The sequence below is a fragment of the Marinomonas profundi genome (assembly GCF_020694005.1).
Lineage (GTDB): Bacteria > Pseudomonadota > Gammaproteobacteria > Pseudomonadales > Marinomonadaceae > Marinomonas > Marinomonas profundi.
On sequence record NZ_CP073013.1, the window covers coordinates 230,687 to 461,372 of the forward strand.

At 46.0% G+C, this 230,686-nt stretch carries 204 protein-coding genes, 2 tRNA genes and 3 rRNA genes (2 of these 209 cut by a window edge); 64 read left to right on the forward strand and 145 right to left on the reverse strand.

Annotated features, from left to right (window positions below; translation table 11 throughout):
- The 5 genes from J8N69_RS01035 to J8N69_RS01055 all read right to left on the reverse strand — a co-directional run.
- Nucleotides 1-7,138: the 5' portion of a DUF4347 domain-containing protein gene (locus J8N69_RS01035; RefSeq protein WP_168825214.1), read on the reverse strand. 6,086 nt of this gene lie to the left of the window's left edge; only the first 7,138 of its 13,224 coding nucleotides appear in the window; it begins with the start codon at nucleotides 7,136-7,138; the stop codon falls past the left edge of the window.
- A 165-nt stretch (nucleotides 7,139-7,303) separates the two neighbouring features.
- Nucleotides 7,304-8,068 (reverse strand): phage tail protein, encoded by a 765-nt coding sequence (locus J8N69_RS01040; RefSeq protein WP_168825212.1) that lies wholly within the window; start codon nucleotides 8,066-8,068, stop codon nucleotides 7,304-7,306.
- A gap of 37 nt (nucleotides 8,069-8,105) precedes the next feature.
- Entirely contained in the window at nucleotides 8,106-8,819 is a 714-nt protein-coding gene (locus J8N69_RS01045; RefSeq protein WP_168825210.1) for an efflux RND transporter periplasmic adaptor subunit, read from the reverse strand.
- A 3-nt stretch (nucleotides 8,820-8,822) separates the two neighbouring features.
- Nucleotides 8,823-10,394, reverse strand: a complete 1,572-nt coding sequence (locus J8N69_RS01050) for a TolC family protein (RefSeq protein ID WP_168825208.1) — start codon at nucleotides 10,392-10,394, stop codon at nucleotides 8,823-8,825.
- Between the two features lie 26 nt (nucleotides 10,395-10,420).
- Entirely contained in the window at nucleotides 10,421-11,029 is a 609-nt protein-coding gene (locus tag J8N69_RS01055; protein WP_168825206.1) for an OmpA family protein, read from the reverse strand.
- 432 nt (nucleotides 11,030-11,461) lie between these two features.
- On the opposite strand from J8N69_RS01055, the gene J8N69_RS01060 reads away from it, so the two are divergent.
- A complete protein-coding gene (locus J8N69_RS01060) occupies nucleotides 11,462-12,706 on the forward strand; it encodes a multidrug effflux MFS transporter (RefSeq protein WP_168825204.1) in 1,245 nt (414 codons plus the stop codon).
- 160 nt (nucleotides 12,707-12,866) lie between these two features.
- Here the strand turns inward: J8N69_RS01060 and J8N69_RS01065 are convergent, their stop codons facing one another.
- The 4 genes from J8N69_RS01065 to J8N69_RS01080 all read right to left on the reverse strand — a co-directional run bounded on the left by J8N69_RS01065 (nucleotide 12,867) and on the right by J8N69_RS01080 (nucleotide 16,289).
- Nucleotides 12,867-13,040: a type II toxin-antitoxin system PrlF family antitoxin gene (locus tag J8N69_RS01065; protein ID WP_211085012.1), complete on the reverse strand. Its 174-nt coding sequence runs from the start codon at nucleotides 13,038-13,040 to the stop codon at nucleotides 12,867-12,869.
- 145 nt (nucleotides 13,041-13,185) lie between these two features.
- Nucleotides 13,186-13,764 carry a TetR/AcrR family transcriptional regulator gene (locus J8N69_RS01070; protein WP_168825200.1) on the reverse strand — a complete coding sequence of 193 codons (579 nt, stop codon included), beginning with the start codon at nucleotides 13,762-13,764 and terminating at the stop codon, nucleotides 13,186-13,188.
- A 56-nt stretch (nucleotides 13,765-13,820) separates the two neighbouring features.
- Entirely contained in the window at nucleotides 13,821-14,627 is an 807-nt protein-coding gene (locus J8N69_RS01075) for an ATP-binding protein (RefSeq protein WP_168825198.1), read from the reverse strand.
- A gap of 150 nt (nucleotides 14,628-14,777) precedes the next feature.
- Nucleotides 14,778-16,289, reverse strand: coding sequence for a Fic family protein (locus tag J8N69_RS01080; RefSeq protein ID WP_168825196.1), 1,512 nt, complete (start codon nucleotides 16,287-16,289; stop codon nucleotides 14,778-14,780).
- Between the two features lie 311 nt (nucleotides 16,290-16,600).
- Here J8N69_RS01080 and trpB point away from each other — a divergent pair, with 311 nt between their 5' ends.
- Together trpB and trpA are read left to right on the forward strand one after the other, a co-directional pair.
- On the forward strand, nucleotides 16,601-17,860 hold the full coding sequence (gene trpB, locus J8N69_RS01085; RefSeq protein WP_168825194.1) for a tryptophan synthase subunit beta: 1,260 nt from the start codon (nucleotides 16,601-16,603) through the stop codon (nucleotides 17,858-17,860).
- Nucleotides 17,857-18,645: a tryptophan synthase subunit alpha gene (trpA, locus tag J8N69_RS01090; RefSeq protein WP_168825193.1), complete on the forward strand. Its 789-nt coding sequence runs from the start codon at nucleotides 17,857-17,859 to the stop codon at nucleotides 18,643-18,645. The genes trpB and trpA overlap by 4 nt, the downstream gene beginning before the upstream one ends.
- A gap of 564 nt (nucleotides 18,646-19,209) precedes the next feature.
- On the opposite strand, the gene J8N69_RS01095 is transcribed toward trpA, so the two are convergent.
- The 6 genes from J8N69_RS01095 to nagB form a co-directional block, all read right to left on the reverse strand.
- Nucleotides 19,210-19,782 carry a fasciclin domain-containing protein gene (locus J8N69_RS01095; RefSeq protein WP_168825191.1) on the reverse strand — a complete coding sequence of 191 codons (573 nt, stop codon included), beginning with the start codon at nucleotides 19,780-19,782 and terminating at the stop codon, nucleotides 19,210-19,212.
- A gap of 109 nt (nucleotides 19,783-19,891) precedes the next feature.
- Nucleotides 19,892-20,386: a peptide-methionine (R)-S-oxide reductase MsrB gene (gene msrB, locus J8N69_RS01100; protein ID WP_168825189.1), complete on the reverse strand. Its 495-nt coding sequence runs from the start codon at nucleotides 20,384-20,386 to the stop codon at nucleotides 19,892-19,894.
- A 201-nt stretch (nucleotides 20,387-20,587) separates the two neighbouring features.
- Nucleotides 20,588-20,797, reverse strand: a complete 210-nt coding sequence (locus J8N69_RS01105; protein WP_012069364.1) for a cold-shock protein — start codon at nucleotides 20,795-20,797, stop codon at nucleotides 20,588-20,590.
- Nucleotides 20,798-21,018: 221 nt separating this feature from the next.
- Entirely contained in the window at nucleotides 21,019-22,167 is a 1,149-nt protein-coding gene (gene nagA / locus J8N69_RS01110) for an N-acetylglucosamine-6-phosphate deacetylase (protein WP_168825187.1), read from the reverse strand.
- Nucleotides 22,164-23,045, reverse strand: a complete 882-nt coding sequence (locus J8N69_RS01115; RefSeq protein WP_168825183.1) for a BadF/BadG/BcrA/BcrD ATPase family protein — start codon at nucleotides 23,043-23,045, stop codon at nucleotides 22,164-22,166. The genes nagA and J8N69_RS01115 overlap by 4 nt, the downstream gene beginning before the upstream one ends.
- A complete protein-coding gene (gene nagB, locus J8N69_RS01120) occupies nucleotides 23,042-23,842 on the reverse strand; it encodes a glucosamine-6-phosphate deaminase (protein ID WP_168825181.1) in 801 nt (266 codons plus the stop codon). The genes J8N69_RS01115 and nagB overlap by 4 nt, the downstream gene beginning before the upstream one ends.
- Nucleotides 23,843-24,107: 265 nt before the next feature.
- Between nagB and J8N69_RS01125 the strand changes: the two genes are divergently transcribed.
- From J8N69_RS01125 to J8N69_RS01165, 9 genes are all read left to right on the forward strand, one after another.
- Nucleotides 24,108-25,427 (forward strand): ABC transporter substrate-binding protein, encoded by a 1,320-nt coding sequence (locus tag J8N69_RS01125; RefSeq protein ID WP_211085009.1) that lies wholly within the window; start codon nucleotides 24,108-24,110, stop codon nucleotides 25,425-25,427.
- A gap of 125 nt (nucleotides 25,428-25,552) precedes the next feature.
- Nucleotides 25,553-26,488, forward strand: coding sequence for a carbohydrate ABC transporter permease (locus J8N69_RS01130; protein WP_168825179.1), 936 nt, complete (start codon nucleotides 25,553-25,555; stop codon nucleotides 26,486-26,488).
- A gap of 10 nt (nucleotides 26,489-26,498) precedes the next feature.
- Nucleotides 26,499-27,362, forward strand: coding sequence for a carbohydrate ABC transporter permease (locus tag J8N69_RS01135; RefSeq protein ID WP_168825177.1), 864 nt, complete (start codon nucleotides 26,499-26,501; stop codon nucleotides 27,360-27,362).
- 34 nt (nucleotides 27,363-27,396) lie between these two features.
- On the forward strand, nucleotides 27,397-28,551 hold the full coding sequence (locus J8N69_RS01140) for an ABC transporter ATP-binding protein (RefSeq protein WP_168825175.1): 1,155 nt from the start codon (nucleotides 27,397-27,399) through the stop codon (nucleotides 28,549-28,551).
- Nucleotides 28,532-29,287 (forward strand): GntR family transcriptional regulator, encoded by a 756-nt coding sequence (locus J8N69_RS01145; RefSeq protein WP_211085007.1) that lies wholly within the window; start codon nucleotides 28,532-28,534, stop codon nucleotides 29,285-29,287. The genes J8N69_RS01140 and J8N69_RS01145 overlap by 20 nt, the downstream gene beginning before the upstream one ends.
- A gap of 262 nt (nucleotides 29,288-29,549) precedes the next feature.
- A complete protein-coding gene (locus J8N69_RS01150) occupies nucleotides 29,550-30,098 on the forward strand; it encodes a hypothetical protein (protein ID WP_168825173.1) in 549 nt (182 codons plus the stop codon).
- 310 nt (nucleotides 30,099-30,408) lie between these two features.
- A complete protein-coding gene (locus J8N69_RS01155; protein ID WP_168825171.1) occupies nucleotides 30,409-31,461 on the forward strand; it encodes a FecCD family ABC transporter permease in 1,053 nt (350 codons plus the stop codon).
- A 3-nt stretch (nucleotides 31,462-31,464) separates the two neighbouring features.
- Nucleotides 31,465-32,301: an ABC transporter ATP-binding protein gene (locus J8N69_RS01160; protein ID WP_168825169.1), complete on the forward strand. Its 837-nt coding sequence runs from the start codon at nucleotides 31,465-31,467 to the stop codon at nucleotides 32,299-32,301.
- A gap of 137 nt (nucleotides 32,302-32,438) precedes the next feature.
- Nucleotides 32,439-33,677, forward strand: coding sequence for an MDR family MFS transporter (locus J8N69_RS01165; protein WP_168825167.1), 1,239 nt, complete (start codon nucleotides 32,439-32,441; stop codon nucleotides 33,675-33,677).
- Between the two features lie 40 nt (nucleotides 33,678-33,717).
- Here the strand turns inward: J8N69_RS01165 and rnk are convergent, their stop codons facing one another.
- From rnk to J8N69_RS01195, 6 genes are all read right to left on the reverse strand, one after another.
- Nucleotides 33,718-34,128: a nucleoside diphosphate kinase regulator gene (rnk, locus tag J8N69_RS01170; protein ID WP_168825165.1), complete on the reverse strand. Its 411-nt coding sequence runs from the start codon at nucleotides 34,126-34,128 to the stop codon at nucleotides 33,718-33,720.
- Nucleotides 34,129-34,410: 282 nt separating this feature from the next.
- Nucleotides 34,411-35,715, reverse strand: a complete 1,305-nt coding sequence (fucP, locus tag J8N69_RS01175) for an L-fucose:H+ symporter permease (RefSeq protein ID WP_168825163.1) — start codon at nucleotides 35,713-35,715, stop codon at nucleotides 34,411-34,413.
- Between the two features lie 242 nt (nucleotides 35,716-35,957).
- Complete coding sequence (locus tag J8N69_RS01180) at nucleotides 35,958-38,087, reverse strand: zinc/cadmium/mercury/lead-transporting ATPase (protein ID WP_211085005.1); 2,130 nt, start codon at nucleotides 38,085-38,087, stop codon at nucleotides 35,958-35,960.
- 106 nt (nucleotides 38,088-38,193) lie between these two features.
- A complete protein-coding gene (locus J8N69_RS01185; protein ID WP_168825161.1) occupies nucleotides 38,194-38,478 on the reverse strand; it encodes a hypothetical protein in 285 nt (94 codons plus the stop codon).
- A 377-nt stretch (nucleotides 38,479-38,855) separates the two neighbouring features.
- A complete protein-coding gene (locus tag J8N69_RS01190) occupies nucleotides 38,856-39,395 on the reverse strand; it encodes a hydrolase (protein WP_168825159.1) in 540 nt (179 codons plus the stop codon).
- Nucleotides 39,396-39,420: 25 nt separating this feature from the next.
- Nucleotides 39,421-40,035, reverse strand: coding sequence for a pentapeptide repeat-containing protein (locus J8N69_RS01195; RefSeq protein ID WP_168825158.1), 615 nt, complete (start codon nucleotides 40,033-40,035; stop codon nucleotides 39,421-39,423).
- Nucleotides 40,036-40,277: 242 nt separating this feature from the next.
- Here J8N69_RS01195 and J8N69_RS01200 point away from each other — a divergent pair, with 242 nt between their 5' ends.
- Nucleotides 40,278-40,691: an acyl-CoA thioesterase gene (locus J8N69_RS01200; protein ID WP_168825156.1), complete on the forward strand. Its 414-nt coding sequence runs from the start codon at nucleotides 40,278-40,280 to the stop codon at nucleotides 40,689-40,691.
- 83 nt (nucleotides 40,692-40,774) lie between these two features.
- Here the strand turns inward: J8N69_RS01200 and J8N69_RS01205 are convergent, their stop codons facing one another.
- Together J8N69_RS01205 and katG are read right to left on the reverse strand one after the other, a co-directional pair.
- The gene (locus J8N69_RS01205; protein WP_168825154.1) at nucleotides 40,775-42,658 is read right to left on the reverse strand and encodes a methyl-accepting chemotaxis protein; all 1,884 of its coding nucleotides are present in this window, start codon (nucleotides 42,656-42,658) and stop codon (nucleotides 40,775-40,777) included.
- A gap of 270 nt (nucleotides 42,659-42,928) precedes the next feature.
- Complete coding sequence (katG, locus tag J8N69_RS01210; protein ID WP_168825152.1) at nucleotides 42,929-45,154, reverse strand: catalase/peroxidase HPI; 2,226 nt, start codon at nucleotides 45,152-45,154, stop codon at nucleotides 42,929-42,931.
- A 284-nt stretch (nucleotides 45,155-45,438) separates the two neighbouring features.
- Here katG and codA point away from each other — a divergent pair, with 284 nt between their 5' ends.
- A complete protein-coding gene (codA, locus tag J8N69_RS01215) occupies nucleotides 45,439-46,695 on the forward strand; it encodes a cytosine deaminase (RefSeq protein WP_168825150.1) in 1,257 nt (418 codons plus the stop codon).
- Here the strand turns inward: codA and J8N69_RS01220 are convergent.
- The 13 genes from J8N69_RS01220 to J8N69_RS01280 all read right to left on the reverse strand — a co-directional run bounded on the left by J8N69_RS01220 (nucleotide 46,688) and on the right by J8N69_RS01280 (nucleotide 61,505).
- Nucleotides 46,688-47,653: a D-2-hydroxyacid dehydrogenase family protein gene (locus J8N69_RS01220; protein ID WP_168825147.1), complete on the reverse strand. Its 966-nt coding sequence runs from the start codon at nucleotides 47,651-47,653 to the stop codon at nucleotides 46,688-46,690. The two genes, codA and J8N69_RS01220, sit on opposite strands and share 8 nt — an antisense overlap.
- 192 nt (nucleotides 47,654-47,845) lie before the next feature.
- The gene (fadA, locus tag J8N69_RS01225; protein WP_168825145.1) at nucleotides 47,846-49,021 is read right to left on the reverse strand and encodes an acetyl-CoA C-acyltransferase FadA; all 1,176 of its coding nucleotides are present in this window, start codon (nucleotides 49,019-49,021) and stop codon (nucleotides 47,846-47,848) included.
- 27 nt (nucleotides 49,022-49,048) lie between these two features.
- Nucleotides 49,049-51,199, reverse strand: coding sequence for a fatty acid oxidation complex subunit alpha FadB (gene fadB, locus J8N69_RS01230; protein ID WP_168825143.1), 2,151 nt, complete (start codon nucleotides 51,197-51,199; stop codon nucleotides 49,049-49,051).
- A gap of 118 nt (nucleotides 51,200-51,317) precedes the next feature.
- Nucleotides 51,318-52,247: an electron transfer flavoprotein subunit alpha/FixB family protein gene (locus J8N69_RS01235; RefSeq protein WP_168825141.1), complete on the reverse strand. Its 930-nt coding sequence runs from the start codon at nucleotides 52,245-52,247 to the stop codon at nucleotides 51,318-51,320.
- Nucleotides 52,244-53,014: an electron transfer flavoprotein subunit beta/FixA family protein gene (locus J8N69_RS01240; RefSeq protein ID WP_168825139.1), complete on the reverse strand. Its 771-nt coding sequence runs from the start codon at nucleotides 53,012-53,014 to the stop codon at nucleotides 52,244-52,246. The genes J8N69_RS01235 and J8N69_RS01240 overlap by 4 nt, the downstream gene beginning before the upstream one ends.
- A gap of 331 nt (nucleotides 53,015-53,345) precedes the next feature.
- A complete protein-coding gene (locus J8N69_RS01245) occupies nucleotides 53,346-54,098 on the reverse strand; it encodes an enoyl-CoA hydratase-related protein (RefSeq protein ID WP_168825137.1) in 753 nt (250 codons plus the stop codon).
- Entirely contained in the window at nucleotides 54,091-54,657 is a 567-nt protein-coding gene (locus J8N69_RS01250) for a DUF2889 domain-containing protein (RefSeq protein ID WP_168825135.1), read from the reverse strand. The genes J8N69_RS01245 and J8N69_RS01250 overlap by 8 nt, the downstream gene beginning before the upstream one ends.
- Before the next feature lie 32 nt (nucleotides 54,658-54,689).
- A complete protein-coding gene (locus J8N69_RS01255) occupies nucleotides 54,690-56,381 on the reverse strand; it encodes an AMP-binding protein (RefSeq protein WP_168825133.1) in 1,692 nt (563 codons plus the stop codon).
- 104 nt (nucleotides 56,382-56,485) lie between these two features.
- Entirely contained in the window at nucleotides 56,486-56,800 is a 315-nt protein-coding gene (locus tag J8N69_RS01260; protein ID WP_168825131.1) for an SCP2 sterol-binding domain-containing protein, read from the reverse strand.
- A gap of 139 nt (nucleotides 56,801-56,939) precedes the next feature.
- Nucleotides 56,940-58,745, reverse strand: coding sequence for an acyl-CoA dehydrogenase C-terminal domain-containing protein (locus tag J8N69_RS01265; RefSeq protein ID WP_168825129.1), 1,806 nt, complete (start codon nucleotides 58,743-58,745; stop codon nucleotides 56,940-56,942).
- Between the two features lie 210 nt (nucleotides 58,746-58,955).
- The gene (locus J8N69_RS01270) at nucleotides 58,956-59,996 is read right to left on the reverse strand and encodes a CobW family GTP-binding protein (protein WP_168825127.1); all 1,041 of its coding nucleotides are present in this window, start codon (nucleotides 59,994-59,996) and stop codon (nucleotides 58,956-58,958) included.
- A 12-nt stretch (nucleotides 59,997-60,008) separates the two neighbouring features.
- Nucleotides 60,009-60,821 carry a DUF481 domain-containing protein gene (locus J8N69_RS01275; protein WP_168825125.1) on the reverse strand — a complete coding sequence of 271 codons (813 nt, stop codon included), beginning with the start codon at nucleotides 60,819-60,821 and terminating at the stop codon, nucleotides 60,009-60,011.
- Between the two features lie 156 nt (nucleotides 60,822-60,977).
- Nucleotides 60,978-61,505, reverse strand: a complete 528-nt coding sequence (locus tag J8N69_RS01280; protein WP_168825123.1) for an RNA methyltransferase — start codon at nucleotides 61,503-61,505, stop codon at nucleotides 60,978-60,980.
- A 307-nt stretch (nucleotides 61,506-61,812) separates the two neighbouring features.
- On the opposite strand from J8N69_RS01280, the gene J8N69_RS01285 reads away from it, so the two are divergent.
- The 3 genes from J8N69_RS01285 (at nucleotide 61,813) to J8N69_RS01295 (ending at nucleotide 65,178) form a co-directional block, all read left to right on the forward strand.
- On the forward strand, nucleotides 61,813-62,673 hold the full coding sequence (locus tag J8N69_RS01285; protein WP_168825122.1) for a TraB/GumN family protein: 861 nt from the start codon (nucleotides 61,813-61,815) through the stop codon (nucleotides 62,671-62,673).
- 278 nt (nucleotides 62,674-62,951) lie between these two features.
- Complete coding sequence (locus J8N69_RS01290) at nucleotides 62,952-64,244, forward strand: NCS2 family permease (protein ID WP_168825120.1); 1,293 nt, start codon at nucleotides 62,952-62,954, stop codon at nucleotides 64,242-64,244.
- A gap of 190 nt (nucleotides 64,245-64,434) precedes the next feature.
- Nucleotides 64,435-65,178, forward strand: a complete 744-nt coding sequence (locus tag J8N69_RS01295) for a class I SAM-dependent DNA methyltransferase (protein ID WP_168825118.1) — start codon at nucleotides 64,435-64,437, stop codon at nucleotides 65,176-65,178.
- A gap of 546 nt (nucleotides 65,179-65,724) precedes the next feature.
- On the opposite strand, the gene cpxA is transcribed toward J8N69_RS01295, so the two are convergent.
- Together cpxA and J8N69_RS01305 are read right to left on the reverse strand one after the other, a co-directional pair.
- Nucleotides 65,725-67,113, reverse strand: coding sequence for an envelope stress sensor histidine kinase CpxA (gene cpxA / locus J8N69_RS01300; protein WP_168825114.1), 1,389 nt, complete (start codon nucleotides 67,111-67,113; stop codon nucleotides 65,725-65,727).
- Entirely contained in the window at nucleotides 67,113-67,796 is a 684-nt protein-coding gene (locus tag J8N69_RS01305) for a response regulator (protein ID WP_168825112.1), read from the reverse strand. Before J8N69_RS01305 ends, cpxA begins: the two co-directional genes overlap by 1 nt.
- Nucleotides 67,797-68,024: 228 nt before the next feature.
- On the opposite strand from J8N69_RS01305, the gene J8N69_RS01310 reads away from it, so the two are divergent.
- Nucleotides 68,025-68,531: a CpxP family protein gene (locus tag J8N69_RS01310; protein ID WP_168825110.1), complete on the forward strand. Its 507-nt coding sequence runs from the start codon at nucleotides 68,025-68,027 to the stop codon at nucleotides 68,529-68,531.
- A gap of 63 nt (nucleotides 68,532-68,594) precedes the next feature.
- On the opposite strand, the gene J8N69_RS01315 is transcribed toward J8N69_RS01310, so the two are convergent.
- Nucleotides 68,595-68,873 (reverse strand): hypothetical protein, encoded by a 279-nt coding sequence (locus J8N69_RS01315; protein WP_211085001.1) that lies wholly within the window; start codon nucleotides 68,871-68,873, stop codon nucleotides 68,595-68,597.
- 224 nt (nucleotides 68,874-69,097) lie between these two features.
- Between J8N69_RS01315 and J8N69_RS01320 the strand changes: the two genes are divergently transcribed.
- Nucleotides 69,098-69,643, forward strand: coding sequence for a hypothetical protein (locus J8N69_RS01320; protein ID WP_168825108.1), 546 nt, complete (start codon nucleotides 69,098-69,100; stop codon nucleotides 69,641-69,643).
- A 128-nt stretch (nucleotides 69,644-69,771) separates the two neighbouring features.
- Here the strand turns inward: J8N69_RS01320 and J8N69_RS01325 are convergent, their stop codons facing one another.
- Complete coding sequence (locus tag J8N69_RS01325; RefSeq protein ID WP_168825106.1) at nucleotides 69,772-70,770, reverse strand: branched-chain amino acid aminotransferase; 999 nt, start codon at nucleotides 70,768-70,770, stop codon at nucleotides 69,772-69,774.
- Between the two features lie 291 nt (nucleotides 70,771-71,061).
- Nucleotides 71,062-71,943, reverse strand: a complete 882-nt coding sequence (locus J8N69_RS01330; protein WP_168825104.1) for a diguanylate cyclase domain-containing protein — start codon at nucleotides 71,941-71,943, stop codon at nucleotides 71,062-71,064.
- Nucleotides 71,944-72,218: 275 nt separating this feature from the next.
- On the opposite strand from J8N69_RS01330, the gene J8N69_RS01335 reads away from it, so the two are divergent.
- On the forward strand, nucleotides 72,219-72,977 hold the full coding sequence (locus tag J8N69_RS01335; RefSeq protein ID WP_168825102.1) for a sulfite exporter TauE/SafE family protein: 759 nt from the start codon (nucleotides 72,219-72,221) through the stop codon (nucleotides 72,975-72,977).
- Between the two features lie 34 nt (nucleotides 72,978-73,011).
- On the opposite strand, the gene J8N69_RS01340 is transcribed toward J8N69_RS01335, so the two are convergent.
- A complete protein-coding gene (locus tag J8N69_RS01340; protein ID WP_211085000.1) occupies nucleotides 73,012-73,908 on the reverse strand; it encodes a DMT family transporter in 897 nt (298 codons plus the stop codon).
- A gap of 194 nt (nucleotides 73,909-74,102) precedes the next feature.
- Between J8N69_RS01340 and J8N69_RS01345 the strand changes: the two genes are divergently transcribed.
- On the forward strand, nucleotides 74,103-74,345 hold the full coding sequence (locus tag J8N69_RS01345; RefSeq protein WP_168825098.1) for a type II toxin-antitoxin system Phd/YefM family antitoxin: 243 nt from the start codon (nucleotides 74,103-74,105) through the stop codon (nucleotides 74,343-74,345).
- Between the two features lie 8 nt (nucleotides 74,346-74,353).
- Nucleotides 74,354-74,653 carry a type II toxin-antitoxin system RelE/ParE family toxin gene (locus J8N69_RS01350; RefSeq protein WP_168825096.1) on the forward strand — a complete coding sequence of 100 codons (300 nt, stop codon included), beginning with the start codon at nucleotides 74,354-74,356 and terminating at the stop codon, nucleotides 74,651-74,653.
- A 138-nt stretch (nucleotides 74,654-74,791) separates the two neighbouring features.
- On the opposite strand, the gene J8N69_RS01355 is transcribed toward J8N69_RS01350, so the two are convergent.
- Nucleotides 74,792-75,685 carry a DMT family transporter gene (locus J8N69_RS01355; RefSeq protein WP_168825094.1) on the reverse strand — a complete coding sequence of 298 codons (894 nt, stop codon included), beginning with the start codon at nucleotides 75,683-75,685 and terminating at the stop codon, nucleotides 74,792-74,794.
- A 139-nt stretch (nucleotides 75,686-75,824) separates the two neighbouring features.
- Between J8N69_RS01355 and J8N69_RS01360 the strand changes: the two genes are divergently transcribed.
- From J8N69_RS01360 to J8N69_RS01375, 4 genes are all read left to right on the forward strand, one after another.
- A complete protein-coding gene (locus J8N69_RS01360; protein ID WP_168825092.1) occupies nucleotides 75,825-76,646 on the forward strand; it encodes an HAD-IIB family hydrolase in 822 nt (273 codons plus the stop codon).
- Nucleotides 76,647-76,698: 52 nt separating this feature from the next.
- Nucleotides 76,699-77,928, forward strand: coding sequence for a glycosyltransferase family protein (locus J8N69_RS01365; protein WP_168825090.1), 1,230 nt, complete (start codon nucleotides 76,699-76,701; stop codon nucleotides 77,926-77,928).
- Between the two features lie 72 nt (nucleotides 77,929-78,000).
- On the forward strand, nucleotides 78,001-79,758 hold the full coding sequence (locus tag J8N69_RS01370) for an alpha-amylase family glycosyl hydrolase (RefSeq protein WP_168825088.1): 1,758 nt from the start codon (nucleotides 78,001-78,003) through the stop codon (nucleotides 79,756-79,758).
- Between the two features lie 151 nt (nucleotides 79,759-79,909).
- Nucleotides 79,910-80,776, forward strand: a complete 867-nt coding sequence (locus J8N69_RS01375; protein WP_168825087.1) for an ABC transporter substrate-binding protein — start codon at nucleotides 79,910-79,912, stop codon at nucleotides 80,774-80,776.
- Nucleotides 80,777-80,962: 186 nt separating this feature from the next.
- Here J8N69_RS01375 and J8N69_RS01380 read toward each other — a convergent pair whose 3' ends face one another.
- The gene (locus tag J8N69_RS01380) at nucleotides 80,963-81,292 is read right to left on the reverse strand and encodes a DMT family transporter (RefSeq protein ID WP_168825085.1); all 330 of its coding nucleotides are present in this window, start codon (nucleotides 81,290-81,292) and stop codon (nucleotides 80,963-80,965) included.
- Between the two features lie 35 nt (nucleotides 81,293-81,327).
- A complete protein-coding gene (locus tag J8N69_RS01385) occupies nucleotides 81,328-83,211 on the reverse strand; it encodes an ABC transporter ATP-binding protein (protein WP_168825083.1) in 1,884 nt (627 codons plus the stop codon).
- 291 nt (nucleotides 83,212-83,502) lie between these two features.
- Between J8N69_RS01385 and J8N69_RS01390 the strand changes: the two genes are divergently transcribed.
- The 4 genes from J8N69_RS01390 (at nucleotide 83,503) to J8N69_RS01405 (ending at nucleotide 86,265) form a co-directional block, all read left to right on the forward strand.
- Entirely contained in the window at nucleotides 83,503-84,696 is a 1,194-nt protein-coding gene (locus tag J8N69_RS01390) for a Bcr/CflA family multidrug efflux MFS transporter (protein WP_168825081.1), read from the forward strand.
- A 30-nt stretch (nucleotides 84,697-84,726) separates the two neighbouring features.
- Nucleotides 84,727-85,080 (forward strand): HopJ type III effector protein, encoded by a 354-nt coding sequence (locus J8N69_RS01395; RefSeq protein ID WP_168825079.1) that lies wholly within the window; start codon nucleotides 84,727-84,729, stop codon nucleotides 85,078-85,080.
- Nucleotides 85,081-85,155: 75 nt separating this feature from the next.
- Nucleotides 85,156-85,977, forward strand: a complete 822-nt coding sequence (locus J8N69_RS01400) for an HAD family hydrolase (protein WP_168825077.1) — start codon at nucleotides 85,156-85,158, stop codon at nucleotides 85,975-85,977.
- A gap of 126 nt (nucleotides 85,978-86,103) precedes the next feature.
- Nucleotides 86,104-86,265: a hypothetical protein gene (locus tag J8N69_RS01405; RefSeq protein ID WP_168825075.1), complete on the forward strand. Its 162-nt coding sequence runs from the start codon at nucleotides 86,104-86,106 to the stop codon at nucleotides 86,263-86,265.
- 51 nt (nucleotides 86,266-86,316) lie between these two features.
- Here J8N69_RS01405 and J8N69_RS01410 read toward each other — a convergent pair whose 3' ends face one another.
- Together J8N69_RS01410 and J8N69_RS01415 are read right to left on the reverse strand one after the other, a co-directional pair.
- A complete protein-coding gene (locus J8N69_RS01410; protein ID WP_168825073.1) occupies nucleotides 86,317-87,825 on the reverse strand; it encodes a TyrR/PhhR family helix-turn-helix DNA-binding protein in 1,509 nt (502 codons plus the stop codon).
- Complete coding sequence (locus J8N69_RS01415) at nucleotides 87,822-89,054, reverse strand: ROK family transcriptional regulator (protein ID WP_168825071.1); 1,233 nt, start codon at nucleotides 89,052-89,054, stop codon at nucleotides 87,822-87,824. Before J8N69_RS01415 ends, J8N69_RS01410 begins: the two co-directional genes overlap by 4 nt.
- Nucleotides 89,055-89,273: 219 nt before the next feature.
- On the opposite strand from J8N69_RS01415, the gene J8N69_RS01420 reads away from it, so the two are divergent.
- Nucleotides 89,274-90,479: an AGE family epimerase/isomerase gene (locus J8N69_RS01420; RefSeq protein WP_168825069.1), complete on the forward strand. Its 1,206-nt coding sequence runs from the start codon at nucleotides 89,274-89,276 to the stop codon at nucleotides 90,477-90,479.
- 124 nt (nucleotides 90,480-90,603) lie between these two features.
- Nucleotides 90,604-91,557: a LysR family transcriptional regulator gene (locus J8N69_RS01425; protein WP_168825067.1), complete on the forward strand. Its 954-nt coding sequence runs from the start codon at nucleotides 90,604-90,606 to the stop codon at nucleotides 91,555-91,557.
- A 130-nt stretch (nucleotides 91,558-91,687) separates the two neighbouring features.
- Here the strand turns inward: J8N69_RS01425 and can are convergent, their stop codons facing one another.
- The 5 genes from can to J8N69_RS01450 all read right to left on the reverse strand — a co-directional run bounded on the left by can (nucleotide 91,688) and on the right by J8N69_RS01450 (nucleotide 96,542).
- Nucleotides 91,688-92,320, reverse strand: a complete 633-nt coding sequence (can, locus tag J8N69_RS01430; RefSeq protein ID WP_168825065.1) for a carbonate dehydratase — start codon at nucleotides 92,318-92,320, stop codon at nucleotides 91,688-91,690.
- Nucleotides 92,313-93,170: a putative RNA methyltransferase gene (locus J8N69_RS01435; RefSeq protein WP_168825063.1), complete on the reverse strand. Its 858-nt coding sequence runs from the start codon at nucleotides 93,168-93,170 to the stop codon at nucleotides 92,313-92,315. Before J8N69_RS01435 ends, can begins: the two co-directional genes overlap by 8 nt.
- 113 nt (nucleotides 93,171-93,283) lie before the next feature.
- Entirely contained in the window at nucleotides 93,284-95,275 is a 1,992-nt protein-coding gene (locus J8N69_RS01440) for a putative bifunctional diguanylate cyclase/phosphodiesterase (protein ID WP_168825061.1), read from the reverse strand.
- A gap of 59 nt (nucleotides 95,276-95,334) precedes the next feature.
- The gene (locus J8N69_RS01445; RefSeq protein ID WP_211084999.1) at nucleotides 95,335-96,201 is read right to left on the reverse strand and encodes a DUF1853 family protein; all 867 of its coding nucleotides are present in this window, start codon (nucleotides 96,199-96,201) and stop codon (nucleotides 95,335-95,337) included.
- Nucleotides 96,201-96,542 (reverse strand): YqcC family protein, encoded by a 342-nt coding sequence (locus J8N69_RS01450; protein ID WP_168825058.1) that lies wholly within the window; start codon nucleotides 96,540-96,542, stop codon nucleotides 96,201-96,203. The genes J8N69_RS01445 and J8N69_RS01450 overlap by 1 nt, the downstream gene beginning before the upstream one ends.
- Nucleotides 96,543-96,642: 100 nt before the next feature.
- Between J8N69_RS01450 and J8N69_RS01455 the strand changes: the two genes are divergently transcribed.
- Nucleotides 96,643-97,728, forward strand: a complete 1,086-nt coding sequence (locus J8N69_RS01455) for a DUF3549 family protein (RefSeq protein ID WP_168825056.1) — start codon at nucleotides 96,643-96,645, stop codon at nucleotides 97,726-97,728.
- A gap of 93 nt (nucleotides 97,729-97,821) precedes the next feature.
- Here the strand turns inward: J8N69_RS01455 and J8N69_RS01460 are convergent, their stop codons facing one another.
- Nucleotides 97,822-99,375, reverse strand: a complete 1,554-nt coding sequence (locus J8N69_RS01460; RefSeq protein ID WP_168825054.1) for an NAD(P)H-hydrate dehydratase — start codon at nucleotides 99,373-99,375, stop codon at nucleotides 97,822-97,824.
- Nucleotides 99,376-99,450: 75 nt separating this feature from the next.
- Between J8N69_RS01460 and J8N69_RS01465 the strand changes: the two genes are divergently transcribed.
- A complete protein-coding gene (locus J8N69_RS01465) occupies nucleotides 99,451-99,924 on the forward strand; it encodes a VF530 family protein (RefSeq protein ID WP_227803936.1) in 474 nt (157 codons plus the stop codon).
- A 54-nt stretch (nucleotides 99,925-99,978) separates the two neighbouring features.
- Here J8N69_RS01465 and mdoH read toward each other — a convergent pair whose 3' ends face one another.
- The 3 genes from mdoH to J8N69_RS01480 all read right to left on the reverse strand — a co-directional run bounded on the left by mdoH (nucleotide 99,979) and on the right by J8N69_RS01480 (nucleotide 105,174).
- The gene (gene mdoH / locus J8N69_RS01470) at nucleotides 99,979-102,135 is read right to left on the reverse strand and encodes a glucans biosynthesis glucosyltransferase MdoH (RefSeq protein ID WP_227803937.1); all 2,157 of its coding nucleotides are present in this window, start codon (nucleotides 102,133-102,135) and stop codon (nucleotides 99,979-99,981) included.
- Nucleotides 102,135-103,757: a glucan biosynthesis protein G gene (locus J8N69_RS01475; protein WP_211084998.1), complete on the reverse strand. Its 1,623-nt coding sequence runs from the start codon at nucleotides 103,755-103,757 to the stop codon at nucleotides 102,135-102,137. The genes mdoH and J8N69_RS01475 overlap by 1 nt, the downstream gene beginning before the upstream one ends.
- A gap of 184 nt (nucleotides 103,758-103,941) precedes the next feature.
- Nucleotides 103,942-105,174, reverse strand: a complete 1,233-nt coding sequence (locus tag J8N69_RS01480) for an aminotransferase class V-fold PLP-dependent enzyme (protein ID WP_168825050.1) — start codon at nucleotides 105,172-105,174, stop codon at nucleotides 103,942-103,944.
- 119 nt (nucleotides 105,175-105,293) lie between these two features.
- Here J8N69_RS01480 and J8N69_RS01485 point away from each other — a divergent pair, with 119 nt between their 5' ends.
- From J8N69_RS01485 to J8N69_RS01500, 4 genes are all read left to right on the forward strand, one after another.
- Nucleotides 105,294-105,767 (forward strand): Lrp/AsnC family transcriptional regulator, encoded by a 474-nt coding sequence (locus J8N69_RS01485; RefSeq protein WP_168825048.1) that lies wholly within the window; start codon nucleotides 105,294-105,296, stop codon nucleotides 105,765-105,767.
- A 154-nt stretch (nucleotides 105,768-105,921) separates the two neighbouring features.
- Nucleotides 105,922-106,125, forward strand: coding sequence for an RSP_7527 family protein (locus J8N69_RS01490; RefSeq protein WP_168825046.1), 204 nt, complete (start codon nucleotides 105,922-105,924; stop codon nucleotides 106,123-106,125).
- A gap of 358 nt (nucleotides 106,126-106,483) precedes the next feature.
- Nucleotides 106,484-106,855, forward strand: coding sequence for a glutathione S-transferase N-terminal domain-containing protein (locus tag J8N69_RS01495; protein WP_168825044.1), 372 nt, complete (start codon nucleotides 106,484-106,486; stop codon nucleotides 106,853-106,855).
- A 23-nt stretch (nucleotides 106,856-106,878) separates the two neighbouring features.
- Nucleotides 106,879-107,343, forward strand: coding sequence for a GNAT family N-acetyltransferase (locus J8N69_RS01500; protein WP_168825042.1), 465 nt, complete (start codon nucleotides 106,879-106,881; stop codon nucleotides 107,341-107,343).
- Here J8N69_RS01500 and J8N69_RS01505 read toward each other — a convergent pair.
- From J8N69_RS01505 to J8N69_RS01515, 3 genes are all read right to left on the reverse strand, one after another.
- Nucleotides 107,312-107,938: a uracil-DNA glycosylase family protein gene (locus J8N69_RS01505; RefSeq protein WP_168825040.1), complete on the reverse strand. Its 627-nt coding sequence runs from the start codon at nucleotides 107,936-107,938 to the stop codon at nucleotides 107,312-107,314. The genes J8N69_RS01500 and J8N69_RS01505 overlap by 32 nt on opposite strands.
- 119 nt (nucleotides 107,939-108,057) lie before the next feature.
- Complete coding sequence (locus J8N69_RS01510) at nucleotides 108,058-108,540, reverse strand: FKBP-type peptidyl-prolyl cis-trans isomerase (protein ID WP_168825037.1); 483 nt, start codon at nucleotides 108,538-108,540, stop codon at nucleotides 108,058-108,060.
- Nucleotides 108,541-108,815: 275 nt separating this feature from the next.
- Complete coding sequence (locus tag J8N69_RS01515; RefSeq protein WP_168825035.1) at nucleotides 108,816-109,181, reverse strand: DOPA 4,5-dioxygenase family protein; 366 nt, start codon at nucleotides 109,179-109,181, stop codon at nucleotides 108,816-108,818.
- A gap of 188 nt (nucleotides 109,182-109,369) precedes the next feature.
- Here J8N69_RS01515 and J8N69_RS01520 point away from each other — a divergent pair, with 188 nt between their 5' ends.
- The gene (locus tag J8N69_RS01520; RefSeq protein ID WP_168825033.1) at nucleotides 109,370-112,828 is read left to right on the forward strand and encodes a PAS domain-containing hybrid sensor histidine kinase/response regulator; all 3,459 of its coding nucleotides are present in this window, start codon (nucleotides 109,370-109,372) and stop codon (nucleotides 112,826-112,828) included.
- A 7-nt stretch (nucleotides 112,829-112,835) separates the two neighbouring features.
- On the opposite strand, the gene J8N69_RS01525 is transcribed toward J8N69_RS01520, so the two are convergent.
- From J8N69_RS01525 to ppsR, 15 genes are all read right to left on the reverse strand, one after another.
- Nucleotides 112,836-113,465, reverse strand: a complete 630-nt coding sequence (locus tag J8N69_RS01525; RefSeq protein ID WP_168825031.1) for a TetR family transcriptional regulator C-terminal domain-containing protein — start codon at nucleotides 113,463-113,465, stop codon at nucleotides 112,836-112,838.
- A 131-nt stretch (nucleotides 113,466-113,596) separates the two neighbouring features.
- A complete protein-coding gene (locus J8N69_RS01530; protein ID WP_211084997.1) occupies nucleotides 113,597-113,965 on the reverse strand; it encodes a DUF2750 domain-containing protein in 369 nt (122 codons plus the stop codon).
- A 26-nt stretch (nucleotides 113,966-113,991) separates the two neighbouring features.
- The gene (locus J8N69_RS01535; protein ID WP_168825029.1) at nucleotides 113,992-114,681 is read right to left on the reverse strand and encodes a pseudouridine synthase; all 690 of its coding nucleotides are present in this window, start codon (nucleotides 114,679-114,681) and stop codon (nucleotides 113,992-113,994) included.
- Between the two features lie 27 nt (nucleotides 114,682-114,708).
- A complete protein-coding gene (locus J8N69_RS01540) occupies nucleotides 114,709-115,239 on the reverse strand; it encodes a GNAT family N-acetyltransferase (RefSeq protein ID WP_168825027.1) in 531 nt (176 codons plus the stop codon).
- Nucleotides 115,240-115,378: 139 nt separating this feature from the next.
- On the reverse strand, nucleotides 115,379-115,999 hold the full coding sequence (locus tag J8N69_RS01545) for a YitT family protein (RefSeq protein WP_168825025.1): 621 nt from the start codon (nucleotides 115,997-115,999) through the stop codon (nucleotides 115,379-115,381).
- Nucleotides 116,000-116,106: 107 nt separating this feature from the next.
- Nucleotides 116,107-116,421 (reverse strand): S24/S26 family peptidase, encoded by a 315-nt coding sequence (locus J8N69_RS01550; RefSeq protein ID WP_168825023.1) that lies wholly within the window; start codon nucleotides 116,419-116,421, stop codon nucleotides 116,107-116,109.
- A 274-nt stretch (nucleotides 116,422-116,695) separates the two neighbouring features.
- On the reverse strand, nucleotides 116,696-117,139 hold the full coding sequence (locus J8N69_RS01555; RefSeq protein ID WP_168825021.1) for a tetratricopeptide repeat protein: 444 nt from the start codon (nucleotides 117,137-117,139) through the stop codon (nucleotides 116,696-116,698).
- Nucleotides 117,140-117,333: 194 nt separating this feature from the next.
- Nucleotides 117,334-117,972 (reverse strand): cob(I)yrinic acid a,c-diamide adenosyltransferase, encoded by a 639-nt coding sequence (gene cobO, locus J8N69_RS01560; protein WP_168825019.1) that lies wholly within the window; start codon nucleotides 117,970-117,972, stop codon nucleotides 117,334-117,336.
- 46 nt (nucleotides 117,973-118,018) lie between these two features.
- On the reverse strand, nucleotides 118,019-118,633 hold the full coding sequence (locus tag J8N69_RS01565; RefSeq protein WP_168825017.1) for a trimeric intracellular cation channel family protein: 615 nt from the start codon (nucleotides 118,631-118,633) through the stop codon (nucleotides 118,019-118,021).
- 23 nt (nucleotides 118,634-118,656) lie between these two features.
- Nucleotides 118,657-119,247 carry a histidine phosphatase family protein gene (locus tag J8N69_RS01570; protein WP_168825015.1) on the reverse strand — a complete coding sequence of 197 codons (591 nt, stop codon included), beginning with the start codon at nucleotides 119,245-119,247 and terminating at the stop codon, nucleotides 118,657-118,659.
- Nucleotides 119,244-120,026, reverse strand: a complete 783-nt coding sequence (locus J8N69_RS01575; protein ID WP_168825013.1) for an adenosylcobinamide-GDP ribazoletransferase — start codon at nucleotides 120,024-120,026, stop codon at nucleotides 119,244-119,246. Before J8N69_RS01575 ends, J8N69_RS01570 begins: the two co-directional genes overlap by 4 nt.
- Nucleotides 120,027-120,064: 38 nt before the next feature.
- Nucleotides 120,065-121,210 carry a nicotinate-nucleotide--dimethylbenzimidazole phosphoribosyltransferase gene (cobT, locus tag J8N69_RS01580; RefSeq protein ID WP_227803938.1) on the reverse strand — a complete coding sequence of 382 codons (1,146 nt, stop codon included), beginning with the start codon at nucleotides 121,208-121,210 and terminating at the stop codon, nucleotides 120,065-120,067.
- On the reverse strand, nucleotides 121,140-121,907 hold the full coding sequence (gene rlmB / locus J8N69_RS01585; protein ID WP_168825011.1) for a 23S rRNA (guanosine(2251)-2'-O)-methyltransferase RlmB: 768 nt from the start codon (nucleotides 121,905-121,907) through the stop codon (nucleotides 121,140-121,142). The genes cobT and rlmB overlap by 71 nt, the downstream gene beginning before the upstream one ends.
- A gap of 65 nt (nucleotides 121,908-121,972) precedes the next feature.
- Nucleotides 121,973-124,540 (reverse strand): ribonuclease R, encoded by a 2,568-nt coding sequence (gene rnr / locus J8N69_RS01590; RefSeq protein ID WP_211085015.1) that lies wholly within the window; start codon nucleotides 124,538-124,540, stop codon nucleotides 121,973-121,975.
- A 423-nt stretch (nucleotides 124,541-124,963) separates the two neighbouring features.
- Complete coding sequence (gene ppsR, locus J8N69_RS01595; RefSeq protein WP_111638278.1) at nucleotides 124,964-125,767, reverse strand: posphoenolpyruvate synthetase regulatory kinase/phosphorylase PpsR; 804 nt, start codon at nucleotides 125,765-125,767, stop codon at nucleotides 124,964-124,966.
- Between the two features lie 238 nt (nucleotides 125,768-126,005).
- Here ppsR and ppsA point away from each other — a divergent pair, with 238 nt between their 5' ends.
- Both ppsA and J8N69_RS01605 read left to right on the forward strand, forming a co-directional pair.
- Nucleotides 126,006-128,405 (forward strand): phosphoenolpyruvate synthase, encoded by a 2,400-nt coding sequence (ppsA, locus tag J8N69_RS01600; protein WP_168825007.1) that lies wholly within the window; start codon nucleotides 126,006-126,008, stop codon nucleotides 128,403-128,405.
- A 279-nt stretch (nucleotides 128,406-128,684) separates the two neighbouring features.
- Nucleotides 128,685-129,841, forward strand: a protein-coding gene (locus tag J8N69_RS01605; RefSeq protein WP_168827682.1) for an IS3 family transposase whose coding sequence is annotated in 2 segments (ribosomal slippage) — nucleotides 128,685-128,955 and nucleotides 128,955-129,841 — 1,158 coding nt in all. Because the reading frame shifts where the segments join, the coding sequence is not laid out codon by codon here.
- A 535-nt stretch (nucleotides 129,842-130,376) separates the two neighbouring features.
- Here J8N69_RS01605 and rrf read toward each other — a convergent pair.
- The 11 genes from rrf to J8N69_RS01660 all read right to left on the reverse strand — a co-directional run bounded on the left by rrf (nucleotide 130,377) and on the right by J8N69_RS01660 (nucleotide 142,232).
- Nucleotides 130,377-130,491, reverse strand: a 5S ribosomal RNA gene (gene rrf / locus J8N69_RS01610).
- Nucleotides 130,492-130,675: 184 nt separating this feature from the next.
- A 23S ribosomal RNA gene (locus J8N69_RS01615) occupies nucleotides 130,676-133,574 on the reverse strand.
- 349 nt (nucleotides 133,575-133,923) lie between these two features.
- Nucleotides 133,924-133,999, reverse strand: a tRNA-Ala gene (locus tag J8N69_RS01620).
- A 134-nt stretch (nucleotides 134,000-134,133) separates the two neighbouring features.
- Nucleotides 134,134-134,210, reverse strand: a tRNA-Ile gene (locus J8N69_RS01625).
- A gap of 74 nt (nucleotides 134,211-134,284) precedes the next feature.
- Nucleotides 134,285-135,822 (reverse strand): 16S ribosomal RNA (locus J8N69_RS01630).
- Together the 16S, 23S and 5S rRNA genes with 2 tRNA genes alongside form the textbook arrangement of a ribosomal RNA operon.
- Nucleotides 135,823-136,158: 336 nt before the next feature.
- Nucleotides 136,159-136,764 carry a protein-methionine-sulfoxide reductase heme-binding subunit MsrQ gene (locus J8N69_RS01635; RefSeq protein WP_227803939.1) on the reverse strand — a complete coding sequence of 202 codons (606 nt, stop codon included), beginning with the start codon at nucleotides 136,762-136,764 and terminating at the stop codon, nucleotides 136,159-136,161.
- A 1-nt stretch (nucleotide 136,765) separates the two neighbouring features.
- Nucleotides 136,766-137,758, reverse strand: coding sequence for a protein-methionine-sulfoxide reductase catalytic subunit MsrP (gene msrP, locus J8N69_RS01640; RefSeq protein WP_168825658.1), 993 nt, complete (start codon nucleotides 137,756-137,758; stop codon nucleotides 136,766-136,768).
- 101 nt (nucleotides 137,759-137,859) lie between these two features.
- Entirely contained in the window at nucleotides 137,860-138,630 is a 771-nt protein-coding gene (gene pssA / locus J8N69_RS01645) for a CDP-diacylglycerol--serine O-phosphatidyltransferase (protein WP_168825660.1), read from the reverse strand.
- A 31-nt stretch (nucleotides 138,631-138,661) separates the two neighbouring features.
- Nucleotides 138,662-139,945, reverse strand: coding sequence for a glutamate-1-semialdehyde 2,1-aminomutase (gene hemL, locus J8N69_RS01650; RefSeq protein ID WP_168825662.1), 1,284 nt, complete (start codon nucleotides 139,943-139,945; stop codon nucleotides 138,662-138,664).
- Nucleotides 139,946-140,035: 90 nt separating this feature from the next.
- Nucleotides 140,036-141,706, reverse strand: a complete 1,671-nt coding sequence (locus tag J8N69_RS01655) for a chloride channel protein (RefSeq protein ID WP_227803940.1) — start codon at nucleotides 141,704-141,706, stop codon at nucleotides 140,036-140,038.
- 97 nt (nucleotides 141,707-141,803) lie between these two features.
- A complete protein-coding gene (locus tag J8N69_RS01660; protein ID WP_168825664.1) occupies nucleotides 141,804-142,232 on the reverse strand; it encodes an Lrp/AsnC family transcriptional regulator in 429 nt (142 codons plus the stop codon).
- A 156-nt stretch (nucleotides 142,233-142,388) separates the two neighbouring features.
- Between J8N69_RS01660 and yjeH the strand changes: the two genes are divergently transcribed.
- Both yjeH and luxS read left to right on the forward strand, forming a co-directional pair.
- Nucleotides 142,389-143,666 (forward strand): L-methionine/branched-chain amino acid transporter, encoded by a 1,278-nt coding sequence (yjeH, locus tag J8N69_RS01665; RefSeq protein ID WP_168825666.1) that lies wholly within the window; start codon nucleotides 142,389-142,391, stop codon nucleotides 143,664-143,666.
- 65 nt (nucleotides 143,667-143,731) lie between these two features.
- Nucleotides 143,732-144,244, forward strand: a complete 513-nt coding sequence (gene luxS, locus J8N69_RS01670; protein WP_168825668.1) for an S-ribosylhomocysteine lyase — start codon at nucleotides 143,732-143,734, stop codon at nucleotides 144,242-144,244.
- A gap of 107 nt (nucleotides 144,245-144,351) precedes the next feature.
- Here luxS and ilvN read toward each other — a convergent pair whose 3' ends face one another.
- Both ilvN and J8N69_RS01680 read right to left on the reverse strand, forming a co-directional pair.
- Entirely contained in the window at nucleotides 144,352-144,843 is a 492-nt protein-coding gene (gene ilvN, locus J8N69_RS01675) for an acetolactate synthase small subunit (protein WP_012069034.1), read from the reverse strand.
- A 2-nt stretch (nucleotides 144,844-144,845) separates the two neighbouring features.
- Nucleotides 144,846-146,558, reverse strand: a complete 1,713-nt coding sequence (locus tag J8N69_RS01680) for an acetolactate synthase 3 large subunit (protein ID WP_168825858.1) — start codon at nucleotides 146,556-146,558, stop codon at nucleotides 144,846-144,848.
- Between the two features lie 438 nt (nucleotides 146,559-146,996).
- Here J8N69_RS01680 and J8N69_RS01685 point away from each other — a divergent pair, with 438 nt between their 5' ends.
- The 6 genes from J8N69_RS01685 to J8N69_RS01710 all read left to right on the forward strand — a co-directional run bounded on the left by J8N69_RS01685 (nucleotide 146,997) and on the right by J8N69_RS01710 (nucleotide 151,829).
- The gene (locus J8N69_RS01685; protein ID WP_113917320.1) at nucleotides 146,997-147,257 is read left to right on the forward strand and encodes a hypothetical protein; all 261 of its coding nucleotides are present in this window, start codon (nucleotides 146,997-146,999) and stop codon (nucleotides 147,255-147,257) included.
- Nucleotides 147,258-147,318: 61 nt separating this feature from the next.
- On the forward strand, nucleotides 147,319-148,392 hold the full coding sequence (queG, locus tag J8N69_RS01690) for a tRNA epoxyqueuosine(34) reductase QueG (RefSeq protein ID WP_168825671.1): 1,074 nt from the start codon (nucleotides 147,319-147,321) through the stop codon (nucleotides 148,390-148,392).
- A gap of 174 nt (nucleotides 148,393-148,566) precedes the next feature.
- Nucleotides 148,567-149,562 (forward strand): GTP 3',8-cyclase MoaA, encoded by a 996-nt coding sequence (moaA, locus tag J8N69_RS01695; protein WP_168825673.1) that lies wholly within the window; start codon nucleotides 148,567-148,569, stop codon nucleotides 149,560-149,562.
- 13 nt (nucleotides 149,563-149,575) lie between these two features.
- Complete coding sequence (moaB, locus tag J8N69_RS01700) at nucleotides 149,576-150,115, forward strand: molybdenum cofactor biosynthesis protein B (protein WP_168825674.1); 540 nt, start codon at nucleotides 149,576-149,578, stop codon at nucleotides 150,113-150,115.
- 5 nt (nucleotides 150,116-150,120) lie between these two features.
- A complete protein-coding gene (locus J8N69_RS01705; protein WP_168825676.1) occupies nucleotides 150,121-151,314 on the forward strand; it encodes a molybdopterin molybdotransferase MoeA in 1,194 nt (397 codons plus the stop codon).
- An 89-nt stretch (nucleotides 151,315-151,403) separates the two neighbouring features.
- Nucleotides 151,404-151,829 (forward strand): hypothetical protein, encoded by a 426-nt coding sequence (locus J8N69_RS01710; RefSeq protein ID WP_168825678.1) that lies wholly within the window; start codon nucleotides 151,404-151,406, stop codon nucleotides 151,827-151,829.
- Between the two features lie 17 nt (nucleotides 151,830-151,846).
- Here J8N69_RS01710 and J8N69_RS01715 read toward each other — a convergent pair whose 3' ends face one another.
- Both J8N69_RS01715 and serB read right to left on the reverse strand, forming a co-directional pair.
- Complete coding sequence (locus J8N69_RS01715) at nucleotides 151,847-152,767, reverse strand: LysR family transcriptional regulator (protein ID WP_168825680.1); 921 nt, start codon at nucleotides 152,765-152,767, stop codon at nucleotides 151,847-151,849.
- A 110-nt stretch (nucleotides 152,768-152,877) separates the two neighbouring features.
- Complete coding sequence (gene serB / locus J8N69_RS01720) at nucleotides 152,878-153,795, reverse strand: phosphoserine phosphatase SerB (RefSeq protein ID WP_168825682.1); 918 nt, start codon at nucleotides 153,793-153,795, stop codon at nucleotides 152,878-152,880.
- 146 nt (nucleotides 153,796-153,941) lie between these two features.
- Between serB and J8N69_RS01725 the strand changes: the two genes are divergently transcribed.
- Nucleotides 153,942-155,366, forward strand: coding sequence for an AhpA/YtjB family protein (locus J8N69_RS01725; RefSeq protein WP_168825684.1), 1,425 nt, complete (start codon nucleotides 153,942-153,944; stop codon nucleotides 155,364-155,366).
- An 84-nt stretch (nucleotides 155,367-155,450) separates the two neighbouring features.
- On the opposite strand, the gene rpoS is transcribed toward J8N69_RS01725, so the two are convergent.
- From rpoS to J8N69_RS01790, 13 genes are all read right to left on the reverse strand, one after another.
- Nucleotides 155,451-156,452 carry an RNA polymerase sigma factor RpoS gene (rpoS, locus tag J8N69_RS01730; protein ID WP_168825686.1) on the reverse strand — a complete coding sequence of 334 codons (1,002 nt, stop codon included), beginning with the start codon at nucleotides 156,450-156,452 and terminating at the stop codon, nucleotides 155,451-155,453.
- Nucleotides 156,453-156,478: 26 nt separating this feature from the next.
- On the reverse strand, nucleotides 156,479-157,246 hold the full coding sequence (locus tag J8N69_RS01735) for a peptidoglycan DD-metalloendopeptidase family protein (RefSeq protein WP_227803941.1): 768 nt from the start codon (nucleotides 157,244-157,246) through the stop codon (nucleotides 156,479-156,481).
- A 141-nt stretch (nucleotides 157,247-157,387) separates the two neighbouring features.
- Nucleotides 157,388-158,308, reverse strand: a complete 921-nt coding sequence (locus J8N69_RS01740; protein ID WP_168825688.1) for a DUF368 domain-containing protein — start codon at nucleotides 158,306-158,308, stop codon at nucleotides 157,388-157,390.
- A complete protein-coding gene (locus J8N69_RS01745) occupies nucleotides 158,301-158,966 on the reverse strand; it encodes a protein-L-isoaspartate(D-aspartate) O-methyltransferase (RefSeq protein ID WP_168825690.1) in 666 nt (221 codons plus the stop codon). The genes J8N69_RS01740 and J8N69_RS01745 overlap by 8 nt, the downstream gene beginning before the upstream one ends.
- Entirely contained in the window at nucleotides 158,963-159,709 is a 747-nt protein-coding gene (gene surE / locus J8N69_RS01750) for a 5'/3'-nucleotidase SurE (protein WP_168825692.1), read from the reverse strand. The genes J8N69_RS01745 and surE overlap by 4 nt, the downstream gene beginning before the upstream one ends.
- Nucleotides 159,687-160,781, reverse strand: a complete 1,095-nt coding sequence (gene truD / locus J8N69_RS01755; RefSeq protein WP_168825694.1) for a tRNA pseudouridine(13) synthase TruD — start codon at nucleotides 160,779-160,781, stop codon at nucleotides 159,687-159,689. Before truD ends, surE begins: the two co-directional genes overlap by 23 nt.
- Nucleotides 160,782-160,834: 53 nt before the next feature.
- The gene (gene ispF, locus J8N69_RS01760) at nucleotides 160,835-161,314 is read right to left on the reverse strand and encodes a 2-C-methyl-D-erythritol 2,4-cyclodiphosphate synthase (RefSeq protein WP_168825696.1); all 480 of its coding nucleotides are present in this window, start codon (nucleotides 161,312-161,314) and stop codon (nucleotides 160,835-160,837) included.
- A 16-nt stretch (nucleotides 161,315-161,330) separates the two neighbouring features.
- Nucleotides 161,331-162,122, reverse strand: coding sequence for a 2-C-methyl-D-erythritol 4-phosphate cytidylyltransferase (ispD, locus tag J8N69_RS01765; RefSeq protein WP_168825698.1), 792 nt, complete (start codon nucleotides 162,120-162,122; stop codon nucleotides 161,331-161,333).
- The gene (locus J8N69_RS01770; RefSeq protein WP_168825700.1) at nucleotides 162,119-162,397 is read right to left on the reverse strand and encodes a septum formation initiator family protein; all 279 of its coding nucleotides are present in this window, start codon (nucleotides 162,395-162,397) and stop codon (nucleotides 162,119-162,121) included. Before J8N69_RS01770 ends, ispD begins: the two co-directional genes overlap by 4 nt.
- Nucleotides 162,398-162,547: 150 nt before the next feature.
- Nucleotides 162,548-163,849: a phosphopyruvate hydratase gene (gene eno / locus J8N69_RS01775; RefSeq protein ID WP_168825702.1), complete on the reverse strand. Its 1,302-nt coding sequence runs from the start codon at nucleotides 163,847-163,849 to the stop codon at nucleotides 162,548-162,550.
- 196 nt (nucleotides 163,850-164,045) lie between these two features.
- Nucleotides 164,046-165,680, reverse strand: coding sequence for a CTP synthase (locus J8N69_RS01780; protein ID WP_168825704.1), 1,635 nt, complete (start codon nucleotides 165,678-165,680; stop codon nucleotides 164,046-164,048).
- Between the two features lie 177 nt (nucleotides 165,681-165,857).
- Nucleotides 165,858-166,814, reverse strand: a complete 957-nt coding sequence (locus tag J8N69_RS01785) for a PDR/VanB family oxidoreductase (protein WP_168825706.1) — start codon at nucleotides 166,812-166,814, stop codon at nucleotides 165,858-165,860.
- A gap of 74 nt (nucleotides 166,815-166,888) precedes the next feature.
- A complete protein-coding gene (locus J8N69_RS01790) occupies nucleotides 166,889-168,010 on the reverse strand; it encodes an aromatic ring-hydroxylating dioxygenase subunit alpha (RefSeq protein ID WP_168825708.1) in 1,122 nt (373 codons plus the stop codon).
- A 224-nt stretch (nucleotides 168,011-168,234) separates the two neighbouring features.
- Between J8N69_RS01790 and J8N69_RS01795 the strand changes: the two genes are divergently transcribed.
- Complete coding sequence (locus tag J8N69_RS01795) at nucleotides 168,235-168,966, forward strand: GntR family transcriptional regulator (protein WP_168825710.1); 732 nt, start codon at nucleotides 168,235-168,237, stop codon at nucleotides 168,964-168,966.
- A gap of 77 nt (nucleotides 168,967-169,043) precedes the next feature.
- Nucleotides 169,044-169,721: a P-loop domain-containing protein gene (locus J8N69_RS01800; RefSeq protein WP_168825712.1), complete on the forward strand. Its 678-nt coding sequence runs from the start codon at nucleotides 169,044-169,046 to the stop codon at nucleotides 169,719-169,721.
- 40 nt (nucleotides 169,722-169,761) lie between these two features.
- On the opposite strand, the gene J8N69_RS01805 is transcribed toward J8N69_RS01800, so the two are convergent.
- From J8N69_RS01805 to rpsB, 21 genes are all read right to left on the reverse strand, one after another.
- A complete protein-coding gene (locus J8N69_RS01805) occupies nucleotides 169,762-171,798 on the reverse strand; it encodes an FUSC family protein (RefSeq protein WP_227804017.1) in 2,037 nt (678 codons plus the stop codon).
- A gap of 11 nt (nucleotides 171,799-171,809) precedes the next feature.
- Nucleotides 171,810-172,682, reverse strand: a complete 873-nt coding sequence (locus J8N69_RS01810; protein WP_168825716.1) for an efflux RND transporter periplasmic adaptor subunit — start codon at nucleotides 172,680-172,682, stop codon at nucleotides 171,810-171,812.
- 4 nt (nucleotides 172,683-172,686) lie between these two features.
- Complete coding sequence (locus tag J8N69_RS01815; protein WP_227803942.1) at nucleotides 172,687-172,893, reverse strand: DUF1656 domain-containing protein; 207 nt, start codon at nucleotides 172,891-172,893, stop codon at nucleotides 172,687-172,689.
- Nucleotides 172,894-173,052: 159 nt separating this feature from the next.
- Nucleotides 173,053-174,357: a tRNA lysidine(34) synthetase TilS gene (gene tilS / locus J8N69_RS01820; RefSeq protein ID WP_227803943.1), complete on the reverse strand. Its 1,305-nt coding sequence runs from the start codon at nucleotides 174,355-174,357 to the stop codon at nucleotides 173,053-173,055.
- Nucleotides 174,358-174,450: 93 nt separating this feature from the next.
- Nucleotides 174,451-175,398: an acetyl-CoA carboxylase carboxyl transferase subunit alpha gene (gene accA / locus J8N69_RS01825; RefSeq protein ID WP_168825720.1), complete on the reverse strand. Its 948-nt coding sequence runs from the start codon at nucleotides 175,396-175,398 to the stop codon at nucleotides 174,451-174,453.
- 126 nt (nucleotides 175,399-175,524) lie between these two features.
- Entirely contained in the window at nucleotides 175,525-179,001 is a 3,477-nt protein-coding gene (dnaE, locus tag J8N69_RS01830) for a DNA polymerase III subunit alpha (protein WP_168825722.1), read from the reverse strand.
- Between the two features lie 4 nt (nucleotides 179,002-179,005).
- Entirely contained in the window at nucleotides 179,006-179,605 is a 600-nt protein-coding gene (gene rnhB / locus J8N69_RS01835; protein WP_168825724.1) for a ribonuclease HII, read from the reverse strand.
- On the reverse strand, nucleotides 179,605-180,762 hold the full coding sequence (gene lpxB / locus J8N69_RS01840) for a lipid-A-disaccharide synthase (RefSeq protein ID WP_168825726.1): 1,158 nt from the start codon (nucleotides 180,760-180,762) through the stop codon (nucleotides 179,605-179,607). The genes rnhB and lpxB overlap by 1 nt, the downstream gene beginning before the upstream one ends.
- 64 nt (nucleotides 180,763-180,826) lie before the next feature.
- Entirely contained in the window at nucleotides 180,827-181,603 is a 777-nt protein-coding gene (gene lpxA, locus J8N69_RS01845; protein WP_168825728.1) for an acyl-ACP--UDP-N-acetylglucosamine O-acyltransferase, read from the reverse strand.
- Nucleotides 181,603-182,040, reverse strand: coding sequence for a 3-hydroxyacyl-ACP dehydratase FabZ (gene fabZ / locus J8N69_RS01850; RefSeq protein ID WP_168825730.1), 438 nt, complete (start codon nucleotides 182,038-182,040; stop codon nucleotides 181,603-181,605). Before fabZ ends, lpxA begins: the two co-directional genes overlap by 1 nt.
- Nucleotides 182,041-183,078 (reverse strand): UDP-3-O-(3-hydroxymyristoyl)glucosamine N-acyltransferase, encoded by a 1,038-nt coding sequence (lpxD, locus tag J8N69_RS01855; RefSeq protein ID WP_168825732.1) that lies wholly within the window; start codon nucleotides 183,076-183,078, stop codon nucleotides 182,041-182,043.
- Between the two features lie 3 nt (nucleotides 183,079-183,081).
- Nucleotides 183,082-183,576: an OmpH family outer membrane protein gene (locus J8N69_RS01860; RefSeq protein WP_168825734.1), complete on the reverse strand. Its 495-nt coding sequence runs from the start codon at nucleotides 183,574-183,576 to the stop codon at nucleotides 183,082-183,084.
- A gap of 30 nt (nucleotides 183,577-183,606) precedes the next feature.
- Nucleotides 183,607-185,952: an outer membrane protein assembly factor BamA gene (gene bamA, locus J8N69_RS01865; protein ID WP_168825736.1), complete on the reverse strand. Its 2,346-nt coding sequence runs from the start codon at nucleotides 185,950-185,952 to the stop codon at nucleotides 183,607-183,609.
- Entirely contained in the window at nucleotides 185,933-187,279 is a 1,347-nt protein-coding gene (gene rseP / locus J8N69_RS01870; protein WP_168825738.1) for an RIP metalloprotease RseP, read from the reverse strand. The genes bamA and rseP overlap by 20 nt, the downstream gene beginning before the upstream one ends.
- Complete coding sequence (gene ispC, locus J8N69_RS01875) at nucleotides 187,276-188,451, reverse strand: 1-deoxy-D-xylulose-5-phosphate reductoisomerase (protein ID WP_168825740.1); 1,176 nt, start codon at nucleotides 188,449-188,451, stop codon at nucleotides 187,276-187,278. The genes rseP and ispC overlap by 4 nt, the downstream gene beginning before the upstream one ends.
- A complete protein-coding gene (locus J8N69_RS01880; protein ID WP_168825742.1) occupies nucleotides 188,451-189,254 on the reverse strand; it encodes a phosphatidate cytidylyltransferase in 804 nt (267 codons plus the stop codon). Before J8N69_RS01880 ends, ispC begins: the two co-directional genes overlap by 1 nt.
- Before the next feature lie 2 nt (nucleotides 189,255-189,256).
- A complete protein-coding gene (locus J8N69_RS01885) occupies nucleotides 189,257-189,988 on the reverse strand; it encodes an isoprenyl transferase (protein ID WP_168825744.1) in 732 nt (243 codons plus the stop codon).
- Between the two features lie 49 nt (nucleotides 189,989-190,037).
- Complete coding sequence (gene frr, locus J8N69_RS01890; protein WP_168825746.1) at nucleotides 190,038-190,595, reverse strand: ribosome recycling factor; 558 nt, start codon at nucleotides 190,593-190,595, stop codon at nucleotides 190,038-190,040.
- A 7-nt stretch (nucleotides 190,596-190,602) separates the two neighbouring features.
- Nucleotides 190,603-191,325, reverse strand: coding sequence for a UMP kinase (pyrH, locus tag J8N69_RS01895; RefSeq protein ID WP_012068988.1), 723 nt, complete (start codon nucleotides 191,323-191,325; stop codon nucleotides 190,603-190,605).
- Nucleotides 191,326-191,455: 130 nt separating this feature from the next.
- Nucleotides 191,456-192,316 carry a translation elongation factor Ts gene (gene tsf, locus J8N69_RS01900; protein ID WP_168825748.1) on the reverse strand — a complete coding sequence of 287 codons (861 nt, stop codon included), beginning with the start codon at nucleotides 192,314-192,316 and terminating at the stop codon, nucleotides 191,456-191,458.
- Between the two features lie 84 nt (nucleotides 192,317-192,400).
- Entirely contained in the window at nucleotides 192,401-193,138 is a 738-nt protein-coding gene (rpsB, locus tag J8N69_RS01905) for a 30S ribosomal protein S2 (RefSeq protein ID WP_168825750.1), read from the reverse strand.
- A gap of 331 nt (nucleotides 193,139-193,469) precedes the next feature.
- Between rpsB and map the strand changes: the two genes are divergently transcribed.
- The 5 genes from map to J8N69_RS01930 all read left to right on the forward strand — a co-directional run bounded on the left by map (nucleotide 193,470) and on the right by J8N69_RS01930 (nucleotide 199,796).
- Nucleotides 193,470-194,327, forward strand: a complete 858-nt coding sequence (gene map / locus J8N69_RS01910; protein ID WP_168825752.1) for a type I methionyl aminopeptidase — start codon at nucleotides 193,470-193,472, stop codon at nucleotides 194,325-194,327.
- Between the two features lie 73 nt (nucleotides 194,328-194,400).
- Nucleotides 194,401-197,094: a [protein-PII] uridylyltransferase gene (gene glnD / locus J8N69_RS01915; RefSeq protein WP_168825754.1), complete on the forward strand. Its 2,694-nt coding sequence runs from the start codon at nucleotides 194,401-194,403 to the stop codon at nucleotides 197,092-197,094.
- Between the two features lie 6 nt (nucleotides 197,095-197,100).
- Entirely contained in the window at nucleotides 197,101-198,288 is a 1,188-nt protein-coding gene (gene dapC, locus J8N69_RS01920; protein WP_168825756.1) for a succinyldiaminopimelate transaminase, read from the forward strand.
- A gap of 45 nt (nucleotides 198,289-198,333) precedes the next feature.
- On the forward strand, nucleotides 198,334-199,371 hold the full coding sequence (dapD, locus tag J8N69_RS01925) for a 2,3,4,5-tetrahydropyridine-2,6-dicarboxylate N-succinyltransferase (protein ID WP_168825758.1): 1,038 nt from the start codon (nucleotides 198,334-198,336) through the stop codon (nucleotides 199,369-199,371).
- 65 nt (nucleotides 199,372-199,436) lie between these two features.
- Complete coding sequence (locus tag J8N69_RS01930; protein ID WP_168825760.1) at nucleotides 199,437-199,796, forward strand: ArsC family reductase; 360 nt, start codon at nucleotides 199,437-199,439, stop codon at nucleotides 199,794-199,796.
- Here the strand turns inward: J8N69_RS01930 and J8N69_RS01935 are convergent.
- The gene (locus J8N69_RS01935) at nucleotides 199,793-199,999 is read right to left on the reverse strand and encodes a hypothetical protein (protein WP_168825762.1); all 207 of its coding nucleotides are present in this window, start codon (nucleotides 199,997-199,999) and stop codon (nucleotides 199,793-199,795) included. The genes J8N69_RS01930 and J8N69_RS01935 overlap by 4 nt on opposite strands.
- Nucleotides 200,000-200,078: 79 nt before the next feature.
- Between J8N69_RS01935 and dapE the strand changes: the two genes are divergently transcribed.
- Genes dapE through panD form a run of 4 tightly spaced genes read left to right on the forward strand, consistent with a single transcriptional unit; the run spans nucleotide 200,079 to nucleotide 202,326 of the window.
- Nucleotides 200,079-201,224: a succinyl-diaminopimelate desuccinylase gene (gene dapE, locus J8N69_RS01940; RefSeq protein WP_168825764.1), complete on the forward strand. Its 1,146-nt coding sequence runs from the start codon at nucleotides 200,079-200,081 to the stop codon at nucleotides 201,222-201,224.
- Between the two features lie 10 nt (nucleotides 201,225-201,234).
- Nucleotides 201,235-201,501 (forward strand): hypothetical protein, encoded by a 267-nt coding sequence (locus J8N69_RS01945; protein WP_168825766.1) that lies wholly within the window; start codon nucleotides 201,235-201,237, stop codon nucleotides 201,499-201,501.
- A 4-nt stretch (nucleotides 201,502-201,505) separates the two neighbouring features.
- Nucleotides 201,506-201,886 carry a hypothetical protein gene (locus J8N69_RS01950; protein WP_168825769.1) on the forward strand — a complete coding sequence of 127 codons (381 nt, stop codon included), beginning with the start codon at nucleotides 201,506-201,508 and terminating at the stop codon, nucleotides 201,884-201,886.
- A 59-nt stretch (nucleotides 201,887-201,945) separates the two neighbouring features.
- A complete protein-coding gene (gene panD / locus J8N69_RS01955) occupies nucleotides 201,946-202,326 on the forward strand; it encodes an aspartate 1-decarboxylase (RefSeq protein WP_168825771.1) in 381 nt (126 codons plus the stop codon).
- A gap of 443 nt (nucleotides 202,327-202,769) precedes the next feature.
- On the opposite strand, the gene tpx is transcribed toward panD, so the two are convergent.
- Complete coding sequence (gene tpx / locus J8N69_RS01960) at nucleotides 202,770-203,267, reverse strand: thiol peroxidase (protein ID WP_168825773.1); 498 nt, start codon at nucleotides 203,265-203,267, stop codon at nucleotides 202,770-202,772.
- 25 nt (nucleotides 203,268-203,292) lie between these two features.
- A complete protein-coding gene (locus tag J8N69_RS17090) occupies nucleotides 203,293-203,766 on the reverse strand; it encodes a cold-shock protein (RefSeq protein ID WP_211085067.1) in 474 nt (157 codons plus the stop codon).
- Nucleotides 203,767-204,194: 428 nt separating this feature from the next.
- Here J8N69_RS17090 and J8N69_RS01970 point away from each other — a divergent pair, with 428 nt between their 5' ends.
- Nucleotides 204,195-204,407 carry a SlyX family protein gene (locus J8N69_RS01970; RefSeq protein ID WP_168825775.1) on the forward strand — a complete coding sequence of 71 codons (213 nt, stop codon included), beginning with the start codon at nucleotides 204,195-204,197 and terminating at the stop codon, nucleotides 204,405-204,407.
- A gap of 51 nt (nucleotides 204,408-204,458) precedes the next feature.
- Here J8N69_RS01970 and J8N69_RS01975 read toward each other — a convergent pair whose 3' ends face one another.
- From J8N69_RS01975 to cysM, 9 genes are all read right to left on the reverse strand, one after another.
- Nucleotides 204,459-205,253 (reverse strand): class I SAM-dependent methyltransferase, encoded by a 795-nt coding sequence (locus J8N69_RS01975; RefSeq protein ID WP_168825777.1) that lies wholly within the window; start codon nucleotides 205,251-205,253, stop codon nucleotides 204,459-204,461.
- 66 nt (nucleotides 205,254-205,319) lie between these two features.
- Entirely contained in the window at nucleotides 205,320-206,120 is an 801-nt protein-coding gene (locus J8N69_RS01980; protein ID WP_168825779.1) for an undecaprenyl-diphosphate phosphatase, read from the reverse strand.
- 4 nt (nucleotides 206,121-206,124) lie between these two features.
- Nucleotides 206,125-206,832 (reverse strand): tRNA (adenosine(37)-N6)-threonylcarbamoyltransferase complex dimerization subunit type 1 TsaB, encoded by a 708-nt coding sequence (gene tsaB / locus J8N69_RS01985; RefSeq protein ID WP_168825781.1) that lies wholly within the window; start codon nucleotides 206,830-206,832, stop codon nucleotides 206,125-206,127.
- A 7-nt stretch (nucleotides 206,833-206,839) separates the two neighbouring features.
- On the reverse strand, nucleotides 206,840-207,496 hold the full coding sequence (adk, locus tag J8N69_RS01990; protein ID WP_168825783.1) for an adenylate kinase: 657 nt from the start codon (nucleotides 207,494-207,496) through the stop codon (nucleotides 206,840-206,842).
- A gap of 225 nt (nucleotides 207,497-207,721) precedes the next feature.
- A complete protein-coding gene (ppc, locus tag J8N69_RS01995; RefSeq protein ID WP_168825785.1) occupies nucleotides 207,722-210,352 on the reverse strand; it encodes a phosphoenolpyruvate carboxylase in 2,631 nt (876 codons plus the stop codon).
- Nucleotides 210,353-210,423: 71 nt separating this feature from the next.
- Entirely contained in the window at nucleotides 210,424-211,227 is an 804-nt protein-coding gene (gene mazG / locus J8N69_RS02000; protein ID WP_168825787.1) for a nucleoside triphosphate pyrophosphohydrolase, read from the reverse strand.
- Nucleotides 211,224-213,473 carry a GTP diphosphokinase gene (gene relA / locus J8N69_RS02005; protein WP_168825789.1) on the reverse strand — a complete coding sequence of 750 codons (2,250 nt, stop codon included), beginning with the start codon at nucleotides 213,471-213,473 and terminating at the stop codon, nucleotides 211,224-211,226. Before relA ends, mazG begins: the two co-directional genes overlap by 4 nt.
- Nucleotides 213,474-213,488: 15 nt before the next feature.
- Nucleotides 213,489-214,805, reverse strand: a complete 1,317-nt coding sequence (gene rlmD, locus J8N69_RS02010) for a 23S rRNA (uracil(1939)-C(5))-methyltransferase RlmD (protein ID WP_168825791.1) — start codon at nucleotides 214,803-214,805, stop codon at nucleotides 213,489-213,491.
- Between the two features lie 103 nt (nucleotides 214,806-214,908).
- Entirely contained in the window at nucleotides 214,909-215,802 is an 894-nt protein-coding gene (gene cysM / locus J8N69_RS02015; RefSeq protein ID WP_168825793.1) for a cysteine synthase CysM, read from the reverse strand.
- Between the two features lie 380 nt (nucleotides 215,803-216,182).
- Here cysM and J8N69_RS02020 point away from each other — a divergent pair, with 380 nt between their 5' ends.
- Nucleotides 216,183-218,993: a response regulator gene (locus J8N69_RS02020; RefSeq protein WP_168825795.1), complete on the forward strand. Its 2,811-nt coding sequence runs from the start codon at nucleotides 216,183-216,185 to the stop codon at nucleotides 218,991-218,993.
- Here the strand turns inward: J8N69_RS02020 and acpS are convergent.
- The 8 genes from acpS to glgC all read right to left on the reverse strand — a co-directional run bounded on the left by acpS (nucleotide 218,960) and on the right by glgC (nucleotide 226,910).
- Nucleotides 218,960-219,346 carry a holo-ACP synthase gene (gene acpS / locus J8N69_RS02025; protein WP_168825796.1) on the reverse strand — a complete coding sequence of 129 codons (387 nt, stop codon included), beginning with the start codon at nucleotides 219,344-219,346 and terminating at the stop codon, nucleotides 218,960-218,962. The two genes, J8N69_RS02020 and acpS, sit on opposite strands and share 34 nt — an antisense overlap.
- Before the next feature lie 83 nt (nucleotides 219,347-219,429).
- Nucleotides 219,430-220,167: a DNA repair protein RecO gene (recO, locus tag J8N69_RS02030; RefSeq protein WP_168825798.1), complete on the reverse strand. Its 738-nt coding sequence runs from the start codon at nucleotides 220,165-220,167 to the stop codon at nucleotides 219,430-219,432.
- A 5-nt stretch (nucleotides 220,168-220,172) separates the two neighbouring features.
- Nucleotides 220,173-221,075 (reverse strand): GTPase Era, encoded by a 903-nt coding sequence (gene era / locus J8N69_RS02035; protein ID WP_168825800.1) that lies wholly within the window; start codon nucleotides 221,073-221,075, stop codon nucleotides 220,173-220,175.
- Nucleotides 221,068-221,751, reverse strand: a complete 684-nt coding sequence (rnc, locus tag J8N69_RS02040) for a ribonuclease III (RefSeq protein WP_168825802.1) — start codon at nucleotides 221,749-221,751, stop codon at nucleotides 221,068-221,070. The genes era and rnc overlap by 8 nt, the downstream gene beginning before the upstream one ends.
- Before the next feature lie 16 nt (nucleotides 221,752-221,767).
- Nucleotides 221,768-222,592 carry a signal peptidase I gene (gene lepB, locus J8N69_RS02045; protein WP_168825866.1) on the reverse strand — a complete coding sequence of 275 codons (825 nt, stop codon included), beginning with the start codon at nucleotides 222,590-222,592 and terminating at the stop codon, nucleotides 221,768-221,770.
- A 50-nt stretch (nucleotides 222,593-222,642) separates the two neighbouring features.
- Nucleotides 222,643-224,448 carry a translation elongation factor 4 gene (gene lepA, locus J8N69_RS02050; RefSeq protein ID WP_168825803.1) on the reverse strand — a complete coding sequence of 602 codons (1,806 nt, stop codon included), beginning with the start codon at nucleotides 224,446-224,448 and terminating at the stop codon, nucleotides 222,643-222,645.
- Nucleotides 224,449-224,696: 248 nt separating this feature from the next.
- Nucleotides 224,697-225,329, reverse strand: coding sequence for a riboflavin synthase subunit alpha (locus J8N69_RS02055; RefSeq protein ID WP_168825805.1), 633 nt, complete (start codon nucleotides 225,327-225,329; stop codon nucleotides 224,697-224,699).
- Nucleotides 225,330-225,656: 327 nt separating this feature from the next.
- Entirely contained in the window at nucleotides 225,657-226,910 is a 1,254-nt protein-coding gene (glgC, locus tag J8N69_RS02060) for a glucose-1-phosphate adenylyltransferase (RefSeq protein WP_168825807.1), read from the reverse strand.
- A gap of 93 nt (nucleotides 226,911-227,003) precedes the next feature.
- On the opposite strand from glgC, the gene glgA reads away from it, so the two are divergent.
- Nucleotides 227,004-228,452, forward strand: a complete 1,449-nt coding sequence (gene glgA, locus J8N69_RS02065; protein ID WP_168825808.1) for a glycogen synthase GlgA — start codon at nucleotides 227,004-227,006, stop codon at nucleotides 228,450-228,452.
- Between the two features lie 13 nt (nucleotides 228,453-228,465).
- Here the strand turns inward: glgA and J8N69_RS02070 are convergent, their stop codons facing one another.
- Nucleotides 228,466-229,299 (reverse strand): substrate-binding periplasmic protein, encoded by an 834-nt coding sequence (locus J8N69_RS02070; RefSeq protein ID WP_168825810.1) that lies wholly within the window; start codon nucleotides 229,297-229,299, stop codon nucleotides 228,466-228,468.
- Between the two features lie 392 nt (nucleotides 229,300-229,691).
- Nucleotides 229,692-230,686: the 3' portion of a transglycosylase domain-containing protein gene (locus tag J8N69_RS02075; RefSeq protein WP_227803945.1), read on the reverse strand. It continues 1,234 nt past the right edge of the window; 995 of the gene's 2,229 nt are visible here — the last part of the coding sequence; its start codon lies off the right edge, out of view; it ends in the stop codon at nucleotides 229,692-229,694.

Sequence of the window (230,686 nt, forward strand, 5' to 3'; positions counted from 1 at the left end):
CATAACTTTCAATCTGAATTGTACTTGCTTCGACATTGAATGCACTTTCCAACTCCCAATCCCCACCCAGCACTGCAGAACCAGTCAGGTCATCCGATGCGGCGATATCTGCGCTGGTGATTTGGGCAAGTTGGTTGATAAAGTCTTGTCCTGTGTCACCTTGAGCAACATTACAGCCGTAGAGTAATATGTCGCCCGTTTCACTGAAGGCATTCCCCCAGGCAGCAAAGCTGGCTGTATTTTGATTAAGTTCTTCGGCAGAGATGGTTTCGGCACCTAGATAGATCTCGCCTACTCCACCGTGGGAAAGTATATGCAAGGCATCTAAGCCACTGTAATTGGCAAGAATCTCACCGATTTGCTCCGTTGCTGAACGAGAGCCGTCTAGCAACCAGATGTCGGCATTGGGGTTAGAGGCTTTGGTCAAATCAACCAAACCCGAGACACGAGAATCAACAATGACCACTTCGGTGGCACCATCAACCGATTGCTCAAACAAGGTACCTTCGCGGTTTAAATCGACTATGGCATCGAGCTGTTCTTGAGTGAGTGCGCCTTCGTTCAACAAGGTACCTGCTATGGTGTAGCTGTCGCCAGACGTGAATTCAGCGGTCGAAGCTTGGCTTAGCGCATCGTCTGCAGAACCGGTAAAGCTCAAGCCTACGGTTTGGCCAATAGTGCCGTTGACACCGCCGACCGTCACTTTAAATACTTTACCATCGGCGCTGGAAACGCTGGTAATACCGGTATTTGTGGCGTTACCCGTCACGGCAAAATCGCCCACCGCCACGCCAGAAACCGTTTCACTAAAGACCACGGTAAACACCACATCGGTAGCAGTATCTGCGGCCACTTGATTGACCATACCACGGCTAATGCTGGTGACCGTCGGCAAGGTATTGTCGATAGTGTAACTTTCATCTGTGCTTGGTTCGCTACCAGCAAAGCTATTGCCTGCTGTATCCGTGATATTTTGACCCGCTTTAAAATTCAAACCAAGGGCGCCATCACCCGTGATACTACCAACCGTCACGGTATAAGAAGAACCAGAGCCCGAAACGGCTGAAATCGTACCAGTCACATCGCCAGAGAGTTCAAAATCCTCTATGCTGATATTGGCAACCGCTTCGCTAAAGGTCACATCAAAGGTGACAGTATCCGCCGTGCTGAGGGCGGTATTGGTGGTGATAATCGCCGTCGCACTAGGCGCGGTGTTATCGATCGTGTATTGCTCAGTCACAGCACTGGCAGTAGTCGCCGTTAAGGCATTACCCGCTGCGTCATTCACCGTTGCGACAGATTTAAGCTGTACGCCCAAGTTGCCATCACCGATTACGCCAGCAACAGTAATCACAAAACCATTGTCCGTGCCTGTCACACTGCTAATGCTTGCGCCATTGGCAGCGGCACCTGTTAACTCAAAATCATCCGCTGAAAGACCCGTCACATTTTCGCTAAATACCGCGATAAACTGCACCGAGTCAGCGTTCGTGGCTGCGTTATCGACGCGGTTAATCGAAATCAGGGTCGGTGCCACGGTATCAACCAGATAAACTTCATCATCGCTTGGCTCAGCTGTTGCCAAGGTATTGCCCGCTAGATCCTTCACACCATGACTAGACGCAAGATTCAAACCGAGTGAACCCACGCCAGAAACGCCAGTCACATTCACAGTGATCGTATTTGTACCAGAGCCGCTAATCGAACCAATCGTACCCGCTGCCGATCCTGTTAACGCCAGTGCGAAGTCCGCCGCAGTGGCATTAACCGCTTCGTTAAAGGTCAAGGTAAACGTAGTCGTTGAGCCAGTAATCACATTGTCATCGGCGCGCTGAATCGACAAGAAAGTCGGGGCTACGGTATCGGTGACACCAGTAGTAAAATTCAGTGTGGTATTGTCACTGATGCCTACATAGGCATTGCCTGCAACATCGCGCACTGCCGTGCTACTTATTTGGATAGCATAAGTGGTGGCCTCATCCAGATCGGAGGTTGGATCCAGCGTGAGTGTGTTATCAGAGAGGGTTAAGTTGCTGCCATTTAATACATTAAAGGTTTCCACTGTAGCGCCCGTGCTGGCATTTACTAAAGTTATCGTGTCATAGCCTTTGACAATGTCTTCATCGAAAGTCAGTGTAATATCGCCATTCGTCGCGACTTGCACAGCATTATCTGATGGCGCAGAGCTGGATAGCGTCGGCGCAGTGGTATCTATTGAAACCGTTAAACCAGCGGAAGCCGAGCCGACATTGCCTGCCGCATCCGTCGCTTTGGCAGTTAACGTGTGACTACCAGCCGTTAATGTTGAGCTGGTAATGCTCCAATTGCCAGAGCCGTCTGCCGTGGTAGACCCCAACTCAGTCGTGCCATTCGTGTCGTACAGTTTAACGGTGGCATTGGCTTCCGACGTGCCTGTAATCGTCGGTGTGGTTTTATTGGTAATATTATCGGTACTGGAAACGCCAGAGTCGGAAGCCACAGACAAGTCCGGCGCTGAGGTGGCATCCGGTGCGGTGGTATCAATCACAATGTCTTTATTAGCACCAAGGGAATGTGCTGCACCCGGTGTGGCTAAGGTCAATAGCGCATCATTATCAGCCGCGTTTTTAATCGTGCCGCCGTTTAATGACAAGGCGGTCGTATTGGCATAATCCAGATCTAAGCTGCTATCACCTGCTTGAACGGTATAACTGAAAGTTAATGTATCTGTGCCAGAACCAGAAACATAGTTAACCACGCGATCCACTGCGCCGGTTTCTAAGGTCAATTGCGGTGTACCGCTTACCGTAACGGCTTCATCAAAAGACACGGCAATGCTAATCGTATCGCCTGCTTTATAACTGCCATTGGCGGTCGCCGCGCTGACAGCAGAAATACTCGCTAGTTTTGGCCCAGTTAATAAGAAGTCATTACCCGTACCGCCATCATAGGCCGCGCTTAGCTCAACATTATTAAAGGTTGAGGTTCCTGAACTTAAATTCGAAAAAGTGCTGGATATCGCATCGCTGTTATCGTTGCTGATCAACTCAAATGCCTCGGCCGTCGCTCCTGCTGGCACCACATAATCACCCGAAAGCGATAAAGTCGAATTATTAAGAAGATCAACCGTGCCGGTTACCGCGATTTTATCGTAGTCACTGGCACTATTAATGGTCGCTGATAGCGCTCCATTCAGTAGCACATCACCATTAATGGTCAATGTTCCAGTATTGGCCGCCGTACCCGCCGATAAGGTGCCCGTAGCATTCACCGTTACCGCGCTGTTGATCGTACCTGTACCTTCAAGCGTGCCTGCGTTGACCGTTACGGCTCCTGCCCCAGATCCATTCAGAGTATCCGTGACCGTTAAAGTACCGCCATTAATGGTGGTTGAACCTGTGTAGGTGTTGGTACCTGAAAGGATCAAACTACCCTCACCAGCAGAAGATTTCGTCAGGCTACCGGCACCACTGATCGCACCAGATAACGTCGCTGCGACACCCGTATCAACACTCACCACGCCACCGTTGGATAACAACGAAATCGCGTTATCAATATTGGCGCCATTTCCTGTTACCGATAAGGTGCCAGAGTTTAACGTGAGCGCACCAGAGCCAAGATTTGAATCACTACTAATAGACAAGCCGCCAGCTAATACGGCCGTACTACCAGAGTAGGTATTACTAGCTGACAAGGTCAGAGTGCCACTGCCTAACTTAGTCAAAGCAAGGGCTTCAGAACCTTCCGAGATCACCCCGGAAAAGGTAGTCGACGCATTGTTACCGCCGACTATTAAGGTACCACCATTACCAACAATACTGCCCGCACCCGCAATCGATCCAACTGCTTCATAACTAAAACTGTCTAATTCAAAGGTCGCACCAGACGCCACTGTCAATGCACTACTGTCGGCAATCGCACTACCGCCAGAGGCCACTAAGGTGCCCGCAGACACATTAGTGGAACCGGTATAGGTATTGGCACCTGATAAGGTCAGCGTACCTGCACCGACTTTATTGATACCATAGGTACCGATCGACGAGATCACACCTGAAAAAGTGGTACTACTGGCATTACCGACTGTTAAACTATAACCAAGTGATACCGAACCCACGCCCGCCAACGAACCTATGGTCTCATTGCCCAGTAACAGACTTAAACTTGCTCCGCTGTTCACTGTCACCGCACTGTCATCGCCAATAGAGCTGCCGCCAGAAACCGCCAGCGTGCCAGCAGTAACGGTAACATTACCTGTGTGGGTATTTTCTTCTGCGGATAGCTTCATTGTGCCTGCACCGGCTTTCGTCAACGCGCCATCGCCAGAAATTATCCCATTCAGAGTGACATCTGTGCTATTCGAAATCGTTGCATCTGCACTGACTGTGATGTTGTTACCAACGGTTCCAGCATCGCTGAAGGCAAGTGTCCCACCTACTAAGGTCACAGCTCCGTAACCCAAGCCATCAGTCGATGCCTTAGCGTTAAGTGTACCGTTATTGATTTGTACACCACCCTCAAAGGAATCGTAGTTAGCAGATAGAGTCATACTTCCGCCACCCGCTTTAATCAACTTCCCATCACCGGCTATCTGGCCAGAAAGCGTGAGGTGCCCACTACCCGTCTGATTAAAAGTGGCGCCACCCGTTTCAATCGCAAAATTGTTATCTACGGTAAGTACATTATTGACCGTAATAAAGTTGGCACCACCCCTTAAGATGACGTCGTCACCACCAAGGTTGGCATCACTGGAAATAGACAAGGTGCCGCCCGTCACCTCGGTCGTGCCACTGTAAGAATTGCTACTACTTGATAACGTCAGCTTGCCGTCACCGGTTTTAGCTAAACTGCCATCCCCAGCCAAGGTACTGGCAATGGTGGTTGTGTCCCCAGCACCGTTAATAATTGACAAACCGCCACTTAGAGTTAAGGTACCGTTGCTGATAGACAAATTCGTCATTGAATCAGTGTCAAAGGTAACGCCTGAAGCTATGATCAAAGTGGCGTTGTTTAAATCCACTGTCGCTCCCGATGACAAATTAAACTCTACTGTACTATTGGTCGATGCGTAATGCAGTGCCTCAGCCAACGACAAGCCACCGCCATCAGCTAAATCTGCAGCGTAAGACCCATCAATGCTTGAATCACTACCTGTATTAGCACCCGTCGTCGTCACTAAAGCATCATCAGTAACCATAATGTTAATGTCTTCGGTTTTATCAAGCCCTCCTGCATCCGTTGCAACTACCGTAATAGTATAAGTACCGGCCGACAAACCAGAAGGCGTCGTAGCGCGCAACATGTTGGTTGCGACTAAGGTATTCGCATCTGTTGCAAAATTAAACAAGGAGCCGTCATTTGTCTGCGTTACACTGTTTAAAGTAATGGACTGAATGCTGTACTTCCAGGAACTATCGTCTACATCGGTCGCGCTCACTGTGGCGACAGTGGCATTCGCACTATCAAGGGTACTAATTGAACCAGTAGTCGGTGACACTGCCGAAGGGGCATCGTTAACCGCTGTAATATCAATATTGACGGTGGAAATACTAGAGTCAGTCGTGCCATCATTCGCCTTGATGGATAGTGTAGCGGCATTATCGCCACTGGCGTTGCTAGCGCCTGTATACTGAACGTTTGAGGTGGTATCTAAATAGCTATTAATATCGGCCGAAGAGCCAGAAAGTGTCAATGCTCCCGTGCCAGAACCGCTCACTGTCACGTTACCACTAGAAGAAGCGGCTAATGTGCCCGCCGATGCGGTCAAGGTGACCGTAAGATTATCTCCATCGCTGTCGGCAAAGGTCACACCAGACAAATTCACATTAGAAGCGGTATCTTCAGTGACGGTAATATCGGCAGGTGCGCCAGTAACTGTGGGGGCATTGTTGACAGGAATCGCTTTGACATCGGTAATAATCAGATCTTGAAACAAACCATAGTTTTCTGAAGTAAAGACTATCTCGGTAATATCATCAAAGTCTGTTAGACCACTGTAAGCCTGAAAAGCATCCGTTCCGCCAAGTGAAAAATCCTTTTGTTGCGTACCAGAAACGCCATATTTAATGTAATAAATAGATAACTCACCTGTCCTTAATTGGGCCTCAAACCCAGTCAAGTCAAAGGTATAGCCCTCTTCCACTTTAATAGAAAAGTCTAATCCAGAATAATTATTACGATCAGTCAGGGCGTAGACGCCAGGACCAATACCCCCATTAACGACTTCATACACAGAAGCACCGTCCGTCTGAATATCGAGATAGCTAGCAGAGGTATTTGTTAAAGTGGAACCTGCCGCAAACGTAAATTCGGCGCCACTTATCGTACGTGTAAATGAATTATTGATATTTGCACTGCCATCCTCTGAAGAATCTTCTACAAATGTTATGGTCTCTAAAGTATGTCCATAATTATCGGCCAGCCCAATACCCAGATCCGCTGCAGCAATAACACCAGTTTGTTTTTCTAGTACCCAGTCCCCACCTAATACAGTCGCGCCAGTTATATCATCCGACGCCGCCACGTCCGCTTGCGTGGCTTGGGCTAAGGCACTGATAAAGTCTTGCCCTTCACCACTGGCGACTTCACAACCATAGAGCAATAAATCGCCTTCTTCGTTCAAGGCTGCGCCTAGTTGAGCTAAATCAGCAGAACGTGTGTTGACGGTAATATTATCTAAACTAAATCCCCCTAAGTTGACCTGTGCTTCTGCACCATGGCTAATGATATGAATCGCATCGTAGTCACTGTTATTTCCGGCCCATTGTGCCATTTGCGCGAGGCCGTCTTGAGTGGAATCCAGTAAGACGATTTCGACTCCTGCGTTAATGCCATCGATTAACGTTTGGTAATCCGCCAAGTTGTCTTCAATAAAAACCACTTCTTTTTTGCCGTTATTCTGAGCAGGATCAACGGCTCGCACTTCCGTAGGTGCCACCACCAAAGAGGCATCGGCATCCTGTGTGGCACTATCCGTTTGTGAGGCATCGTTATGAAGCTGAGAGTCGGTGAATACGTCCACCGCCGTCACTACCGCCGCACCATCCAATAGCAGTCGAGGTTCCAGCGCCGAGATAAGCGGCTTACGTGCCTGCTTTTTACTGACTGGCTTCCTGTTCGTCAATGCGCTCTTAACTGACTGCTTGGAATAATGCTTTTTCATGACCAAAACCTCTAAGGGTAAATGTTTCAGTCACCATTCAATGACGACTGAAACATGTTCTATCTAATATATTTTATATAAGTTCGTATCTAAGTGTGTTCTATTTACATGTTAAATGACCAAAAACGGCTTTAGTCAAATAAATAAAGCCGTTTTAAACAAATCTTAATTAGGGTTCACCGGATAAATCCCTTGTACTGCGATGCAATAGGTTAATGCGATTCTAGGCCCCAATAGTGGAAATGCCTGGCTGCCTCCCGTAGCCCCTACCGCAACCGTACCGCCACTGCCCGCGCCGCCCGTCACATTTAATGTCACTGGGCCAGTCGCCGTACCTGTCACAGCACCTGCCGGACCAATATTAAGATCTGCCGTGGTACCTGGGTCTGCATAAATCTTAGCGGCAGGTCCACTTGCAATACCAAGTACCGAATTATTCGATGGCGTAGAGGATGAAGTTGCGGCTGCCGCTGCAATTTTGGCAGAACCTGTCACCGGTAAAGTCACTATTCCCGACGCCGTGCCACCGCCAGAGCTACCACCACTTGGCGTGAATGTCGCAGAGTGGTTATGAGTAGGCATTTGCATCTGATTGAGTGTGTAGGTCTCTGAACCGATTTTTGCCCCAAGCGGGTAAGCAGACAAACTAGAACCTTGACCTTTACCAATAACCGTCCTACTACGCAGATCTGGCAACTGAAAAGTACCATTAGCCTGAGAGCCCCCATAAGTAACACCAAGCAGCGAATATAACGCTTGGTATTGACTAAAATGAAGCGATGCACCATTAGCTTCAAGATAACCATCAGGGCAGTAGTTAATTGCCATAGCACAAACACTGCCGATATAAGGTTCATCAGAACAAGCATAAGCTGCTTGCCCCCAAAATGCTGAGCCAAATAAAGCCGCGGCTAGTAAGGTTTTTTTCATGATCAACGCTCCTTTTCCCTGTTTATAAAACACATCATCAAAAAATTGCCAACACACTCATGCCCGGCAAAATGCTAGCGGGGACGTTTTTTATAGTAGCTCGTATTTGTACTGTTTGGCTGGTTGGATCCACACTAGGGCTAATATGGCTAACAAGTGCTTGTAGCGTATGTTGTGTTTCTTCTGCCTGTAGCTGCAGTTTTTTACCCACTTTTAGCCAAGCCATCCATTCGGCTGGCACGATGATATCGGCTTCCAATTGCGTGCGACCCACTATTTTCATAAGCGCTTGCTGTTGCTGCACCACTTCAAAACGATGAATATCAAGCTGCTCCACCGCACCATCAAACGGTGCTTTAATATCACAACGCTCCACATTGAGTTGAGCGATGCGCTGCTCGGCGGCAATTTTTTGCAATTCAGACTCGGCAATCGCTACCTCAAGAGTACCGATGGAGCGAAGCTGGTTGAGCTGTTTGGAGTTCTCCAAACGTATTTGCGCCACTTTCACTTCGGCACCGACTTTTTCATGTTGGGCCTCAAACAAGCGACAATCCAACGCCACTAGGGTGTCGCCTTGTTGAAAGGATTCGCCCATTTTTTTGGGCAGCGCTATGACTCGAGCCGCCAATTCACTGGACAAAGTCGCTTGATGCGTCGCCACAAGAAGACCGCGCGCATTGTGCGTCTCTGCCATAAGCTGACCAGCAAACAGCATGGTCACGGCAACAACACCCGCCTGACGCCACATGCTTTATTCCTCTTGCTCTGTGGTTTCTTTCGCCAAATAGGCCGATTGCATCTGTTCTTCACTAACGGTTTCAACTTGTCCTTGTGACCAACGCTCAAACATGCTGTCGAAGGCGCTGGCTAATTCCGCTAACGTCATGCCGCCAAAACCATTTGGCAGTGGGTCTAAGCCCATAGACACGAGGATTTTACCAAAGCTATTTTGCAAATCTGCGTACGCCACATCACGACGTAACTCCGCTAACAAGGTATTCAGTTCTTCACGAATAACAGGCAATTCCCCCACGCTTTGTGTCGCTTGGCTGGATTGAATTTGCTCTTGAATGCGGTTGGCAACATCCAAATAGTCGATCGCAAAATCGTAGGATTGATGCGCTTCTGAGTATTCAATATTGGCGATGTGTACCTGAGACACCACCGCCATAGATACCGCTAAAGCTTGCTGCTTGGTCGCTGCCATTTTTAACGTATTAAGTTGTTCAATTTTTCCATAACGGAACACATTCATTAGGTTCCAGTTCACCCCAAGCCCTGCACTTGTCCAGTCGTTATTTCTCAAATAGTCAGAACCGTCGTAATACAAACCGGCATTCAAACTCAGGTTGGGAAACAGCGTTAAAAAGGTAGAGCTGACTTCTTCCTTGGTAATACGCTCTTGATACTGAGCTTCCATTAATTCAGGACGACGAACCAAAGCGGTTCGTTCCATGGTGTCTATGTCCAGATTCATTTCTGGCACCATAAAATCGGGCGCATTGACATCCGCCAACTCAAAACTCTCTGCTGGATTTAGCCCCATCAAGGTCGCTAACTCCGCTTTTGCTGGCGTCAAATCTTTGCGTAAGTCTTGTAGCGTGCGTAGGGATTCCAACAGTGCGCGTTGATATGTCAGGGCGTCCATTGGCGACTGAGCACGCATTTGCTCAATGCGCACAGAGTCTGCTAACGCGGCGCGAGACTTGATGATTAAAGGGTCGATTTTGGCCAATAAACGTTCAGCAGACACCGCGCGGTAATAGGCATTACGCGCCTGTTGCATGATGGTATGAACCACTTTGCGCTCGCGCTCTTTAGAGATCAGGAAACGGTCAGCCTGTTGCTTGGCTCGAAAATACGACAAACCAAAATCCAGCACATCCCATGTGGCACCCACACTGCCAGTAAAGCTACTTTTGTCTGAGGAAACAGAGTAGTCTCCTAACTCAGCAGGCTCATCATCGACAAAACGAGCCGAAGCTGACGCCCCGTAATTATTTCGGTAAGCGTACCCAGCCCGTGCTGCAAGCTCTGGCAACATGTCAAACTGATCGACGGCCAACTGCCCCTGTGACACAACCGCTTCAAACGCCTTTAAACGTGCATCACGGTTGTGTTTTATAGTACGAGCAAAGGCTTCGTTTAGGTCAATAGGCTGAGTGATGGGGGCGAAATCTTCGGCTAATAACGCCCTGTTTTCTACTGCGTTTGCCATGACATCATTATCACTCAAACGTGAGGGAGAAACGGAACAGCCCGCCACCGCGGCAGCGGTTAGAACGGCCAGTAAAGTCTTAGCAAACACAGGGCGAACTGCCATGATATCTCCTTAACGGATCGGTTAAATTAGTATGCTTGAGCCATAGTGTCTGGATGCGTGAACGCAAATTCAACACGGCGATTGGGCGCGTATTGCTCAATTAAGTCATCTCTTGAAAGTATTTGATCAGCGGCTAACTCAGCAACAATGAAGTCGTTTTCGCCATGGGCTTTTAGGCTTATTTGTGAACTTGATACGCCCACCATCAATAAGCGCTCGCGAACATAAGCGGCACGTTGATAAGACAAGGCCCGATTGTAATCTTCTCGGCCTACTGGGTCCGTGAAACCATGCAAGGTCAATCGCGCCTCAGGGTACATGATCAAAAAAGCCACGGCTTCACTGAGCTCAAGATGAGTTGTTTTGGCGCTATCAAAGTCAAACAAAACAGGCGTAATACTTGGTGGCACAATGGCGGGTACAGAAACATCATCAGATGACGACGTATTTTGTTGGGGTATCGTCAGCGCTTTGCCTTTAGACCCTTGTTCGGACTGAACAGCACAACGGGTATAACGATCATCGCAATCTAACGGTGCGGCAGTAGATTGAGGCGCTGTATTAACGCACCCAGATACAAAAGCCGCGACAGCAATGGCAAACACAGCTCGGTAAAGCAATACACTAGTGATCATAAAAATAGCCTAAGACGTGTGTGATTTTAAATGGATAAACCAGTATCAAAGCGGCCATAAAAAGACATAAACGAACGTGGGGGAAAACACTTCGAATCAAATAAGAATAGAACGATAAAAATCCTGTCTATCAGACCCATACTCAGCATCCTTAGTTACGACAACGAGCAATCAACTGTTTATACAATTAATACGTAATAATCGTATAGCGCTAGAAAGAAAAGTGCAATAAAGATGTACGCGAACATACAATTACCCGTATAAATACGAGCGTCTTTGACGCGCCTCTTATCAATCAGCGATTAAAGAGTTCCTTATTTTATGCACACATCTGTAAACCGAGTTCTATAAAGCCTGAGTATAATACTCGACTATTATTTGGGGCGAGCTTGCTTGCACCATCACAACGTCATATTTTCTTGGGAATGTCATATGGAAAATGCACACAACGACACCTCTTCGTCTGGTATGGGGCCGAAGGAGTTCACCCTCTTAGTGGCTTTGTTAATGTCGATCACGGCCATTTCTATTGATGCCTTGCTGCCCGCATTGGGCATTATTGGTAACGAGCTTGGCGCGGTCACCGCAAACCAACCGCAATTACTGATTAGCATGCTGTTTTTAGGCTTAGCCATGGGGCAGCTCATTTGCGGCCCCTTATCCGATGCGTTAGGCCGTCGCCCTGTTTTATTCAGTGGTTTTGCGCTCTATTTGGTTGGCACCGTGGTTTGCTATCAAGCCGACAGTTTAGAACTGCTTATGCTGGGTCGATTTATTCAAGGCTTGGGTGTCGCTGGCCCTTATATTTCCGCTATTTCTTTGGTGCGTGATTTATACCACGGCGCACAAATGGCCCGCATCATGTCATTGGTGATGATGATTTTCGTCTTGGTGCCTGCCATTGCACCGACTCTTGGGCAAGCTATTATGTTTGTGGACGATTGGCGCGGTATTTTCGAGCTGTATCTGGTTTATGCGGTTTGCCTGATGGTTTGGATTGGCTGGCGTTTAAAAGAAACCCTACCCAAATCGAACCGTATCCCCTTCACCAAAACAGGCTTTTACGAAGGCTTTAAAGAGGTGGTAACCAATCGAATTACCGCCAGTTACACCATTTGTATGGGGCTATTCTTCGGCAGTTTTATTGGCTACTTGAACTCTTCTCAGCAAATATTCCAAGTGCAATTTGAAACAGGCAATTTATTTGCTTTTTACTTTGGTGTATTGGCGTTAGTACTGGGCTTCTCATCCTTGATTAACTCACGCATTGTCGAAAAACACGGTGCGAAATACATCGCTTTTCGTGCGATTTGTGTCGTCGTCATCGCCTCTATTATCTTCTTTTCCATGCATGCTTTTGTGACGATTAGCTTGTGGATGTTCTTGGCATACGCCTCGGTTTTATTCTTCTGTTTTGGTTTGTTGTTCGGCAACGTCAACTCTCTTGCCATGGAACCTATGGGACATGTGGCTGGCATTGCCTCGGCGGTTATTGGGTCGGTGTCGTCTATCATGTCCATGAGCATAGGCACGGTGATCGGTCAAATGTATAACAATACCTTAATGCCGATCTCGGGTGGCTTTGTCATCATGGGCACCTTGGCATTATGTTTGATGTACTGGGCAGAAAAAGGACGCGTAGAAGAAGTAATGGAAGAGCCAAGCGCGGCGGTTTAGTTAGGGAAATTCCGTGTCGTGGCCTTTATGGTCTTGTGTAAATCGTGGCTTTAACACGACAAAATGTATCTTTTGTCGTGCTTATGATATTGCTCGGCGAACAAAGGGTGGGCATAGAGTGTCCAGCCATTAACGACAATAGGAAGATTATCAGACAAGCTTATTCATCCTCATCAGACAAGGGCGCATCCAAATCTATCTCAACATCCACAATAAGGCTTTGCACAGTATTGCGCATACTTACTGTCAGTTGCTGTAGATTTTCTGGATGCTGCGGCATTCCATTCGCTAAAAAAGACAAAAACTTATTCATCACAGGATCGTATTTTTTCACAAAAAATCTCCACAATAAATCTCCACAATAAATCTCCACAATATATTGTAAACATAGACCCATATAACTAAGATTCATGCAAAGCCATATCGTACATCCAATGATGCCGTTCCATCAAAGCGTCCATCTAAGTAAAACCGAACACTTAACGGCCTAGAAATGAACCGTCTTTCATTAGACCATCAAGCTGATGCACCAACTCCGCCCTGTCCATCATCGGCTGATTCATTAACGCGGGCGTTAAAAGCGCTTCTCTACTAATCGCCTTTAAAGCAAAAAAATTCATCGGCGAGACGGAGAACTTGGCAATCCATGCCTGTAAAGTCGATTCTAAAACGGCTTCAAACTCAGCAAACAAAGCAAAGGTCGATGGTGCCATTTTATGTTGCTCGCCTAGTAAAATGCGATACACGGCAAGGTGCTCTGGCTTATTAATCCACTCTTCCCATAGCACGATCCACCCAGAAATCAGCGTGATGTCTTTTTTTACCTGCAGTGTATCTAGACGCGTTTGCATTGTGTCTTGCGCTTGCTCGATCAAGGCAGTTAACACGTTTTCCCATAACACTAATTTGGCCGGGAAGTTACTGTACACCGTCGGTTTAGATACGGCCGCCGCCAATACAACTTGATCAATACTAGTGCTTTGATAACCTTGTTCAGTAAACAAACCCGATGCCACTGTTACTATGTGGGCTTTTTTACTAGGTCTTCCTCTTGCCATAACGTCCTCTGATTAAAATAGCGAAAGGGATCGAATCCCTTTATTCTTCAGCCTCTTTATTGCTGAACCTCTGCGTAAAATTTTTGCTTTGGGCTAGTCGGTTTGTCAGGAAGAGTGAGTCGTAATTTCCCTGCTTCTATCAGTGGGCTTAAAATCGATTTTCTGAAGTGGTCTCTATTTTTGAAGCCCAGGTGCTCTTGAATTTCTGCTCGAGTTTTCGGTATCTGACAAAAGATAAGCACCTGACTCTCTACAGACTCCACTTGCGCGGTAGCTTGCGCGGTAGCTTGCGCGGTAGCTTGCATGGTGCTTGATTGAGATTCAATGAAACCTTCAGCAAAAGGCATAACGACTCGAATGAAGTTGGGGCTAAAATGATAGATGCTATGCGGATAGGCATTCAGTATTCGATTAATGCCCGACCCCATTTGCTCAACAATATCTAAATCCCGAAATATACGCATCAGTTCTTTATTTTGCGGCACAGAGTAGCCCATAAAAAATTCTTCTTGCGTAAAACCAGTAGGAATGGAGCCTGCCGAAGTGATCTCTAGACGATCTGAGAATAGCTCAAATTTAGGCGGGACTTCTCGACTAAAATCATTATGAACAATGGCATTAATGACAGCTTCACGTAAAGCAATTGGCTCTAGCATTTTTTGCTCTAACCGATCTTTGATTTTTAATTGCTGCAAATCAACATCATCAACCCCCACTAACTCACCATCATCGGCAACACCGATAATAATGACACCGCCATCACGACTGTTCAAAAAGGCAACAACCTCTCTTTCAAGCTTGTCGGTAAGTTGACGCTTCAACTCTAGATGTTGGTCTTCACTTCTATAACCACTGAATTTCATCGTTAATACACCTCCTGCAATAGCAGCACCAACCACACCTAAAAAGCAATCGGTAACAAATTAAAGTTGCATATGGCGTTTCTATCCCTACCATTCGAGTCTGATCCCTTGAGAATATTAGTCTTACTCTGCCTTTTAGTCTTACAACAACTACAATAAAGAAGCCAAAAATCGGCTAAAAGGCAAAATATCTTGTTGGCTACTGGCCGCTTCCAATGCCTCCATGTAATCGGTACGTCTTTCCACTGGAATCACTGTCCAAGGGTATCCGCCAGAAGCCATCATTAGATTCATGATGAATCTCCCCATACGACCATTACCATCAAAATAAGGGTGGATATACACAAACATAAAGTGACCTAGCACAACTCTAACGGCGGGATTTTCTTCTTCAGTCAATAAATCAAATAAAGTGGGCATCATGTCCCGAAGCGCCTCTCGACTAGGAGGAGTATGCATAGACTGACGAATATAAACTGGACCGGTTCGATATCCGGCTAAGTCTGTTTGTTTTATGATGCCAGCCGCGACACTAGGACCAAATAAAGCCAAGTACCAATCGCTATGAGTTTGCTCTAATACTTGACCTGAATTCTCACCTTTGATTACTGATCTAAGCGCTTTTTTAACTTCTTGAAAGGCGTCCCAGTAACCTTTGGCAGCCATGGCATCCAGATGTTTTTTATCCTCATCAGAGGCATCAGCTTGCCAATTACCTGATCGCACCAACTCAATCAGCTCCCTAGTCACTCGATAACCCTCAATGGACAATGAATGATAGGCATCGGTCACATAGCTGTCTTCCACTGCTGCCATGTAAAGATCGATATCAATCAATGGATTTTTAGACTTAGGAAAGGTTTCTATGATGACGGTTCGCATTTGCGCCCACATCAAACGTATACGATTAACATAAGGGGAAACATCACGGCGTCCAAAACTAATGTTGGCTTTCTCCGCAAAGGGGTCCACTTCCTGCACAATTAAATCTGCCGCTCGCATGCCTTTTAATATGTTGTCAGCTATTAGATCTCGACCAATATTTCTAAAAGCACCCACTAACCTTCCTGCTATCACACTGTGATTGCCTTTCAACAGAACAGACAATATCTCTGATGCATCGGTCACCATGGATAAAGCCGTACGCATTTGAATTGGCGATTTTACATATTCGTTGGCCGAAACATACACAAGTGCAGATGATAAGCTGTATAGATTAAGTCTATCTAAGTTCACAATATATTCAGTATCTGGCAGGTTTAACCTGACATCAAAAATAGACGTATTGAAAAGAAGCTTGGTTGGTTTATTGCTACTTTTAGGTGAGCGCACAAGTAATTGCGGTGGCACCCGCCTATCACCAATGTGTAGACTTATTGATTGCTCTGACGATAAACACCACTGAGTACCAAAGCGTTTGGATAGATAAACCGCGCAGAAATCCCAAAATGATGTATACCATGCAGTACTATCGCCCGCTTTTTCATCTGGCATACAAGGTATGTACCAACCCCGAATCACTTCTCGAATAAAGCCATGTTTCATCAAGCGTTCACGATGCAAGCGACTCAGTTGATTAAACTCAATAGCCACCACACCGCCTTTTTGTAGCCATGCCAATTGCTCAAGTGAATCTGCTAATTTTTGCGATACAGGGTTCATGAGATAAATCCAATACATTATTTAATAATCAAAGCTCAATAATCAAAGCTGAAATATCATTCTATACCATTTATAGGTCTTAGTGTTATATGATCTATAGGTTTTAATGTCATACCATTTATAGTTTTTGCCGTCAAACTATTTATAGGTTTTAGTGTTCTACTCGATTTTCATATTTTCCAGTCTAACGGTTAAATAAAGTTAACCAAGTAAAAAACCAAAACACTTGACGAATGCTTATGATCGCATTAAATTAACTAAACGGTATAGTTCATTTAATAGAAAGAAAATAGCAATTTTAGGAGCAAGTCATGCAAAGCGAGAACGGTTTCTACGGGCAATACGGCGGTAGCTATATTCCTGAAATCCTTTATTCGAGCCAACAGCAAATTCTACATGCGTTCGAAGAAGCCAAAAACGATCCTGAGTTTCTCGCTGAGCTGAATAAACAATGGCAGCAATTTTCTGGCCGCCCAACGCCTCTGACTTTTTGCGCGAATTTGACCGAACACTTTGGCGGCGCGCAAATTTACCTAAAGCGTGAAGATTTAAACCACAGTGGTGCGCACAAGATGAACAACGTGATTGGCCAAGGGTTATTGGTCAAGCGCATGGGCAAAAAGCGCGTCATTGCGGAAACCGGTGCCGGACAACACGGCATTGCGACCGCACTTGTCGCAGCGCGTTTAGGGCTTGAATGCACTATTTATATGGGTGCCAAAGACATTGAACGCCAATACCCGAACGTATTTTGGATGAAACAACTTGGTGCCACCGTCGTACCTGTTACCACAGGCGCGCAAACCCTACGCGATGCCCTAGACGAAGCGCTACGTGACTGGTCTTCTAGCCACGAAGAAAGCCATTATTTGATCGGCACTTCTTGTGGCTGTGCGCCCTTCCCTGAAATGGTGGCGTATTTCCAGTCTGTGATTGGTAATGAAGTGCGTGAGCAAAGTGTGGCGCAATTCGGACAATTCCCAGACCGCCTATACGCTTGCGTTGGCGGTGGCTCGAACGCTTGCGGTTTATTCTTGCCTTTCCTCGATGACAAAGAAGTGGAAATGGTCGGTGTGGAAGCAGGCGGCAAAGGTTTAGAACTTGGCGAGCATTCTATTCGCCTATCTCATAACCTTGGTCAGCCAGGTATTGCGCAAGGCTTTGCGACTATGTTCTTACAAGATGACGCTGGGCAGTTGCAAGAAACCCACTCTATTGCTGCGGGTTTAGATTATGTTGGCGTTTCTCCGATCATCGCTCATTTGGCGGAAATTGGTCGCATCAAAATGACCTACGCCATGGACGATGAAGTCATTGCCGCTTGTACTCTTCTACTAAAAAAAGAAGGCATTATTCCCGCTCTAGAATCGTCCCATGCCTTGGCGGGTGCCTTTAAAGACGCGCCAAACTTGCCAAAAGATTCTAAGATCGTCATCAACCTTTCTGGTCGTGGCGACAAAGACATCTTTAACGTAGCGAAAGCGGTACAAGATGAAACCTTCCCGCAATTCTTAACCGATTACCTTGCTTCTTATCCAACCACTCAAGAGAACAAAGGGGAAAAAGCATGAGCCAGTTAGCGACCTTTATTGAAGAAAAACGCCTGCAAAAGCCTATTTTGTCGATGACACACGTGGTGTATGGCTACCCTAGCGTGGAAGAAAGCTTGAGCTGGATGGAAAGACTGATGCAGGAAGGCGTCGATTTTATCGAAGTGCAATTTCCTTTTTCTGATCCAGTGGCTGATGGTCCAAGCATTGTTGCCGCATGCCACAAGGCATTGGAACAAAAGCTCGACGTGGAAACCTGCTTATCGCAACTGGGAAAACTCGCCAAAAACTTTCCCGACAGCCGCATTGTGTTAATGAGCTACCTCAACCCCATGTATCGTTTTGGGTTGGACAAACTGGCTAAACGCGCAGCAGAGGAAAACATTCTCGGGCTAATCCTTCCAGATCTGCCGATTGAACAAGCTGCGACCTACCAAGCAGCCTGTAAAGCCAATAACATCGATCCGGTTTGGTTAGTGACACCCGTCACACCACCAGAGCGTTTAGCCATGCTCGCCAGTCAAGCCAGTGGCTTCTTGTATTGTGTCGCTCGTTCTGGCGTTACAGGGCATTCTGTCCATGAAAAAGGCAAAGCCAAGCAGACTTCACTTGATGAGTATTTAGCGCAAATCAAACAACACGCCAGCGCACCGATGGGCGTAGGCTTTGGTTTACGCGAACGCGCGCAAATTGAACAACTTATTGGCAAAGCCGACATCGCTATTCTAGGGTCTGCACTCTTGGATGCGTATAACCAAGGCGGACAAGAAGCGGGGATCAAATTGATAAAAGACTTATTTCACTAAGCGACCCATTTCTAAATAGTTTTGTAGGCCTGATGAGGGAAGTACGACCGTGATCAGGCGTATGACGTTATTTTAGCCTACAATTATTGGTTTTTTGTAGGTCGTGGCTTCAGCCCGACAAGACGTGATTTGTCGTAATGCGTTTTTTGTCGGCATGCTTTTTTCAGGATAAATCGCGACCTACAAGACCGTCGGAAGTCGTTTAGCCTACAATTAGTTGATTTATATGGTTTTTGCAGGTCGTGGCTTCAGCCCGACAAGACGCGATTTGTCGTAATGCGTTTTTTGTCGGCATGCTTTTTTTCTCTCGTTCCCACGCTCCTGCGTGGTAATGCACGGCTTCTATCCATCCAACGCCGGATAACGATCGTGCCTCCCTCATCCGGCCTACCTACAGTGGGAACACACCGTGCTCGTCACACCAACAGGGTATGAAGTACTGACCTTACGAAACGAAGAAACCTGCATCTAAAGGGGATTAGATACAGGTTTCTTCGTTTCGCCAGCCAATCTTGTTGCTTTAGATATCTGGCTTTTTACCTGGCTCTACACTATCGCGCGGCCTTATTGTTTAGGCAAAAGCACCGCATCAACAACGTGAATCACGCCATTAGATTGCTTAACATCGGCTATGGTGACATGTGCAACGCGGCCATTTTCATCTTCCAACATGATCTTATCGCCCATATAAGTGGCCATTAAAGTACAACCGCCAATGGTTGGTACTGGATGTTTGCCCATATCGTCGTCAATCATAGTTTTGATCGCAGCAGATAACGCATCGGCTTTGACAACGTGACAAGCAAGCACTTTGGTTAGAGCGGCTTTATTTTCTGGTTTTAAAAGGTTGGCCACCGCACCTTCTGGCAATTTATCAAACGCGGCATTGGTTGGAGCAAATACCGTAAAAGGACCTGGAGCTTGTAGCGTTTCTACCAAACCCGCCGCCTTTACCGCGGCAACGAGCGTGGTGTGATCTTTAGAATTTACCGCATTTTCTATGATATTTTTGCTCGCATACATCGGAGCGCCGCCGACCATTGGATTGGTATTTTCATCCGCACTCTTCATACCACCAGCTGAACAGCCAGCAAGCGTCACGATGGTCGCAGCAGAAACAAGACTTAATAATTTCATTGTTTTTCTCCAGTCTAATTATCCATAACAATTCGCCATGGTTATAAAGAGATACGCGGTGAACTTAAAAAAAGTTTCATTCTTTTAAAAAAACCATGAATATAAAAAATTAGGTGGCTTGAAACACCAAAGAAACACCATTCAAGCAATGGCGCAACCCCGTTGGTTCTGGGCCATCATCAAAGATATGCCCAAGATGACTACCACAACGGCGACAATGCACTTCCGTACGCGTCACAAAGAAACCATTGTCTTCTTTTGTTCCGATGGCATCAGGCAAACTCTCATAAAAACTAGGCCAACCCGTTCCACTCTCGTATTTAGTGCGGCTAGAATATAAGGGAAGCTCGCAACCCTTACAGAGATAAACACCCTCTCGCTTTTCATTTAACAAGGGGCTCGAACCTGCCCGTTCTGTCTTTTCTTCCCTCATCACTTGGTATTCAAAATCTGTTAACCTTGCTTGCCATTGCTTCTTAGTACGGATTATTTCAAAACTTGCGGTTGAGCCAGAAACCAGCGCCATGGCTGAAGCAGGTGAATTAAACACCTTAGCCACCCCAACCGCACAAGCGGCTTGAATAAAAAAATGTCGACGATTCATATATTACTCCCGATAAAATGACGCTTTGAATATCATAGCGATACCCTTAACGCCTATAGAGAAGTACGTGATAAAAGCAGAAAAAGTTTCGTAAAAGAGTCACTTTATTTTAGACAAAATATCAAAGTCACTTTATTTTAGACATAAAAAAAGGGTAAGTTCCGAGGAACTTACCCTTTTTCAAATATTCTTAGTAGCTAATTAAAGTACTGTAATATTTTCTGCTTGAGGACCTTTTTGGCCAGCAGTCACAACGAATTCAACTTGCTGGCCTTCAGCCAATGTTTTGAATCCAGAGCTAGCGATAGCGCTAAAATGTGCGAACACATCTGGGCCAGACTCTTGCTCGATGAAACCAAAACCTTTAATTTCGTTGAACCACTTAACGGTTCCTTTTACTGTATTAGACATAAATATTTACCTGAAGTTTAGATGGTCTTTTTGGGACCGAGTTTTGCAAAAAAATAGACTGGTACTTAAAAACTTTCAGGACGAGGATTTTATGAATAAAACAACGTATTGCAGAGTTAATAATTATAGACTTCTTTCTAGCTGGAAAGGCCATAGTATAGACATAATGTTTAGATAGATAGCTTTATTTTCGTTATCTAAAAATAAGTCGCGCGTTACGATTACCATACTTTTTTCCCATCTATCCATGTTGCTGTCACGAAGAAAGCTACGCTTAATGCCACAAGACTGGCTCGATAACCCGGTTTAATACGCCCAAATTCTTGCTCAATACCTAAAAACTCGGCCGGTCTTAACGACGCCATTTGCAAGGCTTCCGCCGGCGTTCGCCCAATGAGGTTAATGGTATTACGCACAGCGGTTGCCATGTCCAAATCCGAGCCCGCTAAGGTGCCGTCTTCGGTGGTGACTTTGCCTTCTCTGCGGCGTACTTTTTTACCTAAAAAGGGCATTTCTTTTTCATCCGAACCCACACTTTGAATCGCATCGGTGACTAATAACATGTGCTCACAGCCTTTCGCGGCAATCGCCACCCGCATGCTAGCAGGATGAACATGATGCCCATCGGCGATTAAACCACACCAAGTGGGTTTATCCGTTTGCAATGCGGCACCGACCACGCCGGGCTCTCGACTCATCAAAGGCGTCATGGCATTGAATAAATGCGTAAAGCCACGAGCGCCGCTTAATACGGCTTGTCTTGCTTGTTCATAATTGGCAGCAGAATGACCAATACAAACAATAGCGCCTTCTGACACCAGCCATTCGATAAAACCTTCTGGCACCTGCTCTGGCGCCAGTGTCACCATGAGTTTTCCACTACGGCTCACGTCTAATAAGGTCGACAACGTGCCTTCTGTGGGCTTGCGCAGCTTCGATTCATTATGAACCCCCTTGCGGATCGGGTTAAGGTACGGGCCTTCATAATGCATCCCCAAAACTCCCGCCATCTTGTGTTCAAGTGCCTGGCAAACCGCGTGATGGGCTTGCGACATAATCTCGTAATCGTCAGAGATTAAAGTCGGCATCATGGCAACGGTGCCAAACTGGGCATGCACTTCGACCATGCGAGCTAAGGTGTCTAATGTCGGAATATGATTAAACAAAGCGCCACCGCCACCATTGACGTGCACATCGATAAAACCGGGCGCGAGTAAATCAACGATTTCAACATCCCCACTTGATGGCATCTTGGCAGACTCAACGGATTCAATCACCTGTCCTTTTAGCGTCACCTGCTGATTTGTCAGCCAGTGTTCGCCATCGAACAGACGTTTTGCAAATAGTGTTGTCACCTTATGTTCCGTCATATTGCCTTCCTCCCTATTTGAGCGTTGGCCATCAAAATAGCGCCAGCCATGGCATCCCCTTGCGGCTGACAAAAGTAGGTCGCAAAGCGTTCTGGTAAATAGGCTAAGATGGCGTCTGAACCCCCACCAACCAAGGCGATTTTCTGCGCGCCTTTGGCGATTAAGGCATCTAAATACTGGCTCACCCATTCCACTTGCTGTTGGATGATTTTGAGTGCGATTGGGTCTTTTTGTTGCGCAAATTGAAACACCTGAACGGCAAAGGCTCCATATTCTTTCGGCAGTGGTGCACGGTTTTGATACAAGACATACTCTTCCGCCGACAAAGAAAACTCAGCATTAATACTGTCGGTAAAAGGTGTCGAAGGGGAAATACCGTCCAACGCCGCTAACGAATACTCCAATGCAGAAAGGCCAATACGCGCCCCACTGCCTTGGTCAGACAGCGGAAAACCCCAACCGCCCACAATACTGAATCGTTCATTTTGATAAACCACCCCGCAACTTCCGGTGCCTAATATCAATAATGCACCATCTTGCCCGTTGAACGCGCCCAAACAAGCGGCGTGGGCGTCGGTTAACAAATAGCGCTGCCCAAAAGGCGATTTTTGCGCAATAACCAATTCTTGCTCCAACGGCTGGTTCGCACCGGCCAAACCTAAGCCTAAGGTGATTTTTGCATACGCTTCTGGGGGAACGCCGCCTTGATGACAGGCTTCAACGCAGGCATTGATAATGTTCTGCCACGCGGCTTCTATGCCAATTCTTGGGTTACCAGAGCCACCGACCGCTTCGCCCAACACATTGCCGTCATGATCCACCAAACGGGCACGACAAAAGGTTCCGCCGCCGTCCACACCAATGTATAAGCCACTCATATCAAACGTCCTTCTTGCAGTTGTTGGCGTTTTTGTTCGCACCATTGGTAGTATTCTTTTAGCACTAATACGCTAGCCGCCTCTTCATCCAACACAAGGGTAGCCGTCTTATGCAGTTGCAAAGCAGAAGCCGGGCACATGGCAGACAATGGGCCTTCTATCATGGCTTTTACCGCCTCGGCTTTCGCCTTTCCGGTTGCCATTAACAACACGGCTCGACTCTCTAAAATAGTACCAATTCCCATGGTTAACGCTAGATGTGGTTGGTATTCATTTTCTTTAAAAAAGCGCTGATTCGCGACTACGGTGGATTCAGACAAGGTTTTAATACGCGTTCGTGAAGCAAAGCTGGACGTCGGTTCATTAAAGCCAATGTGCCCGTTCACACCAATGCCCAAAATCTGTAAATCAATCCCACCCGCTTGCTGAATGCTGTTTTCATAATCCTGCGCACTGTCCTTTAAGACATCTATATCTTGGCTCTCGGCCAATGGAACATGCGTATTCGACCTAACAATATCAATATGATCAAACAAGTGCTGATTCATAAAAGTGCGATAGCTTTGCGCATGGGAATCCGCAATGCCAATGTATTCGTCCAAATTAAAGCTGATCGTCTGACAGAAAGAGACTTGCTCAGACTGACAACGTGCCACCAGCTCTTTATACAAAGCAATTGGCGTCGACCCCGTCGCCAGCCCTAACACAGGGTTCGTCTTGCTATTAATCACATCAGCAACACGATCCGCCGCATACAAGGACACATCATGAGCAGATGGAAGAATGATGACCTGCATAAGAATCCTCTTTCCTAATCAGAATAAATAAGAAACCAATATAGAACCAATTAAAACGTAAGACTCAACTGTTTTCCACAAAATTGTCATATTTATTTGCCTAAGACCATAATTGGTGCTAATTTTTTAAACCGAGCAATACCTAAAAAATACCAATGCGTATTTTTTAGAAAAAATACCTAATAAAAATAGTTAGCTTTTGTTTTTTAACCAACAGAATCAAAAAGCCACAAACACAATTGGAAATCACCATCGGAGAGTAATCATGTTTAATGTTCGTTCCGCCTCGCTTGAAACAAAAACGGAAACAAAAACGGAAACAAAAACGGCCACAAAACCGTTCACAAAACTCACTTGTCTAACCGCCATACTGCTCAGCAGCACTGGCGCCGTGCAGGCGGCCAACACGTTATCTATTGAAAGTTGGCGCAGCGATGACGCCAACATCTGGTCCGATGTCATCATTCCCGCTTTTAACAAAAGCCACCCAGACACAAAAGTAAACTTCGCCCCCACCCCTCCAACGGAATACAACTCGGCGTTACAAGCAAAATTAAAAGCCGGCTCAGCAGGCGATTTAATCACCTGCCGCCCATTCGACACCGCACTGGATCTTTATAAAGACGGCCATCTAGCCAACCTAAATCCCCTAAAAGGCCTAGAACAATTCTCTGACGTGGCAAAAAGCGCATGGGTCACAGACGATGGCAAAGACCAGTTCTGTATGCCGGTAGCGTCGGTACTGCATGGCTTTGTCTATAACAAAGAAATATTTGCAGAACTGAATCTATCGGTGCCAAAAACACGCGATGAATTTTTCAAAACATTAGAGACGATCAAATCTGAAAGCCGCTATATCCCCTTAGCCATGGGCACTGCCGATCAATGGGAAGCCGCGACAATGGGCTTCCAGAACATTGGCCCAAACCATTGGAAAGGTGAAAAAGGTCGTAAAGCACTATTGAGTGGTGAAGAGAAATTAACCGACCCAGCCTACGTTGATACCTTCAAAGAACTGGCGCAGTGGAAACCCTATTTAGGCCGAGGTTTTGAAGCACAGAAATACTCTGACTCACAAAACCTATTCACCTTAAGTCGAGCAGCGATTTATCCTGCAGGCTCTTGGGACATTCAGACGTTCAACAATCAAGCAGATTTTGAGTTTGGCGCTTTCCCACCACCGGTTGCGAAAGCAGGAGAGACTTGTTACATCAGCGACCATACCGATATGGGCATTGGTATCAACGCAAGCTCAACCAACAAAGAAGCGGCTCAAGTCTTCTTAAATTGGATGGCGAGCAAAGAGTTCGCGACGCTTTACGCCAATGAAGTACCCGGTTTCTTCCCATTGTCTGATCATCAAATCAACATCAAAGACCCCGTTGCACAAGAGTTTATGAGCTGGCGTCAGCAGTGCGAATCAACCATTCGTAACTCTTATCAAATTCTGTCTCGTGGCACGCCAAACCTAGAAAACCAACTGTGGAACGTCAGTGCTCAGGTCATCAATGGCACCATGACACCAGAGGCCGCAGCTAAAGAAGTACAGAGTGGTTTGAAGCAATGGTACAAACCTCAACAATAAGGTAAACCCCACCCTAGCCCTCCCCTTCAAAAAAACAAGGGGAGGGAATAAAACCAACCTGCTCCTCCCCCTGCCAAGGGGGAGGTTGGGAGGGGGTTAAGATTAATTACCATTTGAGATGAACTATGAAGCCATCCAACCAACATGACGAAAAAAAGCCCTTCCCATGGCACTTGGTGTTTTTCCTTGGGCCGGGGTTGCTGATTTATGTTGTTTTCAGTGTTTACCCTTTGCTCGACACGCTAGTATTAAGCTTGTACAACGAGCAACAAGGGCAAAGCCATTTTGTCGGTCTGCAGAACTTTATTACTTTAATCACGGACGATACTTGGTCACAGGCGTTTTGGAACGCGCTTGGCAATAACTTCACATTTTTCGCCATTCACATGTTAGTCCAAAACCCCATTGGCCTGATCCTGGCGGTTTTATTAAGCGCGCCTAAATTACGCTTATCCGGCACTTATCGAACGCTTATTTTTATGCCGACCATGCTTTCTGTGGTGATTATTGGTTTCGTTTGGCAGCTTTTGTTAAGCCCTATTTGGGGGATTTCAGAGAATTTCCTTTACAGTATTGGACTTGGTCAATATTTCGACGCCTGGCTTGGTAAAGAAAGCAGTGCGCTGATCACCTTGGCCTTCATCTCCGTCTGGCAGTTTGTCGGCATCCCGATGATGTTAATTTACGCCACCTTGCTCAATATTCCAGATGACATTGTCGATGCCAGCGTGGTGGATGGCGCCAATTCATTCCAGACCTTTTGGCACATCAAATTGCCGTTAATCTTACCCACCATCGCCATGGTGTCGATTTTAACCTTTGTGGCAAATTTTAATGCTTTTGAACTTATCTATGCGGTAAAAGGCGCCCTTGCTGGGCCGGATTTCTCGACCGATTTAATGGGGACTTTTTTCTACCGTACTTTCTTTGGCTTCCAGCTACAACAAGGCAGCGCATCGATGGGGGCGGCGGTAGCGACGCTGATGTTTTTGATTATTTTGGTGGGCGTTATGTTGTTCCTATTCTTTATTCAACGTCGTATTCAGCGATTCCAATTTTAAGGCGGCCATGATGAAATTATTAAGTCGTTTTACGCCTTCTACAGGCATGAGACAAGTGCCGAAAAGCGTCACGGTACACGCGGTGTTATTAGCCTATACCGTGATTGCGCTCTTCCCAATTATCGTCGTTATTATCAATGCTTTCAAAGAGCGCCGTGCTATTTTTCGTGATCCACTTGGCTTGCCAGACAGTGACTCTTTTACCTTGGTGGGTTTTGAACAAGTGTTACTCCGATCGGACTTCGGTTTGTATTCTTGGAATAGCTTAATCGTCACCATTTTGGCCGTCGGTTTGGTGCTTATGCTGGGGGCGATGGCCGCTTGGGCGCTGACAGAATACAAGTTTAAAGGCAATTTGCTGATTACCTTTTTGTTTGCCATGGGCATCATGATTCCCATCCGTCTTGGCACCGTGAGTATTTTGAGCCTGATGGTCAATCTGAACCTTGTGAACACACTGACCGCACTGGTGTTGGTGTACATCGCCCAAGGCTTACCCCTTGCCGTGTACATCCTATCGGAGTTTGTACGCACCATTCCCAAGGAACTTACCGAAGCGGCGCGTTGCGATGCGGTGAGTGAATACAAGATTTTCTTTTGTGTCATCTTGCCACTGCTGAAACCGGCTATGGCGACCGTCGCCGTATTCACCATGATTCCGATTTGGAACGATTTATGGTTCCCACTGATACTCGCACCCGGTGAAGAAACGCGCACCATTACGCTTGGCGTACAGCAGTTTGTGGGTCAATACGTGACTGATTGGAACTCGGTTCTATCCGCATTGACCTTGGCGATTGTGCCTGTACTGATCCTATACACCATTTTTTCAAGACAATTGATTCGCGGCTTAACCAGCGGAGCGGTCAAATAATATGTTATTCCTTTGACCGTTGGAGGTTTATTTCATGGCTAATGTAAAACTCAACAATATTAAAAAACGCTTTGGCGATGTGGACGTGCTTCATGGCATTGATCTTGACATTAAAGACGGCGAATTTGTCGTTCTTATCGGTGAATCCGGTTGCGGCAAATCCACTCTATTGCGTTTACTGTCTGGATTAGAAGACATCACCGAAGGCGACTTGTATATCGATGACGAGCGGGTCAATGGCCGCTCGCCCGCCAAGCGCGGCATTGCGATGGTGTTTCAGTCTTATGCTTTGTACCCGCATATGAACGTATTCAAAAACATGGCTTTTGGCTTAAAGATCTCAGGTAAAGACAAAGCGTTTGTGAATAACAAGGTGATGGAAGCCGCGAAGAAACTAAAAATTGATCGCCTGTTAGAACGCTTACCACGAGAACTATCCGGCGGTCAGCGTCAGCGTGTTGCCATTGGCCGTGCCATCGTACGCGATCCAAAAGTGTTTTTATTTGATGAACCTTTATCTAACCTAGACGCCTCGCTGCGGGTGCAAACACGCGTTGAGCTTGGCAAGCTGCATCAAGAACTCAAAGCCACGGTGATTTATGTCACCCATGATCAAGTAGAAGCCATGACATTAGGCGATAAAATCGTGGTGATGAATAAAGGCCGTGTTGAGCAAGTGGGCGCGCCATTGGATTTGTACCACCACCCGAAAACGCAATTTGTCGCAGGTTTCATCGGCTCACCTAAAATGAACTTTTTAACGGCGAAAATTCATCAGGCCGACCCTGAAAATACGCAACTTATGCTAGAATCTGGCCGCCTTATTCAAGCCTCAGTCGATTCTTCGTCTTTAAATAAGGGCGATATCGTTCAACTTGGCTTGCGGCCAGAACATATAGTACTCGACTGCGAAAACAATACCTTTGAAGGCAAGGTGACATTGATCGAGCACCTTGGTGAGTTATCCTATTTATATGTCGATATAGGCCGCCAAGAAGGCGATATAGTACTAAAAGTAGATGGCGACAACCAACATCAAGCGGGTGACAAGATCAGCTTTGGTATTCACTCTAACCGCTTGTATGTATTTGATCACCAAGGCAATGCCTTAACCAGAGTCAAAGCGACAAGTACCAATACGGGCCCCCTTCCCGTTCAGGACACGGATTATGAAGCAAAATCGAGTTAACGAGTTATTTGGCGCAGCCGAAGCATTGAGAGAAAAAGGCATTCCTCTTTATATGCAGGTAAAAAAAGCCATTCTAGCGTCTATTTCTGCAGGTCGTGTGCTTGGTGGAGATACACTTCCACCAGAACGCGATCTGGCCAAATACCTTGATGTATCGCGGGTCACTGTGCGTCGTGCTATCGATGAATTGGTCAAAGAAGACGTACTGACTCAGCGCCAAGGCGCTGGTACTTTCGTCAGTGAACGGGTTGAACAACCACTCAATCATTTGCGCAGTTTTACCGAAGTCATGAAAGCTCGCGGCAAAACCATTACGTCTAAATGGCTGGATCGTTCTTTGGGAATGCCCCATGCTGATGAATGCAAAGCACTGGGGCTGTCTGCAGAGCAAGAAGTGGTGCGTTTTTACCGTTTGCGGTACGCTGACGGCAAACCCATGGCGCTGGAACTGGCGACCATTCCCAGCAATTACATTCTCAACCCTTTTGCGATGGAAGGCTCATTGTACGATTTACTGGAACAACAAGGCTGTCGCCCGGTTCGTGCCTTTCAGCGTCTTCGCGCCATTAGCATTGATGAACAGCGCGCTCAACTGCTCGATATTCCACAACTCAGCGCGGTGCTCTATATTGAACGGACCGCCGTGACGCAGGACGGCACGCCAATTGAGTTTACGCGCTCATGGTTTCCGGGGGATTCTTATGACTTCGTGGCGGAGATTCACAATACGGTATAATCAATCCTTGATGCTCGTAGCGTAGCGTAGCGGCTACTTTTTATCTTTTGCCTTAGCAAGTCGCTTCGGTCCTGCTAAATTTGCCAACCAGCAAGCGATGTAATATTTGATAAAGGCCACAATCAAGCAGTCAAGGGTAAGCGAGCAATAGTCCGGTCTCTTGATCACTTATTAATACTAAATTTTCCACATTCCCCTCACCAAAGCACAGGTATACTTAATGCTTATTACGACAAAAAAACGACTCTAATAGGCTAACGTTATGCGTATACTCTTCATTAAATCCACCATCATCCTAGTGGGGTGCGCTTTTATCAGCCTAGCACATAGCAACGACTTAATTGCCTTTGGCAAAGCTTGTTTAGTGAAAGAAGCTCGTCTCAATAAAGCAAAAAGCAGATTGGATATTTTGTCTCTTAGAGAGCAAAGCTCGCACGCACAAAGCAACCAAGCGCTGAATTATTTGCAACATTATCGAGCAGAGAAAGCAACATTAGAAACCGCAATGACCGACTGTGCAGAAACCACTCCTAATAGCGCCTACTGCCATCAAATACGCCATCGATACAACGAGCTAAATTATTTGATTCAACGAGCTAAAGCGGACAAAGTGGAAGAAGATTTAGCGGGCAACGATTCCCACATAGACTACGAAATAACAAGGGCGAATTTTCATCAGCGTTACGAGGCTTTTGTCGCCTATTGTCGAAATTCAGACGCTCATTACGCCCTGATTCAAAACCCCACCGCCTACGCCGCCGTTTGTTCAAGTGAAGACGCTAAGCCGACGATTACCTGCTCACTCTTTTAAATCCGCGTACGATCGAAACCACTAAGCAAGCATTTTAATAAATGACGCTAAAACACGTCTTAAATCCTAATAAAGACCTTGAAAAAATTTCAACAATCCGTAAGATCTCAAACAGAAATCATTCTCAATAAAAATCTATGTCTGATGGCGCTATTCCTATTGGTACGCATATTAGAATAATGAGTGATAAGCCCAGAATAAGAATGCCTAGATTTTTATACACAATGTTTACCCGTCACCCCAGCAGGGATCTTTACCGCGACTATTATGGAGTAATATTCATCAGCTAGAGGCTGTTGAAGACCAACCTATGCCATCAGACTTAATCTCTAATGCGGTTTCAAGCCAACGACGCAGTGAAAAGCGTCGTTGGACTGTGATCAGCATCTTACTTAGCGTTGTTGTTGTTTCTTTTGTATTAGATATTGCCACTGGCCCTTCTTTACTCAATGTAAAAGAGGTCGCAAATGCTCTACTAAACCTCATAGGTTTGCCTGTAGAGGTTGATCCTACCACCCAAGTTATTGTGTCAAGTTTGCGCTTGCCCATTGCGGTAATGGCGGTGGTGGTTGGTGGGGTACTAGGGGTTGGCGGGGCCGAAATGCAAACCCTACTCAATAACCCCATGGCAAGCCCTTATACATTAGGTATGGCCGCCGCCGCAGGGTTTGGTGCCGCATTGATGTTGTATTTTGGCTCATTAGGCTTAAATACTAACATTGCTGTGCCGTTAGGCGCTTTTGTTTGTTGTATGTTAGCTGCGACGTTTTTGTTTGCCCTCGCGACCATGCGTCACATCAGTTCGGGGCAGCTGATATTGGCTGGTATCGCGCTATTGTTCTTATTTCAATCCTTGTTGTCTCTGGTGCAATTTGTTTCGTCACCAGAACTAAGTCAACAAATTTTGTTTTGGTTGTTTGGCAGTTTATCAAAAGCCTCTTGGTCAAACCTTTCCATTATTGTCGGCGTTACTGTGGTCTGTATGTTCTTTTTAATTCGTGATGCATGGAAGTTAACGGCATTGCGATTAGGAGAAGAAAGAGCCAAGAGCCTCGGCGTCAACATTACTCAACTGAGATTACGCACCTTGCTGATTGTGGCGGTAATGACAGCGACAGTAACAAGTTTCGTCGGCATTATTGGTTTTGTCGGTATCGTTGCGCCCAATATCGCTAAAATGCTGGTCGGAGAAGATCAACGTTTCTTTCTCCCTTTATCTTTCATTATTGGCGCTTTTTTGCTCTCCAGCGCTTCGGTATTGTCAAAAGTCATTGTTCCCGGCGCTCTTTTCCCGATTGGTATCGTCACCGCCATCATCGGCGTGCCTTTCTTCTTTTGGCTCATTTTAGGAAAAAGGCGCTAACTCATGCTGCAAGTAAACAAACTCAATGTCGCTTTCGATGACCTTATACTGGCACAAGGCATGTCCTTCACTCTGGTGCCGGGCAAGGTTAATGTCATCATAGGGCCAAATGGCACAGGCAAAAGCACCTTATTAAAAACGCTATTTGGCGATATTCAAGCGACGTCGGGGGAGATTAAATTTAAAAACGACACCTTGCAGCGTAAGCAATTATCTCAATGGCGCCAACAATTTGGTTATATGCCGCAGGACATTCGTCTTGATGTAGAGCTAAGCGCCCTAGAAGTGGTATTACTGGGGCAATTAAATACGCTGGGGTTTCGTTTAGAAGATCATGTCATTGAAGAAGCGCTAAACGCACTCGACAAAATAGGTCTATTGCATCTTGCTAACCGTCCGGTGAATAGACTCAGTGGCGGTCAATGCCAAATGATTTTGTTCGCACAGGCTTTAATGCGTAAACCCAAGATACTCATGCTCGATGAACCCGTCAGCGCACTAGACCTGCATTTTCAACATGTCTTGCTAGACCATTTAGATACGCAAACAAAAGATCAAGGCTGGATCACTGTCATGGTGCTTCACGACCTGAATCTTGCCGCGCAATACGCCGATAATCTGCTGGTGCTAAAAGACGGCAAATTGGTCGCTAGCGGTCACCCCAATGACATATTGACACCGTCTTTAATAAAAGACGTCTATAACGTTCATGCCGATGTAACAAAGGATGCCACGGGGGTTCCCTTTGTCAGAACAATAAGAACAGCAAGACAGGCGACGACTATAAAACCGCCTACCCATGCTGCAAAAATCACAGAAAAAATAGCGGTGACGGCCTAAACTCCGTCACTTCTCATCAAACCAGTACGCTGATACTTTTTATCAAACAAAAGATTCTGACACGTTCTATCAATAAACGCTGACATTCTGAACATTGCCGTACCGCCATTATTTATTAAGGCTTTTTTAATCACATCATGTATTCCAAACACATCATTAAAGACTGGCAGATACTCTCGCCGGCCGGCCGCGTATTAGTCATCAATGGCTTTACCTTTAATCTTGGCTTTTTCATGCTATTGCCCTATCTTGCGGACCATTTACACCATGATCTAGGCATCAGTGGTTGGTATGTGGGGGTTATTATTGGTCTAAGAGTGTTAAGCCAACAAGGTCTATTTTTAGTGGGCGGCACTTTAGGTGACAGATTAGGCTACAAGCGCTTAATCCTATTGGGCTGTGCCGTTCGTATCATCGGATTTGCTTTATTAGGTGTGGGTCAAAGTATTCCAATCTTGTTATTAGGGGCATTTTTTTCAGGTTTTGCTGGTGCACTCTTTACCCCCAGCAGCCAAGCCTATTTAGCGTCTGAGTATCCCGAACCGAAAGCCAGAGCAAAAGTCTTCGCCTTGCAGAACCTAACATCTGAAGCGGGGATGTTACTCGGTCCGCTCGTCGGCTTGTCTCTGCTTTATGTGGATTTTGCCTTGGTGGGGCTGATCTCATCGGCTCTATTTACGCTACTCTTTATCATTCAATGGCGTTTTTTGCCTGAACTTGACTCACAAAAAGCCCAGACAAGCGCTCAGCAGCCGTTTTGGCAACAATGGAGAAAGATGCTAACGCATAAAGCCTTCATGCAATTTGTCCTCTGCTCATCCGTTTACCATTTGCTTTTTCATCAACTTTACATCGCTGTGCCACATCAAATCCGCTCCGTCACTCAAGACGTCAGCATCATTACCTGGGTTTTCGTCACCTCTTCCGTGATGGGAGTACTCATGCAAATGCCTGTCAGCCGATTTGTGGCATCACACTTAGGCACCGCTCGTGGAGTAGGGTTTGGGATGGCGATCATGGGATCAGGTTATCTGTGGCTTAATCTCAGTTTTTCTTACTTACCCGCACTGCCGTTTATTCTCTGTGCCGTCTTTTTTAGCTTAGGCTCAATGCTAGTATTGCCGCTTTTAGGCGCCTATGTGCCTAAGTTTTGCTCGTCTAAAGAATTGGGTAGCCATTACGGTTTATATTCCTGCATTGGTGGTATTTATGCCTTTACTGGCAATATCAGCAGCGGCTGGCTGCTATCGTCGACCAACCTATCTCATGGCTGGATTTGGGCTGGATTGGCCACGTTTGGCATCTTGTCTGGCACACTGCTTTTTCGACAAATAACACACCATGCAAACAGAAAAGAAGAGATTTTTTTGGATTGAAAAATAACCCTAAGCACCAGCAAAGGGTTATTTACTATGACTAACGCTGGAACTCACCCGCTCGTTCCGGCTGATAATCCACCTTGATAATGACAACAGACAACACATCACCATTTGGCTTGGGCCAATCAATTTGCTCACCTTCTTTTAGCCCAAGTAACGCACTGCCAACAGGCGCTAAAACAGAAATACAGTCTTCTGCACCATTAGCATCTTTGGGGTATACCAAGGTTTTTGAAAACTCTTTTTCCGACGATAAGACCTTAAAGGTCACCGTCGAATTCATCGTCACAATATTGTCAGGCATCTCTTTTGGCTCAACAATGTCGGCGCGATCAATTTCCTCCTGTAAATCGTCCTTGTTAGGAAATTGTGAAGAACTTAATGAATCCAGTAATTTCTCCAACCTCACAGCATCTAATGATGAAATGGTTATTTGTGGTCTCTGCATCGTAATCTACCTATTACTTAAAATAGAAAAAGTCGTAAGTAAACGAGTTACCTACGACTTTATTCAGAAATTTGTCTCGTGTATAAAAACACATAACAGAAGGAAAATTTGCTCTAGCAAAAAGTCTCCTGATTTTATAGCACTCACTCTTGTTCATTTTGAACGTGGATTTTTTCCACTGCCAATCATCATAAGCGAGTTGCCACACAAAGTCAGCAAACAAAAAGCCCCGCATCAGCGAGGCTCTTTAATCCGTATTACCCATGATGAAAACAACGGCAATTAAACCGAGGTGTTTTTCACTGAACACACACCATAAGCCGCCACGACCAAGAAGCAGACAGCAGGCACAACATAGGAAACAATCGCGCCATATGTATCAATAGTAGCGCCTTGGATCAATGGCATTACCGCACCACCTAAGATCGCCATCACCAAACCGGCCGAGCCAAATTTGGTATCCTCACCAAGGCCATTCAACGCAATGCTGTAAATCGTTGGAAACATCAAAGACAAACAGGCCGAAATAGACACAATTGCCCAAACACCGGTCACACCTGGCGCCATCACAGCGTAAAGGCACAAGACGCTCCCCAATAGAGCCAACACACTCAACAACACAGCAGGACGGAAAAAGCCCATCAACCAAGTCATCACAAAACGCGACACCAAGAAAATAATCAAACTGTACTGCAAGTAATCAGACGCGCTGGCTTCGGTGCCACCTAATGTTTCTTGTACATATTGAATGGTAAAGGTCCAAGTACAGGTTTGCGCCGCAACGTTAAAAAACTGTGCAACCACACCCCAGCGGTACTGTTTTCTCGAAATCAATCGGCATAAGGTCGCCTTAAAATCAATTTTTTGGGCCACATCAACATTGACTTTATTCGCTGATTTTGGCAAACGCATAAAATAGATCAATGCCCAAATCACCATCAACACAAACGCCATGCCCACATAAGGCGTCATCACGCTGTTCAGCTCATCCGCTCGAATATTGCGTAACATCTCTGGTGCCATGCTGGCTCTTTCTTCTGCGGATGCGGTATTGAGATTCGGCAGAATCAAGGTCGCCGCTAAAAACACACCGATATTGGTGCCAACTGGGTTGAACGCCTGAGCTAAATTCAAACGACGTGTGGCACTGCCCTCAGGGCCCATGGTCATCACAAAAGGATTGGCTGAGGTTTCTAAAATCGACAAGCCCGCCGCCAAAATAAACAGCGCGGCCAAAAAGAAACCATAGGTCATAGACACACTAGCCGGGTAAAACGCCAAGGCACCCAAAATCGCCAAAGCCAAACCGGTCAAGACACCCGCTTTGTAAGAATAACGCGCATTGATAAACGCCGCCGGAATCGCCAAACAGAAATACGCCCCGTAATAAGCGAACTGCACTAAAGCGGATTCAAAGGTACTCATGGTAAAAATTTTACTGAACACCTTCACTAAGGGGTCTGTCATGTTGGCCGCAACGCCCCACGCAGCAAAGCAGGTAATCAATAAAATAAACGCGATTCTCATATTTGGATAAACAAACTGAGCAGAAAGGGACGCTTGAGGAACTGTATTTTGATTTTTCATAAAGCAAACAACATCTATTATTTTATAGTTGGATGATAGGGCCAGGCGTTAAGCGGCGCGTTGTAAAACCACCGCATAAAACACAAGGTGCAAAATCCTACCACCAACTTTCTATAAAAATGAGCCTACAATACAAAACTTGGCCGCTTATGATGCTGATTAATTTTTTCTTACCCATTTCATTAACATAAATGAAATAATCATGACCGACGGTTCATTAAGAACCTTTTAAGTTCAAAGAGTTAGCGCTGTCTAAGCAATCGTAACGCGTTCGCTGTCACCAACGCCGTGGCGCCAGAATCCGCCAATACCGCCAACCACAACCCCGTTATGCCTAACAAAGTCGTCACCAGAAATACCGCCTTTAATCCTAAAGCAATGGTGATATTTTGCCGGATATTAGCGTTGGTCGCGCGGGACAAGCGAATCATATCCGCCAAGCCCTGCAAACGGTTATGGGTTAACGCCGCATCAGCGGTTTCCAACGCCACATCGGTGCCGCTGCCCATGGCAATACCAATCGTGGCGGCTTTCATCGCTGGCGCATCGTTTATGCCATCGCCCACCATGGCCGTCGCCTGTTGTTGATTCAGCTTAATGACCGCCGCAACCTTGTCTTCTGGTAATAAACTCGCCTGAAAATCGATATTCAGTTGCGCCGCGATCACCGCTGCGGCGCGCGCATTATCACCGGTTAACATCACCCCTTTAACGCCCAAAGAACGAAGGTCGTCTAAGGCCGCTTTGGCGTCTTCTCGTAGCGTATCCTGCAGCGCAATTAACCCCCACAAGCGCTCGTCTTCTAGTAGCAAAACGACGGTTTTGCCTTCTTTTTCAAGGGCAATAATGTGCTGTTGCATTGCATCTTCTAGAACTCGATCTAATTTACTGGGTGCGCTGATGCGAATTTTTTTACCCGCAAAATCCCCTTCCACCCCAATCCCCGCTAAGGTTTTGCGGTTATCGGCATGAACCAAGGCAATACCCTGTTGCTCGGTATATTCAACAATGGCCTTAGCTAATGGATGATGAGAGCCCATTTCAACCGCCGACGCGGCCGCCAATAACGCATCAACACTTGAATCATTAAAAGTAAGCACATTGGTAACACTAGGCTGACCCTTGGTTAAGGTACCGGTTTTATCAAAGGCGATGGTTTCGACTCGACCAAGCTGCTCTAACGCCAAGCCTCCTTTAATTAAAGCGCCACGGCGCGTTGCCGCCGCCAGACCCGAAGTAATCGCCGCTGGCGTAGAAATCACCAAAGCACAAGGACAGCCAATTAGCAGCAAGGCCAAACCACGATAAATCCAAGTATCCCAAGCTTGGCCATACATCAAAGGCGGAATCAAGATCACCAAGACAGAGATCAACATGATCACTGGCGTATAAATTCGACTAAATTTATCAAGGAAACGTTCAAGCGGTGCTTTGCGTTCTTCGGCTTCTTCAATCAGATGCAAAATTCGATCAATGGCATTATTACCCGGTTGCGACACCACGTTAAGACGCACAACGTTATCCACCAACAAACTGCCAGCGGGTATTTTCTCGCCCTGCAAACGTTCAACCGGAACCGCTTCCCCCGTCAACGCACTTTCATCAAAACTTGCCATATCAGACAAAAGCACCGCATCCGCAGGCAAACGCTCACCCGGTGATACTTCAATTTCATCCTCTGGGCGTAAATCGGCAATGGCGATTGTTTGGCGCACGCCCTTTTTGATGATCAAAGCTTCTTCCGGCAACAAAGCCATCAAGGCACTCACGCCTTTGCGCGCACGATTGGCGGCAAAAGATTCTAAACTCTCGCCAATCATAAAGAGCAACAACACCATCGCCGCTTCGGCTGTAGCGCCAATAAATAACGCGCCGATTGCCGCGACACTCATTAAGGTTTCAATGGCAAACGGCGAGCCGCTGCGCATCATGCGCCATGACTTTTTCATAATAGGCACTAAGCCAACCAAGGTGGTGACAATAAAGGCGGTTTCACCAAACCATGGATTGAATTGCGTTATCCCCCAACTCAGCAACATCAGCAGCGCTAATCCCACAATAGGCACGTATTCACGCCATGGCTGAGGAGAGGAAAGTAATGAAGAAGAATCCGCTTTAGCGTTCAAAGACCGTGAATCAAAACCAATTTTTTTCACCGCCGCTTCAATTTGATTGGACACATCAGAAATAGCGTCCACCTGCAATTTTTCGGTGGAGAAAACCACATTGGCGCTTACCACACCATCGATAGAAGAAACCGCACGTTCAATAGAACGCGCACAACTGGCGCAATCCATACCGCTGACTCGCCAGCTTAGCGTTTGCACCTCTCGATGCTGATGAGGAATATGTGTTGATGATTGACGGGGCATAACTCTCTCCTGTTGTGACGCCATAAAGTAGCCATAACAGGAGTGTAGACCTTGGAGTACAGTCCAAGGTCAAGCAATAAAAATGCTTTTTAGAAAAGTAAAAAGCTCAGTGTTTAATCGAAACACCTTCAACTTCCAATACCGTTTTTGCGTCAGTGCGCTCCATGATTTTCACCAAGGCGGATTGAATCACTTCGTCTTCACGTACCTCACTTTGGCCCGCAAAACGCTGATCTTGTGGCTCAGCGCCTTCTTCTGCAGTAAAAGTCACCACCACTTCCGTGGCAATGTCTGCCGTATCGCCAAAATACGCAATGGAAAGTTGCGGATAACCTTTGAAACCCATTTTGACTTTCTTCGCGATACGTTTTTTGGATTTATCTAAATTCATGCTGCCTGCCTAAGGGAAAGAATATTACGCTTCAATGAAAACCTATGGTCGAATTAAACCACAAAGCAGACTGTTCAAGGTAAATTAAACACGAAATAACCCCACCCTAGCCCTTCACAGAGAGTGTCGCTAAAGGTAATCTGCGAAGGCTGGATACGTTTTGTCGGCCTGATAAGGGAGGTACGACCGTGATCAGGCGTGTAACATTATTTAGCCTACAATGGGTTGATGTATATTGTTTTTTTGTAGGTCGTGGCTTCAGCCCGACAAGACGTGATTTGTCGTGATGAGCTTTTTGTCGGCCTAAAGGCGCGACCAAGACTGGCGGAAGTCGTTTAGCGACACCCTCTGGTAAGGGTGAAGTTATAAGGAGTAAATCACTTAATTAAGTTTAGTGCACCTCTAAATTCATCCGCTCGACAGTCACCAATCAATTCAAACAAGCACATTTCAAGGCTGGTTATTTCCGCACCTTTTCGAGCCAACTTGGCGAGCGCCATGTCTTTATTGCTCAGCGCTCGTGACGACACACAATCACTTACCAATTCCACTTCATAGCCTAAATCCAGCAAACCTAGCGCCGTTTGATACACGCAAATGTGGGCTTCAATGCCGCTCATCAACCAAGTATTTACCTTGGTTTTTTTAACCGCTTCGACAAATACGGGCTCACCACAGGCACTAAAAGAATACTTCGCAATCGGCTCAACCATGTCCAGCACCTCGCGTAATGCAGGAACCGTTGCCCCCAGTTTTTCTGGATTTTGTTCCAACCACAAAATCGGCAAGCCCAATAGTTTCGCGGCTTTCACTAACTTGACGAGATTGGCGATAAACACCTCGCTGTCATCAACAATAGTGGCTAGCTTTCCCTGCACGTCGATCACTACCAAACCCGTTTTGTCTTTTCTTAACATACGGCCTTCCCATTTTGTTATTTTTTCAAACCAATTTAATACCAAGTGACGTTAATAACCCAACCGCCTCGTAACGACAAAATATCGCACCTTTAAGGATGTTCCTCGTGACATCAATATCGTAATGGGTCGCGCCATTAAAATCTGCCCCCGTAAGGTTCGTATTCACAAACAAACTATTACTTAAATCCGTACCAGAAAAACGCGCCCGCGACAGGGTCGCTTCGCGAAAATCCACATCGTGCGCACGACAATCTTCAAAAACAATACCCGACTGTTTCAAACCATAAAATGACGACGCATTGACCAGACATTCTTTAAAAAACAACGACGACCCCAGCGATAAGCCACGCCAATAGGCTTTTGTCCAATCCACACCTAATACTTTTGATTCATAAAATTGCACCTCTGAAAACTTACTGTTTCTTACATTTACCGCCGTCAACTTGCACTGACGGAACTGGCAATCTTTAAAGGTACAAGCATCAAAAAATGCTTCGGTAAAATCACAAGAATCAAACACGCAAGACTCAAACACCTTGCGGCTCACACTTTCCTGCACCATAGACAAGTCAGTAAAGGTTTGTCCTTCAAACGCATCTTCATTCGGTAATTGTCGTGTCTTCGCTAACTTGTCCATCAAACTCTCCCGTGACTAGAAAGCTAAGGTAACAAGAGATCTAGAATGGCTCAATCGAAAACGCCTCTTGCGTACAGCATTCATGTCGCGACGCTCTGTGCGCTTAAGTACCTAGTAGCGCCCATATTCTCTGTTAGTAAAGTCGAGCGATTTTGTTATTTGTTTCCCTTTTAAAGCGTCGTAGTCTTTTGGGTTAGAACTTTTCAGACACTTTTTTAGACCTCTTTCAGAAAGGAAACAACATGCTCAACAAGACGCAAATTAAAGTACGCGGCTATCATCTCGACCTTTTTCAACACGTCAACAACGCCCGCTACTTAGAATTTATAGAAGAAGGCCGCTGGGCGTTTTTTGATGAATTTTTTGATAAAGACGACTGGATGCAACAAGATCTCGTCTGGCCCGTGGTCAACATAAACATCAACTTCAAGTCCGAAGCCAATTTTGGAGATCTGCTCGAAGTGCAAACCCGCTATGTCAAAATCGGCAACCGCAGCATCACCATGAAGCAAACCATTTTCAACACACAAACCAACGACACCGTAGTGGAAGCCGACGTGACGTATGTGTGTTTCTCCAAAGCCGCAAAAGCCGCCATTCCCTTTCCTGATGACTTCAGACAAAGAGTAGAGCTGTCTATTGCGGCTTTTGAATGAATTAGAGCGCTACTTACTAGCAGGAATAAAAAAGGCAGGCTGGGCGAAAAGCCCAACCCACCTTAAACCGATGAGAGCGGGTGTTAGACTTTAAATTTGTCTAACGATGTTGCTTGCTCTGTCGTAATTTCTACCATGGTTTCACACAGGGTTGATTGCTCTGTGGCGGCATCGGAAACCGATTGACTGATGTCGCGAATATTGGTGGTGTTACGGTTTATTTCATTCGACGTGGCGCTTTGTTCTTCTGCCGCAGCGGCAATCTGAATCGTCATGTCATTGATTTCATTAATGCTGGTACGAATCGCTTCTAACGAGGCTTTTGCCTGACTCGCAATCTGCTGAGTCGCGTTGGCACTTTCTCGGCTTTCGAGAATCTCTTTTTCTGCTCCTCGTACTCCGGTCTGCAACTGCTGAATCATCTTCTGTATCTGCTCAGTCGACTCTTGCGTTTTTGATGCTAGGGTTCTTACTTCATCGGCAACTACAGCAAAACCTCGTCCTTGTTCGCCCGCTCGCGCCGCTTCAATAGCTGCGTTTAACGCCAACAGATTGGTTTGATCCGCTATGTCGGTAATTACGGTTAGAATCGATTCAATATTGCCACTGTAAACAACCAGTTCATTAATGGTTTTAACAACGCCGCCCATTTTATCGGTAAGTTGATCAATCGACGCGGTTGTGCGCTCTACCACCATTTCACCTTCTTTCGCAGCAACATCGGCTTGATTCGCACGACTTGCCGCAGTTTGGGCGTTGTCGGCCACATCATGTGCGGTCGCAGACATTTCATGCATAGCGGTCGCCAGCTGATCCAGCTCATTCAGTTGAGTATAAAGCTCAGCAGAAGAGCGCGCAGAAGACGCAGCGGTTTTATCCGTGTTTTCACGGACTCGTAAAGACTGGCCTTTTACCTCACGAATTAAGTGCTGTAAGTAGACAACAAATTTATTAAACTCACCCGATACATCACCAAACTCGTCATTACTGGTAATGTCTAGGCGTTTTGTCAGATCGCCTTCGCCACCGTTAATACCTTGCAAAGACTCGCGTAATGCTCGTAATGGGCGCAACAAACGCGTGACGACCAAGTACAACACGATAGACACAAGCAGCGCGGCGATTAATGTTCCCCAAAACGCCCCCCAACCAAACGCACGAACATCAGCAAATAACTTGTCTTCATCTAAAACGACACCAATATACCAATCAGCACCATATAGATTTGGCAAAGGAGTAAAAGACGTATACACAGAGCTATCATCAGCAAGACGGTTAGGCACCAAGTCGCCACTCAACGAAGGCACACCGCCTTGAAATAAATCCGCAACGGATTTGCCATTTAAGTCGGCATTAGGGTGGCTAATAATTTTGCCCGATTTATTCAGTAAAAAAGCGTATCCGGTATTATCAAAATTCATGGTATTAACGGCATCAGAGACGACGTTTAGGCTCAAATCGCCACCAAAAGCACCTTTAAATTGTCCGCGATCAGAAAGAGCCGCGACAACAGAAATCAAAATTTCGCCCTCGGTAGACAAATAGGGTTCTGTCAGTGCCGCTTGGTCATACTTTTTACTGGTTTCATACCAAGGACGCTTTCGAGCATCCCAACCCGGTGGGTTCCAATTTGGGTCATTGGTAATACGACTACCATTATTGGCGTCTAAACCGCCAAACAAGAGAAGAAATTCTTTTTTGTATATAGGCAAATCAAACGCATTTTGGATCGTCTCTTGGCTAAAATCCGCATCGACTGCCTGAGAAATAGATTCAATTAAATCCATTTTATTTTTAAGCCAATTATCGACTTGCAAAGCCAGCGCTTGACTACTTTCTTGAGTATTCGTGGTTGTTTTTTCAAACATGGCCGCTCGGAGGCTGGCATATTGCAACCATGAGTACGCCGAGAATGCTAAAACAACAACGACAGAAGCACACAAGACAACTTTATGGGACACCTTCATTATTTATTACCTACTTTAGAAACATATTTCATTTCCCTATTACAACAAGCACGACTCCTATTTTTAATAGTGTAGTCGTCACCGCTAAACAAAGCTCGGGGGAATCTATATCAACCTTTACTAAAACATCACCTTAGTGCCTTTTTTTAGCCAATATCTCAAAGAAAATGTCTCTTTTAGCGCCATTTAATAAAAAACCCCGCGATCTTTACAGAGGCGGGGTTGGGTTGTTGGCAACACTGATACGAAGCTAAAAAGCCCCTTAGGAGATCAAGCTAGATCAAAACGATCCAGCTCCATTACTTTCGTCCACGCTGCGATAAAGTCTTTCACAAAGCGTTCTTGTGAATCTGAGCAAGCGTACACTTCAGCAATAGCACGAAGTTGTGAATTTGAACCAAAGACCAAATCCGCCCGTGTCGCTGTCCATTTAATCGCGCCAGTATGACGATCTCGGCCTTGGAATTCATCCGCTTTTTCTGAGGTGGCAGACCATTTAGTGCCCATATCCAACAAATTCACAAAGAAATCATTGCTCAACACTTCTGGCTGTTTCGTCAACACACCCTGTTGAGATTGACCAACATTGGCATTTAAAGCACGCAAGCCACCCACTAACACCGTCATTTCTGGCGCCGAAAGCGTGAGCAATTGAGCTTTGTCTAACAGCATTTCTTCTGTTGAAACTGTGTACTGAGCTTTTTGATAATTACGGAAACCATCAGCAATCGGCTCAAGCACCGCAAAAGATGCCACATCGGTTTGTTCTTGAGTGGCGTCACCACGACCCGGAGTAAAAGGCACCGTCACGTCTACGCCTGCAGCTTTAGCCGCTTTTTCAACCCCAGCGGAACCAGCCAGAACGATTAAATCGGCCAAAGACACTTGCTTACCACCAGATTGTGCCTGATTAAACTCAGCCTGAATGCTTTCCAATGCGGCTAACACACTGGCAAGCTGCTCTGGTTGGTTCACCTGCCAATCTTTTTGTGGCGCCAAACGAATGCGCGCACCGTTTGCACCACCGCGCATATCAGAGCCACGGTAAGTCGATGCTGACGCCCACGCCGTTGACACAAGCTGTGATACGGTTAAACCTGACGCTAAAATACTTGCTTTCAAAGCCGCAACATCTTGTTCGCTCACCAATTCATGAGTTACCGCTGGAATCGGATCTTGCCAAATCAGCTCTTCTTGAGGCACCAAAGGCCCTAAATAGCGTGAAACGGGTCCCATATCGCGATGGGTTAACTTAAACCATGCACGAGCAAACGCATCGGCTAGTTGATCTGGATTTTCATGAAAACGCTTAGAAATCTCCGCATAAATAGGGTCTACCTTCATCGCCATATCAGCAGTAGACATGATGGGCGCATGACGTTTTGAGGCATCATGAGCATCCGGCACCGCATCCGCTAAAGCGCCATTTTTAGGTATCCATTGCGTCGCACCCGCTGGGCTCTTAGTCAGCTCCCAATCATAGCCAAGCAAGGTATCAAAATAACCGTTATCCCATTGAATTGGGTTCGGAGTCCAAGCGCCTTCTAAGCCACTGGAAATGGTATCTACGCCATGGCCTTGACCTTGACTATTGCTCCAACCTAAACCTTGCTCGGTAATATCGGCGGCTTCTGGGGCGTCTCCCACCTGTGCGGCATCACCGGCACCATGTGTTTTACCAAAAGTGTGGCCACCTGCCACCAGCGCCACGGTTTCTTCATCATTCATCGCCATACGCTCGAACGTATCACGAATGTCACCAGCCGAGGCGAGCGGATCGGGCTTACCATCTGGTCCTTCTGGGTTGACATAAATCAAGCCCATTTGTACGGCAGCGAGGGGGTTTTCAAGATCACGATCACCTGAATAGCGGCTCTTTTCACCACCACTGGGTTCTAACCACTCTTTTTCGGCGCCCCAATAAATATCGTCTTCAGGTTCCCATACGTCAACACGCCCACCCGCAAAACCAAAGGTTTCAAAGCCCATGGATTCCAGTGCACAGTTGCCCGCTAGCACCATCAAATCGGCCCAAGAAAGCTTACGACCGTATTTTTGTTTAATTGGCCACAACAAGCGACGCGCTTTGTCTAAGTTAACGTTATCAGGCCAGCTGTTTAAGGGGGCAAAACGCTGTGTTCCTGAAGTCGCGCCACCACGACCATCAGCAGTACGATACGTCCCCGCACTGTGCCATGCCATACGAATAAAAAACGGACCGTAATGACCATAATCCGCTGGCCACCAGTCTTGTGAATCGGTCATCAATGCGTACAAATCTTGACGCACCGCCTCTAGATCCAAGCTTTTAAATTCTTTTGCATAATCAAAATCCTCGCCCATAGGATTCGATTTGGCAGAATGCTGGTGTAAAATTTTTAAATTAAGTTGATTTGGCCACCAATCTTTATTGGAAGTACCACGACCCGCAAATTGTGCAGCGCTCGTTGTGCTAGCCGCACCGTGGTTAAAAGGACACTTACCTTCGCTAGACATACTCTTCTCCTGTTATTCTGACTGACTTCTTTTTTTACTCTACACGAATTTTATGACACAAAATAAAAAGGTCTTCTTTCTTGTGCTAATAGTTATAGACCCTGCTGGATCAAGTTGCTAATAAATAAAACCTAATATTCCAATAGGCTGAGCCACAAAAAACGAATAACGCTCTGTTAGCATGGGTAGACTGGATTGATCAGGCAAAATGCCATAGTCTCATCCACTCAAAAGCATGCTTTACTTGTATAAATATGTTTTAACTGACGATTTAGGAAAGCATTATGCACATCATCAATGCCCGTTTACGCCAACGTTCAGAGTTATTTTCCATCCATATTGAAGAAGGTCGTTTCAGTAGAATCGAAGTACAAGACAGCACATTAGCAGCAACCGACAATGCAATTGATGCTGACGGCAAGCTCGTCTGCGCGCCTTTTGTCGAGCCACACATTCACCTTGATGCCGCCTTGACGGCAGGCGAACCAGAGTGGAACCAGAGCGGTACGCTTTTCGAAGGCATCGAACGCTGGAGCCAACGCAAGCCGATGCTGAATGAAGCCGATATCCGCCGTCGTGCGTTATCGACAATAGAGCTGTTGGTGCAAAACGGCGTACAAGCCATTCGCACCCATGCGGACACCACCGACCCAACCCTAGTCGGTGTTCGAACGCTTTGCGCCCTGCGCGATGAGTTGAAAGACAAAATCGACTTACAAGTGGTGGCCTTTCCTCAAGATGGCATGCTGTCTTACCCAAATGGCGCAAAGCTGATGGAAGAAGCCCTGGAGATGGGCGCCGATGTGGTCGGTGGTATTCCACACTTTGAATACACCCGTGAATTGGGTGAAAAATCCGTTAAGCAGATCATCGCACTGGCAAAAAAATACGACCGATTAGTGGATGTGCATTGCGATGAGATCGACGATCCAAACTCGCGTTTTTTAGAGTTTCTGGCCTGTGAAGCCCTGTTTCACGACATGGGGCCAAAAGTCACCGCAAGCCACACCACGGCCATGCATTCTTATGACAATGCCTATTGTTCGAAGCTGTTCCGCTTATTAAAAAATGCCGACATTAACTTTATCTCCTGCCCAACGGAAAGCATTCATCTACAAGGTCGTTTTGATACTTATCCTAAGCGTCGCGGTGTCACCAGAGTCAAAGAGCTAAGAGAAGCCAATATCAACGTCTGTTTGGGCCAAGATTCCATTTTCGACCCTTGGTATTCCCTCGGGAATGGCAAGCTACTGCGCACCTTGGATTATGCCATGCACATCTGCCAAATGATGGGCTATCAAGACTACGCCCGCGCCTTAGACATGATTACCGACAACAGTGCGCGCACCCTGTGTTTGCAAGGTTATGGGATAGAAGTTGGCAACGCGGCGAACTTTATCTTGTTGGAAGGGCACGACGATTACAGTGTATTGCGTCAGCAAGGAGAGGTATTACTTTCTGTCCGTCATGGCGAAATCATCATGCAACGCCAGCCAGCTCAAGTAATCACCCCACCTTGGATCTCACAAAAGATTAAATAGTCACTAGGTTCTGTGGCCTTCCCTCTGCAAAGGCCACCACGTTTTCAAAAGCAATCTTAAAATAGAGCTCATAACTGGCTTTTTCAACATAACCAATATGCGGCGTACAAAGCACATTGGGCAGAGACAATAAAGGTTCATTGTTGGCATGCGCCGGTTCTGTCTCGAACACATCGACGGCGGCACGTTTCCTTGGGTTAGACGACATTTCACGATACAAGGCAGCGCTTTCGATTAGCTCGGCACGACTGGTATTGACCAACAAAGAGTCAGACTTCATCAAGGCCAAATCGGCTTGCGTCACAATCGCTTTAGTGGCGTCATTGAGTCGCAAATGCAAGGTGATAACATCTGCGTTTTGAAAGAATTCCGCTTTGGATTGGGCTGCTAAAAAGCCATGCTCTTGGGCTAAAGTTCTAGAGCTTTCACTGCCCCAAACCAGTACCTTCATGCCAAAAACTTTGGCATATTGCGCAATACGTTGACCTATTTTGCCGTAACCCCAAACCCCCAAAGTCGATCCATTAAGAACTCGCCCTAAACCTAAATCACCAGATTGCTGCCAATGGCCCTGTGAAAACTGCGCCACGTATTCGGGAATATGTCGACTTGCCGACATGATCAGCCCCCAGCACAATTCAGACGGCGCCACAGGCGAGCCAACCCCTTCCGCCACCGCTACACCGTATTGATGACAAAGCTTGGCATCGATGTGATTACTGATTTTTCCCGTTTGGCTAATCAATTTTAAATTCGGTAACTGAGCCAGTAGATCTTCACTAATCACCGTACGTTCGCGTATCAACACAAGGGCATCAAAGTCCTTAAGGTTAGCGACTAAATCGTCCGTCGTAGTAAAGCTGTCATTAAAAACCTGCACCTCATGACCTTGCAACACGTCAAAGCATTTAAGGTCTTTGACTGCATTTTGATAATCGTCTAATACCGCTATTTTCACCTAACAACCCTCTTTAGACAGTCTGGTTATGATTGGTTACATTGCCCTTATCATTGACCAAGATCACACAAAACACCAGCGCAAAAAAAGCCCCGCAACAAGGCGGGGCTAAAAACAGAGATGATAATTTTCCTAACGATGCTGTTCTAAAGCAAAGAGGCACACCACATCATGTGCTTGGTATTCACTTAATTAAACACGCTCGAAAACCGTCGCAATACCCTGTCCCATACCAATACACATGGTCGCTAGGCCAATGCTAGCGTCTTTCTCACGCATCACGTTGAGTAAGGTGGTTGAAATCCGCGTGCCAGAACATCCTAATGGATGACCCAAGGCAATCGCACCACCGTTCAAGTTCACTTTATCGTCGACAAGATCCAGCAAGCCAAGGTCTTTTAATACCGGAATCGACTGAGCTGCAAAGGCTTCGTTTAGCTCAACAATATCAATATCGGCGATCGTCAAACCCGCACGTTTGAGGGCTTTTTTCGTCGCTGGCACTGGGCCATAACCCATAATAGCCGGATCACACCCCGCCACCGCCATGCTACGAACTTTGGCAATGGGCGTTAAACCCAGTTCTTGGGCTTTTTTCGCCGACATCATCAGCATAGCCGATGCGCCATCAGACAAAGCCGAAGACGTACCTGCCGTCACTGTGCCAACTTTCGGCATAAACACAGAAGGCAAGCCAGCTAAAGATGCCATCGAGGTTTCAGGACGAATCACTTCATCCACTTCCACAAGAATCTTATTGCCATCGGCATCATGACCTTCAATGGAAACAATTTCGTTATCAAAGCGACCTTGTAAGGTGGCTTCGTGGGCAAGACGATGCGAACGTACCGCAAAGGCGTCTTGTGCTTCACGGCTCACGCCATGCATTTTGCCGAGCATTTCTGCGGTAACACCCATCATCATGGAGGCTTTCGCCATGTGCTTAGAAAGCGCTGGGTTAACATCAACCCCATGCATCATATTGACGTGCCCCATGTGCTCTACGCCACCCACCACAAACACATCACCTTGGCCGGTCATAATGGCTTGCGCCGCGGTATGAATGGCCGACATAGACGAACCACAAAGGCGGTTCACGGTTTGCGCCGCACAGGTAATTGGCAAACCAGCCAACAAGGACACAGCACGCGCCATGTTAAAACCTTGCTCTAGGGTTTGGTTAACACAACCCCAGATCAAATCTTCAACGTCTTTTTGATCGACATTGGGGTTGCGCTTAAACAGCGCTTTTACTAACGCTGCCGATAGGTTTTCTGCTCGTACATTACGGAATACGCCATTTTTCGTTTTACCCATTGGTGAGCGAACAGCGTCGATAATGACGACATCATTTGGATTCAGTTTCATGGAAATTCTCCTCTAGCCTATGGGAAATTATGCGCCGTAATAAGTGTTGTTGTTCTTCGCCATGTCACGCATTTTTGCGGTTGGCTCGTACAACTTACCTAGGTGGCTGTATTTGTCTGCAAGGTCACAAAAGGCCTGCAGTCCCATTTGATCTAGGTAGTGCAAGGCACCGCCAAGGTAAGGAGGGAAACCAATACCGTAAATCAACCCCATGTCGGCTTCCGCCGCCGATGCCACGATGTTTTCTTCGAGACAGCGAACGGTTTCGATACAAAGCGGAATCATCATACGCGCCACAATATCGTCTTCTGTTAATTCCGACTGAGACGTCACCACTGGGGCAAGCAGCGCATTAATTTCGTCATTAAAGATTTTCTTCGGCTTGCCTTTACGATCTGGCGCATAGCTGTAAAAACCTTTGCCATTTTTCTGACCGAATCGCTCTAATTCAAACAAGCGATCAACCGCATTGCTGCCTTCATGCTTCATACGATCTGGAAAGCCTTCAGCCATCACCTGATCAGCATGATAGGCCGTATCAATACCCACCACATCGAGCAAATAAGCTGGGCCCATTGGCCAACCAAATTTCTCCATGGTTTTATCAACCACTTGGAAATCTGCGCCTTCTTGCATCATCAAAGAGAAACCCGCGAAGTACGGGAACAATACGCGGTTTACAAGGAACCCAGGACAGTCGTTGACCACTATGGGGGTTTTGCCCATGGCTTGCGCGTAGGCAACCGTTTTGGCAATCGCCGCATCGCTGGTTTTTTCACCGCGAATCACTTCTACCAAAGGCATACGATGCACTGGGTTAAAGAAGTGCATACCGCAGAAATTTTCTGGGCGTTTTAGGTCTTTTGCCAATTCCGTGATGGAAATGGTCGAGGTGTTCGAGGTTAAAATAGCGTCGTCAGCTATTTTGCTTTCCACTTCAGCCAACACAGATTTTTTGATTTTGACGTTTTCAACCACCGCTTCGACCACTAAATCAACGTGCTCAAACTCGCCATAACTCAAAGCCGGAACGATAGCATTCATCGCTTTAAAGGCTTTTGCGGTGGTTAAACGTCCGCGCTCTACTTGGCCATTAAAAAGTTTATTCGCTTCACTCAAGCCTAATTCCAAGGCTTCAGGGCGAATGTCTTTCATAATGATAGGCGTGCCTTTTGACGCCGACTGATACGCCACGCCACCGCCCATGATACCCGCGCCTAATACTGCGGCTTGTTTAACTGGTGTGGCATTTTTCGCGTACTTGCTAGCGGTTTTCTTAATCTGTTGATCGCTTAGGAACAGCGTCACCAACGACTTAGCCACCGGGCCTTTAGCGAGTTTAATAAAGCCTTTGATTTCGGTATCAAGGGCTTTTTCCATGTCCTGACTGATACCCTTTTCAATGGTTTTGATCGCTGCCATTGGCGCCGGGTAATGTTTTCCGGCTTTTGCGCCGACGACACCACGAACCGATTCAAAAATCATCATTTTTTCAATTGGCGTAAACACCATAGGCGCACGTAATTCATCACGACGGGCATGATAATCCAGCTTGCCATCCAGCACTTGCTGAATAAGATGACGTGCTGATTCATTCACTTTCGCTGCAGGAACCACAGCATCTACCGCGCCATCTTTGAAGGCGTCTTCACTGCGTTTTTGTGCGCCGCCACAAATCCATTCACAGGCATTGTCAGCACCGATCAAACGAGGCAGGCGAACCGTTCCGCCCCAGCCTGGGTAAATACCTAGCTGTGTTTCTGGCAAGCCGATTTTCGCAGAATCTGCCATCACTCGATAATCACACGCCAGCACCAATTCCATGCCGCCACCCAGCGCAATGCCATTAATGGCCGCGACCGTTGGGCAACACAGGTTCGATATGTCATTAAAAATACTGTGCGCATGACGTAATTTATCGGATAAATCGTCATCCTCAAGTTTGAACCAAGTCGTGAACTCGGTAATGTCCGCGCCCACTACAAAAACGTCTTTCGCACTGGCGAAAATAACACCTTGTAAATCGTCAACGTGTTTCAGTACATTCACGGCTTCGGCCAATTCATTCAAGGTAAGGCTATTGAATTTATTAACCGACTCGCCGACCAAATCCAGAGTGACGGTTGCCACGCCGGCATCGTCGACTGCAACCTTGACTGCTTGTCCTTCGAAAATCATGCTGGTCTCCCATTATTTTTATTATGCTGACGATGGTGCTTACACTCATCGTCATCTGATATTTAAATGCGGCCTAGAAGCGATAGAGAACGTCTAAACCGGCTAGGTTAAAAAACGCTTACAAGCTCTTTTCTAGCTCAGGCACGGCGTCGAACAAATCTGCGACCAAACCATAATCGGCGACTTGGAAGATAGGCGCGTCTTCATCTTTGTTGATGGCAACAATCACCTTGGAATCTTTCATACCCGCTAAATGCTGAATGGCACCCGAAATCCCCACTGCGATATACAGATCTGGCGCGACGGTTTTACCCGTTTGACCGACTTGTAAATCATTCGGCACAAAGCCTGCGTCAACAGCAGCACGAGAAGCGCCAATCGCCGCACCCAGTTTGTCAGCAACGCCTTCCAATAGTTTAAAGTTGTCGCCATTGCCCATACCACGACCACCCGAAATAATCACACTGGCGGCGGTCAATTCAGGACGGTTAGACTCCGCTAATTGCTCTTTCACAAAACGACTACGGTCAGACGCAATCACTTGCGAAAGCACTTGTCGCTCAGCGTTACCGCCTGTGCTCGCTGCGGCATCAAAGCCTGTTGTTCGAATAGTCAGCACTTTCACCGCATCCGTCGTTTTTACAGTGGCAATGGCGTTACCGGCATAAATTGGGCGAACAAAGGTGTCAGCCGCTTCCACTTTAATCACATCGGACAACTGCGCCACGTTCAATAATGCCGCGACGCGTGGCAAGGTATTTTTACCTGTCGTGGTTGCTGGCGCTAAAATATGTTCATAGCCGCTCGCCATTTCAACCACTAATTTAGAGACATTTTCTGCCAACTGATGTTCGTAAACGGCATTATCAGCCACTAAAACCTTGCTAACGCCAACCACTTGCGACGCCTGTTCAACGACGGTTTGGCACTCAAAACCGACCACCAACACATGCACATCCGCATCAATTTGCGTCGCGGCGGTGACGGTGCTTAACGTCGCCGGTTTTAAAGATTTGTTATCGTGTTCTGCAATGATTAAAACGCTCATGACACCACCTTCGCTTCATTTTTAAGTTTGTCGACTAACTCAGCAACAGAGCCCACTTTAATACCACCAGCGCGTTGTGGCGGTGGAGTAACGGAAACAATGCTGATATTAGACCCAACTTCCACACCTAGATCCGCCGGTGTTTTGACATCCAAGGGCTTTTTCTTCGCTTTCATAATATTCGGTAAAGACGCAAAACGCGGCTCGTTTAAACGAAGGTCTGTGGTGACCACCGCTGGCAGAGTAATTGCCAAGGTTTGCAAACCACCGTCGATTTCTCGCGTCACTTTTATTTCAAGAGTTGATGATGCTTCAGCGTTTTCAATCACCACTTCAGACGCGAATGTTGCCTGTGGGTAATCCAATAAAGCCGCCACCATTTGACCGGTTTGGTTATTATCAGAATCGATGGCTTGTTTGCCCATAATAATCAAATCTGCCGCTTCGTCTTGCGCGACTTTTGCCAATAACTTAGCAACAGACAAAGAATCTAACCCATCTTCTGTTTCAACTTGAATGGCGCGGTCTGCGCCCAACGCCATGGCGGTACGCAAAGTCTCTTGGCAGGATTTAGAACCAACCGACACCACCACTACTTCGGATGCGATGCCTTTCTCTTTTAATCGAATGGCTTCTTCCACGGCGATTTCACAGAAAGGGTTCATGGACATTTTAACATTGGTAAGATCGACCGCTGTGTGGTCGGCTTTGACGCGAACTTTGACGTTGTAGTCGATGACTCGCTTTACAGATACTAAGATTTTCATAAGCCCCTCGTATTTATTATTAAGTTCTGTTTTATGCCTTCAGGCTGAATTTTTATCCAACTGGTAGCACGTAAATATTCCCTATCAATAGAACTCTTTACTTACCCTCTATAGTAGTTTGGGAATGACTTTCATCAATAACAAAAAAGCGCCAGTTAACTGACAAAAATATTCAGACCCTGATTGAATAAGGCATTTTTCAATACATCCCACCCGATCAACTCAATCAGTCTAGCTCTAATAGCAAAAAAGCCCCACTGGTTTAAAGCGAGGCTTAGTGAACGTTATTAGCAGACTCTATTAATTATGCACTATTGCTTATTGCGTGATGTCACTTATTACGTGACAGAAAGACAGCAAACGCCTGATGCGCTTCCGTTGATCGCAGGCGATCTTTAAAAATCCGCCCTTCTCGCATCAAGGCCATTTGTACATCATCCTGAGCTCGATACTTCAGTAGATCTTTACTTAACGCGACCGCTTCAACGGGCAATGCCGCTGTTTTTTCAGCATAATATAGTGCCATTTTATAGGCCTCGCCGGCTTCACATAAATGGTTAATCAACCCCATTTCATAAGCTTGCGTGGCCTCCACTACCTCGCCTAACACTAACATTTCAAAGGCTTTTTGATGACCGACCAGCTGTGGTAGTAAGTGACTCGATGCCGCTTCTGGCACCAAACCCAATTGCACAAAGGGAAATTGTAAGCGCGCTTCACGGGAAGCGAGCACCAAATCACAATGTAACAACATGGTGGCACCCACGCCCACCGCTCGACCTTCCACGCCTGCGATGAGCGGCTTTTTGTAATGACTTAGCACCTGCAAGAAAGCCATAATGACTTCCATTTTATCGGGTGTTTGAGCAATTTGAACAAACTCATTAATATCATTGCCCGAAGAAAAGTCACCGCCAGCACCATGAATCAAGGTCACTTTTATGTCGGTATTCAACTCTGCACGATGTAAGGCACTGGTTAATGCCTCATACATGTCCAGCGTAATTGCATTTTTCTTTTGGATTCGGTCTAAACATAAAATCTGTACGCCGGATTCAATACTTTCAGTAACAAAATCACTCATCATCACCGCCTTCTGTCTGCAGTGTAAGCACCTGCTCATCGACCAACTTTCGCACCATGGGGCCATCGTCCGCCCAACCATGACAAGTATTGACCAATTTACTAATAGCCAGCGGAACTTGCTCTGGGTATTTTTGCCCAAGCGGTTGCCACATGGTTTGAAATGCTGTGGTGGCAAGCACAGGGAAAAGCTCCATAACATGCGTACAACCTAAGCGTCCGCTTAGGTTTTTCTTTAGCCAGCTATTCCAACCGGGGCCAATACGTGTGCCTTTCAAAATATCAAAACTAGGCGCTGCACCGCCACAGCTAGGAAAGGGAAAAGAGTCCATGGAAACGGAAACCTCTTTGATCAAAAAAGTCTCGTCTAGCGTTAAACACACGCTAATATCATGAAAAGGGCTGCCTGCTGGCACCACGCTGCCATCAAAATCACGGTCCACGTTGTAAGGTTTTCTATCTTGCATGCTCGCTTCGATATCCCAAAGACCATCTTCACGTAAAAAACCATAGGCTTCGATGCCGCGCCGATGCATCAGCTTACGCTTAATTTGTGTCATTATCGCTCTCCTGACTCAGGTACAAATAAAGCTTAGGCTTGCTCTTCTCGTAACGCGCGACGCAGCACTTTCCCCACGTTGGTTTTGGGTAACTCAGTTCTAACCTCGACGTATTTTGGCACCTTATAGGCTGCCAAATTTTCCTTACAAAATGCACGCAACGCGGCAACATCTAAGGTTTCTTCAGCCCTCATTACCACAAATGCCTTCACCGCTTCACCGGTTTTATCGTCCGGTACGCCAATCGCCGCCGATTCCAAAATAGCAGGATAAGACGAAAGACAATCTTCCACCTCTGTTGGGTACACATTAAAGCCAGACACAATGATCATATCTTTCGCACGGTCAACGATTTGCAAATAGCCGTCTGGATGCTGCATCGCAATGTCGCCAGTGATTAAAAAGCCATCGGCTGTCATGACTTCTCGAGTCGCTTCTTCACGATTCCAATAGCCCTTCATCACCTGAGGGCCGCGCACGCAAAGCATACCGGACTCTCCTTGTGGCAGCGCTTCGCCGTCTCGTCCTTGAATTTTAATATCGGTTTGCGCCACGGGAAGACCGATGGTGCCAATACGCTCTTGACCAATTGGATTAAAAGACACAACAGGGGAGGTTTCCGTTAATCCATAACCTTCGACTATTTTACAACCGGTAACCCTTTCCCATTCATCGGCCGCTGCATGAGTCAGAGGCATACCACCAGAACAGGTCAGTTTAAGATGAGAAAAATCCAAAGCCTTAAAATCAGCCCGATTGCATAAGCCAACAAACAAAGTATTCAAACCCACAAAGCCAGTAAAGGGCCATTTTTTCAGCTCTTTAACAAAGCCGGGTAAATCGCGAGGATTAGGAATTAATACCGTATGAGCACCACGTTCTAGCAGCGTTAGGCCATGAATAAGGAAAGCATAAATATGATAAAGCGGTAACGGGGCGATATAAACTTCGTTTTTGTCATCAACAATAGAGCTTAAACGAGAGCTTAGTTGGTACATATTGGCGATCAAGTTCGCGTGGGTCAACATCGCACCTTTTGCCACCCCTGTGGTTCCACCTGTGTACTGCAACACCGCGATCTGCTCAGGTTTGCAAGCAACTTTGTTTACGGGCTTACCTTTGCCTTTTGCCAAGACATCATTCAACGCTAGAGCGCTTGGAAGGTGGTAGTCCGGCACCATTTTCTTCACGTACTTCACAACACTGTTCACCAACAGGCGTTTTAATGTTGGGTGAAAGTCCGCTATTTCCGTCACAATAACGTGTTTAATTGAGGTTTTTGCCAATATTTTTTCGACGTTATGCGCCATATTTGCAAACACCACCAAGGCTTTAACGCCCGAATCGTTAAACTGGTGCTCAAGCTCTTTTGGCGTGTAAAGAGGGTTGGTATTCACCACGATCAAACCCGCTTTCATGGCACCAAATAACACCACAGGATATTGAATAACATTGGGTAATTGAATGGCGATGCGATCGCCAGGCTCTAAATTGGTTTCATGTTGCAAGTAGGCGGCAAACTGATCTGATTTTTCATTTAACTCGCGATAACTCAATGTCTGCCCTACGCTGGTGAACGCGGGTAAATCGGCAAATTGACCAACGGCCCGTGCTAACACGTCCGTTAACGACTGATAACCATTAGGATTAAGCGAATCGGGTAAATAATGACCAGGCACCTTTTCGCCACCAATATTGTGCTGAAGAGAAGTATCCGTTGTCATAAAAAGCTCCAATTGTTTTTTTTATTTAGGAGAGTAAGAAACATAAAAGCTCAACCGCATTCGTCGTGTTGAGCTTTAACGCCACTAGCGCTGAAAATCAAAACCTATACAGGGAAAATTTGAGTCAATTTTGTCGCCAACATAATGTCGCCATCTGCGCGAATCTTACCTTGCATAAAAGCCGCCATGCCATCTAGATCTCCACTCATCACGGCTTTTAAGGTTTCTAAATCCATACTTAACGTGACCGTTGGATCATCGTGTTCCCCTTCACCCATCTCGCATTGACCATCCACAATACTTAAGTGATAGCTGTCTGCATCATCTAAGTCAAATTGAAATATCGCCGCCATATCATCGGCTTCATCAGCATCGAAACGACCTAACATGGACTCAAACACTTTTTTTGCATCACTCATAACACACCTCTTTAAACTTTTGAAAACAACTGGCAGAGAAGGTTCCCTGCCAGCCTTCATTAATCATCCAAACTTGCACCACAACAGTCTCGTGACATCGCGCCAAGGTTGTTGTATTTCGTGCCGTCAAATACTGGCATTAAGCGTTAAGGAATAAGAAATTGTCTTCATCCATCGCCAACAAATTATCAGCCCCTGACAACATGGCTTCAACATGAGAACGGGTACGTGGCAGCAAACGTTCATAATAAAAAGTCGCCGTCTGCAGCTTCGCCTTGTAAAAACCAACGTCATCGGTGCCTTCGTCTAATTTGGTTTGCGCAGTCACCGCCATACGAGCCCAGAAATACGCCAATACCACATAGCCAGAGAACATCAAATAATCCACTGACGCGGCACCCACTTCATCCTTATTGCGCATGGCTTTCATGCCGATTTTCATCGTCACATCACCCCACTCGCCATTAAGTTTATCGAGCGCCGTGATATAAGATTTTACGCGCTTATCGCCCTTATGCTCTTTGCAAAATTTATGGATGATTTTAGTAAAACGGCGCAGCGTCGCACCTTGCGTCATCAATACCTTTCGGCCCAATAAATCCAACGCCTGAATGCCTGTCGTGCCTTCGTACAACATAGAAATACGGCAATCGCGCACGTTTTGCTCCATACCCCATTCCGCAATATAACCATGGCCACCAAACACTTGCAGCCCGTGATTGGCTGACTCAAAACCGGTTTCCGTCAAAAATGCCTTGGCAATAGGCGTCAACAATGACATTAATTCATCTGCTTCGGCTTTTTCATCCGCCGTGCCTCTTTTCATCGTATCGACTAGCATAGAACAATAATGAATCAGAGCTCGGCCGCCTTCAGCAAAGGCTTTCTGCGTTAGCAGCATACGACGTACATCAGGATGAACAATAATCGGATCGGCGGCTTTTTCTGGTGCTTTTGGACCAGACAATGAACGCATTTGTAGACGATCTTTGGCGTACGCTACAGAGTTCTGCAATGCCCATTCAGCATGTGCCAAACCTTGCAGTGCAGTCCCCAGACGAGCCGTGTTCATAAAGGTAAACATGCAGTTCAAACCGCGGTTTGCTTCGCCGATCAAAAAGCCTTTTGCGCCATCAAAATTCATCACACAAGTGGCGTTACCATGAATGCCCATTTTGTGCTCGATCGAACCACAAGAGACTTGGTTACGGTCGGCCATTTCGCCCGCTTCATCGACGTTATGTTTTGGCACAATAAATAATGAAATGCCTTTGGTGCCTGCTGGCGCATCAGGTAGACGAGCTAAAACGATATGGACAATATTGTCGGCCATATCATGCTCGCCCGCAGAGATAAAAATTTTGGTGCCGGAAATGGCATAACTGCCATCGGCTTGCGGCTCCGCCTTGGTTTTCAACATACCAAGATCAGTACCACAATGTGGCTCTGTCAAACACATGGTGCCAGTCCATTCGCCTGACACCAGTTTTGTTAGATAGGTTTGCTTTTGCTCGTCTGTGCCATGCAATTCGATGGTGTTCATCGCGCCATGGCTCAAACCTGGGTACATGCCCCATGACCAGTTAGAGGTGGCAATCATTTCCGTGACCAACATACCAAGAGAGTCTGGCAGACCTTGTCCACCCATGTCCTCAGGATGTGACAAAGATGGCCAACCACCTTCCACATATTGCTTATACGCTTCTTTGAAACCATCGGGTGTGGTCACAACGCCGTCTTTAAACTGACAACCTTGCTGATCACCGATTCGATTTAAAGGAGAAAGAACACGCTCAGCAAATTTGGCACCTTCCTCAAGAATCGCCGCCACCATATCTGGCGTGGCCTCTTCAGCGCCAGGCAACTTAGCATAGTGCCCATGAAAATCGAGAACTTCTTCTGTCACAAATTTAATATCACGTAACGGTGCTTTATATTCAGGCATAACCTATGACCTCTTATTGTTTTTATTCCATCGGTTCGAACGGGAACCACTTATGCTAGAGAGGTTCCTCTATCGGGGACATTCTCTCAATAACAAAAGTTGCCAAAGTTAATGACAAAATAGACCAAGGCATTATTTTCCCCGTCAAAGACGACGCTAAAAAAAAGGATCTACAGTGGTTTCAGGGCTGTGTTTTTCGGAGCGGCTATTTCAAGACTGTCGTTTCGGGACTGTTGCTTCAGAACAATGGTTTCGGGCCATATCAGGCCATTCTCCTACCCTGTCACCAATCACCTCTATTCGGCTCGTTTGCTGCCATGGCGCAAGCGTTAAAGTCACCTCACCCCGTGCCACATTGACAAAAAGCGCCTCATTTAAGCGAACCATGAACACGCCTTTTATCCGATAAACTTCCTTCCATGTCGCCATATCGCGAACCCATGAAACGACACGCTCTTCCACAAAGTAATCCTCAGCAGGCCAACGCCAACCTAAAACCTGCATCGCGTCCTGTTGTTTTTGATAATGCCAGCGCCTTTCATTATGCTGGGTTACTTTATGGTCGTGGTCGTGGTCGTGGTCGTGGTCGTGGTCGTGGTCGTGGTCGTGGTCGTCAACAGATTGCGGTCGATCCGAAAAATCCACCAACGCTATGTCTAAAGCGTCAACACTCAGACTCATGGGGTCAGACATAAAAAGAGCAGGAGATGAAGAAAGTAAGGTGTTTTCGCCAAAATACGCGTTTAAACATTCAATATCGGCTTGCTGATAACGGTCAACATGACTAAAAACAACCGCATCTGCAGACGTTATTTGGTCACTAAAAATAGCGTGTCTGGTATAGCGCTCATCCAGCAAATGGCGAGCATCTAACACACAGAACACCCCCGTCAACCACAACACATCGTGATAACTATCGCCGCGCAACTTGGCAATAATCTGCTTAGGATGCCCAAGACCCGATGGCTCGACAATAATCCGATCTGGGTTATATTGGCGAATGAGTTGATTCAAGCCTTGCTGGAACGCAGCCGAAGTGACACAGCAAACGCAACCGCCGGGCACTTCACGAATGGCAACGCCTGAGTCTGCGTAAAAAGCGCCATCCAAACCAATATCACCGAATTCATTCACCAGTACCGCCCAGCGTTCATTGGGTGGCGCCTGTTCAAGCAAATGACGAATCAAAGTCGTCTTTCCGGCGCCTAAAAAGCCCGTCACTAGCGTCACTTTTATCCCTTGATAGCGCATCTTTACCACACCTTAAAATGAGTACACGAGAGTAATGCTGGTCGTTGCATCGGTGTTTTTTCTGTCTGCAAGCACCTCACTGTTGTGAATGACCTTGTAAGCTGCCTTCATGTTCAGATTGTCTCTTAACTTTGCACTGATAGCGGTTTCGGATTTTGACTGAGTATTCCGATCACTTTCCAATGCGGCTTCGGTACTCAGTGTTTGCGTCAACGTGGCCATCTGACTTAAATGGTATTGATATTCTATTCCAAAATGCGCAATAGCAGTACTTTCCTTGTCTCCATCATTGGTCTGAGTGAAGGAATAACCTGGGCCAGCACCGTAGCTTAGCAACGCATTTTTGCTGGCATAAATTTGTCTAGAATAACCAATAGACACTGTATTTTGGTACTTATACCCACTTAGACGATCGGCGGTATAAGAGCCATAAATAAACACAGAACTGTATTGATCCATCAACTTATAATCACTTTGTGCTGATAAAAACAACCGTTGCGCGGTGGTCGTATCATCGCCGTCGTACTTGTCTCTTTTATAAAAAGCGTCTAGCTGATATTTACTCTTCCACGCTTTAAAGTCTTGCTTAATAGTCGCCTTACTTTGCAACGCGCTACTGTCTGTATTACCGGAGCTGGCGATCACCCCTAACTCCAGTTCGGCTATCAAGGGTTCTAATGGTTTTTCTGGCTCTGTTCTTTCTGGCTCTGTTCTTTCTGGCTCTGTTCTTTCAGATACGGTTGTTGCTGACCATGACGGCGCCGCATAGATAAGCGACGAAGCGCAAACCAAGCCAAACAGCGCGTGTCGTTTAAGCGGTTTCATTAAGAGGCATTCCTTTTATATCATCAAATCAGAATGATATTTTCACATTGATGTCGCCCCATCACAGTCAATATTCAGACAAGTATTTGAAAAGCCTTAGATAAAAACATAACAAATCATGACAAACAGGCACGCCTTACCACCAATGCTGATTCCCTACCTGAGCCTCACCTTGACATTATTATTAACATCTTTGCTTGAACGAATCAGCTCATCACCGGCGTCAGCACGCGTCGATTTAGCCAATCTATCATAAAGCAGCACATTGACTGACGCCGCCAAATTCAGACAACCAACCGTTGGCATGAACACAACATAATCCGCGCGGTCGACCACTTTTTGCTCAATTGTTCCGTCTTCAGGGCCAAAAATATACAAGGCTTTTTCCGGATGCTTAAACGCTGGCAAAGGCGTCGCGCCTTGAATCAGATCAACACAAACTATTTTGGTTTGTGTGTCCACCGCATCGATTAAGTTATCAACGCCCAGCGTTTCAATATTGATCAGAGGTATCTGACGACTGACTTTTTGAGTATCTGTTGACAGTTTCGACGCTCTGTCATATCGGTGGCCCGAATACAACACTTGGTCCACCTGAAAACACCCAGCGGCCCGCATAACAGAGCCAACATTGGTCATATTTTTAGGGTTCGTTAGCCCAATCGACACCCATTCTTTAGTCATTACGTCATTCTCTTTAGTGCGTTTTAAGAAAAGAGCCATCATAGCAGTTTTGCCCAATCGACGGCTTTACTTTTGCTCGCTGCTCTCTAATCAGACAATAACTGATTCAAACAAGCATGGCGCTTGCTAATACAAGGCGTATGTGCACAAAAATAAGAAAAAAGAAATACAACACCCGCCCAGCCCTTCCGTTCATACTCAAGATGAGTAAACTGAACGGCATTATCTAGTGCACCATTACAAAGCAATCAAACAATAAAATCACCAGCGCGTAAGCTGGAATTGCAAACATCATTCAGGAAGTCTCATGAATATCCTTAAAAAGCTCGGTCTAACCTTGTTGGCGACCGCCACACTTCAAAGTCAAGCCGCGTCCGTTTGGAAAGTCACCAATGGTTCCAATACCCTCTACATCGGAGGCACTATTCATTTACTCACGCCACAAGACTACCCCTTACCAAAAGCATACGATAAAGCCTATCATGCGGCTGACAAGGTCATCTTTGAAACCAATATGGAGACCATAGGCAACGCGATGTTTAAGCAAGACATGCAAGCCAAGCTGTCTTACGCCGATGGCACAACCATCGATCAAGTAATCTCTGCTGACACCTATCAGTCGCTTAAAATTTATCTCGATGCCCGACAAGTGCCGATCACCGCCCTAAAACACCTACGGCCTACCGCTTTGGCGATGTCGCTTAGTCTCATCGAGCTAAAGCACCTAGGCTTCACCAGTGCTGGTGTCGACCAGTTTTATGCGCAAAAAGCAAAACAAGATAAAAAACCCCAAGGCTGGCTTGAAGAACCCGAATCACAAATTGACGTACTCAGTGACTTGGACGGCGACGACAGCGATAACATGATTAATTACACATTGTCAGACATAAAGAACATGCCCAAAGTGATGGATGACCTAAGAAATAGCTGGCGAAAAGGCGATGTAGAAGCCATGGCCAACATAGAGCTAAACGATTTCCAAAAAGATTATCCAGACATCTATCACGCCCTCCTCGTAAAGCGCAATGACCTATGGCTCCCCCAAATAGAAGCCATGCTCGAAAACAGTCGAGTGGAATTTGTCATGGTCGGAGCCATGCACCTTGCAGGACCTGACAGCCTGTTAGCCTCATTGAAAAACAATGGTTATCAAGTCAGCAGACTGTAAAGCACTCTTCACCAAGCCAAGCAAAAAACAGTGACTAATCTAGGGGAAAGACACGTATTACGGTGTTTTTCCCCCTAATTCAATGCTGCGGCATTATTTATTGCAATTTTTCTCCCCAAACCACGTCGAATTTTTTATACTTGCCAACGAAATAATTCCCTGACCAGATGATCAGCGTAACAACGCTTATTTCTCGACGTGCCATAGCATGAAGCATCCAGTACAAACTGCTCACGCCTCCATGAACGTCATCGCCCAACCACAGAAGGTTATACTTTATGCTCGAACGTTATTTTCAATTAAAAGCGCATAACACGTGTGTGCGTAATGAAATATTAGGTGGGATTACCACCTTCCTAACCATGGCCTATATCATTTTCGTCAACCCATCTATTCTTGCGCAAGCGGGCATGGATCAAGGCGCCGTCTTTGTCGCGACCTGTTTGGCGGCGGCTATTGGCTGCTTGATTATGGGGCTGTATGCCAACTACCCCATTGCACTGGCTCCAGGCATGGGATTAAACGCTTTTTTCACTTATGGCGTTGTACTCGGTATGGGTTACTCGTGGGAGCAAGCGCTTGGCGCGGTTTTTCTTTCCGGTATTCTTTTCATTTTTATCAGTATTTTTAAGATTCGAGAATGGGTGATTAACGCCATTCCGTCGTCGTTAAAGCTCGGCATTGCGGCTGGTATTGGTCTTTTTCTTGCAATGATCGCCCTGCAAAACTCCGGCATTATTGTCAAAAATCCAGCCACTATGGTGTCCTTAGGTGATCTGTCTTCTCCTTCCGCGATCTATGGTTTGCTTGGCTTTTTCGTGATTTGTGCCTTGGCGTATTTAAACGTCACCGGTGCAGTGATGATCGGCATACTGCTTATCACCGTTCTTTCCATGCTATTTGGTCAAAACGAATTTGGTGGACTGGTTTCAATGCCCCCTTCTATCGCGCCAACTTTCCTAGCGATGGACATAGAAGGTGCGTTTCAAGTTGGCATGATTAGCGTGATATTTGCGTTTTTCTTCGTCGATTTATTCGACACTTCTGGCACCTTAATTGGCGTCGGTCAACGCGGTAAACTATTAGACAAAGATGGCAAACTGCCACGCCTTAAAAAAGCCTTGCTTGCTGACTCTAGCGCAACGGTCGTCGGGGCGGCACTAGGCACCTCTTCCACCACAAGTTATATCGAAAGCGCCTCAGGTGTCTCTGCAGGTGGGCGCACAGGTTTAACGGCGGTAGTGGTAGCACTGTTGTTTTTATTGAGCCTTTTCTTTGCCCCATTGGCGGGTTCTATCCCAGCCTATGCAACCGCGGGTGCGCTAATGTACGTGGCGGTGCTGATGACCAGCAGCCTGGCTCACGTGGATTGGGATGACATAAGCGAAGCTGCCCCGGTGCTGATTGCCGCCTTTACCATGCCGCTCACTTACTCTATCGCCGATGGCATCGCCTTATCGTTTATTAGTTATGCCGTGATCAAGCTGCTTTCAGGCCAAGGCAAACAAGTTAGCGTCGCGGTGTACGTGTTGGCGGCTTTGTTTATTGCCAAGTTCTTTGTGTTTGTCTAAACAGCGACAAAAAAACGGGAACACAGCGCCATGCCGTGTTCCCGTTTTATTTTTACTTAAATTTTCACTTTAATTTTTACATCTAACTGTCTTATTCATTTTTCACCCAGAACCAAGCAAGACAGTAGTCGCGCAACGATTTCTACTATATTATCCGCCCTCAAATTTTACCCCCTAAGTGAAAGTAACCATGTCTGACAACGCACTTTATACGGATTTATCTGGCTATTACGATTTACTCTGTGCAGACATAAGCTACCAAGCTCAAAGTCATGGCGTCCACAGGCTCAATCAGATTTTTGGCAATGGCGGGAAACAGCTATTAGACCTAGCCTGTGGAACGGGGCCACATATCCAGCACTTTTATGGCCAAGGTTACGAATGCACTGGGTTAGACATCAACCAGCCAATGCTAGATCTGGCTCAACAACGCTGCCCTGAGGCACACTTTCAATTGGGCAACATGTGCGCCTTTGAAGCACCACAAACCTACGATCTAATTACCTGTTTTTTGTATTCCATTCACTACAGCGGTGACCGCCAGAGCTTACAAAGCTGCATTCAAAGCGTGCACAAAGCACTCAAAACAGGCGGAGTTTTTTGCTTTAATTCGGTGGATAAAAACCACATAGACAATCGCTTATCTGCCAAACACAGTGTCGAACACGATGGCAGCGTCTTCTCCTTTGGTTCATCTTGGTACTATCATGGCGAAGGAGAAAAGCAAACACTAAAGCTCAGCATTGAAAAAACAGACGCCGAAAAAACCCAACGCTGGACAGACGAACACCCAATGGTCGCGCTCAGCTTTATCGCATTACAAACGCTATTAAGCCCTTATTTTGACGTGCATATTTTCGAACATGAATACGAGAAAATCGTTTCGTGGAACGCACTCTCAGGCAACGCTATTTTTCTGTGCGTAAAAAAGTGAGTATCTAAATTAATCGTCAAAACCGCGGTTAAATAAAAGCGTAAAGACTAGAGTGGGAGGCTAGCAGCTCGGGGTCGGTTCTACCATAGAACGATACTTCAAGATTAAACCAATAATTTCATGATCACTAACCGTCGAGGACAAAGACTCATTAACAGAGCGCCTTTGTGGCAGACGGATATTGAATTTGCTTTTCAGCACTTGGATGACTTGAGAGTCAGAATTGGGATCAAACGTTTGGTTCGTGAAAATCAAAATTCGTTGCAGTATAAAATCTTTAGCCATATTAATCATATCTTTCCTTTGATCGTTGAAACGCACAACCGTGCCTTTCTTTAAAATAGTTTTTTTAGTCATTTCTTTTTAGCAATAAGTTCAAACAGAACGTTCTTTTGTCAGCATTAAATACCAACAATAAAGTAAAAAAGGCGTGAGAAACGGGTTCTCAGCAAGTTTGCTAATGTGGGGGTGAGCGCTTGACTAAATGTACACTAAAAAGGATGTAGATGCAGTATGATCCGAATCAATCACTTTGTCTATAAAAGGCTATTTATCCTTCAACAAGGGTAAACTCACTTCCACTAGCAAGCCGCCTAACGCACTGTGCGATGCGCGAATGCTACCACTGTGCTGACGAATCGCACTTTCAGCAATGGCCAACCCAAGCCCTGTTCCGCCACTGTGACGATCACGAGCAGTAGACACCCGATAGAAAGGTCGGAAAATAGAATCTAACTCTTCTTCTGGCACCCCTTCACCATCATCTTCCACTAGGATGTGTAGCCTATTCGCCTTCACTTCCAGCCTTACTTGAATGGTATTTTTACTATAATAAATCGCGTTACGCACTATATTCTCTAACGCGCTCATTAACAGCTGTGGATGACAAATTACCTGCCGATCAGGGATGTCACTCACGCAAAGCGTTTTCCCTCTCTGCTCCGCTTCGAATTGGCTGTCCATCAACAACCCTTCCCACAGGCTAGAAAGCGGCTGCACCTCTCTGGTCAAATGGCTATCAACCTGCATACTGGATAGCTCTAGTAGCTTGCCGATCATTTGTTCCAAACGCTGCGCCTCAAGATCAATCCGCGCCAAATCAGGGCTGTCGCCTTGTTTTCTGATCGCCAATGCTTGAGCCATTCTTAAACGCGTTAACGGTGATCGAAGCTCATGGGAAATATCTGACAACAATCGCTGCTGTCGAGAAATCATCGAATTCACCGCTTCCACCATTTGATTAAAACTGGCGCCAGCTTGACGAAATTCCGAGGTGCCTCTTTCAAGGTCCGGGTCAATTTCAAAAATCCCTTGCGCTACCCGCTGAGCGGCTTTTTCTAAACGCCGAGCCGGTTGACTAAGCGCCCAAGCAAGCCACAACAACAACGGCGTACTCACCAACATAACCGCAAACAACAAACGAAACGGATGATCAAACAGCTGTAGCAAAAAATGTGGTGGCTCATCCCATTTCATCCCCACATAAAGATAAAAATCCCCTTGCGCAAGTTGAATCGGCACCGGCCCAGACAACATTGTTTTACCATAGAGCTTTTGTTGTGGCTGTAAAGGGTCGTCTATCGTAGTCACAAAATTACGTAACGCCCTCTGCATAAAGTCAGGCCGCCGATGAGAAGACAAAATATTGCCATCGCGATCGGTGATAAACAGCCTCTGCTTGTTGTCTTCAGCGCCTCGATGTGAACGCTCTTCAAGGCGCTCCAATATGTGGCTCAAATCCATCTGATGAGAAAATACGTGTTGGAGTCGGTCCCGCACTTGCAGCATTCGATCGTAGTCTGGCGGCGCAATGTCTCTGGTCTTACGTGGATCAAAATGCGGCAGAGCCAACACCACCAACACCACTAAAAACATAACAAACCAGAAAATAGCAAAAATCCGCCCATACAAACTGGTCATATTGGGTAAACGCATTACTCTCCCTCCACCAGCAAATAACCTCGGCCACGAAGGGTCTTGATTCTCGGCTTACCATTTGGCCAATCGGGTAGCTTTTTTCGTAAATTAGACACATGCATATCTATCGCACGATCAAACGCCGCCAAACGCTTACCCAATACATCAAGACTGAGAACTTCTTTGGTTAGCACTTGGCCTGGATAACGCAAAAAATAATGCAACAAAGCAAACTCTGTGCTGGTCAAATCCAAAAGCAGTCCATTGCAATAGGCTTCTAATCTGCCCGGATACAAGGTGATATCTCGATATTCAACGGCATCATTTTGTGGGGTTTTGTGCTGCTGAGTTCGGCGTAAAATGGCGCGAATTCGAGCTAACAACTCTCGCTCACTGAATGGTTTTGGCAAATAATCATCCGCCCCTAGCTCTAGGCCAACCACACGATCGATCTCGTCGCCTTTTGCGGTCAACATCAAGACAGGCACATCCCATTTGTCTCGCAACAATTTGAGCGTTTCAAAGCCGTTGAGCTTGGGCATCATCACATCCAATAACACCAAATCAACCTTGTCGTTCATCGCCTCTAGGCCAGCGGCGCCATCATAGGCCACAGCAACGGTGCAATTCTCAAAGGACAACACCTCTTTTAGCAAATCGCTCAGCTCAACATCATCGTCGATAATCAAAATATGCGGCATCAATATTTCCTACAAAACCATTCCAAAAGCCCAATAAACACCATGGCACTAGGGTCATTTTACGTCGAAAAGACACATTAAATGCCGCCTTTACCATTCTTTACCTTGTCGATACACCGCTTTACCTAGCAATCTCTATTCTATCTCTACACGTTCAACACGCCGTCATTGGCCATCAAATAATCAACCCAAGCAATACATTATTAAACCCTAGAAAAGGAAGAAAATATGAATATGACAAAAAGAATCCTCTTAGCCGCCGTTGTTTTACCATTAACCTTGGGAACAGCCAGTGCATTCGCCTTCGGAGGAAAAGACCACAGAGGGTCACATGAAGAATGCAGACCCGGACTCGATCGCGGCATAATGAAAGAGCTGGATTTAACCGACAGTCAAAAAGAACAATTCAAACAGCACCGCCAAGCCAATCAAGAAGCAATGAAAAAACGCTTTAAAGACAACGCTCAACAAAACGACAAAACACACCAAGCTCGCTTCAATGCTATGAACGACTTACTGCTTGCCGAGACATTCGACTCAGCAAAAGCCACAGCGCTGGTACAAAAAATGTCCGACAAACAAACAGAGCGCCACGTGAATATGCTTAACAAGCAACACGACATGCTGAGTATCCTAACGCCAGAGCAAAAAACAAAATTCACCGAGTTACAAAAAGCACGCATGAATAAATGCGCTGACAGCATGCCTTCTCATAAAGGCAAAGATCGCCGCTAACTGCAAAACGCTCCCTTCAAAAAGACGGCCAATCAGTCGTCTTTTACTTTTTCAGAGCAACCCTTAACGGCGTTTCCAAATTCTGGCTACCGCTCGATCACTGCCCAAGAAACCCACAATCTCACACACCAAGCCAGTCAACAAAAATAACATGATAGGGATAACACCAGCGGCTTCACCCGTTGCTAATGTCATCATCATAGAAATACTCGCAATGACGAAACACAACCCGCCCAACACAATTAAGATCGTTCGATATGACGACTTATAATCGTAATCGCCCTCGCCCGACTCAAACATTTTCAATACCGGAGAACACAACTTTCTCATGCCTTCTTTCATATCAATTGACCTTTATCCTGTAAATTCATCGTGTAAATTTATATTAAGCGCTAAAGAAGAATGGCTTTTATATCATTAAGTTAAGCCAAAAGACGACGTTTCCAAGAAAAAACCACCCCTTCTGGCTAAACTTTGAGCGATTGCCGCCGATCGCATAGAGACAGGAAAACACTCAAATTCGTTTTTTAAACGGATTTTCTCTTATTGGATAAACGGAGAATAAAATGAAAAAAATACTATTTTCAAGCTTAGTGGCCAGCGCATTCACCCTTTCAATGACAGCACAAGCTGACACATTTACCTACCTAGATTACGGCTTTGGCAGCATCGATCCTGATTATACTGTTTCAGACGATGATTATTCTTCTCTTTCTGGTGCCTTTGAAACTTCCAGCGGGCCTTTTATCGCCTTCGAATCAACCGAATATGGCAGCACAGATGTCATGGCCATCGGCGCTGGCGCTTACACGCCGGTTGGCAGCCAAGCGAGCTTATTCGGAGTCTTACAATATGTGAAAGTGGATTTGGGCAGAACCGACGAGACAGGCTTTAGAGTATCACTCGGGTTAAGAAGCACCCTATCAGACCGCGTCGAATTAGAAGGCAAGGTAAAATACGATGATGTTTTTGCAGAAACTGACACCAGCTTTGCTGCAGCCCTTAGATACTATGTAAGCAAAAACTTCTCCATCGCCGCCAATTACGACACGGCAGAACTGGCTGGCAACGACCAAAACGCCATGTTTGCGTCACTCAGGTTGAGCTTTTAAATTGCCCACGCCACAAGTCATACCATGACTAGACAGCACCATTACAAACCGTAACTGCAGACAACAAAAAACGGGCTAACGTATACCGGTTAGCCCGTTTTTTTTACAGCTGAAACAGCGTTAACGCTCTAGCAAACTTTCGTCAGCCAGTTATATTTGTCTTCTGCTTTGCCCCATTGAATATCGTTCAATGCTTGGCGCAATTTATAAGCAATTGGACCTGGTTCACCAGAGCCTACCTTGTACTCTTTGTCATTATGAATAAAGGTACCAACCGATGTCAGCACTGCGGCCGTGCCAGATAAAACCGCCTCTACCTCAGGTTTCGCTGAGCGTTCTAACAATTCAGCTACCGTCAAATCACGCTCAGTCACTGTCATGCCTAAATCCGTCGCCAGTGTCAAAATAGACGAACGCGTCACGCCATGTAAAAAAGTCGAATCCAAACCTTTGGTGATGATTTCATTACCATCAATCAGCAGAAAATTCGCGGCGCCCGTTTCTTGAACATCGCCATTGGGGCAAAACAAAATCTGATCCGCTTGCACTTCTTGTTTGGCCTTAGAAATTGGCCCTAGAGCACTCGCATAGTTACCGCCACTCTTAATCATGCCCATGTGTGGCGCACAACGCATGCCCGTTTCATCTAACAAAAGACGCAAGGCTTTCGCACCGCCAGTAAAGTAATCTCCAACAGGAGACAACAAAATGTACAACATAGATGAAAGAGCAGGCGCGGCCGCCTTACCTACGGCGGCTTCGGTACCAATATGTGTCGGACGAACATACAAAGACCCAGGTGGCTCTGGCACCTCAGTCGCAAACTCAGCCACCGCATCTAAAATCATTTGCGAAACCTGAGCTTCATCAACATTGGGTAAAGACAATAAACGGCTACTTTGCGCTAAACGCTTAACATTTTGGTCCATGCGAAACACATGCACACTGCCATCGGCGTGGCGGAAGGCTTTTAATCCCTCAAAGCAAGTGCTTGAATAATGTAAAACATGCGCCCCAGGGTGCAATTGAATACTATCCGAAGCCACAAGACTTGCGTCACTCCATTGACCATTATCAAATGTTGCCAATACCATTTTAGGCATAAACACGCTACCAAAAGCCGCCATTATTGTTTCCTATATTGTTAAATGATTACGAGCAACAAACACTCACTATGTCAGCCACTAGACTGACACAAGCTGCATTCACGACTCAATTGCATGATAGTAAAACGGAAAACCGAATGAAGAAAGTAAATCATAAATCACAGCGTAAATAGAAGAGGTATTATCAAGAATTTAACGCATGAGAAAACGACAAAATGTACTGCAGTACACAAAACCCGCTTGGCTACGCCATCAAACTTGGCATAATCCAATTTAGCACAATCCAATTTAACACAATCAAACTTAACGCACTCATACGGCGCTGGCTACCGCCACTTTGTTACCGCCTTTATTTTTTGCTAAATACATAGCTTGGTCAGCGGACTGCATCAAGTCTAATGCCTCACAACCATTCTCTGGATAAAAGGCAATGCCAATGCTAGAAGACACATGTAATAAGGCCCCGTCGACGTCAAATGCGCCAGCCAAGTTGGCACAAATTTTATCCGCCACCTTGGCGGCGCTTTCCAAGTCTCTGGTTCCATTTAAAATCACTAAAAACTCATCACCACCTAAACGTCCCACGGTGTCCGATTTACGCACACAGGCTCCGAGCCGAAGCGCTATTTTTTGCAATAATTTATCGCCAACAGCATGACCGTGGTAATCATTGATGTGTTTGAAACCATCAATATCAATAAATAAAACAGACAAGCCCGTCATCTCACGCTCAGCTAAAGTCAATGCAATCTGTAAACGATCTAACAACAAGGTGCGATTTGGCAAATCGGTCAAATCGTCATGACCAGCCGCATAGAGCAATTTCGCCTCCATGCTTTTGCGCTCGGTAATATCATGGGCGACAGCAATGCGTACTTGATGCTCTTCTGACCACCTCGCAGACCACAACACATAAACTACCTTGCCATCTTTTCGAACCCAACGGTTTTCAAAACGAGGAGACAACACCCCCGCCAGCAAATGCTCAACGACGTCTAAGGTTTTCCCTCTGTCTTCTGGGTACACCAAATCCACCATCGGCTTACCAATTACCTCGTGCGGGGCATAACCAAACATGTGCTCAAACGCGGCACTGACAAAAACGAAATAACCAAAACGATCAACAACGCAAACCGCGTCTAACATCAACTCCATGACATCTTCGAGACTAACCGACAGCTCATTATTTTTCATAACACAACGCACCTAGATATAATAAAAGCCGTACCATTAATGGATTGTAGAAGACAATTTACTAAAGTGCCGTCAAGATAAGCATTAATTATCTATGGTGTTTGTATGAAAAATCTAGGTAAATTACATATTGTAACGAGATTAACGACAGTCATACCGCAATAACCCTGAAACACCCACACCTATCCACTCAAAACCGCCTTGAGGGCTGGCTCACGCTTTTGCCGTTGGGTTAAAGTAGAACCTACATTGATCGTTTTATAAGAGAAATATTGATGGAATTTATTGTCTACACGCTATCTGAGCTTGTATTTATATCGCTCATCATTACGGCTTTTTTCACCTCCATGCTAACCGCCAGTCTAGGCGCTGGCGGAGGGATACTCATGCTGGGGGTGATCGCTCAGGTTATGCCACCACAACTTGTCATCCCAATCCATGGCATTATCCAACTTGGCTCTAACGCAGGAAGAGCCTCGATGAGCTGGCGGTCAATCGATTGGAACGTTATTGTGGCTTTCTTACCGGGCGCGGTTATTGGCTCTGCCATCGGACTATTAGTATTAATCACGCTATCGACTGCCATGATGTACCTGCTTATCTCAGGGTTTATTCTCTTTTTATGTTGGGGTCCTAAACTTCCTAAAATCGCCTTAGGGAAAATTGGCATAAGCTTTGCCAGCTTAACCACAACCTTTCTGACGCTTTTTGTCGGTGCCACTGGCCCCTTAGTCGGCGCCTTTATTAAACGAATACACGCAGATAAACAGAAAACCATCGCCACATTTGCCGCCATAATGACACTTCAACACAGCTGTAAAATTGCCGTCTTTGGCTATACTGGCTTCAATATCACACCCTGGATCCCGTTACTAATCTGCATGATACTCAGCGGAGCGCTCGGCACTTGGGTTGGATTACGTCTATCCAAAAAAATACCCGATAAACACTTCCACCTCATGTTTAATATTTTACTGTCACTACTCGCACTGCGGTTAATTTGGCAAGCCATTGGTCTACTCTCTCAAGAGTGATAATCGGTCGGCTCAAGAGTGATAATCGGTCGGCTTAGCGGCGCCTTACAATTTGCAAAATCAAACTAACAAAAATAAACAAGGCTCCTAGCCAGCCGAGCGCTGAAAAACGTTCCCCAACAACGAACACAGCAAGCACTAACGCTACAACAGGTTCAAGCAAGGTAATCAAGGTCGCTTTACTGGCTTCAACATACCGCAAACCATAACCAAAGCAGAGATACCCCAAGAACATCGGCACCACCGCCATATAAATGGCTACGCTGGCATTCAACTGGCTCGCAAACAAGTTATCGCCCGTCACACTCAAAGAAGGCAAGAGTACGATTGCCGCCAAGCCAAACATAATCGACATAGCCGATTTCGAATGCATGCCTTGTCCAATCATGCTTTTAGCAACCCAAGAATACGTTGCATAAGTCAAACCCGCCATCAAGCCTAAACCAACCCCACCCAACAGCATCAACTGATCAACATAAACACTCGAATCCGACTGCTTGCCCAACATGAGAAACAACATACCCACAGAGGCAATGATAAAGCTAACCACCCAGACAACAGAGACTCTTTTTTGGCTAATAAAAAACTCCAGCATCACCGCAAAAAGCGGCGCACTCGCCAGTGAAATAACCGTACCAATCGCCACCCCCGACAAGCGCATGGAACTATAAAAAGCAAGCGGATAAAGCGCCACAGCCAATCCGCCTATCATCAAACTCTTTATATTTGGCAGCACCAGCGCCTTGTCTTTCAGCAAACGCCGCCAAGCCGTTAACACCAACAAAACACCTGCCGTTCCCATTGCAAAAGCACCAATGGCTAAAGGACTGATGGCCGGCGCAAAACTCGCCACCGTACCAGTCGTCGCCCATAAAAAACTCGCCAACGCGATAGCGGCAATGCCTCTAAAATACCCAACTTTCTGACTCATAGTGCTATTGTCCCGCATTGGATCTGATCTCCTTATTTAAATCTCTCGCTCCCACGCTCCTGCGTGGAAATGCATACCAGCCTACCATTCCCTTAAAGCAGTTTGTTAGCTTACATTTCGCACGATTTAATCGTATTGACTATTTCGTTCGACAAGCTATACTCTGATAAGATTTCAAACTGTGGAGACTAACCATGCACACATTGACAGCAAATGACGCTAAACGAAATTTTGGTGAGCTACTTTTAAATGCTCAACGTCAGCCAATTAAGATCAGCAAAAACAGTAAAGATGCTGTTGTCGTTATGTCTATACATGACTATGAAGAACTTGAGATGATGAAAGCTGAATACCTCAAACACTGCTTCATCGCGGCCAAAGATGACTTAGCAAAAGGTAACATCGTTGATGGTAAAGACTTTTTGAATGAGCTGTAACAAACAATATGCACCATAACCAATATAAACTGAGTAATGTAGCTCAAGCTCATTTACGCAAAGTGAAAAATTATACCATCAACAACTTTTCTGAATGGCAGTGGCAACGCTACAAAGAAACACTACTCTCTGGCTTTCAAATGCTCGCCGACAACCCAGCTTTAGGACAAGGCTGCCATGAAATATACCGTAACGGGTTTTACTTTCCGATTGGGAAACATACTGCTTACTTTACAAAAGAAGATGGTTTCATCCTGATCGTAGCTGTATTGGGACAATCGCAATTACCGCAAAATCACCTGAAATAACTTAAAGAACTAGGCGGCACTTTCGGTGATAAGTCTCTCTCGTTCCCACGCTCCTGCGTGGAAATGCATACCTGACCTACCAAATTTTAAACAGAAACCCTGTCGATTATGACGCATTCAAATAAAAACGCACCAAAACTAGGCGTTTTTGTGTGTTCGGTTTCTGGCAAAGATCACCAGTAACACGCCGCCTAAGACGCTTAATGTGGCGATGGCAAGGTGTAAGCTGATGGATTCATTGGCGAATATCACGCCGCCTAGGGTGGCGATAATAGGCACTAAGAGTTGTAAGACAGCGGCGGTGGAAGCACTAAGATAAGGCAAGACGGCGTACCAGATAGCGTAGCCGAGTCCTGAGGTAATGGCTCCTGAGGTGATCGCTAACATAACCCCTTCAAACTGGGCGTTCGGTGATGGCTCGGTATTGAGGTAAATCACCAGCAAAGCGACAAACAACATGGGGAGAGTTCGAACAAAGTTTGACGTGGTGGCAAATAACGGCTTAGTTGATACCTTGCCTCGCCATGTGTACAAGCCCCACGCGACGCCGGCTAGCGTCATTAAGACAAAGCCTAATAAAGAAGGCGACGACAAGGTTGGCAGCACTAGGTAGACGAAGCCGGCAAAGGCGATTGCCAGCCCCAGCCATTCCAACCAAACCAGCTTCTGCCCTGCCCAGACAGCGAATAGGATCAAGGTCAGCTGCACGGCGCCAAAGAGTATCAAGGCGCCCATTCCCGTCGCTAAGGTAACATAGGCATAGGAAAAACCTAAGGCGTAAATAAACAGCGCAAAGGCCGATAGCCAGCTGCCTTCCAACCATGCGGTGTTTACATCACGGCGCTGTTGTTTTAGAAATTGAAACGCACAAAGCAACACCAAGGTAACGGCACCGCTGAGCAAGCGCCAGCTGGTGAATTGCGCCGGGTCGATAAGGCCACCGTTAAGCGCCAAACGGCACAAGACCGAGTTTGCCGCGAAGGCCAACAAAGCAAGACTCACAAAGACACATAACCGTAGCAAACTTGTCATCAATTTGTTCCACAGCCTAGTTAACCTTAGACCTGTACCTTATCAAAGAAAGCGCCACTGTTACGCACTGGCACCAGATTTGCAAGCCTATGATTAACGTCCATCAGTGGTATTTTGCTGGACCCAAGAAGGAATCGATATGACACCGCTTTTAATTTTCACCGATTTAGATGGCACTTTACTCGACCATCACACCTACTGTTTTCAACCTGCGCTAGCGGCTATGAGGTCTTTAAAGACCTTTTCCATTCCTTGTGTCATCAATACCAGCAAGACTTTTGTCGAGCTTATCGAGCTTAGAAAGGCGCTTCATCACCAAGATCCTTTTATCGTGGAAAACGGTTCTGCGGTGTATATCCCGAAACATTCCGCCCTCACGTTAGACGAAACATTAGAAGACTGTGGCGATTATTGGCGTAAGTCATTTGGCCCAAAACGCGACGAGTTAATCGAGCTGACCAATGACAAACAAGAGCAATACTCCTTTAAACGCTTTATCGACATGACGTGGCAAGAGTTGGTTTCCCTTACCGGATTAAGTGAAACCAATGCCAAACAAGCCCTGCAGCGGGAATTTACCGAGCCTATGGTGTGGATGGACTCTAACCTTGCGTTAAGTGTCTTCCGCGATGATCTGGCCAAGTTTGGCGTACAGGTACAAAAAGGCGGGCGTTTTGCGCATTTAATGGGCGAGCACTGCGATAAAGCAAACGCCATGTTATGGCTCAAAGCCGTATACGAGCAACAAAGCGACGAAGCGATCACCACCATGGCGTTAGGCGATGGGGAAAACGACGTAGGCATGCTGAGCAAAGCCGACATTCCGGTGGTGATTCGGTCCCCTGTTCATGCGCCACCAGAAATCCCCAACCGTTGTGACGCTTGGTTGAGCGACGCTTATGGCCCCGAAGGCTGGGCGCAAGCCATCAACAGAGTATTAATCCAACAAGGTATTTTGTAACCACAGCAAGAGAAGAAAACACCAACAACGATAAGAATATTAGGAGAAACATATGGGCGACTTTCATCAGAACGGCATCATCACCACACTTCACAACTTGGCACACCGCCCGCTAGAAGAAATGGAACAAGAGCTGTGCGAGTTCGCTAAAACGCGGCCCATGTCGCTTATCCTGCCTTGTTTGTATTCCGAGCTGGAAACAGACGCCATGCCGAATATTCTCAAGCATTTGCAGCAAGTGCCTTACTTATCTGAAATCGTCATCGGGTTAGACCGAGCCACGGAAGAACAATACCGCCACGCGCTGGCGTTTTTCAGTGTATTGCCACAAAACGTTAAAGTACTTTGGAATGATGGCCCACGTTTACGAGAAATCGACAGCCTGTTAAAAGGCGAACATCTTTCCCCTTCGGACCCAGGAAAAGGCCGCAATGTCTGGTTTTGCATGGGGTATAACCTAGCCGCAGGCAAAGCCGAATCCATTGCCATGCACGATTGTGACATTGTCACCTATGACCGAGAGCTGCTCGCGCGGTTGATTTACCCGGTGGCCAACCCAAATTTTAACTACGAATTCTGCAAAGGCTTTTACGCCCGCGCCGCCAATGGCAAGATGAATGGCCGCGTCAGCCGCTTATTGGTCACGCCTTTATTGTGTTCCCTTAAAAAAGTCTTTGGGCATTTGGATTATTTGGATTACCTAGACAGCTACCGTTATCCATTAGCTGGCGAATTTTCCTTTCGCCGCGATGTGATGACAGATTTGCGCATTCCGAGTGATTGGGGATTGGAGATTGGCGTACTGAGTGAAATGTACCGTAACTACTCGACCAACCGTTTGTGTCAGGTCGACATTGCCGACATCTACGATCACAAACATCAAGATTTATCGGCCGATAACGACGATGGCGGTTTGTCTAAAATGTCCATCGACATCACCAAGGCGATTTTCAGAAAGCTCGCCACCAATGGCACTATTTTCAACCAAGAAACCTTCCGCACCATCAAAGCCACCTACTACCGTGTCGCGCTGGATTTCATTGAAACCTACAAAAACGACGCCGAAATCAATGGTCTCAAATTAGACGTACATGCCGAAGAGCAAGCCGTTGAATTATTCGCCAGCAATATCATGAAAGCAGGCAATCAATATTTAGAAAACCCAATGGAAACGCCTTTTATTCCTAGTTGGAACCGAGTTGTCAGTGCTTTTCCTGGCGTGATGAATCAACTGGCTCAAGCCGTCGAATTGGATATGGCCCAATATGGTCCTAAAAAATAGTGGCCCTAAAAATAATGGCTCTAAAAAGTAGTGAACCTAAGTCAATTTGATATTAAACACAGGTAGGTAAACATGGAAACTGCACCTTTATCGTCCTTAGAGCAGCGAATTATTGCTCATTTACACGTCATCTACCCAAACGTGGATCATAAAGACTTGGCTGAGAAATGTTTAACTAGGTTTCACCTCGACCCCACCACGAAATCCCCTCGACCCCATCGGAATCTGTGGGATCAGTCAGACATCATGCTGATTACCTATGCGGACACCTTGCGAAAAAAAACAGAAGCGCCATTAAAAACCTTGCATAACTTTGTTAAAAGCACCTTGTCAGACTGCATCTCGGCGGTGCATTTATTGCCCTTCTTCCCTTATAGCTCAGACGATGGCTTTAGCGTGATGGATTACACCACGGTGAACCCATCCTGCGGTCGCTGGGCAGATGTGGTGAATCTTTCCAAGGATTTTAAAGTCATGGGCGATTTGGTGATTAACCATTGCTCTAGCCGAAGCTTGTGGTTTGAAAATTACAAAGCTGGCGTTGACCCCGGCTCGCGCTTTTTTTATGAAGCCGACCCAAACGCCGATTTAAGCGCCGTGGTTCGTCCTAGAACCTCGCCACTGCTGCGTGAAGTGCAAACCAAAAATGGCACCAAATACCTGTGGTGTACCTTCAGTCATGACCAAATTGATTTAAACTTCGAAAACCCAGAAGTGCTGTTGGAGTTTCTCAGTATCGTTCACCTTTATCTTGAAAAGGGCATTCGCTGGTTTCGCTTGGACGCGGTGGCTTTTTTGTGGAAAATTCCCGGTACCCGTTGCATAAATCTTCCGCAAACCCACGAAATGATCCGCTTATTGCGCTTAATGATTGAACATTACGCCCCAGAAGCGGTGATTATCACCGAAACCAATATTCCCAATCAGGAAAATCTAACCTATTTTGGCAACGCCAACGAAGCGCATTTGATTTACAACTTCTCCTTACCGCCGCTGTTAATCAACAGTCTCGTGACAGGAAATTGTCACCATTTAAAGCAATGGTTAATGAGCATGACCCCAGCACAGCAAGGCACAACCTACCTGAACTTTCTGGCCTCCCATGACGGAATAGGATTACGACCAACCGAAGGCTTGCTGTCTGAATGGGAGTTGGAAACGCTGATCAACACCATGAAACGCTTTGGTGGCAAAATCAGTTCTCGTACTACGCCACAAGGGGAAGCCAAGCCCTATGAAATTAATATCAGCCTGTGGAACGCTTTATCAGGATCGGCACAACAAGGCCCAGATCAATGGCAGTTTGCGCGCTTTTTATGTGCTGCGGGGGTAATGATGGCGCTGGAAGGCGTTCCGGCTTTTTATATTCACAGCTTGTTTGGCACCGAGAACGATTTAGAACGGGTCGACAACACCGGCCAGTTCCGCTCTATTAACCGTCACATCTGGGACATGGAAGATTTGGAGCATGTATTAAACACGCCAACCCATCATCAAAAAGTGTTCCAAAGCGTGACAAAACTGATTCAAATACGTCGTGCTCAACCCGCGTTTCACCCCAATGCGACGCAATACATTTTGCACATGGGGGAAAACTTGTTCGCTTTCTGGCGTCAGAGTCTAGACCGAAGACAAAGCCTGTTTGCCGTCTACAATATGACAGACCAACCGCAAAATTTTAACTTGTCTGAACTCAATCTCATCGCCACCGATGACTGGACAGATCTTGTCTCAGAACAAGTGTACGAAGACCACCTAGGCAAGGTCACCTTAATGCCCTATCAATTTGTCTGGCTGGCGAATAACAGAGGGAAAACCAAAAACAGTTAACGCTTGTTTCGTGTTTAGCAACACATCGTATCAATTTATGTTCACAAAACCGGTCAATAAAAATGAGACAATGATAACCATTATCAAATACTGATAATGTTGTTTTTATTTCAACGCATGGTTTTATTTCAACACATAGGTAATTGTGAACATGATGAATTTACGAAAAATACTCGCCATCGGAAGCTTGGCTGCATTCAGTCAATTGGCTACGGCAGCAACCCCTTCGCCAACCGCGGCGCTGTTTGATCTTGGAAGCTTAGATACCATGGTGGCTCTAGGCTTAGGGGACAATGTGGTTGCTGTCCCCAAGCAAACACTTCCAGATTATTTAACCCAATTTAATGACGCACGTTACACCGACGTTGGCGGCTTAAAAAATCCCGATCTAAAAACGCTAACCACCTTGCGCCCTGATCTTATTGTGATCACCGGCCGTCAAGCCGGCAGCAAAGCGGAATTAGAAACCATTAGTAAGGTAAAACAAGTTAACGCTTCAGGGGAGGATTACTGGACAAGCTTCAGCGCCAATGTGACGTCTCTTGCGGCTGAGTTTAAGGCACAAGCCGCCGCAGAGCGCGCCCTTGCAGAATTAAACACAAACATAGCATCCACAAAAGCGGCCATCAAAGGCGCGCCAACTGCGCTGTTTGTCACCCATAACAATGGCGCTTTCAGCCTGCGTAATGAGCCGATAGCGACCCAGCTATTAGGACTAGCGTCTTCTACGCTTCCCGATCATGTAAAGTCTCAACAACGCGGCACACGAAGCTTTACCTCTCTTAAAGCAAGCGATATTGCACAGATGAAGCCGACAACCTTGTTTATCATTGATCGCAGCGCGGCCATTGGTAATACAAAAGAAGCACTCGATGTTGAAAAACTCAAAGCAGACCTAGCGGCTCAAGGTGGTCAGTCTATTAAGGTGGCTTACTTGTCGCCTAGACTTTGGTATTTGTCGGGCAATGGTTTGCAAAGCTTAAACTTGCAAATCAAAGAAATCGCCAACGCGCTTTGATGCATTGCCTTTCGTAAATTGCGTTTAATCCATTTAATAGTTTTGTAGGCCTGATGAGGGAGGGACGACCGTAATCAGGCGTGTGACGCTATTTAGCCTACAATTGGTTGATTTATATTGGTTTTTGTAGGCCGTCAAAAACCCGACAACACCAAACCAAATTCCTTGCTGACCAGCAAGGGATTTTTAATGATTCACCGTTTTAGAGAATACGTTAATCACCACCACACCGATGACGATCAAAGACATGCCAATGCACGCCGCTAGATCGAGTTTTTCATGGTTAAATAAATAACCAAACACCGAGATCAAGACGATACCCAGTCCCGACCAAATGGCGTACGTGACGCCGGTTGGCATGGAGCGCATCACAATCGTTAGCAAGTAAAAAGACACCGCATAACCGACGACCAGTACAATGCTGGGGCCTAACTTAGTAAACGAGTCCGACGCTTTTAGCGCCGTGGTGGCAATCACTTCCGCCAATATCGCCAGAAACAATATAAAATATGTCATACGCTCGGACCTTCTCTCAGCACTTCTATCAAGCCTTACTTGACGCTTTCAGACTCTAGCGCTTCAGATTCCGCTTCTTCAAGGTCAACGTCTTCCGCTAAGAAGCCACCGGTTTGATGCGCCCAAAGTGACGCATAGATACCAGCATGTTGAATCAATTCTTCATGGCTGCCCTGCTCAACAATGTTGCCTTTGTCCAATACAATCAAACGATCCATGGCGGCAATGGTCGACAAGCGGTGTGCAATGGCAATAACAGTTTTGCCTTGCATCAGCTTGTACAAACTGTCTTGGATAGCCGCTTCGACTTCCGAATCCAATGCCGACGTCGCTTCATCCAACACCAATAAAGGCGCGTCTTTTAACAACACTCGTGCAATCGCAATACGCTGGCGCTGACCACCAGAAAGCTTAATGCCACGCTCGCCCACCATGGCGTCATAGCCTGCGTTGCCAAACGGATCGGTTAAGTCCTGTATAAATTCATGGGCTTCGGCTTTTTTCGCGGCGGCGATCATTTCTTCCTCGGTCGCATCAGGACGGCCGTAAAGTAGGTTTTCTCGTACCGTTCTGTGCAACAAGGACGTGTCTTGCGTCACCATGCCGATTTGCGCCCGCAAGGAATCTTGCTTCACCGCACTGATGTCTTGCCCATCGATACGGATCTGACCGGATTCGATATCATGAAAGCGCATCAGTAAATTGACTATGGTGGATTTGCCCGCGCCAGAGCGCCCCACCAGACCGACTTTTTCACCGGCTTTTATCGACAGTTTAAGGTTTTCAATCACCTTGCTGTCTTGTTTGCCATAATGAAAATTCACCGCATCGTACTCAATCTTGCCGTTTGGCACCGATAACGTTGGCGCGTTGGGGTTGTCTTCGATTTCAATGGGACGAGACAGGGTTTTCATGCCGTCATGAACCATGCCGATGTTTTCAAACAGCGCACTGATTTCCCACATGATCCACTGCGACATACCATTCAATCTCAGCGCCAAACTGACCGCGATGGCAATGGCTCCGACACTGATAATGCTGCCTGTCCATAACCAAATGGACAAGGCCGCCACCGAAAACGCCAACACATAGTTACAGGTTTGCACGCCGACACTGAGCATGGTGACCAAGCGCATTTGCTTGTAAACCGTTTGCAAGAAACCGTCCATGCCCTCTTGAGCGTAATCCGCTTCGCGCTGATGATGAGAAAAAAGCTTCACCGTTGAAATATTGCTGTAGCTGTCAACCACTCGCCCTGTCATGGTGGAACGCGCATCCGCTTGCTCGGCAGAAATTCTTTTTAGCTTAGGCACAAAGTACAATTGCAGCAGCACATAGCAGACCAGCCAACCTAACATAGGAATCATCAAGCGATAATCGGCCTTGGCAATCAATACCACCATGGAAATAAAGTAAACACCGATGTAAACCAAGACATCGAGCAGCTTCATCACGGTTTCTCGCACCGCCAGAGACGTTTGCATCACCTTGGTGGAAATCCGTCCCGCAAACTCATCTTGGAAAAAAGACATACTCTGGCGCAAAATATAGTGATGCGACAACCAGCGAATGCGCATGGGGTAATTTCCCAACAACGTCTGATGGATAATAGTCGAATGCACAAACGTCACTAATGGCATCACCACCAGAATCATTAAAGACATCCACAATAAATGCGAACCTTCTTCGGCAAAAAAAGTATCGGGGTCTTTGTTAATCAGCCAATCCACCAACTGCCCCATAAAACTGAACAAGGTCACTTCTAAAATGGCAATCGTCGCGGTTAACAGCGACATCAATAAAAGCGGAATTTCTACGCCTTTCGAGTAATAACGACAGAACGCAAACAAGGTTTTAGGCGCCTGTATGGCGTCTATATCTGGGTAAGCAGACACCCACTTTTCAAAAAAACGTAACATGATATTCCTTAATAAACCTCAAATTGACCGACAAGAAAGCAACACATTATACAAAGGTGTTAGGCGGGACAAACAACAATATTCTTATCGACGAGCAATGGAGACGAAATTGAACCACGTTCCATAATGTAAAACCAGAAAAGAAAGCCTTGCATTTCTACCTGGCTGGCTTTACTTACTGTTTTCACAATTACCGTGATTCATTCATCCTAAACGGTTTATAATCGCTACTTAATAAGCGTTCTCATGGACGCTCAATAAAACAGACCGACCTATTCAATGAGTCACCCTATGAAGCTCACTTTGCCTATTATTCTTGTGCTTGGCCTTTTGTCTGGGCTGACGCCCTTGGCGATTGATGCTTATCTGCCCAGCATTCCGACTATTTCTAAAAGCTTAAACACAGATATCGGCCTTATTCAGCTGACACTGAGCATTTATTTGCTGGTATTTGCCTTTATGCAGATTTTGTTTGGCCCTATTTCTGATGCCATTGGCCGGCGTAAAGTCGTGGTCGGTGGTTTGGCCGTTTTCGCCATTGGCAGTTTTTTGTGCGCGTTGGCGCAAAGCTACGAAATGCTGCTGACCGGACGGGCTATTCAAGCGTTTGGCGGTGCGGCGGTGGCGGTTAGCGTTCCGGCTTTGGTCAAAGACGGTTTGTCGATCAATCAGTTTGCCAAAGCCATGTCGATGATTATGTTGGTGATGGCATTGGCGCCTTTGGCTGCGCCAATTATCGGTGGTGCTATTTTGACTGTGTTAAGTTGGCACTACATTTTTGTTCTCTTAGGCATATTAGCCATACTCGCCGTTGTACTCTTTTTGCGCACCATTCCAGAGACATTGCCGATCGAAAAACGCACGCCGTTTTCGTTTGGTAACGCGATTCGAAACTACATTATTTTGCTTAAAAATCGCTCCGTCATGGGTTATATCGTCGCCTCGGCGTTTTATTTTGCGGGCATGATGAGCTTTATTACTGGCTGTTCATTTGTGTATATTGAAATATATGGTGTTGACCCTGCTCACTTTGGTTTTTTGGTCGGCTTGAACGTGATTGCCATGATGCTCGCCTCGACCATTAATGGCCGCTACGTGGAAAAACTGGGCACCGAAGTATTGTCCAAATACGCCATCTATATTCCGCTGGTCGCTTCCACTTTAATGATTGCCCTGAGCTTTTTTAATCACCCACCGCTTTGGCTTATTATTGTCTCAAGTATGTTGTTCATGGGCCCAATGGGGATTCTGGGCAGTGGCTTTATGGCGGGCGCGCTGAAACATGCAGGCAACCATAATGGCAGTGTCACTGCGCTGGCAGGCACCTCACGATTCGCGTTAGGCGCACTGGGTGGCGTGGTGGTCAGTATTCTTCACAATGGCACGTTTATTCCAATGCTTGCTACCATAGCGACCTGCGGCATTATTGCGTTTGTTTGTTTTAAACTCACTGTAAAATATTCAGCAACCGCCATCACAGATTAACTTTACCCAAGACGACAATAGGAATAGCCCATGCTAAGCACACAAACCCTGATTGAAAAAATCAAAGCCACGCCTAAACAGGTTCAGTTCAAAGAAGTGATTGAGGTAATTGAGCGCGAATACGATTTCACTCCAATGGCGTTCACCAATGGCAAGCAAAGCAATGGCATTAATGAAAACAACGGCTCTTGTAAGATTCTTTCCTTTGCCTCGATCCACCAGCTTAACGCAGTAGAAACACTCAATCTATTTGGCGACTTCTACCGAGTGGATGTTTTGGAAAACCCGACATCAGATGATCATCAAAACATTCGTCAGTTCATCGAAAATGGCTGGTCTGGAATCACCTTCACCACCCCAGCACTTGCCCCAAAAGCAGAATAAGCTAAACGCGTCCGAAACGGTTGAACTCTCCGCCCATAAAATGCGATAGTGCTGAACGGCATACATGAGGTAATTATGGAATTAGTGGCATTTGATTTAGACGGCACTCTACTGAACCGACATCAGCGTCTTTCTGACTATACACTCGACACGCTTGCGCGCTTAAAAGCCGCTGGGGTTTTCTATACGGTGGCAACGGGTCGCACTCATTTTGCTGCCATGCCTTGTATTGAAGGGCATGATTTTCCCAACTGGCAGATTTTCAAAAATGGTGTTGAATGGTGGGACCCACAGCAAAATCGTTATCGTCATCGCAACCTGCTGTCTCAAAGCCATATTTCAGAGCTACTGACGTCTTTTGAAGAAAACCACGTCACGCCATTTATTTTTTGCTTAGAAGAGGATGGCTCGCATAGAGTTTACCATTCGCCACTCACTGGGCATTTGAGCGACCATATCGCCAATGAGTTAGGCAATCACAAAAACATGAGCCTTCACCCCATAGCCGAGCTTTCTCACAGCGCAAGAATCACCAATATTAGTGCAATGGGACGACCTGAATTTATTGAAAACATTGTCCTAGACAGCCAAAAACACAGCCATTTAACCGCCTATTCTGGTGGTGGCATTTACAACCCTGACGCCTTTTGGTTAGACATCCATCACAGTAATGTGTGTAAAGGTTCTGCTTTGATGGAACTTAAAGAAGAAATAGGTGCCAAAAAGTTGGTCGTGTTTGGCGATGGGGACAATGATCTGTCTATGTTCTCCGCCTCAGATGAAGCCTTTGCCACCGATAATGCCTTACTTCATGTAAAAGAAGCGGCTACCGATGTCATTGGTCATCATGATGAAGACGGCGTAGCAAGGTATCTAAGAAAAAGGTATGACTTGTGATCTTAAATGCGCGGGGTTGATTTATATGTATCCTCCTCCATTAACTAAAAGACAACATAAATGCCTTTACCCAACAATCAATTTGAATCATGATTGTTAAAAGAATAATTAGTTTGGAGAAATGCCATGTTTGAATTTTTGTTATTTGCCGCTGCCTGTGCAGCAATTGCTTTCTTGGTAGCCAATATCCAGAAATACACTGCACAACCGAAAACAAAACTGCAACCAATCAAAATTGAGCGCGAAAAAACCTCTCGACCAACACCGGTTCAAAAGCGCCCTTATTAAATAAACCTTTTCTCCATTCTCACGGTTTACCAAAAGCCAGTCTGAAACATTTCAGTCTGGCTTTTCTATAGACTTAATACCGTACTCTTTTAGTTTAATCGCGATGGCACTATGGCTCATACCGACCGCTTTTGCTAAGCGCCTTGTACTCGGAAAGCTTGGATAAAGTGCCTTTAATAATTCCGCCTCCCATTGCTTGATAGTCTGCTCTAATGAGTGGTTAATCAGTGTCATTTCCCCCCTGCGGTGAGACTCTGCCAGTCGAATATCATCGGCCACCCATTCGTTTTTTTGTTTCAATAATGTTTGCAAACAAACATTCTGCAGCTCTTTGAGATTACCCGGCCAATCATACAAGGCCATTTTTGTCAGCGCACTTTTGGCAACCGAAGGCACAGGCAGACGGTGGCGTTCGGACTGCACTGTTAGGGCTTGCTGAAGCAGCCCGGCTAAATCTTCCTTACGCTCCCGAAGCGCTGGCATAGGCAATACCAAGGTCGCCAAGGCGTAGTAGAGGGTTTTATTCAATCGTTCCCCGTCGGCCAACTGCGCTTCGCTCAAGGAAGACACACCCAACAAACGCATTGTAGTATCAAAGCAAGCACGCCCACTTGATCGTCGAGTTAAGTGATTAAGTAAGCCTGCTTGGATCTGCGCGTCCAGATACTCAATCTCGTCAATCACCCACCAGCCAGAAAGTCTTTCCAATTCCGCCAAGTCATTTATGGTGATATTTTTGGCGTGACGAAAAATTAACACCGTATCGTGCGCGCCTTGGGATTGCTGCCAATATTGAAAAAGCGCCTCAATCATATTGCGCTTGCCCGTGCCCACTTCACCCAGTACCAACAAAGGCGCGTTTAGCTCAGTAAAGGCTTTTGCCTGACTCAAGGTTTGTTTCATCACCGCGCTTTTAACCACCGCAGAAGGAAAGTCGTTTTCTAGACAATTCTCGACACCTGGCGTTTGCTTTAAGCTTTCCGCTTGACGGTCTAAGCGCGCTTTCGACTTTACATAAATCACCGTCCCGGCCGGATTTGCTACGCCATCGTCATCGGTGACAAAAATCGGCTTCATTTCCAGCAATAAGGTTTGATTACGAACTCGAACGCGCTTACTCATTCCCTCCCGTGGGTTCGCCCAAGCGTCTTTGGAAAAATGCAGGCCTTTAATACATTGCTGTAAAGGTTTGTGTAAAAGATCGGCAATGGCAAGCTGTAAATCGTCTGCAGCCAACTCCGTCACCATGGTGATATTGCCTTTCAGATCAACAGAAATAACGCCATCCGGTAAGGCTTCCAACAAGGTATACAGCGCATTGTGCTCCCTCTCCGAAGGCGTAAACATCACTGTTTTAACATCTTCGACGCTGTCTAAACGACGAATATCAGACAATAACAGCTGCAATTTAGCAAAAGGGATATCGGGAAAACCACAGTAAATACAACGCCGCTTGGTATCGACTTCCACTAAGCGCATGTCAATTTGGTGAGGAATAAACAAATCGAGGGCTTCTCGCACCATGCCAATTCTGTCTTCACACTGTATTTCTAATCTCATGGCGTTTTTCTGACTTCGGCGCTTAGCAAGGCCTGTTTAGGACTTAGCAACAACACATTCTGCTGTGGTGCAAAGCTGCCATACAAAGGCAATACAGCGGCCCCTAAAACGCCAGCCGTATGACCCGTCTGAGCAATGCGAATCGGCGGTAACGCCAACATACTGTGAGACATCAAGGTATTTTCAATACAGGCAATTAACCTTGCTAATACTGGCGGCGGTAAACGACCGCCAATCAAAATCGCTTCCGGATCATATAAAGCCACCACGGACGCCAACGCTGGCGCCACCTCCAATGCCACTTCATTGGCCCATTGCTCAATCCATTGAGGATATTGAGTATCAAGCCACATAGCGTCAGTCACTGGCCACTCGACGTGTCTGTCCGCAAAGAATCGACGTAAAGACGACACCGACAAGGCTTCAAGAATCCATTTACCATGCTTGCCGGTTGCCGTCGGGATCAACCCAAAGCTGCCCGCTTTGCCATGGGCGCCAAAATAACATTCGCCATTAGCAACAAAGCTACCACCACAAGCGGTGCTGACAAAAAGATAAAAAAAGTGCCCCTGCGGCGCACTCGGCGACAAGAGTAACTCACTGGTTGCCGCGGCGACCGCGTCGTTTTCACAGAAGCATGGCACGCCAGTTAAATTCGTTAACCAAGCTTCAAAAGCGTTCGATTGCCAATACGCCAGAGCGGCTTTTAATCCTTCAAGATCCGCTCGCTGGTCTGAGTCTGTGACTAAGGTTTCCAACCAAGAATCCATGTAATCAGGCCGCGTCAGCCCAATACCCTGAACCTTATTCCAATCTGCACCCAGTGTCGCTTTCACTTCTTCGATCAGATCTTGGGCGATGTTTTTCGCCAAGGCTTCTGTTGGAAAAGACACCATACGCTCTAACAACAAAACACAGGTACCACTAAAATCCAGCAATGCCGCGCTAATATGATCTCGGTCGACATTAATGCCCAAGCCATAAGCACCTGTTTTGTTGATGCTTAATTTAATTGAAGGCTGCCCACGGCGCCCCTTAACTTTGCCCGCCACTTGCAGCAACTGGCGCTCTAGTAGTGACGAGGTAATCACTGAGATAGTTTGAGCACTCAACCCAGTACGCTCAGCAATGCTCACCCGAGATATCTCCGGATGCTGGCGCACCAAATGCAAAATAATTCGCTCATTGTAAATGCGACTTTGTTCAGAAGTACTACCTGACGACTTCATATAATCTTACTCTCATTTTGAGCCCGCAAACTGGAAACTCGTCTTGGCTTCGCTCGGACATTGTGCAAAGGTCTTAACGAATCGCTAGTATTTAATAAATCTAATTGATTTAATAATATAACCCATTAAGATGGGAAATCAGCAATCGATCTTATCATCCTCTTAAACAACAATAAAAAGCTCACATTATACAGCAGAGCGACAGCAAAGGACGAAGTCATGTCTTCTTTTCCAGCATTTCAATCCGCCGACTTTTTAAACGACCACATCCAGTCGACAATGAATTTCTATCACCCCAACTGCATCGACCCAGCAGGTGGTTTTTTTCAATTTTTCAAAGACAATGGCGAAATTTACGATACCGACACCCGCCACCTTGTCAGCAGCACGCGGTTTATTTTTAACTACGCCAAAGCGTATCAAGCAGAAGCTCAAAATACCCCCAACAAACAAGCCTACCTTGACGCCACGCGCCATGGTTTAGCCTATTTGAGAAATCGTCATCGCCGTGAAAATGGCGGTTATGTCTGGCTGCTCAACAAGGATCAAAACCTTGATGAAACCAACCATTGCTATGGCTTTGCCTTTGTTATGCTGGCTTACGCAAGCGCCTACAAAGCCGGTGTAGCAGAAGCAAAACCATGGATTGAAGAAACCTTTAATAGCATGGAAAAGCATTTCTGGGACGCCGAGTTCGGCTTGTACAAAGACGAAATATCCAGTGACTGGCAGAACGTCTCGCCTTATCGAGGCCAAAACGCCAACATGCACAGCTGCGAGGCCCTGCTTGCCGCTTACGACGCCACGCAAGAAGCTCGCTATTTGGAACGTGCCACCTTGCTTGCCAACCATATTTGCCAACGCCAAGCCGCCTTAGCTGGCGGCGAGATTTGGGAGCATTACACGACGGATTGGCAAGTCGATTGGGATTACAACAAAGACAATCCAAAGCATTTATTTCGCCCTTGGGGGTTTCAACCTGGCCACCAAACAGAATGGGCAAAATTGCTGTTGTTAATCCATCAGCGCTCGCCGCTTGACTGGTTAGTACCGACCGCCCAAAGACTGTTTAACGTCGCTTGGGACAAAGCCTGGGACGAAACAAACGGTGGCCTTTGCTACGGCTACGATCCACAAGGCCATATTTGCGACGGCGATAAGTATTTTTGGGTGCAAGCGGAATCCTTTGCCGCGGCGGCCATGCTCGCCATCCTCACCAAAGAAGAACATTATTGGGATAAGTACCAACAACTGTGGCAATACAGCTGGTCTCACATGATTGATCATCAGTACGGCGCTTGGTTTCGGATTCTAACCCAAGACAATCAGGCTTTTGATGATTGCAAAAGCCCAGCCGGCAAAACCGATTACCACACCATGGGCGCGTGTTATGAAGTAATCGAGCAACTCGCACTTCCCTACTGAGCGGGTCTAATTTTTCTACTGTTCTCTAATGCTCTAATCAATTGGGGGGGCTAATCATTCTATTCATCGACAAAATGAAGTATGATGCAACCCCCTACGTTAGTGGATACGAGCCTCTTTCCCTATGCAGCTAGACAAAATAGATCTCAATTTACTTCGTTATTTAGACTCCTTACTCCGGGAGCAAAATGTCACCCACGCCGCCAATCAGCTCGGTATTACTCAGCCAGCGATGAGCAACGGACTAAGACGTTTAAGAGATCTATTTCATGACCCACTGTTAGTCAGAACCAGTGATGGCATGATGCCAACCGCCTTGGCGATTCAACTGCAACCACGCGTGCAAAGCATATTACAAGCCGTCGATGAAGTTCTCCATCTAGGACAAAATTTTGAGGCCCATTCAAGCTCCCGTGTATTTCGCATTATGGCCAGTGACTACGCTGAAGCCACACTGATTCCGCCACTGATGAAAAAGCTACAAGACGAAGCGCCCAATGTCATATTAGACGTGATGAACCCAAGCGACGTTAGCTTTCATGACGTGGAAAAAGGCAAGGTGGATCTGGTCATTAACCGATTTGACCTACCACCACAATCTTTTCATCAGAAATCTGTTTGGGTTGACCATTTTTCCTGTTTAGTGCCCGCCAATTCCGACATTGCCAAAAATTTTAATTTAGACACCTACCTTAACTCTCCCCATGTTTGGGTCAGTAAAACAGGCTTTGGCGTCGGTGTCGGCATTCAGCCAGAAGAAGTGCAAAAACTGGGCTGGGTCGATGGGACCTTAGCGGATTTAGGCTTTAAACGAAATATTCGCTTGTTTACTCGAAACTATAATGTGGCGATGCGCGCTACCGAGCAATTGGGTCTGATCGCCACATTGCCGTCTCTGGCGACTCGCTTAATGAAAGATAACAGCAGCGTTATTGTACTGCCGCCGCCTTTTGACATTCCGCCCGTGGAGCTAAAAATGCTGTGGAGTCCATTGCTACAACATGACCCCGGTCATATTTGGCTACGCTCCACTATTGCTGGCTGCGCTAAAACCATTGCCGAAAACAACAATTTGTAAATGCCGCGTCGAGAACGTTAAACATTAAAAAACGAGCCATGTGCTCGTTTTTTAATGTTTAACGTTGAATGATCAACTTAACGCGGTTAACAAAGCATCATTCTCACAAAAATCTCACAAACGCCGATAGTTACATACCCTTCATTTGCTCGAGTGATTCTTCTGCACTAGATACGGTTCTTTTTAGATCGGTAATATGACCATTTTCTATGCTGTAGCACCAACCATGAACATGCAGCTCTTGGCCGATTTTCCAAGCGTTTTGCACAATACTACTTTGGCAAACGTTAGCAACTTGTTCTACCACGTTTAGCTCGCACATGCGGTCAAAACGCGTATGCTCATCTTCTATCCCATCAAGCTCTTCACGATGCAAACGATACACATCTTTGATATGACGCAGCCAGTTGTCTATCATGCCATGCTCTTCGGTCCCCATCGCGGCTTTGATACCACCACACCCATAATGCCCCACCACCATAATGTGTTTTACTTTCAACACATCCACGGCGAACTGAATAACCGACAAACAATTTAGATCGGTATGCACAACAACATTGGCAATATTACGATGAACAAAGACTTCGCCCGGTAAAAGATCCACTATTTGGTTAGCCGGAACACGACTGTCCGCACAACCAATCCACAGATATTCTGGATGCTGCTGCTTTGACAAGGTAGAAAAAAAACCTGGATCTTCCGCTGTGATCTTAGCCGCCCACTCTCTATTTTTATTAAAAAGTTCATCTAAATAATTAGACATGGTTCACCTCCTTTATTTTCTTTCGATACCAGCGAAGCTTAATGTCCGCCGTAAGTGTGATTGCGTTAAGCAACATGGCGGCCGCACGACCGTCATAAGAAGCCTTATGAATATGAGGCGTCATGCTTAACAACTGCTGAATTTGTGCTTGGGAATCTAGGTTAAAAGTAAAGCTTTCTGCTTGTTCCAATATCAAGTCGAAGTCCGACAATTCTGAGGTAAATGTAGGTTTATAATCATGTATCGCTGGGTACAAAATACGACGCAGCTCAATCAAATGATCCGCGCCAGATTCCACCAACAAAAGCAGTCCATTGTCCTTTAATACCCGAGAAAATTCGTCAAAAACAGGAAAGCCAAATAAACACAACACCGCATCAAAAGACTGTTCCGGCATGGGCAAACTGGCATTACTGCCCACCACCCAACTGACGTCTTTGTCACGTTTACTCGCGGCCAAAATCGCCCATTTTGAGATATCTAGACCAGTACGCGTCACTTCTATCCCTTGTGAAGACAACTGACAAGCCAACTTATCTAGGTAATAGCCTTCGCCGCAGCCGGCGTCCAATAGAGAAATTTTGTCGCTCAACGCGCCTTGGGGCCAGGAAGATAACACGGCATTAACAATAGGAAGATAGTGCTGCTGATTTAAAAAAGCCTGACGAGCGGCGACCATCTCTTTGCTGTCACCTGGGTCTTTAGAACGTTTATTTTGCACTGGCAAAAGGTTGATATAACCGGTTTTCGCTAAGTCATAAGTGTGTCCATGTGGACACTTTAAAACCCGTTCCACTCGGCTTAGCGGTGCGGCATCAATGGGGCAGGAAAGGTTTTCGAGTGTTGACACAAGATTCCTATAATTTATTAATAAGTGCTTAATGGAAAGAATAACCTATTCTCAACAAGCAGAACATCAAAAACACTAAAGCCATAATGCTTTCTTATTTCAACCCGTGACCGTTAAGCCGTATCGTAACTGTTCTGCATATAGGTCAGAAAATCGGCACTGCACAAGGGCTTGGAAAACAAGTAACCCTGCACTTCCTGACACTCATAGCCGTTTAAAACATCGACTTGCGAGCGGCTTTCCACCCCTTCGGCAATCACTTTCAAATTCAGACTGTTGGCCATCGCGATGGTGGCTTTCACAATCGCGTCATTATCGCAATCCAAGCCTAAATCATGAATAAAAGAACGGTCTATTTTTAGCGTTTGGATGGGGAATTTTTTCAGATAAGCAAGGGAAGAATAGCCGGTGCCAAAATCATCGATAGATAACGTCAGACCCAATTTACGGAAGCTATGTAACTTCTCAATAGACTGTTGAGCATCATTCATCAGCATGCTTTCTGTCAATTCAAGCTCAAAGTTTTTAGGGTCAACGCCCGTTTCTTCCAATGCCCTTCTGACCATATCCACCAAGTCCGCTTGCATAAACTGTCGACTTGATAAATTAACCGACAACTTGATCGGTGGTACGCCCGCCTCCCGCCATTCTTGCAATTGGCGACACGCTCGGCGGATCACCCATTCTCCCAGCGGAAGAATCAAGCCACTTTCCTCAGCCAAGGGAATAAACTGATCAGGGCTTATCATCCCAAGCTCAGGGTGAACCCAGCGAATCAAGGCCTCCGCACCCACCACTGCTTCATCAGGAAGACGAATTTTAGGTTGATAATGCAGAACAAACTGCTCTTCTTCGATCGCTTTTCGCAGCCCACCGCCCAAGGTTAAGTGCGCATTAATATTGTCCGCCATCCGATTTTCATAAACAAAATACATGTTATGACCCGTAGACTTGGCGCGATACATGGCGGCATCGGCATTTTTTAACAAATTGTCCACATCATCGGCGTGCTGTGGATAGCTTGCAATACCAATGCTGGCGGTAATCATCATTTCCATTTTAGCCACAGGGTAGGTATTACTCGCGTTTTGCATAATGCTCTGGGCAATGCTTTCTAGCTCTTCAATCGTGCTGGTATTTTCCAGCACCACGACAAACTCATCACCACCTAGACGGTATAAGCAAGCGCCAGAAGGAATGCTGCCTTTAATGCGTTCCGCGACGCGCTGAATCAACTCGTCCCCGACTCGATGACCAAAGTTATCATTAATCACTTTAAAGCCATCAAGATCCAAATACAAAAGACCGAATTGACGGTGACGCTTACGAGCATTAACCAATGCACTTTCAAGTTGCTGATAGAGCAAATTACGATTGGGTAAATGGGTTAAGCTGTCGTAATTGTTGAGCCGATACAAGGCGACTTCGTGGTCTCTTTCTTCTTGAATATCGTGGGTTAATAAATAAAACGTATCTGTTTCTTTATTATGGGAAGCTTCTATCTTATGCCAACGAACGCCTTTTTTAGTCGACAGCCTAATTTCTTGAGACAAGCTCTCTTGTTGCGTTAATCGACTAATAAAACTGTTCGCCGCGCCGGACACCGCAAACAAATCACGCACATTATGAATGTCACCAAACTCAGCGCAAAAGCAGTCGCTGGCACTAATATAAGTCCCGCTATTGCTGAAAATGACAAAAGATAGGGTTTTAAACTGCGCCAGCATACCGACATGAATATCGTGGGCCAAAGGCGTGGCGACTTTTTCCAACGCCACCAAGGGATGAGCTTCGACAGACAGCCCTTTACGCCCATTTCCGAGAGAAACCACAGAACCTGTAACAGAGTATTGAGCCCCTTCTTTTGACACAAACGGCCATTTAAAAGGTAACAGCTCGCCTATTTCATGAGTATCAAGATAAAAAGACAAACGCTCTTTCAGTGCGCCACTAATGGCTCGCTGACCAGACTTTATGTCGCTTAAGGAATCCGTTAGCAAGCGCTCAGCCGCTGCGTTATAGCACGGCACACTGGATTGCTCTACATCTATAACCCAAGCCGCTAATGGCATTTTATGATCAAGTAACTCTGCTAAATCAGTCATTTATTTTTAATACTACTAAAATACAGTCAACCTATTTCGATATTAGGTTACGTCAAGTCTCACCATGAATCAGCCACAATAAACACACATCGACTTTGAATAACATTTTTTGTCTGATCTGTAACCTGCCAAAAAAATGCATGTTTAGGACGGTCATCACGTAGGAATAAGCCTACAGGATTGTAGGCAGATTGCAGAGAAAAGAAAGAAAAATTAGCATTTATATCAGGTGCCGCCAGCCAGTGCGGCTTATCCAGCAACTGAAAATACGAAAAATCCGCCTTCAAGAGAGCAAGGTCCGATACTCGAATCCAACCACCACAGGCTTCACCCGCCAGCCACGAGCGAACATCCGCAGCGTTCTTTAAAGCACAATATAAACGCCCAAAGATCAGCAAGTTTGTCTCGACTTCTCTACCGTTTGCCAGCGCGTCAATGGCAGCATAGCCCTCTTCGGTCTGCAAAATACCTAGCTGATGTTCTCTGGCTCTGGTGACTTTTTTCAGCAAACTGTCATTTTTATTCGGCCCGATCCAGTCATGAGGGAAAAGATCCGGCCTTTCTAAATAGAACTTAATGGCGATTTCAAATTGATGAAGTTGACCGTCTGGCGTTTCAACCAACATATCCACTTCGCCAAGGGTTTTTCCTTTGCTTTCAATTTGAAAGTGTTCCCTATGCATTTTCAAATGCGACAAATGCACTATCGCAAAGGAAAACAAAGTCTCGAAATAACTGCCAAGAAAATGCGACTTACACGCGGCAAAAGCCTGCAGCAACAGCTCAGGGTTATCATCCAGCGCCACTAAACAGGCGTTTACATCCGCAACCCAATAAGGCGCAAGGTCAAAATCACGCTCAATATAATGCCCTTCCACCAGCCAAGCCAAATCCTTCACCAGCGGATGACGTAACTGGCTTAACATCACAAAATACCACTTAAATGTTGATCAATTCGGTTCAAGCAAACCACCACATGGCGGACTTTAGCTGGCGCTTGATGTGCCAAAGCCTCTTCCGCCATAGGGGAAATGTGACAACGTTTGGGCAAATCACGCCCCGTTGCCAGCAAGGTTTTAAAACGTTCTATCATCACAAATCGCAACCATTGCTCAAATGTCATGCTATCAATACAAAAAGGCTCTTTGCTTTGCAACGCCTCTTGCGTAGGTTGCTGACATTCCCACACACCACAGTCTTGCATCGCCATTTGCAAGTCCATCAATAAATCAGCCAACCGATGATGGTCAGAAAAGGCTTTATTCAACCTGATTTCTCCTATGAAAAACGGTAAGATAGCGCATCTTTATTCACATAATGAAGGGCGCCGCAGCGCCCTCTCTGGCAAAACGAGTCTATACTTTATCATGAACAAAATAGAATCTCTGTCTGACTTATTTAATCTGGTCGATTGTGATGTGAGCTACTACGACCTAGGGCGCAACATCACCAAAATCACCCCACAACAAGCGATACAGTTCGACCGTAAACAACAAGCCTACCCCTTTCCCTTTCGTCAGCACGCTTGGCTGGCCTGTTTATTGAAACTTAAAAAATCCCCCTCTACAGCGGCCGCGCAGAAAGACGCCATAGACTCCAGCGTCATTTGGTTTCTCAAACTGCCACTGGACGAAGCGGGCTGTTTAAACCTTGGCACACGCGATCACTTCATTAAAAGCATCGTCGATAAAATCCTACACAAAGGCGAAGCCGCAGGCTTATCAGAAGCTCTTGAAGACAGCCCCTATGCGTTTAAACCAGACCAAGAGCGCATGGCAAGTTTTCACGCGATTCTCGGCAAAGACTTACACCAAACAGCGTCGCATTATTTTGATGACGTGGTTCAATACCTTACATCCGACTTAACAAAACAAGACGACCGCTGGCAAACGCTCGGCCTACAAGGCATTGCCGAACTGGCCGCCAGAGTAGACGAAGACAAATACCAAGCGCTGATACAAAAAGCCATCCAACAGGCCGCCAACCCCGTGGCCAGTGCATTATGCCATGCCCTTGAGCACGAAATATTGCCCAGCCAATTACAAAACACCCTGATCGCACAATTGCAAACCGAGCAAGATGCGCTGCTGCAAGCCAGTTACTTACGCGCTTTATCAAGAGCGGATTTAAACGACACACTATTATTGCCGCTGTTTGGTTTGCTTGGCAGCCTAACCCTATGCAGCGATGAAGACATCCACAGAATGGTCGCCCTCGCCGCCAAATGCCCCCATTGGTTAGGCCAAAATCCACAGCTATTGCGCATCATCATGGAGAAACTGGCTCATCGAGAAGACGGCTATATCGCCTTCAAACAAATCGCCGCCGAACTCAGCCAACACCCAGAAACCAAACAACCCCTTTGGGCATTGTTACGCGGTGGGCACGTCAGCCCAAAATTAGCACAAGCGGTCAGCTATTTATTCACCCAAACACCAAAATCAGTGCAGTGATTGGACAAGACTAGCATTGGAATAGACTAACATTGAGCTAGAGGATTAGAGTCTGAGCATGAAGAATACCGCAGACTCTAAGGCGCGCACTCATCACTTCTTAAAAGTGAACAATCGCGTCTTAAAAGCGGACAACACTTTAGGCAGATGATCCGGCAAATCTTCCGCAATCAGTCCCGCACCAAACGTGTTTGCTACTTCGCCATGCAGCCAAACGCCAGCCGCTGCGGCATTAAATGGCGACATACCTTGAGACGTACCTTGAGAAAGCAACCCGACAATAAAGCCTGTCAATACATCCCCAGAACCCCCCGTTGCTAAGTCGGCTGGGGCGTTTGAGTTAATCACGGCGCGACCATCCGGCGACGCAATCACCGTATCCGCGCCTTTTAATACCACCACAGCACCGCTTTGTTTGGCGGCAAGTCGAGCACGGGTTAATTTGTCATCACGATGATTTTTATTCATTTCTGGGCTTTTATTCATTTCAGGAAAGATACGCGCAAACTCCCCTTCATGGGGCGTCATCACGCAAGGTCCAACAATGGCATCTAACAGTGTTTGAGGGTCGCCCGAAAAAGCACTGAGCGCGTCCGCATCCAATACCGTGGCACGACCTGTCACCAGCGCCGCCAAAACAATTTTGCGCGTTCGAATACGCTCAAAGCCGACCAAACCCGCTCCCGGCCCCACCGCAATGGCGTTATAACGTGGGTCTAATAACAACTCTTCAAAATCTTCCGCCTCTTGGCTTTGCTCTAACTTAGCCACCATCACGCCGGTTAATGCCGTCGCATACACAGCCCAAGCTTTAATGGGGGCGGCCAACGTCACCAACCCAGCGCCTATTCGCATCGCGCCACGCGCCGTTAAACGACTTGCGCCTGTCATGTTTTCACCACCGTACACCAGCGCGTGCCCACGATGAAACTTATGTCCGTCCAATCTGGGCCAAGGGTAATCTCGATACCAGAGTTCAGGGCTATTCTCCCAGGCTTGAATATCCAACGCTTCCAACACAGCGGCAGGAATACCAATATCAGCAACGACCAGTTCACCGCACAAAGCGCGTCCTGGAAACAATAAGTGACCCGGTTTTTTACGAAAGAAGGTCACCGTTAACTCAGCTGGCGCAACAACGCCAAAGGCGGCGCCCGTTGCACCGTCAAGCCCACTCGGCACATCCACGGCACAAACGGGAATATCACGAGCAATAATTTCATCAAGCATATCACGCGCTTTACCGGCCAAAGAGCGAGTCAACCCCGCGCCAAATAGAGCGTCGATGACTAAATCGGTTTGTTCCAATACATCGACCGAATACCCTTCTACGTCCCCTTGCCACGCATGGAAAAAATGCGCCGCTTCTGGCGATAACTGTTCCATCGAACCCAAAAATGCCAGCCGCACAGGCCAGCCAGCAGAGTGCAAAAGCGTGGCAACCACAAAACCATCACCGCCATTATTGCCCGGCCCACACAGCACCAATACCGAACATCGAGACCAACGCGCAAGCACCGCATCCGCCACCGCCTTTCCTGCCGCTGCCATCAAATCCATTGCTGGCACGCCAGCAGCGACAGCGGCTTTATCTGCCATAGCCATTTGGTTTGGGGTTAAAAGGTGTTGCTTGTGTTCGTGCTCCATTGTCTTTCACCTATTTATTGTTAAATTTTAACGGCTTAGACTCGCCTTTACTATATTGTCTAAGCTGTCACAGGTATGATGGCGAATTCTGAAAGCTTTTACATTTTCGACCTATTACCGGACACCTTTATGAACGACGAGATCAACTACACAAACAATCCCCTACACGGCCTAGGATTACAAGATCTGCTCACCCAGCTAGTTGATCATTACGGCTTTGAGACTCTCTATGCTTACCTGAACATCAACTGCTTCAAGACTAACCCAAGCATTGAATCCAGTGTGAAATTTCTTAAGAAAACCGAGTGGGCGCGTGAAAAAGTAGAAATTTTCTATTTGTATAAGTATAAAAACCTACCACGAGTGTCATCGGAGCAATTTGCCTTACCGCCGAGAAAACGCATCATTCCCGAAGGGCAAACGCCTCGTGAGCCAGCAGAATTGAGCCTGGAAGATGCTGAACGCGTAAGAGAAAAACAGGCGCAGAAAGCCGCTGAACATGGCAAAACGAAACACTATCAAAACAGCAAGCCTGACAGATATTGGTAAGGACAAGACTTCAGTTTCATGTCTAAAACGCCATCATTAAAAGAGGCGAATTAGCTAAACCTCAGCCAATCTTTCACCACGCGCAGTAATACGCTCGCCTTTGGGTAAATACTTCTGCATGACACTCATCAATTCGCGATGCTCCAGTATCGCAAGGCATTCTTTTTCACTGAGGTGATCAAGCAGGTTTTGAATGTTGTCGCTGTTGAGGATTTGCCATTCGGCACAAATCCATGCACGACAAAACGCTTTATTTGGCTCATCTATTGGCATTTGCGCTAGGTGCCAATAAAACAGTGTTGAGTCTGATACTAGGCGTTTAAGGGATGATAAAGACGCATCGAAATTCAATCCCTTTTGCCTAAGACTATGACGATGCTGCATGGCAACAATCGGGTGTGGACGCTTCTCTTCAGGCGCACGCATCAAACCTAAGTAACGAATCACATTACCGCGTTTGGCGCCCCCACTGAGCCATGACAATGGAATAGACAGAATCAAACCAAAGCTAATCGGTAAAGACCAGTAAAACAATTCCTCACTTAGAAACAATGCGCCACCCGCCAAACCTAAGCCTAATAAAGTATGGCTACAATGGGCACGAGCAGCGACTTTCCATGAGGTTGCGCCATCATCACGGGATTGAGGTTTCCAACCGCTGTCTCGGCCTTTAAACACATCGTAAACCACTTGAAACTGAGACAGCATCAAAATAGGCGCATACAAAGCCGACAACACAGTTTCTACCAAGGTGCTTAAGGTCAGTAGTATCGGCCCACCAAATTGCATGCAGCGGCGAATATTCAACATAGCAGCCAACCATCCATAGACTTTTGGTGCCAACACCAGCGCCATGGATAGGATGAACAAAGAGCGTGCTTTTTCAAAATCAAACACTGGCCAAGTTGGGAATAACGATGGATTGGCAAAATATTCAGGGCGAACAAAGTACGCCTGTACCGCCAAAGCAAAACCCACGACAATCAACATCAACCAAAAAACAGCACTCAGATACGACATGATGCCAGACATCAAATGCAAGCGGGTGGCAAAATGAAAGCCTTTGGCAAACACGAAGGCCTTATGCTGTAAGTTACCCTGACACCAACGACGATCTCGAACAATCACGTCCACCAGCGACGGCGGCGCTTCTTCGTAAGAGGCTTTTAGATCGGTATCAAAGCGCACGCCCCAACCAGCACGACGCAATAAGGCGGCCTCCATAAAGTCATGGCTCATCACATGGCCACCAAAAGGCGCTTTACCTTCTAACATGGGCAAACCGCAGGCTTCAGCAAAAGCCTTGGTGCGAATAATGGCGTTATGCCCCCAAAAGTTGGAAGAATAACCGTGCCACGCCGCCAAACCGGAAGCATAAATAGGACCAAAACAATGGTTAGCAAACTGCTGAATACGACTGTACAAGGTGTTCGCACGAATAATGGTTGGCAAGGTTTGAATCAAACCTAAACCGGGTTCGGCCGCCATCCGACGCGTTAGGGAAATCAAGCAATCCGCGCCCATCAAACTGTCGGCATCCAACACAATCATGCATTCATAGTCACCACCATAACCTGTCACCCATTGTGCAATGTTACCGGCTTTGCGCTCGACATTTTTATGGCGTCGACGGTAATAAATAGGACAATCTGCGGCATCGTCATTCAGCAGAGGCTGAAAAGCTTGTTCCTCGGCAATCCACGCATCGGCTTTGTTGGTGTCACTCAGAATGAAAAAAGCGAATTTGCCCGGCGCTTGCTGCATCAAATCTTCGTGCATCGCTTGGATATTGGCGCGAATACGCAAAGGGTCTTCGTTGTAAACAGGCAATAAAATCGCAGTAACTCCTTCTACTGCTTGCTCTTTTCGTCGACGAGAAAACGGCCATAACTGAAAAACCAACCCCAGCGTTGCTTGCGAAAAGGCAAAGGAAATCCACGTGAAGTTGATGCAAAATAACACCAAAAATGCCCACTGTAAGCCAGCAACCGCATTGGTATTCAGCACATCATACATTTCAGTGGCGCCGTACCAAGACAATCCAACGGTCAGCAATAAAACGAAAGCTCGTGCCAAAACAGTGGTGAGTGCAAAGCCTTGCACTCTTTTCTTACGTGCTTGAGGGGCTTCATTAACACTATGGCGCGGCATCTCCAAAGGGGAAGTCTGCGGCAGGGCTAATGGTGTCGCGCTGTCTTTTACTAACATCATTACTCCTTAATCCAACGATACAGCCAAGTCGGCGCAACGGCGCTGTCACCCTGTTTCAGTTGAACCCTTAACTCAGCCAAGCTGGCGTCTTGTGGATCAAAAGAAACGTACACTCGCACACCATTATTATGAGGATTTTTGACCGCTATCGCTTCGAGTATTTTCCCGTTACTAATGCTGGCATCAATAGTCAGATCATCAACATTCACATCGGGCATTTTATTGTAATCGATCACCACTTCTGGGCGAGTTGTAAACAACTTCACGCCTTTCGCACTGCGAACAACACGAGGCAAATCCAAAGACACAGGCGTATCGTTAGACCAGGTCATCAAATATTGATAGCTATAAGATTGCCCCTTTTTAAGACCCTCTTTCGGCTGCCAATAAGCCACAATGTTGTCGTTTGTCTCTGCATTGGAAGGAATTTCCACCAGCTCAACATGCCCAGCGCCCCAATCATTTATTGGCTTTATCCAAGCAGAAGGACGCGTGTGATAACTGGCCTCTAGGTCTTGGTAGTCTTCAAAACTGCGCTGACGCTGAATTAAGCCAAAACCTTTAGGAGAAGCATCACTAAAGGCACTGACTTCTAATGTTTTTGGATTATTTAATGGGCGCCAAAGCATCTCATTCTTGCCTGTTAAAATTTGCAAACCATCCGAATCATGAACGGCTGGACGATAATCGAGAACATCTGAGGCGTCCAATGCACTGTTGTGCATAAACATGGACGTCAGCGGCGCAATGCCGATGTGTTCAATGTCCTCTCGTGGAAACAGCGTGGCTTTCACATCAATACGCGTTGGCTTTCCAGGGTAAATACCAAAGCGGTACGCCCCCGTGATGCTCTTACTGTCTAACAAAGCGTGCACAACAATGGCGTCTTGGCTTGATGATGGGCGCTCAATCCAGAATTGCTTAAACATCGGAAATTCTTCGCCTTTCGGTTGCGCCACATTCATTGCTAACCCCCGAGCCGACAACCCATAAGACTGGCCTTTAGAGACTGCTCTAAAATAGCTAGCGCCTTGAAACACCACAAACTCATCGTTGTAATCGTCCCGATTAATAGGGTAATGCAAACGCAAACCAGCGTATTTTCCAACCAAAGAAATCAGTTGACCTATTTCGGTATTGGGGGTTGAAAAGGAGTCAGGTGAGACATTTAATGGGAAAGCATGGCCATTCTCGACCACATCGATGGAGACGAGATCTTTAAACAAAAACCCCGGTGCAAACAACTGTACTGAAAATTTAGTCGGCGTATTGCCCCAAACCGCTTGGTTTTGCTGAAAGTTAATTTTTCGATAGGTCGGATAATCCATATCAATCAAAGACTGGGGCGCTTTTTCGGCGGGTTTCATCAAAGATGTGGATAATGTTTGCGCCAAATTGATGACCGTTTGATGCGAAAAAGCATATTCTTTTGATACCTCTTCTGTCTGTGTACTTTCAGGCACCGCCGTCATATCGACGCCAATACTGGGCTCTATCGCCTGCGCATAATTGACAGCATTGATCATCAATGACACTAGAAAAGACCATCGGACAAACAACAGTGGCTTGGCTCGAAGGCAAGGTAAATAGGCACACAAGGATCTTAAAGAAAGCTCTTTCATGACTCGGCAGGTTCCAGTTTAATAACAATACAACGATTTTGGTGGGGTATCATATAACCAAAGCCGAGGGATATTAAGGCAAGAAAGCCGTAGGAATGCATAACAATTAAGGAGAGATAAAGCGCCGCTAGCCCGCTTGCCTTGTCTAAGCAATCAATCTAGCGGCGTGAAACATTAACTGGCTCTAGAGTGAGTACTCCAAAGCTTGTATTAACTGATCTATTTCTTCGGCACTGGTATAGTGAACAAATGACAAACGTACCACGCCTGTGTTTGCGTCCACACCCATGGCGTCTAACAAACGCACCGCATAAAAGTGCCCTGCCCCACAAATAATGCCTTGATCGACTAATTTCTGTGCCAGCTCCTGAGATGTTTGCCCTTTAGGAATAATAGACACAGTCGCTGCTCTTTTTGCCGGATCGGATGGCCCCAGCAAGCTCAGTTTCGGGTGCTGATTAACAAAGCTAAGCAGCTTAGACAATAAAACTTGTTCAGCATCGTGCAGCAAGCCTCGTACGCGCTGAGCTTTTTCTGTCGTAGAGTCCGTGGTTTCAAAGTGATGATCGTGCAACGCATCAAAATAATCCAACACGCCACGACTCGCCGCTACTTGGGCATGATCTGGCCCCGCTGGCACAAACCATTTTTGGCGATACGCTTTATTAAAATAATGCGCCTGATTACCCAATTTATCCGCCATAGCATCACGAATAACCATGACACCAAGATGCGTTCCGTAGGCTTTATAAAGCGAAAATAAATAGATATCCGCGCCAAGTGCGTCCACATCTGGCAAACCATGACCCGCGAAGGACACGCCATCCACCACCGTTGCCACACCAGCGGCTTTGGCGCGGGCGCAGATCTCGGCGACAGGATTAATCTCTGCCACAATATTAGAACAATGCGTAAAGGCCAAAAGCTTGGTTCGTTTGGTAAAGAGCGCCTCTAACTCGCCAATATCTAACGAGCCTGTCTGCGCATCCACTTGCCACTCTTTGATGACGATGCCACGAGCCTCCAATGCCCGCCAAACACCAATGTTTGCCTCGTGATCTTGGTTGGTCACTATGATCTCATCGCCTGCTTTTAGTATCTTGCCGAAGGCTTGCGCCAAGACATAAGTATTCTGCGAAGAGGAAGGCCCAAGGTGCACTTCGCTGGTTTTCACGTTCAAATAAGACGCCAAACGCTGATAGGCTAAATCCATCTGGGCACCGGCTTTTTGCGCCGCTGGGTGAAGGTGATAAGGCTGCAGTTTGGTTTCTCGATAGTACTGGTTTAAGTGATCAATCACCGCCTGACAAGCGTAAGAACCACCGGCATTATCAAAAAACGCCTGATCCGCCAAAGACGGCTCTTTAAACGCGGGGAATTGAGAGCGAACAAACGCCAAATCTAATGACACAGCCATAACCTTATCTCCTAAGCGAAAGTAATCCAAAGTATAGAGAATAAGGTACGCAAGTTGTTTGCTATTTACCGGGAGAATTCATAACCTAATACAAGATTTTTGTTTAAATTGAGCATTTTATGAAAGAAATCACCCTAGACCGCACCGACTATAAAATAATCCAAGCATTGGAAAAAGACGGCCGTCTTAGCAACACCCAGTTGGCGGAGACGATTAATCTGTCGCAGTCTCAATGTTTAAGACGCTTACGTCAGCTAGAAGAAATGGACATCATTAGCGGCTATCGCGCCCAAGTGAACTATCAAAAACTCGGCTACAGTGTGATGGCATGGACCTTAGTCACTGTCAGCAAAGACATACCCAATGCGCGGGACAGTGTGATGGATTTTTTGCGCCAACAAAGCGCCGCCATCAATGTACATGGCGTGACCGGAGACGTGGATTTAATGGTAGAGATCTATGCCAAAGACATGGTGCAATTCACCGATTTAGTGGTTAAACAGCTTTATGCCCACGCCGATGTCGTCAGCACAAAATCCTATATTCGGCTAGACACCGCCAAACAACACGGCAGCCCGCTAGACAATAGATAACCCCCCCCCTTTCCTGCCTTATTGGTTAGTTATTTTCAGCTATTAGTGTATTTTTTATCGTTTGTCTTCTTTACACGGAGTTTCTACTATACAAGCATCAAAACACAGTTTGTTTTGGTGCTTGAATAAACAAACGAAAAACGAGGAATACACCATGAAAGACAATCAATCTATCGCAGAATTACTAAAAAACGTTAACACTGCTTACCTAACAGATGCAGAAAAATACGAAACACTGGCTCGTGCTGAACGCGCTGAATACATTGTTTCTGGTATTGCTTCTGCTGTTAAAGCGGTTAAAAAAGCAGTCGTTAAATTGAAATCAGCCTTAGTTTCTTCTCCTGCTCAACACGCTTAATTAAGTTGATCGATCAGGTCATTATTGGATAAGCGTCTAACGTAAAAAAATAGACATTTTGGCTTATTCCAACCGACCCGAAAGGAAATGGCGCTAGAATAAAAACATTAAGCGCTTCCTCCTCCTTCTCCCTCTACTGTTATTTATTTCACTCTATTTATTGCCTAGCTATTTTTACCTATCTGGTCTTACGCACAGCAATAACGTCGCCCCATGGCGTCACATCACGCACTGTCTTACCATGCCATCTCTATCGATGCTAAACAATTTCTCACTGACACTTAAACATTGAGCTTTTTACCGTTAGAATGGCGGCCAAATAAATAGCAATACCCAATGGCGAAAGCGAGCAATCGATATGAAATTCTTTATTAAACTGATCCGTAACCTTTTAGGCGTCATCATTGCGACAGCCGATGTCCTCACTCGTGGCACCAAGCTAAAACGAACACCCGAAAAACAACAGCAGGTAAACGCTGAAGCCAAAGAGCTATCTCTTTACCAATTTTTTGCTTGCCCTTTCTGCATCAAAACCCGCAGAGCCATGTACAAACTCAACTTACCCATTGAAACACGCAGCGCTTCTGAAGGTTCACCTCACCGTGATGTATTATTACAAGGCGGTGGCAAGGTTAAAGTGCCATGCTTGCGCATTGAAAAAGAAGGTAACGTCGAATGGTTATATGAGTCATCAGACATCATCCGTTACCTTGAAACACGCTTTGCTTAACTATTTTTTGAAGGATTCATCAGATGATCTGGCACTGTCAGGCGTTTAGCGAGTTATCCAATGACACTTTATATGGCTTATTAAAGCTCCGCAGTGATGTGTTCGTGGTCGAACAAAACTGTGTTTTTCCAGATTTAGATAATTTAGACACGCTTCCGAATACTCAACACCTGTTTGCCTTACAAGACAACAAGGTGGTCGCCTATGCGAGACTTTTGGCAAAAGATGATTGCTATCCAGATCATAGCAGCATAGGTCGAGTGGTTGTCGCCCAAGAGAAACGCAAAGATAAACTCGGCCATACTCTAATGAAGCAAGCCATTGCACAAACGCTTAACCTTTGGCCAGAGAGTCCGATCAAAATTGGCGCGCAATCTCATCTTGAAGGCTTTTACCAAGCCCATGGTTTTGTCACTGTATCCGCGCCTTACATGGAAGACGGTATAGAGCATTACCTTATGACGCGACAGGCGGAAGTAAAGCCTTAATCCGCGACCTGAGCGCTGGCAAGACATCGATTTCAAACCACGGATTTTGCTTGAGCCAACGATTGTTCCTTGGGCTTGGATGAGGCAAGACTAATTTCCCCTGCTCTAGCCAATACTGCCATTGCTTAACCTGCTCGGTCACATTACCAGATTGGCCTAAGTGGTAGGCTTGGGCATAAGCGCCCAAAACAATCGTTAATTCAATCTTCGTCAGTTGGCTAAGCACGGCCTCTCGCCATTTAATCGCGCATTCTGGACGTGGCGGTAAATCGCCTGATTTCTTTCCCGCTGAAGGCCCGCTTTTGTGATAGCTATTGCCTGGAAAACAAAACCCCATTGGCACAATCGCGACTTGCTGTTCATCGTAGAATTCATCCTTAGTAACGCCAAGCCATTCTCGTAAACGATCACCGCTTAAATCGTCAAATGGTCGGCCAATATCATGCGCCTTTTGTCCCGGCGCTTGACCTGCTATCAGGATTTTGGCATCTGGATGAATTTGAATAATAGGCTTGGGAGAGTACGGCAAAGCCTCAGCACAATGCTGGCAAGCCAAAATAGAGCCCTGCAATTCAGAAAACGCGTTATTGGACATAATTATCCCTCAACGAGACCGGTCTCTTAAAACCAATACCTTAAAACCAATACCTTAAAACAAAAACGGCTCCGATGTTAAGGGAGCCGCTTTCTAGTAATCTGCATTACCTAAACAATTTAGTGCTGATGACCACCAGCGCCGTGTACATGACCATGCTCTAGCTCTTCAGCCAACGCTTCACGAACATCGATGATTTCAACGTCAAAGTTCAATGTTTTACCTGCCAAAGGATGGTTACCATCAAGCATAATGCCATCTTCTTCTACACCCACAACCGTCACGGGTTGTTGACCGCCAGGCGTTTGAGCCATAAATTGCATGCCAACTTGAATATCATCGACACCTTGGAAGTTTTCAGCCGGTACTTTTTGAATCAGTTCTTCATGAACCGCACCGTAGCCATCTTCAGGCTCAACAGAAACAGCAAGCTTGTCGCCTGCGGCTTTACCTTGAAGCGCCTTGTCTAGGCCATCAATGATGTTTTGTGCACCGCTTAAAAATACTAAAGGCTCTTGACCAACAGAAGAGTCTAGCTCTTGGCCCTGTTCGTCAGTCAAGGTGTAGTGCATGCTAACAACGGCGTTTTCAGTAATTTGCATTGTATTCTCCTAATGAGTAAATAATAAATAACAAGGGTACGAGCGTTTGATACAAGCAAACCTTACATTTCAACAATAAGCGCGACACCGCCACAACACGAACCCAAACAATAGTTTGCAGCAATATGATAACGTTCCATAGGCTCAATAACTACCGTATAACCCTAGAAGTTTGGTACGTTCGACGATTTTTAAAGGGATGTTTGCCTATTAATTTGAAAAAAAATTTCATCCCCGCCATCTCCAAGCGTAAAAGCAACCGACTAAACCTGCTATCACACCGGCTTGTTGGGCATAAACTGCGAAATATCCAACTCATAAGACTGCCCTAACCAGCTAACGCCTTGTGTATGATCAACATACTCATTGCCTGTTAGCGGGTGAACAAACACATCTAACGCTTGGCGATTTAACATCAGCCAGGGAATAATCTGGCCAAACGTTTCTGCTGCAAACGACAATTGGCAACTCCAAACCGGATGTGGCCCTACGGGCTTTTGATGAAAGCGCCCAACACGAATATCAAACAATTCAGCGGCTTGCTCTGCCACCTGCTTTGCCATTTCAACACCGGCCTCATCGGTGTAATAAAGATGCGCATGAAAGGCTTTGATATCACCATAAAAAGGAAGTTGATTCATTTGATCCTCTAAATTTGCTAAACATAACAGCCAGTTTAGCATTATTACTTGAAACCATTAGCACCTTGAAACCATTAGCACCTTGAGACGATTAGAAAAACCTACACGACCTAAGTCGTAGAGGATTGTTGCGGCGGCTGTGTTACATTTAGGACAAACAACAAGCCTACATTCAGGTAATCTATTTAATGACTGTTTTCTGGATTCTGTTAGCCATTCTTTATGTTCTGGGTCTATTCTGGATTGCCATCTGGGGCGATAAAGAAAGCCCAACAGCGAAAAAACTGACTCGTCACCCGTTAGTTTACAGCTTGTCATTGGCTATTTATTGTACCGCATGGACATTTTACGGCTCAATTGGCGAAGCGTCTCGCTCTGGCTGGAGCTACTTACCCATTCTGTTGGGCCCCATTTTATTGTATCTATTCGCTTTTCCACTATTGCGTAAAATGATCACTGTTAGTCACAAACAAAACATCACTTCCATCGCTGACTTTATCTCCTCGCGCTATGGCAAACGCCCGATGACAGCACCGCTGGTCATATTAATAGGCATGCTGGCGGTGATCCCATACATCGCCTTACAACTGAAAGCCATTGGCTCTAACTTCGCTTTGTTTGTCAATCAGGATGAATCCTCGACCGGACTTGTTGTATTGATTGCGACCATTTTGATCGGGGTGTTTGCCATGTTGTTTGGCACCCGAAAAGTAGAAGTCACTGAATACCGTTCAGGCATGATGCTGGCCATTGGCGCCGAATCCTTATTCAAACTCATTGCGATTGTCGCGGTTGGTTTGGTGGCAATCATCATGACAAAAGAACTTGATATGGATGAGCTTGGGCACAATGTAGATTTTTCCGTCTGGAATCCTGAGCAGTTTTTATCGTTTCCTTTTCTTATGCAAACCTTTATGTCCGCGGCAGCGGTAATTTGCTTACCGCGTCAATTTCATGTCACCGTGGTAGACCATCAAAATCACCAACAATCCAATACCGCTCGCTGGCTATTTCCTTTGTATTTGTTGATTTTCGCCGCGATTATTCCGCCCATTGCTATTGCGGGGCAAAGCCTTTTCTCTGCCGACATCAATCCAGACACCTATGTCATTCAATTCGCCCTAGTGTCGGATAATTTGCCCTTACAAATGCTCATCTTCCTTGGCGGCATGTCCGCCACTACTGCCATGATTATCATTGCAACCTTTGCCCTAAGCATCATGATCAGTAACGATGTGATCTTGCCGCTCATGTTGGCACGCGCCAGCGCTCAGCAACAAGCCCTGCCGCTCTACCGACGGCGCCTATTAATCATACGTCGCTTGGCCATGGTCGGGATTCTGGCCTTATCATTTTTGTATTACCAAAAAATGGCCAACAATGAATCATTAACGGGGACGGGGATTCTGGCGTTTTCCTTAGTCTTGCAACTCATGCCGGCGGTATTTGGTGGTTTATACTGGAAACGTGCCCACGCTCATGGTGTGTATGCCGGGTTAATTCTGGGCTTTTTGTCCTGGATGCTCTTAATGATGTTGCCGCTAACAGGCAATATGGATTGGGCATTATACAGCGCCCAATCGCGCTCCGAATTAATCAGCTACGGCGCGTTCATCAGTTTACTGGCCAATATTTTTGGTTACGTTGTCGGCTCCTTATTGTCAACTGAGCGCCTGATTGACCGCATTCAAGCCACCGCCTTTGTTAGCCCCACAACAGAGCTGGAAAAAGGTTTTTTCAAACCCAAAAGTAAAGCCTCCAACGGCGATTTTTGTGTGCTATTAGAAACCTTTCTAGGTAAACAAAAGAGCCAGCAAGTCTTATTGAACTTTGAACAAGATTACAATCAAACAATTTCATCGAACGCCTCACCCAATCGTTTGTTTGTCGACTACTGCGAACGCATTTTAGGCGGCGTATTAGGTGGTTCATCGGCTCGCACCATCATTAATTCCATCTTGGTTGACAAACAAATCAAGGTAGAAGAAATGGTCACCTATTTGGATGAAACCACCCAAGCCATCCAGTTCAGTCAAAATTTATTATTCGTTTCCATGGACAATTTGGACCAAGGTATTAGCGTGGTGGATAAAGACTTGCGCATTGTCGCTTGGAACAAAACTTACCTGTCGCTCTACCCCTACCCAGAAGGCATATTGACCGTTGGTCTGCCCGTCGAAGAGCTGATTCGCTTTAATGCCGAGCGCGGCGAATGTGGTGTCGGTGACATAGAAGAGCTGGTCAGTAAACGCTTAGAACACCTTAAAAAAGGCACCACCCATCGCTTCCTGCGTCGTAGGGCCAGTGGCCGCGTCATTGAAATGGTCGGTAATCCTTTGCCTGATGGCGGCTTTGTGACCAGTTTCACCGATGTCACCGAGCACATTGAAAGCCAACAAGCCTTAAAAGAAGCCAACATAGACTTAGAGAAGCGTGTCGAGGCGCGCACCGAAGAAGTCCAAGGCGTCAATCAAGAATTGATGCAAGAGATAGAACGCCGTAATCAAGCCGAAAAAGCACTAATCAGCGCCAAAGCCGAAGCCGAACAAGCGAACGCGTCTAAGACTGAATTTCTCGCCCTAGCCAGCCATGATATTCTGCAGCCTTTGAACGCCGCTAAGCTTTATATGGGGATATTACAGTCTTCCGAATTACCCAATGACACCAACCAAGTCATTGACAAGCTCTCTGACTCACTGGAGTCCACCGAAGCCCTTATTTCGACCTTGCTAGAAATTGCACGTTTAGATCAAGGCGCGATTCAACCCAGATTAGTCGATTGTAATCTGCTCGACATTCTCGCGCCCATTGTGGCGGAGTTTGGCGTTATCGCCGAAAGCAAAAACATTCGTTTAACCACCCATTTACGCTCTTTTAGAGTGCATACAGACCCTATTTATTTGCGTCGAATTATCCAGAACTTCGTCTCCAATGCGGTGAAATACACGCAAAAAGGCCGCGTCTTATTAAGCGTCAGACCGCGTTCTGGTGTGGTGTATTTGCAAGTTTGGGACACGGGCGTCGGCATTCCTGCAAACGAACAAAAGAAAATATTCGATGATTTTTATCGCTGGGAAAACACGCAAGAACCCGGCATGGGATTAGGCTTAGGCTTGGTTCGTCGTATGCAGAAGCAACTGGGCTTAGCCACCGAAATCCATTCTACACCAGGCAAAGGCAGCTGTTTTAGCATTGGTATTCCCTTGGCACAAAGTAATGTAGTGACCGACATACAAGCCCCCCAAGTCACCAAGGCGCCCCAAGAAAAATTAGCCCATTGTTATGTTTGGTGTATTGATGATGAGAAAAACAACCTGATTGCCATGAACACGCTACTCAGTCATTGGCAATGCGATTGCCGCACCTTTAAACGCTTCGATGATGCGTTGCAAGCAGAAGGAGAGGCAGAGTTGCTCTTAGTGGATTATCATCTTGACGACAACAAAGACGGCTTGTCTTTGATTAAGGCGTTAAGAAAGCGGGCGGGCAAAAACATTCCAGCGGTATTAATCACCGCCCTGCGGGACCCAGAATTAGTCGAACAGTGCAAACGTCAGCAGATTACCTACATGGCAAAACCCGCAAAGCCCGCAAAACTACGGGCTTTGATTCAGCACATTCATCAATTAAGAGAAAACGCAAAATAACAGCGCTTTAGTCTCTTGGAGGAAGACTTAGGCCACAACCCGCTAGAATAATACCGCTTATCGTGTCGCCAATGCGTGTTAAATCGTCATCGCTAAAGGATTCTATGCCACTTAACGCCAACACCTGCGCTTCAAAATCGGCATAGTGTTGAGTGGTTGCCCAAATCATATAAATCACACTAGCAGGATCACACTGGCGCATTTTTCCCGCGTCCATCCAGGCTTGCAGCAAGGCAACTCGAGACGTAAACCAAGGCCTTAGCTCTTCTTTTAAATAATCACCAATGTGCAGCGCACCGCCAATTACCTCCATCGCAAAAAGCCGCGACGTACCGCCTTTTTCAAAGCTTTGTTTGAGTTTCACGCGAATAAAACTATCCAATACATGAGCAGGATCATCATCTATCGTGGCTTTATCAAATAAATCGTTCCACCCCATCAAGGTTTGATCGAGCACTTGCTTGTACAGGTTTTCTTTAGACTGGAAGTAATAAATAATATTTGGCTTAGGCAAGCCTGCGCGTTCGGCAATATGCTGCAAACTAGCACCATTATAGCCTTTTAAGCCAAACTCGATCTCAGCAGCGTCGAGTATTTTAACAAAAACTTCTTCACGGTTATTTTGACGTTTGCTCATGGGGGAGTTAAGTCCTTATTTAGAAACTACACGGTAACAAGACATAACCCTATCCCAACCTCCCTTTAGCACCCCTTCCCTTATCTTCAAAGGGAGAACTAGGGTGGGGCCATGTCTTAATTTCTATTCTATTAAGCGAACAATGCGGTCAATTCTTGTGCTGTCGACAATTTACCTTCATCTTCAATATTCGGAAAAACCGCCACTGAAATATTATCCAGAGCCAAACTTGGCAACCACTCATTTGTAAAAGTGTCCAAAGACACAGATACAGCGTCGCAATCGTCCCAATCCTCCACCGCCCACTGGCTAGCGAATTCCGCATCCGGCCACACCATAACGCAGTCGCCATCATCGGTTTCGACCATCACAAAACCTTCTTCGTTGCTCAAGCTCCACACCAATTGCGTCGCCTTGGCTTGCTCAACAAAATACGCTAAACGCTCGCTATCAGCAGCGACCAATAATTGTACGCGTTCATCCATCGATAATTCTTTCATTATTCCGTCTCTTCTTAACACATTGTTTAAAAGTAAAGCACTTCGTCTTCGGTTAACGCACGGAACTCGCCCGGCGCGATATCGGCATCCAGTGAAAGTGGGCCGATCTGATCACGGTGAAGCTCTTCGACTTTATTGCCGACAGCGGCCAACATACGTTTCACTTGATGATATTTCCCTTCTTGAATCGTCAAGTAAATATCACAATCACTAATACGCTCAGCAACCGCCGGCAGCGTGGGGTGGGGTTCGCCATTTAGCATCACACCGCTTTCCAATTGCTGCAAATCACCATCGCTAATAGGATCCGCCAACATCATGCGATAACGTTTATGGCACGCACTACGTGGCGACGTAATGCGATGCAGCCATTGCCCATCTGTGGTTAATAACAATAAGCCTGTGGTGTCTTTGTCCAAACGACCGACTATTTTCAGCGCCTGGCCTAAGTGAGAAGGCAAAAGATCCAACACAGTAGGGTGATCTGGGTCTTCGGTCGCGCACACATAACCGGCGGGTTTATGCAGTAAATAATATCCCTCAGATGGCCATGCTAAAAGCGTGTCATCAAGGCAAATCTGATCCCCTTCTTGTACGGTGTAATTGGCTTTTTTAACCACCACACCATTAACCGTAACACGGCCTTTCGATGCGGCAATTTTCGCCGCTTTACGCGCCAATTCAGTCACGTGGGATAAATAAAAATCAAGTCTCAAGGGAGTCGCCTATGGCTTTAAGTTAAATTAAGAAAATACTTCGTGAGTGGTTTCAATTTCTTTATAGAAGAAAGTCGAATTATGCAACATGCCGCTCGCACTGCGCGTATAACCGGGTACTTCACCAAACGGAATATAGCCCATATTGACATACATATCGTGAGCAATGTCATCACTTCTAACTTCCAGTATTAGCAGTTGTCTTTGCATAGATGCGGCCACACGTTCTACGCCTTGCATCAGCTTACCCCCTAAGCCATGTTCTCTCGCGTGGGTATGAACCATCAGTTTTTCCACATCACATCGATGCAGTGCATTGGCTTTGGGTGACATGGCAATTTGCACACTACCCACCACTTTATTGTCTTCGCGAATCAATAACACTTGTCGAGCATGGGCTTGTAAATCGTCATTAATCGACAGCCAATAGGCTTTTGCTTCAGACTCACTCATTGGCGGTAAAAAACCAATCGGCGCACCGGAATCAACCGCGTCACATAACAACTCAACAAGATCATCTAGATAGGGATTAAGGTTGTCTACTTTGAGTAATTCCAAACTCTTTTCCTCGTCTTTTTGATTGGCACAATAATACCTGAGCTTGACTCAGTTAGGAAACGCCAGCATCCGTTAAGCAATTTAAAGACACAAAAAAAGCGACCTGAGCCGCTTTCTTAGACGAACTTATGACGTTTTTTTAGACGTTACCCATATAACGACCCGGTTTATGATTCACCGCAATAATCATATTCAATGCGATGGCACCTAATATGGAGATTACAATTAACGTAAAATCCACCACAAAAACAGATAACAACACGATACCGCAATCCACCGCCATCTGAAATTTCCCCATAGAAATACCATATTTTTCAGCAAGGTAACGCGCCAGAATATTGAGCCCACCTAAGCTGGCGTTATGGCGAAACAACATCAAAAAGCCAACCCCCATCAAAAACCCGCCCGCCACACTGGCATAAATAGGGTTTAACTGATCAAAGCTCACTAACAAGGGAGTCAAATCGGCGAATACAGAAAGAAAGAAGACGGCAAGAAAGGTCTTTATGGTGAATTCCCAACCAAAATGAAGAACAGCTAATAGATAGAACGGAATATTAATCAAAAAAAATGCCTGACCAAACGTCAGCGACGTTGAATATTGGATCAAAAAGGCAAGCCCTGCGGACCCACCGGTTAACAGCCCCGCGTGAGTGTAGAGATTCACCCCCAACGCAATAATCAGAGTGCCTAAAATCATCGCTTGAGCGTCTTCAAGACGCGTGTGTTTTTGTACCTTAGGTAGTGTAATTGCCGACATAGGTTTCTCTTCAATCCAATCAAAAGACAGTATTCAACTGGCGTGGATTTTAGTGAAAAAAACACCTAAGACCAACCGTCATGCTAAAAGCATTTCGAGCATGGCCATCATAAAGTGTCTTGTTTTCTATACACCCTATTCGCCGCGCAGATTTTCCGAATGACCTTACCAACCACTCGACGCGGCGATACCCAGCCTATACGCTCCGATTGCAAGCTCTTATTATTTTCCCCGCCTAACCAAAGCTGTCCATCCGGCGCAATATGCAATATTTTTTTGACCATCAAGCCGTATAAGGCGTGATCTACCACGATCAGATGTCCTATTTTTAATTTTTTATAGCAACGACTGGTAAAAACAAAATCACCATCCCATAAGCTAGGCGCCATACTGTCGCCTGCTACCTTAATCAAACGAAACATCTTTTTTACCTTCTTTTATACCTTCTTTTACAGTCGGCTCATTGCACCTACTCATCACTCATCACTCATCACTCATCACTCATCACTCATCACTCATCACTCATCACTCATCACTCATCACTCATCACTCATCAATCATCGTCAGCACGTCACAACGCGCCTGTGCTGTTTTGAAGCCAATAACCTTATCTAACACTGCCACAATACTGTGCACCATAATCGACATGCCTCTCTGGTTTTTACAATAAAGAACATCACCCGTAATGAACTGGCTTTAATGACGTACCATAGCGCTTGTGCCAGCAATCGCACTATTCAGTGATTCCATCAGCGCTCTGCCCTGAGACAACAATCGCTTACCATAACTTTGTGAAAACAACTCCCACTCAAACCTAAGATGGGTGGCTGTTCTCATAATAAGATCGCGTTGCTCATCATTCATATCCGCTCGCACGATAACGGCTTGCAAAAAATTAACCGCATTTTCATATTGTGTATTTGCGGAGATAAAATCCCCTAGCGCCGTATAAGACTCGGCGATATTCAAAAAACTGACGGCCGCCGCCGCTACCGCAGACTCCGCATCGCGACAAAAATCCTCATCAAACGACATCTCTGCCTGCCTTAATGCCTGTCGGTTTAGCTCAACGGCACTAGAGAAATCATGATTTGAATAAGCCCTATTGGCTTGTCTTGTTAAACGCTCCCAGTTTTGCATCTATTTCTCCTAGACAATGATAAAAACTCAATGAGAATCATTATCGTAAAAGAATATTAAAAAATCCAGCTAATTTGAGAATAAATCTCATTTGAGTGTTTTTTTACATTAGGGGGAATCTGGCAAGCCCAGGAAAGGAAAGATAAAGAGATTAAAATAGAGGGTAAATCAGAAAAAGTAGCCCGCCATGCGAACTACCACTCAATGCCCACTTGCGCTTTCACACCATTGGCAAAAGCATGGCGTTCATTGGCAATTTTACTGTGTGTATCAACACTGTCTAACAAGGCTCTTGGAGCCGTCCGCCCTGTCATCATCACATTTTGGTGCTCTGGACGAGCAGCCAACGCAGCAATCAAATCCGCTTCATTTAAGTAACCGTATTTGTACATGTAGGTAATTTCATCCAACAAGACAAAATGCACACTGGCATCAGACAAAACCGTCTTTGCCAAGGCCCACGCTTGCTCGGCGGCTTCTTTTTCCAATGCTGGATTGCGTGTTTCCCATGTAAAACCGTGCCCCATGACGTGAAAATCCACCAACGGATGCGAACCAAAAAACAACTGTTCGCCAGTGGCTTTGCGACCTTTAATAAACTGAATCACTGCACTTTTTTGACCGTGGCCTAAAGCACGCGCCATGGTACCAAATGCACTAGAACTTTTGCCCTTACCATTCCCCGTAAGCAAAATCGTCACACCACGCTCTTGCGTCGCGGCGGCAATACGCTCATCAACCACCGCTTTTTTCTTCAATAAGCGCGCTTCATTCTTTTCAGCTTGTTGTGCTTCTTGCTCTTTACTGTTTTGTTCGGTAGGCAGTTCAGTCATGTTTTATCTCTTTTTAAGCTATTATTTGTACTGTTTTTTTCTTGCGCTACTTTTTTTTGTACAACAACCAACTCGGGTAATACAAGTCTTTATGTATCGCAAACACTCTTAGTATAAAGATTAAAGCCACCGCGTAAATCGAGTTAAATTCATGGATCGGTATGTTTTTTTCAAGTAGTACTAACAACAAAGCCCCTAAAAACGCCGGTGTCGCATAGAACTCTCGACCCAAAACCAAAGGCGGACGATGACTTAAAACATCACGAATGATACCGCCAGCCACACCGGTAATAATCCCCATGGTAATGGCGATAGTCGGTGGAAAACCTAGATTCAACACCTTCTCCGTTGCCACCACCGTAAACAGAGCCAAGCCAAAGGAATCGGCATAATGAAAAACCCTTTGCCTGTCATCAATAAATCGCACAGAAAAAAACGCCAGTGCAGACGATAAAAACGCCACCCACAAATAAGAGGTGTCTTTTACCCAGTAAACGGTTTCAACCGATAGCACGGCATCTCGTATCGTACCGCCCCCCAAGGACGTCACCATACCAAGAAACACCACGCTAAACAGATCCATGTCTTTTTTACCGGACGAAATAACCCCAGTAATGGCGAACGCAGCAATCCCAAACATACCCAAAAAATATAGCAACATGTTGTATTTTTTCTCACAAAAGCCTAAGCAGAAACCCAATCACCCGCACCTAAACGCTTCAACACGACAAAATCCCCTTGGATGGAAAATTCCGTCACACTGCTAAACCCCACATCAATACGATGACACTGATCCAAAGGCCATTGGCAGAGCATACTCACAAGCACCTTAATCACACCAGAATGTGCCACCAATACACAATTCTCCATCGGCGAATCTTTCACCGACAACCACCATTGCCAAACACGGTCCGCCACAACGTGCAACGACTCGCCATTATAAGGTGCAGAGTGCACTATATCATCCGCCCAAAGATCGATTTCTTGCTTGGAAATGTCTTGCCAACACAACCCTTCCCAATCGCCAAAATCCAATTCTCTTAAAGCATCCACAGCCTGTGAATGTCCATCACTAAGATGTTCCGCTAATTGCGCAGCTCGAGTTAATGGACTGTGAAAACAGGCATTCGACTCGGCATCAAATTCCAGCGACAAGGCGTTTTTTAACGCCTGCGCGCCCGCTTCCCAACCGTCAGCAAGCGGCACATCCATATCGCCGTAACACAAGCCTTGTTTAACCTCTGGTCTTGGGTGTCGAATCAAATACAACTTCACGAATAAGACACCAACAAACACAAGACAACAAACACTTCCCCTATTTGCTCACTCGCGCCCAAAGTATCACCATTAAAACCGCCAATCTTTTTACGCAAATAAAGACGCATCAACAGTACCAAACCCGCGACAAAAACAAAGGTAATCATCAAATCGAACACGTTAAACGCCAACACGCCAACCAACAAGCAAGGCAACAAGGCCACCAGCCACTGGCTAGGGTCTAACTTAGCAATCATGCTCGACGCCTTGCTTTGCCCCATCGTCACATAATCGAGTGTATTCATAAGCACCAAGGGGATAAATCTGGCGACAATATGCACCACACACCAACCGCTTAAAGTATAAATAAACCCTAAAAAAGAATCAGGAATCGCCTGCAACCATTCACTTAACAACAACCATTTGAGCGACAAAGAAAACCAAATAGACAACGCCGCATAACTGCCAATGCGCGAATCTTTCATGATGGTTAAGCGTTGCTCTTTATCCCAGCCGCCAACCAAACCATCACAACTGTCCATCAAACCGTCTTCATGAAAGCCACCTGTAATCAAAACTGCTGTTAACAGCATAAGCAAAGCTTGCAGCGAAGACGACCAATCAAACCACAATGGCCAAGCACTTAGGAGACCAACCACCAAGCCAATCCATGGTAAAAAGCACACCGCCGGGGTGTGCTTTATGTCTTCACTCCAGTCCACTTTAAGCGGTATTCGAGTATAGGTAACAAGGCTGCGTTTAAAGCCTTGCCAATAAGGGCCAATCATATTTCTCATGTTTTTTGCTTTTCATTCTCTGTCTAGATTATCAATTTTTATGGCGCACCGCTCACACCAGCGCTTTCAAAACTCGCCATTTTATTTAAAAATACGCAAGCACTGTTCATTAATGGATACGCCAAAATAGCCCCAGAACCTTCGCCCAAACGCAGATCCAAAGACAACATCGGCTCTGCCTGCAAATGATCAAGCAGCACTTTATGAGCTTTTTCATTTGATTGATGAGCAAAAATCGCATAATCACGCACATTCGGCGCAACTTTCTGAGCGAACAACAAAGCAACTGAACAGATAAAACCATCCACCACAAAAGCGGTTTGACGCTGAGCTGATTGCAGCATCGCACCCGCCATGGCTAAAATTTCAAAGCCACCGACTTGTTCCGCAAGGGTTTGCGCACTCCAATCAGCCATTATCTGACCGGTTTCTTGTTCAGCACGTTGCAATGCTTGCTCAATCACTTGCGCTTTGTGAGAAACCCCAGCCGAGTCCAAACCGGTACCGCGCCCCGCACTGTCTATCGCACTAACACCGATTAACGCCGTCATCATGCAAGAAGACACACACGTATTACCAATGCCCATTTCACCGAACATCAACAAATTCACGCCGTCATCAATAGCAAGATTCGCTTCGTCGACACCCGCTTGAAGCGCTTGCTCTAGTTGTTCCGTCGTCATCGCAGCTTGTTGACTAAAGTCTTTAGACGCGAATGCCACTTTACGTGAACCCAATAAAGGGTGAGCGTCCAGCTCGGCATTCACACCCACATCGACAACACGCAAAGGCACATTGTGCTGAGCACAAAACACACTCACCGCCGCACCACCCATCAAGAAGTTCATCACCATTTGCGGTGTCACTTCCTGAGGAAACAAACTAATACCCTGCGCCACCACACCATGATCTGCAGCAAAAACGATCATTTTTGGCTTTGACACATCAGGCGTTAATGTCTGCTGAATCTTACCCAGCTGAAAAGCAATGCTTTCCAACTCGCCGAGTGCGCCTAATGGCTTAGTTTTGTTGTCGATTTTGCGCTGTAGCTCAGCCGCAATAACAACCGAAGGCGCCTGAATAGTAAACTGCTTAAACAAGGCTTTGTGCCCCTTAACCTTTGGCTTTAACAGCGCGTTGACGCACCACTTCATAGAGACAGACACCGGTTGCCACCGAGACATTTAAACTCGACACCACACCCGCCATCGGCAGTTTTACTAGGTAATCACATTGCTCACGAGTCAAACGACGCATACCATCGCCTTCAGCGCCCATCACAATGGCCGTTGGAATGGTGAGGTCTTGCTCATAAATGGTTTGTGTCGCTTCGCCAGCGGTGCCAAAAATCCACACTCCTTGGTCTTGCAGCTTCTTCATGGTGCGAGCAAGGTTGGTCACGGCATAAACCGGAATACTTTCCGCCGCACCGCAAGCCACTTTGCTAACCGTCGCATTCAAAGGCGCAGAATTGTCTTTTGGCATCACCACCGCATGAGCACCCGCGGCATCGGCGCTGCGCAAACAGGCGCCCAAATTATGCGGATCCGTCACACCATCCAAAATAATAATCAGCGGATTTTCATCTAAACCAGCAATCAGCGTGTGTAAATCCGCTTCGTTACCCGCTTTGTTCATCGTGGTATAAGCCACCACACCTTGGTGAACCACGCGATCTTTATTCGAAGTAAAAAGCTGATCTAATTCTTTACGAGGCACCACGCTGTATCGCACTTTGCTGGCTTTACAAAGCTGTACCAGTCGCTGGTTTTTCTTGTCATCTCGGCCTTCTTGAAAACGCACTTCTTTGATACGTTCTGGCTGTTGATTCAACGCATTTTCCACGGCATGTATGCCGTATATCCATTCTAAATCTGACATTATTTACTCTATTAATTAAGGGGGATTGAATCCCCCTTTTATTCAAATCGCACAAAGGCCTCAAATCAATCTTTCGCTTTAGGCTTAGCGTTGTTCTTTTTCGGCTTTTTTGGCTTCTTCGGTTTTTTCGCCGCAGCAGAAGCGGGCTTACCGCTCGCCGCAGCCGCAGAAGACGATTTCTTCTGTCTAATACGCTTACCTTTAGACACCGGTGGACGACGCTTTTTCTTTGCCTTGCCGTCCGACTCTTTGCCCTCTTTGGCAGCCTTGCCATCTTTTGATTTATCGCCTTCAGCTTTTGCTGCAGATTTAGACTGAGAACGTCCACCTAATTCAATTGGTGGTAACTGCGCCAATTGCATTTCAAGCTCGGTTTGATCGTTACGTTGCACTTTTTTGCGCGCTGGACGGCTACTTTCTTCATCCAGACTCAAATCAATCTTACGTTGCTCCAAGTTCACATTAGACACTTTGACTTTCAACGTATCGCCAAGACGGAATACGCGGCCAGTTCGCTCGCCAATAATCGCCTGATGCTCCATATCATGAACAAAGTAATCTTGCCCAAGCCCTGAAATATGCACCAAGCCATCAACGAACAATCCTTGCAGCTCAACGAACAAACCAAATGACGTCACCGCCGTGACCACACCGTCAAAGGGTTCGCCCAAATGCTGTTCAACGTATTGGCATTTCAACCAAGCTTCAACATCACGGGTTGCTTCGTCAGCGCGGCGCTCAGTTAACGAACAAGACTCGCCCAAGCCGTCCATGTCGGCATGATTGTAACCGTAGATTTTACGCTCTTTTAATTCTGCACTGCCCGCTACACGATGCGCTTGACGCACAGTTGGACGACCTTCGCCACGAATCAAATAGCGAATCGCACGATGCACAAGTAAATCTGGGTAACGACGAATCGGCGAGGTAAAATGTGTGTAGGCTTCATAGTTCAAACCAAAATGGCCCAAATTATCGGCTTGGTACACCGCTTGCGACATAGAACGCAACATCATGGTCTGAATGCTACGCGCGTCCGCCCGGTCTTTAATCTGTTCAGACAAAGCCGCGTAGTCGGCGGGCGTCGGTTTAGTACCGCCCGTTAGCTCTAAACCAAGCAAGCCAAGATAAGTGCGCAAAGTCAACAAACGGTCGTCTTTTGGCCCTTCGTGAACGCGGTATAAAGCAGGCAAATCGGCTTTAATCAATAGCTCTGCTGTCGCCACATTGGCACACAACATACACTCTTCGATCAGTTTATGCGCATCGTTACGTTCAACCGGAATGATATGCTCAATTTTAGAATGCTCATCGAACACCATACGCGTTTCGATCGTATCGAATTCCATCGCGCCGCGTTCATCACGGGCCCCTTTTAAGGCGTGATACAAACCGTTTAGATCATCAATGTGCGATACGATAGACGCATAACGTTCACGCAGTTCAATACCTTGCTCTTCTGGTTCAGCAGCGATCATTTTCGCGACCTTGCTGTAAGTTAAGCGAGCATGAGAGCGGATAATGCCTTCATAAAACTTAAAGCCACGCATCTTGCCTTTCGTCGTTAAAGACACTTCTGCCACCATCGCCAAACGATCTACGTCTGGGTTAAGCGAACACAATCCGTTCGACAAGACTTCAGGCAACATAGGAATAACACGACCGGGGAAATACACCGAGTTACCACGCACGATGGCTTCTTCATCTAACGCCGTGTCTTTTTTCACATAATGAGAAACGTCTGCAATGGCGACAAACAACTTCCAACCGCCTGGTGTTTTTTCACAATACACTGCATCATCAAAGTCGCGGGCGTCTTCACCGTCAATGGTAACAAACGGCGTGTCGCGCAAATCAACGCGATGTGCTTTGTCTTCTTCCGCCACTTCGGTGCTAAAGTTTTTAATCTGTTTTTCAACCGCTGCTGGCCACTCGTTAGGAATTTCATAACGGTGCATGGCCACTTCGATCTCAACCCCCGGCGCCATAAAATCACCCAGGATTTTTTTCACCAAGCCTTGAGCGGGCTTACCGCGCTCAGCATAAGTGACAATTTCCGCCAACACATATTGACCATGGGTCGGCGTTAAACCAGATTCTGTGGTGATCAAGATATCTTGGGCAATACGTGGGTTTTCTGGAGTCACGAAAGCGGCACTGCTGCCATCGCGATGGGTTTCTTGATAAAAACGCCCAACTAGCTGGCTGTGCTTACGCTCTAGCACTTCAACCACCACACCATCTAAGCGACCCTTTACACTACGTCCAGAAAGGCGTGCTTTTACTTTATCGCCGTCCATCACGTTCTGCATTTGACGGGCAGAAAGAAAAATATCGTCATCGCTTTGACGCAACAAGAAACCATGACCTTCTTTATTGCCTTGCACGTAACCTTCTATCAGGTCACTTTCTAAAATCGGCGAGTATTGGTCATTTTGGTTGCTGGTCATTTGATTGTCTCGGCACATAGCGATGAGACGACGACGGAGGGCTTCAATTTCATCTTCGCCAGTCAGCGAAAACGCTTGGCATAACTCTATATGCCCCATGCTTTTATTTTGGGTGGCAAGAAACTCTAGAATGAATTCGCGGCTGGGAACCGGATTATCGTACTTAGACGCTTCTCGCTGCATGTGTGGATCGTTAATTTTTTTATTACTCAATGTATTGTTATCCTTGGTTTTTTCAATAAGACGCCCTTTTATAATATAGAAATATGAACATCTCACTATTTAGAACATTGGCAGTACTCGGCTGTCACTTCTGATAAGTCACCTATACCCAGTCACTGATACGCTCAATTAGTTGTCATTATAGAGTATATTGAAAAAATACTCTGCACGTTAGCGCGGCTCTTAGCATTATCTGCACACTCTATTGCGATAATTTTGGTAATTACACAACAAACTAACCAGATTGATCGGTATTTGTATTGCTTTACCAAGCATTTTTAATGCTATTTTGAGCTATCTAAAATGTTTTTATCGCTTTTTTGTCTAAATTTCGCGCAAAAACAGCAAACCTATCGAATTATTCGATCACTTAACGGCTCGTTTTTACTGCCTGTGACGCACCAAATTCATTTCCGCCATGACTTTGGTGGAAATTTCTTCCACCGAGAGTTTTGTCGAATTCAAAAAAGGAATGCGTTCTTGGCGATATAAGGACTCCACTTCGTCCACTTCATAGCGACATTGACGGGAAGAGGCGTACTTACTCGCTGCCATTCGACCGGTACGAATTTCATGCAAACGCTGAGCATCTATGGTCAAACCAAACAACTTTTTCTTATGATCCTTTAACACCTTAGGCAAACCTGGAGTAGAAAAATCATCTTCGGTAATCGGGTAGTTTGCGGCTTTAATGCCGTACTGCATCGCCAAGTACAAACTGGTTGGTGTTTTGCCTGAGCGTGACACCCCCAACAAGATAATATCCGCCTCGGCAAAATTCTTCACTGAAGCCCCGTCATCGTTCGCCAACGCGTAGTTGATGGCCTCTATTCGAGCATCATAAACGCCCTCTTTCATACCATGCGCTTTCCGCGCTGTCGGCTGAGCTTTGACCCCCAAAGCTTGCTCAATCGGCGACAATAAATCGCCAAACAAGTTGTAACAATGACAATCACAAGAATCGATAATCTCGCGAATAGCGGCATCGGAAATGGTATAAAACACCAGCAAAGCAATGCCTTGTTGCATTTCCAGATTAATCTGCTGCTTCAAGCCTTCCGCCTGATCTTTGGTGGCCAAAAAAGGCACACTTTTGGTTTCCACCGCCACATCAAAAAACGACAACATCGCCGATCCAAACACCTCAGCGGTGATCGCTGTCCCATCTGATACAAAGTACACTTTCATGCGTTTTTCCCATTTTTGTTGTTATCTAACGACATTCGTTTTTTCGATTGAAATAAAACTACATCGAATAATCGATTTTATTCAAAGCAACGACCCTACATACAATGAACCCAGACTCAGCGCTTTGACAAGAGCCCACAGCGATTTGATCCGTGCCTGACGTCTGCTTGGCAAACCAGCCATCTTTTGGCAAAACCAGCCATATTCTTTTAATAAGAAAAAATAATGGGAGTCTCTTGTGAGCAAATTTATTAAGTGGTTTAAAGATCTTCATATGGAAGATGTCGGTGAAGTAGGCGGCAAAAACGCCTCTTTAGGTGAAATGATTTCCAACCTGACAGACCTTGGTATTCAAGTACCAAACGGTTTCGCAACCACTTCCTATGCTTATCAACGCTTCATTACAGAAAGTGGCCTAAACGACAAGATCCATCAAGCACTAGACGCATTGGACGTAGACGATGTTCACGCCCTTGCCGAAACAGGCGTACAAATTCGCCAATGGATTGAAGACGCCACTTTCTCAACCGAATTTGACCAAGAGATCGAAGCCGCATTCGCCACACTTTGCGATGACAACGCCGACGATACGTCATTTGCCGTGCGCTCTTCTGCCACAGCAGAAGACTTGCCTGATGCGTCTTTCGCTGGCCAACAAGAAACCTTCCTCAACGTCAAAGGCTTGGCAGACATCAAAGCCTCTATCAAACGTGTTTTTGCTTCTCTCTTTAACGACCGCGCGATTTCTTACCGCGTCCATCAAGGTTTTGAACACCAAGGCGTGTCTTTGTCCGCGGGCATTCAAAAAATGGTACGCAGTGACATCGGTGCTTCTGGCGTACTCTTCACCCTAGACACAGAGTCTGGCTTTGATGAAGTGGTCTTTATCACCGCCGCTTACGGTCTGGGTGAAATGGTCGTACAAGGCACCGTCAACCCAGATGAATACTATGTTCACAAGCCCACACTTGCCGCCAACCGCCCAGCGATTGTGCGCAAGAGCCTAGGCAGCAAAGCACAAAAAATGGAATACGCCGAAGCGGGCAGCGATGACGAATTCGTTAAGATCGTTCCGGTCGCTTTGGATGATCAAAATCGTTTCGCACTAAGCAACGACGAGATTCAAGACCTTGCTCAACAAGCGTGCATCATCGAAAAACACTACCAGCGTCCGATGGACATTGAATGGGCGAAAGACGGCATCGATGGCAAGATCTACATTGTCCAAGCGCGACCAGAAACCGTTCGTAGCCAAGCCAATGCGCAAAGCATGGAACGTTACAACCTGAAAAAAACCTCTCAGGTAATGATCACTGGCCGTGCCATTGGTCACAAAATTGGCACAGGCGCGGTGAAAGTCTTGTCTTCTATTACTGAAATGGACCGCATCCAACCAGGTGATGTTCTGGTGACCGACATTACCGACCCGGATTGGGAACCCATCATGAAACGCGCCTCTGCGATTGTCACCAATCGCGGCGGTCGTACTTGTCACGCGGCGATCATTGCACGTGAACTCGGCATTCCAGCCGTGGTTGGCTGTGGCGACGCAACCGACGTACTAAAAGACGGCCAAATCGTCACCGTATCTTGCTCACAAGGCGACATGGGCTTTGTTTACCAAGGCGAACTACCTTTCGACATCATCACCTCGGAAGTCGGCAACATGCCGGAACTGCCAGTAAAAATCATGATGAACATGGGCAACCCAAACCGCGCCTTTGACTTTGCCATGCTGCCAAACGCCGGCATTGGCTTGGCGCGCTTAGAGTTCATCATCAACCGCATGATCGGCATTCACCCAAAAGCCTTGTTGAACTACGCAGACATGACACCAGCGCTGCAAGAAGAAATCAACCACCGTATCGCAGGCTACTCAAGCCCAGTGGGGTTCTACGTCGACAAACTGGTCGAAGGCGTTGCGACATTGGCCTGCTCTTTCTCTCAGAAGCCTGTGATAGTGCGTTTATCCGACTTCAAATCAAACGAATACCACAACCTTGTTGGCGGTCCGTTGTTTGAACCAGACGAAGAAAACCCAATGCTTGGTTTTCGTGGTGCGGCGCGCTACATCGACGACTCGTTCCGCGACTGCTTCGCCCTAGAATGCGAAGCCATCCGCCGAGTGCGTAACGAAATGGGCTTAACCAACGTACAAATCATGATCCCGTTTGTACGTACTCTGGAAGAAGCTCAGCAAGTGACCGAACTACTAGCAGAACAAGGCTTGGCTCGTGGTCAAAACGGCCTAAAAGTCATCATGATGTGCGAACTACCGTCAAACGCCCTATTGGCTGACGAGTTCCTACAATACTTCGACGGCTTCTCAATCGGCTCAAACGATTTAACCCAGCTAACGCTAGGCCTTGACCGCGACTCAGGATTGATCGCCGACAAATTCGACGAACGCAACCCAGCGGTCAAAAAACTGCTCAAAATGGCCATCACCGCCTGTCGCGAACAAGGCAAATACGTCGGCATCTGTGGCCAAGGCCCATCTGACCACGCCGACTTCGCCGACTGGCTCGTCGCCCAAGGCATCGAAAGCATGTCTCTTAACCCAGACACCGTCATCGAAACCTGGCTACACCTTGATGAAGTACTCAAAAATAACGAACTAAACAGCAAAGCCATTTAACCACTCTCCCCGTTACGTCGACAAACGTAACGGAAACCCATCTGCGTCTAACGACCTATTGAAAGATAGATCGTTAGAACAGAGTGCTGTGTTAGCAGCACGTGGCCTTATCCTAGTCATTTTATAAGCGCCACTCTCTAGTTTTATAGCCCCGCCATGCGGGGCTTTTTTTTGGTTCCTTCCCCTTTTGTCTTCAAGGGGAAGGCGGAGGATGGGGTGTTGTGGTTGAATTAGCCGGACACTTCAATAAAGGATAATATCCAATTATTGAGGTGTAAAATGACTAAACGTACTAACAAACAATATCCAAACGATTTTAAGCAAGAAGCGGTGGCGCTGGTGATTGAGCAAGGTTACTCCGTTGTTGAGGCTGCCGCTTCACTGAATATCACTGACAAGCTACTTTATAACTGGGTAGCGAAGTTTAAACAACAAGATGAAGATTCAGAGTTGTCGAAGGATGAGCGGGCTGAACTCGTTCAGCTCAGAAAAGACAATAAGCGCTTGCTGATGGAGCGCGAAATATTAAAAAAGGCTTCAGCGTTTTTCGCAAAAGAAATGAAATAAAATATTCATTTCTCAAAAGTTTAGGTAAGCAGTACCCAGTTGCCATATCGTGTAAAGTGATGCGCGTTAGCAAATCTGCATACTATGCTTGGCGAAAACGTCCCGCGATAATTATCAGTGCACAAACACTGAATTTACATCGTAGGGCGAAGGCGCTTTTTGAAGATAGTCGAGGCAGTCTGGGTAGCCGAGAGCTTGCGAAAAAGCTTCGCAAAGAAGACTTTGATGTTAGCCGGCATCGTGTCATTGGCTTGATGAAACGATTGGGGTTAGTCGTTAAGCAGCGTATCGCTTACAAAGTCACCACAAAGCGCAAAGACAGTGATGCTGTAGCGGATAATTTATTGAACATGAATTTTAACCCGTTAGGCCCAAACCAGGTGTGGGCTGGGGATGTGTCATATTTAAAAACAGGCGAAGGCTGGCTATACCTTGCTATTGTAATGGATTTATTTGGTCGTCGCATAGTGGGTTGGCACACGTCAAAACGTATGACGACAGACTTAATTGAGCATGCATTTTTAAAAGCACATCGCTTACGACAGCCGCCAAAGGGCTTAGTGTTTCATAGCGACAGAGGCTCGCAATACACGAGTAAACACTTTAGAAGCCTATTAAAACGGCTTGATTGCCGCTCTAGCATGGGTGACGTCGGTGCGTGTTGGGATAATGCCGTGGTTGAAAGGTTCTTCGGCAGTTTAAAACATGATTGGTTGTTCAAGGTAGCACAACCAACAAGAGAGCATATGAAGCAAGATGTTGCGGCGTATGTGAAATATTACAATCTGGAGCGATTACATTCGTCGAATGGCGACCAATCACCCATTGAGTATGAAAACTCCTTTAGGAAAGTGTCCGGTTGGACTTGACCAGAACATACTTGTATCAAAAGCAAAACAGGAATAGGGTAATAAGCAGACAGAGGGCAAACGGATTTGCCTACGCCTCCAGGACGGAGGCTCTGTCACTTTTTAGGACGATTCCGTGGCTGCAGGGATGCAGCGAAAAACCTTTCAAGCACGTTCACTTTAGCGACGACCGCCTTCGAGGGTGTCGCTAAACGACTGCCGCCGATCTTGTAGGTCGCGATTTACCCTGAAAAAATAACATGCCGACAAATTACGCCTTGTCGGGCTAAAGCCACGACCTACAAAAACAATATAAATCAATCAATTGCAGGATGAATAGAGTCACACGCCTGGTAACGGTCGTGCCTCCCTCATCAGGCCTACAAAACCTATCCAACCTTCGCAAAAGCTCGTCTTGGTGTTGGATTCGCGCTGACGCGTTGAGCCCGCGAAACAGGCGCAAGCAAATGGAACATCAAGGCGAGTGTGTTTCTGATTTTTCTGCAGACGAAAAAAAGCCCTGACAGCTGAGCTATCAGGGCTTTCTTAATGTAAAGCTTGACGACGACCTACTCTCACATGGGATCTCCCACACTACCATCGGCGATGGCGCTTTTCACTTCTGAGTTCGGGATGGGATCAGGTGGTTCAACGCCTCTATGATCGTCAAGCAATTCTGTTGCGTTCGTTCTGGCTGGACTTTTCGTCTCACCAAAACACGCGAAGACGTGCTTGGATCTTTAACAATTCTGTTTTGAAATAACAATAATCAAGTGTTAAACCAGATCGTACTATGTGTCTTTATGTGTTTACTGTTCAACTTTCGTCTAGTCAGCAAAACCACTTTGGTGTTATATGGTCAAGCCTCACGAGCAATTAGTATTGGTTAGCTCAATGCCTCACAGCACTTACACACCCAACCTATCAACGTCCTAGTCTCGAACGGCTCTTTAGGGGACTTATGTCCCAGTGAGATCTTATCTTAAGGGAGGCTTCCCGCTTAGATGCTTTCAGCGGTTATCCCGTCCGAACATAGCTACCCGGCAATGCCACTGGCGTGACAACCGGAACACCAGAGGTTCGTCCACTCCGGTCCTCTCGTACTAGGAGCAGCTCCTCTCAAATCTCAAACGTCCACGGCAGATAGGGACCGAACTGTCTCACGACGTTCTAAACCCAGCTCGCGTACCACTTTAAATGGCGAACAGCCATACCCTTGGGACCGGCTTCAGCCCCAGGATGTGATGAGCCGACATCGAGGTGCCAAACACCGCCGTCGATGTGAACTCTTGGGCGGTATCAGCCTGTTATCCCCGGAGTACCTTTTATCCGTTGAGCGATGGCCCTTCCATACAGAACCACCGGATCACTAAGACCTACTTTCGTACCTGCTCGACGTGTCTGTCTCGCAGTTAAGCGTGCTTTTGCCTTTACACTCTATGCATGATTTCCGACCATGCTGAGCACACCTTCGTGCTCCTCCGTTACTCTTTGGGAGGAGACCGCCCCAGTCAAACTACCCACCACACAGTGTCCTCGATCCGGATAACGGACCTGAGTTAGAACCTCAAACATACCAGGGTGGTATTTCAAGAGTGGCTCCACGGTAACTGGCGTCACCGCTTCAAAGCCTCCCACCTATCCTACACAAGTAGGTTCAAAGTTCACTGTGAAGCTATAGTAAAGGTTCACGGGGTCTTTCCGTCTAGCCGCGGATACACAGCATCTTCACTGCGATTTCAATTTCACTGAGTCTCGGGTGGAGACAGTGTGGCCATCGTTACGCCATTCGTGCAGGTCGGAACTTACCCGACAAGGAATTTCGCTACCTTAGGACCGTTATAGTTACGGCCGCCGTTTACTTGGGCTTCGATCAAGAGCTTCGCTTGCGCTAACCCCATCAATTAACCTTCAAGCACCGGGCAGGCGTCACACCCTATACGTCCACTTTCGTGTTTGCAGAGTGCTGTGTTTTTAATAAACAGTCGCAGCCACCTGGTATCTTCGACCGACTGGTGCTTACGGGGCAAGCCCTTCACACTGGCCGGCGTACCTTCTCCCGAAGTTACGGTACCATTTTGCCTAGTTCCTTCACCCGAGTTCTCTCAAGCGCCTTGGTATTCTCTACCTGACCACCTGTGTCGGTTTGGGGTACGGTCAATGTATATCTGACGCTTAGAAGTTTTTCCTGGAAGCATGGCATCAACCACTTCGCCCAAAAGAGGGCTCGTCATCAGTTCTCGACATCCTCTCTTAAAGAGTGACCCGGATTTGCCTAAGTCACTTGCCTACCGCCTTAAACACAGACAACCATCGCTGTGCTGGCCTAGCCTTCTCCGTCTCTCCATCGCAATATACATCGGTACAGGAATATTAACCTGTTTTCCATCGACTACGCATTTCTGCCTCGCCTTAGGGGCCGACTCACCCTGCCCTGATTAACATGGGACAGGAAACCTTGGTCTTCCGGCGGGGGAGTTTTTCACTCCCCTTATCGTTACTCATGTCAACATTCGCACTTCTGATACCTCCAGCCTGCCTTACAGCTTGACCTTCAACGGCTTACAGAACGCTCCTCTACCATGCCTAGTAAACTAAGCATCCGTAGCTTCGGTGGCCAGTTTGAGCCCCGTTATATCTTCCGCGCAGGCCGACTCGACTAGTGAGCTATTACGCTTTCTTTAAAGGATGGCTGCTTCTAAGCCAACCTCCTAGCTGTCTAAGCCTTCCCACATCGTTTCCCACTTAACTGGCACTTGGGGACCTTAGCTGACGGTCTGGGTTGTTTCCCTTTCCACGACGGACGTTAGCACCCGCCGTGTGTCTCCCGTAATTGCACTCATTGGTATTCGGAGTTTGCATGGGGTTGGTAAGTCGGGATGACCCCCTAGCCCAAACAGTGCTCTACCCCCAATGGTGAGATACGAGGCGCTACCTAAATAGCTTTCGAGGAGAACCAGCTATCTCCGAGCTTGATTAGCCTTTCACTCCTATCCACAAGTCATCCCCAGCCTTTTCAACGGATGTGGGTTCGGTCCTCCAGTTGATGTTACTCAACCTTCAACCTGCTCATGGATAGATCGCCCGGTTTCGGGTCTATTCCCAGCAACTAAACGCCCTATTAAGACTCGGTTTCCCTACGGCTCCACTAATCGCTTAACCTTGCTACTGAAAATAAGTCGTTGACCCATTATACAAAAGGTACGCAGTCACGGAACAAGTCCGCTCCCACTGCTTGTACGTACACGGTTTCAGGATCTATTTCACTCCCCTCACAGGGGTTCTTTTCGCCTTTCCCTCACGGTACTGGTTCACTATCGGTCAGTCAGGAGTATTTAGCCTTGGAGGATGGTCCCCCCATATTCAGACAGGATAACACGTGTCCCGTCCTACTCGTTTTCATCATTAAGGTGTTTTCGTATACGGGGCTATCACCCTCTATCGCGGCACTTTCCAGAGCCTTCTACTAACACCAAAATCACTTAAGGGCTAATCCCCTTTCGCTCGCCGCTACTTAGGGAATCTCGGTTGATTTCTTTTCCTCCGGGTACTTAGATGTTTCAGTTCCCCGGGTTCGCCTCCTCACAGCTATGTATTCACTGTGGGATACTCTACAAGTAGAGTGGGTTTCCCCATTCGGACATGTTCGGATCACAGCCTGTTTATCGACTCCCCGAACCTTTTCGCAGATTACCACGTCCTTCATCGCCTCTGACTGCCAAGGCATCCACCGTGCACGCTTGGTCACTTGACCATATAACCCAAAGTAGTTTTTACGATTCAATAAAAAGCCATAAATGACTCAGTATAAAAAGTAGAAACAACCATCAGATCACATACCAAAGAGCTTTTGTGTCTCTCTGGATTTACGATAATAGAAGTCACTAAGCTGTTATCCTTAAAGAATAAGAGCAAGTGAACTTCCACCGGTTTAACACTTGATTTATCGTTATTTCAAAATTCGAATTGTTAAAGAGCAAGTTTAGTGCAAAGCACTAAGTCAGAGACTAAAAATCATCCAACACAATTAAATGTAAGATGTTTAGCGTCTTGCTTAGGACTCTCTTCTAATCTTTTACACAGAATGATTGATCATTTATAAATGGTGGAGCTATGCGGGATCGAACCGCAGACCTCCTGCGTGCAAAGCAGGCGCTCTCCCAGCTGAGCTATAGCCCCATTATTTATTTGATCGTATTTGGTTAATCGAAGAAGATATCTCCAACCAATTACCAGGATGTCAAGAACAAGGCTTTTAAGGTCGACGTTTAGCCTGCTAAACGAGATCTTAAATAACGCTGTTATTTATATACTGGTGGGTCTGGGCCGATTTGAACGGCCGACCTCACCCTTATCAGGGGTGCGCTCTAACCAACTGAGCTACAGACCCAAATACTTTCTGTGCTTCTCATAAATTAGACATCAGATAATTTGTGTGAACGCTCACCAGAGCCTTCTATCGTTTAAGGAGGTGATCCAGCCCCAGGTTCCCCTAGGGCTACCTTGTTACGACTTCACCCCAGTCATTGACCACTCCGTGGTAAGCGTCCCCCTTGCGGTTAGACTACCTACTTCTGGAGCAATCAACTCCCATGGTGTGACGGGCGGTGTGTACAAGGCCCGGGAACGTATTCACCGTGACATTCTGATTCACGATTACTAGCGATTCCGACTTCATGGAGTCGAGTTGCAGACTCCAATCCGGACTACGACGTACTTTCTGGGATTCGCTCACTATCGCTAGCTCGCTGCCCTCTGTATACGCCATTGTAGCACGTGTGTAGCCCTACTCGTAAGGGCCATGATGACTTGACGTCGTCCCCACCTTCCTCCGGTTTGTCACCGGCAGTCTCCTTAAAGTTCCCACCCGAAGTGCTGGCAAATAAGGATAAGGGTTGCGCTCGTTACGGGACTTAACCCAACATTTCACAACACGAGCTGACGACAGCCATGCAGCACCTGTCTCACAGTTCCCGAAGGCACCATCTGATCTCTCAAATGTTCTGTGGATGTCAAGAGTAGGTAAGGTTCTTCGCGTTGCGTCGAATTAAACCACATGCTCCACCGCTTGTGCGGGCCCCCGTCAATTCATTTGAGTTTTAACCTTGCGGCCGTACTCCCCAGGCGGTCTACTTATTGCGTTAGCTGCGCCACTAAGTCATTACAACCCAACGGCTAGTAGACATCGTTTACGGCGTGGACTACCAGGGTATCTAATCCTGTTTGCTCCCCACGCTTTCGCACCTCAGTGTCAGTATTAGTCCAGGGTGTCGCCTTCGCCACTGATGTTCCTTCCTATATCTACGCATTTCACCGCTACACAGGAAATTCCACACCCCTCTACCATACTCTAGCTAGCCAGTATCGGGTGCCATTCCAAGGTTGAGCCCTGGGATTTCACATCCGACTTAACAAACCACCTACGCGCGCTTTACGCCCAGTAATTCCGATTAACGCTTGCACCCTCTGTATTACCGCGGCTGCTGGCACAGAGTTAGCCGGTGCTTCTTCTGGGGCTAACGTCAAAACATTTGGATATTAGCCAAACGCCCTTCCTCACCCCTGAAAGTGCTTTACAACCCTAAGGCCTTCTTCACACACGCGGCATGGCTGGATCAGGCTTGCGCCCATTGTCCAATATTCCCCACTGCTGCCTCCCGTAGGAGTCTGGGCCGTGTCTCAGTCCCAGTGTGACTGGCCATCCTCTCAGACCAGTTAAAGATCGTCGCCTTGGTAGGCCTTTACCCTACCAACTAGCTAATCTTACGCAGGCTCATCTAATAGCGGAAGGTCACAAGTGATCCCCTCCTTTCCCCCTCAGGGTGTATGCGGTATTAGCATGCGTTTCCACATGTTGTCCCCCTCTACTAGGCAGATTCCTACGCGTTACTCACCCGTCCGCCGCTCGTCAGCAGGAGCAAGCTCCCCTGTTACCGCTCGACTTGCATGTGTTAAGCCTGCCGCCAGCGTTCAATCTGAGCCATGATCAAACTCTTCAGTTAAAAAAGCTTGCTTACTCAAATCTATTACACTAACTATAACTTAATCGACTCACTGCTTCGAAAAACAGCAAGCCAACATAAAGCGAATTACTGTATAAACACTCGTAAGACTTCAATTTTTTTGATCAACTACATCTCGGCAAAACCGGTCTGCGATGATCTTCTGAAGCCTCCAGCGAGCGCCCACACAAATTATCTGATTATCTATTTTAAAGAGCGTCTGATACTTCGTTCAACATTCTTACCTAAGTAAGTGGCAAACTCTTGTTTGCGTTGTTGTCCGTGTCAGTGGAGGCGTATAATACAGCCTCAAACTTTTAGCGCAAGCACTTTTTTTTAATTTTTTTTGAAAAACTTTTTATACAAAGGTAAGGTTGGGATCTTGACGATTAAGAGAGGGGCTAAAAATAACGTAAACCATGCGGCAATCGTGATATCACTCTTTACTTGCCACCATAAATGGATAATCACACACAAAGCCGCAAGGTACATTAAGCGATGTAAGGGCTTCCACTTTTTCCCCAATCTACGCACCGTGCCTTTCGTACTGGTGATTGCCAAAATAGACATGGTTAGCAACGCGATCACACCAACATATATGTAAGGCTTTTCAATTAAATCCGAGCTTATCCAACGCCAGCTCAACCCAGCAAACAGCACCAAATAAATAACAAAGTGCAGTAAGGCATAAAAAAAAGCACTCAAACCAATAAAACGCCGATAACGATTGATCAATCGAAGAGATTTAATCTTGCCAACTAGGGTCATGGCCAAAACAGCAATCACAAAAACTGACGCCCAAATGCCACTTAAATTCATCAACAACTTACCCGGATCTGGAAAGTACCGCCCCATCAACAATGAAACAAACATCCATAAAAACGGTAGCGTGAATAGCATAAAAATGTATGGCTTTTCTTTTCGATCCCAAAATGTCGACACGCTAGTAGTTCCTTTTCAAATCCATACCCTTGTATAGACCCGCAACTTCTTCCTCGTAACCATTAAACATTTTCGTTTCAACCACATTAGGAAAAAGAACACCACCAGGCAGACGCCGCTCTTGCTTTTGCGACCAACGTGGATGATCGACATTAGGGTTCACATTGGCATAAAAACCATACTCATTAGGCGCCAACATACTCCAAGTAGTCTCTGGCATGGTTTCAACAAAGCGAATTTTCACAATAGATTTAATGCTTTTGAAACCATATTTCCAAGGCAAAACCAGCCTAACCGGTGCGCCGTTTTGATTTGGCAATATACTTCCGTACATGCCAACCGCAAGCAGAGCCAAGGGATTCATCGCCTCATCAATACGTAAGCCTTCCCGATAAGGCCAATCCAATCCACTACCATTTTGACCTGGCATTTGCTTGGGATCATAAAGGGTTTCAAAATAAACATACTTTGCCTTCGAATTAGGCTCAAAACGTTTTAGGACGGTCGCTAAAGAAACACCAACCCACGGAATAACCATAGACCAAGCCTCGACGCAACGAAGCCGATAAATACGCTCTTCCAGCATAGATTCTTTTATAATGTCATCAAGGTCAAAAACACCCGTTTTACCCGCCTCACCTTCTACCGTGATGGTCCATGGCGTTGTTTTAAAGTGAGAGGAACGATCTTTAGGGTCGCTTTTACCATAGCCAAATTCATAAAAATTATTGTATGAGGTAGCAACGTCATAGGGAGAGATTTTTTCATCTTTACCATAAGCGGTTTCTGCTATGCTTTGGAAAGAAGAGAGTAAAGAGGCAGGAGGAGAGAGCGGATTACCTTCTTGCAAGGCTGCAGAAACATGACCAATACCGCCAACACCAAGAGCAATCCCACCCGTTGCCTTCATAAACTGACGACGATTGAGGTAAATGGATTTATCAGTCACTTCTGATTCAGAGCAATCAGACGCTTTTTTATTCAAAATCAGCATAGCATGTCCCCTTCTGTTATTAGAATTATTGACAAGGGTGCACGCCACGAGTTCAAAAAAGCACTCATATTAAAAAAGAATGCTTTTTTGTGTCACATTATCTAGCGCAATCGCTTGAACACAATGCCAAGCGGGCCCCATAACCCATAAAGACAAAAAACACTCATCAGCACAAATGCTGGCTGAAGGGCAACAAACACCAGTATTAAAACCGCAACCAGCAACACAATGAAAGGCACACGCCCTTTTAAGTCAAGGTCTTTAAAACTACGATATTTAACATTACTAACCATCAGCAAGCCAGTAATAGGAACCAGTAAGGCCATCAGCGTTGCTAAGCTTTCACCAGAAATCCCATTGTCATTCGCAGCCCAGATAACCCCAGCTACGATAGCCGCCGCCGCTGGGCTAGGAAGCCCAGTGAAATAACGTTTTTCCTCTACGCCAATCATAGTGTTAAAGCGGGCCAAACGCAGCGCAGCACCAACGGCGTAAATAAACGCCGCAATCCAACCGATTTTACCAAGTGGCGCCAATGACCAAGTAAAAACAATCAAAGCTGGTGCAATACCAAACGACACCATGTCAGCAAGGGAATCATACTCCGCACCAAACGCGCTTTGAGTATGCGTTAATCGCGCCACACGCCCATCAAGACCATCAAGAATCATCGAGATAAAAATCGCTACCGCAGCATGACTGTAATTTCCATTCATCGCAGCAATGATAGAGTAAAACCCTGAAAAAAGTGCGGCCGTGGTAAATAGGTTAGGCAATAAATACACCCCTTTGTGAGGATGCTTTTTATCATCGCCAATATCGACATCCTCGATGTCATCCACTGGTGATTTTTTCAAATCATCTATCGACATAGTTTAACCCTTTTTGATGTATGCAAATTATTTATATTAGCTTAGCAAAAGAACGCTTCGCGGCGGCTATGGTAAAATCAATGTCTGCTTCGGTATGGGCCTGAGAAATAAACCCTGCTTCGAAAGCGGCTGGCGCTAAATACACCCCTTCTTCCAGCATATGATGAAAAAAGGCTTTAAACCGCGCTAAATCACAACGCTGAACCTCAGCAAAACTCGTAACCGCCTTCGCCTCAGTAAAAAAGAAACCAAACATCCCACCGACACTCACCACACAGAAGGGCACACCAATCTCATCTGCGGCCGCTTTTAACCCTGAGACTAGACGCGCAGCTTTTTTACCTAAGAGCTGATGAAAACCCTCCTCACTAATCTTATTCAATACCGCCAAACCCGCAACCATGGCAACCGGATTCCCAGACAAGGTGCCCGCTTGGTAAACAGGCCCCAATGGCGAAATACATTCCATAATGGCACGCTTGCCGCCAAAAGCGCCAACCGGCATGCCAGCACCAATCACCTTACCTAGGGTTGTTAAATCAGGAACAATACCAAAGTGATCTTGTGCTCCGCCAAGCGCTACGCGAAATCCCGTCATCACTTCATCAAAAATCAACACCGCACCTGATTCATCACACACTTTGCGCAAGGTTTCAAGGAAGCCTTCAACAGGCAAAATACAGTTCATATTGCCTGCCACTGGCTCGACAATAATACAAGCGATTTGCTCCCCTATTTCCGCAAAGCAACGAGTCACTTCGTCAATATCGTTGTACTGCAAGGTAATAGTATGCTTTGCCAAATCTGCCGGCACACCAGGGGAATTAGGGACACCAAGGGTTAACGCACCAGAGCCGGCTTTAACCAACAAAGAATCTGAATGACCGTGATAGCATCCTTCAAACTTGACGATTTTATCCCGTCCAGTATAACCACGCGCCAAACGGATCGCACTCATAGTCGCTTCTGTGCCCGAGTTCACCATGCGCACCATATCCATTGAAGGCACCAGCTCACAGACTTTTTCCGCCATGGTGATTTCTACTTCTGTCGGTGCCCCAAAGCTCAAACCAAAATCAAGCTGCTGCCTAACAGCATCAATCACATCTGGATGCGAGTGACCCAAAATCATCGGCCCCCAAGATCCGACGTAATCTATGTAACGCTTTTTATCTTCATCATAAACATAAGCCCCTTCTGCACGCTGAAAAAAGATAGGGGTACCGCCGACACCATTAAAGGCTCGCACTGGGGAATTAACACCACCAGGAATACGGTGTTGGGCGCGTGCGTATAAATCTTCTGACCGACTCATATATTTAAGGTCCTATAACCAATAGTGTAATTCGTGGGGTAAACAAGCTGAAACATAAGTGTTGCTACCAATCTAATAAAATATCTTTTTCTACTCACTTTTTAGCAGAAACTGATCCAGTCGATGCCGTGAAACCAAGCCAAAAGAAGAGCCCGACAAGGACACTAATACTTCAGGCAAACCCGTTTTTTGAAACCAACTAAGCATGGCTTCTAGAGAAGAAGGCTCATCAATCAAAGGTATAGCAGTAGATTCTAAAGCCAATGATAAGTTCATCGTCACTTCGTCATCCGCTATACTCAACCACGATTGAGGACCCACATCTAATGTCTGTAATGCATCAAGTAAGGCGACACGGCGAACAAATTGCCATCGACCATCGCTCTCAAATATCACATAGTCTATCACATTTGAGGCTAAATCTTTCACTTGCTCAAGGGGCACACTTGCGGGTAACAACAAAACAGCCTCAGCAACAGGCTTGACCGTATGGTGTCTTAAATAACGCTGAAAAGGACTAATATTCGACGACATTCCCATATAACTCAGTCGCTCAGCAAACACAGATTCTTGATGAAAAAACACCCGCATTAACAAGCAAGCTAATACAATCACAAACAAGGCAGGAACAATTGCTTCAGAAGAGTGAGTCATTTCAATGATCGCCACTAACGCCGTTAATGGCGCTTGGAAACAAGCCGCCATCATCGCCGCCATTCCCAGTAAGGCAAACAAGGCGATATCAGCCTCACCATGATTAAATATGAACGCCGCCTGAACACCCGCCAAACCACCGATAATAAACGTCGGCCCTATCATGCCTCCCGGTATTCCCAGTCCAATTGTCAGTGCCGTTAACAGCGTTTTCACCACAATCAGTAAAAGCAAAGAATACACCAGCAAATCGCCAGACAACAGCTGACTCAACGCGCGGTAACCACTGCCTAGCGCTTCTGGCAAATACATTGCGGCCAAAGAGCTGGCCGCCGCAACCAACAAAAAACGCCACCAGACAGACAAGCCACTCAAATGCCACAAGACTTTTTGCGCGTGCAGAAATAACGCCGATAACAGCACAATAAAAATGACTAAAACAAAACAAGTAACAAAAAGATCACTCGAAAAAACCACCGACGAAATGTCGCCAATACTAAAAAGATCCAGCGGCCCAATCACATAATGGCTGATCAGCGCCGCCACCACAGAAGACAACAACACCGGCAGAACATAACGCTGACGATATTCTAAAAAAATCACTTCAAACGCAAACAACACGCCCGCTAATGGTGTTTGAAATATGGCTGATATCGCCCCAGCAACACCACAAGCCAATAAGGTTTCAACACCGTACTGGGGAAGCTTGGCTTTTTCCGCCAAAAATCCACCCAGTGTTGCGCCCAAATGTACTGCCGGACCTTCTTTCCCAATAGACAGCCCACCGATCAACGCAATAACAGCGCTAAAAAACTGCACCACCCCATTCATAATAGGCAAATTGCCACCATGATAGTTCAACCTTTCTATCACATAAGGCACACCTACTTTATGAAAGCGGTTAGGCAGCAGGGTCAAAATACCCGCTAACACAACACAAGAAGCAATAACCAAGCCGACCCGCCACACCATAGGCAAAGACTCAAACGCATCAAAATCGGCTCCCAAAAAATAGCGTGTGGGCAAATAGATTACAGCATAAAAAAGCACCATCACCAGCCCACTCAATAGTCCACACAAAGCACCCAGCAATGACAATATCAACAAATCGTCATAAGACTTCGCCTTAGTAGACCATTTTTCCTTGAGCTTCCAGGCTTTCAGATCAACACCTCACCTTGTACTCTAATATTGTTCAACAGATTCACCATCGATCTAAACGCTTAGCCAAACACATGTGTGTCACAATTTTTTCAAGATTAGGCCAGCCGTCCATCTCACTGCGAATAACATTTAAACGCGCCATCGAACTGGCCTGAACCAATAACAATAAGTCTAAGTCTCCGCTGATCGAATGGGCGAGTTTCACTTCTGGGATAGCGGCAATAAGTGGCTGCACAAGATCGCAAGATAACGGCCTAAATGTTAAGGCTAAATAGGCTGTCACCCCATCCTCTTTTGAAACCGAGGTATGCGCATGATAACCCGTAATAATGTGATTATCCTCCATGCGCTTAATTCGCTCGGTGACGGCCGAACGAGACAAGTTCACCTGACGACTAATGTCTGAAACAGACAAGCGAGCATCATCCACCAATAACGCCAATATTTTTTGATCGTAATGATCTGCCACCTAGCACTCCTTTTTGTCTATTCATTCAAACTGACGTTTATTCCGGCAAAATGCGCCCCAATAGGGTCAACTTGCATAGGGTATTGTTAATGAGGTTATTTTATCCTTAGCGACAATAAAAAACAGCCACAGAATTTAACAAGTACAGGCAAACAAATGACCCAATACCAAAAAACACTCGGCCCATTACAAGGCATTGCCATGACGGTGACTACTTTCATAGGCACTGGACTGATGATTCTACCCGCCATGTCTGTTGCACAGGCTGGATCCTTTGCGTTTTACGCTTGGCTAATTACTGCCGCCATGATCATTCCCACAGCCTTCATATTTGCGTTACTGGGTGCCAAATACCCTTCTGCAGGCGGCGCCTCACACTATATAGGTCGTGCATTCGGCTCAAAGTACGAAAAAGCCGTAGGCTGGTTATTCTTGAGTATTTTGCTCGTTGGCCCTGCCGTCGCCATTAAAGTCGCAGCTGCCTATTTGACTATCATATTTAAAACATCGGATGAGTGGATTCTCGCCTTTAGTTTATTAACCCTTGCTGGCATGCTTTTCTTCGCTATCGTCGGCATGCAAACATCGGCACGCTTTCAAACTGGTATCGTCATTGTCATGATAGCCACCATTCTATGGTTATGCTTTATTGGCGATATTCTAGGCAGCCGTGAAGTCATTGAAGCCCCCGTAACCGCTTTTGAATGGCAACAAACACTGTATGCCACTGGCGTAATATTCTGGTGTTTTTTAGGCATTGAAGTCATGGCGCACATGGGCGCTGAATTTAAAAATCCAACACGTGATTTCCCCATAGCATTACTCGGCGGTATCACCATCGTCATTCTTGCTTACCTAAGTTTGGTGCTATTAATTGCTTGGCACCACACCTATGGCGACGAAGTGACAAACAGCCAATCCTTAGCCCTGTTGGTCAGTAAATTAGTAGGAGAAACGGGCAGTCGTCTTTTTGCCATTGGCGCTTATATTATCGCCTTTGCCAACGTAGCCATCTATATTTTAGGCTTTTCACGCATGGTGCAATCGATGGCGCAACAAGGTGCTCTACCTAAGACATTTGTTCGCCTTAATAAAAATGGCGCACCGGAAAAAGCCGTCTTTTTAGTTGGCCTTATCACCCTATCTTCTATTCTATTTTCCGAGTTATCAGACTGGAAAATGTCATGGTTCATTGAAATGACAAACGGCAGCTTTTTACTTATTTACACACTCACCTGCATTGCCGCGTTTAAACTGGTAAATCGTGCTGCACAACTATTGGCCATGGTTGCTTTAATAAGCTGCAGCTGCATGGTGTTTTTTATTGGACAAAGCATGTTATTCGCCGTTATTGCGTTTTGCTTAGCACTGGCCTATGAATATTGGCGATCGCCCAAAAGTCCCATCAAAGAAGCAAAACTTCATGTACAATAACAGCCATTGTTATAATGATTAATAAAGCAACGGCGACCCTGTTGCTCATATGTAGGAGAATTTATATGCCACTATTAGACAGTTTTCGTGTCGACCACACTCGTATGGATGCACCCGCCGTCCGCGTCGCAAAATCCATGTCGACACCAAAAGGCGATGACATCACCGTATTTGATTTACGTTTCTGCGTACCAAACGAAGAAATTCTTTCCGAAAAAGGCATTCACACTTTAGAACATTTGTTTGCTGGTTTTATGCGTGATCACCTCAATAGCGATAACGTCGAAATCATCGATATTTCGCCAATGGGTTGCCGTACAGGCTTTTACATGAGCCTGATCGGTACACCTTCAGAAGAAATCGTTGCGGTTTCTTGGAAAGCCGCCATGGAAGACGTATTAAAAGTCAAAGCCAAATCCGATATTCCAGAACTAAACGAATATCAATGCGGTACTTACGAAATGCATTCCCTAGAAGAAGCACAAGCAATCGCAAAAATGATCCTAGACCGCGATGTGAAAGTAAACAGTAATGAAGAGCTTTACCTAAGCGAAGCGTTCTTGAAAGAGCACAGCTAAGCACACTGAGCTAAGTACAAACAAAAAAGCCGCGCAATGCGCGGCTTTTTCAGTCTATCAAACTACTATTTTTAGTCTATTAGACCACGACAAGAACGGTAGGCGATTTACAAAGACAGTGTCTTTTCACCACGAGCAATACCGGACACACCAGTACGAACCACTTCAAGCAAATGAGCACCGCCCAAAGCCTGTAGGAATCCATCCAGCTTGTCCGACTCGCCGACGATCTGAATCGTGTAAATAGACGGTGTCATATCCACAATGTTGCCACGGAAAATATCTACCGTACGCTTCACTTCTGCGCGCTGAGCGCCCGTCGCACGAACTTTAACCAACATCAATTCACGTTCAATGTGCTGGCCTTCGGTCAAGTCCACCAGCTTTACCACGTCAATCAGCTTATTCAGCTGCTTAGTGATTTGCTCTACCACTTGATCAGAACCAAATGTCGTCAAGGTTAGACGAGACAAAGTCGGGTCATCGGTTGCCGCTACGTTCAAGGATTCGATGTTAAAGTTACGCTGTGAGAACAAACCAACTACTCGCGACAAAGCACCCGGCTCGTTTTCCATCAATACAGAAATAATATGTCGCATAATTAGGTTCGCTCCGTCTTGCTCAAGAACATATCGCGCATAGAGCCGCGAGGCACTTGCATCGGATATACATGCTCTTCTGGATCCACGTGACAGTTAATGAAGACCAATTGATCTGTCATCGCAAACGCTTCTTCCATCTTGGCATCGAGTTCATCTTTGGTCCGAATTTCAACGTACTTATGGCGATAAGCATCCATCAGTATTTTGAAGTCTGGCAATGAGTCCATATAGGAATTTGAGTAACGGCCTTCATAGTTCATGTCTTGCCATTGGCGAACCATGCCCAAATAACCGTTGTTCAAACACAAGATCTTCACTGGCAAACCGTATTGCAAACAGGTAGAAAGCTCTTGAATATTCATTTGAATACTGCCTTCACCGGTTACACAAACGACGGTTTCTTTAGGAAAACTCATCTTCACACCCATCGCAGCAGGAAGACCAAACCCCATGGTGCCTAGACCGCCAGAGTTAACCCAACGGTTTGGCTTATCGAATTTGTAATATTGAGCAGCGAACATTTGATGCTGACCCACGTCAGAAGCCACAAAAGCATCGCCTTTCGTGGCGCGCCAGCAAGCTTGGATGGCCGCTTGCGGCTTGATCTTGTCGCTACTGGTGTCATAACGACCACCATGCACCAAACGCCACTCATTGATTTGCTTCCACCAGCCAACGAGGGCTTCCGTGTTTGAGCTTTGACCTTCAACCAAAGACAGCATTTCTTCCAACACCTGACCAACAGGGCCCACAATCGGCACATCGGAACGAATGGTTTTAGAGATAGCCGCAGGGTCAATGTCAATATGGATGATCTTGGCACCAGGGCAGAATTTATCCGGGTCATTCGTCACACGGTCATCAAACCGCGCACCAACCGCAAGAATCACATCACTGTGATGCATGGTCATATTTGCTTCGTAAGATCCATGCATACCCAACATACCAACAAATTGCTTATCGGTTCCTGGGTATCCGCCCAAGCCCATCAAAGTATTGGTAACAGGCACATTCAAAGACTTAGCCAATTTCACCAACAAATCCGATGCCCCACCCATAATAACGCCACCACCCGCATAGATGATTGGACGTTTAGCGGTTAGTAACAGATCCACTGCTTTTTTGATCTGACCGCTATGGCCTTTCGTTGGTGGCGTATACGAGCGAATCGAAACCGATTCTGGGTATTTATATTCGTATTTGTCGCCAGGCATAGTCATGTCTTTTGGCACATCAATCACCACCGGGCCAGGGCGACCTGTGCTGGCAATGTGATAGGCTTTTTTCATGATCATGGGGATTTCAGAAGGGTGCTTAACCGTAAAGCTGTGCTTCACAATGGGACGTGACACACCAATCATATCGGTTTCTTGGAACGCATCTTCGCCGATCAGGTAGCTCATCACCTGGCCACAAATAATGACCATGGGAATAGAGTCCATGTAAGCTGTCGCAATCCCCGTCACCGTATTGGTTGCCCCTGGGCCGGATGTTACAAGAACTGTACCTGCTTTACCTGTCGCACGCGCATAACCATCCGCCATGTGCGTTGCCGCTTGTTCATGCCTAACCAAAACATGCTTTACATCAGACTGACGATGCAGAGCATCGTAAATATGAAGTGCAGCACCGCCTGGATAACCATAAATATACTCAACTCCCTCATCTTTGAGGAAGCGGGCGATCATTTCACCACCGGATAATAACTCCACCTTGTTACCCTCTATAGTATTCATCTGTCTTTAAATTTTAGTGTCGCTATTGTAACCGCATAAGACAAACAGATTAAAGTTGATAGAACGAAGTTTGCTAAACTAACTGAGGTAACTTTTAAAAAAACAACCATTTACATAAAAGTAAGAAACACTCAAACGCAACAAATCGCAGTTTTTACACTGCCCGCGTTTTTTCGCGAGGAGAAGTGTAAGATGACAGTATTGCGTCATATTACACTTGTGCTTAATCAGAACAAATCTGACCGAGATGAGCTAGTGGCCCATAAAAAGGAGTCATCGACAGGGTGTCGTCGAATTATATAGCGTTTCATTCTGTCTTTACGCCCTTATTTTGTCAACACAAAGCGTATAAAAACTTGCTCTAACCCACGCTTCATGGTGTCATAGCGGCATAAATTGATTAGGAGTTTTACCATGGCTAATGAGCTTAACCAACAACGAGTTATTGATGAGTTTTCACGCTGTTTTCGTAAGATGCTTATGGATCCAGAACTCGCTGGAGAATTAGTCCGCATCGCCAAAGAAAATATTAACCAGCCAAACGCTTATCAACGTATTGCTGAAGAAGTATCCAACCAAACGACGATTAAAATCCAAGAAGAACATACAGAAGCCGATCGTAAATTCATCAAACTCTTGATGGATGTGGTTAAAGGCGACTCTCAGCTTTACTAATTTTTTTGCTCTTCACGCTAGGCGTTTCTTCTAGCCTAGCGTCTAATGTGTCGGTATTCACTTGCTTCCTTCGTTTTTATCCAGTCCAGAAGAATTAAACCAGCTTGCTGATGACATTAAATCATCGGCAATTGAATTGGGCTTTGCTGATGCACGCATTGTCGAACCCGATCTCGCGCAATACAAAAATGAGTTCAACCAATGGCTTGATAACCAATACCACGCTGGCATGGATTATCTTGCCAATCATGGCGATATGCGCTTTTACCCTGAGCAGTTACACCCGGGAACGCGCCGAGTTATTTCGCTGCGTATGCATTATCTTCCTCAGTCTGTCGAAACCGTTGAAAGACTAAAAACCAAAGACAAAGCCTATATTGCACGCTATGCCTTGGGACGTGACTACCATAAATTAATCCGCAAACGCCTCACTCAGCTGGCTAAAAAAATAGAACAACAAGTCGGCGATCATGGCTATCGCGCCTTTGTTGATAGCGCTCCCATTTTAGAAAGGCAAATTGCCGAACAGGCGGGCATGGGCTGGATTGGCAAAAACACCCTGTTATTAACGCCAAAGGCTGGCAGCTGGTTTTTGCTCGGTGAGATATTCACTAACCTACCACTTCCTGTCGACCAACCGACCGAGACCCGACATTGCGGCAGCTGTACCGCCTGCCTGACTCAGTGTCCAACCGATGCCTTTGTTGAACCTTGGGTACTGGATGCGGGAAAATGCATTTCCTATCTCACCATTGAGCATAAAGGCCCCATTCCAGAGGAACTTCGCAGTAAAATGGGCAATCGGATTTTTGGCTGCGACGATTGCCAGCTAGTCTGCCCTTGGACAAAGTTCGCCAAATACACCGAAGAAGATGACTTTCAACCTAGACACAATCTTGATTCAGCTGACTTAGTAGAACTATTTGAATGGGATGAAGCCACCTTCTTGAAAAACACCGAAGGCTCGCCAATTCGCCGCACAGGCTTTGAGAACTGGCGTCGAAATATTGCCGTCGCGCTCGGCAATGCCCCCACCCATTCGGTCACCATTCAAGCACTAGAAAATGCCCTCCCTCACGCCTCTGAATTAGTGAAAGAACACATTGTGTGGGCTCTCAAACAACACAAAGACTAGATTGCCCAGACCAAACGGCTCAACACAATGTCATCTATACACACTTTTCGGTTTTAACAAGAGCCCCCTATAAATGAAATAATGCCAAAAATATCGCCCTAAATTTCGTTAGCACTTTGCTAAATGCGCGTTTTTTTGCTTTGATGGACATCTATATTGTGAGGTGCTTTTCTCTTGGCTAGGTCCGCTTTAATTGATCCTTTTGGTCGAAAAATAGACTACTTACGCATTTCTGTCACTGACCGATGTGATTTTCGCTGTACCTACTGCATGGACGAAGACATCACTTTTTTGCCTAGAGAGCATATTTTGTCTTTAGAAGAAATTGTTCAGGTAGCCAAAACCTTTATCGCTATGGGCACAAAGCGCATTCGCATTACCGGTGGCGAACCTTTAGTGCGCAAAAATATTCTCTGGGCCATTGAGCAAATAGCCAATACCGACGGTTTAGAAGAGCTCACCATTACCACCAATGGCTCACAACTGTCTAAAATGGCAAACAGCCTACTCGATGCTGGTGTATCGCGTATTAATATTAGCCTCGACACACTACAAGCCGAGCGTTTTTACGCCTTAACTCGCAGAGATAAATTTCAACAAGTTATCGACGGCATAGAAGCCGCCAGTAAATTACCCTTCAAGCGCTTAAAAATTAACAGCGTGATGCTCAAAAATCATAACGATGATGAACTTCATGATCTTGCTCAGTTTGCCTTAGATCACAACATGGACATCAGCTTTATTGAAGAAATGCCGCTGGGCATTATCACTGACCATAATCGTGCCGCCACTTACTTATCCAGCGACGATGTTATCGAAACGCTTGGCAAACACTATTCACTGACACCAAGTTCAACCACCACCAGCGGCCCGACACGCTATTATCAAGTCGCAGGTTATGACCATAAAATCGGCGTTATTTCCCCCCACAGCCATAATTTTTGCGATACCTGCAATCGTGTCAGACTGACAGCCGAAGGCCGTTTATTACTCTGCCTAGGCAATGAGCATTCGAAAGATTTAAAAGACGTCATTCGAAACCCTTCTGTAGAATCAATATCATTAGAAAGCGCCATCATTGACGCTTTAGCACTGAAACCACATAAACATCATTTTAATCTCGATGAAGCCCCCCAAATATTACGCTTCATGAGCGCAACAGGAGGCTAAACAAGGAATTCCCATGGCTAAAACACCAACCCCCTTTCGTCCACTCAATATTAGCGTCTTAACCGTTTCCGATACTCGATCCATTGCCGAAGACACATCTGGCGATGCGCTCATTGAGTTACTCACAACCGCTGGCCACACACTCCATGAACGAAAGCTAGTCAAAGACGACGTTTACCAAATGCGCGCCGTGGTGTCTAACTGGATCGCTGACCAAGAAACCCATGTGGTGTTAATCACCGGCGGCACCGGCTTTTATTCACGCGACAGCACGCCAGAAGCCATGACGCCCTTGTTCGATAAAACCATCGAAGGCTTTGGCGAACTGTTTAGACAAATTTCTCACACCGAAATTGGCACCTCCACTATTCAGTCACGCGCCATTGCCGGATTGGCTAACCAAACGCTTATTTTCTGCTTACCAGGGTCAACCGGTGCCTGCAAAACCGCTTGGAATGGCATTTTAGAAGAACAGCTCAATGCCTCTCACAGACCTTGTAATTTTGTCAGCATGTTAATCGGGCCCTATTCCACCAACCAGCACGAGGCATAACCTCTATGTCGACTTTGCTCGCTTTTGAAGACGCTCTGGAAGAAATTAAACGCAGCGCTAGCGTTCGTGTAGAGCAACAGACAATTCCCCTTATAACGGCTGTTGGACGTATTCTAGCAATGGATGTGATCGCCGGACTCTCTGTCCCACCCCACGACAACAGCGCAATGGACGGCTACGCCATTGCCTGTACAGATTGGCAGACAGGAAAACCCTTTACTGTTAGCCAACGTATTGCCGCAGGACAGCATCCTCAACCATTAACGCCTGGCACCTGTGCGCGCATTTTCACCGGTGCCAATATTCCAAATGGTGCCAATACGGTGATCATGCAAGAGAACGCTCAGCTCAGCGGCGAAAAAGTGGTTTTCAATGAACCGCCAGAACAAGGAGATAACATCCGTCCTAAAGGACAGGATGTGCAAAAAGGTCAAACCGTTATCAACGCCGGTGAAAAAATAACCCCCATGCACATTGGCCTACTGTCTAGCCTCGGTGTTACGGATGTGACTGTCTATAAGCCACTGAAGGTTGGCATACTCACAACAGGGGATGAACTTATCCCCGCTGGTGAAAACTTAAAAGCGGGGCAAATTTATAATTCCAATGGCCCCATGCTAAGCGCTCTTGTGATACAAGCAGGTCACCATGTTAGCCATTGCATTCACGCCGCTGACACACTAGAAGACACCAAAGCAGCATTGAAAACCTTGACACAATCCTGCGATGTTATTTTATCTTCGGGTGGCGTGTCAGTCGGCGAAGAAGATCATGTCAAAGGCGCACTCGAACAACTCGGCAAGGTGCATTTGTGGAAAATCGCCATCAAACCCGGTAAACCACTTGTTCATGCCACCCTTCAGGGCGTTCCCTTTCTTGGCTTACCGGGAAACCCAAGTTCGACCTTGGTGACTTATCATTGGTTTGCCCGCCTTTTATTGGCAATTTGCTCAGGGCAAATCGCAGAGCGCCCTCAGTCTTATCTTGTTGACGCAGGCTTTAATGGCGGTAAAGCGATCCAACGAGACGAATTTTTACGCGTTTCAATTGGCAAAGATGGCCTAGCTTATGCGCACTCCCAACAAAGCTCTGGCGCACTACTGGCGGCTTGTGAAAGCCAAGGCTACTTGCATGTCAAGGCAAACACGCAAGTCGAATACGGGTGCGCCTATTCTTTTTACCCTTTCTCTGGTTTCTGAATTTCCTCTTTTCCAATATCTCACCTAAACTACTTAATAGCGTACTAAAAACGGGTGCGCTGCTTCCTTCCTGCTTAAAGGCGACTTAAATGAGAAATCTAGAATGGGAATCGTCTCTTTATGAACATCAACACGCGATGATCAAGCGGCTCGACGCTTTCAGAAAAGGCGCCAAAGCCGTTGACTATACAAAAGATGACATCATGATTATCGAGCACTCTTTTCAATTGCTCGTGGCTTCTATGCTAGATCTTGCGCGATACGTTTTAAAACACCATTACGACACTGACATTCGCTTACGCAAAGACGTACTTAATGCTCTCATTGCGCACAAAGAAGTCACTTATGAACAGGCAGAGCAAATCCGCACACTCATCTTATTGAGAGACAACATTTTACAGGATTACCTAGAAGAGAATTTTGCAGATTTAAAAGAAGCAATGACACTAAGACGTTACAGTTTAGTAGAAGTCTTAACAAAAGAATGGACCACACGTTTATCCAACTTGGCTTGATAAACGCAAAAAACACATTACAACGAAGCCTCTAAAAAAGCTTGCCTTAATAAACCACGAAACCAAACATGCGCAGCATCCTGTTGGAAACGCTCATGCCAAATCATTGAATAATCAAATTCACGCGTTATAAACGGCAATTCATGCAACACCATATCAGGCACAGTGGCCACCATATCCTCAGCGAAAAGCTTAGGGACAGTCAACAATAAGTCACTGTCCATAATCACTCTTGCTGCAGGCACGAAATTCGGTAAATGCACAGCGACATGGCGTTTATGACCGATTTTGTCTAACTCCCGGTCAACCGCAAAGTACTCACGACGACCCAATACCACTTGTACATGGCTTGCTTGCAAGTAACTCTCCAAGGTCAACTCGTGCTGAATGGCAGGATGATCTTTACGCGCCAAACACACCATACGATCACTCTTCAAACGCATGGCTCGAATACCGGCTGGCGGCTCCTTAGACAACACAGCCACCGCCACATCAATATTCGTCTGATCTAGCTCTGCCACCATGTCTTCGTGCCACGATTTAACATCCAAAATAGCACTCGGTGCCTTGTGACGAAATTGATCGAGAATTTTTGGCAATACCGTCAAAGTGCCAAAATCGGTTGTGGACAAAATAAACCGACGCTGGCTGCTTTGAGGGATAAATTCACTGGGTTGAATTAGGCTTTCTAGCCCTTTTAATGTTTCAGCCAAGAATGGCGCTAAACTTTGTGTTTTCGCCGTCGCCGATAATCCATGAGAAGTACGAATAAACAAGGGGTCGCCAAACACATCACGTAAGCGCGATAAGGATCGACTTACAGCCGGCTGAGAAACATTAAGCCGCGTCGCCGCCTTGGTAACGTTAAGCTCTTCGATTAAAACCTGAAGGACATAAAGTAGATTTAAATCGATATCAGATAATCTTATCTCTGACAAAACAGCACCTCAACCAAGCTTGTTATCATTATAGTTTAGAATCGTTATAACCTAGAATCATAACAAGCTTTTAAGAGGGACAATAGCAGTCTTTTTAGTCAGTAAAAAAATCACTTACTGACAAGTACTTCTCGAATTTGTGCCGATGTCATGCCCAATAAGTATAAAATACCATCCAACCCAAGATTGTTCATTGGACAAGGGGCCTGCTCTCGCACTAAAGGTTTGGCATGCAACGCCACCCCCAACGCAGCATGGTTTAACATCAACAAATCATTCGCCCCATCACCGCAGGCAATGGTTTGGGACCAATCAATTGTTTGTTTTTCGACAATGTCGGTCAATAGCCGCTTTTTACGCTCGCCATCAACAATTTCACCTAAGTGTTTACCCGTCAAAGTATGATGTTGAATTTCCAGCACATTGGCATGCACTTCTGTCATCCCATATTCGGCTTGGACTCGATCGGCAAAATAAGTAAAGCCGCCGGACAAAATCGCCGTATGCCAACCATAATGATGCAGTACTGTCATCAGGGTCGAAATGCCGTCCATGTGCTCAATTCTATTATAAACACCGTCCATGACGTCGCTGCGCAACCCTTTTAACAAGGCTAAGCGCTGCACAAAGCTTTCAACGAAATCAATCTCGCCACGCATAGCGCTCGCAGTAACAGCTGAGATTTGCTCTCCAATCCCCGCCTCAACCGCCAATTCATCCATCACTTCCGCTTTGATCAATGTGGAGTCCATATCAAACACCGCCACACCTGCCGCCTGAATATCCAGCCTAGTTGCTTGGTAAATATGATCCATTCCTGTCTCGTTCGACAAAGCAAGCAATTCCGCTCGGATAGCAACACTGTCACTCACCGGAGCACTTAACATCACTTGCACAACATCAACAAGATCGTCATTATCCGTTAACTTACGCGGCATCCCACGTAAGTTACGCGCGCCTAACCAGAGATTAAATTGATCAAGGTATTCTGGGGACAAGATTCCCATAAGAGTAATACTGGCAGACATAAAGGCTCCTAATTCAATAAGACGCCTACTATAGCAAATCGTTTTCTTTTCGCTAAGCACCAGTTCTACTTTAAAGAATTCAGAAAACAGCCGTTATGATGTGTATACTTTACTCACTGCTCTACCCATCATCCCAAAGGAAGTGAATGGACACCCAACCAAAAACCAAGGCCACCTTAGCTTTTCTACGAAAAAGACTCAGTGCCTCCGTCATCACCGTCACGACATTTATCTCATTAATGGTTTTTACTGTGTGCATTTTTTGGTACACGATGACCAGTGCGTTGGATAATTATTTATCCCAACAAACCGAAGTACTAGGCAGCAGCCTGGCCACCCAAGCCGCCTTCAATGCCACACAATCAATCCTAAACAATGACTTATTAAGTTTAAATGTCCTACTCAACCGCCTGGTCGTTGATGACAATATTTTAAGCGCGCGTGTATACAACAAAAAAGACGAGCTACTCGCCGAAGCTGATAGCAGCATGGCTGGAATAACAGAACAGAACTTCAGACCAACAGACAAACGCAGCGTCTACAGCTCAAGCATAAAATTTCGAGACGAAATTGTCGGCCACGTATTAATCACCCTTGATAAAACCCCTGCTCAGGCCACATTACAACATCTAAACCGCCTATTAATTGGCGTGGCAATCTTTACATCAACCATCTCTTTATTGCTTATTATTCTAGTGACTCGGTGGCTCTTTGCCCCGATAAATACCACCACTAACGCCCTACTTACTTTAAGTAAAGGGCACAAAACAACCACGTTCCCGGAACCCATTTACACCGAGGGAAAGGCGCTCTATCACGCCTTCCAAGCCGCACAAAAACCGCAACCAGCAAAAGAAGTAGCAAGTAAAACGCCTCAAACTGAAACCGACGCAGTAACCTCTATGAATGTCGCCAAAGCCCAGTTTGAAATGAATTTTGACGCTATTTTTGAAGAATCGAGACAGCGTAGTTGCGTTCTTTACTTTGACATTATCAACACGGAAGAATGGCATGAAAGCATGACGCCACTGCAGTTTTCCAATCTATTAACGCCCGTTTATCGAGCCTTATTTCAAGCCAGCGAGCTGTATTTAGGACAAGTTCATCAATACAACAACAATTCGGCGGTTATCCTTTTTAGTGCCGCGCATTGCGACGATAACCTCTACATTAATGCGGTGAGTACAGCGCAACTCTTTTTAGGTCTCATGGAAAAACTGTTAGAAAGCGAACTTTACACAAGCGTTCCCGTGCTTAATTTTCATTTAGGGCTACATCAAGGCAACCCTCAAATCACCCATATGATTCAAGACAATCGTTTTGCCCCAGAAGAAATCCAGCCTCTTTTACAGGATATACAATTGCTAAGCCAATCAAAAAGCCTTAACAAATTAGTCATTAGCGATGACATCTTCACACTGTCTTATATTCAAAATCGTGTTTTTAGCGGGCTGCCAGAAATAATAGAAGAGAATGGCGAGGAAGTGCTGGCCTATGAAGTAAAAGGCATGTCAGATAAGTACAAACAGCAAATCCAACAACACATTATGGACATCGTTAATTCGAAGTAACACGACCCTAAACGGTCAAAAAACAAAAACCCGACTCTGCGGGTTTTTTCATTTCATAGCGTCTCAATCATTCATTGACGCACTTTAACCATCAATACGAATCACGTCATCCAAAGATAAACCTTCCTTGTCCATGATCATTCGCAGCTTACGCAAGGCTTCAACCTGTATCTGACGAACACGTTCTCGAGTTAATCCTATCTCTTCCCCAACATGCTCCAGTGTGCTTGCTTCGTGCCCCCTAAGCCCAAAACGCCGTGTAATGACTTCACATTGTTTTTCACTCAATTCATCAAGCCAAAGCTCAATACACTGCAATACGTCTCCATCTTGACGATCGGCCTCAGGGCCTTGATGAAGCGTATCGGCCAAAATTTCCACAAGACTTTTATCGTTATTGTCGCCGCCAAAAGTCGCATCAATAGAGCTGACTTTTTCATTTAAGCCAAGCATCTTTTGCACGTCCTCGACAGGGCAATCTAACATATCTGCAATTTCTTCTGGACTAGGCTCATGGTCTAGTTTTTGCGTGAGTTCACGAGCGGCTCGCAGATAAACATTAAGCTCTTTAACCACATGAATAGGCAACCGAATAGTACGGGTTTGATTCATGATGGCTCGCTCTATGGTTTGACGAATCCACCAAGTGGCATAAGTCGAAAAGCGAAAGCCTCGTTCAGGATCAAATTTTTCAACCGCACGAATCAGTCCTAAATTCCCCTCCTCAATCAAATCCAGTAAAGAGAGCCCTCGATTTAAATAGCGCCGAGAGATTTTCACCACCAAACGCAGGTTACTTTCGATCATGCGCTTGCGTGCTTTCTCATCTCCTTTCAAGGAAAGGCGAGCAAAATACACTTCTTCCTCTGCGCTTAGCAGTGGAGAAAAACCTATTTCACTCAAATAAAGTTGAGTCACATCTGGCGTTTTACTGGAATCCGGTTCGCTGTAACGCGCACTAACTGCCAACTCAAACTCTTCGTCAACCAGCTCTTCATCCTCAACATAGCCATCGAGCGTTTCGAAATCAAGATCCCCTTTTCCCGAAAGCTTAGCTTTTTCTTTATCCATATTTGCCAACTTCATGCCCCCTCCTAAAACGCTAATTTTACCTAATTGATTTTGGGTAAAACATTAAGTGGATCAATAGGCTGACCGTCTCTACGAACCTCAAAATGAAGCAACGGACGATCTTCCCCTTTACCGCCTACGACAGCAAGAGAGTCTCCTGCTCGAACGCTCTGTTTCTCTTTTACTAGAATTCTTTCGTTGTACGCATAAGCACTAAGATACACGTCATTGTGCTTTACAATAACTAAATTCCCATAGCCAATCAAACCACTTCCGGCATAAACAACCACGCCATCTGCCGCCGCTTTCACCATGGCCCCTTGTTCTGCTTTGATGTCTATACCTTTACTACTAACGCCAGCATTTGAAAAGCCCCTAGTGACTTTCCCATCAATTGGCCATGACCAATTACCTGATATTTTTTCGTCTTTAACATCGTTTTTGGATACCTCTCTGGGCGTCGTTGCTGCTGCTTTAGGCGCAGTAGCGGCAACAACAGGCGGCAACACAGTAGGTGTAACTTGTCTAGTTTGGACAATAGGTTGGGGAGTTGGTTCCGACTTATTCGCGGTGTTTGACGCCGTTTTAGACGTGCCACTAAAACGAATTTTTTGTTTAGGATAAATAGTGTATGGCGCATCAATGCGATTGGCTCTAGCCAACTCTTTGTAATCCAACCCATACCGAAAAGCGATAGAAAACAAGGTCTCACCACTTTGAACTCGGTGGTAACCAGATGAGGGAATAGAGGAAACAACGGCATTATTTGAAGCGTATGTTCGATCATTTTTCGTAGAATAATGCAGCACTTCATAAGAACACCCAGTCAACACGGCGCACAAAAAAACGACTCTGCTCAGCCGCAACATAGCGGCTAAAAAATCATCACACTTAACAACATTATTACAGATAATACGCTACCCCATCATCAACTCACCAGCATTGAATTGCTATTTGTCTGATTTTCGTAAAAATATGTAAGAAACAAGAATGACACTCAAAAAACCCATCACAATAAACACAACGGGGAGTAAAAAATCCTCCATCCAATAAAAATCTGGCAGCGCCCAGGGGAGCACAGGAGCCTCTTCCAACGGTATCTTCTTATCCCCTACCAAACTCCAAGTTTGCGTTACTTTCCAAGGCCACACCTTCACTAACGCACCCAACATAACCCCGGTAAGAATGGATAGCGTCATTGATCGCGCATGGTGCAGTAAATAATTAAGCACTTTCGAAAAACTCAACAGGCCGATCAAAGCCCCTGCTGCAAAAATCAAAATAACCACAAAATCCAGCGTTTTAACGGCGGATAAAATAAACCCATACATGCCCATCATGAGCAATAAAAAACTACCAGAAATACCTGGCAAGATCATCGCGCAGATAGCAATCATACCAGAGAAAAATACCGCCACTAGCGAGGTATTCAATTGGGTAGGTACAAGTAATGACAAGCTCGCTCCAATAGCGATACCCACTATCAGGCCAATAAAGTGACGCCAAGAAAAGCAGACTATTTGATGAAGTAAAAAATACGCCGACGCCAATATAAGGCCAAAGAAAAATCCCCACAAATAGCTAGGGTATACCGCCAGTAGATGAGTGATGACCCCCGCCAACAAAAAAATACTGGTGACAATACCAGCGCCCAAAGCAAGCAAAAATGTCCCATCGAAATGCCGCCATAAGGCCTTAAAGTCACCTTTAAACAACATACCAATACTGGCTGTATTGACACCGCTTAAAGCATTAATTAGCCGATCATACACACCCAGAATAAAGGCAATAGTGCCTCCAGACACGCCAGGAACAACATCCGCCGCCCCCATTAATACACCACTCAAATACACTTTCAGCCATTTAGGCATGTTCCATTCCTTCTAATAGGGGTACAAAAAATGCAGCTTCCGTCCCCAAACGTTTCCAACGATCGCCTTCTTTACGCCAACAGCCTATCTGTGGGCTTGGGTGATCAATTGGCATAATTAAAATACCTTGCGGTTTCAAACAGCGAGTCAGAGCCAACGGAATTTTGCTGGCCATCGCGGTAATAATAACGGCATCCATTTCTACTTTGTGAGGCCACCCAGTTTGCCCATCAGCAAACAAATACTCCACATTTTTCACCCCCATCGACGATAAGCGTTGCTTAGCTTGCAAATGAAGCCATTGCTGACGCTCAACGGTATGAACTTTATTAAAAAAATGTGACAAAATTCGAGTTTGATAGCCAGACCCCGTACCCACTTCCAATACTCGACCAAGACGAGCATACAACAATAACCACTGCGTCATTCGCGCGACGGTCAACGGCTGGCTAATGGTTTGATTACGACCAATTGGCAATGGTGTCGCAGAATAGGCCAAATGAGAAAAAGCAGGCTCCACAAACTTATGACGTGGCAGATTACCCATTAAAGCCAACAGCTCTTCATGGGCAATACCTTCGGCCCTAAGGTGCTGAATCATCTTAGTTGCTCTAGGTTCAGTATTGCTCACCAGCCAATTAAGGTCGTCTAAACTCATAACGTGACGGTATCAGTCCATTGTTGCAACGAAGATGTTGCCTCATAGCAGGTCATATCGGTATGAATAGGCGTAATCGATACGTAACCGTTTGCAATCGCGCAAAAATCCGTCCCTTCAGCGACATCATGAGGCTCAGACAAGGCGCCAATCCAAAAGCTTGGCAGACCTCTAGGGTGCTGAGCAGAGATAGGCGCTTGGGCCTTATGTCGATACCCTAGACGTGTCACTTGTATCCCTTTTAATGCTTCATAAGGAAGATCAGGGACATTAATATTCAACAAAATACCACTGGGCAAAGTCAATGTGTGAGAGTCCGTCAAAAGCTGCATAACAACCTTTGCCGCGGTATCAAAATGCTGATGCCCAACCAAGGACACCGCCAACGCAGGACGTCCCAAATGCCGGGCTTCCATCGCCGCGGCCACGGTACCAGAATAAATAACATCATCACCCAAGTTCGCCCCATGATTAATACCAGACACAACGATATCTACCTCACCATCAATCATCCCCGACAACGCAAGGTTAACGCAATCCGTAGGCGTTCCGTCCACACGATATTGATGCTTTTCAACCTCAATAGGCTGCACAGGCCGGGTAAGCGTTAACGAGTTACTTGCCCCACTGCGATTACGGTCTGGTGCCACGACTAAAACCTCGTACTCTTGGCGTAAATGTCGTGCTAGCGTTTGTATACCAACCGCGTCTAGGCCATCATCATTGGCGATCAATATTCTCATGATATTTCTCTGCTGACTTATCTGTAAAATCGATCATTTCACGCAAAATACTGGTCGCAAAACACCCTTTAGGTAAGGAAAACTCCACAATTAATTGCGCATTGCCTTCATGCTCCCTTAGCAATTCCCACGCCATATTCATTGGCACAAGGCGTGCTAAGCGGCTGTCTCGAGAAAGGTCGAAGGCGATTAAAGCCTCGACGATAGCGCCATCGTCAGCCAAAGACGTTTTTATCGCTAACTCACGCTGCGCACCAGTACCCGCTTCCCAGCCTTCACTGATCAGAGGTAAAACGGGGCTTATATGGCCACGCATCACACTTAAATGCATCAAGGCGCCCACCTCTTTTACTCGAAACTGCTCGTCTTTATGCTGGAACTGAGCAATATCGCCATCGCATAAGCGCATCCACATACCATTTTCAACTTGATCACTTAGTGCCTGATTAAAACACCAAGAGCGAATAGCCGATAACCAAAAAGACTCTGTCTTTGACAATTTGCGCCGGCTTTGCCGCCCTTTTAAGACAAAATCTTTGCCGTTGTGCAAATTATTACCGTTTATACCAAAACGCTGCGGCCCATAATAATTTGGTACACCGCTTTGCTTTATCAAATTTAAGCGACCTTCTAGCTCGTCCAGATCACCATTAATGCCACGCAATCTAATAACAAAACGATTCGCTAAATGCGCCCCCGTTCGAAGCTTTTTTGAATGCCGCAATTGCGCAATCACGCGCACACATTCAGGCTCTCTAAACGCGTCCTGAATGGTCGATAGATCTGGCTCTTGGTTCAAAACATGCAAACAAAACCACTGACGCGTGCAAGCATGACGGTCTTTTACGCCGCTGTAAGTAACCTTTGTGGGGGCAATACCTGCAATTTGCGCTAAGCGCTTAGCAAGGAAGTCGGTATTCACGCCTTGTTTTTCAATAAACACAAAGCAAAATTCACCTTTATCATCAGGCTCAAAACCTAACTGTTCTTCGACATAAAAGTCTTGTACATGGGTTTTCAAATCCCCAGTAACGGTCGGCTTAGACCAAGCGTATCGCCATTCGGTATTCATACACTGCCTTGATTAAAATAAACTCAATTAAAGTCAACTTGATTAAAATGGACTTACTTAAAAATAAGCGCCACCGCTTCTACCGCGATGCCCTCTTTACGACCGATAAAGCCGAGCTTTTCCGTCGTCGTGGCCTTTACATTCACAACATTGATATCTACGGCTAAGTCTTCGGCAATATTGGCGCGCATAGCATCGATGTACGGGCGCATTTTGGGCGCTTCAGCCATAATAGTGACATCAACATTGCCCACATAAAAACCCAAAGCCTGTATTTCCTGATAAGCACGCTTTAATAAAATACGACTATCGGCGTCAGCAAACGCGGCATCTGTATCAGGAAAATGCTTGCCGATATCCCCCAATGCCGCCGCGCCTAGCAAGGCGTCCGTTAAGGCATGCAACACCACATCGCCATCAGAATGAGCCATCAATCCCTGCGTATAAGGAATAAAAACACCGCCCAATACAATGTGATCACCCTCACCAAATTTATGAACATCAAAACCATGACCAACACGAAACGGCATCATGATAATTACTCCTGTGCTATGAATGGTACTTACTGTTTAGATTTGAAAGACGGGGGTTTGCTGGACTTGTTTTTGCTTTTGCTTTTGCTAGGCTTTTTTTAATTAGGTTTTTCTTTGCTAGATAGGTAAAAAGCGCTTCTGCGATCAACACATCTTCGGGCAAGGTGATTTTGATATTGCTGTTTTCTCCGACAACCAGGTCAGGGTGCCACCCCATGAACTCCATCGCGGAACATTCATCTGTGACAGCAATGCCTTGCGCTTGCGCTTTCTCTAATGCGTCCAACAAGGCTCGAGCAGGAAACCTCTGTGGCGTCTGCGCCAACCAGATAATATTTCGATCTAACGTTGTTTCAACAATCGCAGAACCACACTGCTGACGCTTGACCGTGTCTTTAGACGGCACAGCCAACAGCGCGCCCTGTTCTGAGTGATGATGAATGATTCGCTCCAACGCCGCATGAGTTAACAACGGCCTCGCCGCGTCATGCACCAAAACATCTTGCTGTTTTATTCCAGTAAGATTGAATAAGTAGCGCAACCCCTCTTGCACCGTGTCACTTCGCTCCTTACCGCCAACAAAACAATGCACTGAGTCATGGTCACACCATTTGGAATCCGACCAATAAGCGTCTTCTGCACTAATGCCAACAAGCACACCCGCCACCAAAGGGTGCGAAATAAAAATATCAATCGTGCGATCAAGTATGGTGTGACCCGCTAAAGACAAATATTGTTTTGGACAGCTGGCTTGCATACGCTGCCCCACTCCAGCGGCGGGAATAATAACCCACAAAGGCAACGTCATTTTTTGTTCACCATGCGATAAAAAACCTCACCGTCTTTAATGTACTGTAATTCACTACGGACACGTTCTTCCACCGCCTCTTCCCCTAAGCGAAGATTTTCCACTTGGGCTCTGAGCGCTTGATTACGCTGTTTAAGGCGCTGATTAATACGTTCCTGATAGGCAACTTGTTTTGCAAGCTCTTCTTGACGTTTAACGCCCTGCTCACCAAAGTACAAATGATAAGATTGGTATCCAATGGCACAGATAAAAAAAGCCAGTAACAAACGCGCCATAACATCCTCAAAGCCTAAAAAACATTCCCTTCACCATAAAATTAAAGCCAAAGGAATTGAAGTAAAAATATAAAAAAAGGGAGAACTTGGTTCTCCCTTTTAAGGTCAAGGCACTTTTTAGATCAAAGCACTTTTTAGATCAAAGCAATATTACGCCTGACCTTTGATCTCAGAGCGACCTTTATAAGGGGCTTTACCACCTAATTGCTCTTCGATGCGTAGCAATTGGTTGTATTTAGCAACACGGTCAGAACGGCACAAAGAGCCAGTTTTAATTTGACCCGCCGCCGTACCAACAGCAAGATCTGCAATCGTCGCGTCTTCTGTTTCACCAGAACGGTGAGAGATAACAACCGTGAAACCAGCGTCTTTCGCCATTTTGATTGCGGCTAACGTTTCAGTTAGCGAACCAATTTGGTTAAACTTAATCAAGATTGAGTTGGCAATACCGTTGTCGATACCCCGTTTCAAAATTTTAGTGTTGGTAACGAATAGATCATCGCCTACTAATTGGATTTTATCACCCATTAGTTTAGTTTGGTGTGCGAAACCATCCCAATCGGACTCATCAAGACCATCTTCGATAGAAACAATAGGGTATTGCTTAGTAAGGTCTTGTAAGAAAAGGTTAAATTCTTCTGAAGTGAATTTTTTCCCTTCCCCTTTAAGATCGTAGATATTGGCTTCTTTGTCGTAAAACTCAGACGCAGCACAATCCATCGCCAAGGTAATGTCTTTACCAAGCTCGTAACCCGCTGCCGCAACCGCTTCTTTGATCACAGCCAACGCTTCCGCATTAGAAGACAAATCAGGCGCGAAACCACCTTCATCACCCACTGCGGTACTCAAGCCACGGTCGCTCAATACTTTTTTCAGTGCATGGAAAATTTCAGCACCGTAACGCAACGCTTCACGGAAGTTTGGCGCACCAACAGGCTGAATCATGAACTCTTGGATATCAACATTATTGTCAGCATGTTCGCCACCATTAATGATGTTCATCATCGGCACCGGCATGGAGTAAACGCCTGGCGTACCATTGATGTCTGCAATGTGAGCATATAATGGGACTTTCTTAGAAATCGCTGCCGCTTTCGCCGCCGCCAAAGACACCGCCAAAATAGCGTTAGCACCAAAGGTAGATTTGTTTTCTGTGCCATCAAGATCAATCATAATTTGATCTAATGCAGCTTGAGCAAGAGCATCTTTGCCAATTAGGGCTTCACGAATTGGACCGTTTACCGCCGCAACCGCTTTTAACACCCCTTTGCCTAGATAACGACTTTTGTCGCCATCACGCAATTCTAACGCTTCACGAGAACCGGTAGAGGCACCAGACGGTGCACACGCTGAACCTACGGAACCATCGGCTAAAATAACATCCGCTTCGACGGTAGGGTTACCACGAGAATCTAAAACTTCTCTGGCTTTAATATCAACGATTTGACTCATAACAAACCTCTTAAAATAGATGAAAAATCACAAACTGCCTGTTTGCATGACTGAGTCCTTTGCACGATGTTACGAGCGAAGCCAAGACGAGGCAAAAATAGGCGAAAAATGCAGAGTTTATACATTATAAATGAGCATTTTGAGTCTATTTTTAACAAAGTATTGGCAAGCACAGTAGTCGTGCAGTGGGCTCTATTTATTTTTCTTTTCCTGCATACTTCAGCGCCGCATGTACAAAGGCACTGAACAAGCCATGTCCATATCTAGGAGTAGACGTAAACTCTGGGTGGAATTGACAAGCAACAAACCATGGATGATCCGCAATTTCTATCATCTCAACCAAGGAATTGTCTTCTGAATGACCTGAGATCGTCAGGCCTGCCTTTTCCAACGCAGCCACATAAAAGTTGTTTACTTCATAACGATGACGATGGCGTTCTTTAATCACTGCTTTGCCATAAGCTTCAAAGGCTTTAGTGCCTTCCGTAAGATTACAGTTCTGCGCGCCAAGACGCATCGTACCGCCTAGATCGGATTCCTCTGACCGGATTTCTTTGGAACCCTCTGCATTCGTCCATTCTGTAATCAGACCAACGACTGGGTTCTCTGCTTTTAAGTTGAACTCGGTGCTGTGAGCACCCGCCAAGTTTGCCACATTACGAGCAAATTCGATAACCGCCACCTGCATCCCCAAACAAATGCCCAGATAAGGCACTTTGTTTTCACGAGCATACTGAGCCGTTAATATCTTACCTTCCACGCCACGCTCACCAAAACCACCGGGAACCAGAATAGCGTCCATTCCTTTCAAACACTCTGTGCCTTTTTCTTCAATGCTTTCAGAGTCAATATAATGCAACTTAACCTTGGTACGAGCATGAATACCCGCATGGTCCATCGCTTCAATCAAAGACTTGTAGGCATCCAATAACTCCATGTATTTACCGACCATGGCGATATTAATTTGTTTTTCTGGGTTCAATTTCGCTTGCGTCACTTTATTCCAAATATCCAGATTTGGCATATCGCAATCAAGGTTAAAATACTCAACAATTAAGTTATCTAAACCTTGGTCATTTAACATTTGTGGAATACGGTAAATAGTATCCGCATCAGGAAGGGAAATAACCGCACGCTCTTCAACGCTGGTAAACAACGCGATTTTCTTGCGCTCAGGCGCTTCGATAGAAACCTCTGAACGGCAAATCAAAATATCTGGTTGAATACCAATAGAACGAAGCTCTTTTACAGAGTGCTGAGTAGGTTTGGTTTTGGTTTCACCCGCTGTACGAATATAAGGCACCAAGGTCAAATGCATAAACAAGGCGCGACGTGGACCTAATTCTACTTTTAATTGACGGATGGCTTCTAAGAAAGGTTGTGATTCAATATCCCCAACCGTACCGCCAATTTCAACCAAGGCAACATCAGCGCCTTCGGCACCAGAAATAACACGGCGTTTGATTTCATCAGTGATGTGAGGAATAACTTGAACCGTTCCACCAAGGTATTCACCACGACGTTCTTTTTTAAGAACATGTTGATAAACACGACCGCTGGTGAAATTATTGCGCTTGCCCATTTTTGTGGAGATAAAACGCTCGTAATGGCCAAGGTCTAAATCCGTTTCGGCGCCGTCTTCTGTGACATACACTTCGCCGTGCTGGAAAGGACTCATGGTGCCAGGATCCACATTGATGTAGGGATCTAGCTTTAACATGGTGACTTTTAGACCACGAGATTCAAGGATAGCGGCCAAAGAAGCTGCTGCCAAACCTTTACCAAGAGATGAAACTACACCGCCTGTAACGAAAATATATCGTGTCGCCATGAGTGTTTAACCCGCCTTAAGATATGAAAAAATGAGATTTGAAGGCACATAACAATACACCCTCAGGACGGGGGAAAATAATAACATCACAAGGCATTCCACTCAATGTAAAACACAGTTGTTTTACATTGAGTGGAAGCTTCACATTAGGGAAAAACGCAACCCACTAAAGCGCGGCTACAAATCTAATTCTAGAATAGGTGTTTTTGAACGCGAGCAACAGGGCATAACCAGCTTGCCTTGTGCGTGTTCCTGATCGGTTAAAAAAACATCCCTATGGTCTGGAATACCCTCTATCACACCCGTTTGACACGTACCACAAACGCCCGATTCACAAGACACCGCTAGAAAAACGCCGTTTTCATCCAAAACCTCAAAGATACTTTGGTCGGCCTCAACATCAAACACCTCCCCAGTGCTGTGTATTTTGACTTTAAAAGCGGTGTTTTCACTCACTTCATCACCCAATGCCGGTGCCGCAAAAAACTCACGATGTAAACGCGCCTCAGGCCACCCCAACCTATTCGCCTGCAGTAACACATAATTAATGAAGTCAGCAGGACCACAAATATACAGCTCTGAATCAGCAAGGTGCTGAGACAGAATACGCGTCACATCCATCCGACCAGAACTCGCCACTTGGCTGTAATGAAAGTGCATCTTGTCCGCAAAAGAACTGTTTTCTAACGCATTAGAAAACGCCGCGGTTTCGGGAGACTTAGCACAATAATGAAAATCAAACGGCAAACCTACTTTTTGCAACTGTTGCGCCATGGGCAACATCGGCGTCACGCCAATACCACCCGCAATCAACAAACTATGTCGCTTTGTTTGCATCAATGGAAAATGATTCTTGGGTGCACTAACCGACAACGCATCGCCAATTTTTACTCTATGCACTTCCGCCGATCCACCTCTGGACTGGGGGTCTTTTAACACCGCAATCTCATAATACTGTGCGTCTGCCGGCAGTCGACACAATGAATATTGGCGAGTCAAGCCACTGGGCAAATGCAAATCAATGTGCGCTCCCGCTTCAAAAGCAGGCAAAGCGGAACCATCCTCACTGCCCAACACAAGACGCACCACGCCTTGCGCTTCAGTTACCACATTTCTTACCACGACCGGAATCATCTGGCACTCCTAAGCTATTATATTTAAAGGCTAGAGAGCAATCTAAGCTACTCTCTAGCTGGCACCGAATGAGATTAAAATGAAATCGTCTGCAGCGGCGCAGCAGCCTGAGATGACGCCGCGCTGACCTGCTCTTTAGATACCTGCTCTTTGGCTACCTGTTCTTTGGCAATCAATCGATCAATGACTCGTCTGGATTGCACCCCACCCGCATCAATATCCAACTTTAATAAATCATAGTCTGGAAACGCCAATAAGTTTTCTTGTTGGCGTTCAAGCACCTCTAAATCCTCAGCAAAAATGCCACCTTGCCCCTCTCGAATAGTGTCGGTTAGCGCCTGATCTTCGGGTTTAAAGTTACGCGCCATGCCCCAGAAATACCAAATAGAGGTCTCGGTTTCCGGTGTAATAAAATCCACTACCGTACTGCTGGCTTTTTTATCCGCAGGGGCGTCAAAGCCACCATTACCTGCGTGAGCAACACCCACGTCTATCATTACATGAGAAGGTGGCGAAAATCGGCAAATCTGCCAACGGTCAACTAAAACATCACCCGCCAATCCATTACCGCGCAGCGCCGCTTGCCAAAATGGCGGCGCCATAATATTTTCCATAAAACGACTGGTAATGACCTTATCCCCATCCACCGTCGTAGAAACAGGAGACTCATCGATTTCCTTTTGACCAATGCTGCTGGCGTGCACATAGGTCTCATGAGTCAAATCCATTAGGTTATCCACCATCAGGCGATAATCACAATTAATATGGTACAAGCCTCCACCATAAGCCCATTCAGGACTGACGGCCCATTCCAAGTGAGGAATCAGTGTTTTATCGGCTTGAGACTGATCACCTGGCCACACCCAAATAAAACCATAACGCTCTTCAACCGCGTAAGATTTCATGCACGGGAAACCTTTTACACGCTGCAATGGCATCTCTTTGGTTTTACCATCGGCGCCCATTTTTAAACCATGATAACCACACACCAAAAGCCCTTCTTCGACATAACCTAAAGACAAGGCCGCGCCACGGTGTGGACAAAAATCCAATACCGCGGCGACTTCATTGTCATGGGATCGATAAAAGGCAATGCTTTCACCACAAATTTTACGGCCGAGAGGTTTGCTGCCCGCAACCTCTTCAGACGTGGCGGCGACATACCAGGTATTTTTAGGGTAAGTTTGCTGACTCATTGAAATTCTCCTGCTATTATTTTATTTATTGGATCCAATATAACCCAAAAACCAAACAAAACAAGACTGAAATGCACAAATTGGATCCATAAAACACATTATGAATAATAGGCCACAGCCTAAATGCTTGAAAAATAAACGCTTCTCTATTGGATCCAATTATTACTTTTTTAGCTGTATTTACGTTATGATTGTTTTTTATCAACAAAACAGAGACAAGCGCGATGAACAAACCCGGACAGCACGTTATCAGCCGATTGCGACAAATGATTTTGTCGGGCGAGCTCACGTCTGGCCAGCGCCTCGCCGAAATACCTACCGCTGAGCAACTTGGCGTGTCACGCACACCGGTACGTATTGCCTTTAGAACCTTGGAGCAAGAAGGCTTACTGACTAAGTTATCTGGACGTGGCTATATTGTTCGTCAAGTGACACAAGCTGAAATCAGCGGCTCCGTCGAGGTACGAGGCGTATTAGAAGGATTGGCAGCAAGACAAGCCGCTGAAAATACCTTATCGAAAGACCAAGCCGATGAGCTAGTGCAACTCCTGAAACAAGGCGACGACCTGTTTGCCAAAGGCAGCATCAGCGAACAAGATCTCGCCATCTATCACGACATGAATCAGCGTTTTCATCAAATCATTATAGCTGCCAGCTTAAATCCAGCCATTGCCGAGGCGTTAAGCCGCAACGAGCATCTGCCTTTTGCTTCGGTTAGCGCATTGGCTTTTGACCGCAACAATCTAACCTCAGAATATCGACGTTTTAATTTCGCTCATATGCAACATCATGCGGTATTTGATGCCATCAGTCATGGGCAAGGCAGTCGCGCCGAAGCCATTATGCGAGAACACGCCAACGCCACACTAGGCTATGCAAAGACATTTTCTCAAATGAAAGAAAAAGGCGAAAAAGTGCAGGTTATTAATGGCCTAAACGCGATTGATGGCCACTGATCAGCTAACCACCGATAAAAGCACACGGGTAAGTTCATGCTAACGCCTCCTGATCAATAACAAAAATAGGAAAACCCATGCCCCTTGAAATAAACAAACACTATAAAAATTCGTCCGATGTGCAAATCGCATTAGATAAAATCCAAGCGTATACGAACAAACCAAACCGTACGTTAATCGGCTTAACCGGAGGCCCAGGCTCAGGTAAAAGTACCCTCGCCAAGCATTTGTTAGATCACTTTACGACGCAACAAAACGCACACGTCATTTGCCTGTCAATGGATGGCTTTCACTTATCTAAAGCTCAACTTAATGCACTGCCCAATGCAGAAGAAGCCTTTGCTAGACGAGGCGCACCTTGGACATTTGATAGCTTAGCCTTTGTAGAGCGCGTCAAAAAGATTAAGCACGCTTATCAACAAAACGATATTTTGTGGCCAAGCTTTGACCATGCCCTTGGCGACCCTATTGAAGACGATGTGAAAATCAACAAAGACATTAAAGTGGTATTAATTGAAGGCTTATACCTACTGCATCAACAAGATGGCTGGCAAGAATCGCAAGCCCTATTTGATGAACACTGGTTTTTAGACATTCCCGTTGACGTGGCCATCGAGCGCTTAGCAAAACGCCACATGGCGGCATGGGGATTCAGCCATCAGCAAGCCATGGAGCGCATTCAATTAAACGATGGACTCAATGCAAAACAGGTAGAAAGCAGTAAAAAACAAGCAGATTGGTTATTGAGAGTCTAGTATCGCTCTAGGCTCTATCTCGTGCTCAGCTTTTCTCTCATTATGCTTTTTGTGCCGCAATCGCTTCCGCGCTTCTCTCAAAGGTTAGATTGATTCGTAGAAACATGCCTTGAATCGCTTCGATCTGATTGGAGTTCCCCACTAAGACCACTAACTCGTCATATAAAACATCACAGGCTTTTTCAAAGCCATCATCACACCGACCTTTGCTTGCCAATAAAAAAGCCTTCGCCAAGGAGGCCTGCCAATGGCTTAACGACTGCAGTTGTTTTCCCGCTAAACCTTCACAAATTGAACGCAAACGAATCGAAACATGACCGAGGTTTAGAGCGGTTAACGCCAAGTCGGTAATCGCACGAGATTGAGAGCCTTGATCATAGTTCGTTAAACGCAATAATCGGTCGGCCATGCGACGATTGTACCAAGCCGCTGGACTGACATGCTGATCAATCGCTAACAAGTCTTGGTAAGTGGTTTTAAAAATCCGATGGACTAACAGCTGAACACTGGGCCCAGTAATAAGATGAAACACCCAAAATAAAATACACACGCCGGCAAAAATCGCGATGCCAGAGCTTAATGTGTTGTCGATGGAAAAAGCCCGACTCATGTCCTTGCTTGGGCTCACTAGAATGGAAAAAGGAATACAAAAACCTAAACCATAAGGCAAGGTTTGCCGATCAGCCAAAAGCAACAAACCGATAAAATACGGCCCAGCCAATACCAGCAATAGAATCTCCAACTGCCCAGAACTTTGCGACAATAAATTAAGCGCGAAAAAAACCGCCACAACAACCGCCACAACAACGCCTATTAGCAACCTTTTCAGCACCACTTTAAGCACCATCAAAGGCAGCCGAGCCAGCATGATGGAAAAAATCACCGGCAAAATCATGATCATCAAGGCCGCCGTGGAGCCAGTACCCACCCAGATAAAGGCGCCAATCAGAAAAACAACCGTAGTTCGAACACCAATCATTAACCCCGCCAGTGGATCGCGATAGGTCAACATACTAGGCGCATTTAATAAGGTACTGTCCCGTTCCTCTAACGCTCGATAGGCTCGCAATAGAACCGTCAGTTCGGAGGTAATCTCTGAAGCAATATTGAGCATATGTGATTCGAAAGGGAGATCAAAATCATTACTCGAACGGTAACGAACAAGATCACTGCGCAATGTCTTAACTTGTTCTAGGCAATACTCAAAATCATCAGACGCGGCAATCTGCCCAAACGCCTCTCGTAATTGATCAAGAAGTTGACTGAGAGCGGGCGTCACCAACTCCCTATGCCGACGCTGTAAACGGCCAAAAATCTGTACCAACGCCAATAGAGATAACACCTTTTGCGCTAATTGGTTCGCAGCTCGTGTACGCCCGGGGCCTTTAGGACCTTCGTAACTCACCGCGCTAGCATCCTCACTGACCATGCCCAATGTCGCCATAATACTGTCAATGTCTTTATGGCGCGTTTCGTGAGAACCCGACTTATCTAATTCTGTGACCAAATACTGTAATGTCTGATTAATGACCGACCTTGCTTGGCGCTGCAAACTGTCTTTCACTTTGACAGGCCAAAACAGATGACTGACAACACCGGCACAGATGGACCCGATAACAATTTCGCTTACTCGAGCTTGAGCAATGGCAAACACCACCTGACTGTCCGCGGTTGATGGACTGGCCATCACCATCAAGACAACAATTTCAGCTGTCACCGCGGCCATGGCAAAGGCATAGACAAAATTCGCTTGGCGCACCATAGCCGATAAAGCCGCATTTAAGCCTAACCATAGCGCCAACAACCCTAACGCCACATAAGGGTACGCCATGAATTGGGTCAACAACAAAATACCAAATAAGCCACCGACGATAGTGCCAATAATCTGGCAAAGGGCTTTTTCAACCACCAACCCACTTTCGGGACGCATCTGTAAAAAAATGGCCGACACCAAAGCCCAATAAGGTCGATCAAGGTTTAAAGAAAACGCTATCGTTAACGCCATTACCATGGCAATCACGCCCTTGAGTGCAAAAATAACCGTCGACTTTTCAGGTAAAAACAGATTACGAAGCACGATTTCCAAAGCTATCTCTCTCCTGACGGCTTAGTAAGATGAATAGTCGCCGTCATGCCAGCGCTCAGTTGAGTACCGTCCGGTAACGAATCTAGCTTTATGTCGACAGGAATGCGCTGTGATAAGCGCACCCAGTTAAAAGTTTGCTGAACCTGCGGTAAAAGTTGCCCATCGCTTTGCGTATTGGTGTTCGCTATGGCTTTACCAATACTCAACACATGGCCCGTTAATGGCTTTCCACCGCTTAACAAGGTGATTTTTGCCTGTTGATTCAAATGCACGAGTGGGATTTTAGTTTCCTCAAAATACCCCGTGACATAAAAGGAATCAGACTGAACAATGGCAAACACCGAAGCGCCTTGCCCAACATAATTTCCCTGACGCAAGTTCAAGTTAATAATATGACCCGATACAGGCGCATAAACTTGTGTACGCTCTAAATTAAGTTGCGCCGTTGCTTGTTGAGCGACGGCCAAATCATAGTTGGCTTTCGCAATATCGGTACCAATACGGGCTGATTCTAAGTCCTCAGCACTAATGGCTTCTTGGCTTAACAAGGCCATGCGGCGCTCATACTTATGCTTCGCCAACTGCCAAGCATACAAGGCATTCTCGGCAGTTGCTTTGCTTTGATTTAACGCGGCTTGATAACGCTGTTGATCCACACTAAACAGTAAATCGCCCTTGTTAACCGTTTGATCATTGGCGATGTTCAAATTCGTCACCCAACCGGACACATCAGGGCTAACCGTGACGATGTCAGCACGAACACGCCCATCACGAGTCCAAGGTGAATGCATGTAATCATTCCATACCCATCGACCAGCAAAAAATGCCGCGACAATAACCACTAAAGTGACAAGAATACGCAGATATTTCGTCATTGATTTATCTTCCACCCAATACATAAACAATTAATGCCAAATAACACACGAACAAAGACACTTCAAACCAAGCCACTTTCCAAATACGGTCATGCCAACCTAAGCGATGAAGAATAAAACGCGTTAACGCTGAAAATAAGAAAGCAATCGGAAAGTAAACCACCAGCGGGCTAAATTCCAACCCACTAAAAACAACAGTCTGAAGCATCATGAATATCCTGTCATGTTAAGACGGTAGGCAGTGTAAGGAGAGCAAGAAAATGCTTCTCTAAGCTAAGAATAGAATTATATCGAGATAACACCAAATAAATGTGCAGCTAACAGCCAAATAAAAGCACAACAAAAAGCACAACTAGCTGATTCAAAAAGCCTATCTTGGAAAGGGCAAGATTGCACTTACTTGCCATTGAATATTGAGATGCGAATAATGGGGGTGACACCAAAGATCACCGATGGCCACTAAAGTATCGCCCTGATACACATACGGAAGATGGTCTCGCCACCAACTTGGTATCACCTCATCGTTAAGCCATTTTTTCAACTTTCGGGTTTTACCATTCGTCATGAGTAAACTTTCGCTTTGGGGACGAGCTTTTAATGCACAGCCATTACCACTGACACTAATACAATCAAATGAGCGTGTTACTCTAACACCCGACATCAAGGTCGCCAATATCACACCCTCGTCTGGAGGAAGAAGGTAAATCGCGTTTTGATGGCGCATAATCCGGCCATGGGAAAATACAAACTCAGGCTGTTTGTCTTGTGCAGCAGAAAACATCGCTTCCACACTTTCCAGTTGAGCTTGGGTTAATGACACCCCATTAGCTTGCAAAAAATGTCGCCACCAGAAAAGTCGTTCATCGACCGGTTTATTCGCAATATAAGATAAATCCAAGCCACCAAATGCATTACACCAAACCGCCAACTGCTGTTGCGCAAATTGCGACAGCATGGCGTAATCTGTCGCCATACGTTGGCTGCTAGACACAATATTGCGCTCCATGGCGGGAAAACGCGCCGTTAAAACGGGCACAACACGGTGGCGAAGAAAATTGCGGCTAAAGCGTTCATCATGGTTGGATTCATCCTCAATCCACACAAGCTGATGCTGTTTGGCGTATACCTCAATGTCCGCTTTTGACGCCATTAATAAAGGACGAATCAAACGAGCATGACCGTCGCCAAGTTGTCTTTCTTGCGGAATACCAATTAAGCCTTTGCCTCCAGTACCGCGCAGCAAGCGAAACAACACCGTTTCCACCTGATCGCCAGCGTGATGGGCAAGCAAAATCACATCCTGATCAGCCATTACCGTTTGAAAAGCTTGATAGCGGGCATTACGCGCCGCATTTTCGAGAGACGCCTGAGCGTCTAATTGCACGCGCTCGGCCACAAAAGACACCGCAAGGTTTTCAGCAATAGACTCACAATGCCTTAACCAATCATCGGCGTTAGCGCTCAAACCATGATGCACATGAAGCACGGTGAGTTTTTGTTTTTGCGCTGTAGAAATTTGGTTCACCAACGCGTGCAATAAGACATGGGAGTCTACCCCGCCACTAAACCCAATCCACACTCTATTTGCTCTAGTAAACACAGAGTTAATCCACTCAGCATTGAATCGAAGAGGAGATAAAGCGATAAGTGGCTTAGCGGTTGAATGTGTCATCATAAAGTCTAAGGGTAAACTACCTTGGAGCGAACCAAAAACCTAACAAATAAAAAAGCCCCCTAGCGATAGGAGGCTTTTTAAGAAAACAAAAGCTTACAAACCGTAAGACATTAGACGGTTATAACGACGCGCCAATAGCTCTTCTGTCGTTAACGCTTCCATACGATCTAATGCGGCCAGTACATTTTGTTTAAGGCTTTCCGCAATTTGCTCATGGGCGATATGCGCACCACCAAGCGGCTCCGGAATAATCGTATCCACAAAGCCAAGCTCTTGTAGACGCTGGGCGGTAATGCCCATGGCTTTCGCCGCATCAGAAGCACGGTCTGCGCTCTTCCATAAAATGGATGCACAACCTTCTGGAGAGATAACCGAGTAAGTGCCGTATTGCAGCATCATTAGCTCGTCACACACACCAATTGCCAACGCACCACCAGAACCACCTTCACCAATGACGGTAGAAATGATCGGCGTTTTAAGGCGCGACATAACGGCCAGATTAAAAGCAATCGCTTCACTTTGTCCGCGCTCTTCAGCGCCGATACCCGGATACGCTCCAGGTGTGTCGATTAAGGTGATGATAGGCAAATTGAAACGCTCTGCCGTTTCCATAAGGCGCAACGCCTTACGGTAACCTTCTGGGCGAGGCATACCAAAATTACGCAACACTTTTTCTTTTACTTCACGGCCTTTTTGATGACCAATCACCATCACCGGACGACCATCTAGACGAGCAATGCCGCCCACGATAGCGCGATCATCCGCGTAATGGCGATCACCGTGCATTTCTTCGAAGTCAGTAAAGACGTGCTTTATATAATCCAATGTATAAGGGCGTTTTGGGTGACGCGCCAATTGAGACACTTCCCATGCCCCTAGATTACTAAATAAATTTTTAGTCAGCGCGGTCTTTTTGTCTTCTAAACGACTGATTTCATCGCTTATATTAAGATCGTTATCGTTACCGACTAAACGTAACTCTTCAATTTTTTGTTCGAGCTCAGCAATCGGCTGCTCAAAAGGGAGATAATCTAAATTCATGTTTAATTACACTACTGTTTGGTTGCCATCAAATTTAAAGGTAAAAGGCGAGTAGCCATTTGCTTTATCGTTCTGTTTAGCGAGTTTCTACGCCAACAATTCCATTGCATAAACGATTAAATGAAACTAAGTATACACTAACTGAACATTTTGTTTACCGTATTGTTTCTGAAGTTGGTGAATTAATTCGTCATCGGGACGAACTTTCCAACCACTTCCTAGCCGAATATCACCACAAGCCTGTGGTGTGTCGAAGCCTATTACGACATCACAACCATCCCCTCGATAGGATTCCATGGAATTCGCTAGCGCCTGTATTTCTGTGGGTGTCACCGTTTCTGAGGTCCACGTAATTCGTAATGCCTCAACATAACGAACCCTAGCCTGAGCAATATCGAGAATATTTCGAGCAATCACTTTTTGACCACCACGAAATTCATCGACGGTAATTTCCCCTTCCACCACAACCACTTCGTCTTTGACAATAACGTTTTTAAAAGTGTCATAGCTATCAGGAAACACCGTCACCTCAATACGAGCAGAACGGTCATCTAATGTAACAAAGGCAATGTTACCACCTTTTTTGCTCTTGGTAATCCGCAAGTCTACGATCAAGCCTGCCATGATCTGCGTATCACCACGCTTAGGCTGTAAATCCACAATTTTTGAACGAACAAAGCGACGAATCTCTTTTTCATACTCATCAATGGGGTGACCCGTTACATACAAACCCAACGTGTCTTTTTCCCCGTCAAGCCGCTGACGCGGTGGCCATTCATGCTGTATTCCTATTTCTTTATAGGCGTCCTGCGTATTTTCTTCTACCGCAATGCCGAATAAATCCATCATGCCAGCATCTTGGTTTTTAGCATCCTGCACTGCGCGTTTTAGCGCTTCATCGATACAGGCAAACAGTGTCGCACGATTCGGACCTATGGTGTCAAAAGCACCGGAACGCACCAAGGCTTCCATCACGCGTTTATTCACTTTTCGCCCTACTCGCTGACAGAAGTCAAAAATATGCTCAAACGGCCCTTCTTTACGCGCTTCCACAATGGCGTCAATCGGACCTTCGCCCACGCCCTTGATGGCACCAAGACCATAAACAATGGCCCCTTTTGGATTAACGGTAAATTTAAAGACAGACTCATTCACGTTCGGCAACTCAAGTGCCAACTTCATTGAACGACACTCTTCAATAAAAATAACGATCTTATCGGTGTTCTGCATATCGGCAGACAATACCGCCGCCATAAAGGGCGCAGGGTAATGATTTTTTAACCAAGCGGTTTGATAAGAAACCAACGCATACGCGGCCGAGTGGGATTTGTTGAACCCATAACCGGCAAATTTTTCCATCAAGTCAAAGATGTTACCCGACAGATCTTTATCGACATTGTTTTTGAGTGCCCCTTCCATAAAGATCAAGCGTTGTTCAGCCATGACCTCGGCTTTTTTCTTACCCATGGCACGGCGCAATAAATCGGCCCCCCCAAGAGAGAATTTCGCCAACACCTGAGCGATCTGCATTACCTGCTCTTGGTACAAGATAATGCCGTAGGTGGGTTCCAACACTGGAATCAAATCTTGATGCTGGTAATCGGGATGAGGGAACGCCAGCTCTGCGCGACCATGCTTACGATTGATAAAATCGTCCACCATGCCAGAGCCCAATGGCCCCGGACGATACAAGGCTACCAAGGCGATAATATCTTCAAAGCGCGACGGCAAAAGCTTTTTAATCAACTCCTTCATACCACGTGATTCCAGCTGGAATACCGCGGTGGTTTCTGCACGTTTCAATAAGTCGTAGGTGGTATGATCTTCTAGATCTATCAAAGAGATATCTAACGGCGGTTTGCCTTTCAGCTCATTGATGGTATTGATATTTTTAACCGCCCAATCCACAACCGTGAGCGTTTTTAGACCCAAGAAATCGAACTTAACCAAGCCCGCTTCTTCAACGTCGTTTTTATCGTACTGAGTCACCAAACCCGATCCATCTTCCTCACAATAAAGTGGGGCAAAATCAATCAGTTTAGTGGGGGCGATCACGACCCCCCCAGCGTGTTTACCAAAGTTACGCACTACGCCTTCTAACGAAATCGCCATTTCCATGACTTCGGCAGCGTCTTCGTCTCCGGCTAAAAATTCTGGTAATGCTGGCTCTTCTTCCAAGGCTTTTTTAAGCGTCATGCCGATTTCAAAAGGAATCAGCTTCGATAATTTATCGCCTAAACTGTAGGGCTTGCCTTGCACCCTTGCAACATCGCGCACCACGGCTTTTGCTGCCATGGCACCAAAGGTAATAATCTGCGACACCGCGTCTCGCCCATAAGTGCGAGACACATAGTCAATCACTCGGTCACGATTATCCATGCAAAAATCGATATCAAAGTCCGGCATGGATACCCGCTCTGGGTTCAAGAATCGTTCAAACAGTAAATCGTATTCGAGCGGATCTAGATCGGTAATTTTAAGGGCATAAGCCACCAAAGAACCGGCACCAGAGCCTCGCCCAGGACCAACAGGAATATCATTGTCTTTGGCCCACTGAATAAAATCCATCACGATTAAGAAGTAACCGGGAAACCCCATTTGATTGATAATGGTTAACTCAAAATCCAAACGCTCCCAATACTCCTGACGCCGCTTTTCAATTCGCTCGCCATACTTTCTGGTCAAAAAATCAAAACGCTCTACTAGGCCGTCATAAGACAACTTACTAAAAAACGCTTCCATCGTCATGCCTTCTGGCACAGGATAATCTGGCAAGAAATATTTACCGAGCAACACGTCAACACTGCAGCGCTTGGCGATTTCTACGGTGTTTTCAAGCGCCTCAGGGATATCTTGAAAAAGCACGGCCATTTCTTCTGCCGTTTTGAAATACTGTTCTTCCGAATAGCGACGCTTACGGCGCGGGTCATCTAAGGTCACGCCATCATGAATACAGACACGCGCTTCATGCGCTTCAAAGTTCTCTCGCTTTAAAAAACGCACATCATTGGTCGCCACTACGGGGCAATCTAATTCACTGGCCAATGGCACAACCGCGTGTATATAGCTTTCTTCGCCAGCACGACTGGTGCGTTGCAGTTCAATATAAAAGCGATCAGGGAAGACAGACATCCAATGCGCTATTCGGCTTTTGGCCTGTTCTTGCCGACCTTTTTGCAGCAAATAACCAACATCACCAAAACCTGCGCCAGACAAAGCAATCACATCTTCACTGTGCGCCTCTATCCAGTCTCGCTGCACAATAGGACGACCTTCTACTTGACCTAATTGATAGCCCTTCGAAATAATGGCGATAATATTTTTGTAGCCCTTGTTAGATGTCGCCAACAAGGTAAAGCGATAACGCGAATCCACCTCCTCGTCTTCGGCAACGACAACATCTGCCCCGCAAATCGGTTTAATGCCTTTCTCCATCGCCCCTTTGTAAAAACGCACAAAACCACAGAGGTTGTTTTCGTCGGTAATGGCCACGGCTGGCATAGACATAAACTCGGTAGTACCAAGCAAGCCTTTGATTTTCACCAAGCCATCAACCAAGGAAAACTCGGTATGGACTCGTAGATGTATAAACGATGTGGACAAACTATTATCCCTCTAAAATCTTTTTTACTGGCGCAAAACTGCGTCTATGAATCGGCGTAATGCCATGCAAGCGAATCGCTTCAAGATGCTGTGCTGTTGGATAACCCTTATGCTTCTCAAATCCATACAGTGGATACATCTCAGCGGCTTTTACAATGTCCCTATCCCGAGTGACTTTTGCCAAAATAGACGCCGCCGAAATCGCTGCCTGACGTGCATCCCCTTTCACAACCGCTTCAGCAGAACAAGGTAAATTGGGCGGTATACGGTTGCCATCCACTAACACATGCTCAGGAACGACAGACAGCAAGGCCACCGCTCGTGACATGGCCAGCATACTGGCATGAAGGATATTAATCTGGTCAATTTCTTCTAGTGTGGCACTGGCAATACCATAAGCTAAGGCTTTTTCTTGAATCTCAATAAATAAAGCCTCGCGCTTTTTCTCTGTTAATTTTTTGGAATCTGCCAAGCCAGTAATCGGCCGCTGCGGATCAAGGATCACCGCGGCCGCAACCACTTCGCCAGCCAACGGCCCTCTTCCGGCCTCATCGGTTCCAGCCAATAAATCACCAAAATACAGTTGACTAACAAAAGGCTCCATTACTTCACCTTGTTTTCAAGCATGGTAATAATAGCCTGCGCAGCTTGTGCACCAGCGTCTTTTCGTAACATTTTATGCAAATCAAGATACTTAGCTTGAATGCGTTTATCACCAACAAAAGCCCGCCACGTTTGCAGCAAGCGTGTGGCCAAATTGTCCGGCGTGGCGGCGTCTTGTAACAATTCGGGCACTAAGGTTTCATTCGCCAACAAGTTGGGCAAAGACACATAGGGGACCTTTATCATTCTTTTCATAATGGCGTAGGTCAGCTTATTAACTCGATAAGACACCACCATAGGACGCTTTACTAGCATGGCTTCTAATGCCGCAGTCCCAGACGCTAACAAAATAGCATCAGACGCTGCCATAACGGTACGTGATTGCCCATCAATTAAAATCGCCTCTGCATTTGCCGCTTGCAATATTGACTCTAATTGCACTCGTCGCTCTTTATTTGCGGCAGGCATTAAAAAGACCGAGCTGGGCTCTTTTTGCTTAATCAGCTTCATGGTATCAATAAAAAGCGGAGCAAGACGAGCCACTTCACCTTCTCGAGAGCCCGGTAAAATAGCAAAAACAGGGCCTTTAATCTGCCCCAAATTGAGCGCTTCTCTCGCAACACTGGCATCGCTTTCCAAGGGAATATCATCTGCTAATGTATGGCCAACACAAACCACGGAGATATTATGTTGATGATAAATCGGTAGTTCAAAGGGAAATAATGCCAACATAAGATCAACGGATTTTTTGATATTAAAAATACGCTTTTGACGCCAAGCCCAAACGGACGGGCTGACATAATGGACGGTGGGAATGCCTGCTTGCTTTAATTTTCTCGCCAGCGGCATATTAAAATCAGGAGAATCTATACCGATAAAAGCCGTCGGTGGATTTTTCAGACAAGACTGATACAAACGTTTTCGTATCCCCAGCAACTCGCGTAAACGCCCCAGCACTTCAACTAAGCCCATTACCGACAGCCGATCCATCGGCACTAGACTAGTAAAACCCTGCGCCTCCATTAGCGGACCACCAATACCTTCAAATACAGCATCAGGCTGCAATACTTTTAAATGGGATATCAGGCTCGCGCCTAATATATCGCCGGAAGCTTCACCCGCTACCAAGACATAACGTGTCACAGACGCCGTTTTCATTGCTACAACCTCTATAAATAAAAAACCCCGAAATAATCCGGGGTTTTCTTTGTAAACGTGGCGCCTATCTGACAATTCCACGCTTTGACTGGCGAATCGACAAGACAAAATCAGCCACTTCAGGAATAAGAAAACTATCGCCTTGTTCCAGCTCTAACAAGGCTGTTTCGAGTGTCAAACCTTTCAGATAAACCATTTTATACGCTGTACGCAAGGCACGTATAACCTCCGCTGGAACACCTCGACGACGCATTCCTTCAAAGTTCATACCATGCGCTTTAGCCGGATTTCCAGAGATCATCATATATCGAGGCACGTCTTTAGCAACCATCGAACCCATGCCACACATGCTAAAAGAATTCACCTGACAAAACTGATGAATCCCCGTATAACCACCAAGAATAACATGGTCACCAACTTGGACATGGCCCGCTAACGCTGCAAAGTTAGCCAATATATTGTGATCACCTACGATGCAGTCATGGCCCACATGCGTACTTGCCATAAACAAATTATGACTACCAATGAGCGTAATCCCGTTATCCTGAATAGTGCCACGATGAATCGTGGCATTTTCACGAATAACGTTATTATCCCCCATTATCAGCTGCGTTGGTTCACCCTTATACTTTTTGTCTTGGTTTGCCTCTCCCACGGAAGCAAACTGATAAATTTCATTATTAGACCCAATTGTTGTATGACCATTAATAACAACATGCGATTTAATAACACTACCAGCCCCAATTTTTACATTCGGTCCGATCACACAAAAAGGACCGATATCCACACTGGAGTCAATCTCTGCTTTCGAATCGATTAAAGTAGTTGGATGTATCGCCACTATATCTTCCTGTCTGCACACAAAATAGTTGCAGAGCACGCCAGCTGTCCATCAACCGTTGCTCTACATTCAAATTTCCAAATACCACGTTTTTCAGTAATGATTTTTGCCTCTAACTGCAAGCGATCACCTGGCACAACCGGACGCTTAAAGCGGAGTTTATCAGAGCCGACAAAATAATAAATAGAACCATCTTCTGGTTTTTTATCCATTGTTTTGAAACCTAAAATACCGGCAGCCTGTGCCATAGCTTCAATAATCAAAACCCCAGGCATCACTGGGTGATCTGGAAAATGGCCATTAAAAAAAGGCTCATTAATCGTGACATTTTTATACGCTACAATGGACTCATTTAAATTCAGTTCAACAACACGATCTACCAATAAAAACGGGTACCTGTGAGGTAAGTATTGGCGGATTTCATTTACGTCCATCATTTATTTATCAACCTTCTCTAAAAACTTATTGACCTGTTGTTTTAGTTGAGCAAACTGCTTTGCCATTTCATCTATTCTTCTCACTCGAGCCACTGTTCGACGCCATTTTCCCGTCGGCTCCATTCCCATCCCAGAAGAGTAAGACCCCGCTTCTGGAATAGAGTGACTAATCATACTCATAGCCGTGATATGTACTTTATCGACAATAGTTAAATGCCCACCAATTCCGACACACCCGGAAATAGTACAAAACGAACCAATTTTAGTGCTTCCGGCAATCGCAGTGTTTCCAGCTATTGCTGTATTATCGCCAATTACGACGTTATGAGCAATTTGAACTTGATTATCTATGATAACACCATGGCCTATTTGAGTGTTTTCTAGCGCGCCACGATCAATAGTTGTATTGGCCCCTATTTCAACATAATTGCCAATAACAACAGCCCCCAGCTGGTCAATCTTTTCCCAACCGTCTATTTTCGGCGCAAAGCCAAAACCGTCGGCGCCAATTACTGCACCACTATGAATAATACAAGCCTCGCCAATCTCCACATCATGATAAAGCGTAACATTGGGGTATATTCGAGTACCTTGGCCTATACTAACGCCCCGACCAAGCACACAACCAGCGCCAATAACGCTGCCTTCAGCGACATAAGCATCATCGTCAATCACCGTATTTGGCCCAACCACAACGTTTTTAGCAATCGTCGCCGTGGGCGAAATGACAGCACTTTGATGAATGCCAGACCAACACTGGGTTATCGATGTAAATAAATGAGATAGCTGGGCAAACGCTAGGTAAGGGTTTGAAACAATAATGGCATGATCAACCAATTGCGCTAATTCTTCGCTCTTAACAAGAACCGCGCCCGCCGTAGTCGATCCAAGCAAGCTTTGATATTTGGGATTAGCAAGAAAGCTCAACTCATTTGGTGCCGCCTTCTCCAGCGTGCCTAATTTCTCTATCACTAGACTGGCATCGCCTTTCACCTTACCTTGAACTTTATCCGCCAACTGACCTAGCGTATAACCCATAAATTAATTACCTTCGTTAAGACGTTTTACAAGCTCATCGGTAATATCAGCACCGGCATTGGCATACAGGCTTAGCTGTCGATTGACCACCAGATCCAATTTGCGCTCTTCAATCAACGACTTCAATGCCGCCTCGCCTTTTGGTGTCAAGGATTGAATAACTTGCTGCTCTAATTCTTTCGCTTGGCGCTGCATATCTGACGCCATGGCTCGCAGCCTATTTTGCTGTTCTGCTAACGACTGACGGCGCTTTTTAAACTCCGCTTCCGATAATGTCAGCTCATCACGTTGCAGATCTTTAGCCGACGCTTCGATGGTCTCTTGCTCACTTTTCAAACGAGCATCCATCTGTGCGACCTTTTCCCTAGGCTGCTTCGACGCTTCTTGCCCCATATTGCTTTGTAGCAACGCCGCTCTAAAATCCACAACAGCGACTTCCGTTGCTTGCACACTCCCTATAAAGCATAGAGTAAAAATTGCCGTTATGATTTTTTTCATTTTCAATCCTATTAAATAAATCTATTCATATTAAAAAGTGGTTCCCAATTGGAATTGGAAAAAGTCAGTCTTGTCGCCATCTTTATCATTAAGCGGTCTTGCGAAGTTAAAGGATAACGGCGCAATGGGCGTAATCCACGTCCAACTTAACCCGACGCTGTAACGTATTTCAGCCAAATCTACCCCTTCATTACACTCTGTATTAGCAGCAAGACACGAATCGGTAAACACGTTCCCGCCATCTAAAAACAAAGCCGTCCTGACCGATTTATGGTCTTCAACCATAGGCAAAGGGAAAATCAATTCCGCTGTACCCGTCATTAGGATATTACCACCCAGTGCAGAGCTGCTATTTGTTGACGTGCTACCATATGAGTTCTTAGGGCCTAAAGACGACGCCCCGTAACCCCTGACGGAATACGAACCACCTGCAAAATAGTTTTCAAAGAAAGGCAAGGTATCCGTATCACCATAACCTGAACCATACCCTAGACGTCCTTTCAGGCGTAATAGCCATAGATTAGAGTCATTTAGACCCCAATAGGCCTGGGATGTTAGACCGAGCTTAGTGTATTGCTGGTCACCAACAGGCAACGCCACTTCCAATGTTGCTCTGGTTGAATAACCATCGGTTGGTAGCACACCCCCCACCAAATCACTATCACTCCAAGTTAAACTAGCAATCACATCGTCGTAATTATCACCATGTGTCTGCACATAACTATCCGTCTCATTAGATGGATCGTAACCTAATTTAACCGTACTTTCTTTTACCGTCATACCAAATGCAAGGCGCTGAGTATCGGAAATAGGATAGCCGTAGTTTACGCCTGCCCCAATTTCGTCAAGATCATAATCTTCCACATCATCGTCAGCATGATCACTGGTTTGATAAAAGATCTGAAAGCCTCGACTGACCCCGTCAACGGTAAAATAAGGGTTATCATAATTAATCGAATAATCTTGTGTCTGATTTGTACGCGACGCATTGAAAGACAGTTTATTACCCGTCCCTAAAAAGTTACGCTTAGAAATACCAAAACCAAGGACAGTACCATCTTCTTGCGAATAACCAATACTCGCTTGAATACTACCTGACGCCTGCTCTTGCACAACGACATCGAGATCCACTTGATCGGAGGTACCCGCAACAGGGCGCGTTCTTAAATCAACACTACCAAAGAAGCCTAAACGCTCAATTCGACGCTTCGACGACTGAATTTTAGAATGTGTTGCCAAGGCACCTTCAAATTGCGTCATCTCACGACGCAATACTTCATCCTGTGTTTCACTGTTGCCGCTAAAACTAATACGGCGAACATAGACTTTAGGTCCTGGCGCAATCTGATAACTAAGATTAACCGTCTGATTGTTTAGTTTTTCCGGAATGACATTGACGTTGGTAAATAAATACCCCTCATCGCCTAACTCCGTCGAAATACCTTCAATGATTTTTGTCACTTGGCTGCGCGAAAAGATGTCGCCTTTTTTCTGTGATATTTGCTTCCAGACACGATCTTCAGAAATAGGCAAACTGCCGTTTAAAGACACATCGTTGATATAATAAGGCTTACCTTCTTCTACGTTAATCACAACGTAAACATCACGCTTATCGGCAGACAAACTGACTTGGCTAGAAACGACATTAAAGTCCAAATAGCCATTATCCAAATAGAAGCTTTTTAGGGAATTAATATCCCCTTCAATCTTCGCTTTAGCGTACTCATCTGCCGAGCTGAAGGGATTCCAATACCCGGTTTCTCTTGATTCAAAGTCTTTCGTCAGCGTTTCTGCATCAAAGTCTTTATTACCAACAATATTGATATGAACGATTTTAGCTGTCTCACCTTCATCAATATCAATCACGATCGCGGTACGATTTCGAGGCATAGCGTCTATCGATATATCCACCTTGGCACTGTAACGCCCAAGTGCATAATACTGACGCTGTAACTCTTGAACGATCTGATTTAGGGTTTCTGGCTTATAAATTTCGCCTATTTCTAAGCCTGATAGCTTCAAGCCTCGCTCTAAATCTTCGGTTTTAATTAACTCGTTGCCCTTTATTGTCAAATTACCAATAGAAGGACGTTCAGCCACATCAAACACCAAAACATTTTCGTCTTCATAGACATCAATATCACTGAAGTAACCAGTATCAAAAAGAGATGTAATCGCTTGATATACTTTATCTGAATCGTAAGACTCACTTTTATCAAAGCCAACTGCATCAAATGCTCTCGATGATGGCATTTGAACCAAGCCATCAATCCGCACATCCTCTACCGTTTTTGCAACACCATGCACACTTATTAAAGCCAATAATACAGCGGAAACGACTTTCACATATACCTCTCTACAAGCGGGCAATATCATTAAAAATGGCAACCGCCATTAAAGCAAATAAAAGAGAAGCGCCAACACGATAAGCCATACCCTGAATTTTCTCAGAGACAGGCTTACGACGAATAGCTTCAATGCCAAAAAACAACAAGTGCCCACCATCTAACATAGGAATGGGCAATAAATTAAGTACCCCTAAACTAACACTGAGGTAAGCCATAAATTTCAAAAAAGATTGCAAACCAGAGTCTGCTGACGCGCTGGCCACTTTTGCAATCGTGATCGGCCCAGATAAATTGTCAACAGAAATCAACCCTTGTAACATTTTACCAATCGAAGAAACCGTAAGACCAATCATCTTATTGGTTTGCTCAACCCCGTAAAAAATTGACTCTACAGGCCCATAATGACGTTCTCTAATAACGCTTTCATCCCACTGCGGTGGAACGACAGCCAACCCAGCATAACCGATTACGCTACCATTTTGTTCGCTTGAGTTAGGCCGTAACAGCAAAGTGTGACGTTCTTGATCACGCTGCACAGTAACAGACAAGGCTTTACTCGGGCTGCTTTGCACCATGGTAACAACTTGCCGCCAATTCGATACTAAACTGCCCTCTATTGCTAACACCTTATCACCAGGCAAAAACCCCGCCGAGGCCGCTGCGCCGCCTTCAACGACTTGAGCAATAACAGGAACCACGTCGGGTTGCCATGGCTGCAGACCAAATGCGCGGATAAGATTGTCAGGATTCTCTCCCGCCAACCATCGATTTAACTGCACCCTTCCCTCTTGCTGGGAAACCCTCCCCTGCGGTTGGTAACGAACGATAATGGTTCCTGTTTTTCCAATCAAGCCCGCTAGCACTAAATTTACATCTTCCCAAGAAGAAACCGGCTCGCCTGCAATAGCAACCAACTCATCCTCAACTTGAATTTGCGTCTGAGAAATAGGGGAACCTTGTGCAATAGCCCCAACCTTAGGAGCAACTGATTGCACACCAAGCAAAGCCACCAACGCATAAATAGCCATCGCCAAAATAAAATTAGCAATCGGCCCTGCCGCCACAATAGCGATACGCTGCCAAACGGTTTTCGAGTTAAAAGCCTGATGTCTCAAAGACTCAGGCACATTGCCTTCACGCTCATCCAGCATGCGCACATAACCACCAAGCGGGATCATGGCCAATGTGTATTCTGTTCCGGTCTTCCCCACATAACGATAAATCGGCTTCCCAAAACCCACCGAAAAACGCAATACTTTTACCCCACAACGACGCGCCACAAAAAAATGACCGAACTCATGAAAAGTAATCAACAGGCCCAAGGCAACCACAATAGAAAGAATATTTAGAATCATAAAAAATCACCGCGCGAGATCATACCCAGCGCCAAACGACGAGCAGACTCATCCGCCTCAAAAACCTCTTCAAGCGCATTCACCGCAACAATATCTGCCGCCATCAATACTTTTTCATTTACACGAGCAATGTCAAGAAAACCGATCTGACGATTCAAAAAAGCCGCAACCGCCACTTCATTTGCGGCATTCAACACCGCCATAGCGCTGCCTCCCGCAAACCACGCATCAGCGGCCAATTTCAAATTTGGAAAACGCACTAAATCGGGAGATTCAAAGTTTAACCGAGCAATGTCAATCAAACTCAAAGGCGCCACGCTGGTCTCAACACGATTGGGCCAACTCATGCCATAAGCAATCGGAATTTTCATATCCGGATTGCCCATTTGAGCCAACACAGAACCATCGCGATAAGACACCATGGAGTGAATAATACTCTCAGGATGAACCACAACATCCACCTCACTTGGCGTCACATCAAACAGCCAACAAGCCTCGATTAATTCCAACCCTTTATTCATCAAAGTGGCTGAATCGATCGATATTTTTTGCCCCATAGACCAATTTGGGTGTTTACACGCCTGCGCTGGGGTTACCGAGCTCATCTCTTCCAAGGACCAGGTTCTAAAAGGGCCGCCCGAGGCCGTCAAAATGATTTTCGAGACATCTTGTTTGTGAGCACCCAAAGACGTCTGAGGTAAACTTTGGTAAATCGCATTATGCTCGCTGTCGATAGGAAGCAATGTGACATGATGACGCGCCACCTCATCCATAAACAATTTACCCGCCGTCACCAACGACTCTTTATTGGCTAATAGCGTCCGTTTGCCCGCGCGAATACCCGCTAATGTTGGCTTAAGCCCAGCAAAACCCATGATCGCTGCCATGACTTGATCAACCGCAGAGTCGGCTGCGATACTCTCTAGCGCACCCTCCCCCCACTCAAATGAAATAGCCAAGCCTTGGCATTGCTGCGCCAACTCATCACGGGCCTTCTCTGATCCCATTACCACTCGTTGGGGAGTAAAACGACGACATATATCCGCCATTTTATCGACGCTTTCATTGGCAGAAGCACTAATCAAAGTAAACTTATCTGGATGTAAAGCAATGATATCTAACGTGCTTTGACCAATCGATCCGGTCGCACCTAACAAGCAAATGCCTTGCATCAAAGCCACCCAGTCAAACTTAACAATAAAACATAAATAGGCGCGGCGGCGGTCAGACTGTCAACACGATCCATAACACCACCATGCCCTGGAATAAGATGACTAGAGTCCTTCAACGCTTCATGACGCTTAAACAAACTCTCGGTTAAATCGCCCAACACAGACACAAAAGAAGTCAACAAGGCAACCAACGCCAACCCGCACCATTGGGTAAACGAAAACCCACTTAAAAAAGCAAAAACAACTATACCGATCTGAGTGAGCGCCAAACCGCCAATCACACCTTCCCATGACTTTCCAGGGCTGACAAAACGCGCTAGTTTTCTTTTACCAAAGGCTCGGCCAGCAAAATAGGCGCCCGTATCAGCGCCCCATATTAGGCCCATTAGCAGCAACACCCAAACCAAGAAATTCTCAGACTGTCTTAACACCACAAAAGCAGACCAAGTAGTCACCAGCACCAATACGCCGAATAATAAGCGACTAAAAACGTGCTTCCATACCAGCAAAGTGGGGTAACGCATCACCCAATACAAGGCTAACACCCACAATATAGGGCTAATATAAAGCGCCGTCGCCTGCCCGTTTAAATTCAGTACAGCAAAACAAACGGCACCAATAAAAGCCGCAAAAAAAACCCGCCCAACTTGATTATGCACACCAGATAAACGCGCCCATTCCCACCCAGCTAAAACGACAACACCTGCCATGGCAAAAATAAAATGTGAGGTACCTAACACAAAAACGGCACAAACAAACAGTACCGCCATTACAATGGCACTTAGAATTCGAGGGAGTAACATGGTTATCGACCACCATAACGACGTTGACGATTTTGATAAGTTTGAATAGCCTCATCAAAATGTTGTTGATCAAAATCCGGCCACAAAACCGGCAGAAAGACAAACTCAGAGTACGCCGTTTGCCATAGTAAAAAATTACTGATGCGCTCTTCTCCTGAGGTGCGAATCAACAAGTCAGGTGGCGGTAAATCCGCCAGCAGCATATGCTCACCCAATAGCGCCTCATCAATATCGTCTGGAGACAGCTCGCCTAAAGCAACGCGCTTTGCCACGGATTTTGCGGCTTGAGCAATATCCCAACGACCACCATAATTCGCCGCAATAACCAGCGTCATCTGATCATTGTCTAGCGTTGCCACTTCAACGGCCTTAATTTGCTTTTGCAAACCATGACTAAAGCCGGAAATATCGCCAATCACTTTAAGCTTTATTTTATGCTCATTTAATCGCTTTAGCTCTTTCTTCAAAGACCGCATAAACAACGCCATCAGTCCATCAACTTCCAGTTTAGGACGCTTCCAGTTCTCACTGGAAAAAGCAAACAGCGTTAATACCTTAACACCACCTTTAGCGGCGGCTTCAACCACACGCCTAACAGCAGAAGCTCCCGCCGTATGACCTGCAATACTCGGAAGGTGTTTTTTCTTTGCCCAGCGATTATTGCCATCCATAATGATAGCAATATGCGCTGGCACGACGGCTGATTCAACCTCAGCGTCAAGCAATTCTGACATAGCATTACCCTAGTCAATAAAAAAAGCGAGCCGAAGCCCGCCTTCTTCATTAGATTTCCATCAAGTCTTTTTCTTTCGCCGCAAGGCGCTCTTCAATCAAAGCAACATACTTATCGGTGATTTTTTGGACTTGATCTTGTCCACGACGATCGTCGTCTTCAGAAATCTCTTTTTCCTTCACTAAATCTTTTAAACTACCATTCGCGTCACGGCGAATATTACGAATCGCGATACGGCCATTTTCCGCTTCGTTCTTTGCTTGCTTAAAGTAGTTTTTACGAGTTTCCTCAGTCAACGCCGGCATAGGAATTCGAATTAAATTCCCGTTTGTCGCTGGATTCAAGCCGAGATCAGATTTCATAATGGCTTTTTCAATCTCAGGAACCAAGTTGTTTTCCCAAGGAGAAATACCCAAAGTACGAGCATCTTCAACCGTGATATTCGCCACTTGGCTTAACGGTGTTTCAGAACCGTAATAGTTCACTTTAACTGAGTCTAATATACTAGGGTGCGCACGACCTGTACGGATTTTTTTAAACGCAGACTCAACCGAAGCAACGGCTTTGCCCATACGGTCTTCTGCGTCTTTAAGAATTTCGTTAATCATAACTTCCTCACTTAATCAGTGTACCTTCACTGCCACCCACCATGATATTCACCAAGGCTCCGGGCTTATTCATATTAAATACACGTATTGGCATACTGTGATCACGGGTTAAGCATATTGCCGTTAAGTCCATGACACCTAATTGTTTTTCAAGCACTTCATCGTAGCCCAATGTATCATATTTTACTGCAGTAGGATCTTTCATTGGGTCCGCAGAATAAACACCATCCACTTTCGTCGCTTTCAATACGACATCCGCATCAATTTCAATGCCGCGCAAACAAGCTGCAGAATCTGTTGTAAAAAAAGGATTCCCGGTACCGGCAGAAAAAATAAGCACATCGCCTTCTTTCATCAAACGCATAGCACGGCGTCTGTCATAAGGCTCAACAATCCCCGTCATCGTGATGGCAGACATCACTCGAGTCGCGATATTCGCACGCTCCAACGCATCGCGCATCGCCAGCGCATTCATAACCGTTGCCAGCATCCCCATATGGTCACCTGTAACACGGTCCATACCCGCCTGACTCAATGCCTGACCACGGAACAAGTTACCGCCACCAATAACGATGCCAACCTCAACACCAATGCCGCGCAACTGGCCAATCTCAAGCGCAATACGGTTCAACACTTTAGGGTCAATACCGAAGGACTCATCGCCCATTAAAGCTTCACCGCTTAATTTAAGCAAAATTCGTTTGTACTTTGGGCTTTTTTCTTTTGGCATATCAACCTCCGGCAATGGTTTTGTCTTTTCAATAACTGAGGTCAATGTCACCGACACTCTTCGAACGCATCTTTCATAAAAAGGGGCAGTCAAGCTGCCCCTTTTTTTTGCAAGACATTACAACGAAGAATTAACCTCTAAGTTGTGCTGCTACTTCTGCGGCAAAGTCTACTTCAGCCACTTCGATACCTTCACCTACTTCAAGGCGAATGAAAGAAGTCACTGCTGCGCCAGCGTCTTTTACAAGCTGACCCACTTTGATTTCTGGATTCTTAACAAAAGGCTGTTCAGTCAAGCTGTTTTCAGCCAAGAACTTCTTCATACGACCAACAATCATTTTATCAACGATTTCGGCTGGTTTGCCAGCCATGTCTGGCTGCGCACGAACAATCTCTTCTTCTTTTGCTAGTACTTCAGCAGGCATATCATCACCGCGCACAACGCGAGGAGAAACAGCAGCAACGTGCATAGAAACATCTTTAGCTAGTTCAGCAGAACCACCTTCCAATTGCGTCAATACAGCGATCTGACCGTTACCGTGAAGATAACCACCTACCAAGCCACCTTCGATGACAACAGCACGACGAGGCGTGATGTTTTCACCAATTTTTTGTACCAAGGCTTCACGTGCTTCAAGCATTTCACCAGAGATGACCTTCGCCATATCCGTTTCTTTCGTTGCAAAAACAACGTCAGCGACTTTATTCGCGAAAGAGATAAAACCTTCGTCACGAGAAGCGAAGTCAGTTTCAGAGTTCACTTCAACCAAGACACCGTAAGATGAATCATCTGCTACGCGCATGATGATGGTACCTTCAGCTGCAGTACGGCCTGCTTTTTTAGCCGCCTTCATGCCACTTGATTTACGTAGCTCTTCGATAGCCACTTCGATGTCAGCGTCAGCAGCGACAAGTGCTTTTTTGCACTCCATCATGCCTAGGCCAGTACGTTCACGTAGCTCTTTTACCAATGCTGCAGATACTGCGGCCATGTTAAATCCTCTTTTACCAATTCAAATTTAAAAAAGGAGGTAAGACACCTCCCTTTAGAAACCAGAACAAACTAGACAGTTTGCTTACGCTTCAGTCGTCGCTTCGCTTACTTCAACGAACTCGTCAGCAGTACCCGCTGTTGCATTACGGCCTTCAAGAACCGCATCAGCAAAAGCGCCAACGTACAACTGAACAGCACGAATCGCATCATCGTTAGCTGGAATGATGTAATCAACACCATCTGGATTACTGTTAGTATCAACGATACCGATAACAGGAATACCTAATTTGTTTGCTTCTTTAATCGCAATACGCTCATGATCAACGTCAACAACGAACAACACATCAGGCAAGCCACCCATATCCTTGATACCACCCATAGAAAGCTCTAGTTTTTCAAGCTCACGAGTACGCATCAAGGCTTCTTTTTTAGTTAGCTTATCGAATGTACCATCAGACATTTGCACTTCAAGCTCACGTAAACGCTTGATAGAAGCACGAATGGTTTTGTAGTTAGTCAACATACCACCTAACCAACGGTGGTTAACGTATGGCATACCAGAGCGAGCAGCTTGCTCTTTAATCGTTTTAGATGCAGCACGCTTAGTACCAACAAACAAAACCTTGTTTTTGTTCTCAGCCATTTTTTTAACAAGCTCAAGAGCGTTGTTAAGGGCAGGAACAGTGTGCTCAAGGTTAATGATATGGATCTTGTTACGAGCACCGAAAATGAAAGGCTTCATTTTTGGGTTCCAGTAACGAGTTTGGTGACCGAAGTGTGAACCAACCAATAATAGGTCGCGCATAGAAACTGTAGGCATTTTACTATCCTTTAAATTTGGGTTATTTATGCTTACCAGCTAAAAGCGTCAGTCAAACAAGGTTTAAGGCAACCTAAGACACCCAAGACACTTTCTTTAATAGCGGCAAGATCGTTGATTTTATAAAATTCGCTTATTTTAAGCACAAACTTAAATAGGCGGGCGTTTTATACCATATCCAAGCCAAAATCAAAAGACTTGAACGCGGCTTTGCACGCTATTAGAAAGACCTTTTTTTCCATTAGAGAGGCGATTCTAGTGCCCAAGTCATGTAGAATATTCCGCAACCTACTATCAATATAGACACAAACCATTTAAAGACATGCAAATTATGAGCAATGAAATACTACAAAAAGTCGCCACACTCACTCAGAACGGCCGAATTGACGCACCCAGCTGGACGCCTCGCCCAGCCTCAACGCGCTTTACTGACGTCAGTGATATTGAAGGCATGCGTACCGCCGGCAAACTGGCCGCTGACGTTTTAGTCATGCTAGAAGAGTTTGTTGTACCCGGTGTAACAACAGAGCAAATCGACATCATTGCCCACAATTACATTATTGAAGTGCAAGGCGCCATCCCAGCCCCTCTCAACTACCATGGCTTCCCTAAGTCTTGCTGCACCTCGGTAAATGATGTGATTTGCCATGGCATTCCAAACGACAAAGCACTGAAAAAAGGCGATGTGGTTAACATTGACATCACCATTATTAAAGACGGCTATTATGGCGACACCAGCAAGATGTTTTTTGCCGGCCCAGCGCTACCCCACGCCGAACGCCTTGCGCAAATCACTCAAGAATGTCTTTACCTTGCCATCGACATGGTCAAGCCTGGCACTCGCTTAGGGGATATTGGTGCGGCAATTTCAGCGCATGCACACAAGCACCATTATTCAGTGGTTGAAGAGTATTGTGGCCATGGCGTCGGCACCACTTTTCATGGTGAACCACAAGTTGCTCATTATGGCAAAGCCGGTACTGGCGTAATGCTGGAAGAAGGCATGACACTCACCATAGAGCCCATGATCAACGCAGGCAAAAAACAGGTCAAACACACAGGCCCCGATAACTGGATCGCCAAAACCAAAGATGGCCGCTTATCAGCGCAATACGAGCACACCCTGCTTGTCACTGCTGACGGTGTTGAAGTACTAACGCGCCGACCAGAAGAAACGCGCTTCTCTTAAATGAGGCGCGTTTTTCTGCTTACGTAAACAACAACTTAATTGATTCAATACGATTATTCTTCGAGGCTCTTGTATGGACTTCCCTGCTTTTCCAGACGCTCCGCCACTGCTAACAACAGAAGAGAAACACGAGCTTGCTCAAGCGAATTGCTCTGTTTCGCGCTACAAAGCCATTATCGAAGAAAAAACACACCTTTATAATGACCTGTTTCACTCCCTCTACCCAATAGAGAAACTGGTTAAAGGTCTTTCATCCTTTTATGACGACGTGATGCAAGCCGCATGGAAAGCCAAAGCGCTCGACAGCGAGAGCCACTTAAGCCTTGTGGCGGTTGGAGGATATGGCCGCGGAGAACTGCACCCAAAATCCGACCTAGATCTGCTTATTTTAATCGACAACGAAACCCTAGCACCAAAACAAAAAATTGAAGCCTTTATCACTTTCCTTTGGGACATCAATCTAGATGTTGGACACAGTGTCCGCACGATAGATGAATGCACCGAGATGGCGGAAAATGACATCACCATCATCACCAACCTCATTGAATCTCGCACCCTAATCGGCTCCCCCGACCTACTCGCTACTTTAAAACTACACGTTGATATTTCGCAAATGTGGGATGGCCACACCTTTTATCAGGCCAAATTGGCGGAGCAAAAACAACGCCACGCAAAATACCAGAATACGGCTTACAACCTAGAGCCCAACTTAAAAGAGTGCCCCGGCGGGCTTCGAGACATGCAGGTCATAGATTGGGTCGCAAAACGCCACCTTCACACTCATCGATTAAGCGCCCTAATAGAAAAAGAATTCCTCTCCGAAGACGAGTACATACAATTAAAAGGCGCCGTCAGCCATCTGTGGCGCATTCGTTGGGCACTGCATGTCGTTGCGGGGCGCAGAGAAGACAGACTACTCTTCGACCACCAGCGAACGCTGGCCAAATTATTTGGCTTTGACGATAACGACCTCAAGCGAAACGTAGAGCGCTTTATGCAAGGCTACTACCAAAGTGTGGCGGCAATACAGCAGCTAAATGACTTACTTCTGCAGCACTTTGAAGAATCGTTCCTCACCAAAGACGCCATCAATACCATTGATATTCTTAACGATAATTTTCAAATAGCCAACGGCCAACTAGAAGCTCGCTCGGCGACACTATTCCAACACACACCTTCCAGCATGTTAGAAATGTATGTCTTACTGGGTAGCCATGAAAACATCAAAGGCATTCGAGCCAACACCATGCGCCAGCTCCGAGATAACCTAGATCTAGTTGACGACCATTTTCGAAATGACAAAAAGAACACCGATCTCTTCCTTGATATTATTGCCAGCCGATATCGACTGACCAGCATTTTAAGGTCAATGAAACACCTAGGCTTACTGGGTCGCTATTTACCTGAATTCGGCGCTATTATTGGCCAAATGCAACACGATCTGTTTCATATTTATACGGTTGATGCACACACACTCCAACTGGTCGAAAATCTACGTCGCCTCTGGCTGCCAGAATTCAAACAAAAATTCCCCATTTCAGCCCAAGCGATTCGCCATGTACCCAAAGTCGAATTACTCTACATCGCAGGCTTATATCACGATATCGCCAAAGGCCGAGGCGGAGATCACTCAGAACTAGGCTGTGTTGACGCACAAGCATTTTGTGAACGCCACGGACTGTCAAAACGCGACACCGAATTGGTCGTTTGGCTGGTCAGAAACCATCTTTTTATGTCCGTGACGGCACAACGCAAAGACATATCTGACCCAGAAGTCATTTGGGAGTTTGCCAGCTATGTTAAAGATCAAGAGCACTTAGATTATTTGTTCATTCTGACCGTCGCCGACATAAACGCCACCAACCCAACGATGTGGAATAGCTGGCGCGCCTCACTCATGCGCCAACTTTACTTAGAAACCAAACGAGCACTGCGCCGTGGCCTAGACTTCCCCATCAACGCCGACATGATCAGCGATGAACACAAACAACGCGCGCTGGAAATCATCATCGAACGTAACGTCGACATCGCCGACGCCGAAGCCATCTGGGAAACCATAGAAGAAGAATATTTCATTCGTTCAAACGGTGATGAAATTGCTTGGAATACAGAAGCCATTCTACGTCACCGCCCCAGTGATAAACCGCTCATAGCCATCACACCACTTGGCGGGCGCAACTTCTCTGGGGCCAGTAAAATATTCATTTACACCTTGATAAGCAAACATCTGTTCGCGGTAACCGCCGCCACATTCGAACAATTAGGTCTCACTATATTGGACGCAAAAATAAGCCACACCACAGAGAGTTACAGCTTAGACAGCTTTGTGGTGATGGACAGCAATGACAGCGACACCAATTTACACCTAGACAAAGAGCGCATTACCCTCATCCGTAAAACCTTAATGGAGCAGCTGGAAACCCCTTCTCTTTACGAGAGCGTTGTGCAACGTCATACCCCCCGGATATTAAAAATATTTAACTCGCCAGCAACGGCGCATTTCGTCAGCCAACCAGAAGAAGTGTGGTCAGCACTGGAAATCACCGCCCCCGATAGACCCGGTTTACTGGCGCTCATTGGACAGTTTTTTATGAACCACAACATCATGCTGCATAAGGCCAAAATCGCCACCCTCGGTGAGCGGGTAGAAGACACCTTTTACATTACCGAAGAAAATGGCGACCTTATTACCGATGAAGAAAGCATGAACAAGATTTGTACCCTTTTAAAAGAGAAAATAGACCGTTTTTCTCAAGCAATGGACTAACCACCAATGAATCCAAATATACATTCTTTGCACCCATATCCCTTCCAAAAGCTTGCCGAGCTGATTGAAGGCATAACACCTAACCCAGAAAAACCGCTGATCAAATTAACCATTGGCGAACCACAACACGACGCGCCAGCGATTGTGCTTGAGACGCTTGCCAAAAGCCTAAATGGCATCAGCAAATATCCAAGTACCAAAGGTGAATTACCTCTGAGAGAGGCCATTAGCCAATGGGCAAAACGCCGATTTCATTTAGAACAACTCGACCCTGACACAGAAGTGTTGCCCGTTACAGGCACTCGAGAAGCCCTCTTTGCTATCACCCAAACATTGGTCGGCGAAAAACAAAACGCACTTATTGTCAGCCCCAACCCGTTTTATCAAATTTACGAAGGCGCGGGGATTCTTGCTGGCGCCGAATTGCACTTCTTACCTTGCGGCGCAGAAACCCACTACAAGGTGAATTATCAACACCTGAGTGATGATATCTGGCAACGCTGCGAAGTGCTGTTTGTTTGCTCTCCTAATAACCCAAGCGGCAGCATTACAACACTAGAGGAATACGCCTTCCTGATCGAAAAGGCCAAAACCTTCAACTTCACTATCGTCGCGGACGAATGCTATTCCGAGATTTATTTTGGCGAACAAGCTCCGCTGGGCTTACTCGAAGCGTGCCAAATTTTAGGCCACAAAGATTATAAACATTGCCTTATTTTCCAGTCATTATCGAAACGTTCAAACATGCCAGGCCTTCGCTCAGGCTTCGTCGCGGGCGACGCAACACTCTTAAAACCATTTTTGCTGTACCGCACCTACCAAGGCTGCGCCATGCCAATTCATCATCAAGACGCGTCTATCGTTGCTTGGAATGATGAAGAACACGTAATTAAGAACCGTGCAATTTATACACGCAAATTTGATGCAGTTTTAGACATACTCTCTGCGGTGATGTCGGTCTCGAAACCAGAAGCCGGTTTTTATCTTTGGCCTAAGCTCACCATGACAGACGAAGATTTTTGTACCGCACTGTACCAAGAAGAATCGGTTTTGGTCTTACCCGGCAGCTACTTAGGTCGAGAGATCAATGGCATTAACCCGGGCAGCCAGCATGTTCGCATGGCCCTGGTGGCAGAAGAATCTGAATGCGTTGAGGCAGCCAAACGAATAAAAGACTTCCTCAGTCACCGCTAACCCGTTACTACTTTTTTAGATACATCATTTTGTTGGAGAACACACATGAGCAATACAATTTTCGCATTCGGTCTTGGTATCGGCACACAAAACAAAGAAGGCAACTGGCTAGAAGTTTTTTACTCTGCCCCAAGCCTTAACACAGAAAAAAACACACTCGATGCGCTCCTAGAAAGCACCAACTACGAAGGCGGCAACAGCACACTAGTATTGGACGAAGGCGACCTGAATCGCCTGCACATGAATCTTTTAAAAGCGGGCAACATAGAACAAGCTGAGCTGGCTTCTCGCCTAAAAGCCTCCACAAAACCCGTTATTTTATGTGTGCTAGCAACAGATGACGCCCCCAGCAACCCTGCAGAAGTTTATCTAAAGCTGCAACTTATCTCTCATCGCCTAGTACTGCCACACAACACAGTACTAGACGGCATGTTTGGCCTGCTGATCAACACCGCCTGGACAAGTGAAGGCCCTATTGATGTACGAGAATTAGCCGATCGCCAATTAAGCGCGCGCATGGAAGGCCGCACAATAGAAGTGTTCAGCGTAGACAAATTCCCTAAAATGCTTAACTTTACCGTCCCAACGGGCATCCGTGTGGGTGATGCTGCACGTGTGCGCCTAGGCGCTCATCTAGCGGAAGGCACCACGGTTATGCACGAAGGTTTTGTCAACTTCAACGCTGGCACGCTTGGCAACAGCATGGTTGAAGGTCGTATTTCTGCTGGTGTCGTGGTAGGTAACGGTTCTGACCTTGGGGGTGGCTGCTCCACAATGGGCACACTGTCTGGCGGCGGCAACATTGTCATTGCAGTGGGCGAAAAATGCCTAATCGGCGCCAATGCAGGCATTGGTATTGGCCTTGGCGATCGCTGTATCGTGGAATCAGGTTTGTACATTACTGCTGGCGCGAAAGTCGCCGTGCTTGATGAGAATAACCAAGTGGTTTCGACTGTCAAAGCCCGTGAACTTTCTGGTCAGTCAGATCTACTGTTCCGCCGCAACTCTGCTACTGGCGCGATTGAATGCAAAACCAATAAAACCGCCATTGAATTGAACGAAGCGCTGCACACTCACAACTAATAAAGCGCCATCAACCAAAAGCGCCATTTCGAAGACTATCGAAATGGCGCAAACTGGAATACATCATGATTACACTATTTGGCATCAAAAACTGCGACACGATGAAAAAGGCTTTTCGTTGGTTTGACGACAACAACCTTGAGTACGCTTTTCATGACTACAAAAAAGCAGGCCTAGACGAAGCCACGGCAAAAACATGGGTAGAAAAACTCGGCTGGGAAAACGTCATCAATAAACGCGGCACCACATGGCGTAAATTGGAGGAAGAAACAAAGCGCACAATGAACAACGACAACGCCATTGATATTATGATTTCTCAGCCCTCTATTATTAAGCGCCCTTTACTCATAATTAAACAGTCAATGGCCGAAGACGTTCTTTATTTAGGCTTCAATGCAGAAGAATACGCGCAGAAGTTACTTTAGCGTAATACTGGCGTATAAATACGAGGGCGCTCTTTTTGTGTTCTCGGTGCCGACATAGGCGTCACGCTAGGAATATAACCAGAAGATGAACTATCTGAACGAATAACAGGAACAAAATACGATTCCTGAATAACTGGAGGGGCTCCAAGCAATCCACAACCAGCAGAAAGCGCACTTAAAATAAGCACAATACCTAACTTCATAACCTCACCTTACATCAGAAGACCTGTCGCTGTAACAGAATCTCGTATAAGGTAGCGAAAACCAACACAAAGGTAAAGAATGTCTAACTTGTCTCCTACACTAAAACTTGCCCTAGACCTCATATCTCGCCCGTCTGTAACACCAGCAGACGCCGGTTGCCAAGACCTCATGATAGAGCGATTAAAAAACGCCGGTTTTGAAATTGAGTATATGCCCTTTGGCGAAGTGAAAAATTTCTATGCAAAGCGCGGCTCATCTGGGCCCAACCTTTGCTTCGCGGGACACACCGACGTTGTCCCAACGGGCCCTGAAAACGAATGGAAAGTCCCTCCGTTTGCCCCCGCTATTATCGATGGCATACTCTATGGGCGTGGCGCGGCAGACATGAAAGGCAGCCTAGCCGCCATGGTAACGGCGGTAGAAGCATTCGTAGCAGAACACCCAGATCATCAAGGCCAGATTTCTTTCCTTATCACCAGTGATGAAGAAGGCCCATTTGTCGACGGGACAACACGTGTTGTCGATGCGCTCATGGCACGCAACGAAAAAATAGACTGGTGCATTGTCGGCGAACCCTCCAGCACCAAAACACTGGGTGACATCATCAAAAATGGCCGTCGCGGCTCATTCAGTGGTGACTTAACCGTACATGGCAAACAGGGCCACGTAGCTTACCCACATTTGGCGGAAAACCCCATCCACTTAGCCGCACCTGCGCTGACCGAGATGGCCAATGCCCATTGGGATAATGGCAATGACTTTTTCCCACCAACCAGCTTTCAAATTTCCAATATACAGGCAGGAACAGGCGCAACCAACGTGGTGCCGGGCAAGCTAAACGCTCAATTTAATTTCCGTTTTTCCTCAGAATTAGACTTTGACGCGCTTAAAGTACGCGTACTTGAAATCTTAGATAAACACCATTTACGCTATGATATTGAGTGGACTTACAATGGCTTACCTTTTTTAACCCGACCCGGTGAATTGGTCGACGCCATTGTTGACGCCGTGCAAACAACCGTTAATATCACGCCGGAATTATCCACCTCAGGTGGTACTTCTGACGGTCGATTCATTGCTAAAATGGGCACTCAAGTCGTTGAGCTTGGCCCCATCAATGCCACCATTCATCAGATTAACGAATGTGTTGATGCCGAAAGCCTTAATCATCTTTCGGTGATTTACACACGCATTCTAAAAAATCTATTTACCGGCAAAGTCTAGGCTCATTAAGATGAGAAACACCCTACATAAACTGGCCATGAAACTGGGCAACAACCCCAAGCTTGCTCTTATCAAAATGATTCAAGGCGGTCTTCTTTTCGCTTTTGGCGTGCTTATGTTGATGGTGGCAAATCAAGTCTTAACCACCTCCCTGACTCAGGAAATCATCGCCTTATTTGGGCTGATTTTAGCCGGATGTGGACTATTATGGATGCTCGTGGGCTATCTCTCCATGAGCATCCTCAGGATTTATCACATGATCAAAAAGAAGGATTAGAGCGATGCAGCAAACAGACATCGAAATATATGTATTATCCTGCCCGACAGAAAACATCATCACCTGGCTTGAAAATACCTTTACTCTTGTCACAAAAAGTACGCCGTCAACGCTTTGCTCAAAAGTGACCCTTGCAGCGGATGATGGCAACACGATTGAAGTCACCATCTTAGAACAAGCAGCAGGGAAACGTTTTACGTCGATTTGGTTCGACTCAAATAAAACCCCATGGGAAGACGATATCGCTTGTGCACGGCAGGTTTTCGAAGCCCTACACTGTGAGGTACGTTGTAACTTTCAAGGCTGGGAAGAAGAAGGCAACCAAGATCCAGACCAGTGGTGGCGGATTAACAGCCATGGAGAAGGCCCATTTATCTGGGATTAAACCATCCCAATAAAAGCCAACTAGCACAGTAAACACATTATTTAATTGAGAATAGACACATGCAAATTACACTCCTTAAAGGCAAACTTCATATGGCCAGCGTCACCCAGGCCGAGCTTTGGTATGACGGCTCTTGCGCCATCGACAAAGACCTTGTAGAACTCGCTGGCTTTAGAGAATTCGAGCAAATCGATATTTATAACGTCGACAATGGCGAACGCTTTCACACCTACGTGATTCTAGCGGAGTCTGGATCAGGCACTATATCAATGAATGGCGCAGCCGCCAGAAAAGTCCAAGTGGGTGACCGTGTTATCATCGCCGCCTATGGACAAATGAGCGAAGTCGAAGCCAATGAATTTAAACCCAAACTGGTGTATCTAAACAAAGACAATAGTGTAGAACGCACAACCAACACCATCCCAGTACAAAAAGACTAACGTTAATCCAAACAATCTTTATTGAGAACACAAGCTCATTAGTGAACAACCTCGCCCTAAGGGGCGAGGTATCAGTGTCATTCCCGCCTTCAAGGCTGTCGTTAAAGGTAATCACCTGTAGGTCTTTAGGCCGTCAAAAGCCCGATAACACCAAACCAAAAACCTTGACGCGCTAAAGCACGACCTAAAAAAAACAACATAAATCAACTAATTGCAGGCTAAATGACATCTCACGCCTGATCACGGTCGTATCTCCCTCATCAGACCGACAAGATCGACGACATTCGTTTAGCGACGCCCTCCTTCGCGGGAATGACAAAGCTAGATTTTAGTTATTTACGCAGCAAGCGGCGGGGAATTTACCCTAAGAGATTAAAAGACACAAAAAAGCCCCATCTAATCACTAATCAACTTAGAAGGGGCTTTTTTTCAACATTATTTTTCTATGCTAATGACGCCAATGCCGCATCGTAATTCGGTTCATCTGCGGTTTCAGCCACTTGCTCTGTGTAAATTACAGTGCCCTTGTCATCTAGAACAACCACAGCACGAGACAAAAGACCAGCCAATGGACCCGTGGTAAAAATCAGACCGTAATCCTCGCCAAATGTTGAGCGAAAACTAGACCCCGTATCAACATTATCAATGCCTTCAGCACCACAGAAACGCGCTGCCGCAAAAGGCAAATCAGCCGAGACACAAAGCACGTTGACATTCTGTAATGCAGCAACAGATTCATTAAATTTACGAATCGACGTTGCGCAAGTTGGCGTATCAACAGAAGGGAAAATATTTAACACTAATTTAGCGCCTTGGTAATCTGCCAATGTAGCGACAGACAAATCTGTTTTTACCAATTCAAAGGCTGGCGCAGTAGAACCCACTGCAGGAAGAGAACCAGCTGTTTCAAAAGGATTACCTTTTAATGTTACCGTTGCCATAACTACCTCTTAAATAGAATAAAATTTAACCGCGAATAATCGACACATTTTCAGCTTGCTTGCCTTTTTCGCCTTCTGTAACGTAAAAGCGAACCAACTGCCCTTCAACCAAGAAACGACGACCACGGCCACGAATAGCACGATAGTGAACAAATACGTCATCGCCATTCTCCATGGTTAAAAAGCCAAAGCCTTTTGAAGAATTAAACCACTTCACTGTGCCTTGCTCACGGTCATCGTCTTCATCTTCTTCCGAGTCTGAATCATAGCCTATAGAGCTGCTGACTTGACTGACCATAGCGCCGACATAAACAGACACAAGAATAAAACCAAAATACACAAGGAAATTTGCACCCATCTCTTGTTTCAACACCCCAGCAATCAGCAAAGGCACAATCAAAGCAATAACAAGGCTAACGATAAACGTGCGCAATGAAAACAAACCGGAACCAACAGAAGACCCTTTATTACGTGAAACATTATCCTGATGATCATTCATAACTGTATATCTCTTTATTAAATTAAATATTGTTGTAAAGCAGAGCCTATTCCTAAAAACAGCCCCCGTGTTAGCACAAATGTGAGTAAATAAATATTTTATAAAACCTTTGAAAGATGTCAAAAGCACACCCAAAGCCAGTAAAAATAGATAAGAAACGGAGTTTATGCACTATAAAAAACCATTCGCCTCTATTTTCAACAAAGTATTGGGGACACAACACGCATACAAAGACCTCTTTACTAAACTCTTGCTGAAATCACCATATAAAGCTAAAGAAGATAGTAGTAGAATATCCAGCTTCTTTTGAGAGCAATTTTCACGCCACTCTTACACTTTTAAATGACCGATACGTGCGCCATATATTTTTATAGAAGAGCGTATAAAATAGAATTTAGCTTGCTAAGGTTAACACACAGAAGGTATCCATGAACACCTCACAAATCGATCAACGCATTGACGAATTGGAATTCAAACTGCAATTTCAAGAAGATACTATTGACAGCTTAAATCAGACCCTAATTGATCAACAAAAAGATATGTTATTGATCAAAGAAAAGCTCGTTATATTAGGCAAACAACTTGAATCCTACCGCCAACAACAACCCAGCAATGAAGGAGAAAGGCCACCACACTATTAACCTTTAAAACAGTCATGCTGAAAATAGATAAAATTAAACAGCAAACAAACGCTAAGAGGAAAGATGATCAAGCGACTTTAGGACATACACATCAAATCGCCCTGATTTGCCTTCTAGTTGATAAGTGGGTTCGGTGCCATTTAAAAATACCGCTCCCTTAGGGCGCTTCACTACTACGCGGTAGGTCGCCAATTGCATCGCATAAGATAAAAGCGCATCAGCATCCGTGTCTTTTCCAACCAAATCCCTAAAAAAAGCCATTTCTTTTTTTGCCGCAGCGGAGGCTTTATCCGTATGTGGGTACATAGGATCCAAATACACAACATCAAACACAGAATCGTCAGTGATCTGAGTGATATCCGTATCAAGTAAGTGCATATTAGCAACGATATCCGCCACTTCGTGATGCAAAGACGCGCGATACAAACCGTCTTGCAACATCGCCCTCACAAACCCCACACGTTCACACAGCGCGACCGAACAGCCCAAACAAGCCAACACAAACGCATCCCGTCCCAATCCAGCCGTGGCGTCTAAAACGGATAAATTAGAGCCCTTGTTCAACCCCACTGCTTTTGCAATATCTTGGCCTTTCCCCCCGCCAAACCGTCTTCGGTGATCCACCGTACCCGAGGTAAAATCCACATAAACTGGCTTAGGCGCTCCTTTTCCCGTCTTTGCAATTGCCACACCATCGAAGGTCTTGAGCAAGAGATAATCGTAACCCGAGACAAACTTGATCGGCCCATTCAATGAAATAAACGGCAGATTTAACGACTGAGCCAATAAGCGCGACTCTGACTCTAGCGAATTATCTGTCGTCGCAACCGCAATCGAGCTCAGCAAAATAGTTTTCTCCCCAAAGTAGCCGACAAGCGACCGTTCGCTCTAGACCAAAAAGCACAGCAATGTCTAAAGGTATACGATTAACAAAAGCACACCGCCCAAGATCAATCGGTAAACAAAAAAAGGAAAGAAACCAATCGTATTAAGCCACTTTAAAAATAAGTAAATACACAGGTAAGCACTGATAGCGGATAAAATAACGCCCATCAAAATACTCCCCCAATCCACCGCCAAATTAGACGATACCAGCTCAACCGATTTCAAACCGCCCGCCGCGAGAATAAGAGGAATAGACAAAAGAAAAGAAAAGCGTGCCGCACTCTCGCGACCAAAACCGAGAAATCTCGCGGCCGTCATGGTAATACCGGATCGAGATGTACCCGGGATCAAAGCAAGCGCTTGAGCCAACCCAATCAACAGCACGCTTTTTAGCGCAAGATCTTGCTCCGTCTTATGGGAGGTACCGTAACGGTCTGACAACCAAAGTAATACGCCAAAACCAATCGTGGTATAGGCAATCACTTCCAAAGAACGCAAATGGGTACTGATAAAATCATCAAACAACAAACCAAAAACACAAGCCGGTAATGTTGCAAGACAAATCCACCACGCTAAACGACTATTGGGCGTCGATTGTTTGTCTTTAATAGACACACACCAAGCAAAAATAATTTGCGCAATGTCTTTTCTAAAGTAGCCAACAATGGCAATGAGTGTTCCGACATGAACGGCGACATCAAATGCTAGCCCTTGATCCGGCCAATTAAGCAGCTGAGAAGGCAATATTAAATGCGCAGAACTTGAAATGGGCAAAAACTCGGTCAATCCCTGAATAACTGCCAAGAAAACAATTTGATACCACAACATACAACTACCGTTTCCCTATACGAGGCGCCTGTTTTTCCCAAGTGATTTCATCTCTTAGGTAGGTTGGAAGAGCATCATAAGCTGACACCATGTCAGCTTTTTGAAAGTGCAATAAAGCCAGTTCCGCAATACAAGCGGCACGAGGGGCTAAGTCCGTCAAGACATGGGCTGGAGGCGTGGGTAAAAGAGAACTGAGCACTTCTTCATAACACCAACCAGAACCTACACCATCAAATTGACCAGAAAAAGCAGGCAACGCCGTAGGCTTAACCACACATTCATCAATCAGCAGATCTATTTCATAGCGCCCATCGGTTTTGTTGACACGATATCCGCCTAAATAAATCTCCCCCATGCGCGCATCCAATGCCGCCAGCCAATCATTCTTACCGGTTTTCTGAAAGCCTTCTAAAGACAAGGCAGCAAGCGTAGAAACAGGAATGACAGGTAAATCCGCACCAAAAGCCAACCCCTGCACCACACCCGCACTAATGCGAAGTCCAGTAAAAGACCCAGGGCCGCGCCCAAACGCAATGGCATCAAGATCAGACAGTGTTAATCCTGCCTGGCTAAGAATTTGATCTACCATGGGTAAAATCAAATCGTTATGAAGACGCGGCGCGATGCGGAAATCTTCCAACACAACGCCATCAATCATCAACGCAACCGAACAAGCCGGGGTTGAGGTATCTAATGCTAAAATGGCCGTCATTGAGTGATTAAGCCTTTAACGACGCCAATAGGCTTTGTTTGATCTCGTTCAAATCACCGACACCATTTACCTTCACAAACTTAGGCGCTGTTGCGCTGTCTGCTTTCAGCCAGTCTTGATAGTAACCAATCAGAGGAGCGGTTTGTTCATGGTAAACACCTAAACGCAAACGCACTGTTTCTTCGGTGTCATCAGCGCGCTGAACAAGGTCCTCGCCCGTCACATCGTCTTTACCTTCGACCTTAGGTGGATTGTAAACAAGGTGATAAGTACGACCAGAAGCCTCGTGAACGCGACGACCACTCATACGTTTTACGATTTCTTCATCGGCAACATCGATCTCAACAACATAATCAATCTTCACACCCGCGTCTTTCAACGCATCGGCTTGAGGAATGGTACGTGGGAAACCATCAAACAACGCACCCTTGGCGCAATCGTCAGCGGTCAAACGTTCTTTTACCAAGCCGATGATAATATCATCAGAAACAAGCTGACCGGCATCCATAACCGCTTTGGCTTTCAAGCCCATTTCGCTTCCTGCTTTTACCGCGGCACGCAGCATGTCACCCGTTGAGATCTGCGGAATGCCAAACGCTTCCGTGATAAATTGAGCTTGAGTGCCTTTACCAGCGCCTGGCGCACCTAATAATATTACTCGCATAAACATCTCCAAAAGACAGCGTTAACAGATTTGCAAGCATGCCTGACACAGCGCATCGCCATCAGGTTATAAACCTAACAACGCGCGGAACAGGCAAGCCATTTGCATACTAAAAAATTGAATGGTCGCCAAGCATACCCAAGCAGCCCTTCATTATGCAAATTTACGCGTCTTTTTTTATCATTTTCTTACTCATACTGAGCATTTCCTAACCATATAAGCGAATTAGCCTGTATTTTGCATCCCACTCGCAATCCCCGCCATAGTGATCATTAAGGCTTTATTCACTTCAGCGTTGCCTTCGTCTTTACGGCTACGATACAAAAGCTCTGCTTGCAGATAGTGTAATGGGTCAATATAAGGATTTCGCACATCAATCGATTGGCGTATGGTTTTATTATCTTCAATGAGCCGCTCTTGTTTCTTGAGCATTTTCACCAGTTCACTGACCTGTTTCAGCTTAGCCCGTAACAAACGCCCCAAACCTTGTAGCTCTTCAGCAACAAGACGCTTTTCATAGTATTCAGCAATCTCAGGCTCTGCTTTCGCCAACACCATGTCCAACATATCAAGATAGGCGCCAAAGAAAGGCCATTTTTTATGCATTTCCCTTAGTTTTTCCAAGTTGCCAGATTCCACACCTTGCTGCAACGCACTTTCTGCCCCCAGCCAAGCGGGTAACATAAGACGAATTTGCATCCACGCAAAAATCCAAGGAATGGCTCGCAAACTCTCCACGCCGCCATCAGAACGTCGACGCGCTGGCCGGGAGCCTAGTGGCAATTTCGCCAACTCTTGTTCCGGCGTTGTCGCTCTAAAATACGGCACAAAGTCTTCATGCCCGCGCACAATAGAACGATATTGGTTCATCCCCACTTCCGCCATTTCGTCCATAATGGCACGCCACTCTTCCTTCGGTGGCTCAGCTGGAATCAATGACGCCTCCATCACCGCAGAGCAGTAAAGCTCTAAAGAGCGCACGGCAATATCAGGAATACCAAATTTAAAGCGAATCATTTCACCCTGTTCAGTGACACGAATCGCCCCATTCACTGAACCAGGCGGCTGAGAAAGAATCGCCACATGAGCAGGGCCGCCGCCACGACCAACCGTACCACCGCGACCATGAAACAGCGTCAGATGAATACCGTGTTTTTTACAAAGACGGGTTAATGCCTCTTGCGCTCGATACTGTCCCCACGTGGCAGCAACCTGTCCTGCGTCTTTGGCAGAATCGGAATAACCTATCATCACCTCTTGCTGACCATTGATATAAGACTTATACCAAGGAATCGAAAACAGTTGCTCGATGATAGGCTCAGCATTATCCAAATCGGCAAGCGTTTCGAACAAAGGCACAATCCGCATAGGAAAGCTCACCCCAGACTCTTTTAGCATCAAGGCAACAGCCAATACGTCCGATGGCGCACTGGCCATGGAAATAACATAAGAGCCAAACGAGTTCTGTTGGCCTTTTGAAATCATCCTAAAGGTATCAAGAACCTCCGTCACTTCTTCCGTCGGCGTCCACTCCATTGGCAAAAGCGGGCGTTTAGAATTTAACTCCGTCAGCAAAAAAGCTTGCCGAGAAGCTTCGTCCCACTCGGCATAGTCGCCCAAGCCATAAAACCGTGTAATAGCAGACAAGGCATCAATATGACGAGAAGCGTCTTGACGCACATCCAATCGCACCAATGTCGCCCCAAAGGTGGCCGCACAACGAATAAGGTCCAACAAGGACCCGTTGGCGATCACCTTCATGCCGCAGTCCAATAAAGACTGGTAACACAACATCAAATCATCGGTGAGCTCTTGAATATCAAGAAAAATCCCCTCATCCGACGCCGATTTACCATCCAAACAGGCTTTGGCCCAGTTTTTGGTGGCGAGCATCTTGTTCTCTAAATACCGCAACACCTCACGGTAAGGCTGCGCACTGTCGCCCACGCGCTCACGTAATGCCGCGTTGCACTGCGTCATCGAAAACTCAGAACGCAGTATATTTAAGTCTTTTATATACAGATCGGCCGCCATCCAACGGGCCAGCAAAGTCACTTCTTTTGTCACTTTATGGGTAACATTTGGGTTACCATCGCGGTCGCCGCCCATCCAGGTCGCAAAACGAATCGGCGCCAAATCCAACGGCAAACGGTCGTCTTTTGAAAACTCGCTAAACTGTTCATCCAGCTGGCGGAAAAAACGCGGTACGGCTTGCCATAAAGACTGCTCAATCACCGCAAAGCCCCACTTAGCCTCATCAACGGGCGTCGGCCTTTCTTCACGTATTTCATCGGTATGCCAAGCTTGCGTGATGATTTCTTTTAGGCGTCGAATGTGCTTGGTTTCTTCTAGCGGCAGGATATTGTCTTTGTCTAACGCTTCTAGTTCACTCGAAATATTATCGTATTTTCGGATCAAGGAGCGACGCACCACTTCCGTTGGATGCGCGGTCAGTACCAGTTCAATAGACTGCGATTGCAACGAGGCAATCATTTGTTCTGCGGTAAAGTTTTGCTTGGCAAGGCGGGCCAGTAAATCGCCAACCGGATTATGGTACACACCCAGACTTTCATTGGTGCGACGACGATGAACACGATGATATTGCTCGGCAATATTAGACAAGTTCAAAAATTGATTGAACGCCCGAGCAACCGGCACAATCTCTTTATCTTCTAACGCCTCTAACGCTTGAATAAGCGCAGCAGAATCCCCGGATTGACGCCCATCTTTCGACAGTAAGCGAATGTTTTCTACTTTTTCTAGAAAGCCTTCGCCTAAATGATTGCTCATACTTTCGCCAAGACAGTCTCCCAGCAACCTAACATTTTCACGTAATGACGCCTGACGATCACTCACTTCACCCTCCTAATATTGCCAATTACGCTGTTTTAACAACGTTTTTTTTATTCATCTAACCGATTCGAAACCTACAAGCCTTCGCGCTTGGCTTGATCCCAGTAGCGGTCTAATTCTTCTAAAGAACAATCTGTTAGCTTTTTATTCTGTGCCGACACAAGCGCTTCTATTCTACCAAAGCGTCGGCGAAATTTAATATTTGTCTTATTCAATGCCACATCGGGCGCAACATTAAGATGACGCGCCAAATTGCTCACGGCAAACAACACATCGCCCATTTCTTCTTCAACATGAAGACGGTTCTGTTCTTTTATCGCCGCTTCCAATTCGTCCAGTTCTTCTCGGATCTTTGCAAAAACCGGTGCCGCATCAGGCCAGTCAAACCCCACTTTAGCGACCTTTTGTTGAATTTTCACCGCCTGCATTAAGGCCGGCATGGATACTGGCACAGCGTCCAACAAACTGTCACTAGACGCGCCCTTCTCCTGGGCTTTAATGCGCTGCCATTGCTCTGCAATTTGCTGTTCAGTCAGCCTTGTCGGCTCACCAAAGCGCGCAATGTCACCATCGGGGAAAACATGAGGATGACGCCGCAGCATTTTTTCAACAATGCCAGCAACCACATCATCAAACGAAAAACGCTGCTCTTCTTCGGCCATTTGCGCATAAAAAATCACTTGGAAAAGTAAATCCCCTAGCTCTTCTTTTAAATGCTCGAAATCCTCACGCTCAATCGCATCCAGCACTTCATAGGCTTCTTCTAACGTATAAGGCGCAATACTTTTATAGTCTTGCTTTTTGTCCCAAGCACAGCCAAATTCGCTATCCCTAAGGCAGGCCATCACGTATTGCAATTGCGCTATGGTGGTACTCAAAAGTCTTTCTCTCTAAAGACGTTTAATACATTGGGCAATTGATTAATGCGATGCAGCAGCTTACTCAATATGCTCAACTCACCCACTTCAATAGTAAAGCGGATGCTGGCCGTGTGGCTTTCTTTTGTGGATAAGGTGTTCATCGACAAAAGATTGACTTTTTCATTCGCCAGCAAGCCGGTAATATCATTCAGCAGGCCCGTTCTATCATAGGCTTCGACTTGAATATTCACTGGATATTGGTTATCAAGTTCTTCCCCCCAGCTCACATCAATGATTCTTTCAGGCTCATCCAACCCTAATTGAACAATATTAATACAATCTTGGCGGTGTACAGAAACCCCACGGCCTTGTGTAATAAACCCCACAATATCGTCGCCAGGAATCGGTGTGCAACACCGCGCCATTTGAGTCAATAACTTCCCAACACCCAGAATATGAATGTCATCATCGGACGACTTGTGGCGGCTTTTCTTTAACCGAATAGGACGCGTCGTCGTCGTTTCGCCATTCAAACTATAAAAATCATCGATGGCACGTAACACTCGTGCCAACTGGATGTCACCCGCTCCCAACGCCACATACACTTCATCGGCAGTCGAAAAATTAAACCGCGCAGCAATGGTTTTCAGGTCAATACGGTTATCTTCAATGCCGAGACGCTTGAGCTGCTTATCTAATAAATGCTTACCGGCATCGAGGTTTTTTTCTCGATCTTCTTTACGAAACCAGTTTTGAATTTTGGCACGGGCACGGTTAGTTTGCACATAACCCAGCGTCGGATGCAGCCAATCACGGCTAGGGCCGCCCTCTTTCGTGGTGAGAATTTCAATTTTATCGCCGGTTTTTAAATGCGTGACCAAGGAAATAATCTTGCCATTTACCTTGGCGCCACGACAACGATGGCCAATCTCCGTGTGCACTCGATAGGCAAAGTCCACCGGCGTCGCATTAATGGGTAGATCAACCACATGCCCCTCGGGCGTGAAAACATATATGCGATCTTGCTCAATGTCGCTGCGCACCTGCTCCGCTAAAGACTCCAAATCCCCTTGCACTTCATGAAAGTCTAAAATGGTTCTTAACCATTGCAGCTTTTCTTCATAGCTGGAGCTATTAGAGCTTAAATCTGTGCCCTTATACTTCCAATGCGCACAAACCCCTAACTCGGCGTCTTCATGCATCTTATGCGTGCGTATTTGGATTTCAAGCGCACGTCCTTGAGGCCCTATTACCGCCGTGTGTAAAGATTGATAGCCATTCGACTTAGGGTTGCTGATGTAGTCATCAAACTCTTGAGGAATAGGACGCCATAAATTATGTACGATACCCAGCACGCCATAACATTCCATCGGCTCGTTGACTAAAATGCGCACCGCTCGAACATCATACACCTCATCAAAGCCAATATTTTTGCGCTTCATTTTGCGCCAAATACTGTAAATATGCTTCGCTCTTCCCATGAGATCGGCGTGTATATTAATGCCTTTTAAACGGCTGTCTAATAACGTGATGACATCCTCAATATACTGCTGGCGATCAAGTCGCTTCTCATCAAGCCAAGTGGCTATGCGCTTGTAATCCGAGGGATAAAGATAGCGGAAAGAAAGGTCCTCCAATTCCCATTTGATATGCCCAATCCCCAAACGGTGGGCCAAAGGGGCATAAACACTTTGTACTTCTAACGCAACGGCGACACGGCGCTCTTCTCCCTGATGCTTCGCCTCTTTGATGGCGCAAGCTCGTTCTGCCAATTTGATCAAGACGACGCGAACATCATCGATAATGGACACCAGCATTTTGCGCAAAGACTCTAGCTGACTGTCACTTCTACCAAGTACTTCTGCTGTGGTATCAAGCGTTAAGTTTTTAGACACTTCGCCCATTCGTATCACCCCTTCCACAATAGAAGAGACTTTACGACCAAACATATCCGTCACTCTGGCAATGGGTAGCTGATCTTCTCGCACCGCGCGATATAAAGCGGCGGCGACTAAAGAGTCCTGATCGGCTCGAAAACCAGATAAGATCTCCACCATCTCAAGACCGGCACGAAAGGTACTTGCCTGAGCGCCCCAATACGAGGGACGAGCACATTGTAACTCCGCTTGTCGCGCCAGCTCGCAAGCCATACGCACCGGAACCCTAGCACTGTCGTCGATTAAATGAGAAAACTGCCCCATCCAAGCATCGATATCGACACTGCCATCTTCTAATACAGGGTGATCTTTTCTTACCGTTACCATCTTCTAGCCTTTTGTTTACTTCTTTTTTTGCAGCAACATCATGCTTTCTACATGCGACGTTTGTGGGAACATATCCATCAAACCAACACGCAAAACCTGATATCCTTTTGCAACTAAATATTCAGCATCCCTCGCTAACGTAGAAGCATTGCAAGAAACGTACAATATTTGCCTAGGCGCTATTTTTATTATGCTATCTAAGAACTCAAACGCACCAGCACGAGGAGGATCCAATAACACTTTGGTAATAGCGTGGTGAAAAAGTTCATTTTCAATCGGCTTAGTGAGATCCGCGGCCACAAAGGACAGGTTATCAAGACCATTAATACGCGCGTTCTCTCTTGCCGCTTCCACCATACTTTCTTGCACTTCCACACCAATCACAGATTGTGCCTGTTGCGCCAGTGGTAAAGAAAAATTCCCCACGCCACAAAAAAGATCCAGCACCACATCTTGCTGAGTTGGATCCAACCAGTCCATCGCTTGAGCAAGCATTTTTTGATTCATGATGTCATTCACTTGAATGAAATCCTGAGGATGATATCTCAACCGAAATCGACCCAGATCATAGTAGCGCATTTTTTCGGCTACAACGTCCGCTTTGCTCGCTTTTGGTGCCTGCCAATACAAGGTAACCTGCTCCTGCTTTGCCCACTCTTCCCACTCATGTTGCCGCTCTTCAGAGACAGCAGCCGTTAGGCGAAATAAAACAGAAACGCCCTTGGTATCTTCCAATAACTCCACATGACCCAGCGCGGAAGCCAAATCATTAATGGATAGCGCCTGTTTTAAAGAGCGAAAAGTTGTTTGAAGAGAGTTGGTTAGCACCACGCAACGATCAATCGACACAATGTCGCTCGACGCCTTGCTGCGAAAACCGAACATCACCTGACCCTTTTTCACTTCAATAGCGATGCGAGCCCGGCGACGATAACCCGTAGACTTGTCAGATAAGCATTCAAGCGTTTGAGTGCTGATGAGATGGCGCAACTGGCCTCGCAGCCAATCCGCTTTAGAGGACAGCTGCTTTTCATCGGCTAAATGCTGATAACTACAGCCGCCACAAGTCGAAAAATGCTCACAAGCAGGCTCAACTCGATATGGACTAGGGGAAATGATCGCGGTCAGGGCCGCTTCGTCAAAGCGACGGCCTGTTTTTGTCACCTGCGCCGTGACTGTTTCACCTGGCAAAGCCCCTTCAATAAAGGTTACTTTGCCTTGCAAGCGCGCAACACCTTTTGCTTCATGCGTTAAACCGTCGACGGCAAAGGTCTGAACTGGGCCAATTGGCTGAGCGACGTTAACCGAGCGACGTGGGGCTCTTCTTCTCAAAGGGGCTCTCTCTTCCTGACATCAAGGATAAATGGATAGGCATTCTATCGCATCTATCCACTTATCTGCACGTGAAAGCAGACCTTGATAAGCGATTGATCACTTACTCATCAAAAATTCCGGTTGATAAATAACGATCGCCCCGATCACACACAATCGCCACAATCACGGCATTATTAAGTTGTTTAGATAACGCTAAGGCCATGGCAACCGATCCGCCAGAGGAAACACCACAGAAAATCCCTTCTTCTTTTGCTAAACGTCGCATCGTTACTTCCGCCGCCTCTTGTGAAACGTCCATAATCGTATCCACCCTCGCCTCATCAAAAATGGACGGCAAATACGCTTTTGACCAACGACGAATACCAGGAATACTCGCACCATCTTGCGGTTGAAGGCCGATAATCTGAATGTCTTTATTTTGTTCCTTCAAATAATGCGACACTCCCATGATGGTTCCCGTGGTCCCCATCGAGCTAACAAAATGCGTCACCGTGCCCTGCGTTTGTTGCCAAATCTCGGGGCCAGTGGTCAGATAATGCGCATTGGGATTGTCTTGGTTAGCAAACTGATTCAAGACAATTCCGACGCCTTGATCTTGCATTTCTTGAGCGAGATCACGCGCCCTTTCCATACCTTCTTCTTTTGTCACCAAATGCAAAATGGCGCCATAAGCTGTCATTGCTGACTTACGTTCCTGACTCATATTATCAGGCATGATTAAATGCATTTTGTAACCTTTAATCGCCGCAACCATAGCAAGCGCAATGCCTGTGTTACCACTGGTCGCTTCAATAAGGCTATCGCCTGGTTTGATGGCTTTACGCAACTCTGCCTGATGTATCATATTCAAAGCAGGGCGATCTTTGACTGATCCAGCGGGGTTTTGGCCCTCTAGTTTTAGTAAAACAGTGTTATTTGAATTGGGATTGATACGCTGCAAGCGAACCAAGGGCGTTTGTCCAATCAAGGACTCGATAGTAGGGTATTGGATCATAAAAAACTTCGTTGACATTGATGACTTAGGGAATGAAACTTAACACTTTGAGCCTATTTAAGAACACAAACCACAAACAGTACAATAAGAAAGCGTTATAAACTTAGTTGCGATTTAACATGTTAGACAAAAATATGCTCATAATACGGGTTTCCACCCTACTTTTATTATTAACGATCAACGGTTGTAGCAAAACCGAAGACCAACTAACCGAACTGAGTAATGCGGCGCTCAGAAAAGCATGGCGAGCTTGTGCTTATCTCCAATCGCCCTCCAATGACCAACAACAAGCATGCAAAAACTATGAGCAAGAATGTAACGATCGAAAAAACAACCACAACCTCGCATGCTACTAACGCCGCGATAAGATCGCCAAGAAAATGAAACAGACCTTTTCGTTTTCTTCATTAAGCTTAAGCAGCACGCTTTTTCTAGCCATCTTTGTGCCTGTTTTCATCGTCTCATTGATAAGCAGTTTTTTTCTTTTAACGTCACGTTTTAACGACCTAGAACAAAGCTTACGCGAGCGCACACAGTACATCACCGAGCAAGTGGCTACTGCCAGCGAGTACGCCATTGTTTTTTCAGACCAAAACATGATGCACCGTATTTTACAAAATGCGCTCAATAACGAAAACATCAGCAATATTCAGCTCATCAATACGGAACAAAAAGTCATTGCAGAGCTAGGCAAAACACCAGCGTCTGCCAATGAGCCATTATCCAACACCCCTTATATAAAAGAGTTTAGCGATCGCCTCGAGTCGGCCAGTGCTATTTACTACGCCAATAGTTCACCAGACAGTATTCTAAACTCACAAACAGGGCTATTTAACTCACCCAATCAGCGCAACCTGATTGGCTGGGTTAAAGTGGAGGCCAGTAAATCGGTCGTACAAATAAAAAAATACCAATACGCCAGCGCGGTGCTCTTTTTCTTTAGCCTCTTCAATATAATGGTGCTATTGGGCGCGTTTCATTTGTCTAAAACACTGACGTACCCGATCAATAGACTTTCAAGCGCTCTAAGCAAGCTGGTCAAAGGGCAATTCTCCACCACCAAACTCATCAAACTCCCTCCCGAATACGCCTCATTACAAAAAGACCTACTCGACCTAACGGAAAGACTAGAGCACCACAATGAAGAACTGATTGCAGGCATAGAACAATCCACCGAAGATATTCGTCGCAGCATGGACAGCCTAGAAGAGAAAAGCGCTCAGCTGCACATTGCAAACCGCGAAGCCACGGAGTCAAACCGACTAAAATCACAGTTTCTTGCTAACATCAGCCATGAGGTACGTACGCCGCTAAATGCTATTTTGGGGTACACAAAAACCTTGCAAAAAGACATCACCGACACACAACAGCGCCTCTATGTCGATACGATTGAACAATCAACCAACAGCTTACTCGCCATTATTGGGGATATTTTAGATTTTTCAAAAATAGAAGCGGGGAAATTAAACCTTGAAAGTCATCACTTTAATATCAAAACACTGATCGATGAAGTCTATCAAACATTAAGCATTAACCTGCTAACGAAAGAAAAAAAAATAGACCTCATTCCAGAATTCAGTACAGAGCTACCAGAATGGTTTATTGGTGACAGTACCCGGGTCCGTCAGATTCTCACCAACCTAATCGGCAACGCGATTAAATTTACCCATCAAGGTTCGGTCCGCACCAAGGTCGCCATCAACAGCCACCATAACAATGAAGTCATACTGTCTTTCCAAATAATAGACAGCGGAATCGGCATTCCAGAGCACAAAATCAATCGCTTATTCAAACCTTTTTCCCAAGTAGACACCAGTACCACTAGGCAATTCGGCGGCACCGGATTAGGGCTAGTGATCACCAAAAAACTGGTTGAACAAATGCATGGAAAAATTGAAGTCAGTAGCGACCCAGGCATAGGCTCAACCTTTCACTTTACGTTGACGCTCAAGCCATCCCTAAAACAAAATCACAATAAAGACGCACTACAACGTCATGTGGTATTAATGGAACCCAGCATCAACTACCGAAATTACCTCATAAGTTACCTAGAAAGCATCGGCGTCCGCTGTACAATCTGCTCAGATTTAGAGCACATAATCGCCACAATAAACCAACAAAACACAACCATAGACGCTATTTTACTCAGCGTCACAACCGACGAAAAAGACAGGCTAGAAACCAAAGAACTGATTCGCCACGCCACGACGCAGTATGGCATTGCGAGCATTTTAATGATTCAGCCACCCAGCCAAATAGCCCACCTGACTGAGTTGAAAAATATTTGTGCTGGCATATTACTCAAGCCCATCAGCCGAGACCGACTGTATAGCACCTTAAAAGATAGCACCTTAAAAGAAATCAACGCCCCCACAGCCCACATTGCGGTAAACACAAGCCCCCTAGCCAGCGAACGAATAAAAGGCCAAAAGATTCTCGCTGTCGACGATACTCCAGTCAACCTGCAGCTGCTTAAACATTGGCTGATACCAGCAGGGCTGGAAATAACACTCGCTTACAGTGGGCAACAGGCGATTGACCTAGCGGCGCAAGAAAAATTTGATTTGATCTTTATGGACATTCAAATGCCTGAAATGGATGGCATGGAAACCTCAAAACAATTACGCAAACTAGATGGCTATGAAAATACCCCCATCATTGCGCTAACCGCACACGCCTTGGGGTCTGAGCAACAACAAATTCTGGCCAGCGGCATGAATGCTTATTTAACCAAACCAATCGATGAAGAAATATTATTAAGCACCATTGACACCTGGTGTTCAAACACCCACACACTGCAAGACCAAATCAACAGCAGACTCGAAGGCATTTTCGACCTAGAAAAAGCCTTGAGCATTGTCGATGGCAAAGTTGATATCGCGAAAGACATCTTTACCATGTTCGCCGACACGCTAGATGAAGAGAAAAAACTCATCCAGCATCATCTAGAACAGCAAGACACCAAGAAGCTTATTGAAGTGGTCCACAGAATACACGGTGCCGCCAAATACACAGGAACAATCAATATTGCGCGTCACGCTGGTTTTTTAGAAACCCACCTTAAAGAGCTGGCAATGGAAGACGCTGAAGGGGTTGCTGAAGACTTTATAGACGCCATCGATGAACTGCTAAGTCATCGCCAGCTTATTCCCTGGACTCAAGCCTTAGATTCAAGCACAACGAAAGCCTGAGCATAAGCTTTTTCATCACTCAAGCTCAAATGCCACGACACAGGAAAGTCGTAACGAGTCGTAATACAAGCGTCTACGATAAGAACAGGCTGCCCTGTGGGTAGATTACTGACACTAAAGTGCTGAAAACTCACACCGGAACCTATGCCTGTTCCCAATGCTTTCACCGCCGCTTCTTTGGCGGCAAACCGTTTGGCAACATAGGCATTTGCCTTCTCCAGATTGCTGATTTTTGACCAGCGCACCTTCTCATCAGCGGTGAGTATGCGGTTAATAAAACGCTCACCTAAACGCTCAATCGACTGGGCGATGCGCGCAATATCAACCAAATCTGTTCCCACACCAATAATCACACTCACCTCATACAGTCACGACACAATACAATCACGACACAATACAGTCACAAAAAACACCATCGCCAAATCATACAATCCTGCTACAAAGCACGAAAGATAGGCACACCTAAAAGTCGCTCGCCTTGGAAAGGCTGTTTTGGTAATAGCCGCCTAGACACAATTGGCTTACCATTTAACAGCGCGTCCAACCAGTTACGATGCAACTCTTTTGCCAAACTCAACACCTGTTTATCCAGCCATTGACCCGCGTGGTAATTCAACGCAACCTGCCCCTCTACAAACAGCATCGGCGTAAGTTTTGGTATTTCACCATAATAAGGCCGCAGGCCAAATTTATAATGAAATTGATAAAGCTGGTGTGGCGTAATGGCCTCACCTCGGCCAGTAGAAACCATATTAATTCCCACCCCCAACTCCGAAAACAAACCCACTTCAAAACGTCGTAACAAAGGCGCAATCGGCGCCCCCGAATGCAAACTTTCAATCAACCATTGATACAAGGCAAACACATCTGGCAAGGGTAAATTCGTTGGCAGCAATTTTTCCAGCAGCTCATGAACGTAAAATGCCGCATACAAAGACAAGCCTTCCAACGCAGACGCAGACTTAATTGACTCTAAACTTTTTACCGTTTTTAACTCGCTACGGCCCGCAAACACAACTTCATAACACAAAAAAGGCCCAGGAATGACCCGAGCCTCTTTTTTTGGCAATCGCCACACGCCTCTCACCAAACCTTGCTCAAGGGTGAACATATCGAGCAAAATTTTACTGTCTTGGAAAGGACGAGTATGAATCACATACGCCGAGACGCGCATCGTGACTATTCTTCCTGATAACCCAAACTGGCTAACGCACGCTCATCATCTGACCACCCAGAACGCACCTTAATCCAGAGATTCAACATCACTTTATGCTGAAATAAATTCTCCATATCAATACGCGCTTCCTTACCGATCAGCTTAATTTTATCGCCACGTTCACCAATAATAATGCGTTTTTGCCCGTTTCGTTCTACCAAAATCAACGCACTGATATGAATGGCCGATTCTTCGTAGACAAACTCTTCGATTTGCACCGCCACTTCATATGGCACTTCTTGACCAAGCTGGCGAGTGATTTTTTCACGGACAATTTCGGCCGCCAAAAAACGCGAGCTGCGATTGGTAATTTGGTCTTCAGGGTAAAATTGCGTGCCTTCTGGCATGTAACTTTCAACCAACCGCTCCAAGCGATCTAAATTGTTGTTGCGCAACGCAGAAATCGGCACAATCTGCGCAAAACTCATCCTATCGGACAAGTTAGCCAAACGCGGCAAAAGATCTTCTTTTTGGTCTAACTGATCCACTTTATTGACCACCAGAATCACGGGACAACGTGCGTGTTTGACTTTTTGCAATACGGCTTCGTCTTCTTCTGTCCAACGATCGGCATCAATCACAAACAACACCACATCCACATCTTTTAATGCAGCGGCAGCGGTTTTATTCATAATACGGTTAATGGCTTTCGCCTCACCCAAATGCAAGCCTGGCGTATCAACATAAATCGCCTGAACATGGCCTTCCGTTTTCACGCCCAGTATCTGATCACGCGTGGTTTGTGGCTTACGTGACGTAATAGACAGTTTTTGACCTAAAATATGATTAAGCAAAGTCGACTTACCCACATTCGGGCGACCAACAATAGCAATATAACCACAGTGTGTAATTTCAACGTCAGACATCTTTATTTTCCAATTTTTTCAGCGCTTTCGTCGCGGCGTTCTGTTCTGCTATCCGGCGGCTATTGCCCTTACCTTCAATAGCGTCCTCACACAGCTCAATAGAACAATGCACATGAAAAATTTGATCATGTGGGTCACCTTCAATATTCACCACATCATATTGTGGCAAAGCATGCTTGCGCGCTTGAAGGTATTCTTGCAGACGGGTTTTAGCATCTTTAGTAACCAATTTTAACGAAATGGCATCCAGACGCTCTTTGTACCAAGCCAAAATATGCTCACGACAAACTTCCATACCCGCATCTAAATACATCGCACCAATAATGCCTTCTACCGCATCCGCTAAAATAGAGTCGCGTCTAAAGCCACCACTTTTTAACTCGCCTGCCCCCAATTTAAGGTAATCGCCTAGCTCAAATTCTCGCGCTAATTCGGCTAATGTATCGCCTTTTACTAACGAGGCTCGTAAGCGACTTAGCTCCCCTTCCTTAGCTTTTGGAAAGCGGTGAAACAAATCTTCAGCTATCACATAATTAAGTATAGAGTCCCCTAAGAACTCAATACGCTCATTATTTTTCCCACCAAAGCTACGGTGCGTTAGCGCCAGTTCAAGCAATCCAAGGTCAGCGAAAAAGTAACCAATGCGCCGACACAATTTTTGATACAATGAACTCAAAATTTCTCCAAAAAACTTATTCAATCAAACCGTTATTTTTAAAGCTCGGAATGCTCAAAAACGCATCCCAATGCAGCCATACATAAAATGCACGCCCTTTCATATTTGTTTCTGGCACAAAGCCCCAAAAACGGCTATCAGCGCTGTTGTCTCTGTTATCGCCCATGACAAAATAATGGCCTGCTGGTACGGTCCACTCGCCTTCATGAGGGGTAAAACGAAAACTGTTATAAACCTCATGCTGAACGCCGCCTAGGTTCTCATTAAACACATCGACCGGCTCTTGATTGGGGTTTAGCGATACTGGCAAGCGAGCTAAAAACGCTTTACTGACTGGCTGACCATTTACCGTCAACGTCTTATCGCGATAGCGTATTTGATCTCCAGGGAGGCCAATAAGACGTTTAATATAGTTTATTTTCGGATCCAGCGGGTATTTAAATACCACCACATCACCGCGCTCTGGATCTGTCGTCGGGATAATCGTCGTATTCAATACCGGTAAACGAAGACCATATTCAAACTTATTAACCAAGATGAAATCACCGATTTTTAAGGTCGGCAACATGGAACCAGACGGAATCTGAAAAGGCTCCACCACAAAAGAGCGCAAGCCAAAAATTACCGCAATAATAACGAAGTAAGACTTCACCTCGACAACAAACTTTGGCGTTTGCGCCAATCTCTGTTCTGCGTCTTTGCCCAATGCCTTACGCGCGTCTGTTGCCATGTTGGCCAATATCGCTCTACGTTTTGGCAAATACACAATACGGTCATATACCCAAAAGACACCCGTAACCAAAAACGCAATGGCCAGTATCAATTCAAAATCAAACCCCATACAACCTTTCTCCATTACGGCGTGCATCAACACGCCTATTGATTATCTGGCTAGCTATCCAATTGTAAAACCGCAAGAAAGGCTGATTGTGGCACTTCAACGTTGCCCACCTGCTTCATACGCTTCTTACCGTCTTTCTGTTTCTGTAATAATTTTTTCTTACGACTCACATCACCACCATAACACTTGGCTATGACGTTTTTACGTAACGCTTTAACCGTGGTACGTGAAATAACTTTCGCGCCAACCGCCCCCTGAATCGCCACATCAAACATCTGGCGAGGGATCAAATCTTTCATTTTTTCACACAGCGCTCGGCCTTTATATTGCACATTATCTTTGTGCATAATAAGCGCCAATGCGTCTACTCGCTCGCCGTTGATCAATATATCCAAACGACACAACGGAGCAGGACTAAAGTGAGAAAAGCTGTAATCCAGAGAGGCGAAGCCACGGCTACACGACTTCAATTTATCAAAGAAATCCATCACCACTTCGTTCATGGGTAATTCATAGCGCAGCTGCACCTGTCTACCAACGTATAGCATGTCTTTTTGCACGCCACGCTTTTCAATACACAAGGTAATCACGTTCCCCAGATACTCTTGCGGCACCAATATATTGGCTTCCACAATGGGCTCACGCATTTCCTTAATCGTACCGGGATCCGGCATTTTTGACGGACTGTCTACATTGATGACATCGCCGTTATTCAGCTCAACTTCAAACACCACTGTTGGTGCGGTAGAGATCAAATCAAGATTATATTCACGCTCTAAACGTTCTTGGATGATCTCCATATGCAGCATACCCAAGAAGCCACAACGGAAACCAAAGCCCAACGCATCGGAGCTTTCTGGTTCAAAAAACAATGAAGCGTCATTCAAGGTCAGCTTACTCAAAGCGACACGAAAATCTTCATAATCATCAGAGCTAACCGGGAACAAACCCGCATAAACTTGTGGTTTCACTTTCTGAAAGCCGGCTAACTGAGCAACATCAGGTGTCGAAGCATGGGTAATGGTGTCACCCACGGGTGCGCCATGAATATCTTTAATACCCGCAACAACAAAGCCCACTTCGCCCGCTCTTAATACACCGGTTTCTTTTCGTTTTGGTGTGAAAATACCGGCCATATCAACAGGGTGAGCCTGCTTAGTCGATTTAATGAAGATTTTGTCTTTCTTGCGCAAAGTCCCCTGCTTGATACGCACCAAAGACACCACGCCTAGGTAGTTATCAAACCAAGAATCGATAATCAACGCTTGCAATGGCGCATCAACATCGCCTTCAGGCGGTGGAATTGTCGCGACCAAACGCTCCAGCACATCATCAACCCCCATGCCTGTTTTTGCAGAACAGGTCACCGCATTCATCGCATCAATACCAATAATTTCTTCGATTTCGGCACTTACACGTTCAGGCTCAGCTTGTGGTAAATCGATTTTATTTAACACGGGCATCACTTCGAGGCCTTGCTCGATCGCCGTATAGCAGTTTGCCACTGATTGTGCTTCTACCCCTTGCGCGGCATCAACAACCAGCAACGCCCCTTCACAGGCGGCCAGTGAACGAGACACTTCATAAGAAAAATCCACGTGCCCGGGGGTATCGATGAAATTCAGCTGATAGGTTTGTCCGTCTTTGGCATGGTAATCCAGCGTCACACTTTGTGCTTTAATAGTGATGCCGCGTTCACGTTCAATATCCATGGAATCAAGAACTTGAGCAGACATTTCACGTTCGCTCAACCCTTCACAAATCTGAATGAAGCGATCGGCTAACGTCGATTTCCCGTGGTCAATGTGGGCGATGATACTGAAATTGCGTATGTGCTTAAGATTATTGGAAGACACTATTTACTCACACTTTAAAAGCGATATTTGAATGATTACCTGCCGACAATTGGCCACATGAGGCTATTTTCCACCCTAAATAAGCGAAAAAACACACAGCAGTGATAGCCGAAGCCTCACAAAGAGACCATTAACAATCGGTTTTCAGGATAGAAATTGGCGAGCATTCTACCGAAATTCACGCAAGGACTCCATTTATTTCATTGCTGAAAGGGCAGAGAGTCTCGTAAACATGCCGAGGCGCCAAGTTAAGGCAGAACGATCCCTCTTTGTAACAAAATACGCTCCACCGTATCCACCGTCGCTTGCGTATGAGCATCAATCTCGAGGTTTACTCTGTCGCCAACGGATAACATTCCAAAAGTGGTCAAGCGCAGCGTTTCTGGAATCAAAGACACTTCAATCCAATCGTTGCCGATGTCACTAATCGTCAAACTGGCCCCGTTTAGCCCAACATAGCCTTTATCAAACAAATACCGTCTCGCATCCACTTGGTGCTGACGGTCCGTGGTAAAACGGATATGCACGCTTTCTTCAATTTTTTCAATTCGCGACACCAAGACCGACGTCATAATATGCCCCGACATAACATGGCCGCCGATTTCATCTCCCATTTTCGCCGCACGCTCAAAATTAACGACATCGCCAACCTGTAATGCGCCGATATTCGTTAATGCCAGCGTGGTATCAATCACATCAAATGTTAGTATGTCATGACCAATTTCTGCGACCGTAAGACAAACGCCGTTAATCGCAACACTTGCGCCCAGCTGCTGCCCCAACATAACCCCCGCTGGAAAAACCACTTGCACGCGTTTATTGCGTCCAATTTGTTCGGCAACTTTCACCGTCGCCACCCCTTGAACAATACCCGTAAACATAAAACCTCCTCATCAACAGGTGAAAAAATGAACGACCATAGCGCAAGAATGCGCACTAAACCTAAGACTGAAGAAGAAATGAACACCCACGACCAAAGCAGCATCACCACTGGCCTTACGAGAGTTATTATAAAGTCACTAATAGGGTTATCCACAGGTTACGGGGATAACCCTTTCCAATCTAGCAATCTAAAAAGCCAACACCTACTAATGCGACCAATTTACCGCTTTTCAAGCGCCAAAAACATAATAGTCGAAATAGCGACGAAAAAGCCGCTGTTACTAAGCGGCTTTAATGGGAGAAAAACAAGGCAAAAACACGAAAAATCAGTCGGACAACGCCTCAATCATTTCCTGTGTCACCAACGTTATTCCATCGGAACTTCGATAGAATCGAGCCGCATCGGCCACGGCATCCTCACCAATTACCGTCCCTTCAGGAAGGCGGCAATCAGAATCCAGAACAACCTTAGTAAGACGACAATGACGCCCTATATCACAACGTGGCAAAATCACCGACTTATTGACATGGGAATAGGAGTTGACTCGAACGTTATTAAATAAGATTGACTGCTCAACCGTTGAGCCGGATACAATGCAGCCCGCAGAAACGACTGAGTTCAAAGCGGTACCAATTCGCTCTTCATAGTTGTAGTTGAATTTTGCCGCAGGGCGCTGATACTGAGCAGTACGAATGGGCCAGTCTTCATCGTACAAATCCAATTCTGGAACCAATCGAGTCAAATCCATATTGGCTTCCCAATACGCCGTTAATGTCCCCACATCACGCCAGTAAGGCGTATCTGGATAATTGCTATTATCAATAACACTGCTGGCAAAATGATGGGCCTTGATTTTGCAACGCCCAACGAACAAAGGAATAAGATCCTTCCCAAAATCATGACTTGAGTCGTTATCATGGGCATCTGAGCACAAGTTATCAGACAAAAATTTGGTATTGAAAATATAAATCCCCATGCTCGCCAGTGACACATCAGGCTTACCTGGCATAGTAGGAGGGTTAGCAGGCTTCTCCTCAAACGCAATGATATTATCGGCTTCATCGACATGCATAATGCCAAATTGATCCGCCTCTTTGAGCGGCACTTCAATGCAAGCAACCGTTACCTCCGCACCACTGTCCATATGCTCTTGCAGCATAATACTGTAATCCTGCTTGTAAACGTGGTCACCCGCTAGAATCAAGATATATTCACTTTCTAACGCATTGATCATGCTCAAATTTTGATATACGGCATCGGCGGTGCCTCGATACCAATCACTGCCAGTTTGTTGTTGAGCAGGCCAAAGTTCAATGAATTCATTAAAGTCTGAACGCAGAAAATTCCAACCCCGTTGTACATGCTGATTCAGAGTATGGGAACGATATTGTGTGAGAACAGCAATGCGACGCATGCCGGAGTTAATACAGTTTGAAAGCGGAAAATCAATAATTTTATACTTACCCGCAATAGGCACAGCGGGCTTAGAACGGTTATCCGTTAATTGTTTTAGTCTTGAACCGCGTCCACCAGCTAAGATAATGGACAGAGTTTTCATACGCGCCGTATTTAAATCCATGTGATGCCCTTATAATTTTTGTCAATTAGCTCTATTCCAAGTTCTAGTTAGGTATACTCTGATCATTATTTCAAATCAATAAGACGCCTAACAATGAAAATATTATTTGCCGCTTCCGAGATTTACCCCTTAATAAAAACAGGTGGACTTGCCGATGTTGCTGGCGCGCTCCCCGTTGCGCTGAGAAAAAAAGGCCATGATGTCAGACTCATCATGCCCGCTTATCAAGGCATAATAGAAAAGGTAGCGCCAATTCAAAAGACTATCAACCTCGGAAACCCATTTGGGGTCGGTGATTTACTTCTGCTTGAGACTCATATTCCAGAAAACAACACGCCAATTTGGTTACTGCAATGCCAAGCCTTGTATGAACGCGATGCAGGCCCCTACCTTGATGCCAGTGGACACGACTTCCAAGACAACCACATACGTTTTGCAGCATTGTCTTGGGCAACGGCGACCCTAGCACTGCATGGCGAACTCATCGATTGGCAAGCGGACATACTGCACCTTAACGATTGGCAAACTGGCTTTGCTGCTGCCTACCTCGAAAGTTGGAAAGTAAAGCATATTCCAGTGATAACAACCGTTCATAATTTGCGTTATAACGGCAGCTTTGACATGGATCAATTTCCCCGTCTACAGCTATCACCTGAACTGCTAAGTATGCACGGTATGGAATTTTACGGGCGCTTTTCAGGCCTCAAAGCAGGCTTGGTTTACGCGGACGCGATTACGACGGTTAGCCCGACTTATGCCGAGGAAATACTGACGCCGGAATATGGTGACGGTCTTGATGGCACGCTCAGAGCGATGAAAGATAAACTGGTCGGTATTTTAAACGGTGTCGACTATGAACAATGGTCGCCCGAAAAAGACCCACACATTTCGCATCCTTACAGGCTAGAGACGGTCGATCAAAAGCCCCTCAACAAACTTGCCCTACTGCAAGAAAATGGCTTGTCAGAAGACCTTAATCAACCCGTCTTTGGCGTGGTGAGTCGACTAACGGAACAAAAAGGGCTCGATCTGGTTTTAGAAGTCATGCCCTCTTTGTTGCAACAAGGTGCGCGACTTGTCGTACTTGGATCAGGGGACAAACACTTAGAATCAGGGTATTTAGCATTGCAACAGCACTACCCAGAACAAGTTGCCGTGCGTATTGGGTATTTTGAAGATTACTCACATCGCCTTCAAGCCGGCGTCGATGCGCTTCTCATTCCATCACGCTTTGAACCCTGTGGCTTAACACAACTTTATGCGCTGAAATATGGCACCTTACCCGTTGTTCGGCACACTGGCGGCTTAGCGGACACCATTTTCGAAGCAGGAGAGCGAGCCAATGGATTTGTCTTTAAAGACGCCAACACCGCATCCTTACAAGCGGCCATGATACGCTGCATGGAAAGCTTCCACGACAAAAACAGTTGGCAAGAAAAGCAAAAAAACGCCATGCAATATGATCACAGCTGGGACGCAGTAACGGATCAATGGGAGCGTTTATATCAATCGTTGTTGCAAAGAGAAATGCCGACTCAATAAGTAGCGTCGGCCATTACTCTTCCAATAGGCTTACATGATCGCGAGCTTGCCATTGCAATACACCATCATGTAACGCCTTTTCGGTGAAGCCATCTTGCTTCATAGACTGCAATGCAATCGCGATGCGATACTTCAAATCGCTTGTATTACAGGGGGATTTTTTCGACATCGTCAGATATAACCCCTCACTGCTAATATAAGGCAACACGGGCACAATAATGTCAGACAAACCTAGCAGGGAAGCATAAGCATGAGCGGGATTTTTTTCGTACAACACATAATCGACACGATCCGCCGCCAACATTCGTAACGCTTGAGACAAACTTGCTACCGACAATATATTTAAGTGGCGCTGGGCATACTGATCAAATTCTTGCCCAAAACTATTATTAATGACGGTTACTCCCCACTTCCCCTCTAAATCCTCTTTTTTATTAAACGGGAACGCCTTGCCCTTGTGTTGCCATACCACACTGGTGGTATGCAGCATCACTGGCGCAAAGTAATCCATATAATTAGCCCGCTCGTTGGTATAAAAAGCCCCCGCCATTAAATCCACTCGGCCGTTTTTCACCTCTGTCTGAGCACGAGACCAAGGGCCGACATGGGAAAGGGTGATGGGAATACCAATACGACGGCTCACTTCGTCCAGAATGAGACGATTGATACCGAGTAATCGTGCTGATGTGGGGGTTTCTCGCCACAAAAAAGGGGGATACTCTGAATTACCTGACGCACTAAGAGAAGAGCAGGAAGTCGATGATTTAAGCGTTTTTTTGCCATCGGCGGCACTGGCAAAGCCCACATTAAGCAACAGACAGAAAACAATACATGAGCACAACCGCATACAGCGTCACTCCTTTACAAGTAAAATTCAAATAACCAACGACGCTATTCTCTTTTGTATAAAAAATGGGGGATTGCCAAGGCGAGTCATCGGCCCCTCCCTCATCTAAACAACGTATCTTTTAACCATGCATTCTTTAGGCCATGCATTCTCTAGACTCTGTTTCTTTGATGGTCTTATTTTACGTCTTTATAACGCTCCAACGACTCAACCCCAAACAGAACACTAAGACACAATAACCAACTTCACGCCTAACAAAACCTTTACACTATTTGAAAAGGCTATATAAGAACCCAGCAATTATCAATCTTCATTTCTATTATTTAAAAAGAACAACGAGTTAGAAAGACCAACTTTTTAGAAAGGCCAACTGTCTAAAACGGCCAACTGTCTTAAAAAGGCCAAAAGCAGGAACTGCGACTTTTAGGCTCGGTGCCCAATAAAAAAGCCAAGGTCACTTTTTCATCGCACCGATCGGCCGCGATTTCAAACTTACTGTCTAATACGCTGTAGTGAGCGGCGCCATCAGGCAAGGTATTGGGCAAAGAAATAGAGTTCACATTTCGAGTAAAGTCTATCCATACTTTTTGCGCACCACTACTACCGGTGATACTTAAAGGCACATTATCATCATCACCCAACCAAACGATGGTCGAATAATCCCCCGTTATCCCCACATACCAGCTGTCTTTCTGCTGATTTGTGGTACCGGTTTTCGCAGCGAAATTCAATTCAGGAAACGCCGCCTGAGCCGCTCGAGCTGTGCCTATTTTGGGTGTTTTTGTCATACCATCCAAGGTCACGGCAAGCAAAGCATCCGTAAACGGCACGTCATTGTGCTGATCGAAGCGCTTCATTAATTGATCACTCTGATCCATCACCGCCAGCACCACGCCAAGCTCACTGCTGTTTCCCTGAGAGGCAATCGGTTGATACAAACGTGAAACCTCAAACGGCGACAACTCTATGGCACCCAATGCAACAGCAGGGTGCATGGTAAAAGGTCGCTTAACCCCCAGCTGGCGCAAGGTATCGCCAACTCGATCAAAGCCTATTTGTTGTGCTAACGACACCGTGGCTAAGTTATAAGACTTCGCCATCGCCTCATAAAGGTGCACGACGCCATGAGTTTGTCGATCATAATTTTCGGGGGCCCAGATTTTGCCAGCAACGTTAAAGCGTAATTGTTTGTCTTCAATCTGAGACCACCAGGTATAACGCCCCGTCGCCAAAGCGGACAAATACAAAGGAGGTTTAACCAAAGAGCCAATGGGTCTCACCGCGCCCAATGCTCGATTGAACCCGGTATAGTGTTGGCCACTGGATCCAACAACCGCCCGTACTTGCCCTGACAATCTATCGGTCACCACCATTGCGCCCTGCAAGC

Coding starts and splice junctions, on each gene's coding strand:
- J8N69_RS01040 (WP_168825212.1), bottom strand. CDS start 8,068: ATGAAAAAAACCTTACTAGCCGCGGCTTTATTTGGCTCAGCATTTTGG.
- J8N69_RS01045 (WP_168825210.1), bottom strand. CDS start 8,819: ATGTGGCGTCAGGCGGGTGTTGTTGCCGTGACCATGCTGTTTGCTGGT.
- J8N69_RS01050 (WP_168825208.1), bottom strand. CDS start 10,394: ATGGCAGTTCGCCCTGTGTTTGCTAAGACTTTACTGGCCGTTCTAACC.
- J8N69_RS01055 (WP_168825206.1), bottom strand. CDS start 11,029: ATGATCACTAGTGTATTGCTTTACCGAGCTGTGTTTGCCATTGCTGTC.
- J8N69_RS01060 (WP_168825204.1), top strand. CDS start 11,462: ATGGAAAATGCACACAACGACACCTCTTCGTCTGGTATGGGGCCGAAG.
- J8N69_RS01070 (WP_168825200.1), bottom strand. CDS start 13,764: ATGGCAAGAGGAAGACCTAGTAAAAAAGCCCACATAGTAACAGTGGCA.
- J8N69_RS01075 (WP_168825198.1), bottom strand. CDS start 14,627: ATGAAATTCAGTGGTTATAGAAGTGAAGACCAACATCTAGAGTTGAAG.
- J8N69_RS01080 (WP_168825196.1), bottom strand. CDS start 16,289: ATGAACCCTGTATCGCAAAAATTAGCAGATTCACTTGAGCAATTGGCA.
- trpB (WP_168825194.1), top strand. CDS start 16,601: ATGCAAAGCGAGAACGGTTTCTACGGGCAATACGGCGGTAGCTATATT.
- trpA (WP_168825193.1), top strand. CDS start 17,857: ATGAGCCAGTTAGCGACCTTTATTGAAGAAAAACGCCTGCAAAAGCCT.
- J8N69_RS01095 (WP_168825191.1), bottom strand. CDS start 19,782: ATGAAATTATTAAGTCTTGTTTCTGCTGCGACCATCGTGACGCTTGCT.
- msrB (WP_168825189.1), bottom strand. CDS start 20,386: ATGAATCGTCGACATTTTTTTATTCAAGCCGCTTGTGCGGTTGGGGTG.
- J8N69_RS01105 (WP_012069364.1), bottom strand. CDS start 20,797: ATGTCTAATACAGTAAAAGGAACCGTTAAGTGGTTCAACGAAATTAAA.
- nagA (WP_168825187.1), bottom strand. CDS start 22,167: ATGACGGAACATAAGGTGACAACACTATTTGCAAAACGTCTGTTCGAT.
- J8N69_RS01115 (WP_168825183.1), bottom strand. CDS start 23,045: ATGAGTGGCTTATACATTGGTGTGGACGGCGGCGGAACCTTTTGTCGT.
- nagB (WP_168825181.1), bottom strand. CDS start 23,842: ATGCAGGTCATCATTCTTCCATCTGCTCATGATGTGTCCTTGTATGCG.
- J8N69_RS01125 (WP_211085009.1), top strand. CDS start 24,108: ATGTTTAATGTTCGTTCCGCCTCGCTTGAAACAAAAACGGAAACAAAA.
- J8N69_RS01130 (WP_168825179.1), top strand. CDS start 25,553: ATGAAGCCATCCAACCAACATGACGAAAAAAAGCCCTTCCCATGGCAC.
- J8N69_RS01135 (WP_168825177.1), top strand. CDS start 26,499: ATGAAATTATTAAGTCGTTTTACGCCTTCTACAGGCATGAGACAAGTG.
- J8N69_RS01140 (WP_168825175.1), top strand. CDS start 27,397: ATGGCTAATGTAAAACTCAACAATATTAAAAAACGCTTTGGCGATGTG.
- J8N69_RS01145 (WP_211085007.1), top strand. CDS start 28,532: ATGAAGCAAAATCGAGTTAACGAGTTATTTGGCGCAGCCGAAGCATTG.
- J8N69_RS01150 (WP_168825173.1), top strand. CDS start 29,550: ATGCGTATACTCTTCATTAAATCCACCATCATCCTAGTGGGGTGCGCT.
- J8N69_RS01155 (WP_168825171.1), top strand. CDS start 30,409: ATGCCATCAGACTTAATCTCTAATGCGGTTTCAAGCCAACGACGCAGT.
- J8N69_RS01160 (WP_168825169.1), top strand. CDS start 31,465: ATGCTGCAAGTAAACAAACTCAATGTCGCTTTCGATGACCTTATACTG.
- J8N69_RS01165 (WP_168825167.1), top strand. CDS start 32,439: ATGTATTCCAAACACATCATTAAAGACTGGCAGATACTCTCGCCGGCC.
- rnk (WP_168825165.1), bottom strand. CDS start 34,128: ATGCAGAGACCACAAATAACCATTTCATCATTAGATGCTGTGAGGTTG.
- fucP (WP_168825163.1), bottom strand. CDS start 35,715: ATGAAAAATCAAAATACAGTTCCTCAAGCGTCCCTTTCTGCTCAGTTT.
- J8N69_RS01180 (WP_211085005.1), bottom strand. CDS start 38,087: ATGCCCCGTCAATCATCAACACATATTCCTCATCAGCATCGAGAGGTG.
- J8N69_RS01185 (WP_168825161.1), bottom strand. CDS start 38,478: ATGAATTTAGATAAATCCAAAAAACGTATCGCGAAGAAAGTCAAAATG.
- J8N69_RS01190 (WP_168825159.1), bottom strand. CDS start 39,395: ATGTTAAGAAAAGACAAAACGGGTTTGGTAGTGATCGACGTGCAGGGA.
- J8N69_RS01195 (WP_168825158.1), bottom strand. CDS start 40,035: ATGGACAAGTTAGCGAAGACACGACAATTACCGAATGAAGATGCGTTT.
- J8N69_RS01200 (WP_168825156.1), top strand. CDS start 40,278: ATGCTCAACAAGACGCAAATTAAAGTACGCGGCTATCATCTCGACCTT.
- J8N69_RS01205 (WP_168825154.1), bottom strand. CDS start 42,658: ATGAAGGTGTCCCATAAAGTTGTCTTGTGTGCTTCTGTCGTTGTTGTT.
- katG (WP_168825152.1), bottom strand. CDS start 45,154: ATGTCTAGCGAAGGTAAGTGTCCTTTTAACCACGGTGCGGCTAGCACA.
- codA (WP_168825150.1), top strand. CDS start 45,439: ATGCACATCATCAATGCCCGTTTACGCCAACGTTCAGAGTTATTTTCC.
- fadA (WP_168825145.1), bottom strand. CDS start 49,021: ATGAAACTGAATCCAAATGATGTCGTCATTATCGACGCTGTTCGCTCA.
- fadB (WP_168825143.1), bottom strand. CDS start 51,199: ATGATTTTCGAAGGACAAGCAGTCAAGGTTGCAGTCGACGATGCCGGC.
- J8N69_RS01235 (WP_168825141.1), bottom strand. CDS start 52,247: ATGAGCGTTTTAATCATTGCAGAACACGATAACAAATCTTTAAAACCG.
- J8N69_RS01240 (WP_168825139.1), bottom strand. CDS start 53,014: ATGAAAATCTTAGTATCTGTAAAGCGAGTCATCGACTACAACGTCAAA.
- J8N69_RS01245 (WP_168825137.1), bottom strand. CDS start 54,098: ATGAGTGATTTTGTTACTGAAAGTATTGAATCCGGCGTACAGATTTTA.
- J8N69_RS01250 (WP_168825135.1), bottom strand. CDS start 54,657: ATGACACAAATTAAGCGTAAGCTGATGCATCGGCGCGGCATCGAAGCC.
- J8N69_RS01255 (WP_168825133.1), bottom strand. CDS start 56,381: ATGACAACGGATACTTCTCTTCAGCACAATATTGGTGGCGAAAAGGTG.
- J8N69_RS01260 (WP_168825131.1), bottom strand. CDS start 56,800: ATGAGTGATGCAAAAAAAGTGTTTGAGTCCATGTTAGGTCGTTTCGAT.
- J8N69_RS01265 (WP_168825129.1), bottom strand. CDS start 58,745: ATGCCTGAATATAAAGCACCGTTACGTGATATTAAATTTGTGACAGAA.
- J8N69_RS01270 (WP_168825127.1), bottom strand. CDS start 59,996: ATGCGCTATCAAGGGATAAAAGTGACGCTAGTGACGGGCTTTTTAGGC.
- J8N69_RS01275 (WP_168825125.1), bottom strand. CDS start 60,821: ATGAAACCGCTTAAACGACACGCGCTGTTTGGCTTGGTTTGCGCTTCG.
- J8N69_RS01280 (WP_168825123.1), bottom strand. CDS start 61,505: ATGACTAAAGAATGGGTGTCGATTGGGCTAACGAACCCTAAAAATATG.
- J8N69_RS01285 (WP_168825122.1), top strand. CDS start 61,813: ATGAATATCCTTAAAAAGCTCGGTCTAACCTTGTTGGCGACCGCCACA.
- J8N69_RS01290 (WP_168825120.1), top strand. CDS start 62,952: ATGCTCGAACGTTATTTTCAATTAAAAGCGCATAACACGTGTGTGCGT.
- J8N69_RS01295 (WP_168825118.1), top strand. CDS start 64,435: ATGTCTGACAACGCACTTTATACGGATTTATCTGGCTATTACGATTTA.
- cpxA (WP_168825114.1), bottom strand. CDS start 67,113: ATGCGTTTACCCAATATGACCAGTTTGTATGGGCGGATTTTTGCTATT.
- J8N69_RS01305 (WP_168825112.1), bottom strand. CDS start 67,796: ATGCCGCATATTTTGATTATCGACGATGATGTTGAGCTGAGCGATTTG.
- J8N69_RS01310 (WP_168825110.1), top strand. CDS start 68,025: ATGAATATGACAAAAAGAATCCTCTTAGCCGCCGTTGTTTTACCATTA.
- J8N69_RS01315 (WP_211085001.1), bottom strand. CDS start 68,873: ATGAAAGAAGGCATGAGAAAGTTGTGTTCTCCGGTATTGAAAATGTTT.
- J8N69_RS01320 (WP_168825108.1), top strand. CDS start 69,098: ATGAAAAAAATACTATTTTCAAGCTTAGTGGCCAGCGCATTCACCCTT.
- J8N69_RS01325 (WP_168825106.1), bottom strand. CDS start 70,770: ATGGCGGCTTTTGGTAGCGTGTTTATGCCTAAAATGGTATTGGCAACA.
- J8N69_RS01330 (WP_168825104.1), bottom strand. CDS start 71,943: ATGAAAAATAATGAGCTGTCGGTTAGTCTCGAAGATGTCATGGAGTTG.
- J8N69_RS01335 (WP_168825102.1), top strand. CDS start 72,219: ATGGAATTTATTGTCTACACGCTATCTGAGCTTGTATTTATATCGCTC.
- J8N69_RS01340 (WP_211085000.1), bottom strand. CDS start 73,908: ATGAGTCAGAAAGTTGGGTATTTTAGAGGCATTGCCGCTATCGCGTTG.
- J8N69_RS01345 (WP_168825098.1), top strand. CDS start 74,103: ATGCACACATTGACAGCAAATGACGCTAAACGAAATTTTGGTGAGCTA.
- J8N69_RS01350 (WP_168825096.1), top strand. CDS start 74,354: ATGCACCATAACCAATATAAACTGAGTAATGTAGCTCAAGCTCATTTA.
- J8N69_RS01355 (WP_168825094.1), bottom strand. CDS start 75,685: ATGACAAGTTTGCTACGGTTATGTGTCTTTGTGAGTCTTGCTTTGTTG.
- J8N69_RS01360 (WP_168825092.1), top strand. CDS start 75,825: ATGACACCGCTTTTAATTTTCACCGATTTAGATGGCACTTTACTCGAC.
- J8N69_RS01365 (WP_168825090.1), top strand. CDS start 76,699: ATGGGCGACTTTCATCAGAACGGCATCATCACCACACTTCACAACTTG.
- J8N69_RS01370 (WP_168825088.1), top strand. CDS start 78,001: ATGGAAACTGCACCTTTATCGTCCTTAGAGCAGCGAATTATTGCTCAT.
- J8N69_RS01375 (WP_168825087.1), top strand. CDS start 79,910: ATGATGAATTTACGAAAAATACTCGCCATCGGAAGCTTGGCTGCATTC.
- J8N69_RS01380 (WP_168825085.1), bottom strand. CDS start 81,292: ATGACATATTTTATATTGTTTCTGGCGATATTGGCGGAAGTGATTGCC.
- J8N69_RS01385 (WP_168825083.1), bottom strand. CDS start 83,211: ATGTTACGTTTTTTTGAAAAGTGGGTGTCTGCTTACCCAGATATAGAC.
- J8N69_RS01390 (WP_168825081.1), top strand. CDS start 83,503: ATGAAGCTCACTTTGCCTATTATTCTTGTGCTTGGCCTTTTGTCTGGG.
- J8N69_RS01395 (WP_168825079.1), top strand. CDS start 84,727: ATGCTAAGCACACAAACCCTGATTGAAAAAATCAAAGCCACGCCTAAA.
- J8N69_RS01400 (WP_168825077.1), top strand. CDS start 85,156: ATGGAATTAGTGGCATTTGATTTAGACGGCACTCTACTGAACCGACAT.
- J8N69_RS01405 (WP_168825075.1), top strand. CDS start 86,104: ATGTTTGAATTTTTGTTATTTGCCGCTGCCTGTGCAGCAATTGCTTTC.
- J8N69_RS01410 (WP_168825073.1), bottom strand. CDS start 87,825: ATGAGATTAGAAATACAGTGTGAAGACAGAATTGGCATGGTGCGAGAA.
- J8N69_RS01415 (WP_168825071.1), bottom strand. CDS start 89,054: ATGAAGTCGTCAGGTAGTACTTCTGAACAAAGTCGCATTTACAATGAG.
- J8N69_RS01420 (WP_168825069.1), top strand. CDS start 89,274: ATGTCTTCTTTTCCAGCATTTCAATCCGCCGACTTTTTAAACGACCAC.
- J8N69_RS01425 (WP_168825067.1), top strand. CDS start 90,604: ATGCAGCTAGACAAAATAGATCTCAATTTACTTCGTTATTTAGACTCC.
- can (WP_168825065.1), bottom strand. CDS start 92,320: ATGTCTAATTATTTAGATGAACTTTTTAATAAAAATAGAGAGTGGGCG.
- J8N69_RS01440 (WP_168825061.1), bottom strand. CDS start 95,275: ATGACTGATTTAGCAGAGTTACTTGATCATAAAATGCCATTAGCGGCT.
- J8N69_RS01445 (WP_211084999.1), bottom strand. CDS start 96,201: ATGTTAAGCCAGTTACGTCATCCGCTGGTGAAGGATTTGGCTTGGCTG.
- J8N69_RS01455 (WP_168825056.1), top strand. CDS start 96,643: ATGAACAAAATAGAATCTCTGTCTGACTTATTTAATCTGGTCGATTGT.
- J8N69_RS01460 (WP_168825054.1), bottom strand. CDS start 99,375: ATGGAGCACGAACACAAGCAACACCTTTTAACCCCAAACCAAATGGCT.
- J8N69_RS01465 (WP_227803936.1), top strand. CDS start 99,451: ATGATGGCGAATTCTGAAAGCTTTTACATTTTCGACCTATTACCGGAC.
- mdoH (WP_227803937.1), bottom strand. CDS start 102,135: ATGATGTTAGTAAAAGACAGCGCGACACCATTAGCCCTGCCGCAGACT.
- J8N69_RS01475 (WP_211084998.1), bottom strand. CDS start 103,757: ATGAAAGAGCTTTCTTTAAGATCCTTGTGTGCCTATTTACCTTGCCTT.
- J8N69_RS01480 (WP_168825050.1), bottom strand. CDS start 105,174: ATGGCTGTGTCATTAGATTTGGCGTTTGTTCGCTCTCAATTCCCCGCG.
- J8N69_RS01485 (WP_168825048.1), top strand. CDS start 105,294: ATGAAAGAAATCACCCTAGACCGCACCGACTATAAAATAATCCAAGCA.
- J8N69_RS01490 (WP_168825046.1), top strand. CDS start 105,922: ATGAAAGACAATCAATCTATCGCAGAATTACTAAAAAACGTTAACACT.
- J8N69_RS01495 (WP_168825044.1), top strand. CDS start 106,484: ATGAAATTCTTTATTAAACTGATCCGTAACCTTTTAGGCGTCATCATT.
- J8N69_RS01500 (WP_168825042.1), top strand. CDS start 106,879: ATGATCTGGCACTGTCAGGCGTTTAGCGAGTTATCCAATGACACTTTA.
- J8N69_RS01505 (WP_168825040.1), bottom strand. CDS start 107,938: ATGTCCAATAACGCGTTTTCTGAATTGCAGGGCTCTATTTTGGCTTGC.
- J8N69_RS01510 (WP_168825037.1), bottom strand. CDS start 108,540: ATGCAAATTACTGAAAACGCCGTTGTTAGCATGCACTACACCTTGACT.
- J8N69_RS01515 (WP_168825035.1), bottom strand. CDS start 109,181: ATGAATCAACTTCCTTTTTATGGTGATATCAAAGCCTTTCATGCGCAT.
- J8N69_RS01520 (WP_168825033.1), top strand. CDS start 109,370: ATGACTGTTTTCTGGATTCTGTTAGCCATTCTTTATGTTCTGGGTCTA.
- J8N69_RS01525 (WP_168825031.1), bottom strand. CDS start 113,465: ATGAGCAAACGTCAAAATAACCGTGAAGAAGTTTTTGTTAAAATACTC.
- J8N69_RS01530 (WP_211084997.1), bottom strand. CDS start 113,965: ATGAAAGAATTATCGATGGATGAACGCGTACAATTATTGGTCGCTGCT.
- J8N69_RS01545 (WP_168825025.1), bottom strand. CDS start 115,999: ATGTCGGCAATTACACTACCTAAGGTACAAAAACACACGCGTCTTGAA.
- J8N69_RS01550 (WP_168825023.1), bottom strand. CDS start 116,421: ATGTTTCGTTTGATTAAGGTAGCAGGCGACAGTATGGCGCCTAGCTTA.
- J8N69_RS01555 (WP_168825021.1), bottom strand. CDS start 117,139: ATGCAAAACTGGGAGCGTTTAACAAGACAAGCCAATAGGGCTTATTCA.
- cobO (WP_168825019.1), bottom strand. CDS start 117,972: ATGACTGAACTGCCTACCGAACAAAACAGTAAAGAGCAAGAAGCACAA.
- J8N69_RS01565 (WP_168825017.1), bottom strand. CDS start 118,633: ATGTTGCTATATTTTTTGGGTATGTTTGGGATTGCTGCGTTCGCCATT.
- J8N69_RS01575 (WP_168825013.1), bottom strand. CDS start 120,026: ATGAGAAATATGATTGGCCCTTATTGGCAAGGCTTTAAACGCAGCCTT.
- cobT (WP_227803938.1), bottom strand. CDS start 121,210: ATGTCTCGGTGGCAACCGGTGTCTGTCTCTATGAAGTGGTGCGTCAAC.
- rlmB (WP_168825011.1), bottom strand. CDS start 121,907: ATGTCAGATTTAGAATGGATATACGGCATACATGCCGTGGAAAATGCG.
- rnr (WP_211085015.1), bottom strand. CDS start 124,540: ATGCAGCGAGAAGCGTCTAAGTACGATAATCCGGTTCCCAGCCGCGAA.
- ppsR (WP_111638278.1), bottom strand. CDS start 125,767: ATGAAAGTGTACTTTGTATCAGATGGGACAGCGATCACCGCTGAGGTG.
- msrP (WP_168825658.1), bottom strand. CDS start 137,758: ATGCTGATTTTGAATAAAAAAGCGTCTGATTGCTCTGAATCAGAAGTG.
- pssA (WP_168825660.1), bottom strand. CDS start 138,630: ATGTCGATAGATGATTTGAAAAAATCACCAGTGGATGACATCGAGGAT.
- hemL (WP_168825662.1), bottom strand. CDS start 139,945: ATGAGTCGGTCAGAAGATTTATACGCACGCGCCCAACACCGTATTCCT.
- yjeH (WP_168825666.1), top strand. CDS start 142,389: ATGACCCAATACCAAAAAACACTCGGCCCATTACAAGGCATTGCCATG.
- luxS (WP_168825668.1), top strand. CDS start 143,732: ATGCCACTATTAGACAGTTTTCGTGTCGACCACACTCGTATGGATGCA.
- ilvN (WP_012069034.1), bottom strand. CDS start 144,843: ATGCGACATATTATTTCTGTATTGATGGAAAACGAGCCGGGTGCTTTG.
- J8N69_RS01685 (WP_113917320.1), top strand. CDS start 146,997: ATGGCTAATGAGCTTAACCAACAACGAGTTATTGATGAGTTTTCACGC.
- moaB (WP_168825674.1), top strand. CDS start 149,576: ATGGCTAAAACACCAACCCCCTTTCGTCCACTCAATATTAGCGTCTTA.
- J8N69_RS01705 (WP_168825676.1), top strand. CDS start 150,121: ATGTCGACTTTGCTCGCTTTTGAAGACGCTCTGGAAGAAATTAAACGC.
- J8N69_RS01710 (WP_168825678.1), top strand. CDS start 151,404: ATGAGAAATCTAGAATGGGAATCGTCTCTTTATGAACATCAACACGCG.
- serB (WP_168825682.1), bottom strand. CDS start 153,795: ATGTCTGCCAGTATTACTCTTATGGGAATCTTGTCCCCAGAATACCTT.
- J8N69_RS01725 (WP_168825684.1), top strand. CDS start 153,942: ATGGACACCCAACCAAAAACCAAGGCCACCTTAGCTTTTCTACGAAAA.
- rpoS (WP_168825686.1), bottom strand. CDS start 156,452: ATGAAGTTGGCAAATATGGATAAAGAAAAAGCTAAGCTTTCGGGAAAA.
- J8N69_RS01740 (WP_168825688.1), bottom strand. CDS start 158,308: ATGCCTAAATGGCTGAAAGTGTATTTGAGTGGTGTATTAATGGGGGCG.
- J8N69_RS01745 (WP_168825690.1), bottom strand. CDS start 158,966: ATGAGTTTAGACGACCTTAATTGGCTGGTGAGCAATACTGAACCTAGA.
- surE (WP_168825692.1), bottom strand. CDS start 159,709: ATGAGAATATTGATCGCCAATGATGATGGCCTAGACGCGGTTGGTATA.
- truD (WP_168825694.1), bottom strand. CDS start 160,781: ATGAATACCGAATGGCGATACGCTTGGTCTAAGCCGACCGTTACTGGG.
- ispF (WP_168825696.1), bottom strand. CDS start 161,314: ATGATGCCGTTTCGTGTTGGTCATGGTTTTGATGTTCATAAATTTGGT.
- ispD (WP_168825698.1), bottom strand. CDS start 162,122: ATGACGTTGCCTTTGTGGGTTATTATTCCCGCCGCTGGAGTGGGGCAG.
- J8N69_RS01770 (WP_168825700.1), bottom strand. CDS start 162,397: ATGGCGCGTTTGTTACTGGCTTTTTTTATCTGTGCCATTGGATACCAA.
- eno (WP_168825702.1), bottom strand. CDS start 163,849: ATGAGTCAAATCGTTGATATTAAAGCCAGAGAAGTTTTAGATTCTCGT.
- J8N69_RS01780 (WP_168825704.1), bottom strand. CDS start 165,680: ATGGCGACACGATATATTTTCGTTACAGGCGGTGTAGTTTCATCTCTT.
- J8N69_RS01785 (WP_168825706.1), bottom strand. CDS start 166,814: ATGATTCCGGTCGTGGTAAGAAATGTGGTAACTGAAGCGCAAGGCGTG.
- J8N69_RS01790 (WP_168825708.1), bottom strand. CDS start 168,010: ATGAGTCAGCAAACTTACCCTAAAAATACCTGGTATGTCGCCGCCACG.
- J8N69_RS01795 (WP_168825710.1), top strand. CDS start 168,235: ATGAACAAACCCGGACAGCACGTTATCAGCCGATTGCGACAAATGATT.
- J8N69_RS01800 (WP_168825712.1), top strand. CDS start 169,044: ATGCCCCTTGAAATAAACAAACACTATAAAAATTCGTCCGATGTGCAA.
- J8N69_RS01810 (WP_168825716.1), bottom strand. CDS start 172,682: ATGACGAAATATCTGCGTATTCTTGTCACTTTAGTGGTTATTGTCGCG.
- J8N69_RS01815 (WP_227803942.1), bottom strand. CDS start 172,893: ATGATGCTTCAGACTGTTGTTTTTAGTGGGTTGGAATTTAGCCCGCTG.
- tilS (WP_227803943.1), bottom strand. CDS start 174,357: ATGATGACACATTCAACCGCTAAGCCACTTATCGCTTTATCTCCTCTT.
- accA (WP_168825720.1), bottom strand. CDS start 175,398: ATGAATTTAGATTATCTCCCTTTTGAGCAGCCGATTGCTGAGCTCGAA.
- rnhB (WP_168825724.1), bottom strand. CDS start 179,605: ATGGAGCCTTTTGTTAGTCAACTGTATTTTGGTGATTTATTGGCTGGA.
- lpxB (WP_168825726.1), bottom strand. CDS start 180,762: ATGAAAACGGCGTCTGTGACACGTTATGTCTTGGTAGCGGGTGAAGCT.
- fabZ (WP_168825730.1), bottom strand. CDS start 182,040: ATGATGGACGTAAATGAAATCCGCCAATACTTACCTCACAGGTACCCG.
- lpxD (WP_168825732.1), bottom strand. CDS start 183,078: ATGGGTTATACGCTAGGTCAGTTGGCGGATAAAGTTCAAGGTAAGGTG.
- J8N69_RS01860 (WP_168825734.1), bottom strand. CDS start 183,576: ATGAAAAAAATCATAACGGCAATTTTTACTCTATGCTTTATAGGGAGT.
- bamA (WP_168825736.1), bottom strand. CDS start 185,952: ATGATATTGCCCGCTTGTAGAGAGGTATATGTGAAAGTCGTTTCCGCT.
- rseP (WP_168825738.1), bottom strand. CDS start 187,279: ATGATTCTAAATATTCTTTCTATTGTGGTTGCCTTGGGCCTGTTGATT.
- ispC (WP_168825740.1), bottom strand. CDS start 188,451: ATGCAAGGCATTTGCTTGTTAGGTGCGACCGGATCGATTGGTCAAAGC.
- J8N69_RS01880 (WP_168825742.1), bottom strand. CDS start 189,254: ATGTTACTCCCTCGAATTCTAAGTGCCATTGTAATGGCGGTACTGTTT.
- J8N69_RS01885 (WP_168825744.1), bottom strand. CDS start 189,988: ATGTCAGAATTGCTTGACGCTGAGGTTGAATCAGCCGTCGTGCCAGCG.
- frr (WP_168825746.1), bottom strand. CDS start 190,595: ATGATTAACGAAATTCTTAAAGACGCAGAAGACCGTATGGGCAAAGCC.
- pyrH (WP_012068988.1), bottom strand. CDS start 191,325: ATGCCAAAAGAAAAAAGCCCAAAGTACAAACGAATTTTGCTTAAATTA.
- tsf (WP_168825748.1), bottom strand. CDS start 192,316: ATGGCCGCAGTATCTGCAGCATTGGTAAAAGAGCTACGTGAACGTACT.
- rpsB (WP_168825750.1), bottom strand. CDS start 193,138: ATGCCTACAGTTTCTATGCGCGACCTATTATTGGTTGGTTCACACTTC.
- map (WP_168825752.1), top strand. CDS start 193,470: ATGAGCAATGAAATACTACAAAAAGTCGCCACACTCACTCAGAACGGC.
- glnD (WP_168825754.1), top strand. CDS start 194,401: ATGGACTTCCCTGCTTTTCCAGACGCTCCGCCACTGCTAACAACAGAA.
- dapC (WP_168825756.1), top strand. CDS start 197,101: ATGAATCCAAATATACATTCTTTGCACCCATATCCCTTCCAAAAGCTT.
- dapD (WP_168825758.1), top strand. CDS start 198,334: ATGAGCAATACAATTTTCGCATTCGGTCTTGGTATCGGCACACAAAAC.
- J8N69_RS01930 (WP_168825760.1), top strand. CDS start 199,437: ATGATTACACTATTTGGCATCAAAAACTGCGACACGATGAAAAAGGCT.
- J8N69_RS01935 (WP_168825762.1), bottom strand. CDS start 199,999: ATGAAGTTAGGTATTGTGCTTATTTTAAGTGCGCTTTCTGCTGGTTGT.
- dapE (WP_168825764.1), top strand. CDS start 200,079: ATGTCTAACTTGTCTCCTACACTAAAACTTGCCCTAGACCTCATATCT.
- J8N69_RS01945 (WP_168825766.1), top strand. CDS start 201,235: ATGAGAAACACCCTACATAAACTGGCCATGAAACTGGGCAACAACCCC.
- J8N69_RS01950 (WP_168825769.1), top strand. CDS start 201,506: ATGCAGCAAACAGACATCGAAATATATGTATTATCCTGCCCGACAGAA.
- panD (WP_168825771.1), top strand. CDS start 201,946: ATGCAAATTACACTCCTTAAAGGCAAACTTCATATGGCCAGCGTCACC.
- tpx (WP_168825773.1), bottom strand. CDS start 203,267: ATGGCAACGGTAACATTAAAAGGTAATCCTTTTGAAACAGCTGGTTCT.
- J8N69_RS17090 (WP_211085067.1), bottom strand. CDS start 203,766: ATGAATGATCATCAGGATAATGTTTCACGTAATAAAGGGTCTTCTGTT.
- J8N69_RS01970 (WP_168825775.1), top strand. CDS start 204,195: ATGAACACCTCACAAATCGATCAACGCATTGACGAATTGGAATTCAAA.
- J8N69_RS01980 (WP_168825779.1), bottom strand. CDS start 206,120: ATGTTGTGGTATCAAATTGTTTTCTTGGCAGTTATTCAGGGATTGACC.
- tsaB (WP_168825781.1), bottom strand. CDS start 206,832: ATGACGGCCATTTTAGCATTAGATACCTCAACCCCGGCTTGTTCGGTT.
- adk (WP_168825783.1), bottom strand. CDS start 207,496: ATGCGAGTAATATTATTAGGTGCGCCAGGCGCTGGTAAAGGCACTCAA.
- relA (WP_168825789.1), bottom strand. CDS start 213,473: ATGGTAACGGTAAGAAAAGATCACCCTGTATTAGAAGATGGCAGTGTC.
- cysM (WP_168825793.1), bottom strand. CDS start 215,802: ATGATCCAATACCCTACTATCGAGTCCTTGATTGGACAAACGCCCTTG.
- J8N69_RS02020 (WP_168825795.1), top strand. CDS start 216,183: ATGAAACAGACCTTTTCGTTTTCTTCATTAAGCTTAAGCAGCACGCTT.
- recO (WP_168825798.1), bottom strand. CDS start 220,167: ATGCGCGTCTCGGCGTATGTGATTCATACTCGTCCTTTCCAAGACAGT.
- era (WP_168825800.1), bottom strand. CDS start 221,075: ATGTCTGACGTTGAAATTACACACTGTGGTTATATTGCTATTGTTGGT.
- lepB (WP_168825866.1), bottom strand. CDS start 222,592: ATGGGGTTTGATTTTGAATTGATACTGGCCATTGCGTTTTTGGTTACG.
- J8N69_RS02055 (WP_168825805.1), bottom strand. CDS start 225,329: ATGTTTACGGGTATTGTTCAAGGGGTGGCGACGGTGAAAGTTGCCGAA.
- glgC (WP_168825807.1), bottom strand. CDS start 226,910: ATGGATTTAAATACGGCGCGTATGAAAACTCTGTCCATTATCTTAGCT.
- glgA (WP_168825808.1), top strand. CDS start 227,004: ATGAAAATATTATTTGCCGCTTCCGAGATTTACCCCTTAATAAAAACA.
- J8N69_RS02070 (WP_168825810.1), bottom strand. CDS start 229,299: ATGCGGTTGTGCTCATGTATTGTTTTCTGTCTGTTGCTTAATGTGGGC.